At 30.1% G+C, this 186,356-nt stretch carries 181 protein-coding genes, 2 tRNA genes, 2 other RNA genes, 1 pseudogene and 1 riboswitch; of the genes and pseudogenes, 98 read left to right on the plus strand and 88 right to left on the minus strand.

What is annotated here, in order from left to right; translation table 11 throughout:
- Positions 1 to 388 precede the first annotated feature (388 nt).
- The 3 genes from JNO63_RS01145 (at position 389) to JNO63_RS01155 (ending at position 1,371) form a co-directional block, all read left to right on the plus strand.
- Positions 389 to 832 carry a hypothetical protein gene (locus JNO63_RS01145; RefSeq protein WP_203126440.1) on the plus strand — a complete coding sequence of 148 codons (444 nt, stop codon included), beginning with the start codon at positions 389 to 391 and terminating at the stop codon, positions 830 to 832.
- A gap of 82 nt (positions 833 to 914) precedes the next feature.
- Positions 915 to 1,172, plus strand: coding sequence for a hypothetical protein (locus tag JNO63_RS01150; protein WP_203126442.1), 258 nt, complete (start codon positions 915 to 917; stop codon positions 1,170 to 1,172).
- Positions 1,162 to 1,371: a hypothetical protein gene (locus tag JNO63_RS01155; RefSeq protein WP_203126444.1), complete on the plus strand. Its 210-nt coding sequence runs from the start codon at positions 1,162 to 1,164 to the stop codon at positions 1,369 to 1,371. Before JNO63_RS01150 ends, JNO63_RS01155 begins: the two co-directional genes overlap by 11 nt.
- A 111-nt stretch (positions 1,372 to 1,482) precedes the next feature.
- Here the strand turns inward: JNO63_RS01155 and ssrA are convergent.
- Positions 1,483 to 1,838, minus strand: a transfer-messenger RNA (tmRNA) gene (gene ssrA, locus JNO63_RS01160).
- Positions 1,839 to 1,991: 153 nt separating this feature from the next.
- Between ssrA and JNO63_RS01165 the strand changes: the two genes are divergently transcribed.
- From JNO63_RS01165 to JNO63_RS01205, 9 genes are all read left to right on the plus strand, one after another.
- The gene (locus tag JNO63_RS01165; RefSeq protein WP_203126445.1) at positions 1,992 to 3,125 is read left to right on the plus strand and encodes a glucose-1-phosphate adenylyltransferase; all 1,134 of its coding nucleotides are present in this window, start codon (positions 1,992 to 1,994) and stop codon (positions 3,123 to 3,125) included.
- A 1-nt stretch (position 3,126) separates the two neighbouring features.
- Entirely contained in the window at positions 3,127 to 4,251 is a 1,125-nt protein-coding gene (glgD, locus tag JNO63_RS01170) for a glucose-1-phosphate adenylyltransferase subunit GlgD (protein ID WP_203126446.1), read from the plus strand.
- Complete coding sequence (gene glgA, locus JNO63_RS01175) at positions 4,251 to 5,681, plus strand: glycogen synthase GlgA (RefSeq protein ID WP_203126447.1); 1,431 nt, start codon at positions 4,251 to 4,253, stop codon at positions 5,679 to 5,681. Before glgD ends, glgA begins: the two co-directional genes overlap by 1 nt.
- Position 5,682: 1 nt before the next feature.
- Positions 5,683 to 7,941, plus strand: coding sequence for a glycogen/starch/alpha-glucan phosphorylase (locus JNO63_RS01180; protein WP_203126448.1), 2,259 nt, complete (start codon positions 5,683 to 5,685; stop codon positions 7,939 to 7,941).
- Entirely contained in the window at positions 7,925 to 9,805 is a 1,881-nt protein-coding gene (pulA, locus tag JNO63_RS01185; protein WP_308669839.1) for a type I pullulanase, read from the plus strand. The genes JNO63_RS01180 and pulA overlap by 17 nt, the downstream gene beginning before the upstream one ends.
- A gap of 9 nt (positions 9,806 to 9,814) precedes the next feature.
- Positions 9,815 to 11,509: a phospho-sugar mutase gene (locus JNO63_RS01190; protein ID WP_203126449.1), complete on the plus strand. Its 1,695-nt coding sequence runs from the start codon at positions 9,815 to 9,817 to the stop codon at positions 11,507 to 11,509.
- A gap of 107 nt (positions 11,510 to 11,616) precedes the next feature.
- A complete protein-coding gene (locus JNO63_RS01195; protein WP_203126450.1) occupies positions 11,617 to 12,120 on the plus strand; it encodes an FHA domain-containing protein in 504 nt (167 codons plus the stop codon).
- Complete coding sequence (locus JNO63_RS01200) at positions 12,113 to 13,372, plus strand: FtsW/RodA/SpoVE family cell cycle protein (protein ID WP_203126451.1); 1,260 nt, start codon at positions 12,113 to 12,115, stop codon at positions 13,370 to 13,372. The genes JNO63_RS01195 and JNO63_RS01200 overlap by 8 nt, the downstream gene beginning before the upstream one ends.
- On the plus strand, positions 13,365 to 14,894 hold the full coding sequence (locus tag JNO63_RS01205; protein WP_203126453.1) for a peptidoglycan D,D-transpeptidase FtsI family protein: 1,530 nt from the start codon (positions 13,365 to 13,367) through the stop codon (positions 14,892 to 14,894). Before JNO63_RS01200 ends, JNO63_RS01205 begins: the two co-directional genes overlap by 8 nt.
- On the opposite strand, the gene JNO63_RS01210 is transcribed toward JNO63_RS01205, so the two are convergent.
- Positions 14,895 to 15,680 carry an NAD(+)/NADH kinase gene (locus tag JNO63_RS01210; protein WP_203126455.1) on the minus strand — a complete coding sequence of 262 codons (786 nt, stop codon included), beginning with the start codon at positions 15,678 to 15,680 and terminating at the stop codon, positions 14,895 to 14,897.
- A 426-nt stretch (positions 15,681 to 16,106) separates the two neighbouring features.
- Between JNO63_RS01210 and JNO63_RS01215 the strand changes: the two genes are divergently transcribed.
- The 45 genes and pseudogenes from JNO63_RS01215 to JNO63_RS01430 all read left to right on the plus strand — a co-directional run bounded on the left by JNO63_RS01215 (position 16,107) and on the right by JNO63_RS01430 (position 54,713).
- The gene (locus JNO63_RS01215) at positions 16,107 to 16,736 is read left to right on the plus strand and encodes a YtxH domain-containing protein (RefSeq protein WP_203126456.1); all 630 of its coding nucleotides are present in this window, start codon (positions 16,107 to 16,109) and stop codon (positions 16,734 to 16,736) included.
- A 10-nt stretch (positions 16,737 to 16,746) separates the two neighbouring features.
- Positions 16,747 to 17,190 (plus strand): hypothetical protein, encoded by a 444-nt coding sequence (locus JNO63_RS01220; RefSeq protein ID WP_203126457.1) that lies wholly within the window; start codon positions 16,747 to 16,749, stop codon positions 17,188 to 17,190.
- A gap of 51 nt (positions 17,191 to 17,241) precedes the next feature.
- Complete coding sequence (locus JNO63_RS01225; protein ID WP_203126458.1) at positions 17,242 to 18,243, plus strand: LacI family DNA-binding transcriptional regulator; 1,002 nt, start codon at positions 17,242 to 17,244, stop codon at positions 18,241 to 18,243.
- A gap of 59 nt (positions 18,244 to 18,302) precedes the next feature.
- Positions 18,303 to 18,563: an HPr family phosphocarrier protein gene (locus JNO63_RS01230; RefSeq protein ID WP_203126459.1), complete on the plus strand. Its 261-nt coding sequence runs from the start codon at positions 18,303 to 18,305 to the stop codon at positions 18,561 to 18,563.
- A gap of 64 nt (positions 18,564 to 18,627) precedes the next feature.
- Positions 18,628 to 20,331 (plus strand): phosphoenolpyruvate--protein phosphotransferase, encoded by a 1,704-nt coding sequence (ptsP, locus tag JNO63_RS01235; RefSeq protein WP_203126460.1) that lies wholly within the window; start codon positions 18,628 to 18,630, stop codon positions 20,329 to 20,331.
- Positions 20,332 to 20,335: 4 nt separating this feature from the next.
- The gene (locus tag JNO63_RS01240) at positions 20,336 to 21,211 is read left to right on the plus strand and encodes a kanamycin kinase (protein WP_203126461.1); all 876 of its coding nucleotides are present in this window, start codon (positions 20,336 to 20,338) and stop codon (positions 21,209 to 21,211) included.
- 79 nt (positions 21,212 to 21,290) lie between these two features.
- The gene (locus JNO63_RS01245) at positions 21,291 to 22,127 is read left to right on the plus strand and encodes a YitT family protein (protein WP_203126462.1); all 837 of its coding nucleotides are present in this window, start codon (positions 21,291 to 21,293) and stop codon (positions 22,125 to 22,127) included.
- Positions 22,128 to 22,151: 24 nt separating this feature from the next.
- Positions 22,152 to 22,289 (plus strand): annotated as a pseudogene (locus tag JNO63_RS08670) (RNA-binding protein); the annotation flags it as partial.
- Between the two features lie 87 nt (positions 22,290 to 22,376).
- Positions 22,377 to 22,946 (plus strand): RNA-binding protein, encoded by a 570-nt coding sequence (locus JNO63_RS01250; RefSeq protein ID WP_238390452.1) that lies wholly within the window; start codon positions 22,377 to 22,379, stop codon positions 22,944 to 22,946.
- Positions 22,946 to 23,686 carry a peptidylprolyl isomerase gene (locus JNO63_RS01255; protein WP_203126463.1) on the plus strand — a complete coding sequence of 247 codons (741 nt, stop codon included), beginning with the start codon at positions 22,946 to 22,948 and terminating at the stop codon, positions 23,684 to 23,686. Before JNO63_RS01250 ends, JNO63_RS01255 begins: the two co-directional genes overlap by 1 nt.
- Positions 23,687 to 23,694: 8 nt before the next feature.
- The gene (locus JNO63_RS01260) at positions 23,695 to 25,065 is read left to right on the plus strand and encodes a hypothetical protein (protein ID WP_203126465.1); all 1,371 of its coding nucleotides are present in this window, start codon (positions 23,695 to 23,697) and stop codon (positions 25,063 to 25,065) included.
- A 14-nt stretch (positions 25,066 to 25,079) separates the two neighbouring features.
- Positions 25,080 to 25,499 (plus strand): DUF1292 domain-containing protein, encoded by a 420-nt coding sequence (locus tag JNO63_RS01265; RefSeq protein ID WP_203126466.1) that lies wholly within the window; start codon positions 25,080 to 25,082, stop codon positions 25,497 to 25,499.
- Positions 25,492 to 26,442 carry a TIGR01212 family radical SAM protein gene (locus JNO63_RS01270; RefSeq protein ID WP_203126468.1) on the plus strand — a complete coding sequence of 317 codons (951 nt, stop codon included), beginning with the start codon at positions 25,492 to 25,494 and terminating at the stop codon, positions 26,440 to 26,442. The genes JNO63_RS01265 and JNO63_RS01270 overlap by 8 nt, the downstream gene beginning before the upstream one ends.
- Positions 26,439 to 26,858: a hypothetical protein gene (locus tag JNO63_RS01275; RefSeq protein ID WP_203126471.1), complete on the plus strand. Its 420-nt coding sequence runs from the start codon at positions 26,439 to 26,441 to the stop codon at positions 26,856 to 26,858. The genes JNO63_RS01270 and JNO63_RS01275 overlap by 4 nt, the downstream gene beginning before the upstream one ends.
- A 42-nt stretch (positions 26,859 to 26,900) precedes the next feature.
- A complete protein-coding gene (locus tag JNO63_RS01280; protein WP_203126472.1) occupies positions 26,901 to 27,446 on the plus strand; it encodes a DUF6648 family protein in 546 nt (181 codons plus the stop codon).
- Between the two features lies 1 nt (position 27,447).
- Entirely contained in the window at positions 27,448 to 28,404 is a 957-nt protein-coding gene (locus JNO63_RS01285) for an RluA family pseudouridine synthase (RefSeq protein WP_203126473.1), read from the plus strand.
- Between the two features lie 9 nt (positions 28,405 to 28,413).
- Complete coding sequence (locus JNO63_RS01290; protein WP_203126474.1) at positions 28,414 to 29,316, plus strand: ROK family protein; 903 nt, start codon at positions 28,414 to 28,416, stop codon at positions 29,314 to 29,316.
- Positions 29,306 to 30,004 carry a response regulator gene (locus tag JNO63_RS01295; RefSeq protein ID WP_203126475.1) on the plus strand — a complete coding sequence of 233 codons (699 nt, stop codon included), beginning with the start codon at positions 29,306 to 29,308 and terminating at the stop codon, positions 30,002 to 30,004. Before JNO63_RS01290 ends, JNO63_RS01295 begins: the two co-directional genes overlap by 11 nt.
- Entirely contained in the window at positions 29,995 to 31,443 is a 1,449-nt protein-coding gene (locus JNO63_RS01300) for a sensor histidine kinase (protein ID WP_203126476.1), read from the plus strand. Before JNO63_RS01295 ends, JNO63_RS01300 begins: the two co-directional genes overlap by 10 nt.
- Positions 31,427 to 32,908, plus strand: coding sequence for a hypothetical protein (locus JNO63_RS01305; RefSeq protein ID WP_203126477.1), 1,482 nt, complete (start codon positions 31,427 to 31,429; stop codon positions 32,906 to 32,908). The genes JNO63_RS01300 and JNO63_RS01305 overlap by 17 nt, the downstream gene beginning before the upstream one ends.
- Before the next feature lie 49 nt (positions 32,909 to 32,957).
- Positions 32,958 to 33,536: an RdgB/HAM1 family non-canonical purine NTP pyrophosphatase gene (gene rdgB, locus JNO63_RS01310; protein WP_203126478.1), complete on the plus strand. Its 579-nt coding sequence runs from the start codon at positions 32,958 to 32,960 to the stop codon at positions 33,534 to 33,536.
- A gap of 1 nt (position 33,537) precedes the next feature.
- Positions 33,538 to 34,023, plus strand: a complete 486-nt coding sequence (locus JNO63_RS01315; protein ID WP_203126479.1) for a YfcE family phosphodiesterase — start codon at positions 33,538 to 33,540, stop codon at positions 34,021 to 34,023.
- Positions 34,020 to 34,574 (plus strand): hypothetical protein, encoded by a 555-nt coding sequence (locus tag JNO63_RS01320; RefSeq protein WP_203126480.1) that lies wholly within the window; start codon positions 34,020 to 34,022, stop codon positions 34,572 to 34,574. The genes JNO63_RS01315 and JNO63_RS01320 overlap by 4 nt, the downstream gene beginning before the upstream one ends.
- Positions 34,575 to 34,588: 14 nt before the next feature.
- The gene (locus JNO63_RS01325) at positions 34,589 to 35,326 is read left to right on the plus strand and encodes an HAD family hydrolase (RefSeq protein ID WP_203126482.1); all 738 of its coding nucleotides are present in this window, start codon (positions 34,589 to 34,591) and stop codon (positions 35,324 to 35,326) included.
- Positions 35,327 to 35,509: 183 nt separating this feature from the next.
- The gene (locus JNO63_RS01330) at positions 35,510 to 36,223 is read left to right on the plus strand and encodes a hypothetical protein (RefSeq protein ID WP_203126483.1); all 714 of its coding nucleotides are present in this window, start codon (positions 35,510 to 35,512) and stop codon (positions 36,221 to 36,223) included.
- Between the two features lie 32 nt (positions 36,224 to 36,255).
- The gene (gene ruvC, locus JNO63_RS01335; protein ID WP_203126485.1) at positions 36,256 to 36,750 is read left to right on the plus strand and encodes a crossover junction endodeoxyribonuclease RuvC; all 495 of its coding nucleotides are present in this window, start codon (positions 36,256 to 36,258) and stop codon (positions 36,748 to 36,750) included.
- Positions 36,750 to 37,337 (plus strand): Holliday junction branch migration protein RuvA, encoded by a 588-nt coding sequence (gene ruvA / locus JNO63_RS01340; RefSeq protein ID WP_203126486.1) that lies wholly within the window; start codon positions 36,750 to 36,752, stop codon positions 37,335 to 37,337. The genes ruvC and ruvA overlap by 1 nt, the downstream gene beginning before the upstream one ends.
- Before the next feature lie 9 nt (positions 37,338 to 37,346).
- The gene (ruvB, locus tag JNO63_RS01345; RefSeq protein ID WP_203126487.1) at positions 37,347 to 38,354 is read left to right on the plus strand and encodes a Holliday junction branch migration DNA helicase RuvB; all 1,008 of its coding nucleotides are present in this window, start codon (positions 37,347 to 37,349) and stop codon (positions 38,352 to 38,354) included.
- Entirely contained in the window at positions 38,355 to 39,377 is a 1,023-nt protein-coding gene (gene queA, locus JNO63_RS01350) for a tRNA preQ1(34) S-adenosylmethionine ribosyltransferase-isomerase QueA (RefSeq protein WP_203126488.1), read from the plus strand.
- Positions 39,378 to 39,386: 9 nt separating this feature from the next.
- On the plus strand, positions 39,387 to 40,505 hold the full coding sequence (tgt, locus tag JNO63_RS01355; protein WP_203126489.1) for a tRNA guanosine(34) transglycosylase Tgt: 1,119 nt from the start codon (positions 39,387 to 39,389) through the stop codon (positions 40,503 to 40,505).
- A complete protein-coding gene (locus JNO63_RS01360) occupies positions 40,506 to 40,766 on the plus strand; it encodes a preprotein translocase subunit YajC (RefSeq protein WP_203126490.1) in 261 nt (86 codons plus the stop codon).
- 75 nt (positions 40,767 to 40,841) lie between these two features.
- Positions 40,842 to 42,572 carry a single-stranded-DNA-specific exonuclease RecJ gene (recJ, locus tag JNO63_RS01365; RefSeq protein ID WP_203126491.1) on the plus strand — a complete coding sequence of 577 codons (1,731 nt, stop codon included), beginning with the start codon at positions 40,842 to 40,844 and terminating at the stop codon, positions 42,570 to 42,572.
- A 7-nt stretch (positions 42,573 to 42,579) separates the two neighbouring features.
- Positions 42,580 to 44,769, plus strand: a complete 2,190-nt coding sequence (locus tag JNO63_RS01370; RefSeq protein ID WP_203126492.1) for a RelA/SpoT family protein — start codon at positions 42,580 to 42,582, stop codon at positions 44,767 to 44,769.
- Positions 44,769 to 45,218 carry a D-aminoacyl-tRNA deacylase gene (gene dtd / locus JNO63_RS01375; RefSeq protein WP_203126494.1) on the plus strand — a complete coding sequence of 150 codons (450 nt, stop codon included), beginning with the start codon at positions 44,769 to 44,771 and terminating at the stop codon, positions 45,216 to 45,218. The genes JNO63_RS01370 and dtd overlap by 1 nt, the downstream gene beginning before the upstream one ends.
- The gene (locus JNO63_RS01380) at positions 45,219 to 45,821 is read left to right on the plus strand and encodes an MBL fold metallo-hydrolase (RefSeq protein WP_203126496.1); all 603 of its coding nucleotides are present in this window, start codon (positions 45,219 to 45,221) and stop codon (positions 45,819 to 45,821) included.
- A gap of 9 nt (positions 45,822 to 45,830) precedes the next feature.
- Positions 45,831 to 47,603: an aspartate--tRNA ligase gene (gene aspS / locus JNO63_RS01385; RefSeq protein ID WP_203126498.1), complete on the plus strand. Its 1,773-nt coding sequence runs from the start codon at positions 45,831 to 45,833 to the stop codon at positions 47,601 to 47,603.
- Complete coding sequence (locus JNO63_RS01390) at positions 47,587 to 48,003, plus strand: SoxR reducing system RseC family protein (RefSeq protein ID WP_203126499.1); 417 nt, start codon at positions 47,587 to 47,589, stop codon at positions 48,001 to 48,003. Before aspS ends, JNO63_RS01390 begins: the two co-directional genes overlap by 17 nt.
- Positions 48,003 to 49,238 carry a serine hydroxymethyltransferase gene (gene glyA / locus JNO63_RS01395; protein WP_203126500.1) on the plus strand — a complete coding sequence of 412 codons (1,236 nt, stop codon included), beginning with the start codon at positions 48,003 to 48,005 and terminating at the stop codon, positions 49,236 to 49,238. The genes JNO63_RS01390 and glyA overlap by 1 nt, the downstream gene beginning before the upstream one ends.
- 2 nt (positions 49,239 to 49,240) lie before the next feature.
- The gene (gene der, locus JNO63_RS01400; protein WP_203126501.1) at positions 49,241 to 50,560 is read left to right on the plus strand and encodes a ribosome biogenesis GTPase Der; all 1,320 of its coding nucleotides are present in this window, start codon (positions 49,241 to 49,243) and stop codon (positions 50,558 to 50,560) included.
- Positions 50,557 to 51,132, plus strand: coding sequence for a glycerol-3-phosphate 1-O-acyltransferase PlsY (gene plsY / locus JNO63_RS01405; protein ID WP_203126502.1), 576 nt, complete (start codon positions 50,557 to 50,559; stop codon positions 51,130 to 51,132). The genes der and plsY overlap by 4 nt, the downstream gene beginning before the upstream one ends.
- Before the next feature lie 2 nt (positions 51,133 to 51,134).
- A complete protein-coding gene (locus JNO63_RS01410; protein ID WP_203126503.1) occupies positions 51,135 to 52,121 on the plus strand; it encodes an NAD(P)H-dependent glycerol-3-phosphate dehydrogenase in 987 nt (328 codons plus the stop codon).
- A 71-nt stretch (positions 52,122 to 52,192) separates the two neighbouring features.
- The gene (locus tag JNO63_RS01415) at positions 52,193 to 52,804 is read left to right on the plus strand and encodes a cell division protein SepF (protein WP_203126504.1); all 612 of its coding nucleotides are present in this window, start codon (positions 52,193 to 52,195) and stop codon (positions 52,802 to 52,804) included.
- Positions 52,805 to 52,825: 21 nt separating this feature from the next.
- On the plus strand, positions 52,826 to 53,593 hold the full coding sequence (locus JNO63_RS01420) for a YlmH family RNA-binding protein (protein ID WP_203126505.1): 768 nt from the start codon (positions 52,826 to 52,828) through the stop codon (positions 53,591 to 53,593).
- Positions 53,590 to 54,039, plus strand: a complete 450-nt coding sequence (gene lspA, locus JNO63_RS01425; RefSeq protein WP_238390453.1) for a signal peptidase II — start codon at positions 53,590 to 53,592, stop codon at positions 54,037 to 54,039. Before JNO63_RS01420 ends, lspA begins: the two co-directional genes overlap by 4 nt.
- Positions 54,036 to 54,713, plus strand: coding sequence for a uracil-DNA glycosylase (locus JNO63_RS01430; RefSeq protein ID WP_203126506.1), 678 nt, complete (start codon positions 54,036 to 54,038; stop codon positions 54,711 to 54,713). The genes lspA and JNO63_RS01430 overlap by 4 nt, the downstream gene beginning before the upstream one ends.
- Here the strand turns inward: JNO63_RS01430 and JNO63_RS01435 are convergent.
- The gene (locus tag JNO63_RS01435) at positions 54,708 to 55,613 is read right to left on the minus strand and encodes a ribonuclease H-like domain-containing protein (protein WP_203126508.1); all 906 of its coding nucleotides are present in this window, start codon (positions 55,611 to 55,613) and stop codon (positions 54,708 to 54,710) included. The genes JNO63_RS01430 and JNO63_RS01435 overlap by 6 nt on opposite strands.
- A gap of 98 nt (positions 55,614 to 55,711) precedes the next feature.
- Between JNO63_RS01435 and JNO63_RS01440 the strand changes: the two genes are divergently transcribed.
- From JNO63_RS01440 to JNO63_RS01535, 20 genes are all read left to right on the plus strand, one after another.
- On the plus strand, positions 55,712 to 56,830 hold the full coding sequence (locus tag JNO63_RS01440) for a cysteine desulfurase family protein (protein WP_203126510.1): 1,119 nt from the start codon (positions 55,712 to 55,714) through the stop codon (positions 56,828 to 56,830).
- Complete coding sequence (gene thiI / locus JNO63_RS01445) at positions 56,830 to 57,990, plus strand: tRNA uracil 4-sulfurtransferase ThiI (protein ID WP_203126511.1); 1,161 nt, start codon at positions 56,830 to 56,832, stop codon at positions 57,988 to 57,990. Before JNO63_RS01440 ends, thiI begins: the two co-directional genes overlap by 1 nt.
- A 108-nt stretch (positions 57,991 to 58,098) precedes the next feature.
- On the plus strand, positions 58,099 to 58,413 hold the full coding sequence (gene rplU / locus JNO63_RS01450; protein WP_203126512.1) for a 50S ribosomal protein L21: 315 nt from the start codon (positions 58,099 to 58,101) through the stop codon (positions 58,411 to 58,413).
- A complete protein-coding gene (locus JNO63_RS01455; protein ID WP_203126513.1) occupies positions 58,413 to 58,724 on the plus strand; it encodes a ribosomal-processing cysteine protease Prp in 312 nt (103 codons plus the stop codon). Before rplU ends, JNO63_RS01455 begins: the two co-directional genes overlap by 1 nt.
- An 11-nt stretch (positions 58,725 to 58,735) precedes the next feature.
- Positions 58,736 to 59,029 (plus strand): 50S ribosomal protein L27, encoded by a 294-nt coding sequence (gene rpmA, locus JNO63_RS01460; RefSeq protein WP_044566230.1) that lies wholly within the window; start codon positions 58,736 to 58,738, stop codon positions 59,027 to 59,029.
- Positions 59,030 to 59,083: 54 nt separating this feature from the next.
- Positions 59,084 to 60,364, plus strand: a complete 1,281-nt coding sequence (gene obgE, locus JNO63_RS01465) for a GTPase ObgE (RefSeq protein WP_203126514.1) — start codon at positions 59,084 to 59,086, stop codon at positions 60,362 to 60,364.
- Positions 60,365 to 60,372: 8 nt separating this feature from the next.
- Positions 60,373 to 60,657, plus strand: coding sequence for a ribosome assembly RNA-binding protein YhbY (gene yhbY / locus JNO63_RS01470; protein ID WP_203126515.1), 285 nt, complete (start codon positions 60,373 to 60,375; stop codon positions 60,655 to 60,657).
- Positions 60,658 to 60,666: 9 nt separating this feature from the next.
- Positions 60,667 to 61,263, plus strand: a complete 597-nt coding sequence (gene nadD, locus JNO63_RS01475) for a nicotinate (nicotinamide) nucleotide adenylyltransferase (protein WP_203126516.1) — start codon at positions 60,667 to 60,669, stop codon at positions 61,261 to 61,263.
- Entirely contained in the window at positions 61,256 to 61,810 is a 555-nt protein-coding gene (gene yqeK / locus JNO63_RS01480) for a bis(5'-nucleosyl)-tetraphosphatase (symmetrical) YqeK (protein WP_203126518.1), read from the plus strand. The genes nadD and yqeK overlap by 8 nt, the downstream gene beginning before the upstream one ends.
- Complete coding sequence (gene rsfS / locus JNO63_RS01485) at positions 61,803 to 62,111, plus strand: ribosome silencing factor (RefSeq protein WP_203126522.1); 309 nt, start codon at positions 61,803 to 61,805, stop codon at positions 62,109 to 62,111. The genes yqeK and rsfS overlap by 8 nt, the downstream gene beginning before the upstream one ends.
- A 30-nt stretch (positions 62,112 to 62,141) precedes the next feature.
- Positions 62,142 to 62,765, plus strand: a complete 624-nt coding sequence (locus tag JNO63_RS01490; RefSeq protein ID WP_203126524.1) for a helix-hairpin-helix domain-containing protein — start codon at positions 62,142 to 62,144, stop codon at positions 62,763 to 62,765.
- Between the two features lie 8 nt (positions 62,766 to 62,773).
- Complete coding sequence (locus tag JNO63_RS01495) at positions 62,774 to 63,184, plus strand: RrF2 family transcriptional regulator (RefSeq protein WP_203126526.1); 411 nt, start codon at positions 62,774 to 62,776, stop codon at positions 63,182 to 63,184.
- The gene (gene alaS, locus JNO63_RS01500) at positions 63,181 to 65,796 is read left to right on the plus strand and encodes an alanine--tRNA ligase (protein WP_203126528.1); all 2,616 of its coding nucleotides are present in this window, start codon (positions 63,181 to 63,183) and stop codon (positions 65,794 to 65,796) included. The genes JNO63_RS01495 and alaS overlap by 4 nt, the downstream gene beginning before the upstream one ends.
- 10 nt (positions 65,797 to 65,806) lie before the next feature.
- The gene (locus JNO63_RS01505; protein WP_203126529.1) at positions 65,807 to 66,067 is read left to right on the plus strand and encodes an IreB family regulatory phosphoprotein; all 261 of its coding nucleotides are present in this window, start codon (positions 65,807 to 65,809) and stop codon (positions 66,065 to 66,067) included.
- Complete coding sequence (gene ruvX / locus JNO63_RS01510) at positions 66,060 to 66,479, plus strand: Holliday junction resolvase RuvX (protein ID WP_203126531.1); 420 nt, start codon at positions 66,060 to 66,062, stop codon at positions 66,477 to 66,479. The genes JNO63_RS01505 and ruvX overlap by 8 nt, the downstream gene beginning before the upstream one ends.
- Positions 66,472 to 66,714, plus strand: coding sequence for a DUF1292 domain-containing protein (locus tag JNO63_RS01515; RefSeq protein ID WP_203126533.1), 243 nt, complete (start codon positions 66,472 to 66,474; stop codon positions 66,712 to 66,714). The genes ruvX and JNO63_RS01515 overlap by 8 nt, the downstream gene beginning before the upstream one ends.
- Positions 66,704 to 67,132: a Fur family transcriptional regulator gene (locus tag JNO63_RS01520; RefSeq protein WP_203126535.1), complete on the plus strand. Its 429-nt coding sequence runs from the start codon at positions 66,704 to 66,706 to the stop codon at positions 67,130 to 67,132. Before JNO63_RS01515 ends, JNO63_RS01520 begins: the two co-directional genes overlap by 11 nt.
- A 12-nt stretch (positions 67,133 to 67,144) precedes the next feature.
- Positions 67,145 to 68,839: a ribonuclease J gene (locus JNO63_RS01525; RefSeq protein WP_203126537.1), complete on the plus strand. Its 1,695-nt coding sequence runs from the start codon at positions 67,145 to 67,147 to the stop codon at positions 68,837 to 68,839.
- Positions 68,811 to 69,437, plus strand: coding sequence for an O-methyltransferase (locus JNO63_RS01530; protein WP_203126539.1), 627 nt, complete (start codon positions 68,811 to 68,813; stop codon positions 69,435 to 69,437). The genes JNO63_RS01525 and JNO63_RS01530 overlap by 29 nt, the downstream gene beginning before the upstream one ends.
- Before the next feature lie 2 nt (positions 69,438 to 69,439).
- The gene (locus JNO63_RS01535) at positions 69,440 to 70,672 is read left to right on the plus strand and encodes a peptidase U32 family protein (RefSeq protein ID WP_203126540.1); all 1,233 of its coding nucleotides are present in this window, start codon (positions 69,440 to 69,442) and stop codon (positions 70,670 to 70,672) included.
- A 35-nt stretch (positions 70,673 to 70,707) separates the two neighbouring features.
- Here JNO63_RS01535 and JNO63_RS01540 read toward each other — a convergent pair whose 3' ends face one another.
- A complete protein-coding gene (locus JNO63_RS01540) occupies positions 70,708 to 70,992 on the minus strand; it encodes a hypothetical protein (protein WP_203126541.1) in 285 nt (94 codons plus the stop codon).
- A 57-nt stretch (positions 70,993 to 71,049) separates the two neighbouring features.
- Positions 71,050 to 72,270 carry a peptidase T gene (gene pepT / locus JNO63_RS01545; protein WP_203126542.1) on the minus strand — a complete coding sequence of 407 codons (1,221 nt, stop codon included), beginning with the start codon at positions 72,268 to 72,270 and terminating at the stop codon, positions 71,050 to 71,052.
- A gap of 87 nt (positions 72,271 to 72,357) precedes the next feature.
- On the opposite strand from pepT, the gene dut reads away from it, so the two are divergent.
- Genes dut through JNO63_RS01575 form a run of 6 tightly spaced genes read left to right on the plus strand, consistent with a single transcriptional unit; the run spans position 72,358 to position 79,992 of the window.
- Positions 72,358 to 72,789 (plus strand): dUTP diphosphatase, encoded by a 432-nt coding sequence (dut, locus tag JNO63_RS01550; RefSeq protein WP_203126543.1) that lies wholly within the window; start codon positions 72,358 to 72,360, stop codon positions 72,787 to 72,789.
- Complete coding sequence (locus JNO63_RS01555) at positions 72,789 to 73,325, plus strand: hypothetical protein (RefSeq protein ID WP_203126544.1); 537 nt, start codon at positions 72,789 to 72,791, stop codon at positions 73,323 to 73,325. The genes dut and JNO63_RS01555 overlap by 1 nt, the downstream gene beginning before the upstream one ends.
- A 60-nt stretch (positions 73,326 to 73,385) precedes the next feature.
- On the plus strand, positions 73,386 to 75,995 hold the full coding sequence (mutS, locus tag JNO63_RS01560; RefSeq protein ID WP_203126545.1) for a DNA mismatch repair protein MutS: 2,610 nt from the start codon (positions 73,386 to 73,388) through the stop codon (positions 75,993 to 75,995).
- Positions 75,995 to 77,788: a DNA mismatch repair endonuclease MutL gene (mutL, locus tag JNO63_RS01565; protein WP_203126546.1), complete on the plus strand. Its 1,794-nt coding sequence runs from the start codon at positions 75,995 to 75,997 to the stop codon at positions 77,786 to 77,788. The genes mutS and mutL overlap by 1 nt, the downstream gene beginning before the upstream one ends.
- The gene (miaA, locus tag JNO63_RS01570; RefSeq protein ID WP_203126548.1) at positions 77,778 to 78,725 is read left to right on the plus strand and encodes a tRNA (adenosine(37)-N6)-dimethylallyltransferase MiaA; all 948 of its coding nucleotides are present in this window, start codon (positions 77,778 to 77,780) and stop codon (positions 78,723 to 78,725) included. Before mutL ends, miaA begins: the two co-directional genes overlap by 11 nt.
- Positions 78,715 to 79,992 (plus strand): methionine gamma-lyase family protein, encoded by a 1,278-nt coding sequence (locus JNO63_RS01575; RefSeq protein ID WP_203126550.1) that lies wholly within the window; start codon positions 78,715 to 78,717, stop codon positions 79,990 to 79,992. Before miaA ends, JNO63_RS01575 begins: the two co-directional genes overlap by 11 nt.
- A 12-nt stretch (positions 79,993 to 80,004) precedes the next feature.
- Here the strand turns inward: JNO63_RS01575 and JNO63_RS01580 are convergent, their stop codons facing one another.
- From JNO63_RS01580 to gmk, 11 genes are all read right to left on the minus strand, one after another.
- Positions 80,005 to 80,991 carry a tyrosine recombinase XerC gene (locus JNO63_RS01580; RefSeq protein ID WP_203126552.1) on the minus strand — a complete coding sequence of 329 codons (987 nt, stop codon included), beginning with the start codon at positions 80,989 to 80,991 and terminating at the stop codon, positions 80,005 to 80,007.
- A 301-nt stretch (positions 80,992 to 81,292) separates the two neighbouring features.
- On the minus strand, positions 81,293 to 82,834 hold the full coding sequence (rny, locus tag JNO63_RS01585; protein WP_203126554.1) for a ribonuclease Y: 1,542 nt from the start codon (positions 82,832 to 82,834) through the stop codon (positions 81,293 to 81,295).
- 106 nt (positions 82,835 to 82,940) lie between these two features.
- A complete protein-coding gene (locus JNO63_RS01590) occupies positions 82,941 to 84,689 on the minus strand; it encodes an ABC transporter ATP-binding protein (protein WP_203126556.1) in 1,749 nt (582 codons plus the stop codon).
- The gene (locus JNO63_RS01595; RefSeq protein WP_203126558.1) at positions 84,682 to 86,418 is read right to left on the minus strand and encodes an ABC transporter ATP-binding protein; all 1,737 of its coding nucleotides are present in this window, start codon (positions 86,416 to 86,418) and stop codon (positions 84,682 to 84,684) included. Before JNO63_RS01595 ends, JNO63_RS01590 begins: the two co-directional genes overlap by 8 nt.
- A gap of 96 nt (positions 86,419 to 86,514) precedes the next feature.
- Positions 86,515 to 87,183 (minus strand): translation elongation factor Ts, encoded by a 669-nt coding sequence (gene tsf / locus JNO63_RS01600; protein ID WP_203126560.1) that lies wholly within the window; start codon positions 87,181 to 87,183, stop codon positions 86,515 to 86,517.
- 11 nt (positions 87,184 to 87,194) lie between these two features.
- A complete protein-coding gene (gene rpsB, locus JNO63_RS01605) occupies positions 87,195 to 88,046 on the minus strand; it encodes a 30S ribosomal protein S2 (RefSeq protein WP_203126562.1) in 852 nt (283 codons plus the stop codon).
- 137 nt (positions 88,047 to 88,183) lie between these two features.
- Positions 88,184 to 89,548: a signal recognition particle-docking protein FtsY gene (ftsY, locus tag JNO63_RS01610; protein WP_203126564.1), complete on the minus strand. Its 1,365-nt coding sequence runs from the start codon at positions 89,546 to 89,548 to the stop codon at positions 88,184 to 88,186.
- Positions 89,549 to 89,557: 9 nt separating this feature from the next.
- Positions 89,558 to 91,942, minus strand: a complete 2,385-nt coding sequence (priA, locus tag JNO63_RS01615; protein WP_338014976.1) for a primosomal protein N' — start codon at positions 91,940 to 91,942, stop codon at positions 89,558 to 89,560.
- Between the two features lies 1 nt (position 91,943).
- The gene (coaBC, locus tag JNO63_RS01620; protein ID WP_203126566.1) at positions 91,944 to 93,116 is read right to left on the minus strand and encodes a bifunctional phosphopantothenoylcysteine decarboxylase/phosphopantothenate--cysteine ligase CoaBC; all 1,173 of its coding nucleotides are present in this window, start codon (positions 93,114 to 93,116) and stop codon (positions 91,944 to 91,946) included.
- Positions 93,113 to 93,298 (minus strand): DNA-directed RNA polymerase subunit omega, encoded by a 186-nt coding sequence (gene rpoZ, locus JNO63_RS01625; protein ID WP_203126568.1) that lies wholly within the window; start codon positions 93,296 to 93,298, stop codon positions 93,113 to 93,115. The genes coaBC and rpoZ overlap by 4 nt, the downstream gene beginning before the upstream one ends.
- Positions 93,291 to 93,899 (minus strand): guanylate kinase, encoded by a 609-nt coding sequence (gmk, locus tag JNO63_RS01630; protein WP_203126569.1) that lies wholly within the window; start codon positions 93,897 to 93,899, stop codon positions 93,291 to 93,293. The genes rpoZ and gmk overlap by 8 nt, the downstream gene beginning before the upstream one ends.
- A gap of 86 nt (positions 93,900 to 93,985) precedes the next feature.
- On the opposite strand from gmk, the gene JNO63_RS01635 reads away from it, so the two are divergent.
- Complete coding sequence (locus JNO63_RS01635) at positions 93,986 to 95,728, plus strand: Rqc2 family fibronectin-binding protein (RefSeq protein WP_203126577.1); 1,743 nt, start codon at positions 93,986 to 93,988, stop codon at positions 95,726 to 95,728.
- Between the two features lie 47 nt (positions 95,729 to 95,775).
- Here JNO63_RS01635 and JNO63_RS01640 read toward each other — a convergent pair whose 3' ends face one another.
- The 9 genes from JNO63_RS01640 to rpiB all read right to left on the minus strand — a co-directional run bounded on the left by JNO63_RS01640 (position 95,776) and on the right by rpiB (position 105,816).
- A complete protein-coding gene (locus JNO63_RS01640) occupies positions 95,776 to 96,054 on the minus strand; it encodes an HU family DNA-binding protein (RefSeq protein ID WP_203126579.1) in 279 nt (92 codons plus the stop codon).
- Between the two features lie 83 nt (positions 96,055 to 96,137).
- Positions 96,138 to 97,037, minus strand: coding sequence for a SurA N-terminal domain-containing protein (locus JNO63_RS01645; protein WP_238390454.1), 900 nt, complete (start codon positions 97,035 to 97,037; stop codon positions 96,138 to 96,140).
- Positions 97,018 to 98,127 carry a peptidylprolyl isomerase gene (locus tag JNO63_RS01650; protein WP_203126581.1) on the minus strand — a complete coding sequence of 370 codons (1,110 nt, stop codon included), beginning with the start codon at positions 98,125 to 98,127 and terminating at the stop codon, positions 97,018 to 97,020. The genes JNO63_RS01645 and JNO63_RS01650 overlap by 20 nt, the downstream gene beginning before the upstream one ends.
- A complete protein-coding gene (gene mfd, locus JNO63_RS01655) occupies positions 98,124 to 101,606 on the minus strand; it encodes a transcription-repair coupling factor (protein WP_203126582.1) in 3,483 nt (1,160 codons plus the stop codon). Before mfd ends, JNO63_RS01650 begins: the two co-directional genes overlap by 4 nt.
- A 3-nt stretch (positions 101,607 to 101,609) precedes the next feature.
- Complete coding sequence (gene pth, locus JNO63_RS01660) at positions 101,610 to 102,188, minus strand: aminoacyl-tRNA hydrolase (RefSeq protein ID WP_203126585.1); 579 nt, start codon at positions 102,186 to 102,188, stop codon at positions 101,610 to 101,612.
- Positions 102,189 to 103,175 carry a ribose-phosphate diphosphokinase gene (locus tag JNO63_RS01665; protein WP_203126587.1) on the minus strand — a complete coding sequence of 329 codons (987 nt, stop codon included), beginning with the start codon at positions 103,173 to 103,175 and terminating at the stop codon, positions 102,189 to 102,191.
- Positions 103,172 to 104,566, minus strand: a complete 1,395-nt coding sequence (gene glmU / locus JNO63_RS01670; RefSeq protein ID WP_203126589.1) for a bifunctional UDP-N-acetylglucosamine diphosphorylase/glucosamine-1-phosphate N-acetyltransferase GlmU — start codon at positions 104,564 to 104,566, stop codon at positions 103,172 to 103,174. The genes JNO63_RS01665 and glmU overlap by 4 nt, the downstream gene beginning before the upstream one ends.
- 4 nt (positions 104,567 to 104,570) lie before the next feature.
- A complete protein-coding gene (deoD, locus tag JNO63_RS01675) occupies positions 104,571 to 105,290 on the minus strand; it encodes a purine-nucleoside phosphorylase (RefSeq protein ID WP_203126591.1) in 720 nt (239 codons plus the stop codon).
- 85 nt (positions 105,291 to 105,375) lie between these two features.
- On the minus strand, positions 105,376 to 105,816 hold the full coding sequence (gene rpiB / locus JNO63_RS01680; RefSeq protein ID WP_203126592.1) for a ribose 5-phosphate isomerase B: 441 nt from the start codon (positions 105,814 to 105,816) through the stop codon (positions 105,376 to 105,378).
- Positions 105,817 to 105,935: 119 nt separating this feature from the next.
- On the opposite strand from rpiB, the gene murC reads away from it, so the two are divergent.
- Complete coding sequence (gene murC / locus JNO63_RS01685) at positions 105,936 to 107,339, plus strand: UDP-N-acetylmuramate--L-alanine ligase (protein ID WP_203126594.1); 1,404 nt, start codon at positions 105,936 to 105,938, stop codon at positions 107,337 to 107,339.
- Between the two features lie 49 nt (positions 107,340 to 107,388).
- On the opposite strand, the gene JNO63_RS01690 is transcribed toward murC, so the two are convergent.
- The 13 genes from JNO63_RS01690 to JNO63_RS01750 form a co-directional block, all read right to left on the minus strand.
- Entirely contained in the window at positions 107,389 to 107,742 is a 354-nt protein-coding gene (locus JNO63_RS01690) for a type II toxin-antitoxin system PemK/MazF family toxin (RefSeq protein WP_203126596.1), read from the minus strand.
- Positions 107,732 to 108,853 carry an alanine racemase gene (gene alr, locus JNO63_RS01695; RefSeq protein WP_203126598.1) on the minus strand — a complete coding sequence of 374 codons (1,122 nt, stop codon included), beginning with the start codon at positions 108,851 to 108,853 and terminating at the stop codon, positions 107,732 to 107,734. The genes JNO63_RS01690 and alr overlap by 11 nt, the downstream gene beginning before the upstream one ends.
- Before the next feature lie 2 nt (positions 108,854 to 108,855).
- Entirely contained in the window at positions 108,856 to 110,040 is a 1,185-nt protein-coding gene (locus tag JNO63_RS01700; protein WP_203126600.1) for an NAD(P)H-hydrate dehydratase, read from the minus strand.
- Positions 110,037 to 111,263 (minus strand): amidohydrolase, encoded by a 1,227-nt coding sequence (locus JNO63_RS01705; protein ID WP_338014974.1) that lies wholly within the window; start codon positions 111,261 to 111,263, stop codon positions 110,037 to 110,039. Before JNO63_RS01705 ends, JNO63_RS01700 begins: the two co-directional genes overlap by 4 nt.
- 64 nt (positions 111,264 to 111,327) lie before the next feature.
- Positions 111,328 to 112,746: an Asp-tRNA(Asn)/Glu-tRNA(Gln) amidotransferase subunit GatB gene (gene gatB, locus JNO63_RS01710; protein ID WP_203126607.1), complete on the minus strand. Its 1,419-nt coding sequence runs from the start codon at positions 112,744 to 112,746 to the stop codon at positions 111,328 to 111,330.
- Positions 112,743 to 114,152 carry an Asp-tRNA(Asn)/Glu-tRNA(Gln) amidotransferase subunit GatA gene (gatA, locus tag JNO63_RS01715; RefSeq protein ID WP_203126608.1) on the minus strand — a complete coding sequence of 470 codons (1,410 nt, stop codon included), beginning with the start codon at positions 114,150 to 114,152 and terminating at the stop codon, positions 112,743 to 112,745. Before gatA ends, gatB begins: the two co-directional genes overlap by 4 nt.
- Before the next feature lie 8 nt (positions 114,153 to 114,160).
- Positions 114,161 to 114,439: an Asp-tRNA(Asn)/Glu-tRNA(Gln) amidotransferase subunit GatC gene (gatC, locus tag JNO63_RS01720; RefSeq protein WP_203126610.1), complete on the minus strand. Its 279-nt coding sequence runs from the start codon at positions 114,437 to 114,439 to the stop codon at positions 114,161 to 114,163.
- A gap of 1 nt (position 114,440) precedes the next feature.
- Positions 114,441 to 116,447, minus strand: a complete 2,007-nt coding sequence (gene ligA, locus JNO63_RS01725) for an NAD-dependent DNA ligase LigA (protein ID WP_203126611.1) — start codon at positions 116,445 to 116,447, stop codon at positions 114,441 to 114,443.
- Between the two features lies 1 nt (position 116,448).
- Positions 116,449 to 118,644 (minus strand): ATP-dependent helicase, encoded by a 2,196-nt coding sequence (locus JNO63_RS01730; RefSeq protein ID WP_203126612.1) that lies wholly within the window; start codon positions 118,642 to 118,644, stop codon positions 116,449 to 116,451.
- Between the two features lie 86 nt (positions 118,645 to 118,730).
- Positions 118,731 to 119,051 (minus strand): YerC/YecD family TrpR-related protein, encoded by a 321-nt coding sequence (locus JNO63_RS01735; RefSeq protein ID WP_203126613.1) that lies wholly within the window; start codon positions 119,049 to 119,051, stop codon positions 118,731 to 118,733.
- Positions 119,052 to 119,179: 128 nt separating this feature from the next.
- Positions 119,180 to 119,839 carry a type 1 glutamine amidotransferase gene (locus tag JNO63_RS01740; protein ID WP_203126614.1) on the minus strand — a complete coding sequence of 220 codons (660 nt, stop codon included), beginning with the start codon at positions 119,837 to 119,839 and terminating at the stop codon, positions 119,180 to 119,182.
- Complete coding sequence (locus JNO63_RS01745) at positions 119,836 to 121,164, minus strand: Mur ligase family protein (protein ID WP_203126615.1); 1,329 nt, start codon at positions 121,162 to 121,164, stop codon at positions 119,836 to 119,838. The genes JNO63_RS01740 and JNO63_RS01745 overlap by 4 nt, the downstream gene beginning before the upstream one ends.
- Before the next feature lie 37 nt (positions 121,165 to 121,201).
- A complete protein-coding gene (locus JNO63_RS01750) occupies positions 121,202 to 121,471 on the minus strand; it encodes an acylphosphatase (RefSeq protein WP_203126616.1) in 270 nt (89 codons plus the stop codon).
- 97 nt (positions 121,472 to 121,568) lie between these two features.
- On the opposite strand from JNO63_RS01750, the gene JNO63_RS01755 reads away from it, so the two are divergent.
- Together JNO63_RS01755 and JNO63_RS01760 are read left to right on the plus strand one after the other, a co-directional pair.
- Positions 121,569 to 124,145, plus strand: a complete 2,577-nt coding sequence (locus JNO63_RS01755; protein WP_203126617.1) for a heavy metal translocating P-type ATPase — start codon at positions 121,569 to 121,571, stop codon at positions 124,143 to 124,145.
- A complete protein-coding gene (locus JNO63_RS01760; RefSeq protein WP_203126622.1) occupies positions 124,145 to 124,420 on the plus strand; it encodes a metal-sensing transcriptional repressor in 276 nt (91 codons plus the stop codon). The genes JNO63_RS01755 and JNO63_RS01760 overlap by 1 nt, the downstream gene beginning before the upstream one ends.
- 31 nt (positions 124,421 to 124,451) lie before the next feature.
- Here JNO63_RS01760 and JNO63_RS01765 read toward each other — a convergent pair whose 3' ends face one another.
- Entirely contained in the window at positions 124,452 to 124,952 is a 501-nt protein-coding gene (locus tag JNO63_RS01765) for a QueT transporter family protein (RefSeq protein ID WP_203126623.1), read from the minus strand.
- A gap of 120 nt (positions 124,953 to 125,072) precedes the next feature.
- On the opposite strand from JNO63_RS01765, the gene JNO63_RS01770 reads away from it, so the two are divergent.
- Together JNO63_RS01770 and JNO63_RS01775 are read left to right on the plus strand one after the other, a co-directional pair.
- Complete coding sequence (locus tag JNO63_RS01770; RefSeq protein ID WP_203126624.1) at positions 125,073 to 125,984, plus strand: C39 family peptidase; 912 nt, start codon at positions 125,073 to 125,075, stop codon at positions 125,982 to 125,984.
- Positions 125,985 to 126,032: 48 nt separating this feature from the next.
- Positions 126,033 to 126,108 (plus strand) — tRNA-Lys (locus JNO63_RS01775).
- A 62-nt stretch (positions 126,109 to 126,170) separates the two neighbouring features.
- On the opposite strand, the gene JNO63_RS01780 is transcribed toward JNO63_RS01775, so the two are convergent.
- The 5 genes from JNO63_RS01780 to JNO63_RS01800 form a co-directional block, all read right to left on the minus strand.
- Complete coding sequence (locus JNO63_RS01780; RefSeq protein ID WP_203126625.1) at positions 126,171 to 126,479, minus strand: DUF4298 domain-containing protein; 309 nt, start codon at positions 126,477 to 126,479, stop codon at positions 126,171 to 126,173.
- Positions 126,480 to 126,481: 2 nt separating this feature from the next.
- Positions 126,482 to 127,399, minus strand: a complete 918-nt coding sequence (locus JNO63_RS01785) for a serine hydrolase domain-containing protein (protein ID WP_203126626.1) — start codon at positions 127,397 to 127,399, stop codon at positions 126,482 to 126,484.
- 11 nt (positions 127,400 to 127,410) lie between these two features.
- Positions 127,411 to 128,583, minus strand: coding sequence for an iron-containing alcohol dehydrogenase (locus JNO63_RS01790; protein ID WP_203126627.1), 1,173 nt, complete (start codon positions 128,581 to 128,583; stop codon positions 127,411 to 127,413).
- 83 nt (positions 128,584 to 128,666) lie between these two features.
- Positions 128,667 to 130,037 (minus strand): 23S rRNA (uracil(1939)-C(5))-methyltransferase RlmD, encoded by a 1,371-nt coding sequence (gene rlmD, locus JNO63_RS01795; RefSeq protein ID WP_203126629.1) that lies wholly within the window; start codon positions 130,035 to 130,037, stop codon positions 128,667 to 128,669.
- A complete protein-coding gene (locus JNO63_RS01800; protein WP_203126631.1) occupies positions 130,024 to 132,369 on the minus strand; it encodes an ATP-dependent DNA helicase in 2,346 nt (781 codons plus the stop codon). Before JNO63_RS01800 ends, rlmD begins: the two co-directional genes overlap by 14 nt.
- A gap of 65 nt (positions 132,370 to 132,434) precedes the next feature.
- Here JNO63_RS01800 and JNO63_RS01805 point away from each other — a divergent pair, with 65 nt between their 5' ends.
- Positions 132,435 to 133,187, plus strand: coding sequence for a nitroreductase family protein (locus tag JNO63_RS01805; protein WP_203126633.1), 753 nt, complete (start codon positions 132,435 to 132,437; stop codon positions 133,185 to 133,187).
- A gap of 18 nt (positions 133,188 to 133,205) precedes the next feature.
- Here JNO63_RS01805 and JNO63_RS01810 read toward each other — a convergent pair whose 3' ends face one another.
- Complete coding sequence (locus tag JNO63_RS01810) at positions 133,206 to 133,814, minus strand: DNA-3-methyladenine glycosylase (protein ID WP_203126634.1); 609 nt, start codon at positions 133,812 to 133,814, stop codon at positions 133,206 to 133,208.
- 46 nt (positions 133,815 to 133,860) lie between these two features.
- A riboswitch (THF riboswitch) is annotated at positions 133,861 to 133,952 on the plus strand.
- Between the two features lie 20 nt (positions 133,953 to 133,972).
- On the opposite strand from JNO63_RS01810, the gene JNO63_RS01815 reads away from it, so the two are divergent.
- Entirely contained in the window at positions 133,973 to 134,503 is a 531-nt protein-coding gene (locus JNO63_RS01815; protein ID WP_203126635.1) for a folate family ECF transporter S component, read from the plus strand.
- 14 nt (positions 134,504 to 134,517) lie between these two features.
- Here JNO63_RS01815 and JNO63_RS01820 read toward each other — a convergent pair whose 3' ends face one another.
- The 8 genes from JNO63_RS01820 to JNO63_RS01855 form a co-directional block, all read right to left on the minus strand.
- Positions 134,518 to 135,024: a nucleoside 2-deoxyribosyltransferase gene (locus tag JNO63_RS01820; protein ID WP_203126636.1), complete on the minus strand. Its 507-nt coding sequence runs from the start codon at positions 135,022 to 135,024 to the stop codon at positions 134,518 to 134,520.
- A 9-nt stretch (positions 135,025 to 135,033) separates the two neighbouring features.
- Positions 135,034 to 135,897 (minus strand): TPM domain-containing protein, encoded by an 864-nt coding sequence (locus tag JNO63_RS01825; RefSeq protein WP_203126637.1) that lies wholly within the window; start codon positions 135,895 to 135,897, stop codon positions 135,034 to 135,036.
- Positions 135,898 to 135,905: 8 nt separating this feature from the next.
- On the minus strand, positions 135,906 to 136,502 hold the full coding sequence (locus JNO63_RS01830; protein WP_203126638.1) for a LemA family protein: 597 nt from the start codon (positions 136,500 to 136,502) through the stop codon (positions 135,906 to 135,908).
- Positions 136,503 to 136,529: 27 nt separating this feature from the next.
- Positions 136,530 to 137,027, minus strand: coding sequence for an anaerobic ribonucleoside-triphosphate reductase activating protein (gene nrdG, locus JNO63_RS01835; RefSeq protein WP_203126639.1), 498 nt, complete (start codon positions 137,025 to 137,027; stop codon positions 136,530 to 136,532).
- Positions 137,024 to 139,144, minus strand: a complete 2,121-nt coding sequence (nrdD, locus tag JNO63_RS01840) for an anaerobic ribonucleoside-triphosphate reductase (protein ID WP_203126641.1) — start codon at positions 139,142 to 139,144, stop codon at positions 137,024 to 137,026. The genes nrdG and nrdD overlap by 4 nt, the downstream gene beginning before the upstream one ends.
- 146 nt (positions 139,145 to 139,290) lie before the next feature.
- On the minus strand, positions 139,291 to 141,876 hold the full coding sequence (gene clpB / locus JNO63_RS01845) for an ATP-dependent chaperone ClpB (protein WP_203126644.1): 2,586 nt from the start codon (positions 141,874 to 141,876) through the stop codon (positions 139,291 to 139,293).
- A 3-nt stretch (positions 141,877 to 141,879) separates the two neighbouring features.
- The gene (locus tag JNO63_RS01850) at positions 141,880 to 142,797 is read right to left on the minus strand and encodes a DnaJ domain-containing protein (RefSeq protein WP_203126646.1); all 918 of its coding nucleotides are present in this window, start codon (positions 142,795 to 142,797) and stop codon (positions 141,880 to 141,882) included.
- Between the two features lie 171 nt (positions 142,798 to 142,968).
- Complete coding sequence (locus JNO63_RS01855; protein ID WP_203126648.1) at positions 142,969 to 143,487, minus strand: adenine phosphoribosyltransferase; 519 nt, start codon at positions 143,485 to 143,487, stop codon at positions 142,969 to 142,971.
- A 77-nt stretch (positions 143,488 to 143,564) separates the two neighbouring features.
- On the opposite strand from JNO63_RS01855, the gene JNO63_RS01860 reads away from it, so the two are divergent.
- The 4 genes from JNO63_RS01860 (at position 143,565) to JNO63_RS01875 (ending at position 147,206) form a co-directional block, all read left to right on the plus strand.
- Positions 143,565 to 144,893: an aminotransferase class V-fold PLP-dependent enzyme gene (locus JNO63_RS01860; RefSeq protein ID WP_203126649.1), complete on the plus strand. Its 1,329-nt coding sequence runs from the start codon at positions 143,565 to 143,567 to the stop codon at positions 144,891 to 144,893.
- A gap of 64 nt (positions 144,894 to 144,957) precedes the next feature.
- The gene (gene scfA / locus JNO63_RS01865) at positions 144,958 to 145,107 is read left to right on the plus strand and encodes a six-cysteine ranthipeptide SCIFF (RefSeq protein WP_203126650.1); all 150 of its coding nucleotides are present in this window, start codon (positions 144,958 to 144,960) and stop codon (positions 145,105 to 145,107) included.
- A gap of 79 nt (positions 145,108 to 145,186) precedes the next feature.
- A complete protein-coding gene (gene scfB, locus JNO63_RS01870; protein ID WP_203126653.1) occupies positions 145,187 to 146,572 on the plus strand; it encodes a thioether cross-link-forming SCIFF peptide maturase in 1,386 nt (461 codons plus the stop codon).
- Between the two features lie 100 nt (positions 146,573 to 146,672).
- The gene (locus JNO63_RS01875; protein ID WP_203126662.1) at positions 146,673 to 147,206 is read left to right on the plus strand and encodes a hypothetical protein; all 534 of its coding nucleotides are present in this window, start codon (positions 146,673 to 146,675) and stop codon (positions 147,204 to 147,206) included.
- Here JNO63_RS01875 and JNO63_RS01880 read toward each other — a convergent pair.
- The 15 genes from JNO63_RS01880 to JNO63_RS01950 form a co-directional block, all read right to left on the minus strand.
- Entirely contained in the window at positions 147,203 to 147,829 is a 627-nt protein-coding gene (locus JNO63_RS01880; protein ID WP_203126664.1) for a phosphoribosyltransferase family protein, read from the minus strand. The genes JNO63_RS01875 and JNO63_RS01880 overlap by 4 nt on opposite strands.
- Positions 147,822 to 149,978: an SF1B family DNA helicase RecD2 gene (recD2, locus tag JNO63_RS01885; RefSeq protein ID WP_203126666.1), complete on the minus strand. Its 2,157-nt coding sequence runs from the start codon at positions 149,976 to 149,978 to the stop codon at positions 147,822 to 147,824. Before recD2 ends, JNO63_RS01880 begins: the two co-directional genes overlap by 8 nt.
- Before the next feature lie 4 nt (positions 149,979 to 149,982).
- Complete coding sequence (gene murA, locus JNO63_RS01890) at positions 149,983 to 151,257, minus strand: UDP-N-acetylglucosamine 1-carboxyvinyltransferase (protein ID WP_203126668.1); 1,275 nt, start codon at positions 151,255 to 151,257, stop codon at positions 149,983 to 149,985.
- Between the two features lie 11 nt (positions 151,258 to 151,268).
- Positions 151,269 to 151,901 (minus strand): uracil phosphoribosyltransferase, encoded by a 633-nt coding sequence (gene upp, locus JNO63_RS01895; RefSeq protein WP_203126670.1) that lies wholly within the window; start codon positions 151,899 to 151,901, stop codon positions 151,269 to 151,271.
- A gap of 8 nt (positions 151,902 to 151,909) precedes the next feature.
- The gene (locus tag JNO63_RS01900; RefSeq protein ID WP_203126673.1) at positions 151,910 to 152,947 is read right to left on the minus strand and encodes an L-threonylcarbamoyladenylate synthase; all 1,038 of its coding nucleotides are present in this window, start codon (positions 152,945 to 152,947) and stop codon (positions 151,910 to 151,912) included.
- The gene (locus JNO63_RS01905; RefSeq protein WP_203126675.1) at positions 152,928 to 153,923 is read right to left on the minus strand and encodes a cation diffusion facilitator family transporter; all 996 of its coding nucleotides are present in this window, start codon (positions 153,921 to 153,923) and stop codon (positions 152,928 to 152,930) included. The genes JNO63_RS01900 and JNO63_RS01905 overlap by 20 nt, the downstream gene beginning before the upstream one ends.
- 1 nt (position 153,924) lies before the next feature.
- Positions 153,925 to 154,995: a peptide chain release factor 1 gene (gene prfA, locus JNO63_RS01910; RefSeq protein ID WP_203126677.1), complete on the minus strand. Its 1,071-nt coding sequence runs from the start codon at positions 154,993 to 154,995 to the stop codon at positions 153,925 to 153,927.
- A 2-nt stretch (positions 154,996 to 154,997) separates the two neighbouring features.
- Positions 154,998 to 155,792, minus strand: coding sequence for a peptide chain release factor N(5)-glutamine methyltransferase (prmC, locus tag JNO63_RS01915; RefSeq protein WP_203126679.1), 795 nt, complete (start codon positions 155,790 to 155,792; stop codon positions 154,998 to 155,000).
- Positions 155,793 to 155,828: 36 nt separating this feature from the next.
- A complete protein-coding gene (gene rpmE, locus JNO63_RS01920) occupies positions 155,829 to 156,032 on the minus strand; it encodes a 50S ribosomal protein L31 (protein WP_203126681.1) in 204 nt (67 codons plus the stop codon).
- A gap of 68 nt (positions 156,033 to 156,100) precedes the next feature.
- Positions 156,101 to 157,405 carry a transcription termination factor Rho gene (gene rho / locus JNO63_RS01925; RefSeq protein WP_203126683.1) on the minus strand — a complete coding sequence of 435 codons (1,305 nt, stop codon included), beginning with the start codon at positions 157,403 to 157,405 and terminating at the stop codon, positions 156,101 to 156,103.
- A 66-nt stretch (positions 157,406 to 157,471) separates the two neighbouring features.
- Positions 157,472 to 158,338, minus strand: a complete 867-nt coding sequence (gene fba, locus JNO63_RS01930) for a class II fructose-1,6-bisphosphate aldolase (protein WP_203126685.1) — start codon at positions 158,336 to 158,338, stop codon at positions 157,472 to 157,474.
- Between the two features lie 14 nt (positions 158,339 to 158,352).
- Positions 158,353 to 160,098: a proline--tRNA ligase gene (locus tag JNO63_RS01935; protein WP_203126687.1), complete on the minus strand. Its 1,746-nt coding sequence runs from the start codon at positions 160,096 to 160,098 to the stop codon at positions 158,353 to 158,355.
- A 162-nt stretch (positions 160,099 to 160,260) separates the two neighbouring features.
- Positions 160,261 to 162,342, minus strand: a complete 2,082-nt coding sequence (locus tag JNO63_RS01940) for a Tex-like N-terminal domain-containing protein (protein ID WP_203126689.1) — start codon at positions 162,340 to 162,342, stop codon at positions 160,261 to 160,263.
- A 7-nt stretch (positions 162,343 to 162,349) separates the two neighbouring features.
- Positions 162,350 to 163,042, minus strand: a complete 693-nt coding sequence (locus tag JNO63_RS01945) for a TraX family protein (protein ID WP_203126691.1) — start codon at positions 163,040 to 163,042, stop codon at positions 162,350 to 162,352.
- 82 nt (positions 163,043 to 163,124) lie between these two features.
- Positions 163,125 to 163,778 (minus strand): hypothetical protein, encoded by a 654-nt coding sequence (locus JNO63_RS01950; protein WP_203126693.1) that lies wholly within the window; start codon positions 163,776 to 163,778, stop codon positions 163,125 to 163,127.
- 641 nt (positions 163,779 to 164,419) lie between these two features.
- On the opposite strand from JNO63_RS01950, the gene JNO63_RS01955 reads away from it, so the two are divergent.
- Positions 164,420 to 164,495: transfer RNA gene (locus JNO63_RS01955), tRNA-Thr, on the plus strand.
- A 69-nt stretch (positions 164,496 to 164,564) separates the two neighbouring features.
- Here the strand turns inward: JNO63_RS01955 and JNO63_RS01960 are convergent.
- The 6 genes from JNO63_RS01960 to JNO63_RS01985 all read right to left on the minus strand — a co-directional run bounded on the left by JNO63_RS01960 (position 164,565) and on the right by JNO63_RS01985 (position 168,131).
- Positions 164,565 to 164,738 carry an indolepyruvate ferredoxin oxidoreductase subunit alpha gene (locus JNO63_RS01960; protein WP_203126695.1) on the minus strand — a complete coding sequence of 58 codons (174 nt, stop codon included), beginning with the start codon at positions 164,736 to 164,738 and terminating at the stop codon, positions 164,565 to 164,567.
- Between the two features lie 120 nt (positions 164,739 to 164,858).
- Positions 164,859 to 165,671 carry a PSP1 domain-containing protein gene (locus JNO63_RS01965; protein WP_203126697.1) on the minus strand — a complete coding sequence of 271 codons (813 nt, stop codon included), beginning with the start codon at positions 165,669 to 165,671 and terminating at the stop codon, positions 164,859 to 164,861.
- Positions 165,668 to 166,456: a DNA polymerase III subunit delta gene (locus JNO63_RS01970; RefSeq protein WP_203126698.1), complete on the minus strand. Its 789-nt coding sequence runs from the start codon at positions 166,454 to 166,456 to the stop codon at positions 165,668 to 165,670. Before JNO63_RS01970 ends, JNO63_RS01965 begins: the two co-directional genes overlap by 4 nt.
- A complete protein-coding gene (locus tag JNO63_RS01975; protein WP_203126699.1) occupies positions 166,453 to 166,782 on the minus strand; it encodes a cyclic-di-AMP receptor in 330 nt (109 codons plus the stop codon). The genes JNO63_RS01970 and JNO63_RS01975 overlap by 4 nt, the downstream gene beginning before the upstream one ends.
- Positions 166,783 to 167,406, minus strand: coding sequence for a dTMP kinase (gene tmk, locus JNO63_RS01980; protein ID WP_203126700.1), 624 nt, complete (start codon positions 167,404 to 167,406; stop codon positions 166,783 to 166,785).
- Between the two features lie 65 nt (positions 167,407 to 167,471).
- Positions 167,472 to 168,131, minus strand: a complete 660-nt coding sequence (locus tag JNO63_RS01985) for a 50S ribosomal protein L25 (RefSeq protein ID WP_203126701.1) — start codon at positions 168,129 to 168,131, stop codon at positions 167,472 to 167,474.
- A gap of 127 nt (positions 168,132 to 168,258) precedes the next feature.
- Between JNO63_RS01985 and tpx the strand changes: the two genes are divergently transcribed.
- Positions 168,259 to 168,780: a thiol peroxidase gene (gene tpx / locus JNO63_RS01990; RefSeq protein WP_203126702.1), complete on the plus strand. Its 522-nt coding sequence runs from the start codon at positions 168,259 to 168,261 to the stop codon at positions 168,778 to 168,780.
- Between the two features lie 33 nt (positions 168,781 to 168,813).
- Here the strand turns inward: tpx and JNO63_RS01995 are convergent, their stop codons facing one another.
- From JNO63_RS01995 to JNO63_RS02050, 12 genes are all read right to left on the minus strand, one after another.
- The gene (locus tag JNO63_RS01995; protein ID WP_203126709.1) at positions 168,814 to 169,800 is read right to left on the minus strand and encodes a lipid II:glycine glycyltransferase FemX; all 987 of its coding nucleotides are present in this window, start codon (positions 169,798 to 169,800) and stop codon (positions 168,814 to 168,816) included.
- An 8-nt stretch (positions 169,801 to 169,808) separates the two neighbouring features.
- Entirely contained in the window at positions 169,809 to 170,597 is a 789-nt protein-coding gene (locus JNO63_RS02000) for a bifunctional 5,10-methylenetetrahydrofolate dehydrogenase/5,10-methenyltetrahydrofolate cyclohydrolase (protein ID WP_203126711.1), read from the minus strand.
- Positions 170,598 to 170,615: 18 nt separating this feature from the next.
- Positions 170,616 to 171,374, minus strand: a complete 759-nt coding sequence (gene thyX / locus JNO63_RS02005) for an FAD-dependent thymidylate synthase (RefSeq protein ID WP_203126713.1) — start codon at positions 171,372 to 171,374, stop codon at positions 170,616 to 170,618.
- A 62-nt stretch (positions 171,375 to 171,436) separates the two neighbouring features.
- Positions 171,437 to 173,164: a C40 family peptidase gene (locus JNO63_RS02010; RefSeq protein ID WP_203126714.1), complete on the minus strand. Its 1,728-nt coding sequence runs from the start codon at positions 173,162 to 173,164 to the stop codon at positions 171,437 to 171,439.
- A 242-nt stretch (positions 173,165 to 173,406) separates the two neighbouring features.
- Positions 173,407 to 173,743: RNase P RNA component class A (rnpB, locus tag JNO63_RS02015), an RNA gene on the minus strand.
- Between the two features lie 42 nt (positions 173,744 to 173,785).
- On the minus strand, positions 173,786 to 174,556 hold the full coding sequence (locus tag JNO63_RS02020; protein WP_203126717.1) for a Nif3-like dinuclear metal center hexameric protein: 771 nt from the start codon (positions 174,554 to 174,556) through the stop codon (positions 173,786 to 173,788).
- Entirely contained in the window at positions 174,538 to 175,230 is a 693-nt protein-coding gene (locus tag JNO63_RS02025) for a tRNA (adenine(22)-N(1))-methyltransferase (RefSeq protein WP_203126719.1), read from the minus strand. Before JNO63_RS02025 ends, JNO63_RS02020 begins: the two co-directional genes overlap by 19 nt.
- Positions 175,230 to 177,050 (minus strand): RNA polymerase sigma factor RpoD, encoded by a 1,821-nt coding sequence (gene rpoD / locus JNO63_RS02030; protein WP_203126721.1) that lies wholly within the window; start codon positions 177,048 to 177,050, stop codon positions 175,230 to 175,232. The genes JNO63_RS02025 and rpoD overlap by 1 nt, the downstream gene beginning before the upstream one ends.
- A complete protein-coding gene (gene dnaG, locus JNO63_RS02035) occupies positions 177,043 to 178,713 on the minus strand; it encodes a DNA primase (protein WP_203126723.1) in 1,671 nt (556 codons plus the stop codon). The genes rpoD and dnaG overlap by 8 nt, the downstream gene beginning before the upstream one ends.
- Before the next feature lie 111 nt (positions 178,714 to 178,824).
- Entirely contained in the window at positions 178,825 to 180,750 is a 1,926-nt protein-coding gene (locus JNO63_RS02040; RefSeq protein ID WP_203126725.1) for a PTS fructose transporter subunit IIABC, read from the minus strand.
- Positions 180,740 to 181,645 (minus strand): 1-phosphofructokinase, encoded by a 906-nt coding sequence (gene pfkB, locus JNO63_RS02045; protein WP_203126727.1) that lies wholly within the window; start codon positions 181,643 to 181,645, stop codon positions 180,740 to 180,742. The genes JNO63_RS02040 and pfkB overlap by 11 nt, the downstream gene beginning before the upstream one ends.
- Complete coding sequence (locus JNO63_RS02050; RefSeq protein WP_203126729.1) at positions 181,645 to 182,334, minus strand: DeoR/GlpR family DNA-binding transcription regulator; 690 nt, start codon at positions 182,332 to 182,334, stop codon at positions 181,645 to 181,647. The genes pfkB and JNO63_RS02050 overlap by 1 nt, the downstream gene beginning before the upstream one ends.
- 222 nt (positions 182,335 to 182,556) lie before the next feature.
- Between JNO63_RS02050 and JNO63_RS02055 the strand changes: the two genes are divergently transcribed.
- Positions 182,557 to 183,411, plus strand: a complete 855-nt coding sequence (locus JNO63_RS02055; RefSeq protein ID WP_308669843.1) for an AraC family transcriptional regulator — start codon at positions 182,557 to 182,559, stop codon at positions 183,409 to 183,411.
- A 70-nt stretch (positions 183,412 to 183,481) separates the two neighbouring features.
- Here JNO63_RS02055 and JNO63_RS02060 read toward each other — a convergent pair whose 3' ends face one another.
- Together JNO63_RS02060 and JNO63_RS02065 are read right to left on the minus strand one after the other, a co-directional pair.
- Positions 183,482 to 184,828, minus strand: a complete 1,347-nt coding sequence (locus JNO63_RS02060; RefSeq protein ID WP_203126731.1) for a DUF438 domain-containing protein — start codon at positions 184,826 to 184,828, stop codon at positions 183,482 to 183,484.
- 106 nt (positions 184,829 to 184,934) lie between these two features.
- Entirely contained in the window at positions 184,935 to 186,227 is a 1,293-nt protein-coding gene (locus JNO63_RS02065) for a putative glycoside hydrolase (protein ID WP_203126733.1), read from the minus strand.
- Positions 186,228 to 186,356 lie beyond the last annotated feature (129 nt).

Raw genomic sequence — 186,356 nt, forward strand, 5'->3', positions numbered from 1 at the left:
ATATTCTGTATTAACTCTAAAAATTGGGCTGGCCTTTTGGCTGGCCTCTTTTTTTGTGGTATAATACATATGACTAGTTGGAAAGCGGAAAAGACCTTCCGTGAGTACGGAAGGGTAGATGTGTCTACCAGGGCAAGAATTGGGGTGACCTTTGTGGTTACCTCTTTTTTGTATTTTGATATAAATATTAGGCATATAAAGACAAGCCTGGCTTTTTTAAATCGCTTATATCTCAAAATATGAATGATTGGGTTGTTTTCAATGCTTGTAGAACATATTAATAAAAAAATCAATAATTTTTATAAAAACTTTTAAAAAAGACTTGACATATAACGTGGGCGTGATATAATATAAGTAACATAAGAGATAAACAAAAGGAGATACAACAATGGCAAACTTAAAAAACATTATGACAAGAGCATGGGAAATCGCAAAAGAAGCAGTAGCAAATTTTGGCGGCAAAGCAGTTGAGTATATAGCAGAAGCTATGAAGATGGCATGGGCAGAAGTTAAAGAAGTAAGATATACAGTAGAAGATCTTATAGCTATGGGTGCTAAAAGATGGCAAAAAGCTGGTTATGACAGACTTTACTTAAATAACGCTGGTCTTAAACTTGCAGGTCTAGAAATTAGCAGATATAACACAGGCAATGTTTCAAGTGCTAAACTTAACGGCGAAAAAGTTTCAAACACAAAAGGTAGCAACATGGCAAGCATAGTAGAAAGAGCTTACATCGACTTAACAACTGGTAAACTTCACTGTACACAAGCAAAAGATGATGATGTGCAAGAAGCAGTAATTGCTTTAGAAAATAATTTAAAATTAGCATAAAAAATTAAAAAAAGTACTTGACTTTATATAACGCCCGCGGTATAATGTTAGTGTAAGATAAATAATTAAAGGAGATAGAAAAATGAAACAATTAGAAGTATTAAGAAACAAAGAAGACAACCAAATCACAGTAGCATACAACGGTATAAACCTAGATAACTATGACTATCTTACAGTAGATGAATTTGTAAAAGAAGTAGAAAGTGTTGATATGTGGAGCGATATCGATGATGAAGTGTATGCAAAAGCATTAGAAGAGTATGACCTAGACTATAGCAGCTATGATGATCCAGATACTATGTGGAGTGATTTTTTAAAGGCTGCAGAAAATGACAGATAAAAAGGGAAAAGTAAGTGAGGCTCAAAAAAGAGCCTCTAGAGCTTACGAAGAAAGAAACCCAGAAAAAACTAAAGTAGATAGGTACAGAAGAAATGCAAAAACTTTCTTTAGACACCATGCAACTAAAGATGATATAGATGAGTTGATAGATATATACTACAAAGAAAATCCAAATGGGGTTAAAGAAAAAGAGGACTAATTGTCCTCTTTTTTTTGTTTATTGTACTAGTTTTTTTACAAATCCGGTTGGGGACAGGTTGGGGACAACATATAATTAAATGTTGATATTACAATCTGTCCAGTATTTATATGGTGGAGATGATGGGAGTCGAACCCATGTCCGTGGAAGTCTCCTTATTAACCTCTACAAGTTTAGTAAGTTTAAAAATTTTGCATAAAAACCAGTAAACTTACAAATAATTTTTATGCTAGCTTCATTATACTGAATATACCTCAAAGCTTTGGTATATTAGTTGTCGCTAAAATTATGAAACAAATTGTAAGTTCGCGACAAACCTACAATTCATTGCTACCAGATTCTTAGGCAGCTAGTGCGAAGTTAGCTTCGCTATTGTTGTTTGCGTTTATATTTAAACTGTGGATTTACGTTCCACATTCGACTTGCTATTAATAATTCTTCGACCACGTCGAAACCATGGCATCCCCATGTAACTTATAATGTACCTTACAATGAGGATTTTGTCAAAACACCTCAGTTTTTGTAAAATATATTTTAAGAAAAGGTTTTTTTAGCATTTTAAATTTATTTTAGGGTATTAATATACTATATAATAGATAGTCTTTTGCGAAGGAGGACATATGAGAAATTCAAATAAAACAGCTGCAATGCTTTTGGCTGGAGGACAAGGTTCTAGACTTAAAGCATTGACAAAGGATATGGCAAAACCAGTTGTTCCATTTGGCGGAAAATACAGGATCATAGATTTTGCTTTAAGTAATTCAACTAACTCAGAAATAAAAGATATAGGTGTATTAACTCAATATAAACCACAGCTTTTAAATCGTCACTTAGGTATTGGTGCTGCTTGGGACTATGACAGAAACTACGGAGGTCTTCGAATTCTTTCTCCATATTATACAGAAGAGGGAGGAAAATGGTTTGAAGGAACTGCAAGTGCTATCTATGAAAATATAAATTACCTTGATTTAGTAGATCCTGAATATGTTTTAATTTTATCAGGTGACCATATTTATAAAATGGACTACAGAGAACTTTTGGATATTCATAAGCAAAAAGGTGCTGATGCTACGATTGCTGTCATGGAAGTAGATTGGGATGAAGCTAGCAGATTTGGAATTATGAATACTGATGAAAATGGCAGAATTACAGAATTTGAAGAAAAACCAGAAAATCCAAAATCAAATCTAGCGTCTATGGGTATTTATGTTTTCAACTGGAAAGTTTTGAGGAAAACTTTAATTGAAGATAATGAAAATCCTGATTCATCAAATGACTTTGGTAAAGATATTATCCCAAAAATGTTAGCAGATGGTGAACCTCTTTATGTTTATAAATTTGATGGCTATTGGAAAGATGTTGGTACTGTAAGAAGTTACTGGCAAGCAAACTTAGATCTTATAAATCCAAATAATGAACTAGGCATATATAATGAGGATTGGAAGATTTATACTACAAGCTTAAACTTACCTCCTCATAGAATTGGACCTAATGGAAAGCTCAATGATGCTTTAGTAAATGAAGCTTGTGTAATAGATGGTATTGTAGATAATTCTGTATTATTCTCAAATGTTACTGTAGAAGAGGGCGCTGAAGTTTATAATTCAGTTTTATTAAATGGTTCCAAAGTAAAAGCTGGATGCAAGATTTACAATTGTGTGGTAGCTGAAGATATAGAAATTACAGAAAATATAGGTGATAAAGATACCGATAAAGTCTATTTAGTGAGTTCTGAAGGTATCGGGGAGGAATAAAATGGATAATATTTTAGCATTAGTATATAGCTCAGAATTCAATCCAGCTGATTATGGTGAATTGTGCAAGGTAAGACCTGATTATATGTTGCCATATGCAGGTAGATATAGAATTATAGACTTTACCCTTTCAAATTTAACAAACTATGACATATCCAATGTAATATTATATGCAGGAAATAAGATGAGATCAACACTTGATCATATAGGTGATGGTAGAAGCTGGGAACTTAATAGAAGACGCGGTGGACTTACTATAAATCCTCCAAATTATGATAAAAAAAATCCATCAGAAATAGAAACTTATTTTGATACACTTAGAGCCTTTGAAGAAAGTAATGCAGAATATATTTTTGTAACAAACCCAATGTATATAAATAAAGTAGATATAGGAGATGCAAAAGAGCAACTAAAAAATCAAGGCAATGACGTACTAATATTTACAAAGAAAACAGAGGATAAGGATGGTTTTTTCCTCAATCGTAGAATAATTAATTCAAACGAAGAAGGTAAACCAGCAAATGCTGGATTCAATCTAGGTACAAGTGATGAGTTTGATTTATTCGCTGGGTCTATTCTTATAAAACGTGAGTTATTCATTAAAGTTTTAAGATATGCCGAAGAAAAAAATTATATTTCAAACTTGCTAAATGCGATTTTTGAATATCCAGAGGATTTAGATATAGATTTTTATAGGATTAATAATCAATTAGAAATCATAATGGACACTTACTCATTCTTCGATGCAAATATAAAACTATTAGATAGAGAATATTTTGATAACCTCTTCTATAAAGATGGGCTGGTTTACACAAAATCTAAAGATGAGCCTTCAACTTCCTACACAAAAGAAAGCAAAGTTAAAAACTCCTTAATAGCCAATGGTGCTATCATAGAAGGAGAAGTAGAAAATTCTGTTATTTTTAGAGGTGTCAAGGTTAAAAAGGGAGCAGTAATCAAAAATTCAATCATCTTTCAAGACAGCGTAGTCGGAGATGAAGCTATATTAAACTTTGTAATTACAGAAAAAGGAACTCAAGTTGGTAAAAATGTAAAATTATTTGGTAACAGATCTCATCCATTTGTATCAAGCAAAAATGAAGTGTTAGAAGATTGGAGCTACTAATGAATGTACTATTTCTGACCGCAGAAGCTGTACCATTTGTAAAAACAGGAGGACTTGCAGATGTGGCGGGTTCTCTTCCTAAACAACTTGTAAATCTAGGAGCAGATGTTAGAGTTGTTTTGCCACTGTATAGCACAATAGATGAGTCATACAGATCAAAAATGGAAAAAATAACAGAGTTTTACGTAGATCTGGATTGGAAACACCAATATGCTGGAGTTTATGGATTAGATTTTGATGGCGTAAAATATTATTTTATCGATAATATGGAGTACTTTGATCGTGACCACCCTTACGGATTTGATGATGATGCAGAAAGATTTATATTCTACTCAAAAGCTTGCACACTTTTAGGAAAAGAAATCAATTTTAAGCCAGATATCATTCATTCTAATGACTGGCATACAGCAATGGTAAATGTTTTTGTAAATGATTATAGGCGTGGAGATAGTTACTATGATGATATAAGAACATTATTTACCATACATAATTTAAAATACCAAGGCGTATTTGATTCTGATAACCTAAGGCTGGCAGGTCTTGATGGAGCATATTTTAATGAAAATGATTTAAAATTTTATGATGCCATAAACTTTATGAAAGGTGGTATCATTCATGCTACTGCCGTAAACACAGTTTCAGAAAATTATGCTAGAGAAATTCATTATCCATTTTATGGAGAAGGCTTAGATGGTATTATTCGCCAATATGACTATAAGCTATCAGGAATAGTAAATGGTATTGATTATGACGAATGGAATCCGGAAGCAGATAAATTGATTGACCAAAACTTTGGTAAAAATAGTATTGAAAAAAAAGTTTTAAACAAAATTGCTCTTCAAGAATCTTATGGATTACCAAAAAGAGAAGATGTACCAATGATAGGTCTTGTGTCAAGGCTTAATGAAATGAAAGGTATGGATTTAGTAAGATATATTTTGGATGAATTATTGCAAGAGGATATCCAATTTGTTTTACTTGGAACAGGTGATTATACTTATGAAGAAATGTTTAAATATTTTGCCTGGAAATACCCTGATAAAATGACTAGCAGAATCTATTTTGGTGGAGCAGAAGCCCACAAAATTTATGCCGCAAGTGACTTTTATCTAATGCCATCTATTTCAGAGCCTTGTGGTATCAGCCAATTAATTGCTATGCGCTATGGAACACTACCAATTGTTAGAGAAGCTGGCGGACTTAAAGATACAGTTATCCCTTATAATGAATACACAGGTGAAGGAACTGGATATTCATTTTCAAATATAAATGCTCATGAACTTTTATTTACAATAAAAAATGCAATAAATATCTACAATAATCAAAAAGAAAATCACAACAGATTAGTAAAAAATGCAATGAGCCAGGACATAGATTGGAAGATGTCAGCCCGTAAATACTTAGATTTATATGAGGACATAAAAGCGTAGGATGATTACAAATAAAGAGATAATTATAGAAAGAATACAAAATTATTTGTATTCTTTTTATGCTAAAAACATACAAACCGCTAGAGATAATGAAATCTATGATTGTCTTTGTAGATATCTCATGGAAATAATTGGCAAAAGATGGGTTGACACAAAGAAAGTTAAAGAAGGTTATGAAGTATATATTCTAAGCTTTGAATATTTACCTGGAAGATTCCTAGAAAATGTGATTTATAAACTAGATTTGGAATCTGAAATAAAATTTGCTCTTGATGAAATGGGTTTTTCTTATGATGATATTATAAGCTACGACCCTGAGCCAGATCTTGGAATTGGTGATATGGGCATGGGATCTTCTTATCTTATAAATGAGCTTTCAAATAAGAAAATTAAAGCTACAGCCTACGCTCTGCGTTATGAGTCAGGAAATTTTAAACAAGTAATTAAAGATGGAATGCAGAAAGCAGAATCATCCTCTTGGATAAGAAATGGTTATAATTGGGAGCATAGAAAATCTTTTACAAATGTTATAGAAATTTATGGAAAAAAACATAAAACTATAACCTATGATATGCCAGTTATGTCTGATGATGCCAGTTTTATAAATACTCTAAGATTGTTTAAATCTGAAGCAACCCAAAATATTAACTTAAACAAGTTTTCAAAAGGTGATATTATTGATGCTTATGATGATTATATTAACAACAGTTCTATAACTGAATTTTTATATGTGGATGATTCTTCTTATGAAGGCAAGATTTTAAGATTAAAGCAAGAATATTTTTTCTCAGCATCAGCTATGAGAGATTTTGTTCGTAGATATGTTTTATATTATGAAGATATTAAAAATATTAATAAGCAAACAAACGTAATTATAAATGATATTCATCCCACACTTGCCCTTATTGAATTTATAAGAATATTAACAAGTGAATATAATTTTTCAACTAAAACTGCAATTAAATACACAAGGGAGATTTTTTACCATTTGGTTTTCTCGATTACAGATGACTCACTTGAACGATATCCTGTTGATGAGATAAGAAATATGAATCCAGAAATTTTATCGACTATAACTGCGATTCAAAATGAACTCATCACCGAAGAAAATTTTAATCCATTTATTATAAATGGGTTTGTAATATTTAGAAATATAAATATAGCTTTAAGTAATGATTATATATTCTTATCAAAATCACTTTGTGATAGTAGAAAAAATAGCAGGTCTTATTCATATATAAATCTTGGTACAGATAGGCTTATGTATGCTAAAAGTGCAAACAGGAAACTAACTAATTACTTAGAGGAATATAAAATTGACATATCTAATACTGAAGATTTTAAAAAATTTAATTTACTTTTATCTAGTAATAAGTTTTTAGATGGACTAGAGGAAATAAAGCTTGAAAATAAAAAAAGACTAATAAGAGTACTTGATAGGAAAGAAAAAAACATCAATCCATACTCTATTTTTGATATGCAATTATCCATAATGCATGAGAGTAAAAGACAAATATTAAATTCTCTTGCAATCGCTTATGAGTTTTATTATCTAAGAGATAACAGAAATGCCTATGCCATTCCAAAAACCTATATTTTTTCTGGAAAAGCTAACGAAGGTTACTTTATGGCAAAAGAAACTATCAAATTTATTCTGGCTTTAAAAAAACTAATTGAATCTGATAAAATCATTAGAGAAAAATTAAAGATTATTTATGTAGAAAACCTCTCAGTTACTGATCTTAGATATCTTTATCCTGCATGTGATAACTATTCCAACTTGACCTATCCATTATATGATAATCAAAACTTTGATATTTTAAATTCAATTCTTAATATGTCAAATATTCTTACCACAAAGGGTGGGATTGTGAAAAATTTAGATATGGAAAACGAGTTTTATTTATTTAAAGAAAATTATAATGCTTACGAACAAAGACGAAAAGAAAATTCTTATAATGCAAATAATATTATTAATCAAAATCAAGTAGTAAAATATACTATAGAAAATTTATTAAAAGAGTCCCACGAAAATTTACCTTATGACTTTAAAAAAATATATGACGAGATAATGTTATACAATGATTCTTTTGAAATATTATTAGACTTAGAAAATTTGGTTAATCTTAGAGGTCATATCTCAAAAGATTATTTGGATAAAGAAAATTGGGCTAAAAAGCAAGTTGAAAATATTTTGTGGGCCAATGAGTTTAATTTAGATCACGTAAAAAAGGATATTAATTTTGGTAAAAGATTATAAGAAACTGACCTATGAAGATATAAAAGATTATGAGTTGGGAGCTATTTACTCAAAAGAAAAAACTATATTCAGAGTCTTTGCTCCGGAAAAAAATGTAAAACTTTCTCTAACTATGGATTATAGAAATCCTCGCAAAGATATTTATTTTATGACTAAAAATGAATTCGGTGTTTGGGAGACGGAGATAAGTGGAGATTTGGATGGATATTATTACTCCTATATAGTAGATGACAAATATGAGGTAACTGATCCTTACTCATTTACAAGTTCTATAAACTCAATGTATTCAGTAGTTTGCGATATGGGAAAAACTAATCCAAAAGGATTTAAGAAAAGTATAGTGCCACATATACTTGAAGAAGAGGCGATAATCTATGAAATGTCAGTAAAAAATTACACAGCTGATAAGAGCAGTGGAGTTGTGGATAGAGGAAAATTTTTAGGACTTAGTGAAAAAGATTCGAAATATCATGGATTTAAAACTGGATTATCACACTTAAAAGAACTAGGTGTAACTCATGTGCAACTTTTACCAATATATGACTTTATAAGTGTGGATGAATCTAATGAAAGATTTTTTGATGACGATAATTATAATTGGGGATACGACCCTGAGCTTTACTTTGCACCTGAAGGATCATATGCAACTGACCCACAAAATTCAAAATCAAGGGTCTATGAGCTCAAAAAAATGATTCAAGCAATACATGAAGTAAATATTGCTGTAATCATGGATGTAGTTTACAATCATACTTTTAAATCATACGATTCTAATTTAAATACCCTAGGTCCAAATTACTACTATAGGATGAATAAGGATGGTACATTTTCAAACGGATCAGGTGTTGGTAATGAGCTAGCCAGCGAGCGACCTTTTGTTAGAAAACTAATCATCGACTCTTTAAAGCATTGGGTTATGGAATACAAAATAGATGGTTTTCGCTTTGACTTGATGGCCTTAATTGATATCGATACGATAAGAATTGCGTTAAAAGAACTTAGAAAAATAAATCCAAATTTAATTATCTATGGAGAACCCTGGATGGCTCTTGGTACAAGCTTGCCCGTTGAAAAACATACAATAAAAGGATCTCAAAAATCCAATGGTTTTGGAGTATTTAATGATATTTATAGGGATGCTATAAAGGGGGATACGGATTCATTTGGCATAGGATATATTCAAGGAAATCACTACTTAAAGCCTGTAATAGAAGAAGGGATTGCTGGATCGGTTCATTTTGATAAAAACAGGTGGGGATTTACAGACTTTGCATCAGAGACTATAAATTATTTTAATTGCCATGATAATCTAATACTATATGATAAGCTACAAATCTCCCTAAGTGATCTTACAAATATAGATGATTATGTAAAACTAGCTATTGGATTAGTTATGCTATCATTTGGTAAACCATTCTTATATGAAGGAAATGAATTTAATCATAGCAAAAACAATGATAGAAATTCTTATAACTCTCCCTTATTTATAAATGCTATAAATTGGGATGATAAGAAAGAAAATATAAACATATTCAATTATACTAAAGATTTGATTGCCCTTAGAAAAAATATAAAAGTATTTAATAAAATAGACCCTGAAGATATCAGAAATTCTTTAAGCTTTATGGAGCATGTTGAAAATTCATTAATTATTTACAAAGTGAAATCAAGCAAAGGATATGTATTAGTAGCTATAAATGCTGATAGAGAAGAAAAATATATTAATAGTAAAAAGTTAAGATCCTTTATTGGTTTTGATAATTTTACAATGGAAAAAATTTTTGATAAAGAGGGTAAAAATAATAATATAGTAGATGATATGAGTCTTGATATGTTATCAATTAATGTATATAAAATATATTAGGAGAAGAAAATGGATTATATAAAAAATTATGAAACATGGTTAAATAATGAAAAGTTTGATGATTTAACTCGTAAAGAATTAGAAGATATTAGAGAAAATGATGAAGAAATAAAAGATAGATTTTATAGCTCATTAGAATTTGGTACAGCAGGATTACGTGGAAAGCTGGGTGCTGGTACAAATCGTATGAATGAGTATATGGTAGCCCAGGCTACTCAAGGTTTTGCAGATACTATCTCTGAAATGGGAGAAGATGCAAAAAAAGCAGGTGTTGCTATTTCATATGATGTACGCCATAAATCAGAAGAATTTGCAAAAATAACTGCAGAAGTATTTGCAGCTAATGGAATCAAAGTTTATATCCATAAAGAAATAGAACCTACACCTGTTTTATCTTACACAGTTAGACACTTAAAAACATCAGCTGGTGTAATGATTACAGCTAGCCACAATCCTATGGAATATAACGGATACAAGGCTTATAATTCAGAAGGTAGTCAGATCTTAGATGAAACTGCAAATAAAATTCTAGGTCACATTGCAGAACACCCAGATTTTTTTGAAATTCCACGCTTAGATTTTGAAAAAGGCCTTGAAGATGGAATTATCGAATGGGTGCCAGAAAGCGTAGTAGAAGATTATGTTAAAGAAGTTCTGGATTGTACTATAAATGAAGACATTGATAAAGAAATAAAAATTGTCTATACTCCACTTAATGGTACTGGAAATAAATTAGTAAGAAGAATTCTTGATCAAAGAGGATTTAAAAATATAAATGTAGTAACAGAACAAGAGAACCCGGATCCAGACTTTACAACAGTGGGTTATCCAAATCCAGAAATGCCAGCAGCCTTCGAATATTCAGAAAAATTAGGAAAAGAAGTTGGGGCAGACTTACTACTTGCAACTGACCCTGATGCTGATAGATGTGCTGTAGAAATTAATGATGGTAAGGGAGAGTATGTATTCCTTACAGGAAATAAAATAGGAGCACTTCTTACTAATTATATTTTAGAAGCCCTAAATAAAAATGGAGAACTACCAGAAAATGGAGCTGTAGTTAAGTCAATTGTGACAGGAGATTTAATTGCACCGATTGCTAACAAATATGGCGTTAAAAAATATGATGTTTTAACAGGCTTTAAAAACATCTATGCTGTAGCTAATGAATTGGAAAAAACTGGAGATGGTAAATTTGTATTTGGCTTTGAGGAATCAATTGGATACAACTACAAAGACTTTGTAAGGGATAAAGATGCTGTAAATTCAGCAATGATGATTGCAGAAATGGCAGCTTACTATAAAAAACAAGGCAAATCTTTATTAGATGTACTAGATGATATGTACAAAGAACATGGTTATTATTCAAACGATGTAATATCAATTACCCTTCAAGGATTAGATGGTAAAGCTCGTATAGGTAGAATCATGGAAGAGTTTAGAAATAATCCTTTAGAATCACTTGCAGATTTTAAAACTGTAAATATCGTTGATTACAAACTTGATGATACAGGACTACCAAAATCAAATGTACTAAAATATTACTTTGAAGATGATTCTTGGGTAGCTATCAGACCATCAGGTACAGAACCAAAAATTAAATTATATATCAACGCTGTATCTAAGGAAAATGAAAAAGCAGCTGATAATAAAAAAGAAGCATTGATTAGTGGGATGCAAGAAATAATTGACAGTGTAGAATAAATTTAAAAGCTAGGGCTTATGTCCTAGTTTTTTTGTGTAAACTTTTATAAAGTTCAAAAATAAATCATATGTGGTAAAATATATACAAATCGTAAAGGATGGTTTATATGGAAAAATTTTTGAAAGCTGTTGATGATGTTTTTTCAGTTCAGGTTATAGGAAATTTAACCCTATACCAATTATTTTCAACAATATTAAAATATGTTTTTGTCATAGTGGTTTTTTATTTTATATATTCTATCATTAGAATAATTTACTATGATGTAAGGACAACACTTAAAAAAGAACAAGAATCTGATACTTATTTAAAATTACTTAATAGAAACGATGGATTTAGGTTTATAGTCCAAGAATATTATTTTATCGGGGAGGAAAATACGATAGGGCGTGATGATAGAAATTCAATTTGTATCAAGGATAAATATTTGTCCAAGTTTCATGCACGCATAATCCAAGATGAGGATATTTATTTCCTAGAAGATTTAAACTCAGCAAACGGAACTTTTCTAAATGATGAAAAAATTGAAGATGCAATTGAACTTAAGTCAAATGACATAATACATATAGGTCAATTGCAATTCTTATTTATCCAAGGTGAAGAAAATGATTAATACAATAGATGTAGAACAAAAAGAGAAAAAATACATTAGAAAATCAATATTTCTACTGTTTATTTTTTCGTTTTTGGCCTTATCCTTAGCTTTGATTTTTAATATATCAAATGTAAGTACAACTGATTTTTACACTTACATAGCTATTTTGGTAGTTATAGTTTTATCGACTATATTAACTCCAAAAATAACCAAGGCTGATAATATATTGCTATTGATAGTTAATATGCTTTTTGCAATAGGTGTAGCTATTATTTATAGACTTAATCCTTCATATGGTAAAAGACAATTGCAATTTTATTTGCTTGGAATAGTCCTATTTTTCTTAACTTTCTTTATTTTAAAGACATTTAAGTTTTGGAGTAAGATAAGTTTATTTTATGTAATAATATCGGTGGGTCTATTTATGGCGACTCTCGTTTTTGGTTCATATATAGGAGGGGCTAAAAACTGGATTATATTAGGTCCTATAACAATCCAACCATCAGAGTTTATAAAAATCCCACTTGCATTTTTTGTAGCAAGTTTCTACTCTAGGTACAATGAAGTTTCTATGAAACCTTTTGGTAGATACTATATGAATTTTGTTATATATGTTTTTATAGGATTTTTATTTTTACAAAAAGATTTAGGTACTGCTTTAATATTTTTTGGACTTATGATATTAAGTCAATTTGTATATGAAAAGGACAGGATTCTTATAACCATAAATATTCTTGCAATGATACTTGGATCAATCTTAGCTTATTTTATGTTTGGTCACGTAAGAGTAAGGGTGGCTACATGGCTAGATCCATGGTCGGATATAAATGTTACCGGATATCAAATAACCCAAGCTCTTTTTGCTACAGCAAGTGGAGGCCTATTTGGAAGAGGTATAGGATTAGGACATCCTGATTATGTACCAGTTGCAGAATCTGATTTTATTTTTTCAGCGATTTCTGAAGAAATGGGTATTTTCATGGGGCTAGCTGTAATACTTTTATTTATGATACTTGTATATAGGGCCTTTAAAATTTCTTTAATTCAACAAGATAAGTTTCTTAGTATCCTAGCATTTAGTATAGCAGTCCTATTTGCCTTCCAAACATTTATAATACTTGGAGGAGTGTTAAAGATTATCCCCTTAACTGGTGTAACCCTACCATTTATTTCTCAAGGGGGGTCATCCATGCTATCAGGATTTATCCTACTTGGGTGTCTGCAATATTGTGCAAGCGATATAAAATATGGAGATGAGATAGATGAGTGAAAACAAAAATCATAAGGCTAACAAAAAACGAAGTGGTAAAGAAAGTTTTTTGGATAAGATAAAAAAGAAAGAAGAAGATCAAAGGTTAAAAAATAGTAAAGAGCTGAAAGTATTATCAAAATCAACTTTAAATAAGAGATTGCTTTTTGTTATGATATTCTTTGTAATCCTTTTTATGGGTCTCGCCCTATATTTAGTATACTTTGAACTTTTCAAGGCTAAATCTATAGCTAGTAATGAAAATAATCGCAGAAATTGGATAAATGAAGATACTATTGCCCGTGGTAAGATCTATGATAAGAATGATAATGTACTAGCTTATAGTGAATACGATCAAGACGGTAATCAGTATCGTCATTACAATTATGGCAAAGCAGCCGCTACTGTAACTGGATATAATTCTAAAACGTACGGTAAAACGGGTGTAGAAAAAACTTATAATAAATGGTTGCTTAATCTTAGAGATGAAAATATGAGTAACTTTAGAAAAATGGTGGTTACAAATGATGTAGGTAATGATTTACATCTTACAATAGATCAGAATATTCAAAATCTTACTTACAATTATATGAGCAACTATGTTGGAGCTGCAGTTGTTATGAACCCAAAAACTGGTGAAATACTTGCCATGGTTTCAAATCCAACATTTGACCCTAATAATATAGATGCAAATTGGGATAATTTAATTGCGAATAATAGTGGTCCACTTGTAAATAGAACTACAACTGGACTATACAGGCCAGGATCTACTTTTAAAATAGTGACAGCAAATTCAATATTAGAAAGTAATGTCGATCAGAATTATGAAGATACTGGTACTGAATTAATTCAAAACTTTGAAATTAAGAACTTTGATGGTCTTTCATTTGGAGATCTTGATCTTAGAAAAGCATTCATGTATTCATCAAATACCTACTTTGCTTCTAAAACTAAAGAAATGGGCAAAGAAGGCTTAGAAAAAATGACTGATAAGTATATGTTTAATAAAACTTATCCCTTTGACCTAGAAAAATATGACTCAATAATCCCGTATAAAGAATTGAATCAAGTAGATCTAGCAATGACAGGTTTTGGTTATGGTAAAAGCCAGGTAACTCCTCTTCATATGGCAATGGTAAGTTCAACAATCGCAAATGATGGAGTTATGATGCAACCTAGACTTGTAAAAACCATTACTGATAAAGATGGTAAAGAAATTTATAAAGCAAAAGATGAAAAATTATCGATTGTAACTAGTAAAAGAAGAGCAAATAATATAAGAGATATGATGGTTGATGTTGTAAATGAAGGAACAGGAAAAGCTGCTTACATTGATGGCATCCAAGTAGCAGGAAAAACTGGTACCACCGATAAATCAAATGGATTTATCGATGCTTGGTTTGTAGGTTTTGCACCAGCATATGATCCTAAAATAGCAGTAGCAATTGTAGTTGAAGATGCAGATGATACTGGTGGTGTTACAGTAGCACCAATTGCACGAAATCTAATGAGAGATATCTTTAATCAAGTACGACTCGATTAATTATAAAAGCTTATTTTTGATATTGGACCAGTAATGGTTTTTATCAAGGATAAGTTTTTTTATTGTTTTATTAGATACTTTTATAGTGATCTTATAGTCTTTGCTAGCATATTCCTTACCGTCAAATATAAAAACAGTGTGGTAATTGTCTCTTTTTGAAACCAAGATTTCTATAGTTGCATCTTCAGGCAAAACAATAGGGCTTATTATTGCATTATTTAAGTTAGAAAATATAGGAGCGATAGGGGTTAGCGAATATCCCTTTAAAGATTGGTGGAGTATTGAGCCACCGCAAGAAAGATTATAAGCTGTTGATCCGTGAGGTGTTGCAACTATTAATCCATCACCCGAAAAATTTTCTATAAAATTACCATCTATGAAAACTTTGAGTCTTACAATCTGATTTTTGTTACTTTTTACTACAACTTCATTTAATGAATCAAATCTTTTTTTATTTACTGTTGATTGAAGTATTGTTAGTTCCTGAGTTTGATATTGTCCGTTTTTAAAAGCAAGTATAAAATCTTCGATTTCATTTGCCTCAACCTCTTGATAAAAACCAAGATGGCCGGTATTTATTCCTATAAATGGAATTGTTGTAAAATTTGTATCATGAACAGCCTTTAAAAATGTACCATCTCCACCAATTACAAGATTTAAAACTGCATTATGATCATAAGTATTACTTACTGCAAAACCATGTTTTTCAAGTGCATCTTTTGTCTTAAAATACACACTTTTACTAAATTTTGATTTGTTTTTAAAAATATTGATAACATTAGTCATTTATCTTTACCTCTTAAAATAATTATAACATAGATAGGTAAATCATAAACAAAATTAGATATTATAAAGAGATTTAGTAATAAAGAGAAAACTTTTTTAAGCCATATACTCCAATATATATCCTAGTATTAAAATTTTATGAAAAAGTTTGTGTTGCAAATCTTTTTTTCGTATATTATAATTTATTTATCCTAAGGCTACCCGGTCCGAATTTAAACCTACAACTTTTATAAGGGATTGCGTAGTCCTAGCTTGGATGACATGCCTCCTTTGAGTGGACTTCAGAAATGCTAGGCAGCTTGCCCACCTTCACACAAACGAAGGTATTAAAGTAAGGACCACCTTAGGATTTTTTATATTAAAAATGTTATTTAGAAATTATTGTGGGTATATAATAACTAGTACAATTTTAAAGGAGTGATATATATGTCAATAGCAGATTATATTGAAGACAGAGCAAGAGCTAAACAAAGAGAAATCAAATATGAAATTTGGAAAGCTAAAAACCATGATAGTAGAATGAGAACTCAAGGAGCTTTACTTGGAGCTCTAGTTGGAGTATCAGCTGGTATCCTACTAGCACCAAAATCTGGTAAAGAAACTAGAGAAGATATTGGGGAAGCATTTGATGAAACAGTAAGAACTGTAAAAGAAACTTCTTCAGATTTCGTAGATAATGCAAAAGATACTTATGAAGATATCAAATACAGAGCCTACACAGATTTAGAACCTGTAAGAGAAGGCTTTGACTATGGCAAAGAAATAGCTAGACAAACAGGAGATCAGCTAGCTACAACAGCTGAAAATGTAAAAGACAACTTAGAAGAAGGTGCTTCTGAAGTATCAAAAATAGTTTCAAGCACAGCTAGTGATGTTGCTGATGATGTTAAAGCTGGAGCAAAAGATGTTAAAGAAGTAGCTGATGATAAAGGTGAAGACATTTCTTATGAAGCTAACAAAGGCAAAGAAGAAGTTAAAGAAAATGCAGAAAAAGCTAAAGATAATGCTAAAAAAGTAAAAAAAGATATTGAAAACAAAAAAAATAAAAATAACTAGGGAGTTTTAAATGCTAACAATTAACTTTAACCTTCTTGGTAATATTATTTTAACTATTGTTGGAATTGTTGCACTTGTGTACTTAATCTTGACACTAAAAAGTGCAAATGAATTAGTTAAAAAAATCCACGGAGTTCTAGATAAAAACGAAGATAACATTGATCAAGTAATTGATAAACTTCCTGGGGTTGTTGATCAAGCCAATATGTTAGTTAACAACGTAAATACAGTTGTTCAAGATCCTAACTTAAGAATGGCAATTGCAAAAGCAAATGATACAATGACAAACGTAAATAGTATCACAGACGATATTAGAGACACAGTAAACTATGTTGGTGAAACAGCTATAGATAGTATTGATACCGTTGGTGCAGGTATTGCATCAGTAGGAGACTACTCAAGCTTAGTTGTGGACGTTGTAGATATAGTTAAAAACGTAATATCAGGTAGATAATTATAAAACAAGGTCATCGATAGATGGCCTTTTTTTTGAAAAGAGGTAAATATGGGGCAACCAACAATAAAAGATGTAGCCAAACTTGCCGGAGTTTCAATATCTACAGTTTCAAGAGTTATGAATAACTCTAAACCCGTTAGTCCAGAAGCTAGGCAAAAAGTTTTAGATGCTATAACAAAACTAGATTTTAAACCAAATGAACTTGCAAGATCCCTTGTAATGAGACGATCAAATTTAGTAGGGGTTATAGTTGAGGATATAGGTATAGAATATATGGCTCAACTAATAAGAGGTGTAGAAGAGATCGGAAGAGTATATAAATACGATATATTGTTACAAAGCTCTTATGGTAGTGAAGAAGCATTAAATAATTCTATAGATTTCTTAGCCACAAAGCAAGTTGAAGGACTGATAATAATTACAGAAAATCTTACTGATGAAACATTAATCAAGCTTAGGGAAACACGAATACCATTTATATTGCTTGATAAATATCATGCCTATAAAAATTTAAATACTGTAAAGATTGATTATCTAAAAGAGCAGTATAAACTTACAAAGTACCTATATGATTTAGGACATGAAAGTGTGCTTTACATTGGTAATGAAGAAGACAACGTACTTAATAATGCAAAACTTCAAGGATATAATGAAGCAGTAAATGATTTAAAAAAAGAAAGTTTTGTATTAAAAATTGATGGCTTATCAAGTAATGATGGGTATAACATAGGTAAAGAGGCTATCAATCTTTGCAATGAAAATAATATCACTGCAGTTTCTCTTATGAATGATGAAGTGGCAATAGGTTTTATAGATTACTGTGCTGATCATGGAATAAAAGTACCAGATAAACTATCAGTTACTGGTTTTGGAGATGCATCAATCGCAAGTATATATAGGCCAAATCTAACCACTGTATCAATTCCATATTATGATATAGGGGCTATAGCAATAAGGGCCCTAATAAAAAGGATTAAAAAAGAAGATGAGATTTTACTAGAAGATTGGGTAATAGAATGTAATATTGTAGCTCGAGAATCCAGTAAGTGATAGTTGAAAAACGTTTATAAAACATTATAATATATTTATAGATACATGAGGAGGAAATTATGGCTGAAAGAAACGTTGTTATAAAAAATGAAACAGGATTACACGCAAGACCTGCTGCATCACTTGTACAATTTGTAAAAAATTATCCAGGTGAAGTAAAAATCATTAAAGAAGGTAAGGAAGCAAATGCTAAATCAATCTTTAATGTTATGAGTCTTGGAATTGCTAAAGGAACTGATATCACTTTAGTAGTTGAAGGTGAAGACGAAGATAAATTTGCAGATGAATTAGTTGATTTTATTGAAAACTTATCAGAATAATATTTAGCATTTTAGGATACTGATTAGTATCCTTTTTTTTATAGATAATTAGGAAAGGATAAACATGAATACTAAATACGAGGGGATTAAGGCAAGTACTGGTATAGCCATAGGTACTATTTATTTATTTAATAGAGAAGAGGTTGTAATTGACGATTCTAAAATAGATGATGCGATGATTGAAGATGAAAAAAATCGCATAAAGACTGCAATCAACGACTATATCAGCGAATTAGATAATAATGAAGGTGCAAGCGAAGCTCAAGTAAATATTGCTAATGCGCATAAAGAGCTCCTACAAGACCCTTATTTCTCAGATACTATAAATGCAAAAATAGAAAATGAACTTAAGAATTCTGAGATGGCTTTAAATGAAACGGTTAATGAAATGGTAGAAATCATGAGCCAAATTGATGACGAGTACTTAAAAGAACGTGCAAGCGACTACAAAGATATCGGATATCAATTAATGTATAAATTAAAGGGTATTAAACCAAAAGATTTATCTCTATTGGAAAAAGGTTCGATTGTAATATCAAAAGAACTTACACCATCTGATACATCAAATATGAATAAGGAAAATGTTGTGGGATTTGCAACTGACCTTGGTGGAAAGACAAGCCATACCTCAATTATTGCTCAAACTTTAGATATTCCAGCTTTAGTTGGTATGCAAGATATATCTACAAAAGTAGAGGGCGGAGAAAATGCGATTATTGATGGAGATCAAGGACTTATAATCCTAAATCCATCAGATGATGTAATTGCAGAATACCAAACAAAAATCAAAGAGCAAAAAGAAAAACAAGAAAGACTAAAAGAGATAAAAGACAAAGAAGCAGTTACTAGTGATGGTAAAAAAGTAGAAGTATCTGCGAATATTGGAAATATTGAAGATTTAAAAGTAGCAATTGAAAATGGTTGTGATGGTGTAGGCTTATTCAGAACTGAATTCTTATATATGGAAAATGATCATTTCCCAACAGAAGAAGAACAATATGAAGTTTATAAAGAAGCTACACAAATGCTAGGCGAAAAACCACTTATAATTAGAACCTTAGATATAGGTGGGGATAAGGGATTAGATTACTTTACATTCCCAGTTGAAGAAAATCCATTTTTAGGTTATAGAGCAATTAGACTTTGTTTAGATAGAGAAGATATATTTAGAACCCAACTTAAGGCTCTAGTTAGGGCATCAGCCTTTGGTAATCTTAAGATTATGATTCCAATGATTATTAATATCTCTGAATTTAAAAGAACTTTAGAGATTATCGAAGATATTAAAAAAGAATTAGATCAAAATGGTGTAGATTATAACAAAGATATTGAAGTGGGTATTATGATTGAAACTCCAGCATCCGTATTCATGGCTGATCAGTTTATCAAATATGTAGATTTCTTCTCTATAGGTACAAATGACCTTTCTCAATACACTCTTGCAGTAGATAGGGGAAATGAAAATATATCTGACCTATATTCTAACTACAACCCAGCAGTTTTAAGAGCTATAAAGCATGTAATTGATGCTTCTCATAAATCAGGAAAATGGACAGGTATGTGTGGCCAATTTGCATCAGATACGGAAGCTACAAAACTACTTTTAGGTTTAGGTTTAGACGAGTATTCTGCATCACCTTCAAAAATTGCTGAAATTAAAGATACAGTTATCAAGTCTAGCTTAAAAAATGAAGAAGAATTCTCAAATTCATTATTAGATTTAGAAACTCCAGAAGAAGTTGAAGAAAAGGTAAAAGAACACAATTAGAAAAATGCTAGGTATTATTGAAGATCAAATAAAAAAATTGAATTATTTTAAGAATAATGATTTGATCATAAAAGATATCATTAATCTAAATGAAGAAATGTATAAAATCATCACACAATCTGGCGATTTTATTCTTCATATTTTTCACAAAAATAGCTATGATAAGCTAATGCAATTGTCAATTAAAAACCAGTCCACAATAAAAACAGGAACATTTGACAAAAATCATTATTACGAGATTAGCGAATATAGGGATTTAACAAGCTTAAATGATTATTTAATAAATAATAGTAAAAAAAATAATTATGAAATGGGAATGAAATTTGGAAGAATTCTTAAACAAATCCATTCAATTACTCCTGAAGAAAAAATTAATTGGTTTGATTTTTTTAATACCAAAGCAAACTATCTTTTTTATATGCATGGAGTAAATGAAGATATTGGGGATGATGACTATATACTTATAGATTATATAAACCATAATAAACATTTAACTAAAAATATATGTCCATCATATATTTTTAATAGTCTTGATTTGTCAAATATCTACTTAGATGAAAAAGGAAATCTAATTATGTCTGGAATTAACTTTACTAAAGTTGGGGATGGCGTATATGATTTTGTAAATCTGAATGATATAGGATTAAAAAATAGTGAATTTACTAGGGGATGTTCTGATGGATACTTTGAAAATCGTAAAGCTCCTATAAAATTCTTTAGGTTATTAGCCCTTTATGAAGCATACAATATTTTATACAATATTGTTGCTCATAGAGAGGGAAAACCAAGTATATATAGCTTAGATGATTTAAAAGAGTTATTAACAATGTATGACAACTTTAATACTGATATTCCAAATTGGATTAAAGAAGGTAATTAGCCTTCTTTTTTACTTGCCATAATTGTATAAAAACTTATAATATGATAGACTTTTAGTATAAATTTGCGGAGGGCCCTATATGAAAAAGAATGTATATATTGTTACTGGATCAGTATTAATTGCTATAGGCTTATACTTTTTTTTGCTACAACATAATATATCAGCGGGCGGTGTTTCCGGAATGTCTCTGGTAATATCAAAATTACTGAATCTACCTATAGGCCCTATAAACTTAGTATTAAATATAGGTATACTGTTCTTAGGATCCGTATTTATAAGTAAGGATTTTGCAAAAAGATCGATATTATCTGCAGCGACAGTTTCTCTGATGATTATTTTTTTAGAAAGTTACTTTCCTGATGTAAACTTGACTAATGATTTGATACTTAATGTAATATTTGGCCCGCTAATTATTGCATTTGGACTTGGATTAATATTTTATAATGGTGGCTCATCTGGAGGAACAGATGTTATTGCTACAATTATAAATAAATATTCAAACATCCCTATCCATATAGGTTTATTTTTTACAGATTTAACGGTAATAATCCTAGCAATGTTTATCTTAGGTTTTGAACCGTCTTTGTATTCTGTTTTAGCTATAATTGTTCAGGCAATTTGTCTTGATTATGTCAGTCAAGGTTTGGGTAGAAAAATTGCAGTATTTGTTATAAGTGATAAGCATGAAGAAATAAATGACTTAATGATAAACAAATATCATAGAGGTGTTACGCTTCTGCATGCTCAAGGTGGATACACAGGTAGGGAGAAAAAGTTGGTTCTAACAATCTCAAATGTACGCAGGTTTCCAGTTATAAAAGAAGAAATATTAAAATTGGATGACAAAGCATTTATATTCTCATACACAATTTCAGAAGTTTATGGATCTGGATTTACTAAGAACCAGCTAGGTTAGGAGATAATTATTAAAGAGTATAGAATTAAAAGATTTAATAAAAATAAAGCATACCTTGCTACTAAGTTTGGTGATGCAATTATAGATAAAAAAGAAGTTAAGGATAAAAATCAAGGAGATAGTGTTAAAGTTTATTTATACCAAGATTTAAATAATATTCTAAAAGCTACAACAGATTTTCCATATGAATTTGAAAAAGTTTATGATCTAAAAGCTATTAAAGTTGATAAAAAGGGTGTTTACTTTGAAATGCCTAATAAAAATCATATTTTTATGCCTTTCTCCGAAAGAACGTATAGAATAATAGTAGATATGATATATCCTGTGGCATTTAAGGTAGATAAAAATGGAGAAGTATTCTTAACATCTAAAATAAGAGACTTGCTTACAACTGACCATAGTTTTGAAGAAAATGATGAGGTCACTGGTAGGATTTATTCTATAAACAAATCTATAGGAGCTTTTATTGCTATAGATGATAAATACGATTCACTTTTAAGAATCGAAGAATTAAGGGGAGTGTTTGTAGAGGGAGAGCTGGTTAATGCTAGAGTAAAAGAAATAAAATCTGATGGCAAAATCGAGCTTTCACTAAGACAAAGAGCTCATCTAGAGATAGATAATGATAGTGATATAATCTTAGATTATCTTTATGATAACGATGGTGTTGCTTACTTGTCAGATAAATCAAGTCCAGAAAAGATTAATCAAACTTTTGGAATGAGTAAGTCAAGTTTCAAAAGAGCAATAGGTAGATTATACAAGAACAACGATATCAAAATTTTTGATAACAAGATAGAATTATTAAAGAGGATATAATGACTGAAAACAAATTATTAGCAGAAGTAAATGGTAAAAAAATATATTTAAGCGATGTTTATGAGCTTATGCAAGGAATGCCAGATAAAGAAAGATTTAACAATGATCAAGGTATTAATGTCCTTGCAGATGAGTTAATAAATCAAGAACTAATTTTAGAAGATGCCAAAGAAAAAAAATATGACCAAGATAAAGAATTTATTGATGAATTAAACATTGTAAAAGATAATATGCTAAAAAACTATGCAATGCATAAGGTTTTTGAATCTGTATCAATTACAAATGATGAATTAGAAAAATATTATGAAGATAATAAAGAAACATTATTTTCTCCAACAACATATACAGCTAGTCATATATTAGTAGATAGTGAAGATGAGGCAAATAAAATTTATGATGAACTTAATGAAGGCTTAGATTTTGCTAAAGCTGCAGAAAAGTATTCTAAAGATCCATCTGCGATGAATGGTGGTAGCTTAGGTTCCTTCCCAAAAGGAGTTATGGTAAGAGAATTTCAAGATGGCCTTGATTCAATAAATGTAGGAGAAATTTCAAAACCTATAAAAACACAATTTGGCTATCATCTAATAAAATTAGATGATAAAAAGGAAACTGAAAGCTCCTATGAAAGAGTAAAAGATCAAGTGAGATCTACATATGAAATGTTAAAAAGACAAGAAAAATATATGGATTTAGCAAACGATCTTTCAAAAAATGCTGAGGTTAAAAAGTACTACTAGGAAAATTTATGGATTATGTCAATTTAACCGATAATCTAAAATTTAATATTCAAAAAACTATGGCCTATGATGATGTAGAGACTGCTGCTGATATGGTAAATAAATTTATCCTAGAAAAAGCAAAAATTCATCATCTAGAAGTCATAGAGATAAGTGATTCTTATTATATAAAAAAAGGTGAATCACCAAAAGCAGTCATCCATCTTAATGCGGATTCTAAATTCTTAAATAGAAATCTAGATTATGAAGATATAGATGGAGCTAGAATTTTAGCAGGCAAAAATATTTATTTATATAATGCAGTACTTGTGATATCTAATTTACTTGATCTATCAGATAATGATTTTGATGTTTTGATTACTAACAACAATATTCAAATCGATATTATAAATTATAGCGATCTTAAGGAAGTTCTAAGAAGTGATAAGGTTATTAATCTTAACTTACGCCAAGCTAGATGTATTGCTGATGAGTTTAGTGCATTAAATTTACTTAATATAAAATTACCTGTTAATAGATATGATAATATTAATGATATTAAAACTTTTAGGCTATCTCTTACTAATCTAATCGGAGGCCATACAGGCGAAGATTTGGATAAGGTGAGACTTAATTCCATAAAATCAATAATGGGATTAATTAGGAAAATAAAATCAAAAGTAGATCTTGATATAGTAAGATTGCAGGGTGGGGATAGGTATGATTATATACCAAATTTCTCAAGAATTGATTTTGCAATAAATTCTGAATATGAAAATGAATTGGTAAATACATTTGATTTATATAAAAATAAATACATAGAAAAGAATCTAAAGTATGAACCAGAATTGGATATTAATTTAGAAGAGATAGACGGGGAAAATTATTATCCTATTTCGGATAAATCTTTTAGCCGTTTGTCATCTTTTGTAGAGCTTATGCCATCAGGTGCATACTCTGTGAATTCTAATAATAATCAATTAATTAGTTCGATTAATCTATCAACTGCAAGGACTTTTGAAGATTATATTAATTTTATAGTTGTTTGTAGATCTCTTTCTGATGAGAGCATGAATGAAATGCTAGAAAAAATGAAAACAGCTACAAATATAAGTGAAAGTAATATGAATATTGGATTAAGCCTACCAAGATGGAAAAATCCAGATGGTATGTTAACTGACAGCTTTATAAAAGCATACAAAGATTTGACTAACGAAGATCTTCCAGTTGTAAAAACCCAATACTCATTAGATTCAAGTATGATTTTTTCTAAGTTAGATGTTAAGATTGTTTCATTAGGGGTAGAATATAAACAAAGAGAAGATGATATTTATTTTACAGATTTGTCAGAAATCATGACTGTTACAAATCTTATAGATAACGTATTATCGCACATTTAAATTAAGGAGCCAATATGACAGAAAAGATTGAACTTCATGGACATGAATTAGAATTTCTAAAAAATAACGGAAAAGCTGTTATAGAAATCGACCTAGGAGATAGAACCGATGAGTGCTATCTGATAGATATATTTACAGTTGATGAGACTGACTATGTTGCTCTAATCTCTAGCGAAACAAATGAAATCTATATTTTCTATTATGAAGATTCATTTGAAAATGATGAAATAGATTTAAAAGTAGTAGAAGATGAGGAAGAACTAGAAGAAGTCTTTCATTTATTTACACACTATTGGGATGATGATGCTTTAGATAATCTTGTTGAAGATTATAATTCTGACATTGAAAACTTTGATGGATTTGAAGAAGATGATTTTGAATATGAAGTTGAAGAAGATGATGTAATCGAGGATTCTGATTCATTAGATGAATAATCCATACTATTCTATTAGTGAATATTATAAAGATACCTATGGTGAAAAAGTATATAAGTTGCCTATCAAACTTTCATTAACTTGTCCAAATAGGGATGGAGCAGCTTGTTATGGTGGTTGCATATTTTGTGGTGAAAGTGGTGGAAGTTTTGAAAATCTCCCATCATATATGACTGTAGATGAGCAACTAGAAGAAAATAAGGAATACATCGGAAATAGGTACAAAGCAAATAAGTTTATTGCATATTTTCAAAATTTCACTAATACCTATATGTCTTTAGAAGAGTTTAAACAAGTAATTAAGGCTTGTGATAAGGATTACATTGTTGCAGTTTCTATTTCTACTAGATCTGATTCTGTTACAGAAGATAAATTGATTTTTTTAGACAAGTGGTCAAAGGAAACTGGAAAAGACATTATATTTGAACTTGGCTTACAAACTGCTAATTATAAAACTTTGGAGATATTAAATAGGGGTGAAGACTTAGCTGATTTTATATTCGCTTGTAATTTATTAAATAAATACAATTTTAGAATATGTACACACGTAATATTATCTCTACCGTGGGATGATTCTAAAGATGTGAGACAAACAGCACGAATTCTAAATGCTCTTAATATAAGTGAGGTTAAAATTCATTCCTTATTTGTAACTAAAAATACAAAACTTTATAATATGTTTATTAATAATGAATTTGAAATGCCAAGTAAAGATCAATATGAAGAAAATGTAATCGATTTTTTAAGATTACTTAAACCTAACATTGCTATTCAAAGACTTGTAGGTAGAGCTCCAGAAGAAGACACAGCCTTTTGTAACTGGGATACTTCTTGGTGGCTTATAAGAGATGAAATAATTGAAAAGATGAATAATAAAGGATATATCCAAGGAGATAAATCCGAAAGAATAATTTTTGACAAAATTAAGGGGGACAAATCATGATTTATTATGTACTAGGACAATCAGGAACAGGAAAAACTCAATACTTAGTTGAAGAAGCTAATAAGGAAAAAGAAAAAGATCTTAATAACATCGTATTTATTAATACAGATGATGATAAGACAAGAATATTAGATCATAAAGTTAGAGTTATTAATGCGAAATCATATGGTGTATGCTGTCCATGCTCACTAAAAGCATTCATAGCTGGAATTCTTGCTCGTGATTATGATATCGGAAAAGTATATGTGGATGGTATTTATGATATCCTAGATTTAGATAGTGAAGATTTAGAAAAACTTACAAACGATTTAAATGAACTATCTGAGTATGCAAAAGCTGATATCTATCTAGGTTTAGACTGGTCAAAAGATGATATCCCTGAATCAACTAAAGCTAATATTATTGAAGTCAAATAATAATTTAATACTTGGCCGTCTCTTTGAGACGGTTTTTTAATTATGATGAATGAAAAGGAAAAACTAAAACTATTTGAAACTTTCAGAAAGGAATCAATAGATTTATTGGAAGAATCAAAAGTAAATAAAGAAACTTTCTTAACTAATAATCTTACTTTTTTAGATAAACTAAACCTAAAACCATTTACAACAATAAATACTGTAAATGAGGCTTTATACAATTATCATTATTATAATCTATCAGCCAAAAAATCAAACTTAGAGGCTCAAAAAGTAATCCACAATGCTAAAAAAAAGAAAATTTATGTAAAATGTATTAATCAAAGAGAAAATTTTTACCATTTAAAAGATATGGCAACTCTAAGATTACTTGAGATATTAGAATATAAGAACATTGATAGTTATTACATAATATTAAAGTCAAATAGGTTAAAGGGTGAGATTTTTGAAATTCATATAAAAAATATGGATAAAGCAATTTTACACTCTAAAAGTAAACTTATATTAGAAAACTTAAAAACTCATGGAGTTTTTATAGAAGAAGAAAGACAATCACTAATTGATTCTTATGTAAATAAAACTTATTAATATGATAGAAATTACTATTTCAAAAAATGATGCTAATCAAAGATTTGATAGATTCTTAAGAAAATACTTTGAAAATGCCCCTTTATCGGTAATACAAAAGAATATAAGAAAAAAGAATTTTAAGATAAATGACAGCAGAGCAAAGGCTGATACTTTTGTATACGAAAATGATAGAATTAAAATGTATATTTCTGATGAAAATTATGAAAAATGGATTACTAAAACAGATTTTAAGCCAACTGATTTTAATTTGGATGTAGTTTTTGAAGATCAAAATATTATTTTAATGGATAAGGATAGTGGAATCTTAACTCATTCAACGAATAAAAATGATTATGGAAATAATTTAGTTGATTTTATGCTATCCTATCTTCATAAAACTCATCAAGTAGATAAGAGTAATAAGACTTTTAATCCAGCAGTAGTAAACAGGCTAGATAGAAATACTGCAGGTTTAGTAATTGGAGCAAAAAATGCAGAATCTTTAAGATCTTTAAATAAAGCCATAAGAGAAAATAAAATTGAAAAATACTATCTAACAATTGTTAAAGGTGAAATAACTAAAGATTTTACTGTTCATACAAATATTACCAAAAATGAAAACAAAAACAAGATTAAAAATTCTAGAGATGGGTCAAATATAATTACTCATTTTAAGCCAATAGAGAGCAATGGTAAATACACTCTATTAGAATGCCAACTAATTACGGGAAAAACCCATCAAATAAGATTTTCATTAGCTCATAACAATACGCCTATTGTTGGTGACAGAAAATATGGAGATAAGAATACAAATAAGATTTTAAATGAAAGATTTAATATTAATAATCAAATTCTTTTAGCTTATAAAGTAGTTTTTGGTAAAATTAAAAATTTAGAATATTTAAATAATAAATCTTTTGAGTCTCATAAGACAAGTGATATACTAAATCTAAAAGAAAAAATATTTAGTTTATAGGTGGAAATAATGGAAAAAGTAATAGGAATAGATCTGGGTGGAACTAAGATTAATGCATGTTTGATAAATGAAGCTGGAGAAATTCTGCAAAGAAGTACTGTCGTTACAGAAGCTAGTAAGGGTAAAGAAGCAGTTTTATCTAATATTAAAAAAGCAGTTGAAAAATTAGACTATGAAGATGCTTTATCTATAGGAATTGGTACACCGGGTTTCATTGATTCTGAAAATGGAATAGTAACTTTTGCAGGTAATATAGAAGGATGGACAGGTTTAAACTTAAAGAAAGCAGTAGAAGAATTTGTAGATATGCCTGTTTTTGTTGAAAATGATGCTAATATCGCTCTACTTGCAGAAAAATGGATTGGTTCTGCAAAAGATTATAAAGACATCGTAATGATAACACTAGGTACTGGTGTAGGTGGAGCTGTCTATAATGAAAAAGCTGGTCTTTTATCTGGATCTCATTTTCAAGGTGCAGAGCTTGGTCATATAATTTTGCATCCTGATGGGGACTATTGTACATGTGGTCAACATGGTTGTGTCGAGGCTTATTGTGCGGGTACTGCAATAAGTAAGAATTATGAGAAAATAACTGGTAAAGTTTTATCAGGCGAGGAAATTTTAAATAAAATATCGGTTGATTTAGCAGCTAAAAAAGTACTCCAAGGTTATCAAAGCAATCTAGCTTATTTTTTATCAAGCTTGAGAAATATTTTTGATCCAGAAGTTATTGTTATAGGTGGGGGTGTTATACATTCCAAGGAAATATGGTGGGATGGTATGTTAGCAAAGTTTGAAGAAGTTTGCAATAACACAAAAAATATAAATGTAGTTCCTGCTAATTTTTTAAATGATGCTGGTGTTATAGGCGCAGGAAAAATTGCTTTTGAAAGGATGAAAAATGGAAAATAATAAGGTTTTAATCCTAGATGATGAAGATTCGATAAGACAATTTATGAAAATAAACCTAGAATATCAAGGTTATCAGACAGTTGAAGCTGCAAATGGCGAAGAAGCTATAAAAATTTTTGAAGAAGAAAATCCAGCCGTAGCAATTTTAGATGTAATGTTACCAGGGATAAGTGGATATGAAGTTTGTCAAGCTATTAGAGAAAAATCACCTAGGACTGGAATTATAATGGTATCTGCAAAATCCCAGGATATCGATAAGATATTGGGTCTTGAAAGAGGTGCTGATGATTATATAATAAAACCATTTAACCCACAAGAATTAATTTTAAGGGTTAGATCATTGATGAGAAGAGTAAATCTAAGCACGGGTGAAACAGACAATAAAAATACAAATACCCTTTCTGATGGGCCATTTACTCTAGACCTGTATTCGAAATCATTTTATAAAGACCAGACAGAGATAGATGTGACACCTACTGAGTTTGCAATACTTAAAAACTTTATTCAAAATAAAGGGAAAGCTATGACTCGAGATGAGATAATGGAGCAAACTTGGGGCGAAAATTATAGTAATGATACAAAAATTGTGGATGTTAATATAAGAAGGATTAGATCTAAGATTGAACAAGATCCAGCAAAACCTCAATTTATTGAGACAGTGTGGGGTACTGGTTATAGATGGAAGTAGAAACAAGAAATAACAGCATATTAAAATCTAATAATTCTTACAGACAGACTATTATTCGCATAATTATGCTTTTTGTAATCACTGTGATAATAGGTTTTGAAATTTTTGCTTACAATAGTATTAGAAATTATTATGAATCAGCCTTAATTGGATCAATGCTAAATCAAGCGAGAATAAACCAGCTCCAATTTAATAATTATATGAATAGATATGATTTATCCGATATTATTATTGGAGATAAAAATGCTTTTTATAGGAATAATGAAAGTCAAGTGCAAATACTAGATAATTCTGGTCTTGTTCTTTTTGACTCACAAGCAAGTGATCTAGTTGGTAGTGAACTATTAAGTCAAGATGTAAATAATGCGAAGGAAGGTAAGCAAGGAACATTAAAAAGTATTGACATTCAAACAAACGAAGAAGTTATGTCACTATCATATCCTCTAAACTCCAATGAAACACAATCAGGTATTTTAAGACTGACTTCATCCATGTCTAAAGTAAATCAGAGAATTAAAAATGATATGATTTTTTACATAATATTTGGTATCTCAGTAATTATAATTACTTTCTTTGTAGCACTTTTAGCTTCCAAACGTGTTATTGCTCCTATTTTAGATTTAATAGGAGTTTCCGAGAAACTCGCTGCAGGTGACTTTAAACAAAAAGCAAAAGTTGAGGGCAATGATGAGTTATCGGAGTTAGCCTCTACTTTAAACTTTATGAGTGATAGTATTGTGAAAAGGGAAGATATGAAAAATGAATTTATCTCCTCGGTCTCACATGAACTTAGAACACCTTTAACTTCTATAAAAGGTTGGGCAATAACTTTACAGTCAAAAGATATTCAGCAAGATCATGATATGCTTAATCAAGGACTTTCAATTATAGAAAGTGAAGGCGATAGACTATCTATGATGGTGGAAGATTTATTGGACTTTTCTAGACTGCAATCAAGTAATTTTAAATACAATAAAGATAGGCTAGATATTGTTGAGCTTGTAAGTCAAGTTCACACTCAACTTACACCTAGAGCACAGAATGAAAATATAGAATTTACTTTGACAAGTATTTATAAATCTATTACAGTGTTTGCTGATAAAAATCGTATGAAAGAGGTATTTATAAATATAATTGATAATGCACTTAAGTTTACAAATGAAGGCGGAAAAATAGATATATTAATTGACCAAAAGGATGATAATGTTTCTGTTTCAATAAAAGATAATGGTGAAGGGATAAAAGAAGATGAGATAGCTTTTGTATCTAGCAAATTTTATAAAGGAAGTTCATCAAAATCTCAAACAGGTTTAGGTCTTTCTATTTGTGAAGAGATAATTAAAGCTCATGATGGTAAGCTTACCATAAAAAGTAAGTATGGCAAAGGTACATCAGTGATAGTAGAAATTCCGAGGTTAGAAAATGACAAAGAAATTTAAATTTTTACTAGGACTAATTTTTGCAATCATTCTCACATCTTGCACTAATTCAAATCCCGAAGAATTAAGTGATTTAATACAATCACCAGAAATAGCGAATCCGGTATTAGAAGGTACTTGGCAAGTGAGTAAAATTGAGGGCATAAAAACCAAAGACCCAATATCTGATATAAAGATAGGAGATAAGCTTTATATAAATAAAAATTTAGTAGCAATTAATGATGAGTATGCTTTTCCACCTACTTTTACTTCGAAATATGTAAATTTATATGATTATTTAGCAAATAGAGGATATGATTTTGAAAAAATAGGTAAGGATGAGTCGGCAACGGTAGTTAATGCTTCGCAGGGCCAATTTTTTGCTCGAGATTTTATTCAAAGAAGTGAAGATGAAATATTCTTTATTTCTAATGATAACATAATATATTTATCCAGACTTTCAAAAACTGTTGAAGCTGATGTAGTTGATAAATATACCAATCTTGCTACTAAGGAACGTATAGAATCAAAAAGTAAACAAAATGCCAGTGAGGATACGAGTTTGCTTTTAGGTGTGAGAGAGCGAACTGATTTATCTGATGGTAAGCAAGATTACGATTATTACACATATTATGTAAATATAAATCCTGAAGGGGAAGTAAAGTACAAAAAAGCTTATGATATTTTCTTGCGTGGACAAAATGAATACTGGAAGGTTAGATCACAAAAAAGTAGTGTGACAGAACTATTCGATAAGATTGAAGCATTTCCAGTTAGATTAGAAAATGAAATGGATAAACAAGATAATATTAATCGATATAGTTTTAAAGACTTTGACATGGATATAAGACTTAATTATGCAGATATGAATTATATATCTTTTTCATATACAACACCCTTATTTGATAATACTATAACACAATATGGAGTGTTAGGAACAAATGAGCTAGAAGATAACAAATTGATAACTATTGAAGAATTTACTGGTGAAGAAGATGCATTCGAACAATTTGAAAATATGGTAATTAATGAAGCTACTAGTAAAGACTCAAAAATTGATCCAAATGATTTGATAATAGAAAATACGAATTTTGGCTTGGTTAGGGATAATGGGGCTTGGTCAATACAAACTTCTATATACACAAAAGAAAGCCAGAAAACCGCTTCAAGCCAGATACCAGTAAGAAACTATATTGAAGAAAATGTATCATCAGATTTATTTGTAAGCCGTGATCAGGTTAGAAATATTAATCCACAAGAAAAAGATTATAAGTTAATACCCAATTCAAATTATCTTATAATACAAACTGCAGATGAAATATTGTTTCATAAGATAAATGATGGAAAGATAGATAAAAATCCATTTTTCTCAATCCCAACACCAAATCCAACGACATTTATTTCATTTGATCAACAAATAGGAACTAATACTAAAAGCTTAGAACAAGCTTATGAAAACTCAAATACAGTTATAGGTGGCAATTAATTTATTGAAAGTGTTTTTGTAAAATGATATCATATCTCTAGGAGAAAATATGGAAATAGTATTTGCAAGCGGGAATAAAGATAAAATTAATCAAGTAAAACTCATCCTAAATAATGTAGATTTGAAGACACCAATAGATTTTGAAATAGAAAACTATGAAGTCGAGGAGGATGGGATGACTTTAAAAGAGAATGCATATAAAAAAGCAAAAGCACTTTTTGATCTGGTAAATAAACCAACTATAGCAGATGATACTGGCTTATATGTAAATGCACTTGATGGCAGACCTGGAGTTCACTCTCACAGATATGCTGGAGAAAATCCAACTTATAAAGAAAATAGAAACAAGCTTTTAAATGAACTTAAAGGAAAAGATGATCGTAGTGCTTATTTTGAAACTTGTCTATGTTTTATAGATCAAAATGGTAGTGACCATTATTTTTATGGAAAACTTCCTGGAACTATAACTTCTTATGAGACTGGTGATTATGATTTTGGATATGATCAAATATTTATGCCAGAAAATTTTGATATAACTTTAGGCGAGATGACTAAAGAAAAAATAAATATGATTTCCCATAGATCAAAAGCATTTTCTGAATTTAAAAAATACTTAAGAAAGAAATAATATGAAAATATTAGTTACAAGTGATACCCATGGAATTTATTCTGCTATTAGCGATTACATCCTAATTCATAAAGATATAGATCTACTGGTACATGCAGGTGATGGGGTTGAGGATGTTAAAAACATTGCTTATGAAACAGATATAAATTATGAAGTTGTTACAGGCAACAATGATTATTCTTCAAATGAATCTTTTGAAAAAATTATAGAAGTAGAAAATATAAAAATTTTTTTAACTCATGGAAATCAATATGGTGTTTATTATGGAGAAGATCAAGTATTAGATAAAGCAAAAGAGCTAAATTGTAATATTGCAATCCATGGTCATACACATAAATGTTTAAATATTACAAAAGATGACATAACTATATTAAATCCAGGATCAGTTAGCATGCCAAGAGATAATAATCCGGGATTTTTCATCCTAGATATTGATGCTGGTGTGTTTGAAATTACAAGAGTAAGTACTAACAAGGAGATAAAATGACAGGATTAATTAATCTTATCGCTCAGTATTCATCAAAACTAAATATTTTACCAATAGTTGTAGTGATGAATATTATTATTACAATCCTTATCCACTTTCTGACAAAAAGAAAATTTCCAAAATTTTTGCCGTCAATAATTTTGGGTATAGGATCATTAGGTCTATTAATCTACTCATTAAAGATTTTTACATCACCGAGAGGTTTGGATTTATCTTGGATAGCAGTTTTTTTTGGAACAAGCGCATTAGTAGGTTTGTTTACATGTTTTATAATCGACTTAATTTATTCTATTAGACAAACTAGTACAAGTATGGAAAAGTCAGATGTTTATGTTGCTCAAAAACCAAGAAAGATTAGATTAAAAAAAGCTAATAAAAATGCTGATACTAAAAGAGTAGCTAAAAAAAGTAGTAAAAAATCAACTAGTAATGATACTAAAAGTAAATTTCACACTAGTAAAATAAAGCCTAATCCAGATGGAAAAGTAAAAGCAAATAGGAAAAACAAAGTTAAAGAAAAAGATATGATCGTATTTGAATCAGAGGATTAGCTCAAGGAGTATTTATGAATAAGGCAGCATTTTTTGATATAGATGGAACACTTTTTAGAAATAGTTTACTTATCGAACACTTTTTGCTTTTAACAGCTGATGGTATTATAGATGAGAAATCATGGACAGAAGAAATTGGACCGCTTTTTGATAAATATCAAAATAGACTTGGTGCATACGAAGATTATCTAGACAAAGCTTCATTAGTGTACCAGCAAACTTTGGCTGGAATAGATAAAGAAATTATTAATAAATACTCTGATATAGTTATAGAAAAAAATAAAAATAAAGTATATAGGATAACAAAAAGAGCAGTTAAATTCCATAAAGAAAATGGATATAAAATATTTTTTATATCTGGCTCTCCAATGTTTCTAGTAGAGCACTTTGGAGAAATATATGGAGCTGATGAAAGCATATCTACTCAATACGAATTTGATGAAAACAATACTTTTACAGGAAAAGTAACCCCAATGTGGGATAACAGAAGTAAATTAGGGGCTGTAATGGAGCTTTCAAAGAAGTATAATTTAGATTTAGATGCTTCTTATGCTTATGGAGATACAAATGGAGACTTGACCATGTTTCAAATGGTAGGTAATCCACATGCTATAAATCCATCATTTGAACTCATCAATAAACTTTATACAGATAGTGAACTGCGCGAGAAAACTGTTATAGATATAGAAAGAAAAGATGTGAATTATAGCTTTAAACTAAGTGATATGCAAGCAAGTTTTAAAAAGTTTTAAAAATTTTGATGAATAAAATTTTATTTTAAAAATCTTATAGGCTAAATTGTAAGTCTAATATACATTAATAAAATTTTACTGTATATTTTTACTAATAATTTAGCTTTTTTTATTCTCTGAATAAATATATCTAAATAATTTTATTATCAAATATGTTAGAATAGTTACACGAGGTATTAAGGAATGAAGGCAGAAGTAAATGAACAATATCCTATAATTGAAAAACTTGAATACAATTTTTTAATAAATGAAGATATATACTCATTTAACACACTTATGTCTTTATTATATGATAAAAACTTTGTAAAATTTTCCAAAAACGATTACTATGTAAAAGATTATGTTATGAAAAATCTTAAAAAATATTTTTGGAATCTAAGCGATATTGACCAAATCATTTCAACTTTAGAAAATTTAATCAGCGATGATCTTAATCGTTATGAGTTTTGGATCTGTGTCAAAGCTCAGTATAGGGCTTTTAAAGATAAAAAAATGATTGATGATTTAGAATGTGATTTGATAAATGATTTGGGAGTAAGTTTTTTGATGGATAATGTATATCCAACGCTAAATAAAACAGATCCAAAAATTTTAGATCTGGGAGATAAATATAAAGTAAATATTTATAATGATAAAAATTTGGTATCAAAGTTAAAAGAAAATATGGGTATTTATTGCGATTTGAAAGTAAAATCTAAGATATACTCTCTTGATCATACTACCCACAAACAACTAAGATTTGATACCAGCAGTATTTATACTGAAGATATAACTTTAAACCAAACGAAGAAAATTTATGAAAAATCCCAGTCTTATTTATACAAATCAATTGTAGATATTTATGCGGAATATTATTATAGAGGACTGTTAAGAGAAGTATTAGAAAGATATCAATAGAGCTTATTTAAGCTCTTTTTATTTTAAAAATTATGAGAATATTAGGAATAGATCCAGGAATAGCAATTATGGGATATGGTGTTGTTGATTTTGACGGAAGTAAGGTTAAAGTAATAGAAAATGGTGTCATTACAACATCTAGTAAGACTAAGACACCAGAACGATTACAGATTTTGTATGATAATTTGGATGAAATTATAAAAGAATTTAAGCCAGATGAATACGCAATAGAGGAATTATTTTTTAATCAAAATGTAAAAACAGCAATTACAGTTGGTCATGCTAGAGGCATACAAGTTTTATGTGCTCAACAAAATAAACTACCTATTTACGAATACACACCACTTCAAATCAAGCAAGCTATAACTGGTTATGGTAGGGCTAGCAAAAGTCAAATGCAAAAAACTGTAACTACACTTTTGAATTTAAAGGAAATACCAAAGCCTGATGATGCAGCAGATGCACTTTCTGTTGCACTTTGTCATGCTTTAAGTCAAAGATTTAAAGAAAACTTTAGGATGAATTAATGATTTCATATATTATTGGAGATGTGAGGGCTATAAACGAAGAGGATTTTGTAATTGAGAATAATAATATAGGTTATCTAATCAAAACTTCCTTATCCACCCTTACATTAATAGAATTAAATAACGAATATAAAATTTATACTTCGCTACAAGTTAGAGAAGATGATATGAGCCTATATGGATTTTATTCCAAAGAAGAATTAGAGATGTTTTTACTACTTACATCTGTTTCTTCCATAGGTCCCAAAAATGCCATTGGTATTTTATCATCAATCGGGGTTGAAGATATAAAACTTGCCATTGCAAACAATGATATTGATGCCTTAACAAAAGCAAAAGGAGTTGGTAAAAAAACTGCAAGTAGAATTATTTTAGAACTTATGGATAAGGTTAAACTTATGCCACTAGCTAAAAAATCTGATAAATCTGTTCAACTTCCAGCAAATGAAGATCTAGATGTAGCTAAAGAAGCTCTATTAAATCTAGGATATGCGCAAAATGATATTTCTAATGTATTATTAGAATTAAAAGATATGAATCTATCGCTTGAAGAATTGATAAAAGAAAGCTTAAAAAGACTTATTTAGGGGCAATTTATGTATGATGAAAATGAAAGAATAGTTGGATCAAATGAATTAAAAGAAGATTTAACTAATGAAAATTCAATAAGACCTAAGTGGCTAAATGACTACATAGGTCAAGATAAGGTTAAAGAAAAATTAGATATTTTTATAAAATCATCCTTATCAAGAAAAGAACCCTTAGATCATGTTTTGCTCCAAGGTCCACCAGGACTAGGTAAAACTACACTTTCATCAATTATAGCAAATGAACTTGGTGTAAATTTAAGAGTAACAAGTGGTCCTGCTATAGAGCGTCCATCAGATTTAGCTAGCATACTTACAAATTTGCAACATGGAGATGTTTTATTTATAGATGAAATCCATAGGATAAATCGTTCAGTTGAGGAGATTTTATACTCTGCTATGGAAGATTTTGTTTTGGATATCATAGTCGGAAAAGGACCAAATGCCCAGTCCATACGAATTGATTTGGAAAAGTTTACTTTAGTTGGTGCAACTACTAGAGCAGGTCAATTATCAGCTCCACTTCGCGATCGATTTGGAGTTTTGCTTTCTTTAAGTTTATATAATGCAGATGACTTAACAACTATAATTAAGCGTTCAGCCAGCATACTTGATATTGAAATAGATGATGAGGGTGCTTATGAAATTGCAAAAAGATCTAGGGGTACACCAAGGATTGCAAATAGATTACTAAAAAGAGTTCGTGATTATGCCATTGTTAGGAAAGAAAGTAAAATAGACTGGCAAACTAGCAAAGAAGGATTAAATTTACTAGAAATTGATGATAAGGGTCTTGATACTATGGATAAGAAAATTGTTATGACCATGTATCAAAACTTTGATGGAGGCCCTGTTGGAATAGATACCATAGCAGCATCAACAGGGATTGAAAATGTTACTATAGAAGATGTTTATGAACCGTATTTGTTGCAAATAGGTTTTTTATCAAGAACACCAAGAGGACGTGTTCTTACCAAAAATGCCTATGACCACTATGGATTAATATATGAGGATTAGATGAAAACAGACAATTTTGATTACTACTTACCAGAAGAATTAATAGCTCAACACCCAGCTGAAAAAAGAGACCATGCAAGACTTTTAGTACTTGATAAAAAAACTGGAGAAAAAGAAGACAAATATTTTTATGATATTATAGATTATCTTAATCCTGGGGATGTTTTGGTAATGAATGATACCAGAGTTATACCAGCTAGACTTTTCGGTCATAGAGAAGATAAAGAAGAATCAATAGAAGTATTTTTACTTCATAATATCGAAGGAAAAACTTGGGAATGCTTGGTTCGTCCTGGTAAAAAAATGAAAATAGGTACAAAAATTATTTTTTCTGAAGAATTATCAGCTGAAGTTAAAGACATAAAAGAAGATGGGAATAGGGTAATTGAGTTTTTCTATGAAGGAATTTTTAATGAAATACTAGATAGACTAGGAAATATGCCTTTACCCCCTTATATCAAAGAAGAGCTAGATGAGCCAGAAGAATACCAAACCGTATACTCAAAAAATCCTGGATCTGTTGCTGCTCCAACTGCAGGATTACATTTTACTAAAGAGCTACTTAATCAAATAGAGCAAAAAGGAATAAAATTAGCATACCTAACTTTAAATGTAGGACTAGGTACTTTTAGACCAGTAAGTGTTGAGGATGTAAATGACCATAAGATGCATAGTGAGTTTTATACTATTAGCCAAGAAACAGCTGATATTATAAATCAAGCCCATGCAAATGGAAAAAGAGTAATTGCTACTGGTACAACTACTATCAGAACTTTAGAAACAGTTTTTAAAAATAAGGGTGAATTGACAGCTGATTCTGGCTGGACTGATATATTTATTTATCCGGGATTTGAATATAAGGTCGTAGACGCACTTATAACTAATTTCCATTTGCCAAAGTCAACTTTAGTTATGCTTGTTGCAGCACTTACATCAAAAGATATGATTCTAGATACTTATAGATATGCTGTAGAAGAAAAATATAGGTTTTTTAGTTTTGGCGATGCTATGTTTATTCATTAAGGAGATATTTTGGGACTAACATTTGAAGTTATAAAAAAAGATAAAAACTCAAACGCAAGAGTGGGTGTAATCCATACAGCCCATGGAGATATACCTACTCCTATTTTTATGCCAGTAGGCACTCTTGGAACTGTAAAAACAATGACAGTCGAAGAATTAAAAGAAATAGATGCTAAAATAATACTAGGCAACACCTATCATTTATATCTAAAACCAGGTATGGATATTATGAAAAAATCTGGTGGACTACATAAATTTATGAATTGGGATAGGCCAATACTTACCGACAGTGGTGGATTCCAAGTATTTTCCTTAGCTGAAAATAGAAAGATTAATGAAAATGGAGTAGAATTTAGATCTCACATTGATGGATCAAAACATCTATTTACTCCTGAAAAAGCAATTTCAATTCAAAATGATATTCACTCTGACATCATGATGAGCTTTGATGAGTGCGTAGAAGCGCCTGCTGACTACGATTATGTAAAACAATCCATGGAACGTACTATACGTTGGGCAAAAAGAGGGCTTGATTATCATAAAGAGCACTCGCACCCAGACCAATCTTTATTTGGTATTGTCCAAGGTGGTCTATATAAGGACTTAAGAGAAAAATCTGCTCTAGAAACCACGGCTATGGATTTTGATGGTTTTTCTATTGGGGGCCTATCTGTTGGAGAGACAAAAGAAGAAATGATTGATATATTAAACTTTACTACTCCACTACTTCCATATGACAAACCTAGATATAATATGGGAGTTGGTACACCAGATTATTTATTTGAGTCATTTGAAGCAGGAATAGATATGGCAGACTGCGTACTACCAACAAGAATTGCTAGAAATGGAACTGCGCTTACATCTAAGGGGAGATTAGTAGTAAGAAATGCTTCGTATAAAGAAGATTTCTCGCCACTTGACCACGAATGTGATTGTTATACATGTAAAAATTATTCTAGGGCCTACATTAGACATTTAATAAATGCAAATGAAATTTTAGGAGCAAGGTTATTAACCTACCATAACTTATATTTCCTATTAAAAATGTGTGAAAATATTAGACAATCAATTATGGAAGATAGGTTCTTAGAATATAAAGAAGAATTTTATCAAAAATATGGCTATTAAATGAAACTTGAATATATCATACTAATTATCCTATTATTTGGATTTTATGAGACATCTATAAAAGATGATATTAAGCGAAAGAAAAATAGAGAATATGTGAATGAAAATTTAGATATTGGTTCAAAAATTACTACTTTTTCAGGGGTTATTGGTGAAGTAACAGAAATTGAAGGAGAAGTGGTGACAATTTTATCAGGATCATTTGATAGTATTAGTAAAATTAAAATAAAAAAATCTGAAATTGAAAATATCATTTCATAAGAGGCAGTAACTGCCTCTTTTATTTTATAAAAAGTTAAAAAATGGTATAATTTTTCTATTAGGGATGGTGAATCTATGAGCAATTGGTTTATATATAACAAAAAAGAAAATTATATAAATAACTTAAAACATAATAATATTTCAAAACTAGAAGCATTGATTTTAGCAAATCGAGATATTGTTGAAGATCAAAGCGTAGAAATGTTTTTAAATCCTAGTCTTGATAAATTACATGACCCATTTTTGCTAAAAGATATGGACAAAGCAGTGGGTTTGATAATTGAAACTATGAAATCAGGTGGGGAGATAAGAGTTTTTGGTGACTATGACCAAGATGGCATAGCATCAGTTATGACCTTACTTGATGGTTTACTTTTCTATTATGATAATATTAGCTATGATATCCCACAAAGAGTAAAAGAAGGATACGGAATTTCATCTGGAATGGTTGAGAAGGCGGTTGATGATAAAGTTAGCTTAATTATAACATGTGATAACGGCATCACTGGTTTTGATCAAGTAAAAGAGTTGAAAAAAGCTGATCTAAATGTGATTATTACTGATCACCATGAGATAGAAACTTCAAATGATGGCGAATGGGCTAGTCAATTATTGCCAGAGGCAGATGCTGTGATTAATCCTAAAAGAATAGATCAAGACTATCCATTCAAGGATTTATGTGGAGCTGCAGTTTGTTTTAAATTGATGGCAGCCTTATTCCAAAAATTAGATGGAGATTATGAATATCTATATGGACTTTTAGAATATGTAGCTATGGGTACTGTTTGTGATATAGTATCTCTTACTGATGAAAACAGAATTTTTGTTATAGAAGGACTTAAAAGATTAAACTACACAGAAAAGCTTGGTATAAAAGCAGTTCTTGAAGAAAGTTCTTGGATGAAAGAAATCGATGTTTATACTCTGGGTTTTATTTTAGGACCTACAATGAATGCTACAGGTAGACTTTCATCAGCAAAGATGGCTATAGAACTTCTGATGGAAGAGGATATAGATAGGATTTATGAGCTTGCTAAGGAATTAGTTGAATTAAATAACGAACGTAAAAATCTTACTCAAGATGGGCTTGATAAATGTCTAGAAATCATAGAAGAGAATAAATATTTTGAAGATGATGTAATAGTAGTTTATGAACCATCTATAAATGAGTCCATATGCGGAATTGTAGCAGGGCGTATAAAAGAAAAATACTACAGGCCTACAATTATACTGACGGATTCAAATACAGAAAGTATTGCTAAGGGATCTGGACGCTCTATTGAATCTTATAATATTTACCAAGAAGTTTTAAAATATAAAGAAAATCTTGAATCATTTGGTGGACATCCTATGGCTTGTGGACTTTCTATAAAGCTAGACATTATTGATGATTTAAGGAAATTTTTAAATGACAATTCATCTCTTACAGATTCACAAAAACAAAAAATTATAAACATAGATAAGGCAATTGATATCTCAAAGTTGTCTTTAGAATTTGCAGAAAGTCTAGAAAAACTTTCGCCATTTGGAAAAGATTTTGAAAAACCAATTTTTGCTGATAAGAATGTAGATATATCACAAATTACAATGATTGGAAAAGATAAAAAAACTTTAAAAATGTCACTTTTTAAAAATGGTGTTTATGTAAATGCCATCAAATTTAATGCAGTAGATGATTATAACTATTTACGCGATAAATTTAATGGTCAAATAGAAGGAAAAAAAATTGATGTAGTCTATTACCCAGATATAAATGAGTTTAGAGGCAATAGAAATCTTCAGTTAAAACTTATTGATATTAGATGAGGTAAACATGACAACAGATTTTGAATTAGAATTTGAAAAACTCAAGGAAATCATCCTTGAAAATAATCCAAACGCAGACTTGGATTTAATAAAAAAAGCATACTACTTTGGTGAGATCAACCATAGGGGCCAAAAAAGGAACTCTGGTGAAGATTATTTCATCCATCCAATAGCTGTTGCAAAGACTCTTTCAAATATGAAACTTGATGATCAAACTATTTGTGCAGGTCTTATGCACGATGTTTTAGAGGATACATCAATTACTTATGATCAGATGGAAGAAGAATTTGGTCATGAAATAACTTTTTTAGTTGATGGAGTAACAAAGCTTAAAAATTTAAATTATAGTTCTAGAGAAGAAAAACAAGCAGAAAATATCAGAAAAATGGTCATGGCTATGTCCAATGATGTTAGGGTTGTTTTAATAAAGCTTGCAGATAGACTTCATAATATGCGCACTTTGGAATATAAGACTCGCGAAAAGCAAATACAAACTGCAACAGAAACTATAGAAATTTATGTTCCCTTAGCACATAGACTTGGAATATACTCTGTAAAATGGGAACTTGAGGATTTATGTTTTAGATACCAAGATCCTGAAAGATATTATGAATTAGCCGAAATGGTTTCTCAAAAGCGACGTGAAAGAGAAGCCTACATAAATGAAATAATTGAGACATTAACTTCAGAGCTTGAAGGTAGTAATATTGATTTTGAAATAAGCGGTCGTCCTAAATCATTATATTCAATTTATAAGAAAATGACTAGAAATGATATAGTTTTTGAAGAGATTTATGATTTAACTGCTGTAAGAGTCTTGGTAGATACCATAGCAGAATGCTATGAAGTCTTAGGAAAAGTTCATTCTTTATGGAGACCAATTCCTAATAGGATAAAAGATTATATTGGTCAACCCAAACCAAATGGTTATCGATCTTTACACACCACAGTTTTTGGGGAAGATTCAAGACCATTCGAAGTACAAATCCGTACTCGCCAAATGCACAAAGAATGTGAATATGGTGTAGCAGCCCATTGGAGATATAAAGAAAATAATACCAAGGGATCTGATTTTGATGATGCTATGGAATTTTTGCGCCGCATAATGGAATGGCAAAATGAAAGTGGGGCAGACTCAGATAGCAAAGAGTTTATGGAAACTTTGAAAACAGATTTTTTCTCAAGGGAAATTTATGTTTATTCTCCAGCTGGGGAAATATATTCTCTTCCATTAGGCTCTTGTGCAATAGATTTTGCTTATAAGGTTCATACGGAAGTTGGAAATAAATGCATAGGCGCAAAAGTAAATGGATCTATCGTACCTATTACTCAAAAACTTAAAACTGGTGATGTTATTGAAATTCTTACTAGCAAAAATTCAGCAGGACCAAGTAAGGATTGGCTAAATATTGTAAAAAGTAACCAAGCCAAAACTAAAATAAAACAGTTCTTTAAGAAAAATGGTAAAGAAGAAAATATCGAAATCGGAAAAACTCAAATAATCCGTGATATAAAAAAACACAGAGAAGGATATAAATCTCTGCTAAAAGATGAATGGGTAGATGAAATTGCAAATGAATTAGGATTTCCTACTCAAGATGAAATGTATGCAGCCGTTGGTTATGGTAGAATTACTAGTGAACAGATAATTCAAAAGCTTATAAAAAGGGAAAATGAGCTAGAAGAAAAACAAAAATCAATTAGTAAACCAGTTGAAATTCAAAAAGAAAATAAAAAGCCAATATCATCTAAAGGTGAAGTTCGCGTGAGTGATTTTGATGATGATATTGAGGTAAAATTTGCAAAATGCTGTACTCCAGTTCCTGGAGATCCTATAATAGGATTTATTACAAAAGGAAATGGAATTTCAGTTCATACAAAAACTTGCCCAAATATCATTAATAGTCACGCACCAGAAAGGCTAATAGATGTTTATTGGCAAAATACTGCGACTGATAAGTTCCCAGTAAAGATTCAAATAGTAGTTGCAAATTCTCCATCAGTTATTTATGACATTACAAAAATGATTTCAACTGTAAATGTTAATATATCTGGTATGAATGCAAGGCTTAATGAAAGTGAAGAAGGAATAATTGATTTAACTGTTGAAGTTAATAGCTTAGACCAGTTAGATGATGTAAAGGCGAAATTAAAATCGTTAGATACAGTTTATAGTGTATATAGGGTTAATAATTAATGAGAGCAGTAATACAACAAGTAAAAAATGCAAATGTAGTAGTAGAAAGTCAAGAAATATCAAAGATAGAAAAAGGATTTTTAGTACTTCTAGGTATAAAAGATACCGATACAATGGATGATCTTGCCTATGTTAAGAAAAAAATCGAAAAACTTAGAATCTTTGAAGATGAAGAAGGTAAAATGAATTTGTCCTTAAAAGATGTAGGAGGAAAGATACTTTTAGTATCCCAATTTACACTTTTTGGAGATGTAAGAAAAGGTAATAGACCTTCATTTATAGAAGCAGCAAGACCTGAAAAAGCTAATGAATTTTATGAAATAATGAAAGATGAGCTTATAAAAGATGGTTTTGATGTAAAAACTGGAAAGTTTCAAACCCATATGCAAGTGGGGTTAGTAAATGATGGTCCAACGACTATTTTGATCGACAGCGAAAGGATTTTGTAGGTGGAGATTAAAAGATTTACCCTAGGACCTGTAATGACAAATCTTTATGTAGTCAGTGAAAAAGGTCGTGGTTTTATTGTAGATGCAGTAGAAAAAAGTAATTTGGTAACTGATTATATAAATGATAATAACATACAAATTGACTTTATTTTGCAAACACATACTCATTTTGATCATGTTTTAGGACTTGAATATTATAAGAAATTATATGATGTAAAAGTTTTTGCTTCTAGTGAATCAAAAGGTATTGCAAACGATAAAAACTATAATCTTGCCTATAACTATGATAATCTGTATGTACCAATTGATGAGTATTTAGAAGATGATGAAATAATTACTGATTTTGAAATAAAGGCTGTAAAAACACCTGGTCATAGTTTAGATTCTATAAGTTACTTAATAGGAGATATAATATTTTCAGGAGATACTTTATTTAATATGAGTATAGGAAGAACGGATTTTCCTGGTGGAGATTTTGAAACTTTAATGAACTCAATAAATGAAAAATATAGGGTATTAAAACCTAGTACGATAGTTTATCCAGGACACGGTGAGAAAACAAGTTTAGATTATGAATTTAATAATAATCCATTTTTAATATAAGGAGAGTATATGGAATTTAAAAGAAGCCATATGTGTGGCGAATTAAGAAGTGAAAATATAGGTGAAGAAGTAGTCCTAATGGGCTGGGTAGCAAAAAAAAGAAACTTAGGTTCTTTGGTTTTCTTTGATTTAAGAGATAAAACAGGTATTACTCAAATCGTAGTGCGTGAAGAAGATAAAGAAAATCATGACCTTGCTAGCCATCTAGGTCAAGAATATGTTGTTGAAATAAAAGGTTCAGTTAGGGAGAGAGAATCTAAAAATCCTGATATGGCAACTGGAGATATTGAGATTGTTGCTGAAAAAATTAATATTCTTGATAAGGCTAACACACCACCAATATACATAAAAGATGATGATGATGTAGCTGAAAATCTTAAATTAAAATATAGATATCTTGATATGAGAAAGGCTTCTGTACAAAAAAATCTAAAACTTAGATCAGATATTGTACGTACTATTCGTGAGTACATGTATAACAATGACTTTACAGAAGTAGAAACACCATTTTTAACAAAACCTACTCCTGAAGGAGCAAGAGATTATCTTGTGCCATCAAGAATAAACCAAGGTGAATTTTATGCTCTACCTCAATCACCACAACTTTTAAAACAAATCCTAATGATAGGTTCCTTAGATAGGTACTTCCAAGTTGTAAAATGTTTTAGAGATGAGGACTTAAGAGCTAACCGTCAACCAGAATTTACTCAATTAGATATGGAATTATCTTTCGCTAACCAAGATGATGTAATAGCAGTAAATGAAGGACTTATAAAAGAATTATTTGATAAATATACAGACTATGATTTAACCTTACCAATTCCAAGAATGGATTATAGTGAAGCTATGGAATCATATGGTTCTGATAAACCAGACTTAAGATTTGGTTATAAAATTAAAAATATTTCTGAAATTTGGAAAGATAGTGAATTTAAAGTATTTGCAAACAATACTTCTGAAGGTAAATCAGTAAGAGCAATTAACTTTAAAAATCTAGCAGATAAATATTCTAGAAAACAATTAGATAAATTAACAGACTTTGTTAAACACTACGGCCTAGGTGGGCTTTCTTATATCAAATATGGGGAAGAAGTAAACTCCTCAATTAGCAAATTCTTAACAGATGATATTTTAAATAATATGATTGAAAAATTAGAAATTGAGAATAACGACTTAATTTTAATTGCAGCCGATAAAGATAAAAAAGTTCTTGAAGGACTTGGAGCATTAAGAAATAAAGTTGCAAAAGATAATGATCTATATGAAAAAGAATATGCATTGACTTGGGTTGTAAATTTCCCAATGTTTGAATATAACGAAGAAGAAGACAGATACGTTTCTCAACACCATCCATTTACCATGCCAAATGAAGATGACATTCACTTATTAAAGACTCATCCAGAACAAGTAAGGACTCAAGCTTACGATATTGTTATTAATGGTGATGAAATGGGAGGTGGATCTGTAAGGATCAATAATTCAGAATTACAAAAAGATATTTTTGAAGCTTTAAATCTGACTGAAGAAGATATTAAAAATAAATTTGGATTCTTTATTGAAGCTCTTTCATATGGTACACCACCACATGCTGGACTTGCTTATGGTCTTGATAGATTATTAATGTTATTTGCAAAAACTGATAACATTAAAGATGTAATAGCCTTCCCAAAAACTCAATCAGCAACTTGTCCACTTACTGAAGCACCAACTATCGTTGATACAAAGGCTTTGGATGAGCTAGGAATCAACTTAAGGAGTGATATTAATGACAACAATGATTAAAGAAGGAACTGTTCTAGAAAATAAAAATGGACATTTAACTGTTAGCGTAGCTAGAAATGAGGCCTGTGGAGCCTGTGCAGCCAAGGGTTCTTGCGGCCAAAAGGAAGATACCCTCATAGAATTATTCTCTTCTGATGACATAAAAGTAGGAGATAAAGTTATACTTGAAACACGTTCATCTGATATTACAAAATACTCTATGTATGTATATGTACTTCCAGTTGTGATGATAGTTATAGGTGCTATATTACCAAATTTATTTCTAAAGAATACTGGATATGACATAAATCTGCTTACTCTTTTATCAATAATAATATTTTTTGCTATATCATTTATTATTATAAAAGGAATAGATAAAAACCTTGCGAATAATAGTGTAATGAAAGTTAGGAGAATCTAATGGATTATTCTTTAATAAAAGAATTTGACAAAGATCTTTACGAAGCCTTAGATAAGGAAGTAAAAAGACAAGAGGATAATATCGAATTAATAGCTTCTGAGAATTATGTTAAACCTTACATCTTAGAAGCTGCAGGAAGTATTTTGACAAATAAATATGCTGAAGGTTATCCAGAAAAAAGATATTATGGTGGATGCGAAAATATAGATGTTATTGAGCAAATTGCTATTGAACGAGCAAAGGAATTATTCCACTGTGATCATGCAAATGTACAACAACATTCGGGGTCTAATGCAAACTTTGCTGCATATTCAGCTCTTTTAAAGCCTGGGGATAAAGTCTTAGCGATGAATCTTACAGAAGGTGGGCACTTAACTCATGGTTCAAAAGTAAATTTTTCTGGAAAACTTTATGATTTTTATCCATATGGTGTAGATATAGAAACTGGTAGGATTGATTATGATGATGTACTAGCAAAAGCACGTGAAATTCAACCCAAATTAATAGTTTGTGGTGCAAGTGCATATCCTCGTGAAATTGATTTTAAAAAGTTTAGAGAAATTGCTGATGAAGTCGGAGCAATTTTAATGGCGGATGTTGCGCATATTGCAGGACTAATTGTAGCGGGTGAACACCCAGACCCATTCCCATATTGTGATGTAGTCACATCTACAACACATAAGACTTTAAGAGGTCCTAGGTCAGGTATAATTCTTTGTAAAGAAGAATATGCCAAAGCTATAGACAAGGCAGTTTTCCCTGGTTCACAAGGTGGCCCACTAGAACATATAATTTTAGCAAAAGCATTAGGATTTAAGCAAAACTTAGATTCATCATGGAAAGACTATGCTAAAAATATAAAAGCAAATGCAAAAGCTATGGAAGAAGCATTAAGGGATCATGGCTTTAAAATGATTTCTGATGGTACAGATAATCATTTAATATTAATAGATCTTACTAATAAAAATATAACTGGTTCCGAAGCTCAAGATCTGCTTGATCAAGTAAATATAACAACAAATAAGAACACTATTCCTAATGAACAATTATCTCCAAATGTAACAAGTGGCCTAAGAATTGGTACTGCTGCTATAACATCTAGAGGTATGGGTGTTGATGAATCAAAAAAAATCATAGAGCTTATTTCAAGAACTATTGATAGAAATGAAGATATCGAGCAAATTAAAAGGGAAGTTTTAGAGCTAACAAGCAAATTTCCTGTATATGGTAATTAATTATGGCAATGCCAATAGTAACTTTAGTCGGTAGGACTAATGTAGGAAAATCAACATTATTTAATAGACTTGTAGGAAAGAAAAAATCTATAACTGAAGATATAAGTGGCGTGACTCGAGATAGAATAGTCGATAAGGTAGAATGGCAGGGAGATGAATTTCTTCTTGTAGATACGGGTGGACTTGATATTTCAAATAAAGAAATGATGAATCAAGAAATAAAATCACAAGTAGAAAAAGCCTTACTAGAAACCAATTTAATTCTTTTTGTAGTAGATGGTAAAGAGGGTTTAAGCCCTTATGATGCTGAAATAGCAGATGTAATCCGTAGATATCATAAAAAAGTAATAATTGTTGCAAACAAAATTGATAGTCACAAAACCCCAGACCACATATACGATTTTTACTCTATGGGTTTTGATGATCTTGCAATAATCTCAGCAGAACAGAGCAAGGGACTTGGAGATTTGCTCGATAAAGTGGTCGAAAACATAGATTTTGAAGCTTTTGATCAAATTGAAGATGAAACAAGAATTGCAATAATAGGTAAACCTAATGCTGGAAAGTCATCATTAGTAAATCTACTTTTAGAAGATGAAAGAATGATTGTAACTGATGTAGCTGGGACTACTCGTGATGCTGTAGATTCATACTGGACTTATAATGATAAAAATTATGTGCTTATAGATACTGCCGGTCTTCGTAGAAAATCTAAAGTAAAAGAAAATATAGAATATTATGCCAACCAACGTACATTTGATGCAGTAGATAGTGCAGAAATAGTTCTATTTTTAATAGATGCAACAGTAGGAGTTACTGAGCAAGATACAAAAATTGCCGGATATGCTCATAATCAAAGAAAAGCTATAATCATAGCTGTTAATAAGTGGGATATAGTCGAAAAAGAAACAAATACTATGAAAGATATGGAAGCAGATATAAGAAATAAATTAGGTTTTGCTTTATACGCACCAATAGTATTTATATCAGTGCTTAAAAATCAAAGAATTGATACTCTTTTAGATATGATAGAAGTTGTAGATAATAATTATCATACTAGAATATCTACAGGTGTCTTAAATAATATTTTGCAAGATGCAATTATGTTAAACCAACCACCCCAAGATAAGGGTAAGAGACTTAAAATATACTATATGTCTCAAGTTGGAATGGCACCTCCTAAATTTATGCTATCTATAAATGACAGAGAAATAATGCACTTTTCATATATGAGATATTTAGAAAATCAAATTAGAAAGAATTATAATCTTATAGGGGTTCCTTTTAGTTTTGTATTAAAAGAAAGAGGATCAGATAAATGATTTTTATCATTGCCTTAATTTCTTATATTATAGGTTCAATACCTAGTGCATATTTGATTGGTAAATATTTTTTTAATACGGATATCAGAGCCCTTGGCTCTGGTAATGTTGGTAGTACCAATGCTTTAAGAAATTTTGGAAGAAAGGCTGGAATTGCAACACTAATTTGTGATGCTTTTAAAGGATTTATAGCACTTTTTATAGCAGATAAAATAGGTGTAGAACATTCACTAGCTATTAGCTTAGTATTTGTTGTGCTTGGACATATGTATAGTGTTTTTCTTCACTTTAAAAGTGGTAAAGGTGTAGCAACCTCCTTTGGTGCCTTTATTTATTTAGATATTAAATTTGTTCTAATTTTAGTTGGAATTTTTATTTTAGTTGTGTTAGTAAGTAGAATGGTATCATTAGGATCTATTTTAGGAGCCTTAAGTGCAATAATTATAGGATATTTCTATTTTGGATTAACAGATATATTTTTTGCTATCCTTATAATTGCAACACTTATTATCTATAAACATAGATCTAACATTCAAAGAATAATAAATAACAAGGAGTCTAAAATATTTTAACTATGGAAATCTCAATTTTAGGTTCAGGATCATGGTCAACAGCTATAGCATATCTCTTATCAGAGAATCACGATGTTTTGTTGTATGCCAGAAATCCTGAAGATGCAAAATATATAAATGATAATCATAAAAATAGAAAATATTTAAAAGACTTTGATTTGCCTACTAATATCAAAGCTACCAGCAATATTAAGGACTTATTTAAAAATAGGTTTATAATTAATGGAATTCCTACTCAAAGCATTCGATCAGTTATTAAACAATTTAAGCCATATTTTGATGAAGATAATATATTTGTAAATCTGTCAAAAGGTTTAGAGTTAGAAACTCACAACAGAATTTCACAAATTGTTAAGCAAGAACTAGGTGAGGATACCCATTATGTTATCTTAAGCGGACCTTCTCATGCTGAAGAAGTTATAAGAAAAATGCCTACTGCAGTAGTAAGTGCCTGTGAAGATATAAATCTTGCAAAAGAAATTCAACTTATCTTTACAAACGATTGGTTTAGAGTATATAGTTCAACAGATGTAATTGGTGTAGAGCTAGGTGGAGCTATAAAAAATACTTTAGCCTTTGGGATAGGAATGCTAGATGGTCTTGGATATGGGGATAATACAAAAGCGGCTGTTATAACTCGAGGCATAAATGAAATGAATAGATTATTAATTGAGTTTGATGCTAATCCAAATACATTAAATGGATTAGCTGGAGTAGGCGATTTAATAGTTACATCTACGAGTCTAAATTCTAGAAATTATAGGACAGGATTATTGATTGGACAAGGCTTAAGTATGCAAGATGCTATTAGTGAAATAAATATGGTTGTAGAGGGGATTCCAACTACAAGAGCTTTGAATCAACTAGCTAAAAATCACAAATTAGATTTACCTATAACTTCTGAAATCTATAAGATTTTATATGAAAATAAAAACCCAAATGATTCTGTTGCTTCACTTATGGGTAGAAGTTTAAAAAGTGAATTTTAATATTAATTAATTTTTATTTTTTTTATTTTTAAGTTATAATAGAATCAAATACAAATAGTAAAGGGAATATTATGTTTGACAAATTTAAAGACTTCATTGGTATAGACGACAACTATGATGATTACGATGACGAACAACTTTATTATGATAATAATGAAGAAGATAGTAAAACTACTACAAGGACTGCTTATACAAATTTATTAGAAGATGAAACTACAGAAAAAAATGGATCTGTTACTTATGAAAGTGGCTATAACAACTCAAGCTCATCATTTGGATATGATTCTAAAGATTATAATAATGATTCATTTTCTACAAGCACCTCATCAAATAATTACCAAAGATCATCAAAAAGAGGAGATAATATAGTTAGCATGACAGAAAATAATTTTACAAATAAATCATCTATGAGAATATCAATTCAAGAACCTCTTGATTATGAAACAGATGCACCAAGTGTAATAAATGATATACTTGATAAAAAAGTTGTTGTTTTAAACCTTGAAATGGTTGATGCTGATATGAGACAAAGAATTTTTGATTTTGTTTCAGGTGCAGTTTACGCTCTAGATGGAACAGTTGAAAGAGTTACAAAAGGTATTTTTGTAATCAGTCCAAAAGGTGTAGAAGTAGATAGCACTGTAACAGAACAAATTTCAGATGGAAACTATAACCAATTATAGGGTGAAATCTAATTATTTCATATGAGTTTGGAATACAACTTAGATTTTATAAATGATAAAAGTAAAAAATCATCCATTAAAAAAGCTATATCCATATTAGAAAGATCATATTATAAAAATATTGAAGAATATAGCTTTTTTTTGGACCCTTTTGAACAAGAAGTTATAGAATCTATTGCAAATAAAAACAAAATAGATATAAAATTTGTAGGCGGTAATGATTTGGCAGAGCGCAAAATATTTATCGCCAATTTCTTTTATGAACCAATTGATGAGTCAAATTATATTAATGTTTTAAAATTTAACCATGATGGTCTAAGCCACCCTGATGTACTAGGTTCATTAATGAGCTTTAACTTAGAGAGAGAATCTATAGGTGATATAGTCATTGATGAAAATGCTTGTGAATTTGCTATATTAAAAGATGAAGCTAATTTTGTAAAATACAATTTGACTAAGATAAAAAATCAAAGCATAAATGTAGAAGTCAAGAACAATAACGAATTAGAAATAAAACTTGATGATTACATTAACTACAATGGTTTCGTATCATCATTAAGACTGGATAATATAATATCTGAGTTTACGAATACTTCAAGATCAAAGGCGAAAGATTTAATAAAAGCAAAACTTGTAAAAGTTAACTACGAAATCATAGATGATCCTAGTAAGTTAATCAAAGAAAATTCTATGATATCTGTAAGAAGAGAAGGCAGATTCATATTTGATGAGATAACTGGTTCTAGTAAAAAAGGAAACTCGCATATTACATATAGGAAATTAAAATGATAACATATATAATTTTTATCGTAATAGGATTAATCCTAGATAGAATAACCAAGACTTATGCAATAAACAATTTAATAGAAAAACCTTATAATGGCACATTACTCAATTTTACATATCTTGAAAATAGAGGTGCGGCATTTGGGATACTCCAAGATAGTAGGTTATTTTTTATAATATTAACATTAGCTATAGTGGCTGTTTTAGTATATTATTTTATAAAGAATTATAAGAAAAATCCTATAATTTTAAATATAGCCCTAGCAATGATTATATCAGGAGCTATCGGTAATTTTTATGATAGATTATTCCAAGGTTATGTTGTAGATTTTATAGAATTTGCTTTCATAAAATTTCCAGTTTTTAATGTGGCAGACATATTTGTTACGATTGGAAGTCTACTGATGATTATCTATCTATTATTCTTAGAAGAAAGTGAAAAAATATGAGTGTAAATATTGGAAATGATTGGGATATAATTTTGGCAGACCAATGGGATAAAATATATTATCAAAATCTTAGAAAAAAACTCATTGAAGAATATAAAAATTACACTATTTATCCTGATATGTATGATATTTTTAATGCTTTAAAATCCGTTTCTTATGAAGATGTAAAAGTAGTTATATTAGGTCAAGATCCATACCATGGTCCAGGGCAGGCACATGGTTATGCTTTCTCTGTAAAAAAAGGAGTTAAAACACCACCATCATTGGTTAATATTTATAAGGAAATGCATGAAGATATAAATACTTATATACCGAATAATGGAAATTTAGAGAAATGGGCTAATCAGGGAGTCTTGTTATTAAATACATCGCTAACAGTAAGAGCCCATGAAGCAAATTCTCACCAAAAAATCGGATGGGAAATTCTTACTGATAATATAATAAAAAAATTAAATGATAGACAAAAGCCAATAGTTTTTATTCTTTGGGGTAGAAATGCTCAATCAAAGGAAAAGTTAATTACTAATACAAATCATTTAATTATAAAGTCTACCCATCCATCTCCACTTTCTGCTAATAGGGGGTTTTTTGGTTCTAAGCCATTTTCGAAAACAAATAATTTTTTAAAATTTATAGGACAAGAGCCTATTGATTGGCAAATTGAGAATCTATAAATGATTCTCAATTATTTTTTTGCTTAGATTTAAAATATTTTTATAGTTATAAAGGTAATTTTCTTTTATAATTAGTAGATTGGGGTCAACGGTCATTTGACTTTGGTTTTCTAGATTAAAAGTATTTAAAGCTACATAACCTGTGTTTTTACTATCAAATCTCCCAAATAAAATCTGTATATTAATTTCTACATCTTTTTCCTTTGTTCTTAACTCATAGTTAACAGAAGAAAAATACGATTCGGATAGAACTTCTGATGATTCTAATTTTATCTGGCAAATATCGTTATTAATCCAAACTGATTTAAGGCTAAGATTACCTAAATTTAGATTTATAGAAAGTTCCGTATGAAAATAATCACCAATATTTGATAGTCTTTCCGTAGATATTAAGTCATTTTCATTATGAATCATAATTGGCTTAGGTCTTTCTCTTTTCTTAATATCTTCAGTCAATTTACTAATCACTTTGTATCTGCTAGGATCATTTCTAAAAATCCCAATGTGTTTTTCTATATCCATTAGTTTCATAGATTCAAAAGTAAAGTATTTTCTATGATAAGCTATAATTTTATATATATCTATAGTATCAGGAAATATTGGATTAAGATTATACTTATCAAGCCTCATATTTAAAAAGGGTATATCGAATTTATCCCCATTATATGTTATGATTTTTTTATCCTTGGTTACTTTCAAATAAATTTCCAGTAGTCTTATCTCTTCAGAATTATCTTCTGCAAAGTATTGCATAATATAGGATTTATCACCCTCAAAAATTATAAGTCCTAGTAAAACAAGATTATCATGAATGGCATCTAAGCCTGTAGTTTCAATATCTAATATTATTTCATCAGTATTTAAATTTTCTGGGAAGTATCTTTTTTTATAAGTTATCATGGTACTATTATACTTGATTTGCCATCTTTAGTTTATCTAATATAATATTATAATTAGGGAAACCTTATATTAATTATTAGCAAAGTTAAGAGGTTTATATGATATATTTAGACAATGCAGCAACTACAAAAATTTATAAAAAAGCACAAGATGCACGTACTTATGCAGAGGATGAAGTTTTCGCAAACTCTTCATCACTCCATAGTTTTGGGCTAAAATCTAGCAATCTTTTAAGAGAATCAAGAGAAATTGTAGCTAGTATAATTAGATCAAATCCAGATGAAATTTATTTCACCAAAGGAGCTACAGAAGCAAATAATATTGCAATATCATCAATGAGTGGAGAAAACAACATTGCAATCACATCATCAATTGAACACTCCTCAGTATATGATAGTTTTAATAATTATCCTTATAAAGATGTTATTTACTTAAAAAATGATAGATATGGATTTGTGGACCTAGATGATTTAAAAGAAAAATTAAGTAAAGATGTTAAGCTAGTATCTATAATTTATGCTAACAATGAAATAGGAACTATTCAGGACATTAGAAAAATTAGTGATATTGTAAAATCTTTTGATAAAAATATCTTAATTCATCTAGATGCTACGCAAGCATTGGGAAAAATTTCTTGTGATGTAGGAGAACTAAAAGTTGATTTAATGAGTTTTTCAGCACACAAATTCCACGGACCAAAGGGAGTTGGAGGACTTTATGTTAGAAAAGAAATTTTATCAAAGATAAAAGCAGTCTTACATGGAGGACACCAACAAGTTGTATCAAGCGGAACTGATAATCATCCTGCAATCTATGCAATGGCAACTGCATTAAAAGAGCAAATAGATGCTGATGAGTTTAACTATGTCAATGTTTTAAATCAATACATGAGAACATTAATCGATAACAATATAAGTGATTATATATTTAATACTCCTAGTGAAAGTTATTCTCCTTATATATTAAGTATTGGATTTGCAAATATAAAATCAGAAGTACTACTTCATATGCTTGAGGATAATGATATATACGTATCAAGCGGATCAGCTTGTTCAAAGGGAAATAATAATAGGATTTTAGAAGCTTTAGATGTGGATGATAAATATAGTGATGGAGTTATTAGATTTTCTTTTGCTGGGGAAAATACAAAAGAAGAACTAGAGGAAACTGTCAAAGTTTTAAAAGAATCAATTGATGAAATAAGAAGGGTTATGTAATGGAATCACTTTTAGCAATTAGCTTTGGAGAACTTTTTTTAAAGGGAGCCAATAGAAAATATTTTTTTGATAATGCACGCAAACATATTCTAGCAAATATTAAAAATATAGGCTATGAAGACACCTATGTAGAAAGTGCTAAGCTTTATATCAAAGCTGAAGAAAGTAAGTTTGACGCTTTGGTAAAAGAAATAGAAAAAGTTTTTGGTATTGCTTATATAGATGAAGTTTATAAAGTAAATAAAAATATTGATGAGATTTTTCAAGCAGCAAAATATATCATAAATAAAGATTATAAAGATAAAAATTATACTTTTAAAGTTGAAACTACAAGAGTTGATAAATCTTTTGAATATGATTCACCTAAACTTAATGCACATCTAGGAGATTTGCTTTTAGACGAATTTAAAAATTTATCAGTTGATATTCATAATCCAGATTTTAAAGTATATGTAGATATAAAAAATAATGCTTATGTCTATACAAATAGACACAAGGGTCTAGGAGGATTACCTATAGGAAGTAGTGGTGAAGGTTTACTATTACTTTCTGGAGGTATAGATTCACCTGTGGCAGGATTTATGATGGCAAAACGTGGAATGATGGTTAATGCCGTTCATTTTCACTCTTATCCTTTTACATCTAAACAAGCTCACCAAAAAGCTGAAGACTTGGCTAGACTAATGTCGCAATACACTGGTCCTCTTAAAGTTTTTTCAATCAATCTAGCAAATATTTATAAGAAAATAGCAACAAATTGTGATAGACGCGAAACAACTATTTTATCTAGAAGATTTATGATGAGAATATCAAATAAACTTGCAGATAAATATGGATTTAAGGCATTTATCACTGGAGAATCACTTGGTCAAGTAGCATCACAAACACTTGAATCTATTTCTGTTATTGAAGATTCAGCGAATTATCCAATCTTACGACCATTAATTGGCCTTGATAAACAGGATATAATCAATACTGCTATTGATATTGGAACTTATGATAAGTCTATAGAGCCTTTTGATGATTGTTGTTCAATATTTGCTCCAGATAAGCCAGTTACAAAACCAAAACTTAAATATATCGAAAGATCTGAAGAAAATCTTGAGATAGAAAGACTAGTAGATGAGGCATTAGAGACAATAGAGATTATAGAAATTTAAATTTTTATTTGACAAATAGCTACTAAAATAGTATTATTTTATGGTAAACCGCTCAGTATGGGTACTGATCACCTAATCTGGCGAGAATTTAAGAATAAGGAGGAGCCCATGTACGCAATTATCAAAACAGGTGGCAAACAATACAAAGTATCAGAAGGGGACTTAGTAAGAGTTGAAAAACTACCTTACGAAGTAGGCGAAACTGTTGAATTTGATGAAGTACTATTAGTTGCTAACGATAGCGATGTAAAAGTTGGAGCACCAACTGTAGAAAACGCAAAAGTATCTGCAACAATAGAAGATCAAAACAAAGACAAAAAGATTGTTGTTTTCAAATACAAACCTAAAAAAATGTATAGAAAAAAACAAGGTCACAGACAACCTTATACTTTAGTTAAAATTGATAGCATCTCTGCTAATTAATGATTAAAGTATATCTAGTTTATAAGGAAGACACATTTAAAGGATTTGAAATTACTGGTCATGCTGATTATGATGAGCATGGCAAGGATATAGTATGCGCTGCAGTATCTATGCTTGCATACACAACTGTAAATTCTCTTGATAGTTATGATTATAAAGTAGAATTTAGTGATGATGAAGAAACTATGAAACTACTAGTAGAAAATCCATCTCACGATTCAGAAGTAATTTTAAATACTTTTAGTACAGGTATTATGACATTAACACAAAGTTATAGTGACTTTGTAGAAGCTTATACAACAATTATATAAGGAGATATGAAATGATATTAAATATTAATTTACAAAGATTTTCAAGTAAAAAAGGGGTATCTTCTTCTAAAAACGGTAGAGATTCAGAAAGCAAAAGACTAGGAACAAAAAGAGCTGATGGTCAATTTGTAAATGCTGGAACAATCATCGTTAGACAAAGAGGAACAAAAATTCACCCAGGTAACAATGTTAAAAAAGGTGGAGATGATACTCTATATGCATCATGCGAAGGAATTGTAAAATTTGAAAGAAAAGGACGTGACAGAAAACAAGTTTCTGTTTATCCAAAACAAGATATTGCTTAAAAAATTTAAGTCTGCCTTTTCGGCAGACTTTTTTTCATATGAAAGGAAATTTGTATGATAGATCTTGCAAAAATAAGTCTAAAAGCTGGAGATGGCGGTAATGGAGCTGTAGCTTGGAGACGTGAAAAATACGAACCGACAGGTGGCCCGGCTGGTGGTGATGGTGGAGATGGAGGTAGCATAATAATAAAAGCTACCAGAAATCTATCCACACTTGATGATTTTAAGTACAAAACTAAATATAAGGCTGAAAATGGAGAACCAGGTGGAAAATCTAAAAAGTTTGGTAAAAAGGGTGAAAATCTGATTTTAAAGGTTCCAGTTGGTACCATCCTAAGAGAAGCTGAGACTAACACCATCATTAAAGATTTTAAAATAGATAATGAAGAATTTATAATTGCAAAAGGTGGTAAAGGTGGTAGGGGCAATGTTCATTTTAAAAACTCTATCCGTCAAGCACCTAGATTTGCAGAAAATGGTAAAAAAGGTCAAGAAATTGATCTTATTATGGAACTCAAGGTTCTAGCGGATGTTGGACTAGTAGGTTTACCAAATGTAGGAAAATCCACATTAATTTCTGTAATTACATCTGCAAAGCCTAAGATAGCAAATTATCATTTTACAACTATTGACCCAAATCTTGGAGTTGTAAACATCGATAATGAGCGTTCATTTATAGTAGCTGATATTCCAGGTTTGATTGAGGGGGCTAATGAAGGCCAAGGTTTAGGTCATGATTTTTTAAAGCACATTGAAAGATGTAGAGTGTTAGTTCATCTTGTAGATATATCAGGCATAGAAGGACGTGATCCTATTGCTGACTTTAAACTTATAAACGAAGAGTTAAAACTATATAACGATAAACTTTCTGAAAAGCCTATGATAGTAGCCTTAAATAAATCTGATTTAGATTTTAATGACAATGCTTCTAAATTTATTGAAGAATTTAAAGATGATTACAAAATTTTTAAAATTTCAGCAGCTACAACAAATGGTATCAAAAATTTATTAGATGCAACATATGATTTATTATTAGAATCCGAAGAAAGCCAATATGATTTAATCGAAAATGTAAATGAAAGCTTTCTTGAAGAATTTTACAATAAAGAAATTGAATTTGATCTTCAATTTGCAAAAGATAATGAAATATTTGTTGTATTTGGTAAAAGAATTGATAATCTATTGGAGAGGGTAAATCTAGAAGACTACGATTCTAGAATGTACTTTGAAAGCAAGCTTCGTGAGATGGAAGTTTTTGATAAATTAAAAGAAATGGGAATTGAAGAAGGAGATAGTGTCGCAGTAGGTGACATTGTCTTTGAATACTACGAATAGGAGAAAAAATGCTTACAGGAAAAGAACGTGCAATGTTAAAATCTGAAAGTCATGATTACAAACCAGTTATAAATATAGGAAAATTTTCATTAACTGAAGATGTAATCAAAGCAACAGATGAAGCATTACAAGCACGCGAATTAATAAAAATTAAAATTTTAAACAATAATATGGATGATCCAAATGAAATTTTAAACGAATTGCTAGAAAAATTAAATGCAGAATTTGTAAATCATGTGGGTAATATATTTACTATATACAGAAAAAATAAAGATAACAAATTTGGACTTTAAAGGAATAAAATGAAAATAGGACTATACGGCGGAACTTTTGACCCTATTCATGTTGGCCATCTAATTGTTATGGAAAATACTTTAAATTTTATGGATTTAGATAAAATAATTGTGCTTCCTAGCTCCAATCCACCACATAAGCAAAATAAAAAAAAGACTGATACCAAGATTAGAATTGAAATGGTAGAAGCTGCTATAAGAGATAATGACAAATTAGTTTTGTCTACTTTTGAAGCAAATGATAATAGTGTAATCTATACTCATCAAACTTTGGATTATTTTAAGAATAAATATCCAGAACATGAATTTTACTATATCATGGGTGAAGATTCTTTTATGACTATTGATTCATGGAGAAATTACGAAAAAATTTTAAATGACAATCTCGTAGTTTTTGCTAGAACTAGTATAGAAGAGGATAGCGATTTAGTAAAAAAAGTTGACCTAATAAAAAAAGATAATTCAAAGATATTTTTATTAGATAACTTAAATATCAATATATCTTCTACATTAATTCGTGAATTGGTAAAAGAAAATAAAAGTATCAAATACCTTGTTACTGAGCCTGTTAAAGAAATAATAGAGGAGTATCACTTATATGTTTAATCTAGATCTTTGGCAAGAGAAATTAATTAATGATATTGGAGAAAAAAGATTTAAACATTGTGTAAGAGTAATGGAGACTGCTTTAAAGCTAAACAAAAGTTTAAATGATGAAAAAGTCAAAACAGCAGCTATTTTGCATGACTGTGCCAAGTATAACGAAGAAAAATATTTGAAATTGTATGGGGTTAATATAGATTCCTACCAATTACAGTTTAAGGCGGTTTTGCATTCTTTTTTAGGGGCAGAAGTTGCAAAGAAAGAGTATAATATTAATGATAGTGATGTTTTGGATGCAATAAGATTTCATACTACAGGAAAAGCTGATATGACTGATTTAGAAAAAATAATATATCTGGCTGATGCTATAGAACCAAAGAGAGATTATCCAGATGTAGATCATTTAAGAAAACTAGTAAAAGATAGCTTAGATGATGCGTTAATCTTTTCATTAAATCATAATTTAAATTATATTATTAAAAAAAATGATTTAATTCATCCACTCACAATTGAAGCAAGGAATTTCTTAATTAAGGAGAAAAATGAATAAATTAGATATTATATTAAAAGTTTTAGATGATAGAAAAGCTGAAGATGTAAATGTATTAGAACTAAAGGATTCATCAATTGCTGATACCTTTGTAATAGCTACTGGTACATCTGTTATTCAAACCAAAGCTTTGGCAGACTATATAGAAGAAAAGCTTGAAGAAAATGGATATTCTCTTCTATCTAAGGAAGGTCTTAGAGAAGGGGAATGGATTTTAATGGATGCAGATGATATCATAATTCACATTTTCACACAAAGACAGAGAGAATTTTACGGTATAGATGATTTATGGGAAGAGTAATTTTCTCATAAATCTTTTGGTATCATAATAATGGAAAGTAAAAATAAAGATAAAATTATAGTTGGTTTAATTATTGCCCTAGCTGTAGTTTTGGGAAATAATTTTATGAAGGAAAAATCTCCTGATTTACTTGATAATAAAGTATCTTTACTAGAAAGTGAAGAGAATTTTAATATTGAAGAAGCTGATGAAGATAAAGCCAAACAAACTAATGACATAAAAGTACATATAAGTGGCCAAATAAATAGAGAAGGCGTCTATGAAGTAAATGATGGTGATAGGCTTGAGGATTTGATAAAACAAGCTGGTGGTCTAAGTCCAGATGCAGATAGTAAATCTTTAAATTTGGCAATGAAGCTAGAAGATCAGATGAAAATATACATACCTAATAAAAATGAAATTGTAGAACAAGATACTACAAATACTGATCAATTAGTTTCAAAACCTGATTCCATTAGTACAGATGGAAAAATAAATATTAATACAGCTAGTAAAGAAGAGCTAATGAATCTACCTAATATAGGAGATAAGAGAGCTCAAGCTATAATAGATTATAGGGATACCAAAAAATTTGAAACAATTGAAGAGATAAAAAATGTTACTGGCATTGGCGAAAAATTTTACCAAGCCATGCAAGATTTAATAACAGTATAGGTGGTTAAATGAAATTATCGACTAGAAGTAGGTATGGATTAAGGGCAATTTGTTACCTAGCTGAAAACGAAGATAAGGGATACATTCCAGTATCTGAAATTTCAGAAGAACTAAGCCTTTCGGAAAATTATTTAGAGCAATTAATTAGAATACTTAAAAATGAGAAATTAGTAGAATCTATTAGAGGTCCAAAAGGTGGTTATAGGCTTACAAGAAATCCTGATCAAATAACAGTTGGAGATGTTATAAGAGTTTTGGAAGGTAACTGGAATGTAACTGGTTGCTATAAAGATGGTCATTGTGATGATAATTGCAATGCTTATTTTGCTTTCTATAAAATAGATGAAGCGATAAACGATACAATTGATTCCATTACTTTAGATGTAATTTTAAATAACAGACTTGAGGTAAATAAATGAAAAATTTAGGAATGAATGATCTAAGAAAATCTTATATAGATTTTTTTGGAAATGAAAAGGGACATACAATATTAAAATCTTTTCCCTTAATCCCACAAGATGATGAATCATTACTTTTAATTAACGCAGGGATGGCACCATTAAAACAATACTTTACTGGTGAAAAAAAGATAAAAAACAATAGAGCAACATCATCTCAAAGATGTGTAAGAACAGGTGATATCGAAAGAGTGGGTAAAACTGAGCGTCATGGAACCTATTTTGAAATGCTTGGTAACTTTTCATTTGGGGATTACTTTAAAAGAGAAGCAATTACATGGGCTTATGAATTTTTGACAGGAAAACTAGAAATTGCTCAAGAAGATTTATGGGTAACTGTTTACTATGAAGATGAAGAAGCTTACAATATTTGGAAAGATGAAGTAGGAATTAATCCTGATAGAATACTAAAACAAGATAAAGATGAAAATTTCTGGGAACTTGAAGTAGGTCCATGTGGTCCATGTTCTGAAATTTATGTTGACAGGGGAGCTGATAGGGCTATTGATGAAAATGATAATGCACCTGGAAATGATGATTCAGATAGATTTATGGAAATTTGGAACTTAGTATTTACTCAATATAACAAAGATGCTGATGGAAATTATACTCCACTAGCTCATCCAAATATAGATACTGGTATGGGTCTAGAAAGAATCGCAATGATTCTACAAGGCAAAGATAATATTTTTGAAATAGACGTTAACCAAGATATCATCTCTGAAATTGAAAAAATTTCTGAAGCAAAATACAAAAGTGATAAAAAATCTGATGTTTCTATAAGAGTAATTGCTGACCATGCAAAAGCAATGACATTCCTAGTTTCTGATGGAGTTTTACCATCAAATGAAAAACGTGGATATGTTTTAAGAAGACTTATAAGACGTGCTTATAGACATGGTAAACTTTTAGGTATAGATGGAGAATTCTTATCTAAGATTGTAGCTGAAGTAATTGAAGCTTATAAGGTTGAATATGAAGATCTTGTTGCTAACAAAGAAAATATTATAAAAGTTATTGTAGAAGAAGAAGAAAGATTTCAACACACTATTGATTCAGGACTAGAAAGATTAAATTCATTGATAAATGATATGAAATCATCAGGTCAAACAGTTCTTGATGGTAGTGAGGCATTTAAGCTTTATGATACTTATGGCTTTCCACTTGATCTTACCAAAGAAATCTTAAGTGAAGAAGACTTTGATTTGGATGAAGATAAGTTTAATCAAGAGATGGAAAACCAAAGAGAATTAGCTCGTAATGCTCGTAAATCGGATTCTGGTTGGTCGCTAGATAATATCGTAACTGATGGAATTAATCCAACAGAATTTATTGGATATGAAATCTTAAAGACAGATGCAACAATTACAAATATTTTTGATGAAAGTGAAAATATATCATCGCTAAGCCAAGGTGAAAGTGGTATAGTAGTTTCTGATAAGACTTCATTTTATGCACAAGGTGGTGGCCAAGTAGCAGACACTGGATTCATATATAATGAAAATACTAAGGCTAAAGTTACAGATGTTCAAAAGAAAAATGATGTATACTTCCATAGTGTAGAAGTTATAGAAGGAACAATTGAGTGTAAGCAAAATTATACTTTTGAAGTTTATAAAGAACGCAGATACGATATAACTAGAAATCACTCAGCAACTCATTTACTTGACCAAGCGTTGCGTGATGTTTTAGGTGATGATATAAGTCAAGCAGGTTCTTTAGTAGATGAAAATAAACTTAGATTTGATTTTACTTATAATGAATCTTTAACTAATGATCAAAAGCAAAGAATTGAAGATATTATAAATGAAAAAATCAGAGAGCAATTACCAGTAGATAAACGAATAGTTAGCTTTAATGAATCTCAAGAAATGGGAGCGATAGGACTATTTGAAGATAAATACAAAGAAAATGTAAGAGTAGTATCCATTGGAGATTATTCAAAAGAATTATGTGGTGGATGCCATGTAAATAATTCTTCAGAAGTTTTAATCTTTAAAATAGTTTCAGAATCATCTGTTTCAGCAGGCGTTCGACGAATAGAAGCAATTACTGGTAAAAAAGTTTATGAACTTATGCAAGCTCAAAAACAAGAATTAGATAATGTTGCTGATATTTTAAATGCAAATCCAAATGTAATCATCCAAAAAATTAATTCTTTAAAAGAAGAAATAGAAAATCAAAAAGACGAAATTAAACGATTAAAATGTTCTTCTAATAAAGATGTTTACAAAGATTTAGAAAAATCCATTGAAAATAAAGACAATGTAAATATAGTAATTCATAAATTTGATAATGCGACAATGGATGAGTTACGTGATTACGAAAATAGATTAAAAAATAATTATGAAAATCTGTTGTTAGTATTTGCAAGCGTGATAGATGACAAAATCATATTTACAGTAACCGTTGATGATAACTTAACTGATAGATATGATGCAGGTAAAATTGTAAGAGAAATTAGTCAATTAGCAGGTGGTAATGGCGGAGGCAAGAAAAATTTTGCTCAAGCTGGAGGAAAAGATATTTCTAAAGTTGATGATGCTTTAAGTAGAGCTCATGAAATCATTTAAAGGAGTTATTATGACTGAAAAACATAACTTTAATGAAACAATAGCTTTCAAACCAGAAAGAGAAGATCAAAAGGATATCAGAGAGATTCTAACAACTGTTTACAGTTCTCTAGAAGAAAAAGGATACAAACCATCTAGCCAAATTGTTGGTTATTTACTTTCAGGCGATCCAACATATATCACAGCTCACAATGGAGCACGAAAATTAATTCGTGCTGTTGACCGTGACGAAATATTAGAAGAATTATTAAATAATTATATCAATGACTAGGATAATGGGTCTTGATGTGGGGGATAAAACAATTGGGGTTGCATTAAGCGACCCTATGTTTTTGATAGCAAATCCACTAGAGACAATAAAAAGGAAAAAAGCTAGTCTAGATATTCAAAGACTTGTTGAATTAATAAATGAAAATGATGTAGAAGAAATTGTAGTTGGCCTACCTAAAAATATGAATAATTCCATTGGACCTCAATCTATGAAAGTCATGAGCTTTGTCGATTTATTAAAAAAACAAACAGACAAAGAAATAGTATACCAAGATGAGAGGATGACAACAATTCAATCAGAGAGAGTTTTAATTGATATGGATGTCAGACGTGAGAATAGAAAAGAGCATATAGATAAGATAGCAGCCAGCTTCATTCTACAAACATATTTAGACAGGAGAAAGAATGGATAGTATTTTTTTATATGATGAAGATAATAATGAAGTCGAATTTAATATAATAGATACTTTCGGAGTAGATGACAAAAATTTCTGTGCTTTACAACAGTTTGATGATGAATTGATAATGATTATGGAAGTCATTAACAATGGTGATGAAGTATTATTCAAATCAATAGATAATCAAGATGAATTAGATGAAATTATCAAATTGTATGAAGAAATGAAAGAAGATGGCAATGGAAACTAATGAAATTCGCAAAATTTTTGATGAGAATAATCAAAAATTTACGAGGCAAAGAGAAATAATTTTTAATGTTTTAAAGGATAGCTCTGCTAAACATGTGACACCTGAAGAATTATTTTCAAAGGTTCATCAAGAGCATAAGCAAGTAGGTATAGCAACAATTTATAGAACTTTAAATCTATTTGAAGAATTAGGAATTGTAAATAAACAAGAGTTTACTGACCAAGCTTATACCTATGAGCTTATTGATCCTATAAATGATCATCACGATCATATGATTTGCACAAATTGTGGAAAAATTATTGAGGATGAATTTTTATCAAAATCTAACTTAGCAGAATCGTTAAAAGAAAATTATGATTTTGAATTAAAAAATTATTCATTAAGAATTTATGGAATTTGCTCCGATTGCAGAAAATAATAAGGAGTAAAAATGTCAAATGAAAAGAAACTGAGAGTAATCCCTTTAGGTGGGTTACAAGAAATAGGTAAAAACTGTACACTTGTCGAATACGGCAACGATATGGTTATGATAGATTGTGGATTAACTTTCCCAAATGAAGAAATGCTTGGGGTGGATATCGTTATTCCTGATTTTACCTATGTAGAAGAAAATAAGAAAAAATTAGGCGGAATATTTGTAACCCATGGTCACGAAGACCACATAGGGGCAATACCTTATTTTCTAAAAAATGTAGATACAAATGTGTATTGTTCTAAGCTTACTAAGGGTCTATTAGAAAATAAATTTAAAGAGCATGGACTAAACCCAAATAAAATAAAAATGGTTAATGTAAATAATAAGGTAAAGGTTGGAGAATTAAGCCTAGAATTTATTAGAGTGAGCCACTCCATACCAGATTCTTGTGCAATAGCTGTTAAATCTCCAGTAGGTACAATCTTATTTACAGGAGACTTTAAAATGGATTTTACACCTATAGATGGTGATCCAACAGATATTCAAAGAATAGCTGAGCTTGGCAAAAAAGGACTATTAGCCTTATATTGTGATTCTACAAATGTAGAAAGACCAGGATACTCAATAAGTGAAAGAGAAGTAGGTGATACATTTGTAAGAATATTCGGTCAAGTATCTGGACGTATTATTGTTGCAACATTTGCATCTAATCTACACAGAGTTCAACAAATCATTTATGCAGCTGAAAGATATAATAGAAAAGTTGCTCTATCAGGTAGATCAATGATGAACAATGTAAAAATTGCCAGTGATCTAGGGTATCTCAAAGTTAAAAATAATACATTAATTGAGATGAAAAACATCAAAAATTATGCAGATGATGAAATTGTAGTACTATCTACAGGTACACAAGGTGAACCTTTATCAGCTTTAACTCGTATGGCAAATGGAGAACATAAACAAGTACATTTAAATGAAACTGATACTGTTATCCTTTCATCATCAGCAATTCCTGGAAATGAAATTGCAATAAATAATGTTATTAATAAACTAACTAGAATTGGTGTAAATATTGTATATTCATCTTTAGCAAGAGTACACGCATCTGGACACGCTTGCCAAGAAGAGATTAAACTTATGTATCAACTTGCAACCCCTAGATTTCTAATCCCCGCTCACGGTGAAGCTCGTCAACTTCATACACATGAAGAGATAGCAGTTTCTATGGGAATGGATAAGCAAAATATTTACATTCTTGAAAATGGTGATGTAATTGAGTTTACAAAAAAATCTGCCTCATTAGCTGGAAAAGTTCAAGCAGGAAACGTACTAGTTGATGGTTCAGGAATAGGCGATGTTGGTAATATAGTTCTTAAGGATAGAAAACATCTATCAGAAGATGGACTAATGGTAGTATCAATTACCTTTGATAGAAATACTCAAACATTACTAGCAGGACCAGAAATAGTATCCCGTGGTTTTGTCTATGTTAAAGAAAACCAAGATATTATTGAAAATGCAAAAGAAGTTGTAATCAGATCATTTGAAAAATGCCAAAAAGAAGAAATTAGAGCTATCAGCCAAATTAAATATCAAATTAGGGAAGATTTAAAATCTTATTTATATAATGAACTTGGCCGTGATCCAATGATTTTACCAGTAATTTCAGAAGTGGAAAATAATGAAATATATAAATTATCCTCATACTAGTCTTTATTTAGAAAAACTAATTGAGGATAGGGATTTTTTAGACTTGCGTGAATACGCAGAGGCTAATAATGTCCCTATAATGAATGTTGAAACCAAAGAGTTTATTAAAACCATTCTTATAAGTAAAAATCCTAAAAGTATTTTAGAAATAGGATCAGCTATAGGTTATTCTGCCCTAGTTTTTGATAAGTATACAAAGGCTGATATAACAACTATTGAGCTTGATAAAAGCACAGCAAAAAAAGCTAAGGAAAATTTTAAAAAGTATAATGCTGATATAAAAATAATAAATGATGATGCACAAAAAGCCTTGGATGAAATACATCAAGGCTTTGATTTTGTATTTATTGATGCAAATAAAGCTCATTATAGAGAATATTTTGAAAAAACTTCAAAACTATTAAACGATGGTGGCATAATAATTGCTGATAATGTATTATTTAAAGGAATGGTTTTAAATGATGATTACGTTGATAAACGTATGATTACTATAGTTAAAAGATTAAGAAATTACCTAGCTTATATAATGGATAGAGAAGATTTTCAAAGTACTATTATCCCTATAGGTGATGGTTTAACTTTAAGTATTAAGGAGTAAAAATGAAAAATAAAAAGGTAGAATTACTTGCCCCCGCTGGGGATATGGAAAGATTAGAAGCTGCAATAAAGTTTGGTGCAGATGCAGTATTTATGGCAGGAGACAGCTTTGGCCTACGAGCAAACGCTAAAAATTTTGATAGAGAAGCTATGAAAAAAGCTGTAGATTATGCTCATGATAATGGAGTTCGTGTTCACATTACTATGAATATAGTCCCACACGATGATGACATGATTGGTCTAGAAGATTATCTTAAATATTTAAATGAAATAGGTGTTGATGCACTTATCATCTCAGACCCTGGTATATTCTCAATTGCAAAAGAACTTACAGATATAGAGCTTCACGTTTCAACACAAGCGTCTGTTACCAATACAGCTACTGTCAATTTTTGGCATAAAATGGGTGCCAAAAGAGTTATTTTAGCTCGTGAATTGTCATTAGAAGAGATAATTGAAATAAGAAATAATACTCCTAAAGACTTAGAAATAGAAGTTTTTGTCCACGGTGCCATGTGCATTTCTTATTCAGGAAGATGTTTATTGAGTAACTATATGACAGGCCGTGATGCAAATAGAGGCGATTGTTCCCAAGCATGCAGATGGAAATATTCTATCCAAGAAGAAAATAGACCAGGAGAATATTATCCAATCGAAGAAAATGGATCTGGCACATATATAATGAACTCAAAAGATCTTTGCCTAATCGATGAGTTGGATAAGCTAATTGAAGCAGGAATAGATAGTTTTAAAATCGAAGGTAGAATGAAAACTGCTTTTTATGTAGCAACTGTAATAAGGTCTTATAGACAAGTGATAGATGCATATTACGAGAGCGATTATAATGAGAAGACAGTTGAAAAATATTTTAATGAACTACAAAAAGCTAGCCATAGACATTACACAAAAGGATTCTTCCACAAAAAACCAGATGGGGAAGATCAAATATATGAAAATTCATCATATATAAGAAAATATGATTTTATAGGTACTGTTTTAGACTATAATCCAGAAACAAAGGAAGCTATAATTGAGCAAAGAAATAGATTTTTCCCTGGTGAAGAAATAGAGATATTTGGAAATTCAAAAGATTTCTACGAATATACTATAGAAAATATGAGGAATTCTAAAGGCGAAGAGATTGAAGTTGCTAACAAACCAAAAGAAAAAATATATATGAATATAGATTTACCTTTAGAAGTAGGGGATATGCTAAGACGTGTAATTAACGAATAAAAAAGAGCCGTTTGGCTCTTTTTTATATATAATTATTATTCATTTTCTGAAGGGTTTTCTGAAAGTTCATCTACTCTTGTTCTTCTACCTTCAGCTGTTGGTCCAGATACATATCCAGCTTCATCAACATCTGTATTTCTGTATTCTGTATCTGTATGATATTTTACATCAGGATCGCTGCTTCTTTCTGTTTCATCTAAGTTGTTAGCAACGTCTTCTAATTCTTCGTCACCTTCGTATTGGCTAGAGTCTGATTCTTGTCCTGTTTTAGGATCTTCTACTTTTGTTTCTTCTTCGTCGTATTTTTTTTCTTCAGTCATATTAAAAAACTCCTTTATACATTTTATAATATTATACCCAACTTCATTATATAATACTTAACAATCTTTAGCAATCACTTTTACAATTTCAATAATTGTTTCTGATGATTTTTCCAAAAATTCAATAGGAAGCATTTCATACACTCCATGGAAATTTAATCCACCTGCAAAAATATTTGGGCAAGGTAATCCCATAAAAGATAATTTTGAGCCATCTGTACCACCACGTACTGGACTTATTATAGGTTCGATACCTAAATTTTCCATAGCAGTTTTTGCATAATTTACGATTTCGGGCTTGTCTTTTAAAATCTCTCCCATATTGTAGTAACTATCATTTATCTCTATATTTATTATATCACCATATATGTCGTTTAAATAATTTTTATTAGCGATAAATTGATTTTTCATAGATTCAAATTCTTCTCTATCATGATGGCGGATAATATATTCCATATTTGTATTTTCAATATCGCCATTAATCTCGATTAAATGATAAAAACCTTCATAACCTTCTGTATGTTCTGGACGTTTGACCTCTCCCAAAAGTCTATCAAATTCAAAAGCTACTGATGTAGAATTAATCATAGTATCTTTTGCAGAACCAGGGTGAACAGATTTACCTTTAACATGAACTTTTGCTGCAGCACCATTAAATGTTTCGTATTCTAGCTCGCCTAAATATCCACCATCTATTGTATAGGCAAAATCAGCACCAAAACTTTCTACATCAAAAGTATCAGCTCCAGTTCCTATTTCCTCATCAGGTGTAAAGGCTATTTTTATATCACCATGCTCAATTTCTGGATGGTTTACAAAATACTCTGCCATATTCATAATTGCTGCAATACCAGCTTTATCATCAGCACCCAGTAAAGTTTCGCCTCGTGTTGTTATTAGATTTAACCCTACTAAATCTTTAAGAACTGGAAAATCTTCAACGGTAATAGAGCGTTTATCGTTAAGCTTGATATCCCCACCTTTATACTCAATTATTTGGGGATCATCAATTTTACCTGGCATTTCCGGAGATGTATCCATATGAGAAATAAATCCAACTTTTGGTAAATCTTTATCAGTGTTTGATTTTATCTCTGAAAAAACAAATGCTTCATCGTTAATAGTCGCAGTTAAACCCAAATTTTCTAATTCTTTTTTTAGTTCATTCGCTAAATCCCATTGACCTAACGAAGATGGTTTTTGACTGTCTCCATTTTTTGGATTACTTTTTGTATCATAAGAAATGTACTTTAAAAATCTTTTAGTTATATTATCCATATTCAACCTCTTTTCTTATTTTTACTATACTTTCCTTTGTAATCTGGGGCAAAAATTGGTATATTAATCTTTAGTGAAGGTGATATAATGACAAAAAAATTAAAAATTGTAACTGAAAATATAATACCACAATATGCTACATCTGAAGCTGCAGGAATTGATTTATATTGTTCAACTAAAGAAGATATAGAAATAAAACCAAAAGAGACTGTCAAAATTGATACAAATTTAAAAGTTCAAATTCCAAAAGGTTATTTTGGTGCAGTGTACCCACGTTCGTCTACAGGTGTAAAAAGAAAATTAATGCTTGCTAACACAATAGGAGTTATTGATTCTGATTATAGGGGTGAGATCATGATTTACTTTTATAATTATGGAGAAGAGACTCAAATAATTAAAAATGGTGATCGTTTAGCACAACTTGTAATACAACCATATCAACAATTTGAAATTGAAAAAGTTGATAGTTTAGATGAATCCGATAGGGGTGAGGGTGGATTTGGTTCCACTGGTAGATAATGGATAGAAGAAAAGTAAATAGAAAGTTAAAGAAAAATAAGTATAGAATTATAATCTCTATTGTAGCAATATTATCGATTATCTTAATTGCAGCATTCATACACAAAAAAAATATAGAAAGTGCCATTGCAAAATATGATAATGAAATTTTAATTGTAAAGGGAAATGGAGATCAGCTAGATTCTTTAACATTAAAAGAAATTAGAAAATCAGGTGGGGAGAAAAAAACAATTAGTATTAATAACGGACTTGAAAAAGTGGATATCGAGGGAGTTTCTATTGATAAAATTATAGGAAACCTAAATATTAATTTAAAAGATAGAGCAGTAATGCTAATAGAAGATAATGATGGCAATCAAAAGCGTCTTTCAATGTCAGCAGCTCTTGAGCCTGAAAGAGTGTATTTAGTTTATAAAATAGATGGATCACCAGTTTTTGATTTAAATCAACGTAATGGAAAAATGTTATTAATAGATACAAGTGCAGACTCATCTGCATCTTGGGTTAGAAATGTTAAAACCATTGATATTGAGTAATTGCTCACCCCGAGGGTGGGCTTTTTTTATGGTATAATGTTAGATAGAAGAGGAAATACTATGAAAGATAATTTTACATATGAAAAGTTAACACCAATGCTAAAACATTATATAGATGTCAAAAATAGTTTTAAAGATGCCTTACTACTTTATAGGGTAGGGGATTTTTATGAAACATTCTTTGACGATGCTATTATAACTAGTAAGGCTTTAGGACTAACCCTAACAGGAAAAGAATGTGGTCATGATAAAAAAGCTCCTATGTGTGGTGTTCCTCATCATGTTATAGATAATTATGTAAATAAGTTAGTGAAAAAGGGATACAAGGTTGCATTGTGTGATCAGATAGAAGATCCAAAACAAGCAAAAGGATTAGTAAAGCGTGCTATAACTCGCGTGATAACCCCAGGGACCATTACTGATATGGAATCCCTAGAAAATCGTGAAAATAATTATCTATTATCAATCTTTCAAAATAACTTTGGTTTATCTTTATCGTATTGTGACATATCAACTGGTGCTATATTTACAATAGAGTTAAAAGGATCAGATGATTTCATAGCAAAACAAGCTATTGATCAGATAGAAAAAATAGATCCGTCTGAAATAATTATAAATGGAAATTATAAACTCAGAGAGCTTTCAAGATATCTGAATCAAAGCACCAATATATTTATAAATTACATAGAAGATAATGGTCAATATGATAACAGTGTTGATACCATAATAGCCCATCTAGGAGATGATAATTTTAAAAAAATTTCTAATAAAAGACTATCAATAGTATCTTTGGCAAATCTTCTAGATTATATATATGAGTTTTATGATGATAACTTAAAACATATCAATAATATTGAAGTCTTAGAAGTATCAAACTACTTGGAACTTGAAGCAAATACCCGCACAAATTTAGAACTTCATAGAAATTTAAATAATAATACTAAAGATGATACAGTTCTAAAAATTCTAGATCAAGCCGATACTGCAATGGGCTCAAGAATTATAAATGAATGGCTAGAACGCCCTTTAATTGATATTGAAAAAATAAATAGAAGGCTAGATATAGTTGAATATTTCTTTGAAAACCCAATTGATTCTCAAAATATTTCTAACTTCTTAGATGACATTTACGATCTGGAAAGATTGGTTGGTAAGATTTCATACAAAAGAGCAAATGCCAGAGATATGATTTCACTTAAGAATTCTCTAAAAAATATTCCAGAGTTAAAATCATATTTAGAAAATATTGATAATGAAAATATAAAAAATTTAGGTATCAATCTTCCTGGAGTAAATGCTTTATGGGATATCTTAGAAAATTCAATAGTTGACGAACCACCTATTTCTATTACTGAAGGTGGGATTATTAAGACGGGCTTTAATAAAAATCTAGATATTTTAAAGACTGAATCAACTAACGCTGTTGAAAAACTAAGTCAATATGAAATTAGCGAACGCGAAAGAACTGGCATAAAAAATTTCAAGATAGTATTTAATAAAAATAATGGATACTCTATAGAAATAACAAAAAGTAATCTGGACAAGGTTCCAAATTCTTATATAAGAAAGCAAACTTTAAAAAATCAAGAAAGATACACAACTGAAACTCTTGAAAAACTTTCAAATCTTATCCTAGGTGGAAAGGATAAGGTAAATGACTTAGAATATCAAATATTTAACAATATAAGAGATGAAATATTAGATCAAACCTTAATGTTACAATCACTTGCCAAAATGATAGCAAATATAGATGCACTTAATACTCTAGCTCGTGTAGCAGTTTCAAATAATTATGTAAGACCAGAGTTAAATAATGATGATGAAATAATTATCAACAATGGTAGACATCCTGTTATTGAGTTAAATCTAAAAGAAAATGAGTTTATAGCAAATGATACAGAAATAGGGAAAGACGATAATATAATTCAAATCATTACCGGACCAAACATGGCTGGGAAATCAACTTATATGAGACAAATGGCAATTATTATAATACTTGCTCAAATGGGGTCATTTGTTCCTGCATCTTACGCAAAAATAGGAATCTGTGATAAAGTTTTTACTAGAATTGGAGCTAGTGATAATATCTCAAAAGGTGAATCTACATTTATGCTTGAAATGAATGAGGTATCAAATATTTTAAAAAATGCTAGTTCAAAATCATTTGTCATATTAGATGAAGTAGGCAGGGGTACTTCTTCAGATGATGGTCTTAGTATTGCTATGGCCCTAGTAGAATATATCTCAAAGAAAAAGCAATTTAAAACAGTATTCGCAACCCATTTCCATGAACTTACAATTTTGGAAAATGAACTAAATAACGTGGTCAATCTTAAAATTGAAATTTTAAATGAAAATGATAATCTAGTTTTCCTTAGAAAAATAAAAAGAGGTAAGTCAAATCGCAGCTACGGTATTGAAGTAGCAAAACTAAGCGGTCTGCCTAATGAAGTCATAACAAATGCACAAAAATTTATGGAAAAACTTGATAGTGATGAAGTATTTAATTTGGATAAGACTACGGATATAAAAAATACCTTAGATGAAATTAACGATGATAAAATTAATGATATCAAGCAATTATCAGCTAATATCGATATCAATGAACTTACACCTATTGAGGCTATCAATAAACTAAACACTTTAGTTGAAAGGATCAATGAATTATAATGCCAATAATAAAATTAGATGATAGAACAATAGAACAAATAGCTGCAGGTGAAGTTATAGAATCTCCTGTTTCTGTCGTTAAAGAATTGGTGGAAAATTCAATAGATGCAGATGCAAAAAATATAGTCATAGAAATTAAAAAGGGCGGCAAATCTTATATCCGTGTAACAGATGATGGCAGGGGAATAGCAAATGATCAAATGCGCTTAGCATTTGAAAAGCACACTACATCTAAAATCAAAGATTTTTCTGACCTTTATGATATATACTCATTAGGATTTAGGGGCGAAGCCCTTGCGAGTATAGTTACTGTCAGTCAAGTAAAAGCAATTTCTAAAACTGAGAATGATGCTATTGGCAAAAAGTTTGAATTTTTGAATAATAGTTTTAAAGAATCATCTATAGCTACAAATAATGGTACAAGTATTGAAGTAATTAATTTATTTAACAATATACCAGTAAGAAAGAAATTTCTAAAATCTGATATTGCAGAATCAAATGCTATATCAAAACTTATGTACTCCCTGGCAATAGGATATGAGGGCCTTTCCTTAAAATATATAAAAGATGGTAGAATAGAGTTTAAGACTAATGCAAATGAGCCTTTGAATATTAGAATTGCTAAGTTACTGGATAAAAATCTCAAAGATAATTTGATAAAAGTAGATAGTACAGATGATATTTATCATATAAACGGATATATCTCTTCATCAAATTACTACAGGGGAAGCAGAAATCTACAATATCTTTATGTCAATAATAGACTTATAGATAGCAATCTTATTACAAAAATAATAGAAAAAGAATATAAATCTCTAATACCTCAGGGAAGATTTCCAGCCTTTTTCTTATTTTTAGATACAAATCCTAAGAACTTGGATATTAATGTTCATCCTAACAAAAGAACTATCAAGTTTAATTACGAAGATAAATTGATAAGTTTGATAGAAAAAACAATTAATCAATCACTAAGAGAAAATGTAAACCCCAATTCTATAAAAATATTAGAAAAAAAAGAGAATTCTATCCCAGACTTGACTAATTATCAAAATCTTTTGAATTCTTATAGCGGATTTAATATAGTTAGAGAAGAGAAATCGTCATATGAAACCGATAATAGTTTTTTTGATACTGATAATACTATAGATTTAGAAACTAAGAAGTCTCTAAAAACGCCAATCAAGGATACAATAGAATTAGATAAAGTAGAAGAAACTTCATTTGTAAACGACAATACATTTTTATACTTAACTAGTATATTTGATAGATATTCAGTCTTTAAAGCAACTGATGATAAAATATATCTCATGGATCACAGAAGAGCTGATCAATCTATAAAATTTCACAAATATATAAAAGATTTGGAAGATTCAACAATTGTATCCCAATTACTATTAAATCCATTGATTATTAATTTAAAGGCTGATGAAAAACTTCGATATGAAACTAATAAAGTCTTTATAAAATCATTAGGTTTTGATATAGAAGATTTTGGAAATAGCCAATTAATTGTAAGATCTGTTCCACACATATTTGAAGATGCTGAGAACGAAAACTTAATTAGAGATTTAATAGATATGGATTTAAAAGAAAAAAATGAAGTCTTTTTCAAAAAAATATATAAATTAGTTAAGGATACTTCATTTAGAAAAGGTCACATTATTAATCAAGAGACAGCAGAACAACTTATGGAACAAATTTTTAAACTAGAGAACCCTTATAAATCTTATGATGGTAAGACTGTAATCTTGGAATTAGATGAAGACACTTTGGAGAAATATTTTGAAAAATAATGTAATAATTATAACCGGTCCTACTGCTAGTGGTAAGAGCGATATAGCTATACAAATAGCGAAGGCCTTCAATGGAGAAATAATATCCGCAGATAGTCAACAAGTCTATCAAAATATGGACATAGGAACAAACAAAACTAAGAAATTTGATGGTATAAAACATCATTTGCTAGATATTATAAATCCAGATGAGAACTTCAGTGTAGAGGATTTTTCCAATAGGGCAAATGTGTTGATTCAAGATATAAATAACAGAGGAAAAGTTCCGATAATTGCTGGGGGAACAGGATTTTATATTGATTCTATATTATTTGATATGAATTATGGTCAAGTTTCTCAAAAACCAAAACTACGTCAAAATTTACAGGGCATAGCAGATGAAAAGGGTAATGAGTATCTTTATAACAAATTAGAAGATATCGATCCAAAAACAGCTAAAAAATACCATCCAAATGAAACTAATAGGATAATTAGAGCTTTAGAAATATATGAAGTTACAGGCAAGGCTCCATCAGAAGTCCGCTTAGGAGAAAAAGAACTTAACAAAGATATTAATCCAATATTATTTTTTTTAAACTATAACGATAGAACTAGTATTTATGAAAAAATTAACAATCGAGTTATTAAAATGATTGACGAAGGTTTAATAGAAGAATTTACCGAAGTTACAAAAAAATATAATTTAGATCAAGATTCTCAGTCAATGGCCGCAATCGGTTACAAAGAGTTATTTCCCTTTATAAGGAATGAGATTGATATAGATGAATTAATCGATTTAATACAAAAAAATACTAGACACTATGCTAAAAGACAAACTACATGGATGAAACGTTATTTACAATATGGTTTTACCCATGAAATTATTATGGATAATATTGATAAAAATGATGCCGCTGATGCTATTATCAGCATTATAAAGGAAACATATGAATTTTAATGAAATATATGAACACTACAATATAAATCCGGCATTTGATGAAATAATTAAAGATGCTGAGACAAGTTTAAGTGATGAATTTAATAATTTAGAGAAAATTTCAGAATTTAACCAATTAAAAGTGCTAAAAGCTTTTAATAAACATAATTTAAATACCCAAGATTTTATATCTGCTACAGGCTACGGATATGCAGATACCGGACGTGAAAAGGTCGAAAAGATTTTTGCAGATATTTTTAAATCAGAAGATGCCTTAGTAAGACCTAGTATAGTTGCTGGAACTCATGCGCTTTCATTAGTGTTATTTGCTCTATTAAACCATGGGGACAAAATGGTAGCTATTACTGATGATCCTTATGATACAATGCAACAAGTTATAGGTATTGCAGGTGATAAAAAAGGAAATTTAATATCAAAGGGTGTTTCATATGATAAGTTATCATTAGATGAAAACAACCTTATAGATTATAAAAATATTCCAAAAATTATTGATAAAGACACAAAACTTGCGTTAATACAAAGGTCAACTGGTTATACTCAAAGACGTGCATTTACAATTGATGAAATTGAAAAAGCTGTAAAAGAAATAAAAAAAGTAAATCCTAATACTATAGTTTTTGTAGATAATTGTTATGGAGAATTTACAGAAGATAAAGAACCTATTGAAGTTGGAGTTGATATCGTTGCAGGATCCTTAATAAAAAATTTAGGTGGTGGAATTGCTATAACAGGTGGCTATATATGCGGAAAGTCTGAGCTTATAGAATATTGTTCAAACACTTTGACTGCACCTGGTATTGGAAAAGATGAAGGTTTAAGTTTTGGGACTACAAGAAATGTATTGCAAGGTTTATATTTTGCACCACATATAGTAAAAGAAGCTATAAAAGTTGGTTTATTATTCGGAAAAGTTTTTGAAGATTTTGGTTATGATGTAATACCAAAAGTTGATGACCCAAGAAGTGACATTGTTCAATCCATTATATTTAAAGATCCTGAAAAGGTAATCACTTTCTGTAAATCAATACAAGAAGCAGCTACTGTTGATTCTAATTTAGTTCCAGAACCATTTCCAATGCCGGGTTATGAAGATCCAGTAATTATGGCTGCAGGTGGATTTGTTGAAGGAGCAACTTCCGAGCTATCTGCTGATGGACCACTAAGAGCACCATATGTGGCATATTTGCAAGGTGGATTAAATTATTACCATGGAAAGCACGCTCTAAAATGCGTTTTAAGCAATTTTAAAAAACTAGGATACATATAGGTACCCTAGTTTTTATATGTCTAAATTTGAAAGTGGGTTTTTATTAACTGCTTTTTTTAAATCTTCATCTTCAAGATGAGTATAAATTTGAGTAGTAGAAATGCTGGTGTGACCAAGTATATCTTTTAAAGCTCTAATGTCTACGTTACCGTATTTATACATAAGGGTTGCTGCAGTATGGCGGAGCTTATGAGTTGAATAAACTGAAGTATCAAAGCCTGCTTTTCGTAAGTATTTTTCTATTGTAGATTGAACAGTTCTATTAGAAATTCGTTGTTTACGAGTAGATATAAAGAGGGCGTCTATATATAAGTCATTTAAATATTCTTTCCTTACTCTTAAATAATGGTGTATTAATTTAAGAGCATTTTCTGTAAGGTAAATAGTGCGTTCTTTATTTCCTTTTCCAATTATTTTAAAATGGTCATTTTCTATATCTGAGACATTAATACTAACTAGTTCTGATAGACGCATACCAGTTGTGAGAAAAGTGAATACTATTGCCAGATCACGAGCTCTTAGAAAGTCGTTTTTTTCAGTGTTTATCACATTTAATAAACGTTCTGTTTCTTCTAAGGTGAGGTAGACTGGTTGTCTTTTGCTTATTTTCGGGTTTTTAAGTTTAACTGTTACATTCTTATCAATTACTTCAATTTCTTGATATAGGTAATTATAGAATGAACGCAGAGCGGAAATTTTTCTGGATCTAGTAGTAGGATTATCATCTTTTTCATTATCTAAATAAGAAAGATATGAGTAAAAATCAGTTATATTTAAAAATCCTAAAAAATTTGCGTCAATTACTTTATTTATATCTAAAGGGTTAAAATCATTTATAAAAGATTGCTTGTCGCCATAATATAATTTTCTAATAATTTGATATTCGAAAAATACTTCTAAGTCATACGAATATTCTTTAATAGTTGTGGTAGAAAGACCACGGATTGATTTTAAATAATTTAAGTAATCGGTAAGTATAATAGGTTTTGTGTTTGACATTTGAAAAATTCCTTAATTTTAATGGTTTTTTACTTTATATATAATAATCTTACCTCTATTTAATTTTTTTACAATTATTGCACAAAATTATTATTTTGTGCAATAATTTATAAACACGATTCTCTCCTCCGTTAGAAATATTCAAGCAATTAAAATTATTGCTAGAATTTTTCCTAAACTTCGTATAACAAACTTTAATAATTACATGTCTTACATATTTAAAATATACTTATTTATGTTAAATTAAAAAACTGCCAGTTAAGGCAGTTTAGTTTAAAAGTTCATTAGTATTTCTAATAAATTATCTTGCATATTCTATTGCATTTGATTCTCTTAAGACGTTTACTTTAATTTCTCCTGGATATTCTAATTCTTCTTCGATACGTTTTGCAATCTCTCTAGCAATTACAATCATTTCATCATCTGTTATTCTATCTGGCTTAACCATTATTCTAAGTTCTCTACCAGCTTGTAAGGCAAATGATTTATCTATACCTTCATAAGAATTAGCTATAGCTTCTAAGTTTTCTAATCGTTTAATATAGTTTTCTAAACTTTCACGACGTGCACCTGGCCTAGCTGCCGATATGGCATCAGCCGTTTGAACCAATATCGATTCTACGCAGTTTGGTTCAACTTCTCCATGGTGTGATTGAATGGCGTTTATAACATATTTATTTTCGCCATATCTAGTTGCGTATTCTATACCCAACTCTACGTGTGTACCTTCCATCTCTTGGTCTATAGCTTTACCAATATCATGTAAAAGTCCACTACGACGAGCTGTTTGGGGATCTGCCCCTATTTCTTCGGCAAGCATTCCTGCAAGTTGTGCAACTTCTACGGAGTGTTTCATAATATTTTGTCCATAACTTGTTCTAAACTTCATTTTACCTACAAGTCTTACAAGTTGTGGATGAAGATTACGAACTCCAGCCGCTTCAACAGCTTGTTCACCATCTTCGATTATTCTTTGTTCCACTTCATCTTCTGCTTTTTGCAAAGTTTCTTCTATCCTAGATGGATTTATACGACCATCCTGAATTAATCGTTCTAAAGCAACTTTAGCAATTTCTCTACGTACTGGTTCAAAAGATGAAATTACAACCGCTTCTGGAGTATCATCTATAATTAAGTCTACGCCTGATAGTTGTTCGAAGGCTCTGATATTTCTACCTTCACGGCCAATTATACGACCCTTCATTTCATCATTTGGTAAAGTTACTACTGAAACTGTATTTTCAGCTACTTGATCTGCTGCATATCTTTGAATTGTTGTAGCTAGGATTTCTGTAGCCATTTTTTTACTTTCAGCTTTAATCTTTTCTTCAGCTTCTTTAATTAATTTTGCAGTTTCGTGGACCGTTTCTTTTTTTACGTCATTAAGAATTATTTCTTTAGCTTCACTATTTGTTAGGCCTGCAATATTTTGCAATTTCAACTGTTGTTCTTCAATCAGTTTATCAATGCTGTCTTCTTTTTGTTTTAACCTCTTCTGATCACTAGAGATTTGATCAGCTTTTTTGTCAATCAATAAAGCTCTATTGTCAAGACTTTCTTCTTTTTTAAATAAGCGAGCCTCTTTTTTGTCGAGTTCATCGCTTCTTTTGCTTAACTTCTTATCATTTTCTAATTTTATTTTAGATATTTCATCTTTTGCTTCAACAAGAGTTTCACGACGTAGTGTTTCTGCTTGCCTATTAGCATCTTCGATGATTTGACGACTGAGCTCATCCGCAGCGCCAATCTTTTTTTCACTAGATTTTTTCTGATAAAGGAAGCCTAAAATAAAAGCTAACAATACGAAGGCGACAGTAATGATTATAACAATTGGATTATCCATTTATTATCACCTCCTATTAAATTCTTGGAAAATACATTCCTTTATAATTATACCATAAATTGATAATTATACGAATAATGAAAATAAAAAACTCTTTAGAATTAGTCTAAAGAGTTTGATTTTCTTTTATTTGTTTATCATACATTTCTTTATAGTAACCATTTGATGCTATTAATGTATCATGATTGCCTGATTCCACTATTTTTCCATATGATAATACAATTATATTATCAACATCTTTTATAGTAGATAGCCTGTGAGCAATTATAAAAGTAGTTCTATTTTCTTTTAATTTGTTAATCCCATCTTGGATTATTGTTTCGGTTTCAGTATCTATATTACTAGTTGCTTCATCTAATATTAAAATTTTAGGATTTCTAATATAAGCACGAGCAAAACTAATCAGTTGTTTTTCACCCTGTGATAGGTTGGATCCATTTTCTAAGACCTCGCTATGAATACCTTTATCGATAAGTCTTTGTCCACCAACTGCAATTAACGATTCCTTTATTTCTTCATCAGAAAAATCAAGTCCTAAAGTTATATTTTGTGCTATATCTGCTTTGAATAGGAAAGCATCTTGTAAAACTACAGCCATATCTTTTCTTAGCTGATCTCTATTTACTTTTGATATATCTTTGCCACCAATAGTAATTTTACCACTATCAGTTTTATAAAAGTTAAGTAACAAGTTTATAAGGGTGGATTTTCCAGACCCTGTTTGGCCCACAAAAGCTATTGATTCTCCTTTATCAACTTTAAAAGACATACCTTTTATAACTTCTTCACCTTCTATATATGAAAACCTAACATTATCAAAAATAATCTCTTCATCTATGCTATTAATACTATCAGTAAGCTCTTCTTGAGAATCTAGTTTTAGTAATTCAAATATATGATTTGCTGATGCAATTGATTCTTGGACTTCACCAAATCTCATAATAGAAAAACGTATTTCGTCAAAAAGTCTAGTTGTATAATCAAAAATAACATAAAGACTACCAATACTTACTTCATACCATTGTGTTAATTGACCAAGACCAAAATATATTAAAATAATAATTGAAGCTATATAAGAAACTATGTCCATAGCTCTAAATCCAGAATATGATCTAAGTTTTGCAAGTTTTTTAGCCTCAGAAAATATATGATTATTTGTCTCATTAAATTTATCTTTTATATAATTTTCCTTGTTATAAACTTGAATTAGTTCCATATTTTGAATGTACTCATTAATTTTAGCATTAATTTCTGAAGTACTTTTTCTAATCTCACCAGTATATTTTCTTGTATATCCAGTATATGATTTTGTAATAATATATACTAATGGTGATAGGATAAGAAGCATTAATCCAGCGATTGGATTAGTTGCAAAAATTACAACAATAAGTCCAACTATTAGTATAAATGCTGTAACAATATCTGAAAAAATTAATCTAAACATATTTTTTACTTTATTAGTATCATTTGTTATCCTAGATGAAATTTTACCAGCAGGAAGATTATCAAAATAAGAAATAGGAAAAGAATTAACTTTTTTATAAACATCATTTTGAATATCAAAAGCTACATTGTTAGCAGCTACCTCAAACGAAATAAAAGTTTTATTTAAAAAGAAACCCGCAAGAGCATTTACTAAAAAATAAATGATTAATAGCCAAATAATTATTTTTATAGATTCATTATCCATACCTTCTTTTATAACATTATTAATCAAATATCCTATAATAAGTGGAGATATTATTTCTAATATTGTTCTAGAAAATGAAAATAAAAAACCTTTTATAAAAGCAGTTTGTTGTTTCTTTGCATAGGATTTTAACAAGTTTAAAGAAAAGTTGTCCCTTTTAATCATTTAAACTACCTCCACTTATCTGATTTTCATATTGTTTCTTATACCAAGTATCTCTGCTCATTAGTGATTGATGATTGCCTTGATCTACAATTTTTCCCTCATCTAATACAATTATTTGATCACAATTTTGCACTTGACTTATTCTGTGAGCGATAATGATTGTAGTTTTATCCTCTCTAATTTTTATTAAATTATTAATGATATTTTGTTCAGTATTAGCATCAACCGCACTCATTGCATCATCTAGAATTAAAATTTGTGGATTAGATAAAACTGCCCTAGCAATAGCTAATCTTTGTTTTTGTCCTCCAGATAGAGATACACCCTTTTCACCAGTAAGAGTACCTAGTCCATCAGAAAATTCATTAACATCTTTAGTAAAATCAGCAATTTCAATAGCTTTTTTTACTTCCTCATCTTTTGCATATGGATTTGAAAACTTGATATTATTTAAAATGGTATCTGAAAATATCATGTGTCTTTGTGGTACATAACCAATCTTATCTTTAAAAGATTTAGCAGAAACTTCGTTAAAATAATCGGTTCCAATTATAATTGAATCTTTATCAACCTTGTATATATCTAATAATTGTCTGATTAGTGTTGTTTTTCCACTTCCAGTTTTTCCTATAATACCGATAGAAGATCCATTTTTAATATTCAAATTGAGATTATTTAATGCCAATTCATTACTAGATGGATATTTGTAGAAATGATTAACAAAGGTGATATCCAGAGGGTAATCTACAACTTTTTTATTATCGGAAATTTTAATTTCTTCTTTATAATTTAAAATTTCTAGTATTCTATCCATTGCTGCACTTGCTTGTTGGTGCAGATTTAAAAACTCACCAACTGCAAACATAGGCCAGATAAGCATATTTAAATAATAAGTAAATGATACTAGTTTGCCTACGCTAAGTGCCCCTTTAGAAATCAAATAAGATCCATAACCCACTGCTATTACATATGATAGAGATGTTAAAACCCTTTCAAAAGGCTCAATTATCGCTCTAATTCTTTCAAGATCTACGTTGTTATTTGCTAGTTCACGAGCTTTTTTGTTAAACCTTTGTTCACGCAAGTTACCAATATTATAAACTCGTATGATTCTAATTCCCTGCACATCCTCTAAGACTTCATCAGTCAAATCATCAAATGATTTGTTTACCTCCTTACTTCTTTTATAAATTTTTTTCATAATACGAGTAAGGCCAAAACCAAGAGCTATGAAAGGTAGCACTGCATAAATTGTCATTTTAAAATCTATAGTGATTACCATCATAGCAACTATAAAAATTGGAAAAAGTGCAGCATCAAAAAACGCTAACAATCCGAAACCTGCAAATTGTGCTACTTGGCTAACATCTTGAGTAGATTTACTCATAAGTGATCCAGTAGGATTATTTTCAAAAAATCGCTGAGACTGTTTTAAAAATTTACTCATCAGCATGTCACGAGATGTATACTCCATTAAAGCTGATGCTTTAAATATATTGAATGACCAGCCTATTGCTGTAACATACTTTAGAATTATTAGTATAAAAGAGATGGCAATCATTTGGATAAATTTATCCATAGTTAAATTCCCAGTATATACAAGATCAATTATTTTACCTGTAACATATGGTAAAAAAAGAGAGATAATGTCACTTAGTACTAAAGAAATAGATCCAATTATATAATTTCTTTTAGCATACTTGAAAAACCAAGAAAAATTCTTGAACATATAAATTCCTTTTAAAAATTTTTATTAAAAAATAGCCAGTAAAAAACTGACTATTTATGTTTCTAATTATAATTTAAATCTAAGATTCAAATTTAATTATGCATTCATTTGTGATGCTACTTCTGATGCGAAATCTTCTTCTTTTTTCTCAATTCCTTCACCAACTTCGAATCTAGCAAATCTTCTGATTTTGATGTTTTCCCCAACTTTGCTTGCTACTTCTCTTAGAAGTTCTTCTACTGTTTGGTCTGGGTTTTTGATATATGGTTGATCTAATAGGCATACTTCTGAAAGATATTTTTTAAGTCTACCTTCAACTTTTTTCTCAGCAATCATTTTTTTCTTATCTTCTGGCATATCTGCTGAAGCTTCATTAATTGCTTGATTTACTAAGATTTCTCTTTGTTCAGCTATATCATTTTCGTCTGCATCTTCTTCAGAAATATATAAAGGATTTGCTGCAGCTATGTGCATAGCAAGGTCTCTTGCAAAGTCTTTTACTGAATCGGTATTTGCAGAAAAGTCTGTTTCTGTATTAATTTCTACAATAACTCCAATTTTGTTGTTGTGAATGTATGAACCAATAACACCTTCAGCTGCAACGCGTCCTGCTTTTTTATCTAATGTAGCTTGTCCTTTTTCTTTTAAAAGTTTTACAGCTGCATCGATATCACCATTAGATTCTTCTAAGGCTTTTTTGCAGTCCATCATTCCAGCGCCTGTCATTTCTCTTAATTCTTTTACTAAACTTGCACTTACTGCCATCTTATTTCTCCTTAATTTTCTTCTGTTTCTTCGTGAGCAGCTGTTTCGATTTCTTCTGCTGCATTTTCTAATTCTTCGTTTGATAGAGGAGCTTCTTCCTCAGCTTTTTCTTCACTTTCTACTGAAGTTTCTTCATCATCATCTGTAGGGATGAAATCTTCTTCAGATGGATCAAATTCGCTTCCTTGATTTGCTTCTACAACTGCATCAGCGATTACTGTTGTAATAAGTTTTACTGCACGGATAGCATCATCGTTACCTGGGATAGCTAAGTCAACTTCATCTGGGTCACAGTTTGTATCTACAATTGCTACAACTGGAATACCTAGAATGTGAGCTTCGTGAATTGCGATTGATTCTTCACCTGGATCAACAACGAATAGTACATCAGGAAGTTTTTCCATATCTTTAATACCGCCAAGGTTTTTTTCTAATTTATCCATTTCTTTTTGGTATTGTAGTACTTCTTTTTTAGGTAGAAGATCAAATGTTCCATCTTCTTCCATTTGTTCATATCTTTTTAGTTTTTCAACACTTTTTCTGATTGTGTTAAAGTTTGTTAACATACCACCTAACCATCTGTTAGATACGTAGTATTGGCCAGATCTTTTTGCTTCTTGTTCGATAGCATCTTGAGCTTGTTTTTTAGTTCCTACAAATAAAACATCTCCGCCGTCTGCTACTATGTCTCTAATCATCGCATAAGCATCCTCAATTTGAGTTGCTGTTTTTTGTAAATCGATAATATAGATACCATTTCTTTCTGTGAAGATGTATCTAGCCATTTTAGGGTTCCATCTTCTTGTTTGGTGTCCAAAGTGTACACCAGCTTCTAGTAATTTTTTCATTGAAACTACTGCCATATATATTCCTCCGTTTTCTTCTTCCACGCTCTTCTTTTGAACATTTAACCACAATTGGCAACGAAATGTCCATCCGAGTGTGTGTATATTTTTGTAGTACTGTAATATTTTACTATAGACTTATTAAAATATCAATACTAAAACATAGCTTCTACAAAAGATTCTGAGTCAAATTTTTCTAGATTATCGATTCCCTCACCAAGCCCTATATATTTTACAGGTACATCAAGTTCTACTTGTAATGGGAATATTATTCCTCCCTTGGCTGTACCATCAAGTTTTGTAAGTATTAGACCTGAAATATCTGTAACATTTTTAAATTCTCTTAACTGATTTACTGCATTTTGACCTGTTGTTGCATCTAAAACTAAGATGTTTTCACGTGTTGCACTACCAGCATGGGTATCAATTGTTTTGTTTATCTTTTCTAACTCTTTCATCAAGTTTTTCTTATTGTGAAGACGTCCTGCTGTATCACAAATCAAAACATCTACATTTTTACTCTTAGCAGATTTTATAGCATCAAATATTACTGCAGATGGATCTGCTCCCTCGCTATGGGCTATCATTTCAACATTAGATTTATCCGCCCATTCTCCAAGCTGTTCAATAGCCGCTGCCCTAAATGTATCCGCAGCAGCAAACATTACAGATTTACCATCTTTTTGTAAGCTATGAGCAAGCTTTCCTATAGTAGTTGTTTTACCAACACCATTAACCCCTATTACAAGTACAATAGCTAGTTCATTTGGTACGATATTTAAGTTATTGTTTAGATTATTTTCATCTAGTTTATTTACCATTATCTCTTTTAGAACTGGATATATTTGGTCAGAATCTTTTATACTTTGTCTTTTTATTTCATCACGCAAATTATCCACTATATTTAAAGTAGAATCCATACCTATATCAGAAGATATTAAGATTTCCTCTAGTTCTTCATAAAGGTCATCATCTATTTTAACATTTGCAGTAAATAGATTTTTTATTTGTGAAGAAAATTGATCACGAGTTTTGATTAGTCCTTCTTTTAATCTGTCAAAAAATCCTAGCTTTTCTTCATTAGACTCATTAAGATTTTCTGTGTAATCTTCCTCAGGATAAGATTCTTGGTCTTGATCATAATCATAAGATAAGTCTTCGGAGTAGTTATCATCTTCGTAATTATAATTTAAATTTTCATCATATTCAGAATTAGTATTATCAAAATAAATCGGTTCATCAGATACAGGTCTATCTTCAAAACTATATCCATCATCTTTATCTAATTTAGAATAAGAGTCTTTATCTGATCCGGTGGAAGCTGATGGCTCAAAAACTAGTTTTTCCTCATTATTTTCATCGACTGGTATATTATCAACTTCTCCTTGATTGTTTTCCATATAAAACTCATCATCGGATAAATTATTTTCTTCTTCAAAATAATTATCTTCATAATTTTCGTCTAAATTCTCTTCTCTAGCTTCGTCATCTTTTTTCTTTTTTTTAAAAAAATCAAACATTTTTGCTCCTTAATTTATATTCGTAGGATTTAAGGCTGGAATAAAACTTGTTTGCTTATATTTATTTATAAATTCATTTCGCAATTTATTTACAGTATCTCGTACAAAATCCAAATCTTTATTCCCGACTTTTATAATAATATTATACCTATGTTTATTGTTTATTCTTGATATTTTACAAGGATTTGGACCTATTATTTCTACTTGATCTAAAGCCATAAGTTCATTTCTTAACATTGTAGTAAATTTCCTTGATATATCAATTGTATTGATTCTATCGGTATCAATAATTTTTATTGTAATTATATTTTTATAAGGTGGATACGAAAAAGCACTTCTTTCAATCAATTCATTTTTGTAATAATTAGCATAGTCACTATTTTTTACAGCTTGAATAACGAAATTATCGGGCCTATAGGTTTGTATAATTACTTTTCCTTTTTTCTTATCTCTACCACTTCTACCAGCCACTTGAGTTAGTAATTGAAAAGTATTTTCTTGAGACCTAAAATCTCCTACATTTAAACTTAGGTCAGCGGAAATAATTCCAACAAGAGTCACATTTTTAAAATCCAAACCTTTTGCAATCATTTGCGTTCCTAATAGGATATCAATTTTATTGTTTTTCATACCTTCATACATTTTCTCATAGGTTGATTTGCTTGTGGCTTTCATACTATCCATACGCATAATATTTGCTTGTGGAAATAAACGTCTTACTTCCTCTTCTAATTTTTCTGTTCCAGCACCAAATTCCTTAATTTTTTTAGAATGGCAATTTGGACAAACATTGGGCTGATTTTTGGTTCGCCCGCAATAATGACAAATTAATTTATCTATTTTTTTATGATAGGTCATCGCCACATCACAAGCTTCACATTTTATAACATAACCGCAAGTCCTACAAAAGGTATAAGAATTATGACCTATTTTATTTAGAAATAGGATAGTTTGCTCTTTTTTTTCTAGATTATTTCTTATTTCTTCTTGTAATTTATAGCTAAGTACTGAATAATTAGAATTTTTAAGCTCATCTTTCAGGTCTATAACTTCTATATCTGGTAGATTGTTATTTACTCTTTTGTGTAAATGGATTATTTCATATTCCCCATTTTGAGTTCTACTCATGGTATTTATTGATGGAGTAGCTGAAGCTAATATCAAATTGCAATTATTGTAATTAGCTCTAAATTTAGCTATCTCATCGGTATGATATTTGGGATCTTGTGATGAAATGTATGAGTTATCATGTTCTTCATCTATAATTATTATTCCTAAATTTTTAAATGGTGCAAATATGGCAGATCTTGCACCGATCGCAATCTTTACTTCGCCATTATTTATCATTCGCCATTGATCAAATCTTTCGCTTGGAGTAAGTCTAGAATGAATTATTGCGATTTTTTCATCAAAACGCCCTTTAAATCTTTCAATTGTTTGAGGAGTTAGTGATATTTCCGGAACGAGTATTATTGCTTCTTTGCCCTGGTTAATTATTTCTTCTACCATTTGTAAAAATATTTCTGTCTTACCTGATCCAGTAACACCAAACAGTAAAAAATGGCCAGCAGGATTTGATTTTATTTTTTTAAAAGCTGATAGCTGCTCATCATTTAGGGTGAACTTCTTATATTTATTATAATTGCTGGTAATTTCTTTTTTTGATTCGCGTTTTATAATTTCAACTATTCCTTTTTTAACCAAAGCATTTAGGCTAGATTTTGCTGCTTGTGTATCCCTTAATACTTTAAGAAGATTACTTTCACCATGTTTTCTTAGATAATCAATTATAGCCATTTGCTTACTTGCATTTGCATTTAAGGAAATATTCTTACCAGTTAAAAATACAAACTCATCATATCGAACATTGTGAGTGTTTTTTATATCGTATGAAATTCCAATTTTACCTTCATCAACTAAATTAAATATTTGTTCCTTAATTTCACCAAAATTATTAGTGATCTCCGCCATGGTCTTGCTTTTTTTTAAGAAATTTAAAATTTCAGAATCTTCATCAGATTTTGAATAATAGAAAGTTTTTATATTTTTAATATCGGTTGGTGGCATTACCTGTTTTAATGACGCTTGGATTGGGGACATGTAAGTTTCGCTCATAAAAAAGGCTAAATCCATTAACTCATCTGAAATTAGCCTTTTATCATCGATGATTTCTAAAATATCCTTTATTTCATAATCAACATCTATATCTTCAATCATCTCATAAACAAACATCTCATAAACAAAAGCAACGCTAGTTTTGTTTCCCCTGCCAAAAGGAACTATAACTCTCATTGCTATGTCTATTTTATTATTAAATTTTTCTGGTATATGATAGGTAAAGCTACGATTTAAAAATCTACTTTTGCTATCAATTATTACTTTTGCGTAAATAATATCACCTAACTAAATCTAAGATATTGTTTGCAAGTTCTATCTTAGTCATCTTTTCTAAATTTTTTACCCCATCATGGGATATTATACTTGCGATATTGGTATCAGCGTTAAAACCTGCACCTTCTTTAGTAAGATCATTTGCTATTATATAGTCAGCATTTTTCTTATTCAGTTTCTTATTTGCATTTTCTATTAGATCATCGGTTTCTGCCGCAAATCCTATTACAGTTTGGTTTTTCTTTTTATTGCCAAAATATTTTAAAATATCAATATTTTCTATAAATTCCATTTGTAAATTTTGACCAGATTTTTTAATTTTTCTATCACTTACAACGCTAGATTTATAATCCACAGGCGCAGCAGCCATGATTAATGCATCAGCATCATCAAAATTTTTATCAATAGCATTTTTCATTTCTTCGTTTGTAGTAACTTCAATGCGATTGATACCCTTAATTTCAAAGGGTTTTACGGGACCTGATACTAAAACTACTTCCGCTCCACGTTTTTTAGCTTCATTAGCAATATTATATCCCATTTTGCCACTAGAATGATTTGTAATATATCTAACAAAATCTATAGGCTCAACGGTAGGTCCTGCTGAGACGATGATTTTCTTGCCCTTTAAATCTTTTTCTGTAAAATAATCTTCAAGATATTCAACAATATTTTCAGGTTCTTCCATCCTACCATCGCCTACTGTGTTACAAGCGAGAACTCCAGATTCTGGAGCAATCACCTTTACGCCATATGATTTTAAAGTTTCAATATTTTTTTGCGTTGCAGGATTTAACAGCATTTGGGTATTCATAGATGGAGCTATAATAACATCTTTCTTACAAGCTAAGTAAGAAGCTGTAAGAAAATTATCCGAAATACCATTAGCCATCTTTCCAATTGTGCTTGCTGTCGCTGGTGCAATTAACATAATATCTGCCCATTTTGGCAAATCTATATGGTGCACACTTTCATGATGGCCTTCCCACATATCAGTGTAGACCTTACATCTGCCCATTGTTTCAAAAGATAATGGTGAAATAAATTCGGTTGCAGCTGGTGTCATAATTATGCTTAAATTAACATTCTTTTTTTTTAGTCTAGAGCATAGTTCCAATACTTTATAGCTTGCAATACCACCAGATACACCTAGTAAAATATTTTTATTTTCAATCATTTCTTAGATACTTTACCCTCAATAACTTCATTTAATGCTTGAGTTACTGGTTTTGCTTCAATGTGGTTTGTTAATGGAGCTGATCCACTTACAATTCTTCTAGCTCTTTTTGAGACCATCATGCAGATATCGTATCTACTTGGGCTAATTTCTGATAATTTTTTAAAAGATGGATTATTCATCTAAAATCTCCTTTATGTCAAAATCTTCTTCTCTAAATACTTTATGCTTTTCAGCATTTATTATCTCATTTACTGAATTTATAGCTGAGTTAATATGATCGTTTATTACTAAATAGTCATAATACTTGATATATTCTAGCTCTTTACGCGCGTTTTTCATTCTTAGATTTATATCATTTTCGGTTTCAGTACCACGTCCAACAATTCGGTTTTTAAGTTCTGATAAGCTTGGGGGCGCCAAAAATATGAAGACTGCATTTTCGGTATTCTGCTTTACATTTACCGCACCTTGGACATCTATTTCTAATACAACTATCTTCCCTTGATTAATTTTTTTGTCAATAAAATCTTTAGGTGTACCATAATAATTATTATGTACATGGGCATATTCCAAGAACTTGCCCTCATCGATCATTTGCTTAAACTCTTCATGTGTCTTATAAAAATAAGAAACCCCTTCTATTTCCCCATCTCTTTTATCACGAGTGGTTGCAGAAACAGAATAAACTAGGTTTTTTTGTGTGTTCATAAGATCGTGAAGAACTGTACCCTTACCTACTCCAGATGGACCAGATATGACTAATAAAAAACCTTTCTTCATTACGCCTCCTTATTATAAATATTTTACTTTTATGCCCCCTTATTACAAGTAATAAAAAAAGTATAATAAATATGAGGTGACTAATTATGACATATGATGGAATAGTAACAAGAAAAATAGTAAACGAGTTAAATGCAAAGCTTTTGGGAGGCAAAATTCAAAAAATCACCCAACCTTCTAAAAATGATATAGTTTTTAATGTTTACTCAATGGGTTCTAGTTATAAATTGTTAATAAGTGCAAACAATAATGAAGCTAGGATAAATTTAACAGAAAAAAAATATGAAAATCCAGATACTCCCCCAAATTTTACTATGGTTTTAAGAAAACATATTAACCAGGGAAAAATAATTGATATATCCCAAAAAGGATTAGACAGAGTTGTAATTTTTTCTATAAGTTCTATAGATGAAATGGGTTTTGATACTAGTAAGAAACTTATAGTAGAAATCATGGGAAAATACTCAAATATTATTCTAACTGATGAGAATTATAAAATCATTGACTCTATAAAAAGAGTTAGTGATACTATGTCCTCTGTAAGGCAATTACTTCCTGGTTTAAAATATGAATTTGTTGAAGATGATAAATACGATATAACAGATCCTAATTTTTCCTATGATATAAAAAAATTAGACCAAAAACTTCCTGACAACGCAAAGCCTGATAAGATTTTTCATAAAACTTATACTGGGTTTTCACCAATCGTAGGAAAAGAGATAGCATACCGAGCAGGCATCGATCAGAGAATTAGCTGGGGATTAGTTAGTGAAGATGAAAAAGAAAGAATGAATGATATTTTATATGAGATAAGAGATAATATTGCAAGTCAAAATCTTTGTGCTTATTCATATAAAAGTGATAAAAAAATCAAAGAGTTTCATACTCTAGATTTAACTCATTTAGATTATGAAAAAGAAAAATATAGTCTCATGAGTGAAGCAATAGATGAATTTTTTGATGTTAATAAAACTCATGATAGATTAAATCAAATGAAGACTGACTATATCAAGAAAGTAAATTCACATAAAAAAACAACACAAAAGAAAATAAATATTTTAAATGATAATATATTAAACGAATCAAAAATAGAGCCATTACGAAAAAATGGAGATTTATTATCGGCTAATGTTCATAGGATTAAAAAAGGTGACAAAGAAATATTTTTAAACGACTTTTATGAAGAAAATAAAGAAGTAAAGATTGACCTAGATCCTTTAAAGACACCTTGGGAAAATGCTGAAGGCTTTTATAACAAGGCAAAAAAAATTAAAAATTCTGTAAACTATGCAAGAAAAGATCTTCCAAAACAAAAAGATTATCTAAACTATCTAAATCAATTGATAGATTTTATAAATAGATCAAATAGCATAGATGATTTAAATGATATACGTGATGAGATGATTGAGAATCATATTATTAAAAAGACATCAAAGCATAAGATTAAAAACAAAAAGTCTAAACCATATCATTTTGTAACAAAAAATAATTCAGATATTTATGTAGGTAAAAATAGTAGTCAAAATGATTATTTAACTTTAAAGTTAGCTAATAAAGATGACTTATGGTTTCATGTTAAAGATCTTCCAGGTAGCCATGTCATCTTAAGATCTGAGAATATAAACGATGATGATATTTTAATAGCAGCATATCTTGCCGCTAATAATTCATCAATTAGTAGTGAAGAAAAAATTGATGTAGATTATACTGAGAAAAAAAATGTAAATAAAGCTAAGGGTGCAAAGCCTGGTATGGTCTATTATGAAAATTTTAATACTATAACCATAGATACAAACGCTGACCTAAGCGAAAAATACAAGGAAATTTAAAAAACCGGTTCTTTATTTCAAGTCCCGGTTTTGTTTTTATTTAGATATTATTTATTAACTGCTTCTTTTAAAGTTTTACCAGCTTTAAATACTGGAGCTTTTGATGCTGGAATTTTGATAACTTCGTCAGGTTTTCTTGGATTTCTACCTTCACGTGCTTTTCTGTCTCTTGTTTCAAATGTTCCAAATCCAACTAATTGAACTTTTTCACCTTCTGTTAAGGCTTCAGTAATTGTTTCTATCATAGCATTTAGTGCTTTTTCAGATTCGCTTTTTTTAAGACCACTTTTTTCTGAAATGCTAACTAATAATTCTGATTTATTCATATTTCCTCCTATAAATCAATAAATAATTCTGTTTAACTCTAATTTTGATTATACAAAATAATTCATGATTTTTCAAGCTTTTATTAAGTAAACAGCCTAATTTTAGACTTTTTTGTCAGTTTATTAAGATATTCTTCATATTTCTTTTTTAAATACAAATCTTTGACATTGATTAACAATTCATTTTCATTTTCGTTATAAGAATTAACCATAAGTATCATATATTTCCCATTATGCTCAAATATTTCGCTTACCTTATCTTTTTCTTTTACACCTGATTCTTTAAATATAGGATCATCTTCATATATAAATTCTGAATTAATGACCTCATAATTTTTTATTGGGTTATATAAAAAAGATTTAAAGTCTTCTGCTGAACTTATTTTATCATAAACTTTCTCAGTTTCATTCTTATCATCGAAAACTAATACATTGTACTTATATTGTTTTTGATACTTTTCATTAGATTTATAAAATTCTAAAATTTCACTATCCTTTATCCCGCTATGGGATATGAAATAATTGTAATGTTGATTTCTAAGTGAATCATTATAAAGTATCTGGTTAAAACTATTTTCATCAACTCCAACAGCTTTTATATTAGCTTTTAAAGAGTCTTTACCGCCTAGATTTTCTTCTAGAGTAGTTTTAAGGGAGTTTGCAGCATTATCATCAACTTTAACTCCATTTGATTTAAGATCATTTATCATTACTTGATCTTTTATCATAGAGTCAATCAATTCATTTTCAAGAACATCATTATTTGTTTTATTTCTATCTATCTCCTGATCAAGATATTCTTCGCCATATTTTTTAGAATAGTACTTTTGATAAAAATCTAGTTCATTTAAATATGCTTCATTAGTTATAGGTACACCATCAACAAGCGCAATATCATCCTTGTTTTGAGGCTGATTTGTGCATGCTGATAAATTAATTATTAAAACTGCTGATAAGACAACCTTAATTATTTTTGTTTTCATCTGAATCTTGATTTTCTTCGTTTACTATTTCTTCTTTTTTGCTATCATCAGATTCTTTAGATTTATTAGATTCAGCGTTTGTTTTTTCTTCATCAGCTGCTTGAGTTTCTTTAGTTACAATATCTGCATTTTCGAATAATTCATTTTTGTATTCTTCATATTTTTTATCTTCAAGACTTTTTCTTATAACTTGACGATCTTCATCTGTTAGTGACTCATTAATTTTATTTAATTTTATAATATGCCATCCAAATTGAGTTTGTACTGGTTCGCTGATTTCTCCTTCTTTCATTGAGAATACTTTGTCAGAAAATTGTGGCACCATATCGCCTTTTTTAAATTCACCTAGCGCTCCACCCTTATCAGCATTACCTGTATCTTTTGAATATTCTTTGGCAAGCTCAGCAAAATCTCCACCATTATCTAATTTTTCTTTTACTTCTTTGGCTGTTTTTTCATCATCTACTAAGATATGGTCAGCATCTGCTTTCTTAAACTCATCTTTATTTTCTTCATAGAACTTATCTACGTCTTCATCAGAAACCGGATTATTTTTTAAGAACCATTCTTGATGTTTAGTATAAAGAATATCTTTTTTGATTACATCTTTAAACTGATCTGCAGTCATATTGTAATCTTCAAGCATTTCATCGAAGGCACCTTTTCCATTTTGTTTTTCAATATTATCTACAGTTTGCATAAACTGATCAGAAACTTCTTTATCAGAAACTTCGATTCCATTTTTTTGTGCATCATCAAAAGTAAGTTTATCTTTAACCATCATTCCCACAACTTGATTTTTTGCACCTTGGCTGCTTGCTAGATAAGAAGCGTAAAATGACATTTCATCTTTATATTGATCTTTTGTGAGAGTCTCACCATTTACTAACGCAACAGCATCATCAGGAAGTTTTTCAGCCTCTTTACTTTCTTTATTATTTGATTTATCTTCTTTTTTAGTATCTTTTTCTGTTTCTGTTGTTTCAGTTTTATTTGAAGTTGTTTCATTGTTAGTTGCTTGGTTATCACAAGCTGCTAAAAACATTGAGCTTGCAAGCATAATTGCTAAAATTTTATTTGTTTTTTTCATTTTTTACTCCTTATACTACTTATTATTTCTAGTAAATCATAAGTATCTATTAATTTTGTATTAGTTGCTGGGATTTTAAAAGCTGGATTTTTGGATAAGTCCAACTTCATATCACCCTTATAAGATTCACTAATTTCTTTTAACTCATCGAAGGTAAACTCTTCTCTATTAGAAAATCTCAAATTGATATAAGCATTTTGCTCTCGAATTTCCTTAAATCCTAAGCCCTCTGCTAATGATTTTATTAATGATACATACATAATATTATCCACCATTAAAGGTATATCACCATATATATCAATTAAATCTTCTACTAGTATATTGTAATCTTCGATATTTTCAATATTTGCTATTCTAGTGTACATTTCTATTTTTTGAGACTGGTCAGAAATATATGTGCTTGGTATATAAGCATTAACTTTTATATCTATATAAACATCTGATTTTTTCTTCACATCTACTTCTTTACCCGAAGCTTTTTCAACTGCTTCCTGCAAGTATTTTACATAAAGATCATAACCAACCGCTTCTACATGACCACTCTGACTTTCTCCTAAGAGATTTCCTGCACCTCTAAGCTCCAAATCTTTCATAGCAATTTTATATCCGCTACCAAAATCAGAAAAGTCCCTTATAGATTTTAATCTTTTTTCGCTTATCTCTGATAAAACTTTACCTTGCCTATAAGTAAAATATGCATATGAAGATCTATTTCCTCTTCCAATGCGACCCTTTAGCTGATAAAGCTGAGAAAGACCCATCATGTCAGCATCATAAATTATAATTGTATTTACATTTGCTATATCCATTCCAGTTTCTATAATTGTAGTTGATAGTAAAATATCAATCTCTCCACTTATAAAGTCGTTCATTATAGTTTCGATTTGTTTTGGAGTTAGCTTACCATGGATTATCTCAATCCTAGCTTCAGGAATCAATTCTTTTATATGATTATATAGTAAATCTATATTATGGACACGATTATAAACAAAATATACTTGTCCATTTCTAGCTAGTTCCCTATCGATAGCAGCTTTTATAATATTCTCATCATATTCTAAAACATAAGTATTTACTGGCAATCTTTCTTCTGGTGGTTCATCTAAGGTTGAAAGGTCTCTAATACCGGCTAGTGACATTTGAAGTGTTCTAGGAATTGGTGTGGCCGATAATGTTAAAACATCAAGGCTTGTTTTAAGTTGCTTTAATTTTTCTTTATGCTTTACACCAAATCTTTGTTCTTCATCTATAATCAATAGACCAAGATTTTTAAATTTAACATCACTGGATAAAACTCTATGAGTGCCTATTACTATATCAACTTTTCCAGATTTAAGATCTTTTATAGTTTGATCTTGATCTTTTTTAGAATTAAAGCGTGATAATAGCCTTGCTTCTATTGGAAATTCTTTAAATCTTTCTTTCATAGTCTCATAGTGCTGACTTGCTAGTATAGTTGTTGGCACTAAAAATGCTACTTGGTATCCATCAACTATAGCCTTAAATGCAGCCCTAAGTGCTACTTCAGTTTTACCATAACCAACATCTCCAGTTAAAAGACGATCCATTGGTTTATCTTTTTCCATATCATCTTTAATTTCGTTAATACTTCTTAACTGGCTGTAGGTTTCTTCATATGGAAAAGATTCTTCAAATTCCTTTTGCCAAGGTGTATCTGCTGAAAAAGCATGTCCAACTTCTTTACTTCTTTGGGCATATAATTTTACTAAGTCATCTGCAATTTCATCTACAGCTTTTTTAGCACGGGCCTTGGCCTTTGACCATGTGGGAGACCCTAGAGTTGACAGTCTTGGCTTTTCACCCTTATTACCAATATATTTGCTAACCAGATTCATTTGGTCTATCGGTACATAAACTTTATCATTACCCTTATAATTTATAACGATAAAATCTTTTTGTATATTGTTTACTTCAATTTGTTCAAGACCGTTATAAACACCAATACCATTATTTTCGTGGACTACATAATCACCAATATCTAAATCAGAGTAATTGATGATATCTGTAGAAGACATTTTATTTTTAATCTTCTTTTTTGATTTTCTCTTGTTAGTACCATAGATTTCTTTTTCAGTAAAAAGAAATAAATCATATTCCGGTAAATAGTAACCTTCACTTGCAACATCATTTGTTACTGTTATTCTTGTACTAAATTCATCAGAAATATCTAAGATATCATTTTCACGTAAGGCACTTAATAGATTGTTTTTATTCTCATTATTTCCAGCAAAAATTAAGGTTTTAGCATTTTCTTTCTGGTTTTTTAAAGCCTCTGCTAGAGTATTTATTTTTCTATTAAAGTGTTCTGATTCTATGGTTTTAAATTCCAATAATAGTTTAGGATTAAAAAGTTTTGTTCTTTTTAAGATTGATGTTAAGTTAATGATTGGATGAGTTTCTATCTTTTCATAAGTTTGCTCAACATTTACTAATAAATTAGTAAATGCATTAAATACCTCGCCCCTATCTCTTTGGATAGTAACATCTTCTAGAAAATTCTTTTCAAATTCTTTATGATTATCATATATTCTGGATGCATCATCTAGAATAAAAATCGTATCTTTAGATAAGTAATCTAAGTAAGTTTCAAAATTTGTATCTCGATATGGATTTATTAAATCCCAGTTAGCTACATACATAGTATCTTTTATGTAAGATTGTATTTGCCTGTACTTATCTATCAGCTTTTGATCATTTGAGTCTTTTATATTTTTTTCTAATTTTGAAACATCTTTTTCGATATTTTTTAATACATATTCAAAATCAGATTCTTCGTATATTAACTCATTTAAAGGTGAGATTGTTACTTCATCTATTTTTTCGATTGTACGTTGATTCTTTTGATCAAAAATCCTTATAGAATCTATCTCATCATCAAAAAGTTCTAGTCTTACTGGATTTTCATAATCTATAGGCCAAAAATCTATAATGGACCCACGCTTTGCGTATTCTCCTTTATTTTCAACAAGGCTTGTAGGATTGTAATTTAAATTTATGAGTGTTTTTATAAATTCTTCTACATCTACAATATCCTCGCTACTAATTTTAACAAAACTGTTATTAAATTTATCTAAAGGTGTTAATTTATTTAAAATTGCATCCATAGTAGTAACTGTAATTAGTCTTTCATTTTTTACTTGGCTAATTAGGTTCTCCATTCTGGATGTATTTGTATCTTCATCTACAGTTCGTATATTATAGTAATTTATTTCTCTAGATGGATAGAATCTTGCAATATCATAAAGGTTGTTTATATTTGTCTGGATATCTTTAGCTTTTTTTTCATTCTCAGTTATAACTAATACATTTTTTTCTAAACTATCAAAAAGGGATAAAATTAAATGAGCTTTTATCCCTTCTGTGAGTCCGTACAAATATATAGGAGAATCTTTTAAGTAATTTTCCCTAATTTTATTTAATTGTTCTGTATTTTCTAATAATTTTATTAATTGATTCATTTATTATTTTTCCAATAAGTCTATTGAATTGTACTTATTCATAGCCTTATCAATATTTGATTCAAGCATCATTTCTATAGCTTCAGCAGCCATAATAATTTCTTCTCTTACTATATCTATATCATTTCCATGAAAACCACTTAGAACAAAGTTTGCGAGATCCATATATTCGGGCTTTTGTCCAACGGAAATTTTTATTCTAGGAAATTTATCAGTTTGAGTTTGATAAATTATGGACTTCATACCATTGTGGGTTCCAGCAGATCCTTTTTTCTTAATACGAATTTTTCCAAAATCTATATCTATATCATCCTGGATTACAATAAGTTCATCATCATTAAACTTATAGAAGTTTTTAAAATCTCTAACAGATTCACCAGAATTATTCATATATGTTTGAGGTTTTATGAGCATAACTTTTTGGCCAGAGATTTCTCCCTGACCATAAAGAGCCTTATGTTTTAATTTTTTTACTGGAATATTATACTTTTCTGATAGATAATCTATAGTTAAAAATCCAACATTGTGTCTAGTATTTTCGTATTGTAAGCCAGGATTCCCAAGTCCTACTATAAAATACATCTAATTTACATCCTCAAATAGTCCACTGATTGATTCATAAGTGTTTATTCTATGGATTGCTTCTGCTAATAATGGTCCTATTTCTAATTGAGTGATTTTATCTATTTTTTTCTCTTCTGGAAGTTCAATAGTGTTTGTGATTACAATTTCTTTTACTTTTGAGTTTTCTAGTCTCTCAATAGCTGGGCCAGATAAAACTCCATGGGTTGCTGCGATGTATACATCCTTAGCACCATTTTCAATTAGATAATTTGCCGCATTTGTTATTGTACCAGCAGTATCTACCATATCGTCTACTAAAATTGCAGATTTGCCTTTGAAATCACCAATAACACTCATTACTTCTGAGACGTTTGGTTTCGGTCTTCTTTTTTCAATAATTGCAATAGGTAATTTTAGGTAATCAGAAAATTCACGAGCACGTCTTACACCACCTAAGTCTGGACTTACTACTACAAATTCATCGGCTTTATCATAAGCCATATCATTAAAGTATTCTGATAAAAGTCTAATAGCAGTGAAATGGTCTACTGGTATATCAAAATAACCTTGAATTTGACCTGCGTGAAGATCCATTGTAATTACTCTGTCTGCACCAGCTTCAGTCATTAAGTTTGCCACTAATTTTGCAGTAATTGGTTCACGTCCACGGGTTTTTCTATCTTGACGAGCATATCCATAATAAGGAACAATTGCATTTATATATCCTGCAGAAGCACGTCTACAAGCATCTATTATAATTAAAAGTTCCATAAGGTTATCATTTGTTGGAGATGATGTAGGTTGTACTATATAAACATCTTTTCCCCTAATTGATTCATTTATTTTAATTTTAATTTCGCCATCGCTAAATTTTTCTATCTCTGCTTCACCAAGGCTGGTATTTAAACTTTTTGCTATAGATTCTGCTAATTTTGTATTGGCATTGCCTGTAAGCAATTTTAATTCGCCTCTTTGAATATATTGTTGGGATTTATCAGATGTCATTTTTGCTCCTTTTCTTTCTCTAAATCTCTTTTTCGTTTTTTTTCTGCATATCCTGCTATATTTTTTTGTTCAGATCGCTCTATTGACAAATATCCTGATTCTACATCACATGTTATAGTAGATCCAGCTGCTATATAAGCTTCTTTTTCTATCTTTACAGGTGCTACTATATTTGAATTTGAACCTATAAAAGCTTCATCTTCTACAATGGATCTATGTTTAAATTTTCCATCGTAGTTTACAAATATTACCCCACACCCAACATTTATTTTACTACCTAAATCAGAATCTCCAATATAAGCTAAATGACCAGATTTTGTTCCATCACCTAAAGATGAGTTTTTAACCTCAACAAAGTTACCGATATGGACATTTTTACCTAAGCTTGCTTTTGGTCTTAAGTGTGCATAAGGTCCTACATCTGAATTTTCATCGATAAATGATTTTTCAATTACTGAATTATCTATTTTAACTCCATCTTTTAATATTGAATCTTCAATTCTAGACGATCCTTCAATAATACAATTTGACCCAATCTCAGTTTTTCCAAGAATTTTTACAGGCCCAGATATTATTGTATCCATTCCAATTTTAACTTCTGGATCAATTACTATCATTTCTGGATCTTCAATAATAACACCATTTAGCATGTGATTTTCATTTACACGTTTTTGCAAGATTTTCTTAGCTTGAGCTAATTCTTTTTTATTGTTTATTCCGTAAAATTCATCAGCATCATTAGCTGTAAAAGCCATGACCTTCTTGCCATCATTATATAATATCTCAATACAATCAGTTAGGTATAGCTCACTTTGTTCATTGTCTGTGTCTAATTTTGAAATAGCCTCTTTTAAGTCAGATCCTTTAAAAATATAAATTCCAGTGTTTATTTCATCTATCACATATTGATTTATTTTTAAGTCTTTTTGTTCAATAATTCCTATAAACTCTGCATTATCATCACGAATTATTCTTCCATAACTTGTAGGATTTAGTACTTTTGTTGATAGGACAGAAGCACTGTTATTATTTTCAAGATGATTTGATACAAATTCTTCTAAAGATGCTTTTGTAATTAATGGAATATCACCATTTAAGACTAAAACCTGATCATCATCAGAAATTTCACCTAAAGCTAGTGAAGCAGCGTAACCTGTACCATAAGGGTACTCTTCACCGATTTTTTGCTCTATTATAGTATCATTAGGAAAAAGATTTTCTAAGTCTTGCTTGTTTTTCCCGGCGATGATTATGGTTTGTGAATTTTCAAATCGTGAAGCATCTGCCACATATTTTACTATTTCTCTGTTTAATAATTTGTGTAAAACCTTTGAGGTGTTGGATTTCATCCTTGTTCCTTCACCTGCTGCCATAATAATAGTTTTTAGCATAGCTTTACTCGTGAGCCACTTCTAAAGCTAGGTTCATCATGTTAGTATAAGATTTTTCACGATTTTCAGCACTATCAGATACATCTTCTACAAGTGAGTCGCTGATCGTAAAAATCCCTAAACCTTTTTTGCCATATTTTCTAGCAGTCATAAATAGACCATAACTTTCCATCTCTACACAAAGAACTCCATATTTTCTCAAATTCTCAAAAACACCCTCTGGTAGTTCGTTATAAAATTGATCGGAGCTGTGAACCTGCCCACAATGAGTTGTGTATCCTAATTCTAATGATTTATTATAAGTTTCTAGCATTAAATCAAAATCAGGGGTTGGCGAGAAGTTAATATTTGCAAATAGATTATCATTTATAGAACTTTCTGAGCATGCACTTGTAGCAATTACTATATCATGAAGCTTGATATCTTCTTGCATAGAACCAGCTGTACCAATTCTAATAATGGTATCAACATCATAAGCTCCAAAAAGCTCATTGTAATAGATCATTGATGATGGTATCCCCATACCTGATCCCATTACAGAAACTCTTTTTCCTTTATAATATCCTGTAAAACCTAGCATGCCGCGTGTTTCGTTAAACTGAGTTACATCTTCAAGAAAATTATCAGCGATAAATTTTGCTCTTAATGGATCTCCCGGCATTAATACTGTTTTTGCAATTTGATCAGCATTTGTAGCTGATATATGTGGTGTAGGTATATTCATATAATCTCCTATTAATTAATTTCATATACTATAATAACATTTTTAAAAACTTTTTTAAACTTAAAAAAAGATAGACAATTATTTTCTATCTTTTCTCAATTTCTGTAATTTTATCAACTCTTCTTTGGTGACGTCCACCTTCAAAATCTGTTTTTACAAATTCTTCTACAATCATTTTTGCAGTTTCACTACCTATAACTCTAGCACCTAAACAAAGGCAATTTGCATCATTGTGTGCTCGACTCATTCTAGCAGAAAATGCTTCAGAAACACATGCTGCTCTTATACCATCTATTTTATTAGCAGAAATGCTCATTCCAAGTCCTGTACCACAAACTAAAATAGCAAAGTCAGCTTCTTTTTTTAATACTTTATCACATGCTTTTTGGGCAAAGTCTGAATAGTCTACGCTATCTTTACCATCTGTACCCACATGTATTACTTTATGGCCTAGTTCTTCTAACTTTTCCTTGATAGGTTCGTATAAATCAATACCACCGTGATCATTTCCTATAACGTAAATCATAGCTTATCCTCCATACTCTAATCTATACTTAAATGGTATCATAGCCATATCAACTTTACAAGTTATAATAAAAAGCATATGATATATTGTAATAATGTAAGATGAAACTAGGAGAGAAAATGTTTGAATTTAATTTGAATGGACATGAATTTAATTATGTTCATTTTATTGGTATAGGCGGTATATCCATGAGTGGTATTGCTGCTTTATTACTTAACAAAGGATATAAAGTATCTGGTTCTGATAGAACACTAACAGATATTACTAAAAATTTAAAAGAAAATGGTGCTGAAATTTTTATAGGTCAAAGAAAAGAGAATATAACTAACCCTGATCTAGTAGTATACACAGATGCCATTTTAGATGATAACGAAGAATTAATAGCAGCTAGAAATCTTGATGTTCCTGTTGTAACTCGTGGAGTTTTTCTTGGAGCATTAATGAAAAATTATAAACACTCTATTGCTGTCTCAGGATCACATGGAAAATCTACTGCAACTAGCATGATTTCAAAAATACTACTTAATTCTACTGAAGATGCTAGTATACTTTTAGGTGGAGAATTAGATGATATGGATGGTAATGTGCATGTGGGAGACGATAAATATTTAGTTACTGAAGCTTGCGAATATAAAGGCAATATTAGATATTATTATCCACAAACTGTGATTATTTTAAATATTGATGAAGATCATTTGGATTATTACAAAGATTTAAATGATATAGTAGAAACTTTTAAAACTTATCTAAAAAATCAAGATGAAAATTCAAAAACAATATTAAATCTAAATGAAGAAAATAATAAATTAGTACTTGATTCTGTACAAGGTGAGTTAATAACATATGCTCAAGAAAATTTCGATGCCGATTATGTAGCACATAATATTGCTTTTGATGAAATTGGTAGACCAAATTTTGATTTAAAAATGAAAAACGGAATGATTGAGCACTTTGAACTTGGTGTAATTGGACGTCATAATATCAATAATGCTATGGCAGCAATTATTGCTACTTATGAAAATGGAATTGATATACCAACCATAAAAGAGAATCTGAGAGCTTATTCGGGACTTAAACGTAGAATGGAAATAATCGGCCATGTAAATGATGCTACAATCATGACTGACTATGGTCACCATCCTTCTGAAATTGAAGTAACTTTAAATGCTTTAAAGGAACACACTGAAGGAAAACTTGTTTGTATTTGGCAACCTCACACATATAGCAGAACTAAAACTTTATTTAATGATTTTTTAAATTGCTTTGACAGTGCTGATGAAGTGGTAATTACTGATATCTACGCAGCCCGTGAAAAATACGATCCATCCATACATTCAAAAGATGTGGTTGACGCATTAATTGAAAAAGGGATAAATGCAAAGTATCTTGGTACTTTTGAACAAGCGCGAGATTATGTTTACGAAATTGCAGAGTCATCTGATTTAATTATAACTACAGGATGTGGAAATCCGGACGAACTTGCTCATATGATAGTAGATGATCAAGTTAAAGTAAGTGCTTAAATTAAAATTGACCTCCTTATTTGGAGGTCAATTTTTTATATGTACATTTTTAAAAATCAGTTGATAAGTCTAGGGATATTGACATTGCTTCATTTATTTTTATCATAACCCTATCATCAAATGTTCCGATTTTTTCTCTTAGTCTTCTTTTATCAATAGTCCTTAACTGCTCTAAAAGCGCCACACTATTTCTAGGTAGACCAAATTCGTTACCTTTTATCTTAACATGAGTGGGAAGTTTTGCCTTGTTTAATTGACTGGTAATTGGAGCAACAATGATAGTTGGGGAATATTTATTCCCAACATCATTTTGCACAACTATAACAGGTCTAACTCCACCCTGCTCGCTACCAACAACTGGAGATAAATCTGCATAGAACAAATCTCCTCTTTTAATCTTCATAGATTTCTCCTAAATAATTATCTATACTAATTATTTTACCACTTTTTTTATAAATTCTAGGAACCCTTAAATTTATTGAAGTCATAAGTTCATAAGGGATAGTTCCAATTTTTTGTGATTCTTTATAAATATCAGGATAGATAATTACTTCATCATCTGTTGATACATCTATGTCGGTAACATCTACCATCATTTGATCCATACATACTCTACCTAAGACCTTGCATAGTTTACCATTAATCATAACTTCACCAACATTTGAAAATGCTCTAATGTATCCATCAGCATATCCAATACTTAGAGTAGCAATTTTCATCGGCCTTTCGGTAATAAATGTTCTACCGTAACTAATTGATGTGCCTTCTTCAACTTCTTTTACAAAAATAACTCTAGATTTAAATTCAAAACACTGTTTTAATTCAATGTCTTTTTCTTCTCTTAAAAAATCGGATGGATAAAGTCCATAAGTTGAAATTCCTACTCTCATCATATCGCGAGTGATTTTATGTTTAATAGCTCCAGCGCTATTAGCTAAATGAACAAATTCTAAATCAAACTCATCATGAATGTATTGAGTCATTTCTATAAATTTTTCTTTTTGTTCATTTGTATATTCGGTGTCAGCTTCATCAGCAGTGGATAAATGGGAAAAAACAGAAATTATATTTATATTTTCTAGTTGTCTTAATTCTTTTATTTTATCTTTTTCAAAATTACGAAATCCAATTCTACCCATACCTGTATCAAGTAATATGTGAGCATTTACTTTCCCATTAATATTTTGATTAATTATTTTTGCATACTCTAAATCAAATATAGGTATATCTATATTATAATCAATGCATTTTTGAGCATCTTTATAATAAACAGCCCCAAGGATTAATATCGGCTTAGTTATGCCTGCTTCTCTTAAAGATAGTGCTTCACTTACTCTTGCCACTGCAAAATAGTCGACTTCATCTTCTATTTCTTCTGCGATCTTAAAAGCACCTAAACCATATCCATTCGCTTTAAGAACAGCACAGTACATTGAATCAGGATTAATTTTTCTAATATTTTTAATATTAAATAGTAACTTGTCAATATCAATTTCTACATAACTTTCAAACATAATTACCTCATTAATTTCATTGCTTCTGATATATTTTCTACTATATCTGTTGCGATCAAAGAATCTTTTCCAAATTTTCGACTAGCGATATCACCTGCTAGTGAATGTATATATACCCCAAGTTTAGCTGCATCAAATGAATTTAATTGTTTCATAAGAGTAGCTATTACACCAGTTAATACATCTCCTGAACCTGCGGTAGCCATTCCTGAGTTGCCTATTTCATTTTTATATAAATTTTTACCATCCGTTACAATGGTGTGATTTGATTTTAAAACTAATATAACATTGTATTTTCTAGCAAAATTTCTTGCTATTTCCTCTTCATTGTCTTTAATTTCTTTTATTGATAAGTTGCTAAGTCTAGAAAATTCTCCAAGATGGGGAGTGAGCACTATACTATTATTTGTCTTTAAAATACCTAAATCTTTACTTAAAGCATTTAAACCATCTGCATCTATAACTATATCAATATGAGATTTTGAAATTATTTCTCCTATTAACTTATTTAAATCTTTCTCATTTCCCATTCCAGGTCCAATTACAGCAACATCCTTATCTTCTAATAGAGCAATAATCTCTTTTGCTATTTTTTCATCATAATAATAATTATCACAATTAATCTCTCTAATTATCTGCTCATTTGCTTTGATTTGTAATATAGTTGATATCGATTTTGGAGCTAATATGTAACAAAGTCCAGCACCTGTTCTCATTGAAGACATACTAGACATATAAACCGAACCAGCCATACCATCACTTCCGCCTACAATAGCAATTCTTCCATAATCTCCCTTATGAGTATCAGAATCTCTTTTTGGCATCAAGTTTTTCATTTCAGAATTTATTTTAATATAGCTATCATCTTTCATTTTGCAAATTGCAATTGTATAATCTCCATCATGACTTATTGAAATATCACCTTTAATTTTATATCCATCTATAAATGCTATCGGCTTATCATGTATGTGTTTGATTTCAATTTTTTTTCTTAATATTGCTGATAAATTTAAATTATTTGCTTTAATAACAGCTTCTTTTGCTGCAAAAATACCAGCTAAAGTTTGAATATAATTTTCCTTTTTGTAAGCATAACTCAATTCTAGGTCAGAATAGAGTTTATTTATAAAATGTTTATTAGCTTTTTGTTTAAATTTTTCTATATTTACTATATCTATTCCAATCATAATAAGTCTTTACTTAATCTTTTTACATTTTTTTTGATATCTTCAATATCTAGATATTTATATTCCCCATTTTCATAAATTAATTCCCCATCTATAAATACATATGAAATATCATTTTCATATGTTGAGTAACAAATTGAGGCAATTAAATCGTTATTAGGAATATGATTTATATTATCAATATCAATCATTATTAAGTCAGCACATTTTCCTTCTTCTATTGTCCCTACTTTATTCTCGATTCCCAAGGCCCTGGCACTATTAATTGTAGCCATTTTTAATACTTCATAAGCTTTGAGATTGTCAGCAGCTTTTAATTTTGAAATTAATGCTGCAATTTCAATTTCTTTTAACATAGATTGCTTGTTGTTACTTGAAGCAGAGTCAGTACCTAAAGCTACATTGATTCCTTTATCCATCAATCTTGTTACATCACATATACCAGATGATAATTTTAGGTTGCTAGATGGATTATGTAAAATTGATACGTTTTTTTCGCTTAAAATATCTAAATCACTATCGGATAGATGGACACCATGGGCTGCAATTGTCCTATTTTCAAAGATATTACATTCATTAAAAACTTCTGTAGGACTTTGACCATATCTTTTCATGCACTCTTCATTTTCAAATTCAGTCTCTGATAAGTGAATATGAATAGGCATATTGTATTCTTTAGATACTTTTGATATTTTTAGTAAATATTCTTTATCAGTTGTATAGACAGCATGTGGTCCTAAAGCTATTTCAATTTTTCCATCTTTACCATTGTATTTTTTATACAATTCAATGCAATCTTTGATTCTAAGTTCATCTTGATCTGGACTTGATAGACCACGTGCAATTTGTGCTCGTAGTTTTGCTTGATCTAAAGCTTTTATAGTCTCTTCTTCAAAAAAATACATATCAGCAAAAGTTGTAGTACCTGTTTTTATCATTTCTGCAAATGATAAAAGTGAAGCATAGTAAACTAACTTTTCATTTAGTTTCTCTTCTGCAGGGAAAATGTAGTTAGTAAGCCATGTCATAAGTTCATTATCATTACCATAATTCCTAAAAAAACTCATGCCCACATGGGTATGTGCATTGATAAATCCAGGCATAGTTATAAAATTTTGGCCATCGATAATTTTATCTGCATTGAAATCCTCAACATATCCTATTTTAAATATTTTTCCATTTTTTATGTAAATATTATCATTTCTTATTTTATCATCATTCATTGTCAGAATTTTAGTATTTTTTATAAGTATATTCATATTTTAAAAAAAGGAGTGTTAACCACTCCTATTCTCCTATTTTTTCCTTTAATAAGTTTGTTATTTCTACCGGATTTCCCTTTCCCTTAGTCTTTTTCATAGCTTGACCAACTAGGAAACCAAAAGCTCGGTCTTTTCCATTTTTAATATCTTCAATTGATTCTGGATTTTCTTTTAGCACTTCATCTACAACCTCTTTTAAGAATCCACTATCACTAATTTGAAGCAGATTTCTTTCCTCTGCTAGCTTTTCAGGATTTTCGTTTGATTCGTAGATTTCACGTAAAAGTTTCTTTGCTACATTATTATTAATCTTGTCTTCTTTGGCAAGTTTAATTAATTTAGCAAAGTTATCTACTGATAAATTCATTGTTGATGGGCTTTGCTCAGTTTCATTTAATCTTCTAGATAATTCTGTAAGTATCCAGTTTGCTGATATTTTTGGATCATTTACAATATCGTTTGTTTTTTCAAAAAGTTCAGCTAGTTCTCTATCATTAGCCAAGAGATTAGCATCATATTCAGTCATTTCATATTCTTTTATATAGCGACTTTGCTTTTTAGCTGGAAGTTCTGGGAGATTCTCTCTAATTTCATTGATATACTCATTATCTAAATAAATTTCTGGTATATCACCATCAACTGAAAATCTGTAGTCATTTCCTACTTCTTTATCACGCATATGGATGGTTTCTAGTTTTTCATCATCCCATCTTCTTGTTTCCTTTGTGCCCATTTCATCTTTTTCAAGAAGCTCTGTGTGACGTTTTACTTCAAAAGCCAAAGCTTGTTCGATAGCCTTAATTGAGTTCATATTTTTAATCTCAGCTATGTTAGTTTTATTCCCTGAATCTATATCTTGCATGTTGATATTAACATCTACACGCATAGATCCTTGGGCCATAATACAATCTGAAACTTCTAAGAATCTTAATGTTGAAGCTAGTGTTTCTACAAACTCACGAGCTTCATCTGGTGAGCTTATATCAGGTTTTGTTACTATCTCAATTAAAGGTACTCCTGCACGGTTATAGTCCATTAGAGTTCTACCTTCTTCATCGTGATTTGATTTACCTGTATCCTCTTCCATATGAATTTCAATCAAACCAACTTTTTTGTCGTTTGAAAGTTCTATAAAACCATTTGTCGCATATGGCTTGTCATATTGAGTGATTTGATAACCTTTTGTAAGATCTGGATAAAAGTATTTTTTTCTATCCATTTTTTGATCATTTGCAATATCGCAATTAAATGCAAGTCCAGCTCTTAAAGCTAGTTCTACAGCCTTTTTGTTCATTACTGGTAATGTACCAGGATGGCCTAGGCAAACAGGACAAACATTTGTATTTGGTACAGCTCCAAATTCGTTCTTACAAGAGCAAAATATTTTGGTATTAGTTGCTAGCTCCACGTGGATCTCTAGACCTATTATTGTTTTTGTATTCATTTTGCCTCCCCTAAAAACTTATCTGCTGCGTTAATTACTTTATTATCATCAAATCTATTTCCAATAAATTGAATGGAACCTGATATACCTTCTCTTACTGGGACAGAAAGTCCACACATACCGGCAAGATTTACTATTACATTAAATCCATCAGCTTTAAAATCTGAAAGTGGATCTTTCTCACTTTCTTCATCAATTGATGGAGGTAAATTTGTAGTAGTAGGTGTTACTATCAAATCATATTTATCAAATAGTTCTTCTAATTCTTCTTTGATCAATGTACGTAATTTTAAACCTTTTTTATATATTTTTTGGTCATCACTTGCAGATAAATACATAGTTCCAAGAGCAATTCTTCTTTGAACTTCTTCTCCAAGTCCTTCAGATCTTGATTTTACAAATAATTCAGAAATATCTTTGTACTCATTGGTTTGATGACCGTATCTTACACCATCAAATCTACTCATATTTGAAGATACTTCAGAACTCATAACGATGTTATAAACAGGATTTGCATAAACTGCGTAGTTTAATTTTACTTCTACTAGCTCAGCACCTAATTCTTTAAGTCGATCTAAGGCTAACTTATAATCTTCTTTTACAGCATCTTCAATGCCTTCGTAAAGAACACTGTCTGTACTTATTACAGCAATTTTTTTGCCATTAAAATCGTAATCTTCTTTTTTGTACTCAAATGGATCTAAAATAGCAGTCATATCATTTTCGTCAGGAGATGAAGTTATTGAGGATATTAATCTAAGGTCATCAATATTTTGAGTAAAGATTCCTACTTGATCTAAGGTATTAGCCATAGATACTACACCATATCGGCTTAATAATGAATATGTTGGTTTATACCCAATGATATTTGTATATGAAGCTGGTCCTCTAACCGAACCACCTGTATCAGTACCCAGTGCTACTAATACATCATCATTTGATACTGCAACTGCTGAGCCTGATGAAGAACCTCCTGCAATCTTTGATGTATCTAGATTATTCTTTACAACTCCAAAATGTGATGTTTTAGAGCTAGCACCCATAGCAAATTCATCCATATTTGTTTTTGCAATGATAATAGCATCTTCTTTAAGTAAATTATCTACAACTGTGGCATTATAGATAGGAGTAAAATCTTCTAACATTTTAGATGCGCAAGTCATGTTCATATTTTTATAAGAAATATTATCTTTAACAGCAATTGGTAAACCAAATAATTTTCCTAGTTCTTCTCCACTTTTAAGTTTATTATCTAAATACTCAGCTCTTTTTAAAGAATCTTCTTCATCAAAAGAAATATAAGCATTATGTTCATTTGTTTTAATTTTTTCTAAACTTTTTTTTGTGTAATCAACTACTGAAATTTCACCAGACTTAAATTTGCTTACTAAATTTTCTATATTCATAAAATCTCCTATAAATTCCAATCTAATCTGAAATAACCAAATTCTTTATCTGGAGCATTTTTTAAAGCGTCGTCACGACTAGAAGATTCTTTTGCCTCATCTTCTCTAAAAACTACCTTGTGCGAATCAATACTTTCAGTCATTATTATATCTTCAGTATCTACATCAAAAATGTCTTCAATAAAATCAATTACAATATTAAATTTATTAGACAAATCTTCTACATCTTTGCCATCTAGGCTTAAATTTGCCAGTCTATAAATTTTTTCTACTTCTTTAGCTTCCATCTTACTTCCCTTCTAATTGCTTTAAGAAATTGTATAGCTTTTCATCTTCATAAACTTCAACACCCAATTCCTTAGCCTTAGTTAACTTAGATCCTGCCTTTTGTCCACACAAAACAACATCTGTACTTTTTGAGACAGAACCAGTTACTTTTCCACCATTTTTTTCAATTAATTCTTTTATATCTTCCCTTTTGTAGTTTTCCATAGTACCAGTGATTACAAAAGTTTTATTCTCTAGCTCATTTGAGATTTCTTCCCTTATATTTTCACCTTCGTTTAATTTGATACCCTTAGATAACAGTATATCTATACCGTTATTAATTTTCTCATCTTCAAAAAAATCTACAATATTATCTGCAGTTATCTGACCAATGTCGTCTATTTCAACTAATTCGTCTGCAGTAGCATTTCTAATCTTTTCAAATTTTTCAAATTTATTTGCTAAATCTCTAGCTGTTCTCTCTCCAACATTTGGAATGCCAATAGCATATATAAATCGATTTAAATCACGTGTTTTACTGGCTTGTATTGCATCTAGCAAATTTTGAGATTTTTTTGGCCCAAATCTATCTAATTTAATGAGATCTTCATATTTCAAATCATAAATTTCATATATATCGTCAATATTAAGTTCTTCCATTAACTGGGCAATAGTTTTTTCTGATAGTCCTTCGATGTCCATAGCATTTCTAGATGCATAATGCTCCATACGGGCTAAGAGCTGAGGTGTACATGATATAGAATTTGGACAAACAATATGAACATTTCCCTCAATTAGTTCTGTATCACAATACGGACAATGGCTAGGTTTTTCAATCTGCCTTGTACCTGACTGATTTTCATCAACTACACCAAGTATTTCTGGAATTACATCATTAGATCTTCTGATAAATACTTTAGATCCAATTTTTACTTTTTTGCGTTCGATATCATCATAGTTATTAAGAGTAGCACGGGATACAGTTACCCCAGAAAAATCAACTGGTTCTAATATTGCTGAAGGAGTAACTTTACCAGTTCTGCCTACATTCCATACTACATCTAACAATGTAGTGGTGTATTCTTCAGCTTCAAATTTAAATGCAATTGACCATCTAGGAAATTTATTGGTGAAACCTAGAGCTTGTTGGGTTTTCTTATCATTTATTTTGATAACTACACCATCAGTTAAAATATCTAGAGTTTTTCTTTCTAGTTCGATTTTTTCTAGTTCTGCGATTATTTCATCGTAAGTTTTTACTAGTTTGTGATAAGGATGAATATTAAAATTTTCCTTTTTTAGAAAGTCTAACATCTCTTTTTCTGTAGAAAAATCTAAATTGGATGTTGAGATATTATAAAAATATGCAGTTAAATTTCTTTTTCTTGTTTCATTTGTGTCAAGATTTCTTAAGGCACCTGCAGCTGCATTTCTAGCATTTTTTAACTGAAATTCATTTTCTTTATTATATCTTTCAAGCTCTGATAAAGGCATTAAAGCTTCTCCTTGAATTTCTAATAAAGATTTTTCTTCAATTTCTAATGGGATAGATTTTATTGTCCTAACTTGTGCAGATATTTCTTCACCTACAATTCCATTTCCTCTAGTAGAAGCATTTTTAAGTTTGCCATCTTCATAAGTTAAGTTTATGGTCAGTCCATCAAATTTATATTCCAATACAAATTCTAGCTCAGGAAGTTGATCGTATTGATTTTCGTTATAAGAATCACGAAGTCTATTTGCTCTATCTATCCAATCTTTTAAATCATCATAAGATTGGGCTTTGTCTTGGGAATATAGCCTTGAAATATGAAAATGCTTTTCAAATTTTTCTAGGACCTCTCCCCCTACTTTTTGAGTTGGGGAATTATCAGGGTGTATTCCTGTTTCATTTTCTAATTCTTTAAGTCTATCGTACAACTTATCATATTCAGCATCCGATACCAACGGCGCATCTAGGGTGTAATAATGATAGTTTAGCTCTTCGATTTTTTCTATTAATTCATTAATTTCGTTTCTTTTTTCCATATCACACCTTATAAATTGGGGCATAGTCTTGGTTTAGTTTCTTAAGTCCTTTTTTATCAAATGCTACAACGAGTTCATTACCATCTTCGTTTTCCTTTACCTGGACAACCATACCCTCGCCCCATTTTGAGTGCATGATTTTATCGCCTACTTGATAGCTCTCATCACTATTTTCGTTTTTCTTTAACTTAGTATCTAAAACTGATTGGCGAGTCTTTTCTCTCATATAATCTTCATTTGAAGCTCTCTCGTAAGTTCGTGAATTAAATGAAGAAAATGATGAATTTTGTAATTCTTTAATATTTGATTTTATCTCATCAATAAATCTTGATGTCTTGTAGTATACAGGTTTTCCATAGGCTCTTCTAACTTCGCTACTAGTTAGATATAGTTTTTCACGGGCTCTAGTAATGGCCACATAAAATAACCTTCGTTCTTCTTCAACATTACCTTCATCAATTGATCTTTTGCCAGGAAATAGTCCCTCATCCATACCTACAACAAATACTATTGGAAACTCTAGACCCTTAGCAGCATGCATAGTCATAAGGGTTACTGAGTCATCTTTGTCTTCGGTTTTTTCAAGCTCTGAAATTAAACTAAGGTTTTCTAAATAATCATAGATAGTATCATCTGGATTATTTTCCTCATATTCACTGGCTGCACTGATAAACTCATTGATATTGTCAATCCTAGCTCTATCTTCTACTGAATAGCTTGATTCTAATACTTTTAAATAACCAGATTTGTCTAAAACTTCATTTATGAGATCGGTTATAGTATATTTTAATGCATTATCAAATATTTCTCTTAAAGGATTATAGAATTTGTAAGCTAGTTTTTTAAGTCTATCTGATAATAACTGTTCATATCCTGAATCTGTTATTAATTCCAGAATAGAAATATTGTTATCAGAAGCAATTTTATTCATCTGTTCCACACTTTTATCACCGATTCCACGCTTTGGTTCATTAATGATACGTTTTAGTGCAACATCATCTTTTGGATTTACAATAACTTTTAAATATGAGACTAAATCTTTAATTTCTTTTCTATCATAGAACTTCAGACCACCTATTACTTTGTAATCAATTAAATTTTTCATCAAGACTTCTTCAAAGGGTCTTGATTGAGCATTAGTCCTGTATAGGATAGCAATATCTCTATAAGAGTATCCTTGGTTTACTAATTTTTTGATTTCATCGACTACAAATTTACTTTCTTCACTTTCGACTGAATTATTTTTATAAATTACTTCATCGCCAGTTTCATTAGCAGTCCACAAATTCTTGTCTTTTCTTTCTATGTTATTTACAATTAGTGAGTTTGCAGTATTTAGAATATTTGACGTAGACCTATAATTTTGTTCAAGCTTGATTACCTTAGCGTCCTTAAAATCTTTTTCAAAATTTAAGATATTGCTTATATCTGCACCCCTAAAACTATAAATTGATTGATCAGCATCACCCACAACTATTACATTATTATGATATCCAGCAAAATATTTGATAAGCTCGTACTGCGAAGCATTCGTATCTTGATATTCATCAACAAATACATATTGAAATTTCTTTTGATAGTATTCTAAAACTTGTTGGTCTTTTTTAAAAATATCTAAAACTTTTTCGATTAAGTCATCAAAATCTAGAGAATTATACTCATACTTACGTTTTTCATACAAACGGTAGATCTCATAGTATTCATTGTGATTTCGGTAATAGCTATCTATTTTCAGGAACTGATTTGGAGTAATAGATTTATTTTTTAAAGAACTAATAATATTTTGGGCATCTCTAGGACTTATTTCATCCTTATAACCCAAATCATTTATAATCTCTTTTATCAAAGTTCTCTGATCATTTGTATCATATATTGTAAAATTAGAGCTATATCCAATTTTTTCAATATTCATTCTTAAAATTCTAGCACAAATTGAGTGAAATGTACCAATCCATAGATGACTAACATCCATATTCAATAGACTAGCAACTCTTTGCTTCATCTCATTTGCTGCCTTATTGGTAAATGTGATTGCTATGATATTTCTAGGGTCTATTCCCTCACTTTTAATCAAATTTGCAATGCTTGTTGTAAGAACCCTAGTCTTACCACTACCAGCACCCGCAAGGACTAAAAGAGGTCCTTTTTTATGAAGCACTGCTTCTGCTTGTTTATCGTTTAAACCTTCAAGTATCATCACATCCCCCTTATCTATTTATTATACCACATGAAAAAAGAGTAGACATTAAGCCTCCTCTTTTAAAATATATATTTATTTAAGATTTACTTTTCTTCTCTTTGCTTTTTTAAATCTTTTTCTATAAGTTTGTCTAAAACTAGGTCATATCCATTTGATCCGTAGTTTAAAGATCTATTGACCCTAGATATAGTAGCTGTTGATGCTCCAGTTTCTTCTTCAATAACATTATAAGTTTTTCTTATTTTTAGTAATCTTGCAACATGTAATCTTTGTGCTATTGATTGGATTTCTCTAGCTGTACAAATATCTGTAAAAAATGAGTAGCATTCTTCTATATTATTAAGCATTAGAATTGCTTCAAATAATTCATCTGTTTGTTGATTTTTTAATTTTGAATCTGTCATTGTTCCCCCGAGTATAAAGTAATCTGTTTAGTTACAATGATATTATACACTAAATATCAAATTAAATATACTTTTATCAAATTATTTTGCCAATTTAACTATAAATGCAAATAAATTTTAATATGATTCTAATTATCAAAATTTTTATTTATAGAAATATTAAATAATTCTTTACATAAATCTTCATTTCTTGCAAGTAAAGGTCCATGTAGATATGTACCAATTGTATTTTTGTATCTAAATCCTTCAGTGGTATCTGATCCATTATTACCATTGCCTTCAATAACCTTACCAAAAGCTTTTTGGTTTTCAGATAGATATGTTACGCCACCATGGTTTTCAAATCCTTCATATAATTGTCCATTATTATAATCTTTAATTTTAATAGCTCCTGTGAATCTATTACCATTTTCTTGATTTACAGTGTAATGATTAAAAATATTCAATCCCTCTATTTTTTTATTGTAAGCATCATAATAATATTGACCTAATAGTTGGTATCCTCCACAGATTGCTAAAAATACTCCACCCTTTTCAATATATTTTGATAGTTGTTCTCTTTTTTCTAATAGATCAGTTTGAACTATCCTCTGCTCATAGTCTTGACCACCGCCAAAAAATACAAAATCATATTTTTCAGCATCAAAATAATCTGCTATGCTAATCGTTTCAATTTCTACCTCATAACCATTTTTTCTTGCTTCATGGGCAAATGCCATAACATTTCCCACATCGCCATAAGTATTTAATAGATTTCCGTAAAGGTGGCAAATTTTAATTTTTTTCATAAGCCTAATACCTCTCTTAATTTAAGCATAGCAGTATAAGTAGATAAAATATAGATATTATCAGTTTTGGATTGTTTTACAATATCAAAGATTTCATTTTCAAAGTCAAATTCAACAATATCACCATTATAAATTTCTGCTATTTCTAAACGCCTTTTCATATCTTTTTTTCTTTTTCCTGAAACATAGATATCTTTTATATCAAGAGCGCTTAAACATTCGTAGTAGGAATCATATATCCAGCTTACATCTGTTCCATCTGCATAGTTATCATTTAATAAGCAAATTAAAGATACTGGCTTTTCTTCTAGTAGCATTAGATCAATAATTTGATTTAGACCAGTAGGATTTTTCACAAGATTTATAGTAATATTTTTGTCATCAATGTTTATGTTTTCTTGCCTACCAAAAACATTTTTTTGGCTATGAAGTCCTTCATAAATTTCCTCATAGCTTAGTCCAAGTTCCTTAGCTACACTTAAAGCAGCAAGAGCATTATATACATTATATAATCCACCGACATTTACTTTATAAAGTTCATTATCGACTTTAAACTCTGAATAATTTGCATCAAGTTTTACAATTTCATCTATCGGATAGTCTATATAAGGTGTTCTAAAATTACAATTTGGACAAGAATAATCACCCAGTGAAGAATAATTATTAAGTTTATATTTTAATACATGATTACAATTAGGACAAAGTATGCCATCCGAATTAATTTCGGCATTTAAATCATAATCACTACTTGCATTTTTATAATCACGAATCCCAAAATAGGCTTTATCAAAACTCTGCATTTGTTCATAGTTAAATATAGGCAAATCACCGTTAGCAATTATTTTCGCATCAGGCATGACTTTCATACCATCCATTAATTTTGCAAAAATATTATAGATTTCCCCAAATCTGTCCATTTGATCTCTAAATATATTTGTAAATACTACATAATCTGGCTTTATATTTTGACCAATCCTGACTAGATTTGCCTCATCAACTTCTAGAACGGCAATAGTTTCCTCGCTAGAAGGATTATCTAATAAAGTTGTAATGATGCCTTGGACCATATTTGATCCAGATTCATTTGTAAAAACTTTATCGTAACGTTGTCTTAATATATTTACTAAAAAATGGGTTGTCATTGTTTTACCATTTGTACCTGTGACAAATATAAACTTAGTATTTTTTGACAACTCATTTAAAATATTTTTATCTAATTTATAAGCAACATAGCCAGGTAAAGAAGTTGCGTTATGCTTAGTAAGCCTTAGCCCTGCCCTGACAATTTTTGCTATTTCTTTTGTTAATTTATTTTTTACACTCATAAATTTAATATATCTTAAAAAACTAACTTATCAATCACTATCCAATAATTTTATAAGTACTTTCATCTTCAATTATTTTATTTTCAACTTTTTTGCACGAATCAATTTTAATGAATTTTTGATTTTTTAGCTCTTCTATAAATTTATTGATTGATTTTTCTTCTCCTTGAATAAAACATCTTACATCTCCATTATATAAATTTTCAATATTACCAGTAAGGTCTAACTTAGTAGCTAAAATCTTTGATGTATATCTAAAACCTACTCCTTGGACTCTGCCTTTAAATAACAATTCATATCTTTTCATAACAATCTCCTTTGACTAATTTTACCCATTACTTGATTTATTTGTATAAATTAGTTTAGTATTATTAACACCCCCTATGGGTGTGAGAGGAGGTATTATGAAAAAACGCTTTGATGTAACAGGCATGACGTGTGCGTCTTGTCAGGCTAATGTTACAAGAGCAGTTGAAAAATTAGGTGTTAATGAGGTAAATGTAAATCTAATTAACGAATCTATGAGCGTTGATTATGATGAAGATAAACTAAGCGGTGATGACATCATCCATGCTGTAGAAAAAATAGGTTATGGAGCTAGCTTAAAAGATAAAGAAAAATCAACTACTGCTGACAAACCTAAAGAAAAAGACCAAGAAGAAAGTAATACCAGATTTAGGTTAAGAGTATCATTGGTTTTCTTAATCCCACTTTTGTATATAGCTATGGGACCTATGATCGGTTTGCCAGTTCCCTCTTTTATGCAAGGAAGAGAAGGCTCTATAAATAACGCCTTTATACAATTTATATTAACTATTCCAGTATTAGTAGTAAATAGAAAGTTTTTTATAAATGGATTTAAAGGATTATTTAATAAGGCTCCAAACATGGATACCCTAGTAGCTCTTGGTGCTAGTGCAGCAACATTTTATGGTATTTTTGCTATAATGCGAATGGCCTATGGTTTCGGATTTAACCAACCAGAAATTATAGATCAATATATGCATAACCTCTATTTTGAGTCTGCTGCTGTGATTCTAACTTTAATAACTCTTGGTAAATATTTTGAAGCTAGATCAAAGGGTCAAACTAAAGCATCCCTAGAAAATTTAATAAATCTAGCACCAAAAAAAGCAACAATTCTTGTTGATGGTAAGGAAAAAAGCGTAGATGTTTCTGAGATAGAAAAAGGAGATATAATCTTAATTAGACCTGGAGATTCTATTCCAGTGGATGGTGAGATTATAGAAGGCTCTTCCCTACTTGATGAGGCAGCATTAACTGGTGAATCTATTCCTGTTAATAAGGGTGTTGGAGATGAAGTAATCACTGCAACTATTAACAAAGAAGGTTCATTTAAATTTAAAGCCACCAAAGTTGGAGAAGATACAACTCTTGCCCAAATTATAAATCTAGTAAATGAAGCAAACGAAACCAAGGCTCCAATTGCTAAAATGGCAGATGAAATTTCAGCTATATTTGTACCAGCTGTAATTTTAATTTCTATTGTTACATTCATAGTATGGATGGCACTAGGCTATAGTTTTGAATTTGCATTAAATTTAATGATTTCAGTTTTAGTTATATCCTGTCCATGTGCCCTAGGACTAGCTACACCGATGGGGATAATGGTTTCTACTGGAAAATCCGCAGAACTAGGTTTATTATTTAAAAGTGCAGAAAGTTTAGAAAACTTAAGCAAAGTTGATACAATACTTCTAGACAAGACAGGAACTATTACTGAAGGTAGACCTCAAGTTACAGATGTAAAAACTGATATAGACTATGATGAGTTTATAAAACTTGCAATTTCTATAGAAAATTCATCTGAACACCCATTAAGTAATGCAATAGTTACCTATGCTGAAGAAAATAATATAGCTCCAGAGAATGTATCAGACTTTAACGCTATTTCTGGTAAAGGAATAAGCGCAACATATAATGGTCAAAGATACCTAGCAGGTAATTTAAGGCTAATGAAAGAAAATAATATAGATCTTAAAAACTATATTGAAGTAGCTGATACTTATGCAAATGAAGGTAAGACTTCTATGTACTTTGCTGATGAAAATCAATTAATCGGTCTAATAGCTGCTAAGGACTTACCAAAAGCAACTTCAAAAATTGCTATAGATGAGCTTAAAAATCTAGGTTATGAAGTAACTATGGTAACTGGAGATAACGAAAAAACAGCAGAAGCAATCAGATCTGACTTAGGTATTGATAAAAAATTTGCTGATGTCCTACCTCAAGATAAAGATAAAGTTGTAAAACAATTGCAAGATATGGGTAAAAAAGTAACTATGGTAGGTGATGGTATTAATGATGCGCCTGCTCTTGCAAGAAGTGATATAGGTATGGCCATTGGTAATGGTACTGATGTTGCTATAGACTCTGCAGATGTTGTATTGATGAGAAATTCACTACTAGATATAGTAAGTGCAATTGAACTTTCAAAATCAACTATAAAGACCATTAAGCAAAATTTATTCTGGGCTTTCTTTTACAATGTAATACTAATCCCAGTAGCAGCAGGGCTTTTATATCCATTTAAAGGAATCACATTAAATCCAATGTTTGCAGCCTTTGCAATGAGTATTTCATCTGTATTCGTATGTTTAAACTCACTAAGACTAAGAGGATTTAAACCAGAGTTTAAAAATCAAAAAGCTATAGATGAAGTAGAAAAAAACGCATCAAACAATGAATATCAAAATCTATCAAATAATAAAGAAATAAAAGGAGAAGAAAAAATGACAGATACAAACAAATTAGTAGTGAATGTAAATGGAATGACTTGTGAACATTGCAAAAATCATGTTGAAAAAGCATTAAAAGAATTAGCATTTGTTGAAAATGCAACTGTAAATCTCGATGAAAAAAATGCTACAGTAGAATACTTTGGTAGTGTAGATGAAGATCAAATTAAAGATGCAATTACTGAAGCAGGATACGAATTTAACGGTATTGAATACAAATAATGCATGCTGATAAAGCAAAAACTATCAGAAAATTAAAAACCGTCAGTGGTCAAATCGACGGCCTAATAAAAATGGTTGAAGAAGATAGATATTGTATTGATATTAGCAACCAAGTTATGGCTTCAATTTCAATATTAAAAAACATCAATAAAGATGTACTTTCAGCTCATCTTAATCATTGTGTCTACCAGGCACTTGAAAATGATAATGCAAATGATGCTAAAGAAAAGTTAGATGAAATCGAAGGTATAATAAATAAACTTAATAAAATTTGACAAAATAAAAGGCTCCCCTACGGGAGCTTTTTTAAAATTCTATTATATTATTCATAAGTGCTTTATTCTTTTCAAGTATCTTAAAGATAATTACTCCTATTATACTTACCATAACAAATTCGCTAGCCATAAATGAAAATAGCATTGTTATGAATGCACCAGAACTATCTAGTAAGAAATATGTTCCTAAAGCTGGAACAGCAACTAATAGTACTGGGAAAAGTGATGCAACAAATAAATTATCAGTCTTTTGCATAAATCTAAAGGCAATATATGATGATAATGTACCAAAAATTACATCAAACCAAGCCATAGGACTAAACAAATTTGCAATTGCACATCCTAATACAAGTCCTGGAATATATTTTCTATTATAAAAAGCTAATAATACCAATATTTCAGAAAATCTAAATTGAATTGGACCGTATTGTGGCATAGGTACGACTAAAGTTAAGACTGCATAAAGAGCAGCTACAACTGCTGATCTAACTAAAAAGTTAGTATCACTTATAAAATTATTTTTTTTATTCATTTTTTCTCCTTGATTTTTTTTTCGTAATGGGTGCCAAGAAACATTACTATGCTATGATACCACAATATTTTAAAAAACAAAAGCTATTGAATGATAGATACAATTGAGTAAAATATTTGTATGAAAAAACAAATTTTATTAGTCCCAATTTTACTCATTTCCTTAAGCTCATGTACTAGTAGCTTGGGAAACAAAAATGAAGGACTAATTGATCAAGAAAATATGAATATAGTCTCTGAGATAAATGAGTTAGCAATTAATACTTTTTTAAAATCAAATGACAAATCTTTATCTGAAGTTATCGTAGAAAATGAAAAACAGTATAAAGAAAATTTTACTCCAAAAGCAAAGTCAGATGTTAAAGAAGATATAATTAAAAATCTCGAAAAACACATAGATCAAAATCCAAAAGCTCAATGGGTTTATGATAATTTTTTTAATGTTACAAATGTCGAAGCCTATCTTACAGGAAATGATCCTGATACAGTTGAATTTGTATACAACATGAATCACAATATCACTGATTTTCCAAACACACCAGGAGAATCTATTGAACTTGGAAGAAAAACTCCTTTTTATCTTCAGTGGGATAACAGATGGGCATACAATGAATTGGGACTTAGAAATATAGGGATTTCTGGCTGTGGTCCCACATCTACTGCAATGGTTTTATCAAGAATTAAAGATGATCCAACTATTACACCCGATAAAATATCAAAAGATGCAAAAAATTATATGACTAATGAAGGAGTTTCCTGGTCATTTTTCCCAGATGAAGCTACTAAATATAATTTAAAATCAAAAGACATTAATTTAAATGAAAAGGAAATGATAGATGCTCTAAAAAAAGGACCTCTTATTGTTTCTGTTGATAGAGGCTATTTCACATTATTTGGTCATATTTTTGTAATTGACTCTTATAAAGATGGTAAATTTTTAATAAATGATCCAAATAGCGTGAAAAACACTATGAGACCTTGGTCATATGATGAAATTAGTAATCAGATAGCTCATATCTGGCAAATATATTAATTTGACAAATAGCTAATGTAAGCGTATACTAAGAAAGTATTTTACTTCGCACCATTAGCTCAGTTGGTAGAGCACCTGACTCTTAATCAGGGTGTCCAGAGTTCGAACCTCTGATGGTGCACCAAATTAAAACTGCGGTCTAAGCCGCAGTTTTTTTAATTTAAAAATAGACTGGATATTTCCAATCTATTCTTCCTTATCTTGTATAATATAGTTTGCTAAGTCTAGTAATTCACGTGCCATATAGTAATTATCACCGAGTAAATCATATATAGCATCTTCAGTTAAAATTCCTTGGTTAATTTCACTAGGTATTTCACCCTTATTAGATGCATCATAGTCATTGGAAAATTTATCACTATAATAATATTTTTCTAATTTTTCTAATTCTTTTTGATGATCTTTAAACTCTTGTAAAGCCTGATTCAATTTATTTGTTAAATTTTTGTGGTCTTCATAAATTTGTGTCATTTCATTAATATAATCGTAATCCATACTTACCCCCTATTTAATATTTCAATTATATTATCAATATCACTTTTTATCTTATAATCTTTATTTGACGATTCATTATTTGTCGTCACTATTATTGTATTTGATTTTTCCATCAATACAATCAATTGCCCACCTGTACCAGATGCAAATGTAATACCATTCTTTGATATCCAAAGACTATAACCATAATAATCTTCTGACAAATAATTTTTCTTAATCTCAAAATCATTTTTAAATAATGGATTCTTCATTTTTTCAATCCATGCTTGGCTAATTATTTGTCTTCCTTCAAATTTTCCATTATTTAAGAGTAATTTCCCGATATTTAAAAGATTATCAGTAGATAAATAAAATTTAGTCGCACCTGCTAAATAGGCTCCATATTTATCAGCTTTTGCATTCTTTATATTTAAAGGATCAAATAGATTTTCATCTATAAATTTAAATAAATCTGTTCCGATAAACTCTTGTAAAGTAGCAGATAGTATATAATAACTAGCATTTGAGTATAAGAAATGTGTTCCAGGCCTATAGTAAATTGGATAATTTATAACTTCATTTAATAAATTGTCTATATTAAATTTATTTATATCCTCACTCATTAAGAGTATATCCCTATATCCTACAGTATGAGTCAACAAATGCTTTACTTTTATCTGTTTTAAATATCTTTCATTTTTTTTATTTTTTAAGCTTATCTTATTTTTAATAATAGGATAAATGTAAGTGTATTCATCAAAATCATTGTATTGACCAATTACAATTCCACATGCTAGGGCTAGAATGGTCTTTGAGATTGATCTAACATTTATTTTTTCATCTTTTTTCTTATTTACTAAATATCCTATTCCATTTTTGTATACAATTATAGAATTATTTTCTTTGTAGAGCCCTTGAGCGAGTTTTTCTATACTATCCATTTATAACTATCCTAAAAAGCTTTTTTGTAGATATTTAATACATCGGATTCTTTTAAAGGTTTAAAACCATCTATTTGATTTTTGTTTTTATTAGATAAACAATTTTTTGCCATGATTTCCAATTCGTCTTCTTTAAATCCTTGTTCTTTTAAACTTAGATTTATTCCTAGAGATTTAAAGAATTCTTTTAAGGCTTCAATAGCTTTTTTTGCATCATTGATTTTGGACCCTGATTTTTCTATATCAAACACATTATATCCAAATGTAGCAATTTTCTCACTAGTTTCATCATCTAGGCAATATTCTAGCCAAGTTGGAGTTAAAATTGCAAGACCTACGCCGTGAGTAATGTCTCTTAATGCTGATAGTTCATGCTCCATAGGATGAACTGACCAATCAATGTTTTTTCCAGCACTTATTAGACCATTTATTGCCCAAGAGTTTGCCCACATAAGATTTGCTCTTGCTTCATAATTATCTCCTTGATTAATTGCAATTGGACCATATTTTATACAAGTTTTTAAAATAGCTTCTGCAAATCTATCGTCTAGGTAAGCACCATCGTTTAAAGTAAAATAATTTTCCATTGTGTGGCTCATAATATCAACAGTTCCTGCTGCAGTATGATAAGAATCAACACTATAGGTGAATTCTGGATTCATAATTGCAAATTTTGGTCTTACATATTCAGATCCCCAACCTAGTTTTTGGCCAGTCTCTTCATTTGTTATAACAGATCCAGCATTCATTTCAGATCCAGTCGCAGCAAGGGTTAAAATGCTTCCCAACGGCAAGGCATTATTAACTTCTTCATTTTTTATTACAATTTCCCAAGGATCACTTTCAGTATAAAACCCAGCTGCAATAAGTTTAGCTGAGTCTACTACAGATCCCCCACCAACTGCTAGGATAAAATCAACATCATTTTCTTTAGCTATTTTTACTCCTTCACGTACTTTATCAATTCTAGGATTTGGTACTACTCCTGAAAGTTCGAAGTGATTTATAGAATTATCTTCAAAAATTTTTAAGATTTTATCATAAAGTCCAATTTTCTTTATACTATTTCTTCCATAAACAAGGAGTACTTTTTCTCCATATTTTTTTATCTCATCTGCAAGATTATCTAGTTGGTCTTTACCAAATAATATCTTGGTTGATATATTAAAATTAAAATCGTACATAATGCCTCCTTTTTTAATTTGCTTTATTAATAATTACCCTATAAATTTAGATTGAAATAGTTTACTCAAATTATTTTAAAATTTTACTCATTAGTTAATAAGCAAATAGTTTCTAGATGCCTAGAATTTGGAAATTGGTCAAAGATTTCATAGTTTTTTATATTATATCCATTATCTAAAAAAGTTTTTAAGTTTTCTACCTGTGTCTTTGGATTACAAGAGATATAAACATACTTTTTAGGATTAAGTTTTAAAATTTTTTCTAAGGGTTCTGGACTAATACCTGCTCTTGGAGGGTCTAGGATAACTACATCATAATCTCCCTTAACATTCTCAATCTGTTCAAGTACATCTCCACATAAGAAATTTATATTTTTAATTTCATTTAATTTGGCATTTTCGTATGCTTTTTCTACTGCCTCATCTACTATTTCAATACCAGTGGCTTGTTTTGCAACACTAGCCATAACTTGAGTAATGGTCCCAGTACCTGAGTATAAATCAAGTACATTCATAGAATCATCTATTTTTGCAAATTCAAAGGCTTTTTGATAAAGCTTTTCTGCTGTAAATACATTTGGTTGAAAAAATGAAAATGGAGATATGTTAAATTTTAATCCTAACATTTCTTCTGTAATATGGTCTTTTCCAAAAATAAGATCAATTTTTTCAGGTATTACAGCATCAGCAACTGAATCATTTGTAACATGAAAAATTGATACTATTTGACCATCTAGGTTTAAATTTTTTAAGAAGTTTACAAATAATGTTTTTCTCATCTCATCGAAGCTTTCATCACTTGTAGTAACTAGTATACACATGATTTCACCTGTCCTATGTGCTTTTCTAATTATAAAGTGTCGTAAAAGTCCTTCTCGTCTTGATTTATGATAAAAACTAGTGTTTTTTTCACGGAAATATTTTTGTACTGCACTTCTGATTTTATTAAAATCACTATCTATTACATTACAATCAATCGTATCCACAATTTCATAGAATCTATTTTGCCTATGCAGACCTAATATTAGTTCTCCTCCCTTATAAGCATCTCCAAAGGTGTATTCCATTTTGTTTCTAAATCCTTCAGTTATTGGGGATCTATTTATTGGTATATCACCTTCATAAGTAATATTGTTTTCAGCTAATAATTTTTTTATCATGTCCTGTTTTAGCATTAGCTCTGTTTCATATGGCATTCTTTGATATGCACATCCTCCACATATGTCAGCTTGAGGGCAAAAATCTCTACTATTTTCTAAGGGAGAATGTTCTACTAGCTCTATATACTTTCCTTTTTTGTAATCTTTTCTATTTCTTGTAATTTTAACCTTACAAGTCTGTCCTAGTACACCACCCTTAAATTCAATTATATTTTCATTTTCATCGGTTCCAATTGAAATATTTGGATATTTTACTTCATTAATTTTAACATTAGTATTTTTATTCTTTCTCACCTACATCCTCCCAAAATTTCTCAGCTTCTATATCGAAATCACTTTTTTCATTTACTAATTTAATTCCATTGTTTTTCCAATGTTTAGGATACATGCTTTTATATTTATAACTATTAAATCTGTCATCAAGCAGATAGATAATCCCCTTATCATTTTCACTTCTGATAACCCTACCTGCAGCCTGGTAAACTTTGTTTAATCCAGGAAAAGTATATGAATAATCAAAACCATTTTCTCCAAGTTTATCAAAATGAGTTTTAATTAAATTTCTTTCATTACTTACACCTGGCATACCTACTGAAATAATCATTGATCCGATTAATCTATCACCAATTAAATCAACACCTTCGGAAAATATGCCTCCTAAAACTACAAAAGCAGTTTTTTGTGAGTCTTTATCAAATTGTTTTAAAAATTTCTTAGTATCCTTTTCATTCATAAACCTATCTTGGATTACTATTTCATCATCAAAACGTGTTTTGTAATCCTCGTATACATCTTCTAAATATGAATAGGACGGGAAAAATATAAAATAATTTCCTTTTTTTGAATTAATAAATTCATTGATAGCTTCACTAACAAAAACTAAATTATTATTCCTATCCCTATATCTTGTGCTAATCTCGCGATTAAACAAAGCAAAGTTTTTTTCATCAAAAGGCATATCAAGTCTAAGTTTTAAACTATCATCGGCACCCAATATTTTAGTAAAATAAATCATGGGAGAAAGTGTGGCTGAAAAGAAAATAACAGATCTTGCATTTTTATAAGTACTTGATAAAACCATGGAGGGATCTATGCACTTAATTTCAAAGATAATCTGATCATAATCTTCATCATAAGAAATCACAGAATAAAAACCTTTTGTATAGTATTCTCCTATCTTTAAAAATTTATTAATATCAAAAAATAAATTTAGTAGCTCATCATAATTTTCATCATCATGTTCTTCTACCAAATATTTTTGCAGAGGTTTTAAAAGTTTTATAAATTTTTTATCAAAATCTTCGATTTGATTTTCCTGATAATAATAAAGCTTCTTACCATATTTAGCATAAAGTTGATCAAAGGTATCTATTATTTCATCGCAGTATTTTATAATGTTTTTTTGCTTTTTATTATCTAGTTTTTTAGATATTTCTTTAAAACGTTCATCGTTAAAAGAAAAGCCGTACATATCACGAGCTCTCTCTACCAAATTATGAGATTCATCTATTAAAAAAACATATCTATCAATTACTTCATCAAAAAATCTTTTTAGATATGTATTTGGATTAAATACGTAATTATAATCACAAATTATAAAATCTGCATAGGATGAAATATCAAGTTCTAACTCAAATGGGCAAACTCTATGCTTTTCTGCATAAGAAGTTATAGTTGAAAAGTCCATTATTTCTTCACTATCAATTATGTCTTTTAAAGCATCATTTACCCTATCAAAATGCCCCCTTGCGAATGGACAATCTATAGGATTACATTTTACTTCATCATTTAAGCATATTTTTTCTTTTGAAGTTATTGATAGTGCTTTTATAAATAAGCCTTGATTCTTTAGAATATAAATTGATTTTAAAGCTTCATTTGCTTGTGTACTTTTGCTAGTTAGATAAAAGATTTTATCGGTTAAATCTTCTCCCATTGATTTTACAGATGGAAAAACTGTTGAGATTGTTTTGCCAATACCTGTAGGTGCATCTACAAATAATTTTTTCTCATCTAAAATTGATTTATAAACTGCTACAGCCATCTTTCTCTGCCCCTTACGGTATTCTTTATAAGGAAAGTCTAATTCTTTGATAGTCTGATTTCTTTTTGATAAATTTCTTGCTAATATTTTCGAAAAATTTAGATATTCGTTTAATAAGCTGTAATAAAAATCTTTAAGCTCATCAAAGCTAAATGATTCTTTGAATATGATTGTAGAATAATCTTCCACACTTACATATGTAAGTGTGATACTCATATTTTCTAAATTATTATCTAGAGCATAAAAGTAAGCGTAGCATTTAGCTTGTGCCCAGTGTAATTTATTTGTGCCATCAATTTCTGAAAGCATTCTACTTGTCGATTTGATTTCATCTATTACAAATCCATCTTTTTCTTTAAGCAAGCCATCTGCTCTACCCTCAACTATAAACTCTACATCATCTATAATTGTAGAATTTTTTAAAGAATATTCACTTTTATAATTAGCACCATATTTTTTTTGAATTGCTTGATGCGCTCTGATGCCTTCAATCATTCTAGCATTATCACGAAATCTATTGTCAATATCTCCAGATCGCATTACAAATTCAATAAGGTTTCTAACTGAAATTCTAACTAACATTTAATCACCTTTTCTTATTATACTACTAATTAGGGTATAAACTTTTATGAAGATAAGGAGTTATTATGAACGAAACAATTAAAAATCAACTTAATCATAGAACTATAAGAGAGTTTAAAGATGAAAAACTAGACCAAAGCGTCATTGATAATTTACTAGAAGTGGCGAACATGGCTCCTACTAGTAATGGTATGCAATTTTGTACTATCATTGAAGTTACAGACCAAGATTTAAAAGATAAGTTAGCAAAAAACGGGCTTCAAGAATATATGGCGCGTGCACCTCATTTGTGGATATTTGTAGTAGATTTGTTTAGAAATTATAGTATTGCAAAAGAAAACGGCCAAGAAAATGATGAGATGTTAGGTTTTGATAGATTTATTCAAGGTCTTACAGATTGTATAATAGCAGCACAAAATGTTACAGTTGCAGCAGAAAGCCTAGGTTTTGGAGTAAATTATTTCGGAAATATCCATAATGATACAAAAAATGTAATAGATATCCTAAATCTACCTCAATTAACATATCCAGCAGTTGGATTAGGATTTGGAATTCCAAATCAAGCACCACAACTAAAACCAAGAATGGATATGAGCGTTAAGACATTTGAAAATTCATATAAAATATTTGACAATTACAACAAAACTATTGCTGATTATGATAAGGAAATGACTACCTATTACGATTTAAGAGATGCAAATAGAAGAGTAGACTCATTCTCAGCACAAATACCCAAAAAACAAGGAACACCAATAGCTAATAGAAATAAAATGTTTGAAACCTTATTAAGTCAAGGTTTTAAAATAGACATAAAATAAAGATTACAAAAGTAATCTTTATTTTTTTAACACAGAAACATAAGAATTATCTTTTATATAAAATCTGTATGGATAATCAATTGCTTCTTTAGAATAATCTATGCCTATTCTTTTATCAATAATTATATCAAAAATACTATCATCATCTTCAACATAAAATGATTGGTCAAATAAATCTTTGCCATTTAAACTTTTATCTATACTTAAAGCTTTTGTAAGTTTTCCAGGACCATTAGTAAGATTTTTCTTTTGATATGCCGATAAATCATCAAAATATTTACCAAATCTATTTTTGCTAATATTATCAAATTGATTTAAGGGTTCTACTGCTCTTATTAAAACTGCCTCTGGAATATTTTTATCCTGAGTAACAAAATTAAGCATAAAATGAATACCATATGTTTGATATACATAAATAGTACCTGCATCTTCATACATTATTTTATTTCTATCCGTTTTTCTATCTCCAAATGTATGGGCAGCTCTATCCTCTATCCCAAGATAAGCTTCAGTTTCTACAATCTTTGCTCTATATATAATTCCATTATCTTTTTTTACTATTACTTTTCCTAATAGGTCCTTAGCAACCGTTAAAGTATCTCTACTAAAAAATTCTTTACTTAACATAATTTCCTCTACTGATTTTTATATATAAATATGATATCATATTATTATCAGAGTAGATAGGAAGCATTAAGTGTTAAGAAATGGGTTGTTGTTCTTAAACGAAGCTATAGGCTATGATTTTCTATCGCAACCGCTGCCTCTGATAGAAAGGGGAAAAAATGAAAAATAAGATTACTGTTAATATGCTCACTAAGATGTCTATTTTTGCTGCTTTAACAGTTATTTTTAGAAGATTTCTAACTATAACTATTTTTTCTAGCACAAAAATAGGTTTAGGTTACTTGCCTACCATTATGGCGGGGATTTTATATGGTCCTTTAGCTGGGGGCATAACTGGTGGTGTAGCAGATGTTGTTGGAATGTTGATGAAGCCAGACGGGGTTTTTCATCCTGGTTTCACTTTAAGTAGTATCTTGATCGGTGCTGTACCAGGTTTTATATCCTATAATTTATTTAAAAGAGATTTTAAAAATAAACTCGACTGGATATGCCTCACAAGTTGTATATTTGTGTTCATAGGTGTACGACTACTGCTCGATTCTTTTTGGCTAACTAATTTATATTCCAACCCATATATATTTTATGTTGTACGTAATTTTATAAAAGATGCTTTTGAAGCAGGAATTAACGCTGTAGTTTTAATATTACTAATACCAAAAATAACAAAATATGCATATAAAAAGCTCTAGGATTTTCTTAGAGCTTAATTATTTTGATTTATAAAATCATTTATTAATTTTACGATTTCTTCCAAATAGCTTTCATCTCCAGGATAACCAATTACTAAATGACCATGTTCTTTTACTTTTCCTACTATCATAAGATTTCGATATAGTTTATTTTCACCAGTTCCCAGATATCTCATGTCAGTAATAATTCCTATAATCATTCTTGGAAAGTCAATATTATTTTCTTTTTCAAACTCTCTCATGACTCCATGAGCCATGATTTCTCCAGCTACACCATCATCTATACTAAGTCCATCTAGACAGGCTATTAAAATATTTGCTTTTTTCAGTTCAGCAGTATCAGCTTGAGAAATTTTAATATCTGTGATTATATCATCATTGTTTTTCTTATCATTTATATCAGCATTTCTTTGAGGTACATATAAATCTAATTTAGTATTTTCTTCTATATATTTTGCTAAATTTTCAGTCCATTTATACATAGCATCATTAAAAAAATGACTTGCTAAATATCCGTACATTCTATCTCCTTAAAAACTTCTACCAGCTCCACCGCCGCCGGTGCTTCCTCCACCACCAGTAAATCCACCAGAATAAGAGCTACCAGATGATCCACCAAATGATGAAGAAGATCCACCAGTCCAGCTACTAGAACTCCATGGGTCATCAAAATATCTTCTTCTATATCTAGGGTATCCCCTAAATGTTGGATTATTTCTGTAATATCTAGAAGTATTTCCTCCATAGAAATTCATTTTTGTTGTTAATCTAGACATTATTATAAATATAATTAGATATAAAAACAGTGTTCCTAGGCTAATGCCACCTGAATATGACTGGCTATTCATATCTAAATAATAGTCATAATTCCCATCAAGAGATATTTCATATTCATCAACAACTTCCGCAACTATTGCATTAAATCCTTCATTAATTGCTTTAGAATAATTGCCCTTTTGTAAGTCATCATACATAAAATTATCAATAATTCTACCAACTTTACCGTCATTTAGTCTGCCTTCTATACCATAGCCAGTTGAGATAAAAATTTCTTTTTTATCATTCAAATCATCTTCAGTAATAAGGATTAGAACTCCATTTTTTTTATTTTGATCACCTATGTGCCATTTATTAAATATTTTGGGTCCTAAATCACTTGCTGGCAAACCATCTGGATTTTTAATTGTTGCAATCATTATTTGAGAACCAGTTTTTTGCTCCAGCTCTCTGTTAGTTTTGGTTATATTTTCCTTAGTTTCCATATCTAGCATACCTAGTTCATCTAGGTAAAAACTACTTGGTGCAGATGGTAGATCTGCAAAAGATATAAGAGGAAAAAGGAAGATTAATAAGCAAAATATAAGGTTAAATTTAAATATCTTCCCCTTTTTCATAAAACCTCCTATTTGTTATTTTGATTAAAGTCAACTTTTGGTGCTTCTTGAGCACTTTCACTAGCTTGGAAATATTCAGCCTCTTTGTATCCTGTAAATCCTGCAATAAGATTTGTAGGGAATTTTTTTAAATCTGAATTGTATTCTTTAACAGCTTGGTTATAGTTACCGCGTTCTACAGAAATTCTATTTTCAGAACCAGCTAACTCATCCATTAATTGAGTATACTGAGTGTTTGCCTTTAGTTCTGGATAATTTTCAACTACTACATTCATCTCACGAACAGCTTGTGTCAATTGCTCGTTAGCATCAGCTAATTCTTTTGGAGATTCTGCATTATTGATTCCTGAGCGAGCCTCAGTAATTTTAGTTAAAGTTTCACCTTCATAATCTGAATATCCCTTAACAGTATTTACTAAGTTTGGAATAAGGTCTGCCCTTCTTTGTACTACATTTTGTACTTGTGCATAAGCTTCATTTACATTTTCACGGCTACCTGCTAGCCTGTTATAGGTTGGTACTGTTAGAAATAATATTAGAGCAAGTACTACTAAAATGCCTCCAACAACACCAAACCCACTTCTTTTTTGATATCTATTATTCATTATTCCTCCTAAATATTTTATAAATTATTAATACCCATTTAAAAGGACAATGTCATTATTTATAAGACTATTTTTTACATCTATAATTCTTTGATTAGATGATCCACGAAATCTTAATTTTAAATCTTTTTTAGATTCGATAAATGGACCATCCACTAGTACGTCAATTTCTTTTAGTAAATCTTTTTGGATTTTATTTGCAATCAAATTCTCAAAGCTATATCCTGAGTATATCCAAATTTCTTTATTAACTTGAGTTTTTATTACTCTAACTATATCTGTTAGTTCATGAGCACTTTCAAATGGCTCTCCTCCTAAGATTGTTAGCCCGCTTATTTCATCTCTTTTTAGATAACTTATTACTTCATTAGTAGTTTGATCAGTCCAGACTTTTCCAAAGTTAGGATTTTGATATTCTTTATTAAAACAATTTTTACAATTTATACTACATCCAGTTACGAAAATACTAGTTCTAATTCCAGGACCATTTGCAATATCATATTTTCTTATTTGTGCGTAATTCATATATGCAGTACCCTAGCCTTAATTTCCTTTGTCCTTCCTTCATTCCAAAAATTTTCACCCAGATAACCGCAAGTTCTTCTAACTACAGTAAGAGAATTTCTATCTTTATTACCACAATTTGGGCAGTACCATTCATTTTTTTCGTTTAATAGTATTTCTCCATCAAAACCACATTCATTACAATAATCAAGCTTGGTATTAAATTCAGCGTATTGGATGTGATCGTAAATATATTTAATCATAGTCATTATAGCATCAATATTAGCTGTCATATTTGGAATTTCTGCATATGAAATACAACCCCCAGTAGATAAGGACTGAAATTCTGCTTCAAAGTCAAATTTATCAAAAACTGATATTTCTTCTCTAACATCTACATGGAAAGAATTTGTATAATAACCCTTATCAGTTATATCTTCTATTTCTCCAAATCTATCCTTATCAATACTAGCAAATCTATGGGTAAGACTTTCAGCAGGTGTTCCATAAACTGCAAAAGCAATATTGTATTCTTCGCTCCATTTTTCTTTTTTCTCATTTAAAAGTTTCATAATTTTTAGAGCGAATTCTTTTCCCTCATTGCTGGTGTGGGATTTACCTGTTACAAGTTTACTTGCTTCATAAATACCAATATAACCTATGGTTACTGTAGCGTAACCATTTTCAAGTAGTGGTTTTATCGGTGTGTGTTTTGGTAACCTTTCTATAGCTCCATGTTGAAAATGGATTGGTGAGCTATCGCTTGTAACTTTTGATAAGTGATGATATCTTAAAAGACCTACTTCTTTTACAAGATCTAATCTTTTTTCTAATATCTCAAAAAATTTTTTTTCATCATTTTTAGCTAAGATACCAATTTGAGGAAGATTTATAGTGCAGACACCCATATTAAATCTTCCATCAAATTTATATTTGCCATTTTCATCTTTATATGGTGGAAGAAAGGCTCTACATCCCATAGGAGAAAATACATTCCCTTCATAGTTTTTTTTCATTTCTTTAGCAGATATGTAATCCGGATACATTCTTTTTGCAGTGCACTCTCCAGCAAGATTAGTAAGCGAATAGTATTTACTATCTTCTTTTATATTGTTTTCATCTAAAACATAAATTAATTTTGGAAAGGCTGGAGTAACATATACCCCTGCTTCGTTTTTAATGCCCTTGATTCTTTGCTTTAAGATTTCTTCTATTATCTTTACTGTTTCCTCTAGGTATGGATCATTTTCATCTGTGTGCATAAATAAGGTCACAAAAGGAGCCTGACCATTGCTAGTCATAAGAGTATTTATTTGATATTGGATAGTTTGTATACCTGATTCTAAATCTTTTTGAGTCATTGCAGAAGCCATAGCTAAAGCTTGATCTTCGCTTGCTAAAGTTTCTTTGGCTAGTCTTAAATTTTTATCATAAGATTTTTTTAAATATGGACTTAAGCAGGATATATTTATAGATTGGCCACCATATTGATTGGAAGCAATTTGAGCAATGATTTGTGTCATCACATTACAAGCTACTTGAAATGACTTTGGACTTTCTATCAACTTTCCATTTACAACTGTTCCTTCATCTAACATATTTTTCATGTCTACTAGGCAGCAGTTAAAAATTGGTTGGATTAAATAGTCTAAATCATGGATATGTATAGCTCCAGAGTCATGGGCTTCTACTAAGTGGGCTGGAATTAATTTCCTTTTTGCTATATCTTTTGCAACCTCTCCAGCTATCAAATCTCTTTGAGTGGAAGCTATTAAGGGATTTTTATTAGAATTTTCATCCATAACATCAACATTTGTTTGATTGAGTAATCCTAAGATATCATTGTCAGATGTATTTTGTTTTCTTTTATAAGCTTGGATTGATTTATAAGATTCATATGCTCTTGCTGTAGCAGGGTTATTATTTCTAATCAGCTCATAATAAACTGCTTCCTCAATATCATATATAGAGATCTCACTTTTAGCCTTATATTTTTCTTTTATTGTGGATGCTATTTCTTCTGGCTGATCCTTAATATAAACTCCACTGGGAGAATTCATAGCTTTAAGGATAGCAGCAGATATTTTTTCTTCTTTAAAATCAGCTTTTTCACCATTTCTTTTTACAACTTGTAACATATTATCCCTCCTATACTTTCGTTAGTATACCATATATAGTTTTCAAATAAAAGTATATACTATATATAGTATATCTGACTATAAAACTAGGGATACTAAAAGAGATGTTGGAATAAAGCCAAACATCTCTTTTGGTTGAAATTTATTTATTTTTTTATAAATGTTAATTCTTTATTTTCATCAACATCTAAAACAGCTGTATTTTTTGCTCCTATTTTTCCTTCTATGATTAATCGACCGAGCTTAGTTTCTACATTTGTTTGTAAATATCTTTTTACCGGTCTTGCACCATATTCTACATCATAAGAATGATCTAGGATATATTCTTTGGCAGCTGGTGTAATTTCTAGGTCAATATTTAAATCTTTAAGTCTTTTTCTAATTTCATTTATTTGTAGGTCAATGATATTATAAACTTGGTCACTTGTTAGTGGGCTAAACATAACTATATCATCAATCCTGTTTAAGAATTCTGGCTTAAATGATGCCCTTAATGAATTTTCTACTAGACTTTTATTTTCATCATCAATTGTTCCATCATCTTTTAGACCATCGATTAGATATTGACTACCAATATTTGATGTCATGATTATGATTGTATTTTTAAAATCTACTGTCCTACCCATGCTATCTGTGAGTCTACCATCATCTAAAACTTGTAATAATATATTAAATACATCTGGATGGGCTTTTTCGATTTCATCAAATAATATTACTGAATAAGGCATACGACGTACTGCTTCTGTTAACTGGCCACCTTCTTCATATCCTACATAACCTGGTGCAGCACCAATTAATCTAGATACAGAATATTTTTCCATGTATTCTGACATGTCTATTCTTATCATGTGATTTTCATCATCAAACATAGCTTCTGACAATGCTTTTGCTAGTTCTGTTTTACCTACTCCTGTTGGTCCTAGGAAAATAAATGAACCAATTGGTTTTGAAACATCCTTTAGGCCAGATCTTGCTCTGATAATAGCATCTGAAACTGCAGTAATAGCTTGGTCTTGGCCAATTACTCTTTCGTGCAATTTTTCAGGAAGAGTTAGTATTTTACTTCTTTCACTTTCTACAAGCTTATTTACAGGGATACCTGTCCAGTTGCTAACTACATCTGCTACATCCTCATCTGTGACTTGTTCTTTTATAGCATCTTCATTATCTTTTTGTGAAAGTTCACTTGCTTTTTCAAGTTTTTCTTCTAAAGCTGGCAATGCTCCATAACGAAGTTCAGAAAGTCTTTCGAAGTCGTAGTTTCTCTCCGCTTGCTCAATTTCATTATTTACTTTATCAATTTCTTCTTTGATATTTTTTACATCATCGATTGATGACTTTTGTTCTTTCCATTTTAAGAAGTCTTCATCATATTTTTCAGATAAGTCTGCTAACTCTTTTTCAAGTATGGTTAATCTTTCTTTAGATGATTCATCTTCTTCTTTTTTAAGAGCTGTTATTTCAATTTGCAATTGTAATAATTTTCTTTTTTGTTCATCAAGATATGTTGGCATAGTGTCTATTTCTGTACGAACTGTTGCACATGCTTCATCCATAAGATCTATAGCCTTATCAGGTAAAAACCTATCTGTAATATATCTATCAGATAATTCTGCAGCCGCAATTACTGCGCTATCTTGGATGCGGATACCATGAAAGATCTCGTATTTATCTTTGATACCTCTTAAAATACTTATAGTATCTTCAACTGTAGGTTCGTTTACCATTACCTTTTGGAAACGTCTTTCAAGCGCTCCATCTTTTTCGATATATTCTCTATATTCATTTAAAGTTGTTGCACCTATAACTTTTATTTCTCCACGTGCTAGCATTGGTTTCATAATATTTGACGCATCCATCGCACCTTCAGTCTTACCAGCTCCTACTAAGGTATGAATTTCGTCTATAAACATTATTATTTGACCATTTGAATTTTGAACTTCTTCCAATACTGCTTTAAGTCTTTCTTCAAATTGACCACGGTATTTTGCACCTGCTACTAATGCACCCATATCTAGTGAGAAAATTGTTCTACCTTGCAATGGTTCTGGCACGTCGTTATTTACAATTCTTTGTGCTAGCCCTTCTACAATAGCAGTCTTACCAACACCAGGATTACCAATTAATACTGGGTTATTTTTTTTACGTCTTGATAAAATTCTAAGTGCATTTCTAATCTCACTATCGCGGCCAATAACAGGATCTATTTTTCCCTCTCTGGCTTCTTGGGTAAGATCTCTACCAAATTTTTCTAGCGGATTGTTTGTTTCTTCTGGATTTTCTGTCGTCACTTTTTGACCTTTCCTGACCTTATCGATAGAATTTTTAAATTCTCTATAGTTTAGGCCATATCTTTTATTTATATCACTAACTTGTGTTTTTTCATTTAAAAGTGAAAGGAAAATATGTTCCATAGATACAAAACTATCTCCCATATTTTCTGCTTCATCTTCACTTTTTAGTAATATTCTTGAAAGAGTTTGTGTTGGATAAATGTCAGATCCACCACTTGCTTGTGGCAATCTATCCATCATATTTCTTATTTCATTTCTATAAGCTTCAAAATCTACTTTCATAGTCTTAACGATTTGAGAAACTATGGAATCAGAGTTTTCTATTAAAGCATAATTTAAATGTATTTCATTTACTTCCGGATTACTATTTTTAATTGCATAGCTATTGGCATTATTTATAGCTTCTAGTGATTTTTGTGTAAATTTGTTATAGTCCATAATTTATCCCTCCATTTCATTTAATTTTTCATATAAGTCTATCATTTCATCATTAAATTCTGTTGGGTTATCAATGATAATTTCTAGGATTAAATCACCCTTATTATTTTTTCTATCTTTATATCCATAACCTTTAAGTCTTATCTTTTGACCAGAATTTACTTTTTCAGGTATGGTTACCATCAAGCTACCATCTGGAGTATTTACTTTTCTTTTTGTACCAAAATAAGCTTGCCATGGATATATTTTTTCTCTTTGGATAATATCTATTCCATCAAGCCTTCTATCTTCTTCATCTTTGATGATTATTTTAGCTAAAATATAAGCGTTTATACCATATTTTGAGCCATCTACTTTTATTTTATTATTATTTTTTATACCTGCTGGTATGTTAATTTCTACATTTTTAATTTCATTATCGTATTTAACTGCAACAGATTTATTAGCTCCTTTTTGAGCCTCATCTATGCTTAGTAAAATTCTTGTGTCAATAGTTGATTTCTTTTTTGCATTAGTCGTACTTGATGCCCTACGTGATCCAGCTCTTTGGTAAGTACTTCTACCAAAGCCACCAAATAGTCCATCAAAAAAATCAGAAAAACCACTATCTGAACCTGTAGTATAGGAGTAAGACCCACCACCGAAGTTTCCAAAATCAAATCCAAAATCGCTAGGATCAAAGTTTTGACCACCTGAGAAATTTGCACTATTACCAAACTTATCATATTTTTTACGTTTTTTTGGATCTGATAAAACCTCATAGGCTTCGTTTATTTCACTAAATTTTTCTGCTGCATCTTTATCATCTGGATGAAGGTCTGGGTGATACTTTTTGGCAAGTTTTCTATAAGCTTTTTTTATGTCAGTGTCACTTGCTTTTTTATCAACCCCTAATACTTCATAATAATCTCTATATTTCATATTGCCTCCATCGTTTTAATTATTAAATATTTTATTATTTATTTGACCATCTCTGACCTTAATTAAACTATACTATCACTATCTATAAGTGCAAGTAGGTTTATACAAAAGTTAACTATATTAAATATAGACTTAGGATATATAAAAATAGAGCCTTAAAAAAGGCTCATATTAATGGTCATATTTTACTAATGAAATAACATTGTAGTCCTTTAAAACTTCTCTGCCATTTAAATCCTCAAGCTCAATTAGGAACTCAAATGCAGTAACTTCTGCACCTAAAGTTTCGACAAGCTTTGCAGCTGCTTTTGCAGACCCACCAGTAGCTATAAGATCATCAATAATAATAACCTTATCACCTTTTCCAATCGCATCCTTATGCATTTCTAATTCGTTATTTCCATACTCAAGGTCATAAGATATCTTTTCAATCTCACCTGGTAATTTGCCTGGTTTTCTTACAGGTACAAATCCTTTATCAAGTCTATCAGCTAAAGGTGCTCCAAATATAAATCCACGAGATTCAATTCCTAAAATATAATCAAATTCTAATCCTTCTAGGCCTTCTTCTAACAAGTCTAAAGAATACTTAAAAGCTTCTTTATCTTTTAATAATGTTGTAATGTCCTTAAAAGATACTCCCTCAATTGGATATCCTTCAATAACTCTAATTGTTGATTTTAAATCCATTCTATCCTCCAAATAGATTATACCATAATTTTCTAGTTAATTATAAATACTATTGTAAAGTATCATTAGGAGTAATTATGTTAAATGAAAAATTAGATAAATATTTAAAAAATGACTACTATCCTTTTCATATGCCAGGGGCAAAAAGAACTGATATTTTGAGAAATGATTTACCATATCAAAGAGACTTTACAGAAATAGATGGATTTGATAACCTAAATGATCCAAAAGATATATTATTGGAATTAGAAAATAGAATTGCAGATATATATAAGGTAAAAAAAGCTATTATTTCAACAAATGGTTCTACATGTGGGATTCTATCTGTTATTAGAGCTCTAACTTATGAAAATAAAGATATTTTAATAGAACGTACATCTCACAAAGCTGTTTATAACGCAATCGAGCTTAATAATTTAGAGTCTTCATACATAGATGTTATCCTAAGCGAAAATAATGCAGTAATAGATATTGGTTTTGATGATTTTAAAAATAAACTTGCTAGTAAAAAATTTGCTGCAGTTGTTGTAACTTCCCCATCATACGAGGGATATAATTTGGATTTGGAAAAAATATATAATGAGTGCCAAAAAGCAAATGTACCCTTAGTTGTAGACCTAGCCCACGGATCACATTTAATTTTAAATAAAGATTGGTCGGATAAATTTGATATTGCTATTACATCTTTTCATAAAAATTTATCAGGACTTACACCAGCAGCATGTGTATTAATAAATAATGAAAAATACATCCCTGAAATCAAAAGAAATATGGCGATATTTCAAAGTTCATCCCCCTCATATATTATTATGCAATCAATAGATGAGATGGTTGAAAAATTTGATGAGTTTTACAGAATGTTTGAAATCTTAGAAAAAAATTTAGATGATATTTATAATTTGCAACTAAGAAATCTAGATATAATAGATGTTCCAAATAAAGATAGGTCTAAAATATTAATATCAACAGCCCATTCAAATATAAATGGAAATGACTTGCAGAAATTATTAAGAAATGAAAAAATAGAAATTGAAATGTCTTACCCTGCATATGCTCTACTCATTTCAACAATATTTGATAAAAAATATGCTTTTGAAAGATTAAAAAAAGCTTTGATTAAGATTGATAATAAAATTGATTTTGGAAATAACATTAAAAATTTCTCATATAATATCCCAAAAATTGAATTTAATATTAGCGATGCGCTTTTAAAAAATAAAAGTAATGTTAATATTTTAAAATCACTAGGAAAAATTTCAGGTCAATTTGTTTATGCCTATCCTCCAGGAATACCACTAATAGTGCCTGGAGAAATAATAGATAGTCATTTGATTAAAAATATTCAGGATATGCAAAAAAATGGTATAGAATTAAATATTGATAAGGAAATATCAATAATTGATTGACTTTTTTTCTTAAAACTGTTATTATAAAATCGTATTATAAATACGTACATAAAGGAGAATACATATGCAAAGAATTGTAACACTTAATACAAGAAATCTCCATAAATCAAAAAAGAATGGTGGATGTGGTGAATGCCAAACATCTTGCCAATCAGCTTGCAAAACTAGCTGTGGAGTAGCTAACCAAGAGTGCGTTAGCAAAAAAGAAAAATAAGGGCCAGGCCCTTATTTTTTTTCTTTATTATTTCCTATCAATTTAGTATAATACTATTATCACATTTTAAGGAGAATATATGATACACCAATATAAGGCCAAGGGCTTTAATATAGTTTTAGATACATATAGTGGCGCTGTCCACGCTGTTGATGATGTTACTTATGAAATTATCTCATTGTATGAAGGTCATTCTAAGGAAGAAATAAAAAATATCTTATCTACATACAATCTTTCAGATGACCAATTTGAAGAAGCCTACAATGAGGTTCAAGAATTAGAAAACGAAGGTATGTTATTTACAACAGACAACTTTTCTGATTTAGCTATTGATGTTACAAAAAGACCTACAAATGTAAAAGCTATTTGCTTAAACGTAGCTCATACTTGTAACCTATCATGTGAGTATTGTTTTGCTAAGGGCGGTAAATATCACGGACCTGATGCAATAATGACAAAGGAAACTGCAAAAGAAGCAATTGACTTTTTAATTGCGAATTCTGGCAAACATTACAACCTTGATGTAGACTTTTTTGGTGGAGAGCCACTAATGAATTGGGATGTTGTAACTGAAACAGTTGCCTATGCAAGAAGTCTTGAAGAAAAACACAACAAACACTTTAACTTCACTCTTACAACAAACGGTATGCTTTTAGATGATGATAAAATTGATTATCTAAATGAAAATATGAAAAATGTTGTTCTTTCTTTAGATGGTAGAAAAGAAACCCATGATGAATTTAGAAAAACTATTGGTGGTAAAGGTTCTTTTGAAACAGTTGTTCCAAAATTCCAAAACTTTGTCAAAAAGCGCGGTGACAAAGAATACTATATGCGTGGAACTTATACAGCAAATAACCTAGATTTTACTAATGATGTAAAGACTTATTTAGATCTTGGGTTTAAAAGGACATCTCTTGAGCCAGTTGTGGGTAACTCTGAATCTGACTACGCACTTAAAGATGAAGATCTCCCAATTTTATACGATCAATACGAAAAACTAGCTGACATGATGATGGAAGCTATTGATAACAATGATGAATTTATATTTTACCATTACATGATTGACTTAGAAAATGGACCTTGTGCCCATAAAAGATTATCAGGATGTGGATCGGGAACAGAATATATGGCTGTAACCCCTACTGGTACACTTTATCCATGCCACCAATTTGTTGGAAATGATGACTTTGTAATAGGAAATCTTGATGAAGGTATAGTAAGAAATGATCTAGTAGAACAATTTAAAACTTGTAACTGCTACTCAAAAGAAGAATGTAAAACTTGTTGGGCAAATATGTATTGCTCTGGTGGTTGCGCTGCAAATAACTACAATGCCAATGGTGACATAAATAAAACACATGAATATTCGTGCAATCTATTTAGAAAAAGAATCGAAATGGCGATAGCTATTAAAATATACGAATATATGAAAGAGTCTCAGTCAAGTGAAGTTCTAGCATAAATTTTTTATATATATAAGTATAAATACCTAATAATATATGTGAATAAAAGATATATTATTGGGTATTTTTATAATATAAGAAACAATGGAGGATAATATTATGACTGATGAAAAAAGAACTTTTGAATCTGGAAATAATGACAATCTTAATACTGAAAATGTAAAAAAAGAATTTGATAAAGCAGGCGAAAATCTTAAAGAAGATTTTGACCACACAGCGAAAAATATAAAAGATGATTACGATACTACAAAAACACATTTAAAAAATGACTTTAACAAAGCTGAGGCTGAAGTTAAAGATGATTTTAACAAGGCAAAAACTAAAGTAGAACACGATTTTGATGAATTTAATAAAAATAATAAATTCAACGAAAATAACAAGTTCAATGCTGTTAATGATACAGAAACTGTAGATACATCTGATTATAAAAGAGTAAATACAGAAGGCACTACAACACGTGAAGATTCCAATAGAAACACAACAACTCACACTGATAGACATAGAGGGGTAAAAAATACAAATAATCGTGTAGAAGATAAACCTTTCTATTCAAATTGGTGGTTCTGGGTATTGTTACTATTAATTCTATGGGCAATCTGGTACTTCTTCTTTAGAACACCAGCTACAATCTAATTAATCCTACGTTCAGAGGTGATAGCTAAAACTATCACCTCTTTTACATTGTTTTTTTCTAAGACTTTTATAATTTCCATCGCAGTATTACCCGTAGTTATTAAATCATCTATCAATAGAACACTTTTTTCTGTTAAGTCTTTTTCAATTGAAAAAGCATCTATTAAGTTAAGCGCCCTATCTTCTTTTCCAAGATTATGTTGGGCCTGGGTATTTTTTATCTTTCTAAAATCCATAAGATACTCACAGGCTACATCATCAATAAAATGATCGGTAATCATTTTAATATGATCAAATCCCCTATTATTTAAAGTAGATTTTGAACTTGGAGAGGGCAAAATATAATCACAGTCAAAAAGATTATTAATTCTAGCATAATCGTAAACAATACTTGAAAATACCTTAGCTAAAGATGTATTTCGATTAAATTTATAGTCAGCAATTAATTTTCTCATAACTTCATTATAAAAATAAACTGCATGGCAATCATAATTTTCTATACTAAACTTATTGGCCACGTAATCCAATTTTTTAAGGCAATCCTTACATAAAAAATGAGCTACAATTTCATTTTTCTTGCAATTGTAGCATATATTTTTATCCAAAAATAGAAAATCAATCACTATCTACATTCTCCATTTCATTTATCCAATAACTTAAATTAGTATATCTTTTATTAGATGTATTATTATCTATCATCTTTTTTATGATTCTCTTTTCACCTACCAAAACAACTAATTTTTTTGCACGAGTTACTCCAGTATATAGTAGATTACGTGTCAATAACATAGGTGCAACTTGCATCATTGGTATAATTACACAATCAAACTCAGATCCTTGTGACTTATGAATAGTTATGGCATACGATAAATCTAAATCTTTTATATCTTCTTTTTTATAATGTACAAGTGAACCATCATAAAATTCAACTTCTAAACTCTCTTCTTGCTTATCTATTTTGTTTATAAAACCAATATCACCATTATAAACGCCATCAGTATTAGTTAGGGAATTTTCTGTAGCTAGGTCATAATTGTTTCGAATTTGCATAACCTTATCATTCAATTTAAAAATCCTATCATTAATCTTAATTTCATTTTTAGACGGATTTAATACTGACTGAATATTCTCATTAATACTTGTAGAACCCCAAGGAGTTTTTTTACTAGGACATAATATTTGAATATCTTTTATCTTATCAAAACCATAAAATTTTGGTAATCTTTGATTTACTAAGTTTGAAAGAATATTTGTAAAATTATTCCTATCCGCTTCTATAAAAAAGAAATCTTTACCTGACTCATTTACAATTGGGTATTCCCCGTTATTAATCTTGTGAGCATTTACAATAATGTTTGATTCTAGACCTTGTCTAAATATTTTTTTAAGACGAATCGTTTTTATACCTGTATTTATGATATCAGATAAAATATTGCCTGGTCCTACTGATGGTAACTGATTACTATCTCCAACCAAAATTAGAGCAGTAGTAGGTGCTATTGCACTTAATAGTGACTTCATAAGATAAATATCTACCATACTCACTTCATCTACAATTATATAGTCTTTATCAATTGGATTTTCTTCATTGTACTCAGCTATATTTTCATCAGGTTTTATTCCAAGTAGTCTATGTATAGTATATGCTTCATCTCCTGTTGATTCTTGTATTCTTTTAGCGGCCCTACCAGTTGGGGCTAGCATTGCATATGTTAAATTATTTTTTGTTAGAATTTTTTTAATAGCGTTAATAATTGTTGTTTTACCAGTTCCAGGTCCCCCTGTTATTACCATCAACATATTTTTGAAAGCTTCATTTATCGCTATTTGTTGTTCATCTGAAAAAACACTTAAATCTTCATTAATTTCTACATCAAAAGTATATTCACTTTCTTTTTTCTGCTTTAATGCTACAGCTATATATTTCTCAGCCTTATATAAAGTATTTTTGTAAACAAATTCTTCATTATTTATTAAAACAATATATAATTTACCCGCTAAAGAGTCGTTTTTTATTTGTTCAACCACATACTCTTCGTCTATCATTAAAAGTTTGGAGACTTTTTTGACAACATAATCCATTTTTAATGATGTGTGACCATTAAATTCTGACTCATAATTTAGGGTATGGATTATACCAGCTGATATTCTAAAAGCAGAATTTGATACAATTTGCATATTTCTTGCCATATTATCAGCCATAGCAAATCCTATACCACTTATATCATCGACCAGCTTATAAGGATTTGTTTTTATAATTTCAATAGCATCCTCACCATAAAATTTATATATCTTCATGGCAAGATTATATGAAATATTAAGGCTTTGTAAATACAGCATGGTATTTCTAGAATCTCTTGTTTCTTCTGCTGTCAGTTTGATATCATCTATTTTTTTCTTTCCAATCCCAGTAATCACCGCTAATTTATCAGGTTCATTGTATACGATATCAATAGCATCTTCACCAAACTCATTATAAATCTGAATTGCTGTTTTTTTACCAATTCCTTTAATATTAGCATTTGCTAAGTAGCTAACTATAGCATCTCTGCCTGATGGCTTTAGAAGTTTTATTGAAGAAACGTTAATTTGTTCACCATATTTATCATGATAAACAAATTCACCATTAACTTCAACATTATCCCCTTCATCAAAAAAAGGCATAGTCCCAACACAAGTTATATCAGAATCAGATGTTTCAACCACAATAATATTGTAGCCATTATCTTCATTTCTATAAATTATGTTAGTAACTATACCTTCTATTTTCATTTTATTATATTTCTACTCTCTTAATATCTGCCCCCAGATTAGTAAATTTTTCTACTAAATCACTATATCCACGGTCGATATGGTAAATATCTGATACTCTAGTTTCACCTTCTGCTGTTAAAGCCGCAATTACTAGTGCAGCTCCCGCTCTTAAATCTGTTGCTCGTACATCAGCACCATGTAGTTTATCAACACCAGCAATTGTTGCTCTATTACCACTAGTTGCTATAGCTGCTCCCATTTTGTTTAGTTGTTCAACATGCATGAATCGATTTTCAAATACTGTTTCTTGGATTTTGCTTTCTCCATCACAAGTTGTCATTAAAGCCATAAACTGAGCTTGAACATCAGTTGGGAATCCAGGATATGGAAGTGTTTGAATATTTGTAGGTTTAAGTCTCTTATCAACTTTTACCTTTATAATATCTTCATCATCTATTTCTTCTACATCTGCACCCATTTCGATTAATTTTGCTATAACTGGTCTTATGTGAGATCCGATAACATTATTTATGGTTACATTACCTTTTGTCATAGCGGCTGCAATCATATAGCTTGCTGCTTCTATTCTATCTGGAATAATTGTGTGACGTGTACCAGTAAGTTTTTCTACACCTTCAATTGTAATTGTAGATGTACCGGCTCCTTTTATTTTAGCACCCATTTTTGATAAGAATGAAGCTAGATCTACAATTTCTGGTTCTTTTGCAGCATTCTCAATAATAGTTTCACCTTCTGCAAGAGTTGCCGCCATCATAATATTTTGTGTTGCGCCTACTGAAGGGAAATCTAAATAAACTTCATTTCCTAGCAGTTTACCATCAGTTCTAATTGAAATTTCATCATCATTTACTATATTTGTTGCTCCTAGTGCTTCAAATCCTTTTAAGTGTAAATCTATAGGTCTAGCACCTATGTTACACCCACCTGGTGCTTTTGTATGTGCTTCTTTAAATCTTGATAAAAGGGGCCCCATAACAACAAATGAAGCACGCATTTTATCCATAAGTTCAAATGGAGTTTCGCAAGAGTTTAATTCTGAAGAATCTATTTTTACGGTTCCTTCTCCAAGATACTCAACTTTTGATCCAAGGTGCTTTAAAACCTCTATCATAATCTCAACGTCTTTTAGTCCTGGTACACCATCTAAGATTATTTCCTCAGTTCCTAGTACACAAGCTGCAAGTATTGGCAATGCCGAATTTTTTGCTCCTGATATAGTCACTTCACCTTCTAGAGGCCCGCCACCATTAATTACTAAAACTTCTTTTTTATTCATTTATAATTCCTTTATTTTGTACCAAAAAGTCTATCGCCTGCGTCACCTAGGCCTGGTACAATATAGCTATTTTCATTTAATCCATCATCTAATTGTGCAATAAATATATCTACATCTGGATGTTCTTCTTGTAATTTCTTAACACCTTCTGGAGCTGCTATTATGCTTAGTAATTTAATATCTTTGCAACCTTTTTCTTTTAGTCTACCAATGGCATCACAAGCTGATCCACCTGTTGCAAGCATTGGGTCAACTACCATGATGTCTCTTTTTTCAACATCATTTGGTAATTTCGAGTAATACTCAACAGGTTGTAAAGTTTCTTCATCACGATACATACCAATATGACCAATTTTCGCAGCTGGGAGTACTTCAAGAACTCCATCTACCATTCCAAGACCTGCCCTTAAAATAGGAACTATGCCTAGTTTTTTTCCAGAAATTCTATAACCTGTAGTTGTTGCAACTGGAGTTTGTAAATCAAATTCTTCCAAGGCTAAGTCTTTTGTTGCTTCATAAGCTAATATAATAGAAATTTCTTTTATAATAGATCTAAATTCTGTAGAGCCTGTATTTGTGTCCCTCAAAATTGAGATTTTATGTTTAATTACTGGATGGTCTAAAACTTTAACATTTTCTTGCATAATTCCTCCTATATATAAAATATATTGTTAGATGCGGATTTTTTCATTCTATTCATTATACTCTTACCCAAGTTATTTTCATTCACACCCTCGGCTAAGATAATATCTACACCATTATTGTCCATTTCTCTTAAGGCGGTAAATAATACATGACTCATATATGATAAATTATCACGATCCCCAAATGACATCGATTTGAAATCATCAAATAAAGAAATTGAGTCATTAAAAGTAAGTACGCCAACTTTGAGGCCTTGATTTTTAAATTTGTTAGCCTCCTCTAGCATCTTATTAGCAGCATTACTACCAATATACACTTTCATCTTTGCATTTGGTGAATAATGTCTATACTTTTGCCCAGGAGATCTTGGTGTCTTTTCATCACTAATTAATGAGTCATCAAGAGTTATTGTTGGTATAATTTTTTGTAAATCTTCAAATGTATAAAATCCTGGCCTTAAGATGACAGGATTATCTTCACTACAATCAACAACTGTAGATTCTATACCAATTTTACAAGATCCTCCATCTAGAATCATGGATATCTTTCCATTTAAATCTTGAAAAACATCCTTAGCTCTAGTAGGGGATGGTTTTCCCGATGTATTTGCACTTGGTGCAGCAATTGGTGTATTTGATATTTCGATGAATCTTGATGCAATCTTATCACTTGGCATTCTAATTGCAACTGTATCTAATCCTGCGGTTACAATGTCTGGGATTTTATTTGATTTTTTCAAAATTAAAGTTAAAGGCCCAGGCCAACATGATTCCATTAATTTTTTTGCATCTTCATTAATATCATCTACTAAATTATATAGCATAGTTTTATTAGAAATATGTAATATTAATGGATTATCAGATGGTCTTCCCTTTGCCTTAAAGATTTTCTGACAGGCATTAGAGTTTAAACCATCTGCACCTAGTCCATAAACTGTTTCTGTAGGGAAAGCTACTAGCTCTCCATCATTTATTATTTCAGATGCTTTTTTTAATATTTTATCATCTATATCTTCTTTATCTATACTAAAAGTCTTCGTAATCATTTTTTGCCTGTATTTCTATTTTTTTAATCTCATCTATTACTCTATCTGTCATTATTAATGAATATGTGGGGTCCATATGGATAGTTAAATCTAAACCTATTTCATCTTTGATTTTTCTTTGGATATCTGTAACAATCTTATGAGCTACAAATAAAGATAGATTTTCTGCTATTTCTACATCAACAGAACCATCTAGATGGCCCTTTCCATATTCGTGTATGTGTAAGCTATGATATCCAATTATAAAATCATTTTCAAGGATGATATCCCCAACACGTTTTTCAATATCTGGATCGACTCTTTGCCCTATTAAATAAGCAGCGGATTGGCCAAATAAATCAAATCCTGGTTTAAAAACAAATGCCGCTAATATTAATCCCATAATAGCATCAACTTTTATATTAAATGAGTTTTCAATAATAGCAGCTATTATAATTCCAGCTGTGGCTAAAATATCATTTCTTGCATCAGCCATAACCCCAAAATTTAAATCTGAATCTAATTTTCTATATAACTTTCTATTAAGGATATAAATGTAGACCTTGGCTAATATACTCATCACTAATACTATGATAGCTATGGGTGTAAATACAGTCTGGTCGTCATCAGCATAGTGATGTAGGGCGTTTATAAATAATCTAAATCCAACATACATAATCACAATGCTAACTAGTAAAGAAATTAAACTTTCTCCCCTACCATGTCCAAATGGATGCTCCTTATCCGCTGGTTTTTGACTTACTTTTGAACCAACTAGAGCCATTATTGATACTACACTATCAGATAGATTATTAAATCCATCATTTATAATTGCAGCTGAGTTTGTAGAAAATCCTACAATTAACTTAAAAATAACTAAAATTATGTTAATAACAATCCCGATTATAGATGATAAAGATATTAATTTTAATCTTATATAAGGTTTATTATAATTTTTATAATCATCTATAAACTTACTGGCAAAGAAGTTAAACAAGTTATTCTCCTATTTGTTCTAGTTTTCTTGTCTGGTCTTCTTCAATTAATGAGTTGATCATTTCATCAATATTTCCATTTAAGAAATCATCTAGTTGGTAAATTGTTTTGTTGATTCTGTGATCAGTTATCCTACCTTGTGGAAAATTATAAGTTCTAATTCTCTCACTTCTATCACCAGTACCTACTTGAGATTTTCTATTATCTGCAATTTCTTTATTCCTTTTAGCTTCTTCTAATTCGTAAAGACGAGCACGAAGTACCCTCATTGCTTTTTCTTTGTTTTTAATCTGACTTTTCTCATCTTGACAAGTTACAACTAGACCTGTTGGTTCATGGGTAAGTCTAACTGCAGAGTCTGTCGTATTTACTGACTGACCACCGTTACCACTTGATCTATAAACATCTACTCTAACATCGTTAGGATCTATTTGAATATCTACATCATCAACTTCAGGTAAAACTGCAACTGTTGCTGTAGAAGTATGGATTCTGCCGCCTGATTCTGTTTCTGGAACACGCTGTACTCTGTGTACACCAGATTCATATTTTAATTTAGAATACGCACCTTCGCCTTTAACCACAAAAGTAGCTTCCTTAATACCACCAACACCTTGGCTAGCAACTTCAATTTCTTCAGTTTTAAATCCAGCTTTATCGGCATACATATTGTACATTCTGTATAGATCACCAGCAAAAAGACCAGCTTCATCCCCACCAGCACCTGGACGGATTTCGACAATAACGTCTTTTGTGTCGTTAGGGTCTTTAGGGATTAGCAAAATTCTCATTTCTTCATTAAAGCTTTCAAGATTTTTCTTATTTTCACTTATTTCTTCTTTTAGCATATCAAGCATTTCGCTATCATTTGTCTCATTCATCAATTCTTGATTTTCTTCAATAGTTGATTGTGCATTTAAAATCTCTTCGTATTTTTCTACTATTGGCTTTAATGAATTGTATTCTCTTGATATTTTTGTAAATTTATCTATATCGGATAATACTTCTGGATCTGCAAGTTTTAACTCCAAATCTTTATAATTCTCTCTTATATGATCTAAATTTTCAAACATATTTATCCTTTCTTGGCAATGATTATTCTATCAAAACCATTAAAATCTTTTATATTTTCTATATTTTTAAAATCAGATTTGATCAATAAGTCATTTATAGCAACCTTTTGGTCATATCCAATTTCAAAAACTATATGTCCATCCTCGTTTAAATACTTTGGTGCTTCTTTTATTATTTGTTTATAAAAATCTAAACCATCTTCACCACCAACAAGTGCTGATTTTGGTTCAAAAAATAATTGTTTATCCAAACATTTGTAGTCCGCTTCGCTAATATATGGCGGATTGGATACTATCAAATCAAATTTAGTATTAATATTAGAAAATAAATCACTTTTCAAAAATTTTACGTTTTTTAAATTTAATTTCTCTTTATTTTCATTTGCCAAAGATAAGGCGTTATTTTCAATATCAACACCTATGATATCAGAATTTTCTAAATTTTTAGCTAATGAAAGACTAATGGCTCCACTGCCTGTACCAATATCTAGAATAGTTTCTTTTTTTATATCAGATTTTAAGATATAATCAACTAATATTTCTGTTTCAAATCTGGGTATTAAGGCTCTATTATCTACTATTAAGTCTAAACCATAAAATTCCCATCGACCAAGGGCGTATTGGAGCGGTTCACCATCATTTATTTTATTTTCAATCTCCACTATTTTGTTCGAAACTTCATTATTTAATTCCAAATCAGGATTTAAATAAATAAATGACTTTGATTTATCTATAAGATAGCTTAAAGCAATTATAAGTTCATCGTTTTTTTTATCTAAAATTTCTCTTATTTTCATTATTTACACAAAAATAAGGTTAGTTGCCTAACCTTATTATTTTCTACCGTATCTTTTGTTAAATTTCTCAACGTTACCACCACGTTCAGCATTTCTTTGTTTTCCTGAGTAGAATGGATGACAGTTGTTGCATACTTCTACTTTGATTTCTTCTTCAGTAGATCCTACTGTAAATTCATTTCCACAAGAAATACATGTTACTTTTGCTTCATGGTATTCTGGTTGGATTTCTTTATTCATTTTAACACCTCTATTTCTTGATTCAATAAGCATATAAAATTATACCACGAAATATACTTTAAATCAACTTATAATGAATTATTAATAAGATCAATTAGTTTTTCATTTGTAGGGGTTCGTTTCATAAAATCTATTAGCTCAACTATGGATTCTGTAGTATCCATTTCTGATTTTCTAATCTTATATATTGCTTCTAATTCATCCTTACTTAGTAATAAGTCTTCGCGTCTTGTTGATGATTTTTCAATATTTATCGCCGGAAAAATTCTCCTATCAGATAATCTTCTGTCTAGGTGTATTTCCATATTACCCGTTCCTTTAAATTCCTCAAAAATCATATCATCCATACGACTTCCAGTATCTACTAGCGCTGTAGCAAGTATAGTAAGTGACCCGCCATCTTCTACATTACGAGCTGCACCAAAAAATTGTTTAGGACCGACTAGAGCCATTGGATCTAGTCCACCAGATAAAGTCCTACCTGATTGTGGAGTTGTAATATTGTAGGCACGTGCTAGTCTAGTTATCGAATCAAGAAGTATTACAACATCTTTTTTATCTTCGACAAACCTTTTCGCTCTTTCTAAAATCATTTCTGCCATTTCAATATGGTTTTGGGGAGGCATGTCAAAAGTTGATGAGGCGACTTCTGTTCGCATATAATCATTTGTTGGATCTCGATATTCGTTTACAAATCTTATGAGGTCAGTAACTTCTTCCGGTCTCTCATCAATAAGTAAGACAAATATCTTTACATCATCATAGTTTTTTTCTATTGCTCTTTCTATGTTTTTTATTAGTGTAGTTTTACCAGCCTTTGGTTGAGATACTATTAATCCTCTTTGACCACGACCTACAGGGGATATCATATCAATAATACGGCCTGATATATTTTCTTTTGTGGTTTCAAGTCTGATTCTCTCATTTGGATATATAGGTGTAAGATCTTCAAATGATTGTCTATTAAAGGCTTCACCTGGTTTTATACCGTTTACATCAGAAACGAAAATTAAGGGTGCAAATTTATCCTTATCATGTTTTTCACGAGCAATACCTTTTATGTAGTCACCAGTTTTTAGTCTAAACATTTTGATTTGCTTTGGAGGAACGTATATGTCATCATCCCCTTGTTCATGTAAATCAGAACGTAAAAAACCAAATCCATCTGGAAGAATCTCAAGTACTCCTTCGCAATCAAATTTCGCGCCTAGGTCGTTATCTTGTTTTTCTTTCTCTTCTTCTTCTTTTTCTTTATAAGCTTGTTCAATAAGTTTAATTAATTCATCTTTTTTGTATTTAGTAACTGACGGGATTTCTAATTCCTTAGCAATTTCTCTTAATTCAGTTACTAATTTCACTTCTAAATTATCCATATTTTTCCTAGTAAAAAATTAAAGGACCAATTGGTTAAACCAAAATGGCCCTATAAATTAGTTCTTTTATTTATTAGCTGAACCTTCACAACCAAACATATCTATTTTTTCAAAAACAATATCTTTAATAGCTTGAGTACCTGGAGCTAAAAGTTTTCTTGGATCAAATCCCTTACCTTCTTTGTCTTTGCCAGCTTCAATGTATTCACGAGTAGCTTTAGCAAATGCAATTTGACATTCTGTATTAACATTTATTTTTGAAACACCTAGTTCAACTGCTTTTTTAATTTGATCTTCAGGTATTCCTGTACCACCGTGTAATACAATAGGCATATTTACAGCATCTGATACTTCTCTTAATCTATCAAAGTTAAGACCTTGCCAATCTGCTGGATAAACTCCGTGGATATTACCAATCCCTGCAGCAATAAAGTCGATATCACAACCTGCTAGCTGTTTACATTCATTAACATCCGCTAGTTCTCCTGCACTTGTTACTCCATCTTCTTCTCCACCGATACCACCAACTTCTGCCTCAACAGATATACCTTTAGCGTGAGCTAATTCAACTATTTCACGTGTTTTTTCAAGGTTTTCTTCTAGTGGCAAGCTTGAACCATCAAACATAACTGAAGTATATCCTGCTTCTATTGCTTTTTTAGCTCCTTCATAAGTTCCGTGGTCTAAGTGAAGTGCAACTGGAACTGTAATTCCTAGATCATCATGCATTGTTTTAACTAGTGCAGCCACAGTATTAAATCCGCCCATATATTTTACAGCACCTTCAGATGATGCAATAATTACAGCTGTTTTCTTTTCTTCACATGCTTGAAGAATAGCTTTTGTCCATTCAAGGTTATTTGTATTAAAGTGAGCTATTGCATATCCACTTTCATAAGCTTTGTTTAACATTTCTTTTGCATTTACTAACATATTCTAATCTCCTTTTAAGCTTCGTAGCTATCTGGTTTATGTCTAGTCATTACTAAATCGGCTTTAACATTTTCTATAACTTTGTCGATAGCTTCATTAACATCTACTGATTCATTTATACCCTCACGACGAGTAGAGTATTCAACTTTTTTATCAGCAGCACCCTTACCTACTGTTATTCTATATGGAATTCCAATAAGATCTCTATCGTTAAACTTAACTCCCGCTCTTTCTTCTCTATCATCAAATAGAACATCTATACCATTTTCTTGTAGTTTTGCATAAATTTCTTCAGATAAATTCATTTGTTCTTCATTTTTTACATTTATAGTAGTAATAATTACTTCAAAAGGAGCCACTGTTGTTGGCCAAATAATACCATTTTCATCATGGTTTTGTTCGATAATAGCAGCAATAGAACGGCTAACACCGATTCCATATGAACCCATAACGATAGGCTGTTGTTTTCCATCTCTATCTAAGAAATAAGCACCTACTGACTCAGAATATTTTGTACCTAATTGGAATATATTTCCAACTTCTATACCTTGAGCAGCTTTAAGTTTACCCGAACCATCAATTGCCATATCGCCTTCTTTGGCTGTTAATAAATCCTCAGCTACTTCGCCATCAAAATCACGACCAAACGTAGCATTCATATAGTGGTGATTTTCTTTGTTTGCACCAATTACAGTGTTTGTCATTTGAGTGATTGATTTATCTATAATGACTCTTGGGTTGTTTAACAAACCTTTTGGTCCAGTATATCCTGGTTCAGCTCCAGTATATTTTAGGATCATTTCATCATCCATCATTTCGATTTCATGTTCTGGAACTTGTAAATATGCAATTAGTTTTGCCATATTAAGCTCTCTATCCCCAGGTACAAATACAAAAACTGGCTCGCCATTCACTTTTAAATCAACAGTTTTCACTAGTTTTTCTTCTGAAACATTTAAGAACTCACTTACATCTTTAATTGTAGTTTTATCAGTTGTTTCTACTAATTCTAGGTCTTTTAATTCTTCTTGTTCATATTCTTTGATGTAAGAAGCTTTTTCAATTGTGGCTGCATAATCTGATTCGTCAGTATAGAAAATAATTCCTTCACCATTTTCTGCTAAAGCTATAAATTCGTGTGATACTCTACCTCCCATGGCCCCAGTATCACCTTGTACGATTTTATAGTCAATGCGCATATTATCAAATGCTTGTACATATGCATCCCACATTTTTTGATAAGAAATTTGTAATTGATCATAGTCTTCATCAAATGAATAAGCATCTTTCATAAGAAAGCTTCTTGCTCTGATGATTCCGTTTCTTGGTCTTCTTTCATCTCTAAACTTTTCTACTATTTGATAAAGATTTAGTGGAAGCTGCTTATATGATACTAATTCGTTTTTAACTAAATCAGCAAAATATTCTTCTGCAGTTGGTCCAAAGCAATATTCGCGACCAAGTCTATCAGACATTTTTAACATTTCTGGTCCAAATGTTTGCCATCTACCAGATGCTTCCCATAATTCTTTTGGTTGAACCATAGATGTTTCCACTTGGATAGAGTCATAGTCTTCCATTGCATCACATACAATTTTAAAAATCTTATTTTTTACTTTCATCCCAAGTGGTAAATAAGAATAAATTCCAGCTTCTTGTTTTCTTACAAAACCACCTCTTACTAGCAATTTATGACTTGCTACCTCAGCATCAGCTGGATCATCTCTTAAGGTTGGCATATAATAATTTGTTAATTTCATCTACATCTCCTATTATAAAATTTCGTTGCTAAATCTACTTTAAATTATCTCATTAATTCGGGGGCTTTAGCAACATAATTGTTATAATAAATTATTATACTATTTTCGGCTAATTTTAATTCAGTGAAAAATCTCACTTTATGATTACTCATTTAATCTCCTTTAGTTTATCATCGATAGTGATATCCTTGACTTTTCTTTGTCAATATCGATAACTTTAACATTAATTATATCCGAATTTTTTAAAATTTCATTAGGATCAGTTATAAATTTGTCACTCATTTTTGATATGTGAACTAGTCCGTCTATACCTACACCAATGTCGACAAAGGCACCAAAGTCAGTAATATTTCTAACTTTCCCCTTGATTTCATCCCCTATTTTTATATCATCAATTGTCATAATTTCTGATTTGGTTAAAACTTCAGGATTATCATCACGTGGATCTCTTCCTGGTTTTTTAAGTTCTGTTATTATATCTTCTAAAGTCGGAATTCCAACGTTTAATGCTGTACTAAGAGTATCTAAGTCTAATTGATCCAAATCATAATCTGAAAGTTTTTTAGCAATTTTATAACTTTCTGGGTGGACACCAGTGTTATCTAAAATTTCTGGTGAATCAGGAAATCTTAAAAAGCCTGCAGCAAGTTTATAGGTCTTATCTCCTAATCCCTTAACGTTTTTTAAATCTTTTCTATAAATTAAGTTGCCCTCTTTAAAGCTATCCTCAATTCGTTTTGCTAGCGTTAAGTTTAGACCAGAAACATAAGATAAAAGCTTGTAGGATGCATTATTAATAGTAACACCTACTTCATTTACTGCATCTTCCACAACTTTGGAAAGTTCTTCATCTAATTTTTTCTCATTTAAATCGTGTTGGTATTGTCCAACACCTATATGTTTTGGTTCAATTTTAACAAGTTCTGCCATTGGATCTTGTAATCTTCTAGCCATGGATATAGCACCACGAATTGTAACATCAAGATCTGGAAACTCTTCTTCACCTAAAGTTGATGCCGAATAAACTGATGCTCCGGCCTCATTAACCACAGCATATGCTAAGTCTTTATCAATTTGTTCAATCAATTTATTTACAAATATTTCGGTTTCTCTACTAGCGGTAGCATTTCCCAATGCAATAAGGCTTACATTATATTTTTTAATTAAATCAATAAGTACCCTAATAGATTCAGCTTCTTTTTTGTGGGGTTCAACTGGATAAATAACTGCTTTGTCTAAATATTTTCCATTTTGATCTACTACTGCTACCTTACAACCTGTCCTAAAACCTGGGTCTAGTCCCATCACATTTTTTCCCTTGATTGGTCTTTGTAGGAAATATGGTTTTAAGTTTTTAGAGAAAACTTTAATAGACTCATCCTCTGCTGAATCGGTTAGGAAATTGCGTAATTCGGTAGTGATTGAAGGTAGTATGAGCCTTTTATATGCATCATCTATGCTTAGATTTAATAATTCTTTTTGATATTCATTACTGATTTCGTAAAGATCAGCAATAAGTTTTTTATTATACTCATCAGTAAAATCTATCTTTACACTTAAGGCCCCATCTCTTTCAGCTCTATTTATAGCTAAAATTTGATATGATTTTATATCCTTAACTTTTTTATTAAAGTCATAATAAGTTTCATAAATTTTATTAGGATCTTCTTTAAGTGTAGACGATAGTTTAGCTCGCATCATTCCATCTCGACGTACTATATTTCTAGCATCAATATTATTTGAGATATCTTCAGCAAATATATCAAGAGATTTTTCAATTGCTAGCTCCGGACTTTCAATATCTTCACTTAAAAAGTCTTTAGCATAATTAATGGCTTCTTGTCTACTATTAGCTTCATTTAATAAAAAATTATATAAAGGTTCTAGACCTAATTCTTTTGCTTTGTCCGCTCTTGTCTTTCTTTTTTTCTTAAACGGTGCATATATATCTTCCAGAATTGTTAAAGAATTTGTACTTAAAATTTCCTCTTTTAATTCATCTGTTAGTTTTTCTTGACTTTCTAAAGAATTAATTATTTCTTCTTGTCTTTTTTCTATATTTCTTAATTTGTTTAAATTTTTTTCAATATTTCTGATGTCGACATCGTTTAGGTTACCGGTTTTTTCTTTTCTGTATCTAGCTATAAAAGCTACGGTTGACCCCTCATCTAATAGATCGATGACATTGTTGATATTTTTTTCGTTTATATTTAATTGTTCTGATAAAATTTCTGTAATATTCATAAATTCCTTATAAAAATAAAAGTTTCATTAAGTAAATAATTAATAAATGGGCTGGATAGAATAAGTAGAATGTCCATTTATTTTGTTTTCCTCTTTGTCCATTGTATAGCATTATCAAAGGAATGGCTAAATATACAAACCCATATGTTACGGGTATAGCGTATCCGCCCATTTCAAATTCAAAATGAAAAGCCAATAGTAATGCTAGAGCTGTCAAAATTTTACTATCCTTAGCTAAATACAAAAGAACTATGGCCATTATCCCATTGTGTTTGTAATCTGTTCTAAAAGTTAAAGCTAGATTTCTAGCAATTAATACAATAATTAGTATAGCTAATATTTTTAATATTGGATTAAGATTCTTTTTCCATAAATAATCGATGCCATATATAGCCAATGCACCCATTAGCAATGTAAAAAATACATTCTGACTATCTTTATATATTGGAGCTCCAAATATAGCAAGGTCAAACGGGATTTCGGAAAGAAGTGCAAACACAAGCATTCTTAAAATATATTTTTTAAAATCTTTTGTATAAATTACAGCCTGAACTGTAAAAAAACAAAATATTGGCATAGATATTCTGCCTAATAAAACAAAAATATCTGCTAATGCAAAATATTTTTCTCCTAAACTATACAAGAAACCAGTTTGAGCTAAATGAGATAGTAACATAAAAAACATAGCAATATATTTCAAATGAGCTCCTGTTAAGTACGGTCTATCCCTATACCAAACTCTTGTATATATTTCTTTATCTTTGTATTTCAAATAGTTCATATTAATTTCCCTTTATAAAATTAATTTTGTATTTAGGGAAATTCATACTAATTACTTTCCCACCTACATTTGCATAATCTTTCTCATCTATATCATATATATTTGAAGGATCAAAAAATATAACTTTGCTAGTAGGATCCTCATTAGGACTTACAATCAGCTCAAACTTATAAGCACTTTTATCTTTAGAATACTTTAAGAGTAGATCTATAAATCTTCCATAATCATATTCATTGATATTTTCAAATTCCAAGTCAATTTTATACTCATTATTTTCTTGAATTTTTAAAATAGGTCTATTACTAGTAAATGAGCTTTTTTCACCAGAGATTAGATTTTGGATGGACATTGTGGTTCTATTAGATTGATTTTTATCTTCTGTACTAATAAGCCTTATAAGACCAGTATTTGATACTGTGCTTTTCATCTGATTTTCATTTTTTATAGACGATTCTTTTTCATTTGATATTTCCGCAACATTTGACATGCTAATTTTTTTATTTATTATATTTTTGTCAATTTTTATAGTCTGGCTAGGTTCAAAATTTTCTTTTTCTAGAGTTTTTCTCACTCTTCTTCCTTGATTTTTAGAATTTCTATAATTTTCATATTTATCTTCAGAATTCAAATATTCTTTTATCTCTCTAAAATCCATCTTATCTCCAAGCACGATACTCTCTTTGGTGCTTAAAAATTTGTATGTTGAATAAATAGTTTTGATTAACATATAAATAAAAGATATGGAGGTCAAGATTCTAATAATATCATCTCCGAGAAAATATTCTGCATGGATGATATTTAAAAATATCATAAGCAAAAAAGGTAAAAGTCCTGTATATTTAAAAAAATGGCCAACTTTAGAGTCACTTTTATCGGGATTATTTATACCTAAATTTCCCATTCTAATTAAAATTTTAAAGATTTTATAAAAAAATATTATAAATCCAACAATATATAATATCGTTATAAAATTATAAACTTGAGGGAAATTGTAATATATATCAAACGGTAGTGATTTAATGGCGTAATCTAGGCCAAAAGCTATTGCTAAAACTAGTAGACCTGTTTTCCTAAATGTTCGCGATATAATAAATATAATTATATTTAATAGTACAAAAAATAAAGGTATTAATGTAACCCTGTTGCTTATAAGAATACTCTGTAATTGTCTTAATATAAATGAAAAATCCATAATAAACTCCTTTTTAATTATATCAAAAATGAGTAAATTGCCAAAACTTTTAAATAACGATAATTGTTTAATTGATAAATTTGAGTATAATCACTTTGTAATTTGCTTCAATAGCTCAATTGGTAGAGCCACGGTATCGTAAGCCGTTTGTTGCAGGTTCAAGTCCTGTTTGAAGCTCCAAAATAAAAAAGATGCTAGTTAATCTAGCATCTTTTTTTATAATAATATGTCTAAGTTTTTATGTATTTTTTATTCTGGATCAATTGCGTCTACTGGACAAACTGAAGCACATGTTCCACAATCAATGCAAGTATCAGCATCAATTACGTATGCATCATCTCCAGCTGAGATAGCTTCTACTGGGCATTCGCCTGCGCATGTTCCACAGCTAATACATGTATTTTCATCTATAACGTAAGCCATAATTACCTCCTATTTATTTTATATTAAGATTGTACAACTAAATACCCTATTTGTCAAGAATATTTATTCTTATTTCAAGCCGTTTTAAATAATTATTCAAAATGATAATTGATATCAATGCTATTTTAACTTGTTTAGATTGCAAATTTTATAGTCTTTTTCAATAGCCTGATCATCAGACTCATTTTGAATTCTTACCTTACAGCATTCCCTAACATAGTCGCTTCCTACCACAACTCCTTGGCCATCTTCAGTTTCAACACTTTGACCATATTTAGGCATGACTTTTTTTAAATTTAGGTAGTTATCCTCTTCAAAAGCCAAACAACACATAAGTCTACCGCATACTCCCGATATTTTTGACGGATCCAAACTGATATTTTGGTCCTTAGCATATTTAATTGATAAAGGAGCAAAATCAGTTAAGTGTCTTGAACAACAACACTCCTGTCCACAAGAACCATAATGTTTTACTAATTTTGCATAGTCCCTTACACCAATCTGTCTAAGTTCGATACGGCTTTTGAATGTACTTGCTAAATCTTTAACTAAGTCTCTAAAATCGACTCTTTTATCAGAAGTAAAATAAAATGTTAACTTTGACCTATCAAAGTTATATCCACAATCAACAATCTTCATATTTAAGTCATAGCCATCAGCCTTATCTTGGCAGATTTTCTTTGCTTTTTTTGCATCTAGTTCATTGATAAAGTGAGTCTTAATATCCTCTTCATTTGCGATTCTTAATACTTTATTTAATTTTTTATCAAATTTTTCTTTTTCTATATCTACATTATATAGTACTACTTCTCCAAATTCCTCACCGTCTTCGGTATCTACAATAACTTTTTGTTTGTATCTAAAATTTTGATCTTCTGCATCAAAATAATATATCTTACCGGTTTCCTTAAACCTTACACCTATTACGTTCACTTTGTCATTCCTCCCCTGAATATACTAAATATAACTTCCTCAATAGATAAATCATAATTAATATTATTTTTTAGTCCAGTTTTTATAGTATATATCAGGTTGATTACTTCCTCTATCTGTCCTAAATCCATATCAGTTAATTTCTTGATATTTAGATTCACTGATGCTTCATCATCTGTGTATTTGGTTTTTATTACTTTATTGAATACTTCAATAAATCCATCAAATATTACAAGTTTATCGTTTTTATAAGAATCAAAAAATGCTTTGTTGGCATAAAAGGAGCTTATATTTCCTTTATATACTTCAGATATTATTTCAGATAGTTTTTCTATATCAATATCACTAGTTATCTCATTTGTATCAAGTCTAATTATTTGACAACGAGATCTAATAGTAGGTAATAATAAATCTTTATTTTTCGTAGTAAATATTACCATATTATAATCTTTTAGCTCTTCAATAGTTTTAAGCATGGCATTAAATCCTTCAGTTCTCATATTGTGAGCATTATGAATTATATATATTTTGATAATTTTATTTGATGGTTTTAAAACAGTATCTTTGAGTAATGTCCTTACTGATTCTATATCTATGATTTCATTTTCATTATCTATTATGTATAAATCTGGATTAAGTTTATTTTCTATGTAAATACCTTTATTTTCAAAAACCTTTTTTGAAAAATCATTAGCAAATTCTAAGTTATATTTTTCATTTGGGGATTCGAAAATATAGGCATGGGATAATGTGTTTTGATTTATTTGTAAATCTAAGTCAATCATAGTCTGATATATTGATCAACATCAATAATAAATATTGTTGCTCCTCCAACTGTAATATCTACAGGTACTGTATTTGTAAGTAGTGAGCTTTCTGCTGTTGGGTTTATAATTGTAGTAGTTGTGTTTCTTCTCTTGCAATTATGTTCTATGATAGATAATACATCATCTAATTTTTCTTCTTCTACTCCTATTAATAATGTAGTATTTCCTTTTTTTAGAAAGCCTCCAGTTGTAGAAAGTCTTGTCACTCTGTATCCATTTTCAGTAAGTGCATCCATCAAAAAATTAACATCTGCATCTTGTACAATAGAAATTAATAGTTTCATCTAATCCTCCAATAAGTTTTTTATGAGTTTTAAAACATTGGTGCTTACTTCTTCTATGGAACGAGTGGCATCCACTTGTTTTATATCATCTTTGTATCTATTTGCTATATCCAAATAAGCATCAAATATTTTTTTATGAAAATCAAAATCTTCATTTTCTAATCTATCTGGTGAAAAATTTGCTCTTTTACGTATTAGAGCAGTTTTATAGTCAATATTGAAAAATATGGTTAGATTTGGTTTTATATTATCTGTTGCAAAATCATTTATTTTCTTCACCTCATCAATTCCAAGTTCGCGTCCAATGCCTTGGTAAAGTAAAGAGCTTAAAACAAATCTATCACATAAAATAATTTCACCATTTTTTAGGCCTGGTTTGATTTTCTCTTCGACTAGTTGAGCTCTGCTTGCTGCAAAAAGCAAACTTTCTGTTTTAGCAGCCATTTTGATATTATTATTATCGATAATGATTTCTCTGATTTTTTCAGAAATATCTGTCCCACCTGGTTCTCTAACTATTCTTATATCATAACCTTCGCTAGTTAGTTTTTGATTTACATTTTTTAAGATTGTGCTTTTTCCAGATCCATCTGGTCCTTCAAAAACAATAAGTTTTCCATTCATAAGTCTATTATAGCAAACATTTCCACTTTATGGCAATAAAAAAAGACCCTAGGGCCTTTAAATTATTATTCAGCGTTTTCTGCTTCTTCACCATCTTCTGTTTCTTCAACAGTTGGTACATTAGCAGCATCAACATCTTCTGCTTCTTCATCTTCTGGAATTTCTTCTTCAGTTGTTTCTTGTAGTGAGCAGATTACTTCATCTTCTTCTTCAAGAATTGTGATGTTTTCATTTCCAAAGATATCTAAATCAGCAACAGTTCTGTTATCTCCTATTTCGAATTCAGTAATGTCAACTTCAGCTGTTTGTGGAATGTATTTAGGTAGACATTCTACTTCAATTGTATCTAGATTTTGAACTAATACTGCTTGATCAACTTTTAGATCTTCTCTTCCTAATAATACAACTGGAACGCTAACTCTGATTGTTTCGTTTTGGTTGATTGCTTGGAAATCGATGTGTAAGTATTGGTTTTTGTATGGATGTGTTTGGTAATCTTTAATAAGTACGTCTTTGTTTTCTCCATCAACATCTAATGTGATGATTGTAGATGTACCTGCTTGTCTTAAAATTTTATCGAAGTCTCTAGATGTAACTGTTACATTAAGATTATCTTCACCTTTGGCATAAACAACGCCTGGAATTAATTCTTCAGCTCTTAACTTATTAACTTTATTTTTTCCAGTAACTTCTCTGTTATTTGCATTTAATACTAAGTCTGCCATATTCCCTCCTATTATATTTTCATACTGACTAATTATACCCTAAAATCTCATACTTTACAATGCTTTGTTTTTATAATATGATATTAATTAGATAAATAACTATTCTTAAAATTTTAAGGAGAAAAATATGACTAATAGAGTTATAAAGTTTGGACAACTTGATTTAACCATTGACGGTCAAATGCTTGATATAAATGATAAGGCTCCTAATTTTAAAGGAAAATTAGAAGATCTTTCAGATTATGATTTTTATAATAATGAAAAAGGTAAAGTAAAGATTATTTCAGCAGTACCTTCTCTTGATACATCAGTTTGTGAACTTCAAACATTTTTATTATCTAAAAATGAAGAAAATTTCCCAGAGGATTTTTCTGTAATCACTATTTCAAATGATTTGCCTTTTGCTCAAAAACGTTTTGAAAAAGAAAAAGATATTTCAAAAGTAAAGTTAGTATCAGATTACCTATATGAAGATTTCGCCAAAAAATATTCGCTTTTTATAAATGAATTAAAATTAATAAATAGAGCTATTTTTGTTGTTGATAAAGATAATGTGATTAGACACGTTGAATACTTAAAACAAAATACAGAATTGCCTGATGTAGAAAAGGCGTTAGATATTGCTTTAAATCTTACAAAAACAAATTAAAACCCTTAAGATATTTACTCTTAAGGGTTTTTCTTATTTTAAAAATTCTTCATATTTTTCTCTATCATAAACGACGTCTAATTCACCAATAAAGTTAGTATATCTGTCAGGATAGCAAAATCCTTCTTTAAATCTATACAAACCATCTTTTGAATCAAGGGAAAAAGTACCACCAAAGTCAAAATAGTCATATCCATTTTCACGGCACCATTTAATTTCTTCCCATATCATATTAAAGTTTGGCATTTTGTTTCTCATTTCATTTGAACTAGCTGCATATAAATAATACACTTTATTACCATATGGTATTAATAAAGATGCTGACAATGCTTGGTCTTCAAAATAAGAAGTAAATATAGTTCCATCCAGATGCTCAATCAATCTTTTAAAATATTCTTTTGGTCTATGTCCAATTTCTTGTCTATCGGCCATAATTTTTGTTAATTCATAAAATTTATCCAAAGTTTTATCATTGGTTTCTTTTACTGTTTTTATATCATTTCTATAGGATTTTCTAATGTTTCTGCGAGTGGCGGATGAAAAACTTTCAAATAGTTCATCTTCACTCATACCAGAAATTGGTAAAATCATATTGTATCTAGGTTGTGTAAAAGAATGTGGATTCGTTCCATAAGTTCTAAAATCATATCCTCTTTTTTCATATTCATAAACAGCCTTTTCGTCAAAAATAACTTCTGGATCTAGTCTTAACAAGAATGCGTCATACTTTTCTTTTAAAACTTCAGATTCCTTTATTAGAGAATCAACAAGATTATAGTTTTTGAAATCACAAACTGGACCACGTGGTGCATATAGAAAATACTTTCCATTAGGGTTTTGTATCCCTATTACACTCATAGCAGCGATAATTTGCTTATTTTCCTCTATATAAACATAATCACTTGACCAATTATTCTTAATTTTAGCCCATGCTGGATCTTGCATAGGACTTCCATACTCAGATTGTCTTACAAACTCTTTATATCTTTCAAAATCTTCCTTAGCTTCTACTAATGGCATTATCTCTCCTAATCAATCAAACTTTCTAAAAGAGTCAATGTTGTAATTGACCCTATTCCTTTTTTGCTTGTTAGTACCTTCACATCTAAATCTTCTAACTGATCATAATTAATGTCACCTACTATCTTACCATTAACTACAGATGTTCCAACATCTATTAAAACCTGCCCATCTTTAAAATAGTCTTTGACATAATAATTTGCCCTTCCTATAGCAGAAATAAATATATCAGAACCTAAGATAGCCTTGTGCGGATCTGGGTAAGCACTATTTAAAACTGTAACATAAGCTCTATGTTTTGAACAGTAACTAGCTAGTGGTAGACCAATCAAATTTGTATTATTAGCAATAACTATTCTCTTTTCTTTTATGCTAATATTATTATAATTTAAAAAATTTATTATCGCTTTTGGTGTTGCAGGAAGGCTATTAAGATCCCCTGTCATGCTTTTTCCCAAGGATTGAAAAGTAAATCCATCTATGTCTTTTAATTTAATATCTTTTCTTAAATCATCAAACTCTTTGGATGATCCAAAGGGTTGTAATAAGATAAAGGCATCCTTATCTTCAAAGTAATCTGTGTAGGCTAGGACATCATCATTATTTGAATCAGAGTTAAAAACTTTATCTTCATAAGGAATATCAAATTCTTTACATCGCTTTATTATATATTTCTTATAAGACTCAACTTCTGCGGTCGCTTGTTTTGATAGGATGTGAAGGGTACTAGTTATATTTTTATTATTTAATTTTTTTATTAAATTATTTTTTATATTATCTGTAGTTAAAATCTTCATGTGTATACCATCTAAAATCTAGATATTTAAATATTTTTCTCTTACTTCATTAGCCATGCCACAGGACATTTTTCCCTCAGGACATGGTCCAGTTACGCAAGATGGCCCAGCATTTTTAAATAAAGAAGGATAAATATCTTTACAAATTTTAACTATCTCATAAGCTAAATTCCTAATCTCCCACTGAGCTCTATTACAACACCTTAAAGAGAAAAAATGTAATAAGGTCCTAGCATTCATTGTAAAAACTATTTTAGTTTCGCAAGCATTTGGAAATACATATCTTGCATCTTCAATCGATACTTTTTCAGCCTTACTTTTAGCTTCTTTTTCGGATAATCCATCTTTGATAAATTCATTATAATTTTTTTCAAATAAAATATCTGTAAGATCAATATAAGCTTTTTGGTCAGATTCCATAGCTTTAATAAAAATATCTTTAGCCTGTGGGTCTTCTTCTATAGCTGGTGGAATAATAAATTCAAAGCTATCAATTTTTACATAACGTTGAGATTGTTGTGAATATGAAGCTAGTCTGTGTCTAACTAATTGGTGGGTAAGAGTTCTAGAAACTCCTTCTACTGCAAAAGTAAAGCTAGCATGTTCTAAGGGTGATTCATGACCTAGGTTAACTAGCATATTTATATATTTTTGAGTTGACTCTTTATCTAATTTTTTATATATACCATCTATCCCAACTGGCGAATAGCAAAGTTTACCCGCGCTTGCTATTAGCTCTTCTGCATCGGGTGTGTAAGCTAATAATTTTACTTGCATTTAATTCTCCCCTTATTAATTATGACAATAAAAAAAGCCCATTAGGGCTCTAATTATTCTAACTAAAATATTCTTCTTGCACCAGCAAATACTTTTTGATAGTAGTTGCTATATACGTTATCATATTTTACACCTGATTTTGGTGTTGATGCGTGGATAAATGTACCATCAGAACTTGTTACAATTCCTACATGATCTATTCCACTACGATTTGAGAAGAATACTAAGTCTCCTGGTTGTAAATTATTAATGCCAACAGCATAACCATTGTTAAATTGAGCTTGAGATGAGTGTGGTAGGCTTACACCTAATTGATTATAAGCATAAACTACCAAACCTGAACAATCAAAACCTACTGAAGGATTAGCTGCTCCCCAAACATATGGACTACCAGCAAATTGACTAGCTATATTTGCAGCTTGTTGTCCATTTTGGTTTACAACTGGTGCTGGTTGATTAGCTTCTTCAACAACTTCTTCATCTACTACTTCTTCAACAACAGCTTTTTTATCATTTTGATTTTCATTTTGAGCTTGCGCTTCAACTACTTGTGCGCTTGCTTCTTTTACTTCTTCTTGAACTTGAGCTGGTTTAGAGTCTTCTTTTTTTACTTCTTCAGTTGTTAAATAGTATGCAGATACGAAGGCTGTTTTTCCATTATAAGTTGTTTTAACCCAACCATCAGCAATTTCACCATCTACTTTATTTCCACTTGCTAATGTTCCGATGATGTTACCAGTTTTAGCTGCATCTCTAACATTTACAGCTGGAGTATTGTATACCCAACCGCTAAAAGGTGTGCCATAAGCTACTGGTGTTTCTTCAACAACTTTTTCTTCTATTTTAGCTTCTTTTTCCTTTGCAGCTTGAACTTGTTTTTCTTCTTGGGCTTTGATCTCCTGAGCCTTTTTTTCTTCTTGGATTTTTTTAGCTTTAATAGAATCAACTAGAGTTTGAGGATATTCATTAGAAAGATATTTTAGATTTAGATATCCCTCATTTATTTTTAACCAATCTCCTTCAACTACTCCTTCCACTTTGTCCCCAGCTGCTAATGTTCTAATTGCATTAGTATTATCTTCCATTGATTTGCTTGATCTGATGTATAAAGCTTCTACATTTACAAATTTTGTGGCTTGTTCAACAGTAGATTCTTCAGTAGCTTGAGATTCTACTTCTGCATCATTGTTATCAAGATAATTTGTAACTTCGTTATCAGCTTCTACTTCTTCTAATTGATCAGAATTAGCTGCTTCTAAGTTTTCATCTAGTTTGGAATCATCATACATAATTACTTCTTCACTATTTGATTCTAAAGACTCATGAACTTCTTCAGATTCTTCTTCGATTTCTGGGAGTTCTGAATCATCATAAGCGGTTACTGTTTCTTCTTCTACTGGAGTTTCATTTGAAGTTTCTTCTATGTATTCTACTTCTTGATCCTCTTGATTTTCTTGTTCTGCTGGGTCAGATTCTTCTTTTATAACATTAATTACAGTTGTAGCAAGGATTTCTTTTGCGTTTTCCTCAATTTTTGCAACAGTTTCTTCTTGTTTTGAAGTATTTTTTGCTGTTCTTGTTTCGTTTGCTATAGCTGTATTTTTAAGATCATTTGTATAATCTGATTTTACTAAATTGTAATCATATGTGTTATCACTGTAATTAGGTGTAATCATTGTTTTAGTATTTTTATCAGATTCTAAATTGTTTATAGTTGAAGCGTATGCTGTAGCTCCTGCTGTTACGGCAGCAACTAATGATAAAGCTGCTCCAATTCTTTTTTTATTCATTGGTAAATAGATCCCCTTCTTTACTGTTTTTTAAATAGTCTTGAAATTAAATCTGAATTTATTTTATAATATCTTAACATTTGTGTCAAGAAAAAGTTACAAAAAAATTACACTTTTATAGAATTTTGTTATATATATTGGTCTTTATGAGAATATAAGCAAATATATATAAAATCTATTCGATAAAAGTGTAATAATTTTAAATATTAAAAAACAAAATAATTACATTTTGTAATAGTTATGTAAGGAGCAAATCTATAAGCCGTGTTCTGTATTAGACAATCATCTATCTAGACTTGCTGTTACCAACAAGTTCAAGCGAACTACCATTCTGGATCAAAGCCGAGCAAGCTTTGTTTATCATCCCTTTGTTCTTGCACCGGATGGGGTTTACATAGCCTATATGTCACCATATAGCTGGTGAGCTCTTACCTCGCCATTCCAACCTTACCAAAAATTTTGGCGGTATACTTTCTGTTGCACTTGCCTGAAGATCACTCCTACTTGACGTTATCAAGCATCCTGCTCTGTGGTGCACGGACTTTCCTCGTACTAAGCCGCGATTGTCTGATTTACTCCACACTTTATTTTACCTTTTATTAAATATTTGTAAAATTTATATTATATAAAAGTTCTAAATGTATCTTCTTTTGAGTAAGTATATATTTTAGAATCAGTCATTTTACTTATTAGATCTTGAAGTTTATAAATAATATGATTTTCGCTTGCAAAATGCCCCGGATCAATTATTAAAAGCCCCTTATCACTATAATCCATGGCTTCATGATACTTTACATCTGCAGTAACTATAGCATCTATATCCAGTTTTAGACAATCATCAAATAATTCAGCCCCAGCTCCTCCACATACAGCAAGTCTTTTTATTTTTTTGTTCATATCTCCATAGCAAATAACTGCTCTTGCATTTAGCTTTTCTTTTATATTCTTAGCAAGACTTTGAACATTTATCTCATCTATGTCCTCAAACCTCCCAAGTCCAGGGTCTTGTCCAATTTCTAATATCTCAGTATTTTTTAATCCTAATATATCTGCTAAGTTATCATTTAGACCATCATTAGCCTTGTCTAAATTTGTATGCATTGAATAAACGCTGATATCGTTTTTAATAACTTTTTCTAGTCTACTATAGAATTTATCAGTAAAATCAATGTATCTTATATCATTAAATATATATGGATGATGAGTAACTATAAGGTTGCAATTATTTTTAATAGCTTCATCTATACCTTCTTCTTCAAGGTCAAGACTAATCATAACATTTTTAAGTTCATTGCTAGGATCTCCTATTTGTAAGCCAGAGTTATCCCATTGTTCTTGCAAGTCTAAAGGGTATTTTTCTTCTAATTTCTTTATTAATTCTCTAATTTCCATCTATTTTTTACCTCATTTATTGCTTTAAGTCTTGCATTTAATTTATCAAGGCCGTCATTATTTGCTGATTTTTCTATAATATCATTTTTAAATTTAATATTTTTTTTATAATCTATTTTGATTTTATCTGCAAGTAAAATGCTTTTCTTATCTATATTTTCAAATCCATAATAAATATCAGCTAAAGATAAATCTTGGTGTTTTCCGTATGAGACTTTAAGTATGTCATAATATTTTCCATGCTCAAATGTTAAGAAGTCTCTTATTATTTCAAAGTTATTTATATTTAAATATTCTCTTAGCCTTTCTGTTGCAATATTGGATGCCAAAATCATATAATCTAAATTTTTAGCAAAATCTAAACTTTGATCTATAATTTCAATAATAGTATTGCCACCCATTCCTGCTATTATAGCCACTTGATTATCATTCTTTTCTACACCATTAAATCCATCTGTAACTTTGGTTTTTATAATTTTTCTTAACTCATCATCAAGCCTATCTTCAAGCTTTTTAAGAGAAGGAGCAGATATATCTGTTGCAAGTATATTAGTACTTATTCCGTTTTTTGCCAAATATAAAGGAACCAATCCATGATCGGTTCCTATATCTATAACATTTTTGCCACTATCAATTATATTAATTATTTCCATTAATCTTTTTTTATCATTCATTATAAAAAATCTTTCAACGTTTCACTTTTATTTGGTGATTTTAATTTTCTAAGAGCCTTTGCTTCGATTTGTCTAATTCTTTCACGTGTAACATCAAATTCCTTACCTACTTCTTCTAGGGTTCTTGGAGTACCATCTATTAGACCAAATCTTAATTGCAATACTCTTTTTTCTCGCGCTCCAAGACAAGATAGTACATCATTTAGTTGTTCACGAAGCATAGTATAGTTTGCTGCATCATCTGGATTTACTGCAGTTTCATCCTCTATAAAATCTCCCAAATGTGAATCTTCTTCCTCACCTATTGGGGTTTCTAAGGATACTGGTTCTTGAGCAATTTTTCTAATTTCTTGTACTTTTGTAACTTCTATACCCATTTGTTCTGCAATTTCTTCATTGCTTGGGTCTCGTCCTAGATCTTGAACTAGTTGTCTTTGAGTTCTAACAAGTTTATTAATTGTTTCTACCATGTGAACTGGTATACGTATGGTGCGTGCTTGATCTGCAATAGCACGAGTAATGGCTTGTCTAATCCACCATGTTGCATAAGTAGAAAATTTAAAACCACGATTGTAATCATACTTATCAACCGCTTTCATCAGACCCATATTTCCCTCTTGAATTAAATCAAGGAAGCTCATTCCACGACCAACATATTTTTTGGCAATAGAAACTACAAGTCTTAAGTTAGTTTCAGCTAATTTTTGCTTAGCTCGTTTTGATTTTAATATTGCTCTTCTAAGATTTAAATTATCCTCTTCACTTATACTTTCAGATCCTAAAATCATATGAGCCATATGACTATCTGCTAAATAAATTTCTAAGTCTTTTGAAAACTCTAAGCTAATTTTATTTCCTTCTTTTAACTTTAATGAACATTCTGCTGCTTGTCTAAAATTATCTATAGTCATTCTATCATTTGTTTTTAGATATTCATTATTTGCAGCTTTGGATAGTAAATCAGTAAAAAATTCATAGTTAAAAGTAACAACGTCTTCTTCTTCATTTAGATTTATCAAATGGTCGAAGGAATCAAAAAGGTCACATAATGAGTTAGCTTCACTAATTGATAATTCTTTTTCTTCTATAGATTGGCTTGCTATTTTACATATTAAAACTTTTGCCTTAAGTTCTTCGATTTTTTCTGTATCAGGGTTTTCTACCATTATTTCATCAAATAATTCTCCCATAGCTATAATCCCATTAAGATTATTTAATGAACTATCTGAAATTTTGCCTTGCTCTGTTAATTCTGCATTAGCTACTTTAATAACTTTGGCAAGATTTCCAAAGAAAATATCATTTGATAATTTCATTTTATTTTGCTTATTTAAATTGTGTCCTTCTAGTTTTTTTCTGGCGATTTCTCCCATTTCCATTTGACGAGCAAGACTTATCTCTTCTTTAGCTGTCAAAAGTGATACCTTACCAATTTCTTTAAGATACATCTTTACGGGGTCATCTAGTTTTATTCCAGAGATATTATCGACATCATCATCAACAATTTCTTCTTCTAGCTCTGCTTCGTCAATATCTTCTTCTTCTGAAATTTCATCATCTAAATTTTCTTCTAAGTCTTCATCATCTTCTAAATCTTCATCGGCATTTGACTCTGACTTTTCGACAATTTCTACTCCCCTGCTGATAATTTGTGATATGACATATTTTTTGCTATCTTCTTCTATTTCTCTAAATGCCTCAAATGTATAAATTTGTGTATAGGTGATCATCCCATCTTGGTTTTCACTTATAGATTGAAACTCTTCAATTATTTCATTTAAAACATCTTCATCAAGTAGTTTATCGCTATCGCTACTCATTCAAACTCCCCTTAGTTTCTTTTTTAAGAGATTTTAATTTATCACGTTTTTTAATTCTTTCAAAATGCTCAATTTTTTCAATTAATTCACTTGGATAAACTGGATAGGTATTATCTCTTATATAATTTAAAATATATATATAATCCTCATCATTTTGATTAAATTTATCAATGTCCTTATTTAATACAAACTCTTTCATATCTAAAATTTTTGAATCACTTAAGCTACTGTCAAAAATTTTTTTGTTTTTTAAATAATCTTCTTTTTGATTAAAAATCAATCTTAGTACTTCCAATTCATGGAAATTAAATTTTTGAGGATTGCTTTTTACAATAATATTTGAAATATTCTTATCATTAAAATATTTCTTCGTGTTTTCTTTTTTTGTAATATTAGTATTATACTTGTCGACTGCTTGATTTAAAGTACTTTTATCTATCTTAAAAAGAGTTGAAACATTATTTGTAAATATTTCTCTTGTAAGATCTGAATCAATACTCGCTAGAAAATCGACAAATAAATCAAGCTTCTCATACTTTTCGTTTGGACTAGCTTTGGAATATAAGTCTAATATTTTATTGTATTTATAATTATAAACATCTAAAGCATCAGATTTTTTAGCTAAAAATGCATCTTTTCCATATTCTTTAATAAAGTCATCGGGATCTAGACCATCTTCTAATTTAATTATTTTTGGTTTTATATCAGCTTCCAAGAAAATTTCTATGGCTTTATCAGTAGCATTTATTCCTGCACTATCACTGTCATAACAAATATATACATTTTCTGCGTATCTTTTTATAAGTTTTGCCTGATCAGCTGTTAAGGCAGTACCTAAGCTAGCAACTGCATAGTCCACTCCATGATGATTAAGTGCTATGACATCCATATATCCTTCTACCAAAATAATGTCTGTACCTTTTTGTTTTTTATAGATATTTAGTCCGTAAAGGTTGTATCTTTTTTTAAAAATATCAGATTCTGGAGAATTAAGATATTTTGGCATTTCTTCTCCAATAGCCCTACCTCCAAATCCAATTACATTTCCATAATGATTTATGATAGGAAATATAATTCTGTTTCTATATTTATCGTAGTAGTTTCCCTTGCTAGATTTTTTTATAAGACCTATATTTTCTAAATCTTCTTTATTGTATCCCCTAAACTCTATGTAATCACATAGATCATTCCATGAATTTTTAGCAAATCCCAGCATAAATCTATTTACAATTCTGCCGCTAAGTCCCCTATTTTTTAGATAATTTATTGCTTGCTTACTAGTTAATAGATTTTTATAAAAAAACATCATTATGTCTTTATTAATTTCATAAAGTTCCTTGTTTTTTGGATTTGCAATATAATTATCTGTATACTCCATTCTTATACCAGCTTTATTCGCTAAATATTCTAAGCTTTCAGGATAAGATAGACCTTCTTTTTGCATAATAAAAGAAACAACATCTCCACCTACTCCACATCCGAAGCAGTGAAATAATTGTTTCTTTTCATCTACTGTAAAAGAAGGTGTTTTTTCGTTATGAAAAGGACATAAACCTTTATATGAGGAGCCGGCTCTTTTTAAGTCTACATATTCTCCGATAATATCAACTATATTTGAGCTAGCTCTAATTTCATCAATTTTTTGTTCTGAAATCATAGCCAAATAATCACCTCTATTACTAGAACTATACTTATAATAATAACCTAATCAATTTAAAGTTATAAACAAAAAAAGATTTTACAATTTGCCTTTGTAAAATCTCTTTTAATATAATTATACTAATTTTTCTTCTGGTCTTTTCTTTAGTTTTCCTAGTATTAGAGCACTAACTATTGATCCAACTGCGACTGCTAGTAGGAAAAATAAGGCTTGGTTCAAGCTACCCATAGCTGGCAGTACAAATACCCCACCATGTGGAGCAGGTGATTGCACATTAAATGCTCCGACTAAAGCACCTGCTATAGCTGATCCTATCGCTACAGATGGGATAACACTTTGTGGTTCACTAGCTGCAAAAGGAATTGCTCCTTCTGTTATAAAACTTAGTCCTAGGATAAAATTAGTAATCTTAGTCTCTTTTTCTTTTTCTGTAAACTTATTTTTAAATAATGAACATGCTAGTGCTATGGCAATTGGTGGTACCATACCCCCAACCATTACTGCAGCCATATATGAACCAATGCCTGTATCAGTAAATACTCCGATAGCAAATGCATAAGCTGCTTTATTGATTGGACCTCCCATATCTATTGCCATCATAGCACCTAATAACGCCCCTAATAAAACTCTATTTGATCCACTCATATTTAATAGCCAATTATTTATAGCTGTATTTATACCTGTAAATATAGGATCAATTATAAAGTACATTACAATTCCAGTAAGTAGTAAACCTAAAACTGGGTATATCAACATAGGTCTAAGACCTTCAACTGATTTTGGTAAATTTCTAGTGATTTTTTTGATAAAGTTGATTATATATCCAGCTACAAAACCACCAATCAATCCACCTATAAATCCAGCACCTCGGCTTGCCATAAGTCCTGCTACCATACCAGGCATTAATGCTGGTCTATCTCCAATTGACATTGCTATATATCCAGCAAGGATTGGAATTAGGAAGCTCATAGCATCAGAACCTAGACCATTTAAGAATGTAAATAACGAAGAACTATCTCCCATAAATCTTTCAAATAAGAATGAAATAGCTAGTAAGATACCCCCACCAATTACAAAAGGTAGCATATGGCTAATACCATTCATTACATCTCCGTATACCCTTTGCCATAGATTTTGAGAGTCATCTGCGCTTTTTTCATAGCTTTCATTTGCTTTATTCTCACTATGGAAGATATTAGCATTTCCTTTTATAGCACGGTCTATAAGCTCATCTGCTTTTCTGATACCATCAGAAACAGGTCTTTGTATAACTTTTTTTCCATCAAATCTAGCTGTTTCTACTTTCTTATCAGCTGTAATGATTACTGCTTTTGCTCTTTTTATGTCTTCTTCAGTTAATCTATTTTTTATACCATCTGATCCATTTGTTTCAACTTTTATATCAACTCCAGCTTTTCTAGCAGCTTCTTCTAGTCCTTCTTGAGCCATATAAGTGTGGGCAATCCCATTTGGACAAGCTGTAACAGCCACTATAAAATCCTTAGATATATTTTCACCTGCAGAATCATTATTGCTAGGAGTATTTGAAGTATAAGTATTTTCCACAACTTTTTCTTCTTTTTTATTCTCAGAATATTTATCAATCACCCCATATACTTCATCCGGAGTATTGGCATTTTTTAAATCATCAACAAATCCTGCTTTCATTATCATTTTTGACAATTCTGCAAGAGTTTCCACATGGAGATTATTTTCTCCATCTGGAGCTGCTATTGCGAAAAATACAAATGTATCTTCACCGTCTAGTGCTTCATAATCTAGGCCATCTTTTTTTCTAGCAAAAAGTACTGCTGGTTCTTTTACTGTTTTATTTTTAGAGTGAGGAATAGCTACCCCATCACCCAAAGCAGTTGAACCTTGCTCTTCCCTAGCTTTTAATCCTTCAGAAAATTCTTCTTTTGAATTAACAAACCCATGATCATAAAATTTTGTTGCTATTTCTTCTATTGCATCCTTTTTGTTATTTGCATTTAAGTCAAGAATCATCAATTCTTTTTTAAGTAAATCTTTAATTTCCATAATTTTTTACCTCAACTTTTTCTAAAATTTCATATATTAACTCTTTGTTTGCAATATCTTCACTAAAAGCTGTAGCTGTTCCACATGCCACTGCTAACTTATATGCCTCTGTTTTTGAAGGGCCATTTTTAATACCATATACAAATCCAGCAACCATACTATCCCCAGCACCTACAGAATTAATTAATTTACCTTCAATAGGATTTGCCTTTAGTATTATTTCATTGCTTACAAAAATAGATCCATCTTTTCCTAAAGAGATAATAACATTTCTTGCACCTAGTTCTTGTAATTTTTTTGCATATTCTAATATATTAGCATCATCAATATTTGTTTGAAATATTTCTTCTAACTCATCGATATTCGGTTTTACTAATAAAGGTTTATAAGATAAATAATTTAGGAGTTCTTTTCCAGCAATATCGATTGTGAACTCTAATTTTTTTGTATCTAAAACTTCTTTATAGAAATCTTTTCCCAATGATTTAGGTATTGATCCTGATATTATTAAAGTATCATCTTCATTTAATTTAGATATCTTTTCTAAAAAATTATCAACTTCATTTTTATTAATTACTGGTCCACCAGCATTTATCTCTGTTTCTACGTCGTATTTAAGTTTTACATTTATGCGGGATTGACCATCGATTTTTGTAAATTCTTCTTTTATATTTAGATCATTAAGTGACTGAATTATAAAATCTCCAGTAAATCCGCCCACAAAACCTAAATTAACAGGGTCTTCACCTAAATTTTTTAAAAGTTTAGCAACCATTATTCCTTTACCACCAGGGAATTTATTATCCTCAAAAGATCTGTTAGTGGCTCCATCTTTGTATTCATCAAGTTTCATAATGTAATCAATAGATGGATTTAATGTTAATGTATAGATCATTAATCCTCCTTTATAAGTTCAGCTTGAGTAACTGAGCAGATGTTTGCAAAATATTTTTTCCCTATTTTTGACGAGTCAGCTAAGATATAAGATTTACTTGCGTTATTAATAGCTGCTTTTTTAATTAAAGCTTCATTTATATCAGCTGTAGTGTAATTCTTATCATCCACACCATTAGCACCTATAAAGGCAATGTCAAAATTTAAGTTATTTATTTCACTTATAGTTTCTTCACCATAGCTAATAAAAGTAGAGGCTTTCATTTTTCCACCTAATATAATAGTAGGAATAGAAAAGCTACTAAGTTTTTCTAGATGCATCAATCCATTTGTCACAACTGTAACGTTTTTTTTATCTGCTAGATAGTCTATTAAACTATGAGTAGTTGTTCCTGCATCCAAAAATATATACGATCCTTCTTCAATTAATAAACTAGCTTTTTTCCCAATACATTTTTTAGCATCAAGATTAGTAGTTTCATTGAATTTAAAATTCGTTTCATCTAATAGCTTATTTAATGTAGCACCCCCATGAACTCTTCGAATTTCTCCCTTATCCTGTAGATAATCAAGGTCACGTCTGAGAGTAGATTCACTAACATCTAACTTTTTTAAAATAGTAGAATTTGAAACAGTTCCTTCTTTTTTTAGAATATCTCTAATAAGATTTAATCTCTCTTCAAGTATCATAAAATTAATATACTTCAGAAACACTCATATTCAATCAAAATCAGTCACAAACAAAATAAAAAGTGAATTTTTAAAAAAATTTTGAAAGTTATCAATATGTATAATTTAATTAATAAAAAATTGCAAATAATTAATTTCCTTAAAATTACTTTAAAAATTTATTTTATTATATTATAATGGTTATATAAAGTAATAAAGGATGAAATAAAAGGAAAAAAGGATATGATGGAAAATACTAACTTTAGAGACATAGAGCATGAAAATGACATTTCTAATGTTGATATCAAAGTATTAGATGCTCAAAGAAACAATTATACTAGAAATTATTCTTCAAGAATTCAATTTCACCCTTTTACTTATTTTTATTTCGTTAATAAAGGTTTTGGTAAACTTTCAATTGAAAATGAAACAATAAGTATCCACCAAAAAGATATAATAGTTATAAATTCAAATATTGGCCATACTATTTATATAGATGGTTCTTGTGGTGAGTGTGAAATTCTTGGATTTGGTGTAGAGTCACTTTCTTTTTCAAAAGTGAACAGAATGAAAAGTAATATTGAGCCAATAAATTTCTTTTCTGCAAATATTGAAGAAGATAAAATTGATGCATCTTATTTTGATGAAATCTATGATGAATTTCATAGTGATCAAATTTTCTCAAAAGCAATGGCCAATTCTAAGGCGGCAATATTTATCGTAGAACTTCTAAGAAAATTTGAAAATCAAATTACTGTAAAGCATGATAGAAAAGTTAACAGACAAGTTGATTATATTAAAAATTACATTGATAGTAATTATGCTGAGGATATTAAGCTTGAACAACTTTCGGCTATGGCTTATATGAATAAATTTCACTTAATTTCAGAATTTAAACAATCATATAGAGTTACACCAATAGAATATCTGATACTTAAAAGAATTGAAATTTCTAAGAACCTACTTATATCTACAAACCACTCCATGGAAGAAATATCTTCAATAGTTGGATTCAATTCTCAATCTTATTTTAATCAAGTTTTTAAGAAAAAAGTTGGTCAAACACCTTCTCAATTTAGAAAAAAACATAGATTATAAACTAATATAAAAAATAAACTCGTGTCATTTTAAATAAATATTTTGTATAATGACACGAGTTTTAATTATATTATAGCTTATTCCATTTTTTCAAATAATCTTTATAAAAATCCATATTCTGAACAGTTTCTAGTATCCCCTTATAATTACCATTCTTATCCCAAACTCCATAGTAAGTTACTGTATAATCGCTTCCTGCAATATTTCTTATAACAACTACTTTATCACGAGCTCCAGATTTTAAATCTCCAATAATCTTTCTTACCTTTCGTTCAGCTTGTGGTGGATGGCAAGAATAAACTTCTCTTCCTAAAGATGATTTTGGTCTTTTAAAAACTTTATATCCATTATGGTTATTGTAATATGAATTAATATCTTTTTCATCAACAAATGTTATTTCAATATTCATAGTATCTAGCATTGCTTCAAGTTGATCAACTCTTAAGCGACCTTTTGAGAAATATATATAATTATCTGTATCATCATCTGATTTTTTCAAAGATTCATTAAAGTTATCAGAAACTTGGATATTTATATCTGGATCATATTCTGCTAAGTCATTATATATATTTTTATAATCTTCATCAGATAACTTTTCTTCCAATAATGGAAATAAAATATTTTCCTCTTTATAAGTCATTTCTTCTGCTCTTGCAATAGTATCTTCTAACAAGTCTTTATCATTATTTTTAAAAGCTTTCTTGAAATTTCGTAATATTTCATAATCTACTGACCACATCACCTCTGATGGACCAGGTTTATTATATTTTGTTTTTAATAGCGGATAAATCAAATCACCTTTTTTTCTATAATGACTGCCTAATCTTTTTTGTAATTCTTTATTTTCTTTTAAAATTTCATCTGATGTTGAGGACTTTTCTTCTAATAAAGCATTTTTTATCAAGTTGTTTTCATTACTAAAATAGCTTAAAACTTTATTATTATAGGTTTTTGTTGTATTTTCATTTTCTGTCATTCCATGGAAAAGTACTGAGTGGACATCACAAAGTTTTCTTACTTCATTTTTGTCCATACCATCATTGAGTAAGGCTTCTTCTGCATCCATAATTTCTGAAGACGAAACTTCATCAAAATTTTCCTTAAATTCTTTTCTGACAATTTCAATATCTTCTCCATCTGATAACCTTTTTATATAGGACTTAATTAAATTTTGTCTTTCAATCACTTCACTATCCAAGGATGAATCTATAATTTCATAACCCAAGTTTTCCAGTTTTGTATTTATGCTATCTATTCCAAGTAATTTCGCACCACGTTTTATCGACATTTTATTTGCCATATTTTTTATCATTAACGGATTATCTAAACCGATAAACCCGATATTTATCAAATCATTTTTTAAATCTTCGTTTGATTGTATTAGCTTTGCAATATTTTCATTAATATCAATTTTCATATTTTCCCTCCACCATTATATTAATATATAAGGAGTATCATTATCAGTAACATTTGTTACAAAATTATAAAAAATAAAACTGTAGTAAAATTTACTACAGTTTTTGTTAATAATCTACCCCTGATGAGTATTCACTATTTGCATTCCAAATTAAATATTCATTAAGGCCTTGATCATAAATTGCATCTATTTGAGCTTGTACAGCTTCTCCATCATATTCCATCCAATTTCCTTCACCAATCCATGATGCTGTAAAATCTTGGATCCAAGGTCGTGATACTGGTGGATGATCAAGTTGACTTAAAACTTCTTTTTCTTCATCTAAATATCTCTTTACTAATTCGTAAGGTTCTAGGTCTGGTTTTTCTATATCAAATGACCAACTTCCCCAGTGTGATGGATATATCATTGAAGAAATAACATCTGTTTGATTTGACATTTCATCAAAGTCTTGTCCTATACCCTCTGCTCTTCTTACTTGAAGTGCATAACCAAAAACATCTATTGACATTGGTACATTGTATGCTTGAAGTTCTTCACGTGCTCTTTTAACAAATCCAGTTATAGCTGCGACTCTTTTTTCACCTTCATCCAATTCGGTATTATCTTCATACTCACCTCTTGAGTAATCTAAAGTATCACCGAAAGTTTCAAAACCTTCAGCAAATCTAACATAGTCAAATTGGATTTCATCAAATCCTGCTTGAGCTGCTAGCTTGGCAATATTTATATCATAGTCTTGAACTTCTTTTAAAAATGGATTCATAAATGCTTCTTCGTGTGCATTTTTCCATAAAGTTCCATCATCTAGAGTAAAACCCCACTCAGGATTTTTTTCAGTTATAATGCTATCTTTAAATGTGGTAATCCTACCTATAACATATATTCCTTTGCTATGAAAGTCTTCTATTAACGCTTTTGGGTCTACTATATCTATTTTTGAATACTTGATATTTTCATCATCAGTATCAAAATTCATAGTTACATTGCCCCAGTCATCTTTAATATCTATTACTACGGCATTTAAATCAGTGCTTTCTAGTAAATCCATAATTTTATTATAAGTTTCTGGAGTATTTACACTATAAGTATTGAAGTATAAGCCTTTCACTCCATCTTTTGGATAAAATTTTGTTTTTTTCTCATCTAATGATAATAGTCTCGATGTATCATAATCCATATTGTAGTCATCTGGTGTAACTCCAACTTCATATGGCTTACCGATTGGTTTATCAATTGCATCATTTATTAATCCATTATCTTTTAGAATTTCATCAGCAGCTTGATCTATTGTTTTATCATCTACCTCGGGAACTTCTTTTTGATTAGTATTTGTGCAGGAAGTTAGAACTAACATTAATGATAAAAAAAGATAAGATAATTTTCTTTTTATGTTCATACACTCTCCTAAAAAATAAAAAGGGCGAGCAAGCATGCCCGCTCCTTTATAAATTTATAATAAACTATTTAGTTATTTTTGTTACAACTCCTGAAGCTACTGTTCTACCACCTTCACGAACTGCAAATC

The organism is Anaerococcus sp. mt242 (assembly GCF_016798225.1).
Lineage (GTDB): Bacteria > Bacillota > Clostridia > Tissierellales > Peptoniphilaceae > Anaerococcus.

What these genes read in the sequence shown, in the direction of transcription:
- nadD (WP_203126516.1), top strand. Translation starts at nt 60,667, where the DNA reads ATGAAAATAGGACTATACGGCGGAACTTTTGACCCTATTCATGTTGGC.
- JNO63_RS01200 (WP_203126451.1), top strand. Translation starts at nt 12,113, where the DNA reads ATGATTAATACAATAGATGTAGAACAAAAAGAGAAAAAATACATTAGA.
- aspS (WP_203126498.1), top strand. Translation starts at nt 45,831, where the DNA reads ATGGAATTTAAAAGAAGCCATATGTGTGGCGAATTAAGAAGTGAAAAT.
- murA (WP_203126668.1), bottom strand. Translation starts at nt 151,257, where the DNA reads ATGAATAAAAAAGAAGTTTTAGTAATTAATGGTGGCGGGCCTCTAGAA.
- JNO63_RS01255 (WP_203126463.1), top strand. Translation starts at nt 22,946, where the DNA reads ATGACTGAAAACAAATTATTAGCAGAAGTAAATGGTAAAAAAATATAT.
- der (WP_203126501.1), top strand. Translation starts at nt 49,241, where the DNA reads ATGGCAATGCCAATAGTAACTTTAGTCGGTAGGACTAATGTAGGAAAA.
- upp (WP_203126670.1), bottom strand. Translation starts at nt 151,901, where the DNA reads ATGCAAGAAAATGTTAAAGTTTTAGACCATCCAGTAATTAAACATAAA.
- nrdG (WP_203126639.1), bottom strand. Translation starts at nt 137,027, where the DNA reads ATGAATTACGCACAAATAAGAAAATATGATATTGCAAATGGTCCTGGA.
- JNO63_RS01370 (WP_203126492.1), top strand. Translation starts at nt 42,580, where the DNA reads ATGACAACAGATTTTGAATTAGAATTTGAAAAACTCAAGGAAATCATC.
- scfA (WP_203126650.1), top strand. Translation starts at nt 144,958, where the DNA reads ATGCAAAGAATTGTAACACTTAATACAAGAAATCTCCATAAATCAAAA.
- JNO63_RS01740 (WP_203126614.1), bottom strand. Translation starts at nt 119,839, where the DNA reads ATGAAAAAAATTAAAATTTGCCACCTTTACGGAAATCTATTAAATACT.
- JNO63_RS01750 (WP_203126616.1), bottom strand. Translation starts at nt 121,471, where the DNA reads ATGAAAAGATATGAATTGTTATTTAAAGGCAGAGTCCAAGGAGTAGGT.
- gatC (WP_203126610.1), bottom strand. Translation starts at nt 114,439, where the DNA reads ATGGAAGCTAAAGAAGTAGAAAAAATTTATAGACTGGCAAATTTAAGC.
- JNO63_RS01330 (WP_203126483.1), top strand. Translation starts at nt 35,510, where the DNA reads ATGAAGGCAGAAGTAAATGAACAATATCCTATAATTGAAAAACTTGAA.
- rpoD (WP_203126721.1), bottom strand. Translation starts at nt 177,050, where the DNA reads ATGAGTAGCGATAGCGATAAACTACTTGATGAAGATGTTTTAAATGAA.
- thyX (WP_203126713.1), bottom strand. Translation starts at nt 171,374, where the DNA reads ATGCAAGTAAAATTATTAGCTTACACACCCGATGCAGAAGAGCTAATA.
- JNO63_RS01325 (WP_203126482.1), top strand. Translation starts at nt 34,589, where the DNA reads ATGAATAAGGCAGCATTTTTTGATATAGATGGAACACTTTTTAGAAAT.
- JNO63_RS02050 (WP_203126729.1), bottom strand. Translation starts at nt 182,334, where the DNA reads ATGATACTTGAAGAGAGATTAAATCTTATTAGAGATATTCTAAAAAAA.
- JNO63_RS01705 (WP_338014974.1), bottom strand. Translation starts at nt 111,263, where the DNA reads ATGAATGATGATAAAATAAGAAATGATAATATTTACATAAAAAATGGA.
- rny (WP_203126554.1), bottom strand. Translation starts at nt 82,834, where the DNA reads ATGGATAATCCAATTGTTATAATCATTACTGTCGCCTTCGTATTGTTA.
- ligA (WP_203126611.1), bottom strand. Translation starts at nt 116,447, where the DNA reads ATGGAAAAAAGAAACGAAATTAATGAATTAATAGAAAAAATCGAAGAG.
- rplU (WP_203126512.1), top strand. Translation starts at nt 58,099, where the DNA reads ATGTACGCAATTATCAAAACAGGTGGCAAACAATACAAAGTATCAGAA.
- queA (WP_203126488.1), top strand. Translation starts at nt 38,355, where the DNA reads ATGAAAACAGACAATTTTGATTACTACTTACCAGAAGAATTAATAGCT.
- glyA (WP_203126500.1), top strand. Translation starts at nt 48,003, where the DNA reads ATGGATTATTCTTTAATAAAAGAATTTGACAAAGATCTTTACGAAGCC.
- JNO63_RS01280 (WP_203126472.1), top strand. Translation starts at nt 26,901, where the DNA reads ATGATGAATGAAAAGGAAAAACTAAAACTATTTGAAACTTTCAGAAAG.
- JNO63_RS01590 (WP_203126556.1), bottom strand. Translation starts at nt 84,689, where the DNA reads ATGATTAAAAGGGACAACTTTTCTTTAAACTTGTTAAAATCCTATGCA.
- JNO63_RS01530 (WP_203126539.1), top strand. Translation starts at nt 68,811, where the DNA reads ATGAAATATATAAATTATCCTCATACTAGTCTTTATTTAGAAAAACTA.
- murC (WP_203126594.1), top strand. Translation starts at nt 105,936, where the DNA reads ATGTTTGAATTTAATTTGAATGGACATGAATTTAATTATGTTCATTTT.
- recD2 (WP_203126666.1), bottom strand. Translation starts at nt 149,978, where the DNA reads ATGAAAATAGAAGGTATAGTTACTAACATAATTTATAGAAATGAAGAT.
- JNO63_RS01220 (WP_203126457.1), top strand. Translation starts at nt 16,747, where the DNA reads ATGCTAACAATTAACTTTAACCTTCTTGGTAATATTATTTTAACTATT.
- gatA (WP_203126608.1), bottom strand. Translation starts at nt 114,152, where the DNA reads ATGAATATAGAAAATTTAGTAAGCAAATTTAAGTCTGGTGAAATTTCA.
- JNO63_RS01455 (WP_203126513.1), top strand. Translation starts at nt 58,413, where the DNA reads ATGATTAAAGTATATCTAGTTTATAAGGAAGACACATTTAAAGGATTT.
- recJ (WP_203126491.1), top strand. Translation starts at nt 40,842, where the DNA reads ATGAGCAATTGGTTTATATATAACAAAAAAGAAAATTATATAAATAAC.
- JNO63_RS01800 (WP_203126631.1), bottom strand. Translation starts at nt 132,369, where the DNA reads ATGTTAGTTAGAATTTCAGTTAGAAACCTTATTGAATTTGTAATGCGA.
- JNO63_RS02060 (WP_203126731.1), bottom strand. Translation starts at nt 184,828, where the DNA reads ATGAAAATTGATATTAATGAAAATATTGCAAAGCTAATACAATCAAAC.
- alaS (WP_203126528.1), top strand. Translation starts at nt 63,181, where the DNA reads ATGAAAAATTTAGGAATGAATGATCTAAGAAAATCTTATATAGATTTT.
- JNO63_RS01820 (WP_203126636.1), bottom strand. Translation starts at nt 135,024, where the DNA reads ATGTACGGATATTTAGCAAGTCATTTTTTTAATGATGCTATGTATAAA.
- mutS (WP_203126545.1), top strand. Translation starts at nt 73,386, where the DNA reads ATGAAAGATAATTTTACATATGAAAAGTTAACACCAATGCTAAAACAT.
- clpB (WP_203126644.1), bottom strand. Translation starts at nt 141,876, where the DNA reads ATGGACTATAACAAATTTACACAAAAATCACTAGAAGCTATAAATAAT.
- JNO63_RS01770 (WP_203126624.1), top strand. Translation starts at nt 125,073, where the DNA reads ATGAAAAAACAAATTTTATTAGTCCCAATTTTACTCATTTCCTTAAGC.
- JNO63_RS01535 (WP_203126540.1), top strand. Translation starts at nt 69,440, where the DNA reads ATGAAAAATAAAAAGGTAGAATTACTTGCCCCCGCTGGGGATATGGAA.
- JNO63_RS01285 (WP_203126473.1), top strand. Translation starts at nt 27,448, where the DNA reads ATGATAGAAATTACTATTTCAAAAAATGATGCTAATCAAAGATTTGAT.
- JNO63_RS01810 (WP_203126634.1), bottom strand. Translation starts at nt 133,814, where the DNA reads ATGTTAAGTAAAGAATTTTTTAGTAGAGATACTTTAACGGTTGCTAAG.
- JNO63_RS01805 (WP_203126633.1), top strand. Translation starts at nt 132,435, where the DNA reads ATGAACGAAACAATTAAAAATCAACTTAATCATAGAACTATAAGAGAG.
- rdgB (WP_203126478.1), top strand. Translation starts at nt 32,958, where the DNA reads ATGGAAATAGTATTTGCAAGCGGGAATAAAGATAAAATTAATCAAGTA.
- coaBC (WP_203126566.1), bottom strand. Translation starts at nt 93,116, where the DNA reads ATGATTGAAAATAAAAATATTTTACTAGGTGTATCTGGTGGTATTGCA.
- JNO63_RS01270 (WP_203126468.1), top strand. Translation starts at nt 25,492, where the DNA reads ATGAATAATCCATACTATTCTATTAGTGAATATTATAAAGATACCTAT.
- JNO63_RS01315 (WP_203126479.1), top strand. Translation starts at nt 33,538, where the DNA reads ATGAAAATATTAGTTACAAGTGATACCCATGGAATTTATTCTGCTATT.
- JNO63_RS01525 (WP_203126537.1), top strand. Translation starts at nt 67,145, where the DNA reads ATGTCAAATGAAAAGAAACTGAGAGTAATCCCTTTAGGTGGGTTACAA.
- JNO63_RS01155 (WP_203126444.1), top strand. Translation starts at nt 1,162, where the DNA reads ATGACAGATAAAAAGGGAAAAGTAAGTGAGGCTCAAAAAAGAGCCTCT.
- JNO63_RS01950 (WP_203126693.1), bottom strand. Translation starts at nt 163,778, where the DNA reads ATGGATTTTAGAGAGATAAAAGAATATTTGAATTCTGAAGATAAATAT.
- yqeK (WP_203126518.1), top strand. Translation starts at nt 61,256, where the DNA reads ATGTTTAATCTAGATCTTTGGCAAGAGAAATTAATTAATGATATTGGA.
- rpoZ (WP_203126568.1), bottom strand. Translation starts at nt 93,298, where the DNA reads ATGAATAATCCATCTTTTAAAAAATTATCAGAAATTAGCCCAAGTAGA.
- JNO63_RS01875 (WP_203126662.1), top strand. Translation starts at nt 146,673, where the DNA reads ATGACTGATGAAAAAAGAACTTTTGAATCTGGAAATAATGACAATCTT.
- ruvA (WP_203126486.1), top strand. Translation starts at nt 36,750, where the DNA reads ATGATTTCATATATTATTGGAGATGTGAGGGCTATAAACGAAGAGGAT.
- JNO63_RS01650 (WP_203126581.1), bottom strand. Translation starts at nt 98,127, where the DNA reads ATGAAAAAAACAAATAAAATTTTAGCAATTATGCTTGCAAGCTCAATG.
- JNO63_RS01490 (WP_203126524.1), top strand. Translation starts at nt 62,142, where the DNA reads ATGGAAAGTAAAAATAAAGATAAAATTATAGTTGGTTTAATTATTGCC.
- JNO63_RS02020 (WP_203126717.1), bottom strand. Translation starts at nt 174,556, where the DNA reads ATGGAAATTAGAGAATTAATAAAGAAATTAGAAGAAAAATACCCTTTA.
- JNO63_RS01295 (WP_203126475.1), top strand. Translation starts at nt 29,306, where the DNA reads ATGGAAAATAATAAGGTTTTAATCCTAGATGATGAAGATTCGATAAGA.
- JNO63_RS01665 (WP_203126587.1), bottom strand. Translation starts at nt 103,175, where the DNA reads ATGACATCTGATAAATCCCAACAATATATTCAAAGAGGCGAATTAAAA.
- JNO63_RS01900 (WP_203126673.1), bottom strand. Translation starts at nt 152,947, where the DNA reads ATGATTACGAAGACTTTTAGTATAGATAAAGAAGATATAGATGATAAA.
- ruvC (WP_203126485.1), top strand. Translation starts at nt 36,256, where the DNA reads ATGAGAATATTAGGAATAGATCCAGGAATAGCAATTATGGGATATGGT.
- JNO63_RS01415 (WP_203126504.1), top strand. Translation starts at nt 52,193, where the DNA reads ATGTTTGACAAATTTAAAGACTTCATTGGTATAGACGACAACTATGAT.
- JNO63_RS01150 (WP_203126442.1), top strand. Translation starts at nt 915, where the DNA reads ATGAAACAATTAGAAGTATTAAGAAACAAAGAAGACAACCAAATCACA.
- ruvX (WP_203126531.1), top strand. Translation starts at nt 66,060, where the DNA reads ATGACTAGGATAATGGGTCTTGATGTGGGGGATAAAACAATTGGGGTT.
- JNO63_RS01305 (WP_203126477.1), top strand. Translation starts at nt 31,427, where the DNA reads ATGACAAAGAAATTTAAATTTTTACTAGGACTAATTTTTGCAATCATT.
- nrdD (WP_203126641.1), bottom strand. Translation starts at nt 139,144, where the DNA reads ATGTTACAAGTTGTAAAAAGAAATGGTGAAAAAGCTGATTTTAAAGAA.
- tmk (WP_203126700.1), bottom strand. Translation starts at nt 167,406, where the DNA reads ATGAATGGAAAACTTATTGTTTTTGAAGGACCAGATGGATCTGGAAAA.
- JNO63_RS02010 (WP_203126714.1), bottom strand. Translation starts at nt 173,164, where the DNA reads ATGAATAAAAAAAGAATTGGAGCAGCTTTATCATTAGTTGCTGCCGTA.
- JNO63_RS01855 (WP_203126648.1), bottom strand. Translation starts at nt 143,487, where the DNA reads ATGGATTTAAAATCAACAATTAGAGTTATTGAAGGATATCCAATTGAG.
- yhbY (WP_203126515.1), top strand. Translation starts at nt 60,373, where the DNA reads ATGCTTACAGGAAAAGAACGTGCAATGTTAAAATCTGAAAGTCATGAT.
- JNO63_RS01360 (WP_203126490.1), top strand. Translation starts at nt 40,506, where the DNA reads ATGAAACTTGAATATATCATACTAATTATCCTATTATTTGGATTTTAT.
- JNO63_RS01245 (WP_203126462.1), top strand. Translation starts at nt 21,291, where the DNA reads ATGAAAAAGAATGTATATATTGTTACTGGATCAGTATTAATTGCTATA.
- glgA (WP_203126447.1), top strand. Translation starts at nt 4,251, where the DNA reads ATGAATGTACTATTTCTGACCGCAGAAGCTGTACCATTTGTAAAAACA.
- JNO63_RS02000 (WP_203126711.1), bottom strand. Translation starts at nt 170,597, where the DNA reads ATGAAGATTTTAACTACAGATAATATAAAAAATAATTTAATAAAAAAA.
- JNO63_RS01970 (WP_203126698.1), bottom strand. Translation starts at nt 166,456, where the DNA reads ATGATTGACTTAGATTTACAAATAAATCAAAACACATTATCCCATGCC.
- fba (WP_203126685.1), bottom strand. Translation starts at nt 158,338, where the DNA reads ATGTTAGTAAATGCAAAAGAAATGTTAAACAAAGCTTATGAAAGTGGA.
- ftsY (WP_203126564.1), bottom strand. Translation starts at nt 89,548, where the DNA reads ATGTTTGATTTTTTTAAAAAAAAGAAAAAAGATGACGAAGCTAGAGAA.
- pth (WP_203126585.1), bottom strand. Translation starts at nt 102,188, where the DNA reads ATGTATTTTATAGTAGGACTTGGGAATCCTGGCTTACAATACGAAAAT.
- JNO63_RS01830 (WP_203126638.1), bottom strand. Translation starts at nt 136,502, where the DNA reads ATGAATAATAGATATCAAAAAAGAAGTGGGTTTGGTGTTGTTGGAGGC.
- JNO63_RS01575 (WP_203126550.1), top strand. Translation starts at nt 78,715, where the DNA reads ATGAATTTTAATGAAATATATGAACACTACAATATAAATCCGGCATTT.
- JNO63_RS01205 (WP_203126453.1), top strand. Translation starts at nt 13,365, where the DNA reads ATGAGTGAAAACAAAAATCATAAGGCTAACAAAAAACGAAGTGGTAAA.
- pfkB (WP_203126727.1), bottom strand. Translation starts at nt 181,645, where the DNA reads ATGATCTATACATTAACATTAAATCCATCTATTGATTACATTATGAAA.
- JNO63_RS01190 (WP_203126449.1), top strand. Translation starts at nt 9,815, where the DNA reads ATGGATTATATAAAAAATTATGAAACATGGTTAAATAATGAAAAGTTT.
- JNO63_RS02040 (WP_203126725.1), bottom strand. Translation starts at nt 180,750, where the DNA reads ATGGAAATTAAAGATTTACTTAAAAAAGAATTGATGATTCTTGACTTA.
- JNO63_RS01440 (WP_203126510.1), top strand. Translation starts at nt 55,712, where the DNA reads ATGATATATTTAGACAATGCAGCAACTACAAAAATTTATAAAAAAGCA.
- glgD (WP_203126446.1), top strand. Translation starts at nt 3,127, where the DNA reads ATGGATAATATTTTAGCATTAGTATATAGCTCAGAATTCAATCCAGCT.
- plsY (WP_203126502.1), top strand. Translation starts at nt 50,557, where the DNA reads ATGATTTTTATCATTGCCTTAATTTCTTATATTATAGGTTCAATACCT.
- lspA (WP_238390453.1), top strand. Translation starts at nt 53,590, where the DNA reads ATGATAACATATATAATTTTTATCGTAATAGGATTAATCCTAGATAGA.
- JNO63_RS01645 (WP_238390454.1), bottom strand. Translation starts at nt 97,037, where the DNA reads ATGAAAACAAAAATAATTAAGGTTGTCTTATCAGCAGTTTTAATAATT.
- alr (WP_203126598.1), bottom strand. Translation starts at nt 108,853, where the DNA reads ATGTTTGAAAGTTATGTAGAAATTGATATTGACAAGTTACTATTTAAT.
- JNO63_RS01940 (WP_203126689.1), bottom strand. Translation starts at nt 162,342, where the DNA reads ATGAATATTACAGAAATTTTATCAGAACAATTAAATATAAACGAAAAA.
- JNO63_RS01290 (WP_203126474.1), top strand. Translation starts at nt 28,414, where the DNA reads ATGGAAAAAGTAATAGGAATAGATCTGGGTGGAACTAAGATTAATGCA.
- JNO63_RS01995 (WP_203126709.1), bottom strand. Translation starts at nt 169,800, where the DNA reads ATGCCATTAGTAGAAGCTAAGGAAGATTTTGAAAGATATAAAGAGTTT.
- JNO63_RS01435 (WP_203126508.1), bottom strand. Translation starts at nt 55,613, where the DNA reads ATGATAACTTATAAAAAAAGATACTTCCCAGAAAATTTAAATACTGAT.
- JNO63_RS01765 (WP_203126623.1), bottom strand. Translation starts at nt 124,952, where the DNA reads ATGAATAAAAAAAATAATTTTATAAGTGATACTAACTTTTTAGTTAGA.
- JNO63_RS01780 (WP_203126625.1), bottom strand. Translation starts at nt 126,479, where the DNA reads ATGGATTACGATTATATTAATGAAATGACACAAATTTATGAAGACCAC.
- dtd (WP_203126494.1), top strand. Translation starts at nt 44,769, where the DNA reads ATGAGAGCAGTAATACAACAAGTAAAAAATGCAAATGTAGTAGTAGAA.
- JNO63_RS01195 (WP_203126450.1), top strand. Translation starts at nt 11,617, where the DNA reads ATGGAAAAATTTTTGAAAGCTGTTGATGATGTTTTTTCAGTTCAGGTT.
- gatB (WP_203126607.1), bottom strand. Translation starts at nt 112,746, where the DNA reads ATGAATACAAAAACAATAATAGGTCTAGAGATCCACGTGGAGCTAGCA.
- JNO63_RS01240 (WP_203126461.1), top strand. Translation starts at nt 20,336, where the DNA reads ATGCTAGGTATTATTGAAGATCAAATAAAAAAATTGAATTATTTTAAG.
- JNO63_RS01250 (WP_238390452.1), top strand. Translation starts at nt 22,377, where the DNA reads ATGCCTAATAAAAATCATATTTTTATGCCTTTCTCCGAAAGAACGTAT.
- JNO63_RS01850 (WP_203126646.1), bottom strand. Translation starts at nt 142,797, where the DNA reads ATGAAATATAGAGATTATTATGAAGTATTAGGGGTTGATAAAAAAGCA.
- JNO63_RS01390 (WP_203126499.1), top strand. Translation starts at nt 47,587, where the DNA reads ATGACAACAATGATTAAAGAAGGAACTGTTCTAGAAAATAAAAATGGA.
- JNO63_RS01755 (WP_203126617.1), top strand. Translation starts at nt 121,569, where the DNA reads ATGAAAAAACGCTTTGATGTAACAGGCATGACGTGTGCGTCTTGTCAG.
- JNO63_RS01640 (WP_203126579.1), bottom strand. Translation starts at nt 96,054, where the DNA reads ATGAATAAATCAGAATTATTAGTTAGCATTTCAGAAAAAAGTGGTCTT.
- JNO63_RS01495 (WP_203126526.1), top strand. Translation starts at nt 62,774, where the DNA reads ATGAAATTATCGACTAGAAGTAGGTATGGATTAAGGGCAATTTGTTAC.
- pepT (WP_203126542.1), bottom strand. Translation starts at nt 72,270, where the DNA reads ATGGATAATATAACTAAAAGATTTTTAAAGTACATTTCTTATGATACA.
- JNO63_RS01935 (WP_203126687.1), bottom strand. Translation starts at nt 160,098, where the DNA reads ATGAAATTAACAAATTATTATATGCCAACCTTAAGAGATGATCCAGCT.
- JNO63_RS01745 (WP_203126615.1), bottom strand. Translation starts at nt 121,164, where the DNA reads ATGAGTGTAAAAAATAAATTAACAAAAGAAATAGCAAAAATTGTCAGG.
- JNO63_RS01265 (WP_203126466.1), top strand. Translation starts at nt 25,080, where the DNA reads ATGACAGAAAAGATTGAACTTCATGGACATGAATTAGAATTTCTAAAA.
- JNO63_RS01815 (WP_203126635.1), top strand. Translation starts at nt 133,973, where the DNA reads ATGAAAAATAAGATTACTGTTAATATGCTCACTAAGATGTCTATTTTT.
- JNO63_RS02025 (WP_203126719.1), bottom strand. Translation starts at nt 175,230, where the DNA reads ATGAATGATAAAAAAAGATTAATGGAAATAATTAATATAATTGATAGT.
- JNO63_RS01320 (WP_203126480.1), top strand. Translation starts at nt 34,020, where the DNA reads ATGACAGGATTAATTAATCTTATCGCTCAGTATTCATCAAAACTAAAT.
- glmU (WP_203126589.1), bottom strand. Translation starts at nt 104,566, where the DNA reads ATGCTAAAAACTATTATTATGGCAGCAGGTGAAGGAACAAGGATGAAA.
- JNO63_RS01210 (WP_203126455.1), bottom strand. Translation starts at nt 15,680, where the DNA reads ATGACTAATGTTATCAATATTTTTAAAAACAAATCAAAATTTAGTAAA.
- scfB (WP_203126653.1), top strand. Translation starts at nt 145,187, where the DNA reads ATGATACACCAATATAAGGCCAAGGGCTTTAATATAGTTTTAGATACA.
- JNO63_RS01975 (WP_203126699.1), bottom strand. Translation starts at nt 166,782, where the DNA reads ATGAAACTATTAATTTCTATTGTACAAGATGCAGATGTTAATTTTTTG.
- rpsB (WP_203126562.1), bottom strand. Translation starts at nt 88,046, where the DNA reads ATGGCAGTAGTTTCAATGAAAAAATTACTAGAAGCTGGTGTACACTTT.
- JNO63_RS01505 (WP_203126529.1), top strand. Translation starts at nt 65,807, where the DNA reads ATGACTGAAAAACATAACTTTAATGAAACAATAGCTTTCAAACCAGAA.
- obgE (WP_203126514.1), top strand. Translation starts at nt 59,084, where the DNA reads ATGATAGATCTTGCAAAAATAAGTCTAAAAGCTGGAGATGGCGGTAAT.
- JNO63_RS01410 (WP_203126503.1), top strand. Translation starts at nt 51,135, where the DNA reads ATGGAAATCTCAATTTTAGGTTCAGGATCATGGTCAACAGCTATAGCA.
- JNO63_RS01230 (WP_203126459.1), top strand. Translation starts at nt 18,303, where the DNA reads ATGGCTGAAAGAAACGTTGTTATAAAAAATGAAACAGGATTACACGCA.
- JNO63_RS01595 (WP_203126558.1), bottom strand. Translation starts at nt 86,418, where the DNA reads ATGTTCAAGAATTTTTCTTGGTTTTTCAAGTATGCTAAAAGAAATTAT.
- gmk (WP_203126569.1), bottom strand. Translation starts at nt 93,899, where the DNA reads ATGAAGAAAGGTTTTTTATTAGTCATATCTGGTCCATCTGGAGTAGGT.
- ruvB (WP_203126487.1), top strand. Translation starts at nt 37,347, where the DNA reads ATGTATGATGAAAATGAAAGAATAGTTGGATCAAATGAATTAAAAGAA.
- JNO63_RS01555 (WP_203126544.1), top strand. Translation starts at nt 72,789, where the DNA reads ATGGATAGAAGAAAAGTAAATAGAAAGTTAAAGAAAAATAAGTATAGA.
- JNO63_RS01825 (WP_203126637.1), bottom strand. Translation starts at nt 135,897, where the DNA reads ATGAAAAAGGGGAAGATATTTAAATTTAACCTTATATTTTGCTTATTA.
- JNO63_RS01165 (WP_203126445.1), top strand. Translation starts at nt 1,992, where the DNA reads ATGAGAAATTCAAATAAAACAGCTGCAATGCTTTTGGCTGGAGGACAA.
- mutL (WP_203126546.1), top strand. Translation starts at nt 75,995, where the DNA reads ATGCCAATAATAAAATTAGATGATAGAACAATAGAACAAATAGCTGCA.
- mfd (WP_203126582.1), bottom strand. Translation starts at nt 101,606, where the DNA reads ATGAATCAATTAATAAAATTATTAGAAAATACAGAACAATTAAATAAA.
- rpmA (WP_044566230.1), top strand. Translation starts at nt 58,736, where the DNA reads ATGATATTAAATATTAATTTACAAAGATTTTCAAGTAAAAAAGGGGTA.
- rpmE (WP_203126681.1), bottom strand. Translation starts at nt 156,032, where the DNA reads ATGAATAAAGAAATCCAACCAGAATACCATGAAGCAAAAGTAACATGT.
- dut (WP_203126543.1), top strand. Translation starts at nt 72,358, where the DNA reads ATGACAAAAAAATTAAAAATTGTAACTGAAAATATAATACCACAATAT.
- JNO63_RS01760 (WP_203126622.1), top strand. Translation starts at nt 124,145, where the DNA reads ATGCATGCTGATAAAGCAAAAACTATCAGAAAATTAAAAACCGTCAGT.
- JNO63_RS01300 (WP_203126476.1), top strand. Translation starts at nt 29,995, where the DNA reads ATGGAAGTAGAAACAAGAAATAACAGCATATTAAAATCTAATAATTCT.
- JNO63_RS01700 (WP_203126600.1), bottom strand. Translation starts at nt 110,040, where the DNA reads ATGATTGGAATAGATATAGTAAATATAGAAAAATTTAAACAAAAAGCT.
- JNO63_RS01225 (WP_203126458.1), top strand. Translation starts at nt 17,242, where the DNA reads ATGGGGCAACCAACAATAAAAGATGTAGCCAAACTTGCCGGAGTTTCA.
- thiI (WP_203126511.1), top strand. Translation starts at nt 56,830, where the DNA reads ATGGAATCACTTTTAGCAATTAGCTTTGGAGAACTTTTTTTAAAGGGA.
- JNO63_RS01860 (WP_203126649.1), top strand. Translation starts at nt 143,565, where the DNA reads ATGTTAAATGAAAAATTAGATAAATATTTAAAAAATGACTACTATCCT.
- rho (WP_203126683.1), bottom strand. Translation starts at nt 157,405, where the DNA reads ATGGATAATTTAGAAGTGAAATTAGTAACTGAATTAAGAGAAATTGCT.
- prmC (WP_203126679.1), bottom strand. Translation starts at nt 155,792, where the DNA reads ATGAAAATAAGAGAAATTTTAGATAAAAAAAACGATGAACTTATAATT.
- tpx (WP_203126702.1), top strand. Translation starts at nt 168,259, where the DNA reads ATGACTAATAGAGTTATAAAGTTTGGACAACTTGATTTAACCATTGAC.
- JNO63_RS01790 (WP_203126627.1), bottom strand. Translation starts at nt 128,583, where the DNA reads ATGTACGATTTTAATTTTAATATATCAACCAAGATATTATTTGGTAAA.
- JNO63_RS01985 (WP_203126701.1), bottom strand. Translation starts at nt 168,131, where the DNA reads ATGGCAGACTTAGTATTAAATGCAAATAACAGAGAAGTTACTGGAAAA.
- tsf (WP_203126560.1), bottom strand. Translation starts at nt 87,183, where the DNA reads ATGGCAGTAAGTGCAAGTTTAGTAAAAGAATTAAGAGAAATGACAGGC.
- JNO63_RS01735 (WP_203126613.1), bottom strand. Translation starts at nt 119,051, where the DNA reads ATGACAGATTCAAAATTAAAAAATCAACAAACAGATGAATTATTTGAA.
- JNO63_RS01180 (WP_203126448.1), top strand. Translation starts at nt 5,683, where the DNA reads ATGATTACAAATAAAGAGATAATTATAGAAAGAATACAAAATTATTTG.
- ptsP (WP_203126460.1), top strand. Translation starts at nt 18,628, where the DNA reads ATGAATACTAAATACGAGGGGATTAAGGCAAGTACTGGTATAGCCATA.
- JNO63_RS01515 (WP_203126533.1), top strand. Translation starts at nt 66,472, where the DNA reads ATGGATAGTATTTTTTTATATGATGAAGATAATAATGAAGTCGAATTT.
- JNO63_RS01260 (WP_203126465.1), top strand. Translation starts at nt 23,695, where the DNA reads ATGGATTATGTCAATTTAACCGATAATCTAAAATTTAATATTCAAAAA.
- JNO63_RS01420 (WP_203126505.1), top strand. Translation starts at nt 52,826, where the DNA reads ATGAGTTTGGAATACAACTTAGATTTTATAAATGATAAAAGTAAAAAA.
- JNO63_RS01215 (WP_203126456.1), top strand. Translation starts at nt 16,107, where the DNA reads ATGTCAATAGCAGATTATATTGAAGACAGAGCAAGAGCTAAACAAAGA.
- prfA (WP_203126677.1), bottom strand. Translation starts at nt 154,995, where the DNA reads ATGTTTGAAAATTTAGATCATATAAGAGAGAATTATAAAGATTTGGAG.
- JNO63_RS01540 (WP_203126541.1), bottom strand. Translation starts at nt 70,992, where the DNA reads ATGACTGAAGAAAAAAAATACGACGAAGAAGAAACAAAAGTAGAAGAT.
- JNO63_RS01430 (WP_203126506.1), top strand. Translation starts at nt 54,036, where the DNA reads ATGAGTGTAAATATTGGAAATGATTGGGATATAATTTTGGCAGACCAA.
- JNO63_RS01145 (WP_203126440.1), top strand. Translation starts at nt 389, where the DNA reads ATGGCAAACTTAAAAAACATTATGACAAGAGCATGGGAAATCGCAAAA.
- rsfS (WP_203126522.1), top strand. Translation starts at nt 61,803, where the DNA reads ATGAATAAATTAGATATTATATTAAAAGTTTTAGATGATAGAAAAGCT.
- JNO63_RS01690 (WP_203126596.1), bottom strand. Translation starts at nt 107,742, where the DNA reads ATGAAGATTAAAAGAGGAGATTTGTTCTATGCAGATTTATCTCCAGTT.
- JNO63_RS01580 (WP_203126552.1), bottom strand. Translation starts at nt 80,991, where the DNA reads ATGTCAAACACAAAACCTATTATACTTACCGATTACTTAAATTATTTA.
- JNO63_RS01520 (WP_203126535.1), top strand. Translation starts at nt 66,704, where the DNA reads ATGGAAACTAATGAAATTCGCAAAATTTTTGATGAGAATAATCAAAAA.
- JNO63_RS01960 (WP_203126695.1), bottom strand. Translation starts at nt 164,738, where the DNA reads ATGGCTTACGTTATAGATGAAAATACATGTATTAGCTGTGGAACATGC.
- JNO63_RS01730 (WP_203126612.1), bottom strand. Translation starts at nt 118,644, where the DNA reads ATGATACTTGAAGGTTTAAACGATAAACAAGCAGAAGCAGTGCTTCAT.
- JNO63_RS02065 (WP_203126733.1), bottom strand. Translation starts at nt 186,227, where the DNA reads ATGAACATAAAAAGAAAATTATCTTATCTTTTTTTATCATTAATGTTA.
- deoD (WP_203126591.1), bottom strand. Translation starts at nt 105,290, where the DNA reads ATGAATATACCTACACCACATATATCAGCTACAAATGCTGATCAAATT.
- JNO63_RS01785 (WP_203126626.1), bottom strand. Translation starts at nt 127,399, where the DNA reads ATGGATAGTATAGAAAAACTCGCTCAAGGGCTCTACAAAGAAAATAAT.
- JNO63_RS01635 (WP_203126577.1), top strand. Translation starts at nt 93,986, where the DNA reads ATGACATATGATGGAATAGTAACAAGAAAAATAGTAAACGAGTTAAAT.
- JNO63_RS01275 (WP_203126471.1), top strand. Translation starts at nt 26,439, where the DNA reads ATGATTTATTATGTACTAGGACAATCAGGAACAGGAAAAACTCAATAC.
- rpiB (WP_203126592.1), bottom strand. Translation starts at nt 105,816, where the DNA reads ATGATTTACGTTATAGGAAATGATCACGGTGGTATTGATTTATACGAA.
- JNO63_RS02055 (WP_308669843.1), top strand. Translation starts at nt 182,557, where the DNA reads ATGATGGAAAATACTAACTTTAGAGACATAGAGCATGAAAATGACATT.